Below are 230686 nucleotides of genomic sequence, written 5' to 3'. Positions count from 1 at the left end.
TAGCGCCCTTGAGGCCCTTGATGCGGATGATTTCGATGGCCTTCTCGGCGTCACCGTTGGCTTCGTCAAGAGCCTTCTTGACGTCCATCATGCCGGCGCCGGTGCGCTCGCGCAGGGCCTTGATGTCCGCGGCAGTGTAGTTCGCCATGTGAACCCCTCTGTCTAGAAATGTGTTGTGGTGTACGGACCGACAGGACGGCAGCCCACATAGTGGGCCGCCATCCTGTCAGCAGCTCCGGCGCCGCGGGCGGCGCTGGAGAATCCGGGTGTACTTGTGTTACTTGGCGTCGTCAGCGGCCGGAGCAGCAGCGTCTTCTGCCGGGGCAGCTGCCTCAGCAGCGGGAGCCTCGGCAGCAGCTTCTTCTGCCGGAGCAGCGGGAGCCTCTTCAGCCTTGCTGCCTTCGAGGAGCTCGCGCTCCCACTCGGCCAGCGGCTCTTCCGGAGCTTCGGTGGTGCCGGTGGCGCGGTTGTTGCGGGCGATGAGGCCCTCGGCAACGGCGTCGGCAACAACGCGGGTCAGGAGGTTCACGGAGCGGATGGCGTCGTCGTTGCCCGGGATCGGGAAGTCAACTTCGTCCGGATCGCAGTTGGTGTCCAGGATGGCCACAACCGGGATGTTCAGCTTCTTGGCCTCATCAACGGCGAGGTGTTCCTTCTTGGTGTCCACGATCCAGAGCACGGAGGGTGCCTTGGTCAGGTTGCGGATACCACCGAGGTTGGACTCGAGCTTGGTGAGTTCACGCTTGAGGAGCAGGAGCTCCTTCTTGGTGTAGGCAGAACCGGCGACGTCGTCGAAGTCGATCTCTTCGAGTTCCTTCATGCGCTGGATCCGCTTGGCCACGGTCTGGAAGTTGGTGAGCATACCGCCGAGCCAACGCTGGTTCACGTAGGGCTGGCCGACGCGGGTTGCCTGCTCGGCAATTGCTTCCTGGGCCTGCTTCTTGGTACCGACGAAGAGTACGGTGCCGCCGTGTGCAACGGTGGCCTTGACGAACTCGTAGGCGCGGTCGATGTAGGACAGCGACTGCTGAAGGTCGATGATGTAGATGCCGTTGCGCTCGGTGAAGATGAAGCGCTTCATCTTCGGGTTCCAACGGCGGGTCTGGTGTCCAAAGTGGACGCCGCTGTCAAGCAGCTGGCGCATGGTTACGACGGGCATGCCGGCGCTCCTTCCGGCAGGTCATTCATGAGAAGCCCCTGGGGCTTCTTACCCTGCCAATAGTTGACGGTTGATTAGCGTGGCCCGGGCGGGCCGTGCTCCTGGCGTCCATCGCGCTTCCCATCCGTACCAATGGCACGGACCGCAGGAGGCGCGATCCTCCGTGGAGGGCTGGACGCGCGTAGTCAGCCGCTGCTCCCCCACACTCCTGAATGAGATGTGCCGACGCAGGCCGGACAGGGGCATGTACCGTGGGAAAAACCTTTGGGATAGCCGCCGGACGGATAGCGTTGAGGGCGCAGCAAACTGCTCCATCAAGTGTACTACAGGGACCTGCAGCCGGAGGACACGGAAAGGGACGTGCACGACGGCGCCGCCGCGCCTTTTCCACATAGGGAAGCGTGCCCCTGCCGGCAGCATTTCAACCGTCGCAGGCTGGACACATGAAACCTCCGGCACTGCTTGCGGCCCTGCTCCTGCTGCCCGCATCCCTGGCCCCCACGGGGGAAGCACTGGCGCTCAGCCCCGCGTCCCCGGCACCTGCCGCAATCGTGGCGGCACCATCGTGGCGCTGGCCGCTCTCCCCGCGCCCCGCCGTGCTCCGGGATTTTGATCCCCCGCCCAAGCCTTGGCTCAGCGGCCACCGCGGCGTGGACCTGGAAGCAGCGTCCGACGGCGTGCCGGTCATCTCGCCGACCGCCGGGACGGTCAGCTTCGTGGGTGTGGTGGTGGACCGGCCGGTGATCACCATAGACCATGGCAATGGTTTGCGCAGCAGCTTCGAGCCGGTGGACAGCAGCTTGGCCGCTGGAAGCGTGGTGGAGGCGGGGCAGCCCATTGGAACGCTCCTTGCAGGGCACTGCCCCGCCACAGCTTGCGTCCACTGGGGTGTTCGACGCGGCGACGAGTACGTCAATCCGCTGCAGTTTGTGATGGATCTGCGTCCGTCCATCCTGCTGCCGCTGGGCTGACAGCAGGATGGGCGGGGGAAACGATCCGGGTCACACGATGGCGGAGATGCCGGTAATCGCCCGTCCGGTCACCAGCGTATTGATCTCGTGGGTTCCCTCGTAGGAATAGATGGCTTCGGCGTCGGCGAAGATCTTTGCCATTTCGAAGTCGGTCACGATGCCGTTGCCGCCCAGGAGGTTCCGACCGATGGCCACGCTCTCACGCATCCTGGCCGTGGTGAACGCTTTGGCCAGCGCTGACTGCTCGTCCCTCGCTTCTCCGGCATCCTCCAGCTGGGACAGCCTCACCATCATGGCCATGGAACTGACGGTATTGCCCAAAATCTGCACAAGCTGATTTTGCACCAGCTGGAAGGAGGCCAGCGGCCGGCCGAACTGCTGGCGCTCCACTGCGTAGCGGCGTGCCACGTCGAAGGCGGCCATCTGCTGGCCCACAGCCTGCCAGGCGACGCCGAGGCGGGTGACTTTGAGGACCTTGTTGACGTCGCGGAAGCTGTTGGCATGGGCCAGCTTATAGAAGTCCGGCACCACCACATTGTCCAGGGTGATATCGGCGTTCTGGACTGTCCTCAGGGCGATCTTGTTCTCGATCTTCTCCGCCCTGAAGCCCTTGAGCGTGGTGTCCACCAGGAAGCCCTTCACCTGGTTGTCTTTGATGTCGCGTGCGTAGATGACAACCCAGTCGGAGAAGGTGGCGTTTCCAATCCAGCGCTTGGCTCCGTTGAGGATCCAGGAGTCCCCCTCGCGCCGGGCAGTGGTGCGCGTCCCGCCGGCCACGTCTGATCCGCCGAGGGGTTCCGTGAGGCCGAAGGCCCCGATTTTCTTGAGCGCATAGATGTCAGGGAGCCAAGCGTCCTTTTGTTCCTGAGAGGCGAGCGCTTCGATGGAGCCGGTGAAGAGTCCGTCATGGACGCCCATAAACGTGGAAATGGAGGCATCGGCCCGGGTCACCTCGGCGTGCATCAGGCCGGCGAAGAGGTTGGAGTGGCCCTGCCGTCGGACGGGGCTGACGAGGTCGATGTCCGCAAGTTTCGGAATCAGCTCCATGGGGAATTCCCCCCGGTTCCAGAAATCCACAGCGATGGGCTTGACCTCCCGGACCAGGAAGTCCCGGACTTCTGCCAGCCGGTCCTGCTCCTTGGTGCTGAGCATCTGCTCAAAGGCATAGAAGTCGCCGTCGGGATACGGCAGGTTGAGGTCTGTAGCGGAAGTGGACATGGTTACCTCGCAAGTGATCAGCGGTGACCGGGGCTCGCGGAATGAGCACGGTATGTTACTGCTCAGTAACATACCGCAGATCCGGATCTTAGGGAACCACGCGCCATCACCTCCCGCAGCCCTTACTTCAACCCGCCATCAGTTCCTGGTGCGGTCCGACGGCGTCTGCTGCCGCGAGCCTTCACCGAGAGTACCTGCGGGAGATCAGGGGGGTTCCCCCAATCCATGCGGGAGATGATGGGGCGTTCCCACGATCGATGCGGGAGATGATGGGGCGTTCCCCCGAGCCCTGCAGGAGGTGATGGGGCGTCCCTTTGTTGCGTCACCCCTCTAACGGGAAAAACCGCGACCGGAGAAGGTGCACCGGCCGCGGTTTCCGCGTTGTTGAGTAGGGCTACTCGGACTTGAACCGAGGACCTTAGGATTATGAGTCCCGCGCTCTAACCAGCTGAGCTATAGCCCCCCACGCCCTGGCCGGCCCTCCTCAAATGCGGAGAAGCTTGCGGGGCAAAATTACTCTAGCAAACCCGGCAAAGTGTTCAGACCACTTTGTCCTCGAAGCGTGCGCCCAGGTACAGGTCCTCGAATGTCTGCAGGGTTCCTTCGATGCTGTGCGGTTCCACCATCTGCCGGCTGACCTGGCCCATGGCGGCACGCTGGTCGGCGGGCAGCTCCAGGATCCTGGTGATCTTCTTGGCCAGGTCGTCGCTGTCACCGGGGGTGAAGAGGTATCCGTTTTCGCCGTCGCGCACCAGGTGCGGCAGGGCCATGGCGTCAGCGAGTACAACCGGGGTGGACGCCGACATCGCTTCCAGTGTCACCAGGGACTGGAGCTCTGCCGTGCCCGGCATGCAGAAGAGATCAGCCCGGATGTAGGCCTTCCGCAGTTCTTCGTCGCTGGCCAGGCCCAGGAACTTCACCCTATCCCCCAGCCCAAGCCGGTGGACAAGGTTTTCGAGGTTTGACCGGACTTCGCCGCCGCCAACGATTTCCAGGTGCACCTTCATCTCGGGGGGCGTCTTGCTGACAGCCTCGATCAGCACATCCACATGCTTTTCTTCCGCCAGTCGTCCAACGAACAACACTGTGGGGTGCGGGTGCGGTTCGATGTGCTCGCCGGGCTGCAGTTCGTAGGCGGCGGAGTCGATGCCGTTGGACAGCGGAAGGACTTTGCGCAGGAAGGCGTGCTGGTGCATGGCCTTGGCCGCCAGGGGGGTGGGTGTGGTCACGACGTCGGCCTGACCCATCACCTTGCCCATGTCCTTCCAGGAAATGCGCCCGATGATGTTCTTGAACCACTGCGGAAACGGGAGGAACGGGTTGAGGTTTTCCGGCATGAAGTGGTTGGTTGCAACAATGCGGATGCCCCGCCGGACAGCCTCGTAGAGGACGTGCTCGCCGATCATGTAGTGGCTCTGGATGTGCACTACGTCGGGCTGGACGCGGTCGAAGAGGAGGCTGATTTCCTTCTTGATCTCCCAAGGAAAGCAGATCCGGAAATATTCATGCGTGGGGACCCCGTGCGAGCGGAGCCGGTGCACGGTTGCCTCGGACCGGAACTCGGTGAAGCTCTTGCCGTTGTCCGCACGGCAAGCCAGCACATGGACGTTGTGGCCGCGGCCGGTCATTCCCTTGGCCAGGCGGTAGCCGAACTGGGCTGCGCCGTTGATGTGCGGCGGATAGGTATCGGCGGCTATCAGAATGGTCAGGGGTCGCGGGTCTGCGGGCGTGGTCACGTGGAGGGCTCCTGATGGTCACGGTGCGGACAGCGGTACTGACAGCACGGCCGGCCGCGGCTGGCGCCGGGGCCTCGTGTATTTGCTCGGTGGAAAGAACTCGGTGGAAAGCGGACTGGGTGGGAGGGACTACAGGGACGGCTTGCCCGCGGCCCGCCGCGCGTCCTTCTTGCGCTTGGTGACCTCGGGGTGATGCCTGGAAAGGGCGATGACACCCACGATAGCAAGGGATGCGGCGGTTCCCATGGCTATGGCCATCACGGCATGCACATCCGGGCGGAGTTCCCCCAGGATGGTAATGCCGATGGCGATGCCCACGATAGGGTCAATCACCGTAAGCCCGGCGATCACGAGGTCCGGGGGGCCCGCGGAGTAGGCGTTCTGGACAAACCATGATCCCAGGCCGCCGGCGGCGATGATGGCCAGCACGGAATACCACTGCACGTTCAGCAGGAACAGGCCGTTGGGGTCGAGCAGGTGCTTGCCGATGATGCGGGTCAGCACGGCCACAAAACCGAAGAGCATACCCGCCCCCAGGATGTAGACGAAAGCGTTCATCCGGTGCCTGAACATCATGGCAAGGGTGCCGAAGAGGCCGACGGCGAGGGCGAGCAGCAGCACGATGGTGAGTTCGGCATCCAGGCTCACATGGTGGTTTTCCTGGGTGACGTTAACCGCCAGGAGCACAAAGAGGGCCGAACCCGTGACGCAGGCCGCGATGGCAACCACGGTGGCACGGTTGATGGTGAGGTCCTGGTCCCGCGCGTTGACGATGGTGGTGATCACCAGCGCGATGGCGCCGATGGGCTGGACAACGGTGAGCGGGGCTGACACCAGGGCCACCGCGTTCATGGCCATTCCCACACACAGCAGCAGGAGGCCGAACACCCAGCGCGGGTTCCTCAGGAGTCGGAGGAACCCGTTTGAACTCAGCGCCAGGCCGCCGGTATCGGCCTTGACCGCACTCCCCTGGCGCTGCGCACCCAAAGCCAGGCAGAACGCACCCAGCACCGCCAGCACAACGGCGAGCCAGACCATCAGGTGCTCCCGTCGTCGTGATGCAGGGCCCTGCCTTTGCGCAGGATGGCCCAGAAGTAGTTGTAGGCGGCTATCCAGTGGCCGACCAGTCCCAGGCCCAGCACGATCCACGCTGCGACGAACAGCTCATCGGCGAGCGGCGTGTCCAGCCGCGAGAGAACCAGCAGCGGGGTGCCCAGAAGCAGCAACCCGGTGCGGACCTTCCCCACAACACTGACCGGAAGGTCCGGGTGGCCGCGGAAGATGGACAGTGTCAGTGCCAGCAGTATGGCGTCCGGGATGACCAGCGCGGCAAGGTACAGCCAGTGGACGACGCCGGCAATCACCAGCGTGACGGCGACGGCGATCAGCGCCAGGCGGTCGGCGATGGGATCCAGGACCCGCCCGAGCTTGGAGGCCTGGTCGAAGCGGCGGGCAATGTATCCGTCGATCCAGTCGGTGCCTGCCATGATCGCGAGGACCACAACGCCTGCGGCGTACTGCTTTTGCCCGAGGACAAGCCAGATGAACAGCGGTACACCCATAAAGCGCACCACGGTGAGCAGGTTGGGGATGGTGAAGACGCGGTCGTGGTCCACCTGCGGGCGGCCGGGACGGGAGCCGGCACCGATGAACTTCATCCCGTCCCCTTTCCTTCCTGCTGCCCTCCGGCGCGGACTAATGATTGTGTGCGTGTGCTCCTCGCGCTGCCCGGGCTTGGCCAGGCAGGGCCGGCGCTAGTACGTGCGCAGGAGTCTGCGGACCAGCACGACGAACAGGGTGCCGGCGGCGGCGAAGGCAGCCAGTGGTTTCCATCGGTTGCCCAGGCCGCCGGTGGTTTCTGTAAGAGCGGCGAGCCGGCTGGCGGCGAGGTCTTTGCCCCGGCCGGCGAGGACCTGGCCCTCGCGCAGCCTGCCCTGGGCGGCGCCGAGCAGGAACCGGGCCTGGGTTTTGACGTCGAGCTCCGCACCGAGGTCGTCGCGGACTTCGGTGAGGTGGTGCCGCCGCTGGCTCAGGCGTCGGGCGATTTCCGGCTCGGAGGCCTGCGGGAATTCCTTGTTGTGTTCGGCAGCCTTGGCTTCCTTCTCTGCCTTGGCCTTGGCAGCCGCCTCCGCCTTGGCAGCCTTGGCAGCTTTCGCCTCAGGACTCTGCGGATCCAGGACCGCAGGGTTGAAGGCCGATCCCTCCTTGGCAACGCCGACGTCGTACTTGATGCCGCGAATAGTCTCCTCCGGCAGCAGCGGCATGGCCTTCTTGAACCTGCTGACGCCGATCAGGCCCCCAATGAGTGCAATCAGCAGGAACGCGGCGGAAACCAGCAGGGCGGCGAGCCAGGCGGGCATGATGGTGGCCAGGCCCATGATGGCGGCAACGATCAGTCCCACCACGAGGAAGAGGACGAAGACCAGGGCAACAGCGAGGAATGCAGCGGCAACTCCGACCTGGACACCTTTGCGCTTCAGCTCGATCTTCGCAAAGGCGATCTCGTCGTTCAGCTGGCGGGGTGCCAGCCGGAAAAGGAGTTTAAGCGTCCCGGGAAGCGCGGAGATGCGCACTCCCTGGCTGGTCCGCCCGCTGTGACGTCCGCTCATCGGTCCCGCCTTACTGTTTCATGGTGGATTCGGCTTCCATGGCTGCGGGAGAGTGCAGCTGCACCGTCCCCGCCCCCAAAACTATCATTGAGGGTCAGGGCCAACTTCGGGGCTTGCCGGACGGCGTGGCCTACAACGCTGCAAAAATCCGTTGCTGCGGCCATAGGATTGGTCTCCGTGAGCATTCCGAGCAATCCGGGCGATCTGTTGAGCCGCCGCCGCAAACTTCTGTACATCCTCCTTCTCGGCGCCCTGACTGCCTTGGGTCCGTTCACGATCGACCTTTACCTGCCGGCGTTCCCGGCCCTGGAGGCGAGCCTGGGCGTGACCGAAGCCCAGGTCCAGCTCACCCTGGCCGGGACCACCGTAGGGTTCGCCTTTGGCCAGCTGGTGGTGGGGCCGTTCAGCGACAAGGTGGGCCGGCGGATGCCGTTGATCCTCGCCACGGCACTGCATATTGCGGCGTCATTGGGCGCCGCCCTGTCCACTGACATCACCACGCTGGGGATCTTCCGCGTCCTGATGGGCGTGGGGGCCGCCGGCGGTGGCGTGGTGGCCATGGCCATGGTGCGGGACCTGTTCTCCGGCTACGCCATGGTCAAGATGTTTTCCCGGATGTCTTTGGTGAACGGGCTGGCACCCATTTTGGCCCCGGTGATCGGCTCACAACTGCTCCTGGTGATGGCGTGGCCGGGGATCTTCGTGTTCCTTGCGGGGTACGGCACCATTGTCATCATCGCCGCCCTGTTCCTGGTCCGCGAGACGTTGCCGCCGGGAAAGCGCCAGCAGAGCGGGATGACTGTCCGCCAGCGCTACCGCGTCCTGTTCAGTGACAGGATTTTTGTGGGCCTGCTGATGGTGGCGGGCATGAACTTCGGCGGGTTGTTCACGTACCTCTCGGCTTCCCCCTTCCTGTTCCAGGATGTGTTCGGCTTCTCCCCGCAGGAGTACGGCCTGCTCTTTGGCATCAACTCCCTGGGTATTGTTGCCGGGATCCAGACCAGCTCTCGCCTGATCCGGCGGGTGCCGCCGCAGTGGATCCTCGCCGGAGCCACGGCCTGGACCTTCCTGATGGCCATGCTGATCGTGGTGTTCGACCAGCTGGGGTTCGGCCTCTGGGGCGTCATGGTCCCCCTGTGGTTCTACATCATGGGCACAGGTTTTATGTTTCCCTGCGTCCAGGTGCTCGCCCTGGCCGGCCATGCCGGGCAGGCCGGCACGGCAGCCTCCCTGCTGGGTGCGGCCACCTTCCTGACGGCCGGCCTTATCTCCCCGGTGGTCGGGTGGCTCGGTATTACGAGCGCCACCCCGATGGGCGCGGTGCAGGCCGCCTGCATCCTGCTGGCCATCGCGGCCCTGTGGCTCGTGGTCCGGCCCCGTACCGTCCCCTCCATCCACTGATGCCCAGGCACCCTGCCAGGCGCAAGCCGCACCGGAACCGCCGGGGACTCTTCCTCGGGGCGGTGCTGGGCGCCGTCGTGGGTTACTTTGCCGGGCGGGCGCTGGGCAACCCCGCCATGGGCATTGTCCTGGGCATGCTGGCCGGTTCCGCCCTGCTGTACCGGGTGAACCCCGGGCCCTGGAACCGTTCCTGAACCTTCTGCCCAGCAATGGTGTTGGCTGCCGCGCCGTCTGCCGCCGGATGCCTCTCCCGCGATAAAATGTTGTTTGTGCCCAGCTGGCAGGATCAACCGCAGCTCCCGGCCGCGTGGCAACGGTGCGATACCCGGATCCTGCCACTGTGGTGGGAACGCTTGTGTGCCCAGAGCGGCGAGCAGTCGGCGGCACTCTACGCGGCCGGGCTGTTCACCGAGGACCGCCGCCGGCCCATCGCGCAGTGGTACAACCCCGCCTTCAAGGCAGCGCTCCTGGTGGCCCCTGAAACCTCGCCCGAGTGGCCCGTGCAGCGGTTTGGTATCTTCTATGCGCCGCCGGCTACAGGATTTGTCCGTGTCCATTCCGCACCGCATGAGTGGAACCCGCGCCAGCCGCGGAAGTCGCCCACCGAAAAGGAGGCGTTCCTGGCCGCCATCGCGGAGGCGGAGCGTTTCCTGCAGGTGGAAATGGACTTCGTCTGAAAGAAAAATCCCCGCTCCTTCCTAGGGAGGGAACGGGGATTTTTTGTAGGGCTCCTCCTGCTGGACTTGAACCAGCAACCCTTCGATTAACAGTCGAATGCTCTGCCAATTGAGCTAAGGAGGAATGAAGCAGGTATGACATTAGCAAAGGTTCCGCGCCAAAGTGAAATCGGCGGATTTACGGGCGAGACGGCAGTTTTCGGGCATAAAAAATCCCCGTTCCGGTGGCCCGGAACGGGGATTGTGCGCTCCTCCTGCTGGACTTGAACCAGCAACCCTTCGATTAACAGTCGAATGCTCTGCCAATTGAGCTAAGGAGGAATGAAGCGGGTATTAGCCTAGCAAACACCCGGGCTGGAAGCGAAATCGAGGGACGGGCACAGCCAGCGGAGGCCGTCTTATGCCTCCGCGCGCAGGGCGCGGCGTTCCATTTCGAGCATCATGAGCTCGCGGTTAAGCCGCTGGTAGGTCTCCGGATCCGCCGCAGGGTCCAACCGCTGCAGCTGGCCCATCTTGTCGGCCTTGACCCGGGTGATCTGCAACTCGAACAGCCGCGACAGGATGTCCCGGCAATACTTCCGGACCGCCTCCTCGGTGCTGGCAGGCAGCGGCACCACGGCCAGCTCCGACACCAGCGGCCGCAGCGGCTCCGGAACCTCGTGCATCACGTGCTCCACCCAGCGCACCGGGTCCGCGGTGAGGGCCGGGCCGGTGGCACGCATGGCGTCGTGCACAGCCTGGAAGGCCGGGGTGGCGAACCGGGCAGCGGCGAAGCTGTCCCAGACCCCGCCGGCCAGCAGCGCGGGCTCCTGCAGGGCAACTTCGAGCGCCTGGCGTTCCATGGAGGCCACCGGGTCCCGCGGGTCCGGCCGGTGGAAGCTGGGAACAGCGCCCGACGGCGGCCCAACCGCTATGCCGGGTCCGCCCGGTTGGGCGGGGCGGGAGGGAGTCCCCGGAAATGAGGCGGCCGGCCCAGCCTGATCGCCCCGCTTCACACCGTTCTTCACTTCAGCATTGACCAGGCGCAGCACTTCGTTGGGGTCCGGCATGCCCAGCCACCCGGTCAGGGCCTGGCAATAGCCGGTGCGGGTTGATGCGTCGCGAATGGCGGCGACAACGGGCACGGAGGCTTTCAGGCCCTGTACGCGGCCTTCCACGGTGTCCAGGTTGAACTGCTTCAGCGTGGTGCGGATGGCGAACTCAAAGAGGGGCCTGCGGGACTGCACCAAGGCGTGCACTGCTTGGTCGCCCCTGCTCTGGCGCAGGTCGCAGGGGTCTGCTCCGGTCGGTTCCACCGCCACGTAGGTCTGCGCGGTGAACCGCTGGTCCTCCTCGAAGGCGCGCAAGGCGGCCTTTTGGCCTGCGGCATCGCCGTCGAAGGTGAAGATAACCTCTCCCCCGGTGCCGTCGTCGGAGAGCAGCCTGCGGGCTATCTTGATGTGCTCGGTGCCGAACGCGGTTCCGCACGTGGCCACCGCCGTCGGAATTCCTGCCAGGTGGCAGGCCATTACGTCGGTGTAGCCCTCCACCACCACCAGCTGCCGGTCCTTGGCGATATTGCGCTTGGCGAGGTCGATCCCGTAGAGCACCTGGGATTTCTTGTACAGCGTGGTCTCGGGGGTGTTGAGGTACTTGGGGCCTTGGTCGTCCTCGTAAAGCTTCCGGGCGCCGAAGCCGATGGTGTCCCCCGCGATGTCCCGGATGGGCCAGATCAGGCGGCCGCGGAAACGATCGTAAATACCCCGGTTTCCCTCGGAAAACATCCCCGTCAGCTTCAGCTCGGCGTCCGTGAAACCCCGGCCGCGGAGGTGCTTGAGCAGCGCATCCCAGCCCTGCGGGGCGTAGCCGACGCCGAACTGTTCGGCGGCGGCACGATCGAACCCGCGGCCGTGCAGGAACGTGCGCGCCTCCGCGGCTCCGCTGGTCAGAAGCTGCGCCTGGAAGAATTCGTCGGCGATTTTGTGGGCGTCCAGCAGCCGCTGCCGGCGCCCCACTTCTTCCCGGTTGGGGCCCGTACCGCCGTCCTCATACCGGAGCTCATAGCCGATCCTGGCGGCCAGCTTCTCCACGGCTTCCTGGAACGAACTGTGGTCCTGTTTCTGCACAAAGGCAATGACGTCGCCGTCCTCCCCGCAGCCGAAGCAGTGGTAGCGGCCCACCTGCGGGCGGACGGTAAAGGACGGCGAACGCTCGTCGTGGAAGGGGCACAGTCCCTTGAACGTCCCCAGCCCGGCGCCCTTGAGGGTGACGTAGCCGTCGACTACTTCCTTGATGTCCGTGCGCTGGCGTACTTCGTCGATATCTTCACGTTTGATCAGCCCAGCCACAGAGCAATCCTAGCCCCGGGGTACGACGGCGGCTGGAACCCTGTGGCGCCGCTCACCACAGCGACGGGAGGCTCCCTACCAGCCGTTCGTACATGGCCAGGGCGGAGCCGTCGGTGAGTGACGCCACCTGGTCGATGACCACGCGAAGGCGCGCACCGTCGTCGGGCGCGTCACGCCAGTCCGCGGCGAACATCGGCTCAAGGTGGCGGTCGCCGGTGGCGCTCAGGGCCGTGACCAGGGCGTGCAGCACCTCGCGCTGCCGCTCATAGATGGGCTGGCGGTGCTCGGTGGTCATCACGAAGGTGGTGGCCAGGCCCTTCATGACGGCGATCTCCATCACCGTCTCATCCGGAACCATGAGCTGGGCGTTGTACCGGGTCAGGTTCTCCGGCCCGTACACCGCCCGGGTTGTCTCCAGTGCGCTCTGGCAGAACCGGCCGATCAGCTGGCTGGTCATGTTCTTCAGGGCGGCCATGGATTTACGGCTGCCGTCGGCTTCCCGTACCCACACGTCCGTGGCTTCGAGCCGGGCCAGGGCGGCGTCGATGGCGGCGGGATCGTTGTGCGGCAGGTACCACTGCTTGGCGTAACCCACCACGCGGGCGCGGTGGTCCGGGTTGTCCATCCAGCGGAGCTGGAAATGGCCGGCAACGATCGCGTCCTCCACGTCGTGCACGGAATAGGAAATGTCGTCGGCCAGGTCCATGACCTGGGCCTCCAGGCAGGACCGGCGTTCAGGGGCACCTTCGCGGAGCCAGGTGAAGATGGGCAGATCGTCCTCGTAAGCGCCGAACTTGCTGGTCCGCTGGCCGTGGATCACCGGGGCCTCCAGCGCGGACCACGGGTATTTGGCAGCAGCGTCGAGGCTGGCCCTGGTGAGGTTGAGGCCCGCGGGCGCGCCGTCTGGCCCCAGGACCTTGGGTTCCAGCCGGGTCAGGAGGCGCAGGGTCTGGGCGTTGCCTTCGAAACCGCCGATGGCGTGTGCCACCTCATTCAGCGCCGACTCGCCGTTGTGCCCGAACGGCGGGTGGCCGAGGTCGTGGCTCAGGCACGCGGTGTCCACAACGTCGGGGTCGCAGCCCAAGGCGCGGCCCAGTTCACGGCCCACCTGGGCCACCTCGAGGCTGTGCGTGAGCCGGGTCCGGACGAAGTCGTCGGTGTCCGGTGCCACCACCTGGGTCTTGGCGCCCAGCCTGCGCAGTGCGGACGAATGGAGCACGCGGGCCCGGTCCCGCTCGAAGTCGGAGCGGTAGACACTCTTGGGCGGTTCCTCCACCCAGCGGGCGGAATCGTGGTTGTCGTAGCCGGGCAGCACCGGCGCGGAGGTCCGGGTCTCAGCCACCTGAAACGTCCAGTTCAGCGGCAGAGATGTCCGCGGACTGTGCAGCATTCAGGGCCCGGGAGTCCAGCCAGTCCTTGGGCAGCGCCGGCCTTTTGGGCGAGCCTGCCCGCCCGCGCGGACCCTCTGCGTCCACGCCCGGGTACGGCGAGTCAAGGTCAAGCTCTGCCAGGGTCTCGCGCAGGACCTTGAGGCTGGTCACCAGCGCCAGGCGCGTCCGAAGCTCGCCGCCCACCACATAGCCCTTGAAGTACCAGGCAATGTGCTTGCGGATCTCGCGCAGCGCCTTACCCTCGTCTCCGAAGGTCTCCACCATCAGTTCCGCGTGCCGGTAGACACCCTCGGCCACCTGGCGCAGGTTGGGCCGGAAGCGGGTGTCGCTGCCTTCGAATGCAGCCTGCAGATCGCCGAACAGCCAGGGCCGGCCCTGGCAGCCGCGACCCACCACCACGCCGTCCACGCCGGTTTCGCGGACCATCCGAACGGCGTCCTCGGCGGACCAGATGTCACCGTTGCCCAGCACCGGGATGTCCGGCAGTGCCTCGCGCAGGCGGGCGATGGCGGACCAGTCGGCCTGGCCGGAGTAGAACTGCGCGGCGGTCCTGCCGTGAAGGGCGACGGCGGCCACTCCGGCATCGCGGGCGATGCGGCCGGCGTCGAGGTACGTCAGGTGGTCGTCATCGATGCCCTTGCGCATCTTGATGGTCAGCGGAACGTTGCCTTTGGACGCTTCCTTGACGGCGGTCTGCACGATGGAGGTAAAGAGGTCGATCTTCCAGGGCAGGGCCGAGCCGCCGCCCCGCCGGGTCACCTTGGGCACCGGGCAGCCGAAGTTCAGGTCGATGTGGTCCGCGCGGTCTTCCTCGACCAGCATGCGCACGGCGGCCCCGACTGTGCTGGGGTCAACGCCGTACAACTGGACGGACCGGACTTTTTCGTCGTCGTCGTGGGAGATGATGCGCAGGGATTCAGGGGTGCGTTCCACCAGGGCGCGGGAGGTGACCATCTCCGCCACGTACATGCCGCCGCCGTACTCCCGGCACAAACGGCGGAAAGCGGAGTTGGTGATGCCGGCCATCGGAGCCAGGATCACCGGGGTGTCCACGGTGATGGGACCCAGCTTCAGGGGCGGGAGTTCCAGCTTGGGGGCGGGATGGGTTGCTGCAACAGTCACCTGTCCATTGTTGCAAAGTGGCGCAAATCGGGCTGCCGGCCGCTGAAGTGCCCGTCCAGGCCACGGGTCCGCGATGAGCGGCGGGCACCCGGGCGGGGCGGCTTTGACCTGTCAGTCCCGCTCCGCGGCCCTGCGGCCGCGCCGGGTCTGGTACGCCGCGGCGGCGAGCGTGCCCGTGTCGATCACATCGTCCGGATCGACGGCGGGTTGCGCCGGCTCGCGGGCGGCAACCCGTTCCCTTGCCTCCCGGCGGTCCCCGCTGTCTGTTTCCCGCGCACCGGATCCCTGCAGCTCCACCGGCGCTGAACCCGTGGCCTTAACAACCAGCACCGCGATCAGCGTGGTGACCGGGATCGCCAGGACCAGGCCGATGGAACCAACCAGAGTGCGGATGACTTCTTCCGAAAGTTCGGCGCTGGTGAGGGTGTCCGCGAGCGGCCGGTCGTAGAGCATCACGATGATGAGGATGGGCAGCGCGGCACCGGCGTAGGCGAACGCGATGGTGTAGACGGTGGACGCGATGTGGTCGCGGCCAATCCGCATGGCCGAGGTGAACAGCTTCCGCGCACTGCTCTGCGGCGCGAGTTCATAGAGCTCCCAGACGGCCGAGGACTGTGTGATGGTCACATCGTTGAGGACGCCCAGCCCGGAAATGATGAGCCCGCACAGGATCACGCCGGAAATGGAGATGTTTGCCGAGGTATTCATCAGGGTGCTGGCGTCGTGGTTTCCCACCCCGGCAAGGTTGGCGGCGTCAGTGGCCCACGCCGCCAGGAGCGCAGTGATCGCCAGGCCGAAGATGGTGCCCAGGAGCGCGGTGGAGGTCCTGGCGGAGAAACCGTGCGCGAAGTACAGGACCCCGATCATGATCACGGTGGATCCCACCAGGGCCAGCAGCAGCGGAGGCTTCCCTTCCACCAGCCCCGGCAGCATAAAGCTCGCCAGCACGAAGTAGGCGCCGACGAGTCCGATCAGCGCGCGGAGGCCGCGCCATCGGGCAACGGCGATCACCACCGCCGCGTACAGCAGCGCGAGCAGGACAATGGGGAGGGTCCGGACGAAGTCCACAAAGATGTAGGCGGGCGAACCCTGCGACGCCGAGGCGCCCTGTGCGTTGGAGAGGTTCAGGTAGCGGATCTGGTCGCCTGGCTTGACCCCGTGGGACTTGGCGACATCCGGGTTGATGACCACCTTCACCGGGCTTCCGCCCTTGTCCGGTTCAGTGAACGCAAAGGTGCAGTCCGACCCCTGGCCCTGCCCGGTCTGGGACTGCTGGTTTTGGCCCTGCTGGTTTTGGCCTTGCTGGTTTTGGCCTTGGGCGGCCGCGCCCTGCTGGCTGACACCTTGCATGCAGTTCTCGATGGCCACGCTCTGGATGGTGCCTGTATCGAAGCTCACGCCCGGAGCGGCCGAATACGGATTGGCCAGGGAAATGCCCTCTTTGCTTCCCGAAGGCCACAGCATCACCATGCCGGCCAGCGTCAGGAGGGCCAGCGGGATCAGCACCGCCGCAAGAATCCGGTTTGCCCGCCGTCGAGCAGCAATCGCCTGTGGTGTCGGCTCCGAATGGTCTGTGGAAGCGTGGGAGTGGCCGGACCCCATCAGCAGTAGAACCTCATACGTTGAACTCTACGTCCGGCACCGTAGGGTTGATAAATGGATCGGCAGAACGGGGAGGAACCGGGCATGGCCAACCGCAGTACTGATGAAACTGGCAGTGTCGATGCAGGCGGAGCAGCGGCCGCAATAGTCCACCAGGCCGCACTGAGCGTGCTGCCGGCGTCAGGTCCCACCCTGGGCGTTGCCCTGGTGCTGCACGGGGGGAAGTCCCGCAGCCGCGAGCCGGTGGAGGCCCGGCACCTGAGCCCCGCGCGGATGGTGCCCTTTGCCAGGCACATCCACCGTGCCGGCCGGAACCACGGGCTTGCCGTCTGGTCCTTGCGGAACAGCGTGCGTGGTTGGAACGGGGACGAGATGACACCCCTGCAGGATGCCCGCTGGGCCTTGAAACAGATCAGCAACCGGCACCCGGACGTCCCAGTGTTCCTGGTGGGCCATTCGATGGGCGGCTTGACCGCCGTCTGCGCCGCGGACCATCCACAGGTGCAAGCGGTGGTGGCCCTGGCGCCGTGGCTTAGCCCGGGGACACCGGACGCGGGTGTAGCAGGGAAGAAGGTGCTGATTGTCCACGGCACGGTGGACCGGTGGACCAGCCCGGCGGCGTCGCTGGCGTTTTCCCGGCGGGCTGCGGCAGGTGCCACCTCGATGCAATACGTGGCGCTGAAGGGTGCGGGGCACTTCATGCTCCGCAAAATCCGGCTCTGGCACACCCTCTCCACGGGTTTTGTCCTGAAGGCTTTCAATGAAGCGGCAGGAGCGGACGCAGCCCTGCCGCGCGGGTTCGGGCAGCTGCTGCCGGAATCGTCGGTGCAGGTGACGCTGTAGCCGGCTTCCCCCGGGCTGACTTTCCCGCGGCCCCGGCCTGGACGGTGGGCCCGCGGCAGCGTCACGAACGAAAGGACCTCCATGGCCTGGCGCCCCCGTCCGAGTGACCGTTTCTACCGGCTGCTGGTCCGCCTTGGCCTGTTCCTCCAGTGGGCTTTCCAGGTCAAAATCCATGCCACCGGTTTGGAGCACCTGCCCCTGCCGGGACCGCGCCACGGCGCCGCTGCCCGCAGGGTCACTCCGGGTAGCGGCGCCGTTTTTGCCGTGACGCACTTCGGCTACCTGGACTTCGCCCCGGTGGAACTCATCCTGTGGAAGCATGCACGTGCCCAGCTGCGGTTTATGATCCACCAGGGCGCGGCGGACCACTGGCTCGCGGGCCCGGCGATCAGTGCCACCAACAGCGTGGTGGTGGGGTATGCGGAACGTGCCGGAGCCCTCGACGAGGCCGTGGCCCAGCTGAAGAGCGGCGAGTATCTGGCCATATTCCCGGAAGCCGGTGTGAGCAGGAGCTTCAAGGTCCGGGAGTGTAAAACGGGCGCCGTCAGGATGGCTGCGGAAGCAGGCGTACCGGTCATCCCAGTCTCCGTCTGGGGCGCCCACCGGCTGCTCACCAGGGGCCACGGCTTTTCGCCGCCGCTCGCCTGGCGCGCGCCGGTCCGGGTCCATGTTGGTGTGCCACTGCAGGTTCCGCCGAACGTTGACGCCGAAGCCGCCACTGCCGAACTTCGCACCCGGCTCCAGGCGGGAATCGACGCCTGCATCGCCGACTTTCCCCTGATTGCCCGCCCGGGAGCCTGGTGGATGCCGGCAGACCTCGGCGGCGGCGCCCCGACAGAAGCCGAGCGGCAACTCATGGACGCGGAAGATGCAGTGAGGGGCCGCCGTCGTAATGGCCGCCGCCGGTAGCTCCCGTTGGCGGGCCCGCGGCTTAGTCCGAGACCACCAGGGTTTCCGGGCCGGCAAGGCGGGCCTTGCCGCTGTCCAGCAAGGGCTCGACGGCGGCGCGCAGGGCCGCCATGGAATCGTCCAGTTCCAGCATGACGGGGTGCTGGTACGCGATCAGCGCGAGCATGTCCCGGACAGCCTCGGCAGCATCATCCGCAGCAAGCCCGGGCTCATGGCCGACGAACACGTCCGTTGGCGCTTCCTGCCCGACAGCCTCCTGCCCCGGGGCGGCGTCCTTTGCCAGCCCATGGTCCGGGCCCTCGGCCGGAGCAGCGTAGCTGACGGCAAAAGCGCGGATCCGGCCCTTTTTGCTCGGCGCCACCCCGGCACCGAAGGCGGACTCGGGCCGGGCACGCAGCACGATGGCGCCATGGGCTCCCGTGAGATCGTCCAGGAACAGCCTCTGCACCTGCCCCACGGACAGCACGCCCGGGGAATCCCAGCCGTGGATCGAGGTGTAGTACCGGCCCACAACGTCGGTCAGTTCCACGGAGCCGGTGGCGAGGTCCATCACCACGTCCGAGCCGGCGTCTTCGTCGTTGGCCGGCCCGTCGTCGTCCTTGACAGGGAACACGGGAAGGCGCAGGGCGCCGGGTTCCACCACCACCAGCCGGGAACGCTGGATCGGAGACAGGCCGAAGTGTTCGGCGAAGGCGGCGCCGGGGGTGCCCGGCTCCACCTTGGCGCGGAGCTTCGAAACGCCCGACGGCGACTGCTCGGCTTCGCGGCGCAGCATGGTCAGCAGCGTGGCGCCGATGCCGGAGCGCCGGTGGTCCCGTGCCACTTCGATGTACGTCCAGAGCCGTTCCGGGTGCAGCGACGCTTCGTACACCACGCCCGCTGCGACAGGGATGCCGACGCCGTCCATCACGTCCTCGGCCACGATGCAGCGCCGCCACGGGGTGTTGCCCCCGTCAGAAGACAGCGCCAGGGCGCCGCGGAACTGCCGGGCCTGGTGGGTCTCCGGGCCGCCCCAGATTTCCAGGAGGGCGAGGTCGTCCCCTTCCCGCCATTCGCGGTACTCGATTGCCACCGCTAGGCGCCGATCAGTCGTGCGGCCAGGTAGCCCTCCACCTTGTCCAGGGAGACGCGTTCCTGGCTCATGGTGTCCCGCTCACGGATGGTCACGGCCTGGTCCTCGAGGGTGTCGAAGTCCACTGTGATGCAGAACGGGGTGCCGATTTCGTCCTGGCGGCGGTAGCGCCGGCCGATAGCGCCGGCGTCGTCGAAGTCGATGTTCCAGTTCTTCCGCAGCTGCGTGCCGAGGTCCTTGGCCTTCGGGGACAGGTCCTCGTTGCGGCTCAGCGGCAGGACGGCGGCCTTGACCGGGGCAAGGCGCGGATCCAGCTTCAGGACGGTGCGGACATCGACGCCGCCCTTGGCGTTGGGCGCCTCATCCTCGGTGTAGGCGTCCACCAGGAACGCCATAAAGGAACGCGTCAGGCCGGCAGCGGGCTCGATCACGTACGGGGTGTAGCGCTCGTTGGTGGCCTGGTTGAAGTAGCTCAGGTCCGTGCCGGAGGCCTTGGCGTGGGTGGACAGATCGAAGTCGGTGCGGTTGGCGATGCCTTCCAGCTCGCCCCACTCCGAGCCCTGGAAACCAAAGCGGTATTCGATGTCCGTGGTGCCCTTGGAGTAGTGGCTCAGCTTCTCCTTCGGGTGCTCGAAGAAGCGCAGGTTTTCCTCGCGGATGCCCAGCCCGGTGTACCAGGCCATGCGCTCGTTCATCCAGTACTGGTGCCATTCCTCATCCGTGCCGGGCTCGACGAAGAACTCCATTTCCATCTGCTCGAACTCACGGGTGCGGAAGATGAAGTTGCCCGGCGTGATCTCGTTGCGGAAGGACTTGCCGATCTGGCCGATGCCGAACGGCGGCTTCTTGCGCGAGGTGGTGAGGACGTTGTTGAAGTTCACAAAGATGCCCTGGGCTGTTTCCGGGCGCAGGTAGTGCAGGCCTTCCTCGCTGGCCACGGGGCCCAGGAAGGTCTTCAGGAGCCCGGAGAATTCCTGCGGCTCAGTCCACTGGCCGCGGGTGCCGCAGTTGGCGCAGGCGATGTCCTTCAGGCCGTTCTCGGCTGGGCGGCCCTTCTTCTCCTCGTATTCTTCCTCGAGGTGGTCCGCGCGATAGCGCTTGTGGCAGGAGAGGCACTCCACCAGGGGGTCGGAGAAGACTTCCACGTGGCCGGAAGCTTCCCATACCTGGCGGGGCAGGATGACGGAGGAGTCGAGGCCCACCACGTCCTCGCGGCCGCGGACCATGGACTGCCACCACTGGCGTTTGATGTTTTCCTTCAGTTCGGCGCCGAGGGGCCCGTAATCCCAGGCAGAGCGCGAACCTCCGTAGATCTCACCGGCCTGGAACACAAAGCCCCTCCGCTTGGAGAGGGAAATGACCTGGTCGAGTACGGATTTTGCTGCCATGGGGGTAACTCCAATTTCTACAGGGCCGCTGGGTGCGGTCCGCGGTTTTCAGGCCCCGGTTGCGCCAAACGGGAAGTACCGCTGGCTGCCGGGAGGGGCGGATGAAGGAAAGATGCGTGAAAGCTGCGTGTCCTAGCCTACCGGTGCCTACCTCCGGAACGCTCCCCGCGGCCAGGGCAGGGTTGCCAGGACAATGGCGGCCAGGGTGAGGATGGTGCCAAGCACTGTGGCCGGCGCCACCACCGTTCCCGGCGCGGGCACGAACACATCCAGGGCCAGCGAGCCCAGCAGCTGGCCGGCGATCATGCCGAGGCCTGTCACCAGCACGCCCAGGCTGCGGACCAGCAGGGCGCCCAGGCCGATGAACACACAGCCCATTGGACCGCCCACGTAGTACCACCACTCCCCCGGCAGCGGGTTGCCCGGCCCCGCAACGGCCAGTTTGATGCCATACGTAGTCCAGAGCACCAGGCATCCGGCAATGAAGTTGACCAGGGTGGCTGCGATGGGAGTGCCGTAATGGACCGTGGCCGTTCCGTTCATGGCCTGCTGGAAGCTCATCAGGAAGCCTGCCAGCACGGGCAGCAGGAGCGGAAGCAGCAGGGCTGACGGGCCGGCCTCGGAACCCGCGCCGGGTGCGGCGCCTGCGCTAAACCGCGGAGATACGGCCCAGGCCACAGCTGCGATGGTGAGCACGCAGCCGATGATCCGGATCCCGGTGACGGACTTTTTGCCGGCCGGCCCTATCCCGAGGCGGTCAACCAGCAACCCGCTGACGGTCTGGCCGGTGACGGTGGCCACGGTGAAAAGGGCAACCCCAAGGATGCCCACCGTGAAGGACTGCGCGAAAACGAACAATGCACCGATGCCGCCGGCGAGGACGTAGACCCGCGGAAAGGCCCTGCTCCGGACTGCGGGAACGATGCTGGCGAGCCCGGCGCGGCCGCGCGGCAGGACCAGCGAGATGAGGATCATCAGCAGGAGGCCTGTGCTGAAACTCACCACTGACGCGGCGATGCCATCGTCCAACCGGGCTCCCAGCGCACCGTTGATACGGCCTTGGACTGGAATGGCAAGGCCCGAGCCCACCGCCAGCGGCAGGCCTGCGAGCAGGGGCAGGCGGTGGGTGGAGGTCATTGGATCCACATTACGTCAGGCATTATTGCTTCATGAGCAACGTTGAAGAGGTCCCCATCCGCGACAGCATGATCCGCCTCGGCCAGCTCCTGAAGCTCGCCAACCTTGTGGAGGACGGCGTGGAGGCAGCGGACCTGATCAAGAACGGGCTCGTGAAAGTCAACGGGGAGATCGATGACCGCCGCGGCCGCCAGCTGCACAACGGCGATACCGTCACCGTGAATAACCAGACAGTAAAAGTGGTGGCGCCGGAGGCCTGACGGCATACGCCCTGACCGGGCGCCGCCGCCCGCCGTCGTACTCCTACTTCTTCAGCACCTCGTGCGTGAGGAACTCGGATACATGCCCGATCTCCTGCTGGTTGATCCCGTGCCACATGCCGGTGTACAGCACCTTGGTGAGCTTGACGTGCTTGCGGACCCAGCCCATGGTGTATTCGATCTTGTCCGGGGTGATCACGGGGTCCTGCTGGTCGCGGCCCCAGAACATGGGGACGGTGCCGTCCAGTTCGGCGTCCCGGAAGCTGGGATCGTCCCCCGCGTCCACCACAAAACCTGACAGTCCGACGACGGCTGCGAAGTCTGTGGGGCGCTGCCGCAGGAGCGTGGTGGCCATGGCCATGCCCATGGAAAAGCCGAGCAGGGTCACCGAAGGGTGCCCGGCCTTGATGGTGTCGATCCAGTCGAGCACGAAGGATGAAGCGGCCTTGACCCCGTCCAGCGAGTAGTCGATGGACCCTGTGAGCGGGAACCAGGTGAAGCCCGGACCCATGGCGATCGGAGCCCGGACGGAGGCAACCGCGAACTCACCGGGAAGCAGGTCGACCAGACTGAGCAGGTCCTGTTCGTTGGCACCGTAGCCGTGCAGCAGGACCAACAGCGGCTTGCCGTCGCGCTGGTCTTCAGGATGGGACCACAGAACAACAGGGGCAGGAAATACTTCGGCTTCAGTCATGGTTTCCATTGTTACAGTTACCCAAAGGTAACAACCTACGTTCGCGTAGCCCGCGAACCCGAAGGCAGGACAGGACCGTGACTGACGTAAGCAGCATTCAGGCGCCCACTGCCGCCACCGGGTCCCACCCCTGGACCCGGTACGTGGCCATGGGTGATTCCTTTACCGAGGGCATCGGCGACCCCGAACCCTCAAGCCCCGGCGGCTACCGCGGCTGGGCCGACAGGGTGGCCGAGGAACTGAGCCGCACCAAGCCCGACTTCGCGTATGCGAACCTGGCAGTACGTGGCAGGCTGCTGCAGGAGATCGTGGACCAGCAGCTTGGCCCCTGTCTGGCGCTGAAGCCGGACCTGGTGACCCTCTCCGCGGGCGGCAACGACCTGCTGCGCCCGGGAGGCGATCCCGATGTGCTGGCCGGGAAACTCGATTCCGTGGTCCAGCTCCTGACCATGGAAGGCGCCACCGTGGTTCTCTTCAACGGCCCGGACACGGGATCCTCGGTGCTGGGCAGGATCCGCAGCAAGGTGGCCATCTACAACGAGAACCTGCGGACCGTGGCGGCGCGGCATGACGCGATCATCGCCGATATGTGGTCCCTGCGCCAGCTTAACGACCCGCAGATGTGGGACCAGGACCGGCTGCACTTCTCGCCGCTGGGCCATCACACCATCGCGGCAATGGTCCTGGATTCGCTGAACGTTGAGCACACGCTCAAACCCCTGCAGCCCAAGCCCCTGCCGCCGCGCAGCTGGCGCGAGGCACGCACCGGAGACCTGGTGTGGGCCCGCGAGTACTTCGTGCCGTGGGTGCTGCGCCGGCTGCGGCACCAGTCGTCCGGCGATGGCATTATGCCCAAGCGGCCGACGCCGGGGCCTGTGTTTGGCCCGGGCGTTCCGTTGGGTTCGGGCGAGGGTCCGCTCGGGACCACGGAGACTGCCCGGCGCTAGCGCCAGTGATTGGCGGAGGGCGGTCTGACGTGGGCCGGCCGGCCTGATGGGGGCTTGGACGGCCTGAACGGACAGGGGAACAGCTTCAGGGGTGGACATGGAAGCGGACGAGGTGGTGCGGCTTCGGCTGCGCTCCCAACTGCTGCGTGAGCCCGGCGCCGCGTCCCCGGAAGCCGCATTGCGGACCATGTTGGCAGTGCAGGCGCAGGAGTTTGCCTATGCCAGGTGGAGCCTGGCACAGCGAGTGGCGGCCACTGTTAGGCCTGCCGTGACAGCGGCGGATATCGAGCAGGCCGTGGCCGATGGCACCATCCTGCGGACCCACATCCTCCGGCCCACCTGGCATTTTGTCCACCGCGACGACCTCCGCTGGCTCATGGCCCTCTCCGCGCCGCGGCTGGAACAGGCCAACGCCGCCACGTACCGCCGCACCGGCATCGACGCAGCTGCCGCCGCCCGAAGCTCGGAGGTCCTGGCCGCAGCCGTAGCGGGCGGCAACCACCTTCCCCGGGAAGACCTGGCAGCGAGGCTCCGCGACGCGGGGTTCGCTGCGAAGGGCCTGGAGCTTGCCTACCTGATCATGCACGCGGAAATCAGCAGTGTCCTGGTGAGCGGAACTCCGGTGCGGACTGCGGGTGGTGCCCTGAAGCAGACCTATGCCCTTTTTGACGAGCGGGTCCCCGTCGGACGGGAGCCTGCACCCGGCCGGGCTGAAGCGTTGGCCGAACTGGCCCTCCGATATTTCACCAGCCGCGGCCCGGCCACGGTTAAGGACTGTGCCGACTGGTCCGGGCTGACCATGACGGACGTCCGGAAGGGCGTGCAACTCGCGCTGGAGGCACATGCCGAAGCCTTGGCCGAAACGGTGATTGACGGCGTCGTGTTCTATTACGGGGCGGGAAATCATCACACCGTGGAAGGGGGCCCCGGCTTCGGAGGTCCTCCGGAATCCCGGCCGCACATCGACCTGGTCCAGTGCTACGACGAGTACGTGATGGGTTATTCCGCCACGCGGCATTACCTGGGCGGCGCCGCCCCGGTCTTCCCGTTCCGGGGCGAGCCCATGCATGTGGTGCTGCTGGACGGGCGGATGGCCGGCTCGTGGCGGCACACCTTAGCTCCTGGCCGGTGTGAACTCGATATCCGCCTCTCCCCTGGTGCTGCTCCCGGCTCTCCGCTGGCAGCGGCCCTGCAGGAAGCCGTGGACCGGTACGGCGCCTTCGTAGGACTCCCCACCGTTCACGTGCAGCCCGGGCTTAAGCTGGAAGGACACCAATGAGAGGCACGGCACCGTGAGCAATTTGTTTTTCTGGATCATCATTTTGTCGTTCCTGATCCCGATGGCCATGCGGATGTACCGGAAGTCCGTTGCCCGCAGGAACCACGAGCAGAGCTTTTCGGGCCGCTACCCGGACCAGTTTCCGGGCGGCGGGATGTACCCCGGATCGAACGGGCCGCAGAGCAAGCAGCCCCGGGACGGATTCACCCAGCAGGACTACTTCGGCGGCGGCTTCCGCGGGCTTGACCGGCCACAGCCCCTCCCGGGCGAACCCCTCCCGCCGGTTCTGCCGGTCCCGCCGATGGACCAGCAGTTCCCGCCCTACGGACAGCAGGGTTACGGGCAGCCGGGGCAGCAGGGGTACGGCCAGCCGGGGCAGCAGGTGCCCGGCCAGGGCGAAGAACCCCCGCACCAGCCCACTGCCCCAGCAAGTCCCCCGCCGCCGTCGGCTCCGCAGGGCTACCGCGCACGCAAGCTCGCGGAACTGGACGCGCAGTACAGCAACGGCGAGCTCTCCATGGAGGACTACATGACCCGCCGCAGCGAAATCATGAACGGCTGAGCCGCCTCAGTCCACCTGCGGAAAGCCAAGGTCGATGACGGACGTCGCCGGGTCCGGCCACCTGGTGGTCACCACCTTGCCTCGGGTGTAGAACCGGATGCTGTCCGGGCCGTACATGTGCGTGTCGCCGAACAGGGAGTTCTTCCAGCCGCCGAAGGAGAAGGTGCCCACCGGTACCGGAATGGGCACGTTGACGCCCACCATGCCTGCCTCGACGTCGAACTCGAACTGCCGGGCGGCGCCGCCGTCGCGGGTGAAGATGGCAACGCCGTTGCCGAACTCGTTGTCGTTGACCAGCCGGACTGCATCGCCGTACGTATCAACCCGGACCACGGACAGGACGGGGCCGAAGATTTCGTCGTCGTACACTTTCATGCCCGGCTTGACGTGGTCCACCAGGCTGACTCCGATGAAAAACCCGTTTGAATCGAACTGCTGTGAGCGTCCGTCAACAACCACCGTGGCGCCCTCGTTTTCGGCGCCGGCCACATAGGAGGCCACCCTGTCGCGGTGTTCGGCGGTGATCAGCGGGCCCATCTGGGATGCCGGGTCGGTTCCCGGACCGATCTCCAGGGTGGCCATCCGGCTCTGGATCGCTGTCACAAGATCGTCGGCGATATTGCCGACGGCGACGAGCACGCTGACCGCCATGCAGCGCTCACCGGCCGAGCCGTAGGCTGCCGAGATGGCGGCATCCGCGGCCATGTCCAGGTCCGCGTCCGGCAGGACCACCATGTGGTTCTTGGCCCCGCCCAGGGCCTGGACCCGCTTGCCGTGGTCCGCCGCGCGCTTGTAGATCGACTGCGCGATGGGTGTTGACCCCACGAAGCTGACGGCCTTGACGTCCGGGTGTTCGAGCAGGACGTCCACCGCCTCCTTGTCGCCCTGGACCACGTTCAGCACGCCGGCGGGCAGTCCTGCTTCCGCGAAGACTTCCGCGATGAACACGGCGGAGGACGGGTCCTTTTCGCTGGGCTTCAGGAGCACGGTGTTGCCGCAGGCCAGCGCGCTGCCGATCATCCAGAGCGGCACCATGGCCGGGAAGTTGAACGGGGTGATGCAGGCAACAACGCCTACAGGCTGCCGGACAGAGTGGACGTCGACGCCGCTGGAAACCTGCTCGGAGCGCTCCCCCTTCAGCATGTGGGACAGCCCCGTGGCGAACTCGATGTTCTCAAGTCCGCGGGAGATTTCCCCTTCGGCGTCGGACAGTACCTTGCCGTGCTCGCTGGTGAGGATCGCTGCCAGTTCGGGCTTGCGCTGGGTGAGGATTTCGCGGACGCGGAAGAAGATGTTGGTCCGCTTCGCCAGACTCGTTGCCCGCCAGGCCGGAAGTGCGGCGCTGGCGGCGGCAATGGCTTCCTCGACGCGGGCCGCGGAAGCCAGCGCCACCTGCTTCTCCTGCTCTCCGGTAGCGGGGTTGAAGACGGGACCAAAGCGCTCTGCGTCCGTGACGCGGGTGCCGTTGATGTAATGCGGAATGGTTTGCATGGAAGTCTCTTTTCTACTGTGCTGAATCGAGGGAACCGTCGGCGAGCTTGATGATCATGGAGCAGTCCTTGCCGGACTCGCCCGCGTCAATGAGGCGCTGGTAGAGCTGCTGGACGTGCCTGCCGATTTCAAGCGGGGTGCCGGTGTCCTCGGCAGCGCTGATGGCCAGCCCAATGTCCTTGTTCGCCAGCTCGGCGGTAAAGGTGGGCGCAAAGTCATTGTTGGATGCGGCGGTGGGAACCACGCCGGGAACCGGGTACCAGGTCCGCAGTGCCCAGCTGTCCCCGGAGGACACGGACGCAATGTCCCAGAACACCTTCTTGTCGAGCCCCAGCCGGTCGGCCAGCACGGCACCTTCAGCGGTGGAGGCCAGGTTGATCAGGAGCATCAGGTTGTTGCAGATCTTGGCCGCCTGGCCCGTGGTCGCTCCACCGGTCGGGATGACGTTTGCGGCCATCGGCTCGATGTAACGCGTGGCATCGGCCACGGCGCCCGCTTCACCACCGACCATAAACGTCAGCGTTCCTGCTTTGGCGCCGCTCATGCCACCCGAAACCGGGGCGTCGACGAAGCGGAAGCCGGCGGCAGCAGCGGCGTCGTGCAACTCCTTCGCGGCGGCAATATCGATGGTGGAGGAATCAACCAGGAGCGTGCCCGTATCCGCATTCGCCAACACCCCGTCCGCGCCCAGGTAGACGGCCTTGGCGTGCTCGCCCTTTGGAACCATGGTGAAGACGACGTCGGCGCCAGCCACTGCCTCGGCGATGCTTCCCACCGGCTTCACCCCTCCGGCTTCCGCAGCGGCGAGGGCGGCGGGGTTGAGGTCGAATCCGCGGACGTCGTGACCGGCTTTTGCGAGGTTTCCCGACATGGACCCGCCCATGTTTCCCAAACCGATCCAACCGACTACTGCCATGGCATAAGCTCCTTTGCTTTGTCTCCGGCGCTAGGCGGCCGGAAGCTCTGTGTCCACCATCACACCCTGCTACAGTGCAAACAAGGGGAAAAACTACAGACGGTATGTGCACTGATGCACACGACGGAAAGGCACCGGATGGCGCGGCTTCCGAGTCCGGACGACTTGCTGATTTTGCTGACCGTGGCCCGGCTGGGACGCTTCAACGCCGTTGCCGAAGCGATGGGCACCACGCACACCACTATTTCGCGCCGGATCCTCGCCCTCGACAAGCAACTGGGCGGCCGCACGCTGGAGCGCAGTCCGCACGGCTGGGAATTGACGGAGCTGGGGGCCTCAGCTGTCGCCGCCGCGGAAACGATCGAGGAAACGCTCGGGTCACTGGCCGCTGTCACTGGCCAGGACCGGGATGCACTGTCCGGCATGGTGCGCATCAGCACCTCCGATGGTTTTGGTGCGGAGTTCGTGACGCCGGCGCTGGTGCGCCTCCAGCAGCGCCACCCGATGCTGAATGTGGAGATGCTCAGTGCCACGCGCAAGGTCAGCCAGAACCGCTCCGGCGTGGACCTGGAGGTGGTGGTGGGCCGTACGGATGTCAGCAACGCGCAGGCCATCTTCCTGACAAACTACTTTCTCCGGCTCTACGCGAGCCCCGACTACGCCGGCAGGCAGGGCTTGCCGGAAACGCCCGACGGCGTGGGGCAGCACAGCTTCGTCTCTTACGTCGAGTCGGCACTTCAGGTTGCCGAACTGGGCCACCGGTCCTCGCAACTGCCGATGCCGAAGTCCAGCTTCCAGGCAACGAGCATCTTCGCCCAGGTCGAGGCGGTGCGCCGCGGCGCCGGCATCGGGCTGCTGCCGAACTTTATGGTGGCATTGGATCCGGAGTTCGTTCCGGTGCTTCCGGACGCGTTCCAGCGCCAGGTGCCCATCTGGGCGGTGGCCCGGCCTGAATCGCTCCGCTCGGCCCGGGTGCGGGCCGTGATCGCTGCGCTGAAGGAAGAAGTGGCGGAACGCCAGGACCTGCTGTCTGCCTAGGCTCCGGGCATCCTGCTTCGCCGTCAGGCCTGGAAGAGACGCCTCACCACCCGCCCCGCGGCGAGGGCGTCGAGGCCTTCGTTGATCTCATCAAGCGGCCGGGTATCGGTGTGCAGCAGCTCAACGGGAAGCCGGCCCCCGCGCCAGTACTCCAGGTACAGGGGAATGTCCCGGCCCGGAACAGCGTCGCCCATGTACGAGCCCAGCAGCCGCTTGCCCGCCCCCGCGAACTGGAGCGCGGGCACTGTCAGTTCAGCCGTGGGGTGCGGCAGTCCGACCGAAACCACGGCCCCGCCGCGCGTTACGTGTTCCAGGCATGACGCGATAACCCGGGCTGAACCCACAGCTTCGATGGCGGTGTCCACGCCGTCGCCGGCAGCCTCTCGGATCAGTCGGGAAGCGTCGTCCGGGGTGCCCACGGCGGTTGCCCCGCACTTCAGCGCCAGCCCGTGCTTACCGGCGTTTGGATCAATGGCGATCACGGAGGAGGCGCCGGCGAGCGCCGCGGCCATCACGGCCGAAAGCCCCACGGCGCCCAGTCCGAAGACAGCTACAGACTGGCCGGGCTGGACGGCTGCCGTGTTGAGGACAGCTCCCATCCCGGTGAGCACGGCGCAACCGAACATTGCCGCAACAGTGTCCGGGACGTCGTCGTCAATCACCACCACTGATTCCCGGGCCACCACCGCGTAGTCGGCGAACGCCGAGACCCCCAGGTGGTGGTTGATCCTCTCCCCCGCGGGCGTCCTCAGCAGGGCCTCACCGTGCAGGAGGTCCCCCGACCCGTTAACTTCCGCCGCACGGTGGCACAGCGCCGGGCGGCCCGCCAGGCAGGCACGGCAGCCACTACAGCTGGGGACGAAAACCAGGACCACGTGGTCCCCGGGGGAAACATCAGTGACGCCTTCACCCACTGCGGCAACCCGTCCCACCGCCTCATGACCCAGCGCCATAGGAAGGGGCCGGACGCGGGAGCCATCCACCACTGACAGGTCCGAGTGGCACAGGCTCGAGTAGGTGATGGTGATTCCCAACTCCCCGGCGCGGGGTTCCGGCCGGTCCAGCTCCTCGACCCTCAGGGCGCGCGCTTCGGTGTAACTCGTTCCGGACGGGACGGTGGAGTAGAGGACGGCTGCCTTCATGGGAAATCCTGACTTCTTCTCGGAGGGTACGGGACGCCCAACTGCCCGGGCCTGCTTGATTGCGGGTCCGGGCAGCTGGCGTGCTGGGTGATTCTTGTGCTGCCGTTGCCTATTTCTTGGCGGCTGCGAGCAGGTCGGCGGTGCCCTGCGCGTCGGCTGCGTCCACATCCCGCAGGGAGATGCCGCGGGTCTCCCGGAGGAAGAACACCGCGATTGCGGTGACGATGCAGGCGGCCAGCAGGTACAGCGCTACCGGGAGGGAGGACTTGAAGCTGCTGAGGAGCGCCGTGGCGATGATCGGTGCCAACGATCCGGCCACGATGGAGGTCACCTGGTAGCCGAGTGAAACGCCCGAGTACCGCATCCGCGTTGGGAACATTTCGGCCATGATGGACGGCTGGCCTGCGTACATCAGCGCGTGGAACAGCAGGCCGATGGTGATGGCGGCGAGGATGACGACGTCGTTGCCGGTGTCCATCATGGGGAAAGCGAAGAAGCCCCAGGTTCCGCCGAGGATGGCACCTGCCATGTAGACCGGCCGCCGGCCGAACGCGTCCGACATCTTGCCCACCAGGGGTACGGCGCAGAAGTGGACGAAGTGTGCCACGAGCAGCAGCAGGAGGATGCGGGAGGTGTCGGTCTGGACGATGACCTTCAGGTAGGTGATGGAGAACGTCACCACGAGGTAGTACAGGATGTTCTCGGCGAAGCGCAGACCCATGGCGGTAAAGACTCCGCGGGGGTAGCGGCGGAAGACTTCGCCCACACCGTAGCCCTTCTTCTCTACGGTGACCTCCTTGCGGGCTTCGATGAAGATCGGGGCATCCTGGACCTTGGTGCGGATGTAGTAGCCAACGATCACGATCACGGCTGAGAGCCAGAAGGCGACGCGCCAGCCCCAGCCGAGGAATGCTTCCTGCGAAAGCGTGGCCGAGAGGGTGAACAGCACGCCGGTGGCCAGGAGGTTGCCCATCGGCACCGCTGACTGCGGCCAGCTGGACCAGAACCCGCGGGACTTGTTGGGACTGTGCTCGGCAACCAGCAGCACGGCGCCACCCCACTCGCCGCCGACGGCGAAGCCCTGCACGAAGCGCAGGAACACCAGGAGCGCCGGGGCCCAGTAGCCGATCTGGGCGAAGGAGGGCAGGCACCCCATAAGGAAGGTGGAGACACCCACCAGGATGATGCTGAGCTGCAGCAACTGCTTGCGGCCGAACTTGTCCCCGAAGTGGCCGAAGACGATGCCGCCGATGGGGCGGGCCACGAAGCCAACCGCATAGGTGACGAATGCGGCGATGATGCCATCCAGTTCGGTGCCTGAATTGGGGAAGAACATTTTGCCGAACACCAGGGTGGCGGCCGAGGCATAGAGGAAGAACTCGTACCACTCAACAACTGTGCCGGCCATGGAGGCCGTGACGACTTTCTTTAGGCCTGAGGCCTTGACGTCGGTTTCCTCTGGCCGCCGTGCGGCGGAGCTTTCCGTACTCATGTGAACTCCTTCGGCGTCGTCTTCGACACCACGGGGACAGGCAATGGCGGATGCCCGTGATTTTGGTCACGAAACCGCCGGGTCCCAACGAGTATGGTCTGCCTGTACGCCCAGCTCAACGCCGAATCCTGCAGAGGCTATCTGCATTAATGCACATGCGAGTATTCGAGACCCGCGGCTAAGACGAAAGGTGCTCCCGGAGCTGGCTGCCCAGCTGGCCGATTTCAGTGAGGAAGCCATCGTGCCCGATGGGTGCCTCGATGAGGTGGACGTCCACGTCGCCAGGCAGGGCCCGGGCCAGTTCCAATGATTGGGACGGGAAGTAAAGCCGGTCCGAATCCACGGCCGCCACGAAGAAGCTGGCATTGGAACGGGCGAGGGTCTGCTCGAGGGGTCCGCGTCCGCGGCAGATGTCATGGCTCATCAGCGCTTCGGTGATGGCGATGTAGCTGTTGGCGTCGAAGCGCTGGACCAGCTTGGTGCCCTGGTGGTCCAAATAGCTTTCCACCTGGTAGCGTCCGCGGTCCGCGAGCTGCCCGCCCTGGAGGGGCGATTCGGCGGCCTGGGGCTCGCGGCCGAAGCGTCCGTCCAGCTCCATGGGCGAACGGTACGTGATGTGGGCGATCCGCCGTGCCAGGGCAAGGCCATCTTCCGGGGGCCGGCCGCCGTAGTAGTCACCGCCGTTGAAGTTGGCGTCCTGGCGGATGGCGAGCGTTTGCGCCTGGGCGAAGGCGATCTGCTCGGCGGTGCTCGCTGCACCCACCGAGATCACCGCGCAGCGCTGCACCCGCTCCGGATACGTCACAGCCCATTCCAGCGCGCGTGCCCCGCCCATGGACCCGCCCAGCACGGCAAACCAGCTGCTGATACCCAACTGATCTGCAAGGAGGGCCTCCGCCACGGTGCTGTCGCGGAGGGTCACCAGCGGAAAACGGGAACCCCAGGGCTTGCCGTCCGGCGCGGGCGACGACGGCCCGGTGGAGCCGTAACAACCGCCCACGATGTTGATGGACACAACGAAGAATTTGTTGGTATCCACGGGTGCGCCAGGTCCTGCGAGCTGTTCCCACCAGCCCGGCTCATCCGTGTCCCCCCGGGTCACATGCGTGCTGCCCGTGAGCGCGTGCTCGATCAGGACGGCATTGCTGCCGTCCTCATTGAGTGTGCCCCAGGTTTCGTAGGCAAGGGTGATATCCGGCAGGTAGCCGCCTGCCTCGAGCTTCAGTCCCCCGATGGAGGCATAGCGGACAATTCCGTGCTCGGGAACGGTGGTACGGGTAACGGTAACCGTCATGGCAAGACCTCTTCTACGCGCTTGCCCGCCGTCGTCTGACCGGCAGGCCAGGTCTTCACCCGGGGCACCCCGCCGCGAAAGGAGGGTTGCCGGCCAGCAAGCCGGGGCTGTCACTGGCACTCATGACCTGCATCGAGTGTACGAAACAGCCCCGGCCTGCCGCCAAGAGTGTGACTGGTTATGACTTCCCCGGCTTGCCGCCTTTGGTGGGCCCGTGGATCAGGCGCCGCTTGCCTCCTTGGCCGCCCTGAAGCCGGCTTCGAGGTCGGCGAGGATGTCATCGATGTGCTCGATCCCTACCGAAAGCCGCACCAGGCCGGGGTTGACGCCGGCAATCACCTGCTGCTCCGGCGAGAGCTGGCTGTGGGTGGTCGACGCCGGATGGATCACCAGGGAACGGACGTCGCCGATGTTTGCCACGTGGGAGTGCAGCTCCAGGGCGTCCACGAAGCGCTTGCCGGCCTCCGCGCCGCCGGCAAGGGTGAACGACACAATCGCGCCCGTACCCTTGGGGCCGTATTTGCGGCCACGCTCGTACCAGGGGCTGGAGGGCAGACCCGCGTAGGCGACGGATTCGACGTCGTCCCTTGCCTCCAGCCAGCGCGCAACTTCGGTGGCATTAGCGACGTGCCGTTCCACGCGCAGGCTCAGGGTCTCCAGGCCCTGGGCGATCAGGAAGGCATTGAAGGGCGACACCGCAGAGCCCAGGTCGCGCAGCAGCTGAACGCGTGCCTTGAGGATGTACGACAGGTTTGCGCCCAACGCTCCATCGGCGCCCAGGTCCCGGGCGTAGACGAGGCCGTTATAGGTGGGGTCCGGGGTATTGAAGCCCGGGAACTTCTCCGGGTCCTTGCCGAAGTCGAATTTTCCGGAGTCGACGATCACGCCGGCTATGGCGGAACCGTGTCCGCCCAAGTACTTGGTGGCTGAGTGCACCACGATGTCCGCGCCCCACTCCAGCGGCCGGATGAGGTACGGGGTGGACAAGGTGTTGTCCACGATCAGGGGCACGCCGGCCTCATGGGCTACCTTCGACACGCCTTCGATGTCCAGGACGTCCTGCCGCGGGTTGGACACCACTTCGCCGAAGAAGAGCTTGGTGTTGGGCTGGACGGCCTCACGCCACTGGTCAAGGTTGTCCGGATCCGCCACAAAGGTCGCTGTGATGCCGAACTTCTTCAAGGTATGGGCGAAGAGGTTGTACGTGCCGCCGTAGAGGCTGGGGCTGGCCACAATGTGGTCGCCCGCCTCTGCGATGTTCAGGATGGCAAAGGTCTCGGCGGCCTGCCCGGAGCTCAGGAGCAGCGCCCCCAGGCCGCCTTCGAGGCTGGCGATACGCTGCTCTACGGCCTCCTGGGTGGGATTGCCGATCCTGGTGTAAATGGGCGCCAGCTCGGCCAGTGCGAACCGGTTGGCAGCGCTCTCAGCGGTGGGGAAGACGAAGGAAGTCGTCTGGTAAATGGGAAGGGCGCGGGCGCCGGTAGCGCTGTCCGGCTCCTGTCCTGCATGGATCTGGCGGGTTTCGAAGGACCATCCGTTGGACAATTCAAGGCTCCTTTGACATGGGCCCGGCATGCTTGAAGCAGTACGGGCCGCGCTTGCCATCCGGCCGTTGCCGGACAGCCAGGTCCTCACCCGGGGCACCCCACCGCGGTTGGAGGGTTGCCGGCCAGCGAGCCGGGGCTTGATGCTGGCGCTCATGACCTGAGCTCAGTGTAGGAACACGCAGCGTGCGCCGGACAGCATTGTGACGAACATGGTCCTGAACATCTGCGCGTGCCCTGCCACGGATTTGTGGGGGCTGACCAGCGACAATCCCAGTAAGGGTTGCCTTAGCTGAGAGCCCGATCACAAAGTGCCAAGATGTTGGCATGCGCATGGATCACGTCTCTTACGCCTGTGAACACGATGGCCTCGCGGCCACTACCGAACGTATTTCGTCTGCCCTCGGCGTTGAGGCAGTCAAGGGCGGGGTCCACCCCCGGTTCGGAACCCGGAATATGATCATCCCGCTCGCGGGCCACAAGTACCTCGAGGTCGTGGAGGTCCTGGATCACCCGGCATCGGACAAAGCCCCGTTTGGACAGGCTGTCCGCGCCCGTTCCGCGGCAGGCGGCGGCTGGATGGGCTGGTGCGTCGAAGTGGACGACCTCGCCCCCTTCGAACAACGGCTGGGACGCGCTGCTGTCAATGGCAACCGCAAGTTCCCGGACGGCCGCGAGCTCGTCTGGAAGCAGATCGGCATCCTCGGCCTGATCGCCGACCCCCAGGTTCCCTACATGCTCAAGTGGGAGGGCGACCCGTCCCTCCACCCGTCCAACGCCTACGACAGCAACGTCAAAATGAGCTGCCTCACCATCGCCGGATCGGCCGCCCGTGTCACCGAATGGCTGGGCGAGCCCGTGGAGAAGCCGCTGGAAGACGTGGCCGTTGACTGGGTGGCACCGCATGGCACGCCCGGCATCCTGTCCGTAACCTTCGAAACTGCCAATGGAGCCGTCACCATCTGACGCTCCTTCCTGTCTGGGCCGCCACGCCCGGCCTATTGCGTGGGCACCCTGTCCTCCCAAACTTCGGCCGCCATCAGCTTGTGACAACGGCGTCACCTGCCGATGGCGGCCGAATCCATTTTCGGAGCTGACTGAGGATGAAGCGTGGGCCCGGCTGCAATATTCTCCCGGGCACGTTGTCCTCGGCTTCCAAGGGAGCGCCCATAAACGTTTGAAGAAATTGTTCGGGACAAGCTCCGAGACCCTTTTGTCAGACCCCCTTGTCATGATGGGTTTATGGGGAAAGCGGCGGTAGTGAAGGCGTTTGAGGACATCAATGCCGCCCTTGCCGTGCTCAACGCGGAGGCGGAGGGCTACGGTGCGGGGCCGTTCTCAGCTGCCGATCCGTTGGCCGGGCTGGCAGATGGGTGCCTGGACATCCTCGCCGGGGCGCGGGCGGCGGAGGCCAGGATCGCGGGCTTGAAGGCGCGGGCTGCCGTGAATTATGCGGACACAGCCCAGGCAATTGCCGGGCCAGAAGCACCGGTGCAGGCGCTGGAAATGGCAGTCGCCGCGGAAATCGGCGCCCTCCTGGCCCTCGGTTCTCGGGCAGCCGGCGAGTTCCTCGCCGCGTCCAACGCCGTGTCCAAGGAGTTGCCGCTGACGTTCTCGGCGTTGCAGGCAGGGGTAATCACTTGGCCGCACGCCTTGGTCATGGCGGAGGAAACCGCAACCCTTGACCCCGCCGGCGCCGCTGCGTTGGAGGCCCACTTCCTGGACCCGGATGTGCCCCGGCCGCCTGCGGCCGCCCCAATCGGGGAGCTGCCCGCCTACCGGTTCAAGGCCAAGGCCAGGACCTGGCGGGAGCGGCACCACGCCGAGTCCATCGAGAAGCGCCACGCCAAGGGAGTGGCGGACCGGCGGGTGGAATACCGGCCGGACCAGGACGGGATGGCATGGCTGTCCGCCTGCCTGCCCGCTGACCAGGCGATGGCGGGCTGGAATCGACTCACCGCCCTCGCCCGCGGGATGCAGGGACCCGATGAGCGCCGTACGCTCACCCAGTTGAAGGCCGACAACTTCACCGATGCGATTCTTGGCAGCGGCAACCACTCCGGGTGTGCGGGTGCAGGCGGCACCGACGGAACCAATACGCTGCCCGGCAACAGCAACGGTAACAACGTCGATGCAGGAACCGGCACCACTGGCAAGGCGACCGGTCCGACATCGGGGATCCGGGCGCAGGTGCTCGTCACCGTGCCGGTGTTTTCGCTGATGGGCTTGACCGATGAGCCGGCGATGCTGGACGGGTTCGGGCCTATCCCGCCCTCGATGGCACGGGACCTGGTCGCGAACGGGGCGGGCTCGTTCTACCGGGTGCTGGTGGACCCGAGGGACGGGGCGCCCCTGGAAATCGGCCGCACCAACTACCGGGTCAACAAAGCGATGCGGAAATGGCTTATGCTCCGGGACGGCAAATGCCCCTTCCCCGGCTGCAACAACAACTCCCTCGACAATGAAGCCGATCATATCCTCGCGTGGCACAAGGGCGGCAGCACCGGGGTATCGAACCTGGGACAGCCCTGCCCCAAACATCACAAACTTCGTCACACCAGTGGCTGGAAACCCACCCCGGCTACCAAAACCGAACCACCCGGCTGGACCTCACCCACCGGCAGGCACTACAAGAGCGAACACCAGGATTGGGAACCACCCCACTGGCCACAACAACTGAAGCCGGGACAACTGGGGCATGCTCGCTTCAAGCCGTCCTGCCTGCCCCCGGACTTTGTCTACGGCCCCTCGCCAGGAGAAGGCAGCATCATGCGGTTCCTCCACGGCCGCACTTAGCGAACCTGGAATCCAAGAGTGCCGCCCGGTGACCCACAGATGGCGCATGCCAGGCATTCGGTGCTGGACGCGTGAATCACTCCGACACGGATGAACTGTGGTCAATCAAGCCCTTGCTGGGTCAGCTTGGGCTGCGTCAGCTTGGGCTGCGTCAGCTTGGGCTGGGTCAGCTTGCTGCCTTAGCCCAGACCGACTGCTTTGCCGAAGAGGCTGAATCCAACGAAGGCCACGATGTCCAGCACAGCATGGGCGATGACGAGGGGCATCACCCGCCGCGTCCGGGTAAACAGCCAGGCAAAGACAATGCCCATCACCACGTTCCCGATGAACGGTCCAAAGCCCTGGTAGAGGTGGTAGCTGCCACGCAACACCGAGCTGACCATGATGGACACCGGCACGCTCCAGCCGAACTTCCCAAACCGGTCCAGCAGGTACCCCACCACAATGACTTCCTCCACCACGGCGTGGCGGATCGCGGACAGGATCAGCACCGGCACCGTCCACCAGTAGGCATCCAGCGCACTGGGAATGATGGCGGTGGTGATTCCGAGCGCCCGGCCTGCCGCATACAGCCCAAGGGACGGGATCCCGATCAATGCAGCCAGCCCCAGTCCCTGAAGCGAGTCCCTACCCGGGCTCGCGAAGTTGAACCCGAGCTTTCGAAAGGCGGAGCCGGAATGACCGCCGTCGCCGCCCGCGACCTGCCGCTGGTCGGTGAGGAAGTAGATCACCAGCAGCACCGGCACCAGTGCAAAAATGATGTCCAGCAGCTGGTAGGTCAGGTCGAAGTACTCACGCGTGCTCTGCGAGCGGTTAAGGGTGGAAGTACCTTCTGCAAGCGGCGCCCGGGTCATTTTGTCCAGGAGCTGCACCACCGAGTACACGGCCGACTGGCCCAGGGACAGGCCTAGGACGATCCAGACTTCGATCCGCAGCCGACGGCGTGAGGGAACCAGCATGTACCCATCTTGCCTGCAGTTTCTGGATCCGGGCTGATTGTCCTCGCGGTGCCGCCAGGCTGGATGATGGGTGTGCCGCCGTGACCGGGCGGCTTACAGTGTGGCGGCTTACCTTGGGTTGCCGCTCAGCGGGGCCGGCACCAGGCTTCAGCCGCCGCCAGGCTTCAGTCGCCGGCCACAATCACTTCAGTGCCGTTGGCCTCGAACGCTGCCTTGTCCCGCGCCGAGATGCCCGAATCCGTGATCAGCTTGGTGAAGTTGTAGCCGTCCATAGTGGCGAAGGCGCGCACCCCCACCTTGGAGGAATCAGCCAGCACATAGGAGACACGGGCCCTGCTGGCCAGCAGGGCGTTGACCGAGGCTTCGCCCTCCCCCGTGTTGGTTGGCCCCACCTCAGGATCGACGCCGTTGACGCCGATGAAGGCGATGTCCAGCACCACTTTCTGCATGATGATGTCCGTATAGGGCCCCACCAGCTCGTAAGACCGCGGGTTTAGGATGCCGCCCGTAACCATGACCTTAATGTTGGGTCGCACGGCCAACTGCCCGGCGATGTTGATGGCGTTTGTGACCACGGTGAGCGTGGGCTGGTTGGACGGGGCATTGAGGTCCTCGCGGGTGGCCAGGATCTGCGCCAGCACGGTGCTGGTGGTGCCGCCGCAGAGGCCGATGACGGCGCCGGGAGCAATGAGGTCCGAGGCGGCTTGGGCGATCTGCTGCTTGGCCTCGGCGTGGTCGTCCCGGTTGTACCGGCCCGGCAGGTCGTACGCCAATGCGCCCGTGGTGGCCCCGCCGCGGGTCCTGGTGAGCAGCCGGCGTTTGGCCAGGCTGTCCAGGTCGCGCCGCGCCGTGGCGGGCGAAACGTTAAGGGTGCTGACTATCTCTTCGACTTCCACCTGGCCGGATTTGGCGAGCAGGTCAAGGATTGCCGTGAGTCGGTCGGTGCGGGTCATGCCAGGGCCTCCAAATACTCGCGCCACCAGCTTGAATGACGCTTTCTGATCATAACAGAACCCAAATGATCATCTAACGTCACTTTGGAGGAGGAGGTCAGCGGGCCCGCGCTCCGGCCCGCCACACAGCATAAGTCAGGGGCATGCCCGGTCGGTAGGCAAGGTGCGTGGCCGACGGCGCGTTGAGCAGGTGGAGGTCCGCCCGGTGTCCGACGGCGATGGAACCCACCGCCCGTTCGCCGTCGGCGTCGTTCCCCTTGTCCTTGTGCAGCGCGAGTGCACCGCCGTACGTCGCTGCCCGGACCGCCTCGTGGACGCTCAAACCCATCTGCAGCACCGCCGTGGTGACGCAAAAGGCCATGGAGCTCGTGTAGGACGTGCCCGGATTGCAGTTGGAAGCGAGCGCCACCTGGACGCCGGCGTCCAGGAGCCCGCGCGCCGGCGCCAGCGGCTGCCGGGTTGAGAGGTCGCAGGCGGGCAGGCACGTGGCCACCGTCCCCCGGGCCCCGTTCCCGGTGGCGGCATCCCAGCCGGCCCAGGTCTCCGCCAGAGCGTCCACGTCCTTGTCGGCGAGGTAGTTCACATGGTCCACGCTCGCGGCTTCGAATTCCACGGCGAGCTGGACACCGGGTCCTTCGCCGAGCTGGTTGCCGTGGACGCGCAGTCCCAGTCCGGCGTCGCGGCAGGCCAGCAGGACCCGGCGGGACTGATCGGCGTCGAAGGCGCCGCGTTCACAAAAGACGTCGGCCCACTGGGCGTAGGGGCGGACAGCGGCAAGCATGGGGCCGCAGACGAGGTCCGTGTAGGCGTCCGGGTCCTGCCCGGCGGGGACCAGGTGTGCGCCGAGGTACGTCACCTGGTCCGCAACGGTTGAGGCGATGCGCGCGCTCCGGGCTTCGTGCTCGACGTCCAGGCCGTAGCCGGTCTTCGTCTCGAGATAGGTTGTTCCCTGCGACACCGCCTCGGCCACCCTGCCAAGCGCCAGCCGGGTGAGATCGAAGTCGGACGTTGCCCGGGTGGCGTTCATGGTCACGGCGATACCGCCGGCGGAGTAGGCCTCCCCCGCCATCCGCGCCTCGAATTCGGCCGTCCGGTCACCGGCGAACAGCAGGTGCGTGTGCGAGTCCACCCAGCCGGGGAGCATGGCACGGCCGCCGGCGTCGACCGCGTCATCTGCAGCGGGAGCATCAGCAGCAGCGCCGATCCACGATATCCGCTCGCCCTCGATCACCACGGCCGCATCTTTGAGGACCCGGTGTTCCAGGTCCTGGGTCATCAGCTCGGCGATATTGGTGATCACGGTACTCATAGGACCATTCTTCAGCGCCGGACGGACCAGCGGGTGGCTGCCAGCGCCTGAGCTGTCCGGGATGCCGGACCCACTGCCTCTCCGGCGTCCCGTGCCGGCCCGGTATTGGACCGGCCCGCCAGGATCTGGGCAGCCGCCAGTTCTGCCATCGCTGCTGAGGTCTGGAAGCCGTAGCCGCCTTGGCCGGCGAGCCAGTAAAAGCCCGGAGCTTCGGCATCGAAGCCGGCCACCGGGACGCCGTCGGCCGCTTCTGTCCGCAGTCCCGTCCAGGCCGTGCGGATCCCGGTGATGCCCAGGGAGGTCACCTGGTTCAGCCTGGCCACGAGCCGCTCCACGTCCCCCGGGCGGGGTTTGGCGTCTTCAGGCCCGCTCGGCACCGATTCGGACGGGGAGATCAGCACGTCCTCACCTTCCCGGCGGAAGTAGAACGTGTTGTCGGCCGCCGCCACCATGGGGCTGTGTTCAGGCAGGGGGCGTTCGACGGCGGCAATCGCCGCCGTGCGCCGGTACGGCTGCAGCCCGAGCTTCTCCACCCCGCTGATAACTGCGAGTTCGTCCGCCCAGGCGCCGGCCGCGTTGACCAGGACACCCGCTTCGAAGGCCTCCATGCCGGCTCCCACCTGCCAGCCGGAGCCGAGCCGCTGGGCAGAGTGGACCCGGGCGCCGGTGATGATGTCCACGCCTGCGGCAAGGGCCCGTTGGCGGTGGTCGGCCAGCAGCAGGGGTGCGTTGCAGCCGAAGGAGCCAGTATCCAGCCCGGCAGCAGTGAACGTTTCCGGAACGAGCGCCGGGCATAGCTCAAGCGCTTCGGCCGGGGTGATGGGCCGCATGTGTCCGCTGGCCTCGGCTGCCACCGCAGCCTCGGTGCCGATCAGCATAAAGCTGCGCGGCGTGAGCACGGGCTCGGGCAGGTCAGTATCGCGGGCGGCGATCAGCTCCAGCGTCCGGACCGTCAGCTCCTGGACCACCGGCGGGCCATAGCTGGGGATGAGCTGGCGGGCGGAGCGTGAGGACGTGTGGTACGCCAGTTCCTGCTCCGCTTCCACCAATGCCACCGTGCAGTTGCCCGCCAACGCCGAGGCCAGGGACAACCCGGCTATGCCGCCGCCAACTATCAGGACGTCGTAATGTGCTGCCATGCCATCATCCTTGCAGAGTTATGGCGCGGTGACGGCCCTCAGCCTGCTGCATCGGCACGGCTGGCGACGAAGGCACCGACGCACGCTTCGACGTCGTCCGCTGTATGCGCAGCCGAAAGCTGAACACGGATCCTTGCTGCCCCGCGCGGGACCACCGGGAAGCTGAAGGCCGTGACGAAGACGCCGTGCTGCAGCATCCGGTCAGCCACCTTGGCGGCCAGAACGGCGTCGCCGAACATCACCGGGACAATGGCGTGCTCACCGGGCAGCAGGTCAAAGCCTTCTTCGGTCATGCGGCGGCGGAACAGTGCAGCGTTCTCGAAGAGCGTGCGCCGCAGGCCACCGGAATTCTCCACCAGGTCCAGGGCCTTGATGGTGGCGGCGACAATGGCCGGGGCCAGGGAGTTGGAAAAGAGGTAGGGGCGGGCTTTCTGCCGGAGCATCGCAACCACTTCGGAGCGGCCGGAAACGTACCCGCCCGAGGCTCCTCCCAGCGCCTTGCCGAATGTTCCGGTGTAGATGTCCACGCGGTGCGACACTCCTGCATGCTCAGGCGTGCCGGCACCGGTTGGGCCCATAAAACCAACAGCGTGCGAATCGTCCACCATCACCAGGGCATCGTGTTTCTCGGCGAGGTCGCAGATGGCCTCCAGCGGTGCCAGGTACCCGTCCATTGAGAAGACGCCGTCCGTAACGATGATTTTGCGGCGGGCGTCCTTTGCCTCCACCAGCTTTGCCTCCAGGTCCGCCATGTCCTGGTTGGCGTACCGGTACCGCTGGGCCTTGCAGAGGCGGATGCCGTCGATGATGGAGGCATGGTTCAGAGCATCGGAAATGACGGCGTCCTCCGGGCCTAAGAGGGACTCGAAGACTCCTCCGTTGGCGTCGAAGCAGCTGGAGAACAGGATGGTGTCCTCGGTTCCGAGGAAGCGCGAGACGCGCGCTTCGAGCTCCAAGTGGAGGTCCTGGGTGCCGCAAATAAACCGCACGCTGGCCATGCCGAAGCCGCGTTCGTCCATGGCCTCCTTGGCCGCCTTGATGATGTCCGGGTGGTCGGCCAGCCCCAGGTAGTTGTTCGCGCAGAAGTTCAGCACGTCAGCTCCCGGCTGCCCGAGCGCGCCGGCGCTGATGTGGCTCGACTGGGGGGAGTTGATGCTGCGTTCGGTCTTGAACAGTCCCGCGCTGCGGATGTCCTCCAGCTCGGCGCCCAGCTGGTCCTTGATCGAGGTGTACATGGTGTTCCTTAGAGTCGGGTCCAGTCGAGGACAACTTTTCCGCCGGCGCCACTGCGGGCAAGCTCGAAGCCCTTTTCCCAGTCGGTGGCGGGGAGCGTATCGGTGACGACGGCGGAGATGCCGGCGTGGAGTACGGGGTTGGAAGACAGCATGGCACTCATGGCGTACCACGTTTCGTACATTTCGCGGCCGTAGATGCCCTTGAGCGTGAGCATGTGGGTCACCACCTTGCCCCAGTCAATAGTGATGTCCTGGCTGGGCAGCCCCAGCATGGCGATCCTGCCGCCGTGGTTCATGTTGTCGATCATCTCGGGCAGGGCGGTGGGGTGGCCGGACATCTCCATGCCGATATCGAAGCCTTCGCGCATCCCCAGCTCGCGCTGCGCATCCCGGACCCGGGTGGTGGCGACGTTGATGGCCAGGTCTGCACCCAGCCTGCGGGCCAGCTCGAGCCGGTGCGGGGAGACGTCTGTGATGGCGATCTTGCGTGCGCCGGCGTGGCGGGCGACGGCGATGGCCATCAGTCCGATGGGCCCGGCGCCGGTGATGAGCACATCCTCGCCCACCAGCGGAAAGCTCAGGGCAGTATGCACCGCGTTGCCGAAGGGGTCGAAGATGGCGCCCAGCTCCGGTGTGACGGACGGGTCGTGGTGGACCCATACGTTGGTTTCCGGGATCACCACGTATTCGGCGAAGGCACCGTCGCGCTGGACGCCCACGCTGACGGTGTGGATACACATTTGCCGCCGGCCGGCCCGGCAGTTCCGGCAGATGCCGCAGACCACGTGGCCTTCGCCGGACACGCGGTCGCCGACCTTCACGTCGCGGACGTCTCCGCCCACTTCCACCACTTCGCCATAGAACTCGTGGCCGGGGATGAGGGGAGCTTCGATGATTCCCTGCGCCCAGGCGTCCCAGGACTGGATGTGGAGGTCGGTGCCGCAGATCCCGGTGGTCATGACCCGGATCTTCACGTCCGCGGGGCCTGCCACGGGTTCGGGGCGGTCCACCAGCTCGAAGCCGGCCTGTGGGCCGGCTTTGTACAAAGCCTTCATCGGCTTCCTCACTCTTTAGTTGCGTGGTCGGCAGGTGCTGACCACCTCATTACAGCGAGGAAGAAGCTTTAGCACAACCGCTAATTTCTCAATCAACGATGTAGCAAAGCTAACGCATAGACTGGCGGGGTGGAGATACACCAGCTGGAAATTTTGCGCGAACTTGGCGCCCTCGGCAGCGTCAAAGCTGTGGCCGAGACCCTGATGGTCACCCCGTCGGCCGTATCCCAGCAGCTCGCCCTGCTGCAGCGGACCGTGGACGTGCCCCTGACCCGCAAAGAAGGCCGGAACCTGGTGCTCACCGAGGCAGGCCAGGTGCTGGCGGACGCCGGTGCCGCCGTCGTTAGTGCCATGGCCGACGCCCGCGGCGCGATTGGCAGCTATCACGGCGATGCGGCGGGCAGCGTCACGCTGTCCGGTTTCCACAGCGTAGGGCAGGCCGTGTTCGCGCCCCTGGCCAGGATCCTCGACGCCCCGGGCCAGCCCCGGATCGAGCTGTCGGACGAGGATGTGGCGCAGCAGGACTTCCCTGCCCTGACCGCACGCTATGACCTGGTCCTCGCCCACCGGATGGACCACAGCCCCCGCTGGCCGGCCGAGCGGGTCACGGTGATCCCCCTCGCCCACGAACCGCTGGATGTTGCCTTGCCTGCCAGCCACCCGCTGGCGGGGAAACCTGCCGTGACGGCGGACGACGTCGGCGGCGAGGCTTGGGTGACCAGCCACACCGGGTACTCCCCCGCCGATGTGCTGTCCGCCGTCGCCGCCGTTTCCAGCCGCGAACTGAACATCGTCCACCGGATCAACGACTACTCCACCGTGGCCGCGCTCGTGGCTGCCGGCGGCGTGGTGGGACTCCTGCCCAGATACACGGCCGGGCCGGTCCTCAACCCGGACATCGTGCTCCGGCCGCTTGAGGGGATCAGCACCCGGCGCCGGATCGACCTGCTGGCCCGGCCGGAAAACCTCAAGCGCCGTTCGGTCATGATTGTCTCCGAAGCGTTGCAGGGCATCATGGCCGGGCTGGTGAAGCAGGGCTGACCCGGCCGGGTAGCGCTGAGTGTCGTTGTGACCGTCCACAACGACACTTGCTGCTGCCTAGTTGTTGTGCCCCTTGCCGTGGCCGTGCCCGCGTCCCATGCCAAACCCGGGTCCGTCGCCGGCGCCTTCGGCTATCCGCTCAGCCGTCGCCTGATCCCCGCTCTTGACCCCGGAAATCCGGACCGTGTCGCCCGTGGCAATGTCCGCCATGGTTCCGTCCGTCGGCTTGGCCCGCTTGCCGCCGTCGTCAGTTCCCGGGAAGGCGTCCGTTCCCGGAGTGCTGTCCGCCGGCGCGGCCTTGGTGATCTTCGTCTCGGCGTTGACGGTATACGTCTGGGTGTAGCCGTCCTCGCTCTTGACGGTGATCGATGTATCGCTGACGGCCTCCACGGTGCCGCGCTGGCTCAACTCTGTTTCCAGGGTTCCGTCGGGCTTCTTGACCACGCTTTCGCCGTGAAGCTGCTGCGGGCGCTGGGCCTTGTCCGGTTTGGCTGGCTTGTCCGGCTTGTCCTGCCTGTCCTGCCCCGGCGCCTCACCGGATTTGCCCGGCGCCTCAGATGATGACGGGGAGGGCGACGGCGGGTCCTCGGCCCAGGCGATGGCGACGCCGGCACCTGTCAGCGTGAGCGCCACCGCCCCGGCCAGCACGGTCTTGCGGATCTTCAAGGGGTTCCGAGCAGACATAATACCTACCTCCCACGGCTGCAGCAGGGCCGGCTTGTCCCTGGAACGGGCCCTGGAGCTTCAGTGTAGGGCCGGGATACTCCGCTGCACACGAGTAGTCGGCACTGGTGCGGGAAGTGAGTACTACTTAAGCGAAACTGAGTAGCGCCAGGTGCCGTTATGAGCGGTCAAAACGGCACTTGGCGCTACCCGGTTGGAGTGCAGGGGGGCTAGACGGTGACGCCCAGCTTCTCCAGGATCAGCTCACGGACCCGGCCGGCATCGGCCTGGCCGCGGGTCGCTTTCATGACCCCGCCCACGATGGCACCGATGGCCTGGACCTTGCCGCCGCGGATCTTGTCCGCGACGCCGGGCTGTGCGGCCAGGGCAGCATCGATGGCTTCGAGCAGCGGCCCGTCGTCGGAAACGACGGCCAGGCCGCGCTTCTCCACGATCTCCGCCGGAGTGCCTTCGCCGGCAAGCACGCCGTCCAGAACCTCAGAGGCCATCTTGTTGTTGATCTTGCCCTCCTCAACCATGCGGGCAAGCTCCACGATGGTGGCGGGCTGGACTCCGAGCTGGCCGGGATCCACATCGGCGTTCTTGGCCCGGCCAACGATCTCGCCCATCCACCACTTGCGGGCCACGGAAGCGGACGCACCGGCGGCGATGGTTTCCTCGATCTCGTCCATCACTCCTGCGTTCACCACGTCCCGGAATTCCAGGTCTGAGTAGCCCCAGTCGGCCTGGAGCCGCTTCCGGCGGGCGGCCGGCGGCTCGGGCAGGGTGGCCCGGAGCTCCTCCACCCATTCACGGGCCGGCACCAGGGGCACCAGGTCCGGCTCGGGGAAGTAGCGGTAGTCATCAGCGTCGGACTTGGCCCGGCCGGAGGTGGTGGTACGGGTGTCCTCGTGCCAGTGGCGGGTCTCCTGGATGACGGTTTCACCGGAGTCCAGGACGGCTGCATGCCGCTGGATTTCGTAACGCACAGCGTGTTCGACGGCGCGCAGCGAGTTCACGTTCTTCGTCTCGGACCGGGTCCCGAACCGTTCGCGGCCGTGCGGGCGGAGCGAAACGTTGGCGTCGCAGCGCACGTTGCCCCGCTCCATCTTTGCGTCGGACACGCCGAGGTTCTTGACGATTTCACGCACGGCCGCCACGTAGGCCTTCGCCAGTTCAGGGGCGCGGGACCCGGCGCCTTCGATGGGCTTGGTGACGATCTCCACCAGCGGCACGCCGGCGCGGTTGTAGTCCACCAGCGAGAAGTCAGCGCCCTGGATGCGTCCGGTGGCGCCGCCCATGTGGGTCAGCTTCCCCGCGTCCTCCTCCATGTGTGCGCGCTCGATCTCCACCCGGAACACCGTGCCGTCGGACAACTCGATATCCAGGTAGCCGTCATAGGCAATGGGTTCGTCGTACTGGGACGTCTGGAAGTTCTTGGGGGTGTCCGGGTAGAAGTAGTTCTTCCGGGCGAACCGGCAGGACTCGGCGATCTTGCAGTTCAGGGCCAGGCCGATTTTGATGGAGGACTCCACCGCTGCCTTGTTGACCACCGGCAGGACGCCGGGCATGCCGAGGTCCACTTCGTTCACGTTGGTGTTGGGCTCATCACCGAAGACGTTCGGGGCGGAGGAGAACATCTTGCTCTTGGTGTTGAGCTCCACGTGGACCTCGAACCCCAGGACGGGATCGTACTTCTCCATGGCCTCGTCGAAGCTCAGGATTGCGTCGGTGTTCATTATTTTGCCTCCTGGCTTCCAACAAGGGTTTCGACAGGCTCGACCGACGGTGACGTGGCCAGCGACGGGGCCTGGGCCAGCAGCGGGCCGCCCCACTTGGCCTCAAGCAGCGACTCCAGCACGGCGCCCACGCGGTACAGGCGCGCGTCCTCCCGGGCGGGAGCCAGCAGCTGGATGCCCACAGGCAGCCCGTCTTCGTCCGCCAGGCCGCCGGGCAGCGACAGGCCGGGCACGCCGGCAAGGTTGGCGGGGATGGTGGCGACGTCGTTCAGGTACATTGCCAGCGGATCGTCCAGCTTTTCGCCGAGGCGGAAAGCGGTGGTGGGGGCCGTGGGCGAAATCAGGACGTCGGCCACGGTGAACGCGGCGTCGAAGTCGCGCTGGACCAGCGTGCGGACCTTCTGCGCGGAACCGTAGTAGGCGTCGTAGTAACCGGCGGACAGGGCGTAGGTGCCCAGGATGATGCGGCGCTTGACTTCGTCGCCGAATCCGGCGGCGCGGGTGGCACCCATGACGCGTTCGATGGTCATGGGGCCCTCTTCGGGGAGGACCCGCAGGCCGTACCGGACGCCGTCGAACTTGGCGAGGTTGGAGGACGCCTCGGAAGGCATGATCAGGTAGTAGGCTCCCAGCGCGTACTGGAAGTTGGGGCAGGAGACCTCAACGATCTCGGCGCCGGCTTCCCGCAGCAGGTCCAAGGACTCGTTGAAGCGCTTCTCGACGCCCGCCTGGTAGCCCTCGCCGTGGAGTTCCTTGATGATGCCGATCCGCAGCCCCTCGACGTTGCCGGTCTTCGCCGCGGCAACGAGATCAGCGAGCGGGTCGGGCAGCGAGGTGGAATCGCGGGGATCGTGCCCGCCGATGACCTGGTGCAGGAGGGCCGAGTCGAGGACGGTCCGGGAAACGGGGCCGATCTGGTCCAGCGAGGAGGCCATGGCGATGGCCCCGTAGCGGGACACACTGCCGTAAGTTGGCTTCACGCCCACGGTGCCGGTGACGGCGCCGGGCTGGCGGATGGACCCGCCGGTGTCCGTACCGAGGGCGAGCGGAGCCTCGAACGCGGCGACGGCGGCAGCGGATCCGCCGCCGGAGCCGCCCGGAATCCGGTCCAGGTCCCAGGGGTTGCGGGTGGGTCCGTAGGCGGAGTGCTCCGTGGAAGAGCCCATGGCGAACTCGTCCAGGTTGGTCTTGCCGAGGATGGGCATCTTCGCGGCGCGCAGGCGCTCGACGACGGTGGCGTCGTAGGGGCTGTGCCAGCCCTCGAGGATTTTGGACCCTGCGGTGGTGGGCTGACCCACCGTGACGATGAGGTCCTTCACGGCGATGGGCACGCCGGCCAGGACGTGCAGGGCTTCGGCTTCGGCGCCGCCGGCGGCGCGGATGGCGTCCACCTCGGCGGCGACGGCGAGCGCTTCTTCGGCGTTGACGTGCAGGAAGGCGTTGACGCCGCGTTCGCCGCCGTCCACCGCCGCGATCCGGTCCAGGTACGCCTGGGTGGCCTCGACGGAGGTCACCTCGCCGGCGGCCAGCTTTTCGGCCAGTTCAGCGGCGGAGAGGCGGATGAGTTCGTTGGTGTCAGTCATGGTTATGCCTCATCCAGGATTGCCGGGACCTTGAAACGGTTGTCATCGGAGTCCGGGGCACCGGAAAGCGCCTGTTCGGCCGTGAAGGTGTGGCCTACAACGTCTTCCCGGAGCACGTTGGTCAGTGGAATGGGGTGGGACGTGGCGGGCACGTCGTCACCGGCGGCTTCGCTGACGGATTTGACCGAATCAACGATGACGGCGAGTTCTCCGGCCATCCTGTCCAGCTCTTGGGCACTCATCTCAATGTGAGCGAGCCGCGCGAGGTGCGCGACGTCGTCACGGTTGATCGCAGCCATGGATCTCCCCTGCAAAGTTCGAATTGGTTTCCGATCCATTCTAGTGGGGAAACGATGATGCCCGTCTGACATCCCCCAGCGGGCGTCAGACGGGCACCTTCCTGCCGGCGGCCGCCCACCAGGGGCGACACCGCGGCAGCTACAGACTAGCCGATTCCGATGGCTCCGGTCAGCATGCCAATTCCCAGCATGACCAGGGAAACCACCGCTGCGCGCCACAGGACTTTCTTGTGGTGGTCGCCGAGGTCAACCTTGGCCAGCGACACCAGGAGCAGGATGGCCGGAACCAACGGGCTCTGCATGTGGAACGGCTGTCCGGTGATGGAAGCGCGGGCCATCTCGGCGCCGCTGATGCCGTAGTGTGCAGCCGTTTCGCTCAGGACGGGAAGGACACCGAAGTAGAAGGCGTCGTTGCTCATGAAGAACGTCATGGGGATGCTCAGGAGGCCGGTGATGACGGCCATCAGCGGGCCCATGCTGGACGGGATGATCTGTACCAGCCACGCGGACATGGCCTCCACCATGCCGGTGCCCTTCAGGACACCGGTGAGCACTGCGGCAGCCATCACCATGCTGACGACGGCGACGATCGAAGGCGCGTGGGCCACCACCTGCGCGGCCTGGTCCTTGACATGGGGGAAGTTCACCAGCAGCGCGATCGCCGAGCCGACCATAAAGACGTACGGCAGGGGCACGAGGTCGGCGATGAGCATGCCCATCACGGCGACGGTGAGGGCCAGGTTGAACCACTGCAGCTTGGGGCGCAGGGTGGTGCGGTTGGGATCCAGGGCAGTGCCTGCCATGGCAGTGTCGGGGCCGTCCACCACGGTGTCCGTGCGTTCCAGCAGGGCAATGGAGGAACCGTCGACGGCGGGGCCGCCCGTCGCGGGAACAGGTGCGGGTCCGCGGCCTGAACCACTGCGGCCAGAATCGTTGCCGAAGGTGCCGGTGCCGAAGGTGCCCGTGCCAGCTGCCGGGGTGCCGCCGTCGAACGCTTCGGCGGTGTCAGGTACGCCCCAGATTTCGGGCTGGGTGGCGCGGAGGCGGTTGCGCTCCTGCAGTCCGAGGAGCCAGGCGAAGACCAGGACAACGGCCAGGCCTGCGGCCAGGGACGGGATCATGGGGACGAAGACCTCGTTGACGTCGATCTTCAGGGCGCTGGCGGCGCGGGCCGTGGGGCCGCCCCAGGGGACGATATTCATGGTGCCGTTGGCCAGGCCGGCCACGCAGGTGAGGACCACGGGGCTCATCTTCAGCCGCAGGTAGATGGGCAGCATGGCGGCGGTGGTGAGGATGAAGGTGGTGGAACCGTCACCGTCCAGGGAGACTGCTGCCGCCAGCAGGGCGGTGCCCAGGACCACCTTGGCGGGGTCGTTGCCGAGCTTGCGCAGGATGAACCGGACCAGCGGATCAAACAGCCCGACGTCGATCATCAGGCCGAAGTAGATGATGGCGAACATCAGCAGGGCTGCGGTGGAGGTCATGGACTTCATCGAGTCCATCACCATGTCGCCGATACCGAGGCCTGCCCCGGCGAAAAGTCCAAAAACTGTGGGGACGATGATCAACGCCAGCACTGGCGTCAACTTCTTCGTCATGATCAGCACCATGAATACCGCGATCATGGCGAATCCAAGTAATACCAGCACGGCTGGGCTCCTTCTTTGTGAACAGCGGCACAGCGGTGTGACGCGTGCTACAGACTGTAGGGTGGCGGGCGTCACGGCCGTGCCTTTGGCTCAATTGATTGGCATACTGCTTATTGCGAGCATTTTGCTCATTGTGCTCACGGCTTTCAGGGGCCCCGCCACCCACCGGATCGAGGAGGATCATGCTGCGTTCCAGACCTCGTGAGCCGCTGCGGTTTTCCACCCAGACGCTGCTGCTGCAGCTGGCCGTGGTGCTCTTGGTGGTTCTGCTCAGCGCGGCTGTGCACGCCTGGCTGACCTATGACCGGGTGGGCCGCGAGGCGGAGAACCAGGCCCTGACGCTGGCCCGGACCGTCGCCTCGGATCCGTCTGTGCGGGCCGATGTGCTGGCCATCAGTGAACAGCCCGGCACTCCCCCGGCGTCCGAACTCGCCGCGGGGCCGCTCATGGCAAGCGCCGAGGCGGTACGGACCCGGACGGGCGCACTGTTTGTGGTGATCACTGATGAAACCGGGCTTCGGCTCGCCCATCCGGATCCGCAGCGGCTCGGCGAAAGGGTGAGCACCGATCCGTCCGAGGCCTTGTCCGGGCAGGAGATCACCACCAGGAACACCGGAACGCTCGGGCCTTCCGCAGGCGCGAAGGTTCCCGTCTACGCCCCTGACAGCAACACCGTGGTGGGCGAGGTCAGTGTGGGTTATTCGATGGAAACCGTGGGCCAGAGCGTGGCGCGGGACATCGGCCCGGTGGCCCTGACCGCTGCCGGCGCCCTGCTCGCCGGCATCCTGGGCTCCTTCCTGCTGCGCCGCCGCCTGCAGCGCCTTACCCTTGGGCTGGAGCCGGAGGAAATCAGCACCCTGGTCCATGACCAGGTGGCGGTCCTGCAGGGTGTGGACGACGGCGTGATCGGCGTATCCGCGGACGGCCGGATCACCGTATTCAACACTGCAGCACAACGCCTGCTGGGGCTTGGCGATCTCGCGGGAACACCCTGGGCGGACGCCCCCGTGCCGGACCTGCTGAAATCCCTGACGCGGCCTGGCTCCGGTGACGTTTCGGCCGTGGAGCTGGTGGCGGGCGGCCGTGTGCTGGTGGCCAATGCGCGCAAGGCCTTGCACCGGCGCGAGGATCTGGGCTGGGTGGTGATGCTCCGTGACCGGACCGAGCTGCAGCAGCTCACCCGGCAGCTGGACGCCGTGGGTACCATGTCCACGGCGTTGCGGGCGCAGCGGCACGAGTTCGCCAATCAGTTGCACACCATTGCCGGATTCATGAGCATCGGCCAGCACCAGCAGGCGCGCGAGTACCTGGGCCGGCTGGCCGCCACCGGACCGCTGAAGTTTCCCGTGGACCAGGCCGAGCTGCTGCAGGACCCCTACCTGCAGGCCTTCGTCGGGGCCAAGGGGGTGGAGGCCGATGAGCGCGGGGTTGCCCTGCGGATCGGGCCCGAGACCCTGGTCCGCGGGCAGGTCACCGACGCCCAGGACGTCACCACCGTGCTGGGCAATCTGATTGACAATGCCGTCAACGCCGCGGTGGCCGGCTCCGCGGAGGACCGGTGGGTGGAGCTCGAAGTGCTCGATGAGCCGGGCGACGACGGCGGCACGCTGCATGTGGTGGTCGCCGACTCGGGAGACGGGCTGGCTGAGGGGACGGAGGCGGAGGCGGTCTTCGCCGAAGGCTTCACCACGGCTTCCGGCGCGCTGTCCAGAAACAACCGTGCCGGCGGGGGCCAGGGATTCGGGCTGGCACTGGCCCGCCAACTGGCCAGGCGCCGCGGCGGGGACGTCAAGGTACTCCAGCGCGGAACCCCGGGCGGCCCCGGCGCGGTCTTTATGGCCACCCTCCCCGGGACCATTACCGGCACCATTACGGGGAGCAGGGATTCCCGGCTCAACAACGCAGCGTCTGAGGATGAAGCTGGAAAGGACCACCATGGCAGATGACTTTCGGGTGCTGATCGTGGATGACGACTTCCACGTGGCCAAGCTCCACGCCGCCTACGTGGACTCAGTGCCGGGGTTCCTGGCCCTGGCGCCGGTGGGAACGGCGTCGCTGGCGCTTCAGGCCATCCACAGCCTGCGGCCGGACCTGGTGCTGCTGGACGTTTACCTGCCCGATGCTTCCGGGCTGGACCTGCTCCAGCAACTCGATGTGGATACCGTGATCCTCAGCGCCGCTTCGGATGCCGCCTCCATCCGGGTAGCCTTCCGCCGCGGCGCGCTGGGCTATCTCCTGAAGCCCTTTACCGCGGAGTCCCTGTCCCAGCAGCTGCGGTCCTACGCCCGGTACCGTCGCCTGCTGTCCCAGCCCGGTGCACTGGACCAGGACGCGGTGGAGCGCGCAAAGCGCTCGCTGATCCCCGGCGACGTCACGCCGTCGGCCAAGCCGAAGTCGGCCACGGAGGTGGCGGTCCTTGAATCCCTGGTTCCCGGTGAGCAGTATTCCGCCGCGGAGGTGGCAGGCCGGGTGGGTGTTTCCCGGGCCACGGCCCAGCGGTACCTGTCCTCGCTGGCGGACGACGGCGCGGTGGACATCCAGCTCCGCTACGGGACCACCGGCAGGCCGGAGCACCGCTACGGCCTGCCGGCAAGCTAAATGGCAGCCAGGGACAGGCATCCGGAAGCGTGCGTCTAAGCGAGGAACGAGCGAGCACGCGGAGGATGTCTTTCCCGTGGCGCGTTAGTCCGCGCTCTTCTGGGCTACGAGCTCGATTTCGACGAGCATTTCCGGATCCAGGAACGGCAGGACGTGCACCAGGGACAGGGTGGGCCGGATGTCGCCGAACACTTCACCGTGCGCCCGGCCGGCCTCTTCCCACTTGCTGATGTCCGTCAGATACAGCTTGGACTGGACCACGTCCCCGAAGCTGAAACCGGCGTCGGCAAGGACCTTGCCGAGCTTTTGCAGGATGAACTGGGTCTGGGTGTAGAAGTCCTTGCCCACGATGCCGTCCTCGCCGCTGGCGGCGGTGGCCGAAATGTACAGGGTGTTGTCCACCTGGACGGCCCGGGAGTAGCCGAGGGTCTGTTCCCAGACGGAGCCGGTGCCGAAGGTTTTGCGCATGGTGGGCCTTTCAAAGCTGGAATGAGTCGGCACCACTTTAGGGCGGCTACAGGTCCAGCCGGTAAACCAGCAGCAATATGTCAGTTCCGGGCACGAACCAGTCCCTGTCCGGCACCCGTGAGAAGCCGGTTTTGTTGTACAGGCCGCGGGCGCTTTCCCAGGTGCTTCCGGTGGTCAGCGACACTGCGTTGATCCCGTCCAGGGCCTTGGCATGGTCCACGATGGCGGCCATCATGGCCTGGCCCGCGCCGCTGCGCTGCACGGCCGGGTCCACCACGAGCATGCGGAATTCCAGCTCATCCCTCAGGGCGATGTCCGCGTAGGGCTCGCCTGCCAAAGCCAGGGTGACCGAACCCACCACGTTGCCGGCCCGCTCCGCCACCCAGACGGTGGCCTGGCCGGCGCGCTGCGCAACGTCCTGGACCTTGCGCATGTAGGGGTGGTCGGCGTCGTCGAAGTACCCGGCGGCCAGGTAGGAATCCCTGGTAATGCGGGCAACGGCGTCGAAATCGGATTCGACGGCGGGACGGACGGTTATCTGCGAAGGCACCCATCAATGGTAGTGGCCCTGCCGGCCAGGACCCGGCGAAAGTGTGCTTTCCGTGATTGAACTATCAGTCACGCAAGTGAGCAGTAAAACGGGACCGGCAGTCAGAGCGGAAACTTGCCGGACAACTCCAGGCTGGCCGCGCAGGTCCAGGCATCCAGCCGTTCCTGGTCTGTGGGGCCGCCGTCCAGCGGGCTGGTCAGCCGGGGCCGGCGGACCCAGCAGCCGGCTTCCTCGGCAATCAGGGCGCCGGCGGAAAAGTCGTGCTCGTTGAGCCCCCGTTCACCAAAGGCATCGTGGGTGCCGTCCGCCACCATGCACAGGTCCAGCGCCGCCGACCCCAGCCGGCGGACGTCCGCGAATCCCTCCAGCAGCCCGGCAAACTGTGCGGCCTGGTCGGAGCGGACCTGCGGATCGTAGTTGAAGCCGGTGGCGAGGATCTGGCCCTTCCGGCCCGGCACCGGGCCCCCGAGCCGGGTCAGGGTGCCGCCTTCCTCCAGCCAGGCGCCCTGGCCGCGGGCGGCATAATAGACGCGGCCCAGCGCCGGGGCGTTGACGACGCCGGCCAGCCAGACGCCGTCGGCATCGGCCACTGCCACCGAGGTGCCGTAGTAGACGATGTTGCGGATGAAGTTGGTGGTGCCGTCCAGCGGGTCGATGGACCAGCGGTAGCCGGTGGGCGTTTCCGGCCGGGTGGTGCCGTGTTCCTCACCGGTGATGCTGTCCGCCGGGCGGGCTGCTGCAATGACCTCCCGGACGGCGTTCTCTGCGGCCACGTCGAAGGCAGTGACCCAATCCCCGGCGTCGCCTTTGTTGCTCGCCTGGAGCGCTTCGGCATTCCGCCCGGCGAGGATCCGGGCACCGGCCGCTGCCGCTGTCCTGGCGACCTCCAGCAGTTCAGTAACGGCGGTCACCGGGTTGCCTCTGCTTCGGCCGGTTCTCCCGGTTCTGCTGCTGCAGCAGCGCCGCATTCCAGTGCTGCGGGCCCGCCGGCCAGCAGTTGCCGGAAGCCGTCCTCGTCCAGGACGGGTATGCCCAGCTGTTCGGCCTTGTCCAGTTTGGTGCCGGCGCTTTCTCCGGCCACCACGTAGCTGGTGTTCTTGGACACGGACCCGGCCGCCTTGCCGCCGCGGAGCAGGATGGCCTCCTTGGCCTCGTCCCGGCTGAAGTTGGGCAGCGAACCGGTCACCACCACTGTCAGCCCTTCGAGGGTCCGCGGCATGGACTCGTCGCGCTCGTCCTCCATCCGGACCCCGGCTGCGGCCCAGCGGTCCACGATCTCGACGTGCCAGTCCTCGGCAAACCACTCTTTGAGTGCGGCCGCGATGGTGGGGCCTACGCCGTCGACGTGGGCGAGGTCCTCCTCCGAGGCCGCGCGGATGGCATCCATAGTTCCGAACGCCTGGGCAAGCGCGCGGGATGCCCGCGGTCCGACGTGCCGGATGGACAGCGCCACCAGCACCCGCCAGAGCGGCTGGTTCTTGGCTTTCTCCAGCTCCCGGAACAGCTTCTCGGTGGTGGCCGTGGGCTTGGAGGGCGACTTCGCAGTCCCCTTGCTGTAGAAGTAGGGCACCAGTTCGAACTCCCCGGTGGGCACACCCTTGGTGCGCTTCTCGCGCCGGATGCGGACATCGGCGAGCATTTCGGGGGTGAGGTCGAACAGGGCCGCTTCGGTGGTCAGCGGCGGAACCTCGGGTTCTGCCGGCTGGGTGAGGGCGATGGCGGCTTCCCAGCCCAGGGCTTCGATGTCGAAGGCACCCCGGCCGGCCAGGTGGAACACCCGCTCCCGCAACTGTGAAGGGCAGGATCTTGAATTGGGGCAGCGGATGTCCACGTCGCCCTCCTTGGCCGGGGCCAGGGGGGTGCCGCAGGAAGGGCACTCGGTGGGCATCACGAAGTCGCGCACCGGAGGATCCTGCTGGTCGCGCAGGGCCAGGACAGGGCCCACGATTTCCGGGATGACGTCGCCGGCCTTGCGCAGGATCACGATGTCGCCGATCTTGACGCCCTTGGCCTTCACCACGTCCTGGTTGTGCAGGGTGGCCATCTCCACGGTGGACCCGGCCACCTTGACAGGCTCCATCATTCCGAAAGGTGTGACCCGTCCGGTGCGGCCCACGTTGACTTGGATGTCCAGGAGCTTGGTGTGCACTTCTTCCGGCGGGTACTTGTAGGCGACAGCCCACCGCGGCACGCGAGTGGTGTAGCCGAGGGCCCGCTGGATGGCGAAATCGTCCACCTTGACCACGATGCCGTCAATTTCGTGCAGCAGCTTGTGGCGTTTGTCCCCGTACCGCTTGATGAAGCCAAGGACCTCGTCGAGGCTTCCCAGTACTTCGGAATAGGGGCTGACCGGCAGGCCCCATGACTTCAGCAACGCGTAGGTTTCGGACTGGCTGCGCGCCTGAAGCCCCTCGCGGGCACCGATGCCATGGACAAACATCTTCAGAGGCCGCTTCGCTGTTTCCGCCGGGTCCTTCTGGCGCAGCGAGCCGGCTGCCGCGTTGCGGGGGTTGGCCAGGGGTGCTTTGCCTGCTTCGATCAGGGCCTCGTTGAACTCGGCGAAAGCCTGCGAAGGGATGAACACCTCGCCCCGGATTTCCATCTCCGCGGGAAAGCCCTCACCACTCAGCTCCTGCGGGATTTCCTTGATGGTGAGGACGTTGTGGGTGATGTCCTCACCGGTGGTCCCATCGCCGCGGGTGGCGGCGCGCACCAGTTTGCCGTCCCGGTACAGCAGGTTGACAGCGAGGCCGTCAATCTTCAGTTCAGTCAGCCACGCCGGCTGCTGGGATCCATCACCGAGTTTCGCGATGCTTGCTGCCGCTTTAGTCAGCCAGGCCTCGAGCTCCTCGAGGGAAAAGACGTCCTCGAGGCTGTACATCCGCTGCAGGTGCTCCACGGCGGCGAAGGCCGCGGAGACTTCCCCGCCCACTTCCTGGGTGGGTGAATCGTTGGAGACCAGTTCGGGGTGGAGCGCCTCGATTTCCTCCAGCCGGCGGAACAGCTCATCAAATTCGGCATCCGAGACCAGGGGCGCGTCTTCCTGGTAATACGCGAACCGGTACTTGCGGACAAGGTCGACGAGGTTCTCGTATTCCCCGCGGACGGATCCGCTGGGAACTGCTTCCGGCTCGACGGGCTCGGTGGTGCGGGTGGCTGTCTGTTCTGCGGGGCCTGGTCCTGTACTCACAGACCTATCTTGCCATCAAGGCCCTGGCAGGAGACTGCGACTCAACGGCCCCTGGCTCAGTGGGCCCTGAAACGACGGTTCCGGCCCCACCAGGCGAAGGAAGCCCCGGCAACGGCCAGCAAGAGAAAGCCGGCAATGATGGGCAGGAGGGCAGGCCCGTCGGATCCTCGATCGTCGGCGGGCATGACGGCCGCTACCCGGCTGGCCTTGGCAGACCTGGTCACGGGGGTATTCCAGTCTTGTCCACTCGAGGCCCCGGTGGGCGGCGGGGATCCAGTGGTCGTTCCGGTGGCGGTGGGCAGGCCCGCGGCTGGATCTTCCGTTGCGGCTGAGGGCGGATCCGGTAACGGCTCCTTTGTGGCAGGAGGCGCAACCGGAGGTGCGGGCTGCTCGGGCGGCGCCGGCACAGGGTCCACAGACGGCGCAGGCGGTGTTTCGGGGTCTTTGGGTTTCCGGGTGCGGGTAGGCCCCGCGGATTCCGGGTCGCCTGGAGGGCTGGACCAGCAGAGCACAAGGCACTGGTCAGGCGATGTTGTGGACGCGGGTGCGGGCTCCGGGGAATCCGCGGCCGCCGGGCCGCCCGGAAAGAGGCCAATGGTGAGGGCCAGAACTGCTGCTGATGCCGTCGTCGAACCAACGCGGAAAAGCGGTGAGGACGGGGTCATTGCTACCTTTCGATGCGCGCAGTCCCCCACCGCGGGCTTTCTGGTGTCCCCGGTAGTCTTCTACACCGCGCGGCAGGGCCGCAAATCCAGCGGATTTGCGGCCCTGCCGTCCGGGGCGTGTCAATCCCTGTTTTCGGGCGGCAGCGCAACCTGGATTTTTCGTGCCTTTCCACGGCCCACCACGTACCCCCGGCCCGGGATGAACTCCGGGCTGATCCGGCCCAGGGATGTGTTCAGCAGGCTGTCGCCTTCGATGTCCCCCGGGTTGAGCAGCAGGCCACGCCGGCCGGACTTGAAGGGCTGGGCCAGGGACCAGGCCGAAGACCAGGTGGAGGTTTCGGATTCACCGATGACCCACTGGTCCGCCTTGATGGAGGCTGTGACCAACTGGCCGACGCCGGATTCCGCCAGCGTGTCGGTGAATTCCGTAAGGCCCTCGATGAAGATGGCCAGCGCTCCCGGGTTTCCCGAGGAGTGCTCCACGAGGTCTTCCACCACCCCGGCAACATCGTCTGCTCCCGCCACCGAGCGGTTCCAGATGGGCAGGGAAGCCACGGCGGACCGGCGGGACCCGATGTAGATGAGCTCCGTGGCCGGACTGGAGCGGCGAAGCGCGTAGGCCAGCGTAACGAGCGCCACGGTCCGGCCGGCGCCGGGCGGACCGGCGAGGAGGAGCGGACCCCGCGCCATGATCTCTGCCGGCTGGAGCGTTTCGTCGTCCACGCCGATCACGGGCAGGTCAGGTCCGCCCGCGGGCAGGATGTCCAGGTCCACCTGCTCCGGCAGCCTCTCGATGCCCGGGGCGGCGGCCAGGCCCTGGCGCAGCATTGCTTCGCTGAGCTTGTGCACCTCGCGCGCCTGGAGGGCAAGGTTGGAGTTTCCGCCCAGCACGGCGAGCTGGACTTCGAGCCCGTCCAGGAGCCCCCGGCCCGGCGGGGAGCCGGCACCGAGCACATCCCGCGGTACATCCAGGGAAATGTAGTCGTCTTCTGAGGAGAGCCGGAGCACCAGGCGCCGCTGGATGGAGGCCAGCAACGAGGCCGGAACGGAGGTGGGCCGGTCCCCGGTGACCACCAGGTGGATGCCGAGCGTACGGCCGTCGGTGGCCAACTGGAGGAAAATGTCCCACAGCCCGGACAACCTGCTGTGTTCGTAGGCCTCGCGGAATGCCGACATCCCGTCCACCAGGACAATGATCCGCTTCTCGTCCGGCCGGTTGGCGAGCTTCCGGTACTCAACGATGGTGGAGGCACGCACTTCGGCGAACGCGGCGGACCGCTGCTCGGCAATGTCCCGCAGCAGACGCAGCAGGCGCCCCACCCGTTCCACGTCGTCGCCGTTGATGATCTCGCCAACGTGCGGAAGCTCCTCGAGCATCCGCAGCCCGGAGGACCCGCAGTCTATGCCGTAAACGTGCACGGGGCCGCCGCGGGGCGTGACGGCGGCAGCTATGGCGATGCTGCGCAGGGCCGCGGACTTTCCTGAACCGCCCGTGCCATAGATGGCCATGTTGCCGTCTTTGTCCGGCTGGTAGAACGCCGTGGGCTGAGCCTGGCGGGCGGGATCATCGGCAACACCGAGGAGCAGTTGCTCGTCGGTGCGGGGGTTGGGCAGCCTGGAGAAATCGTAGGTTTTAGGCAGTTCGTCCAGCCACGGTTTGCGCGGGGGCCGGATGCCCAGGGAACCTGCGGCACGGACGATGGTGGCCGTCATCCTCGCGATGTCATTCGGGCCCGCCGGCGCTTCCACGACCGGCTTTTCCGGGGCAGGAGACTCCCAGCTGGGGCCGGAGCCGAAGGCCATTTCCACCACGTCGATCTGCGGACGTTGGGGTTTGTCCGTGGTCCAGCCGCCCGCGTAGCCGGTTTGGAAGCCCTGGATCCGGCCGGGACCGGTCTTGGCCGCACCCCGGCCCGGAATGGAAGGGTCGAAGTAGGCAGCGTCCGGGACGCCCAGGATGTCCGTGGCGTCGTCCTCGTCGGCCATCCGCAGCGCCACCCTGAGGTTGGTGTTGGCGCGCAGGCTGTCCTTGATCACGCCGGCCGGGCGTTGAGTAGCCAGGATGAGGTGCAGGCCCAGTGAGCGCCCGCGGGCAGCAACATCCACCACGCCGTCCACGAACTCCGGAACCTCGCTGGCGAGCGCGGCAAACTCGTCCACGATGATGACCAGGTAGGGCGGCGCCTCCGGGTCCGCTTCCCGCTGGAGCGCCAGCAGGTCCTTGGCTTTCTTCCGGTTCAGCAGCTGCTCCCGGTAGTGCAGCTCGGCGCGGAGCGAGGTCAGGGCGCGCCGCACCAGGTGGGGTGAAAGGTCCGTCACCAGTCCCACGGTGTGCGGGAGGTTGATGCAGTCCGCGAACGCGGCCCCGCCCTTGTAGTCGACGAAAAGGAAGCTGACCCGGTCCGGGCTGTACGCCGCGGCCATGCCCATCACCCAGGACTGCAGGAATTCGGACTTGCCGGCACCGGTGGTTCCGCCCACCAGGGCATGCGGGCCCTCGTTCTTCAGGTCCAGGTACAGCGGCTCGACGCCTTTGGAGCCCACCAGGGCGCGGAGGGTGCCGTTGTCCTTGCGGTTGGCCACGGCGCTGCCGTGCACCGAGTTGTTTTCCGTCCACCGTTCAGCGACGGCGTCGGGGTGGTCCAGGAAATCCTTGCCGATCAAGGTGGCATAGGAAACGGCGCGCGGGAGGTCGGAATCGTCGGTGACGGGTTTGCCCACGTCCACCACGGGCGTGAGCATCCTGGCCAGCTGGGCGGCGAGCTCAGCGTCCACGCTTTCACAGCTGACAGGGTAGGTGTGGCGGCCCAACCGGACCTGACCTGTGGTGGTGCCGTGCTCGCCGTCTACCACCATGAAGTCACGGCAGGCAGCGGGCAGGGACTGGACATCGGTGGCTATCCAGAGCACGTGCACGCCGGCATCCGGGCCGCGTTCGGCGAGCCGGGTGAGGCGTCCCCGGTCCACGGGGGCGTCGTCCTCCACGATCACCAGCACGGCCGGTACCACCGGTTCCTCCATCTCGTGCTTGGCGGGATCCAGCCCCGGGCGAAGGTCCGGGCCGGAGCGCTTGGCAGCTGCTTCCCTGGCCTCCACGAGGTCTTCGAGGCGGGCCACCAGGGATGCGCCGCCGGCGGAGCCGGCGGCAAGGTGGTCACCGGAAAGGGGGCTGTGCCCGGACCCCACGTGCGGCAGCCATTGGAGCCAGTTCCACCGTTCCCGGGACTGGGCTGAGGTGACGGCGGTAAGGACCACTTCGGCCGGCGAGTGCAGCCCGGCCAGCTGGAGCACCATGCCGCGGGCCACGTCATCCACCAGCCCGCGGGCGCCGGCAATGCCCAGCGAACCTGCGGTCCGGAACTGGGACACCACCGGGACCCCTTCGATGTCCCGGAACTGCTTGATGCAGTCCTGGATCTCGCGGGCGTACTCCACCTCGGTATCGTTGCTCGACGGTTCCTCCAGGAGCACCCGTGACGGCACGGTGCCCAGGCCGAACCGCAGGCCCAGGAACCCGCCGTGCTCGGGGCGGTGGGTCCACAGCAGCGGTCCCAGTTTGTAGATGGCATCGACCGTATCGCTGACGGAGGGTGCCTCCTGCAGCCGGACGGACCGCTCCACATGCTGGAGCCCGGTGATGTCCTCGCGGAAGGCGGCCATGGAGGCGCGGAAATGCTTGAGCTGGTCCTTCTGCTGGCGCCGGGCCCGCAGCTTCTGGTCCACGTAGTGTCCAACGATGAACAGCGGCATCATCAGGATGAACAAGGCAGAGAGGGGGTTGTTGCTGACGGCAAAAATCACCGTCCCCATCAGCAGCGGGACCACCAGCATGATGTACGGGAAAGGATGGTCCTCCGGGCGTTTGGGTCCTGCGGGCAGGACGCGCTTCGGTTCCTCAAACCGGGGAACCACCCGCGGCGAGCGGTTGAAGTCCACCAGGGGCGACGTGGGCGCGGCTGCCTGGTTGTGGCCCAGGGGAACCACGGTGATGGTGGTGTCGCCCAGGGTGACGGTGTCCGAGGAGTTCAGCGTGGCCCGGGTGACCGGCAGGCCGTCCATCAAGAGCCCGTTCGCGGAGTTCGTGTCCACGATGTCCACGCCCTCCCCCACGGTGATGCGGGCATGGCGCTTGGACGTCAGCGGGTCGGTGAGCCGGATGTCCACGTCCCGGTCCCGGCCGATGTAGCTGGTGCCGGAGGGCAGCGAAAATTCGCGGCCGACGTCGGGCCCTGACAGTACGCGGAGGGTGGCGGCCGCCGGGCCCCGGCTGGCACCGGGCTCACCGAACTGCGCACTGACCTCGGCCAGGGACACCACCGAGCCGGGCCGCAGCCCGGATTCGAGGAGGTTGTCCTCCCGCGACAGGACGTTGCCGCGCATGCCGCCGCCCACGAACGCCTCGTCGATCTTCAACGAGAGGTTGTCCGGGGCGGGCGTGCCCTTGCGCGCAGGGTCGGCCGCCCACAACGTGGTTGCCACATCGGCAACCGTGGCGAGGCCGTCCACGGTGACGGCGAGGTCCTTGGCCTCGGCAGGGTCCCGGCGGAGTGTCAGCCGGATCCTCATCCTTCGTCCACGCCCCTCATCTTCTCGAGCAGGTACAGGTCATCAGCCGTGACAAGGTGCGAGGTAACGGCGTGCTCTACCAGCCGGGCGCGGCGGTTGGTGGCGAGTTTGCCGCCGCCGCCGCGAAGTCCCACCACACCCACGCGGTCCAGCTTGTCGCACACGTTGTCCAGCTTGCGGTTGAAGCGGGTGAGCGCCCAGCCCAATGTCTTGGCGGCAGCAGCGGAGGACGGGATGGCGCTGAATCCGGTACCTTCGCGTCGGAGCATCGGCTCGGCGAGCGCTACGATCAGCGCCTTCTGTGAGTCGGTGAACACCACTGGGCCAATGGTGGTGTCCCCGTTGCTGTCCTCTTCCCGCGACTCCTGCCGGAATGAGGGTGTCTTCAGGTGCACCGCGAATTCGTAGGTGGTGGGTCCGGCCGTAAAAATGATGTTGGTGTGGCCGAACACCAACGGAATCCGGGCACCGGGCGAGAGCCAGGCCTGCATGCCGCCCGAGGCATCCGCCACCGTGGCGGAGAGCATGCTGCCCACGTTGCTGAGCCACCAGATGCCGTCATAGCGCGCCACCTGCAGGAACTGCCGGTGCAGGTACGGGTTGTCGTCCACCTCAAGGTCGCCTTCGCGCCCGATGTTGAAGACATCCTCGTTAGAGGGCTCGTACCATTCACCACAGAAATCTATTGCCAGATCCCCCATTTTCTGTGCCTCCTTATCGGACGGAAGTTGATGCAGTGTTGTTGTGCTGTTGCGTGGAGTGCTGTTGTGGAGCCCTGGGCCGCTCATGGGCCGGTGCAGGCGATGGACGCTTCTTCCAGCGGCGAGAAGGCGCCGTCTGAGCGGACAATCATCACCTGGACGCAGGTCTGCCCGGAGGGGTTTGCCTTCACCTGGACGGGCGGCTGGTCGATCGACTGGTATTCGCCGCCGCCCCCGATGGTGTAGACCCGCCACTTGTATTTGTCACCCGGCTTGGGCTGCGGATTGTTCCAGGTGAAGGAAGCCTCGCCGCCCGGCGTCAGCGTTCCGGCCAGCCCTTCGACGTCCGGCACGGTGCCGTTGTCGAGGGCATCGGCGGGCGGTTTGCTGGCTTCCTGGCTTTGCGTGGCCCGGGGCCTTTCGGGTGCGGCGTTGGCGATGACGACGCCCACCACCGCGGCGAGCGCCAGCAGGGTGCCGCCGGAGATGGCCAGCCAGAGGTTGCGTTTGCTGTGGTCCGCGCCGGAGGTGGTGGCTTCCGCAGGTTCGTCCACCGTCGCCGGACGGTGGACGGTGGTGTCAGCGACGTCGCCGCCGCCGGCAAGCCCGCCGTCGGGCAACCCGCTGCCCTGCAACCCATTGCCCGGGAGAGGGCCGGGGGCAGCCTGCGCGCTGCCGGCGGTGCCGCGGAGCACGGTGGCGTGGCCGTGGTCATGGGCTTGATCGTGGGCCTGGGCCGGGCCGTGGGGCGGGGATACGTGCCCGGGGTGGGTTGGAGCCGCCGTTGGGGTAAAGCGCGACGGCGGGGCCTCCGCTGGGGGGACCTGCGGCCGGGTGCGGGCCGGGAACGTGGGAGCGCTGCCGGTCCGCTCGGGATCGATGGCGGCGATGCTGCGCACCCGGGTTTCCTCGGCGCCGTCGTCCGGGTGGCTGTCTTCCTGGTGCGGTTCTTCGAGGACTTCGAAGGGCGTGACCGAGAGGTTGAGTTCGGCCTGGATGCGCTGCAGGGCAAGGGCGAAGGCGTGGGCGGAGGAGTACCGGGATTGCGGGGACTTGGCCATGGCCGTGGACAGGGCCAGTTCCAGTGATTCCGGGACGTCGGCGCGGCCCAGCTGGGGCACGGGCATGTTGCTGATCCGGTTGATCAGCTCGCGCTGTGAGTTGTCAGCGCCGGGCATCACGAAAGGCGACCGGCCTGCCAGCAGCGTGTAGAGCGTGGCGCCGAGCGCCCAGACGTCCACCATCACGCCGTCGACGCTGCCGTCGGTGAACTGTTCGGGAGGGGACCACGGGATGGACATGCCGGAGTCCTCGTCCCCGTCACCGGCCAGGGTTCCGGAGATACCGAAGTCCGTCAGGGCGGGTCGGTTGTAGTCGGTCACCAGGATGTTGGCGGGTTTGATGTCCCGGTGGGCGATGCCGGCGCGGTGGGCGGTCTCGACGGCGGACGCCACCTGGATGCCCACAGCCAGCACCTCGTCAACGCTGAACCGCTGCCGGCGGTACCTGACGTCGAGGCTGGGCCGTGAGCAGTACTCCATGGCCAGGTAGGAATGCCCGGCGTCGGTGACCTCCGCCTCGAAAATGGTCACGATGTACGGGTGCGAGGACAGCTGGGCCATCAGGTTGGCCTCGGATTCAAACCGGCGCCGGGCACCCTCGGTCTTCAGGTCTGAGAGCAACACCTTGACGGCCACTTTCCGCCGCGGCCTGTCCTGTTCGTATAAGTAGACGTCGGAGAACCCGCCGGAACCGAGCAGGCTGATGTAGGTGAAGCCCGGGATGTGCGGCGGCGGCGCGGGCGGCCGTTTGGAACTCAAAGAATCTCCTCAAAACGCAGGGAGATGTTATCGCCCAGTTCCGCGATGTCCCCGTCGAGCAGGATTGCCATCTCGTTCTGCGCCAGGCGGCGGGGAGGCTGGCCTTCACGGACCAGGACCGTGCCGTTGGTGGCTTTGAGGTCGCAGAGCATCACGTGCCAGCCCTCCAGCCGGACTTCGACATGGGAGCGGGAGATGTCCCCGCCCGGACTTGCCACCTGCACCAGCCGCGGCATCACTCCACCCTGCACCCGCGATACCGAGGGTTGCCTGCCGATCACCAGTGACTGGTCAAGGTCCACGAGTTCTCCGGTGGAGATGCGCATCCGTCCCAGGCGCGGACGGGCCACTTGGACTGCGTCGGGAAGCAATCCTGCACCACAGGTGGCACACGTGGCGCTGGTGGGCGGGTTGGCGTGGTCCTGGGGGCAGAGCCGGGCCAGCACCAGCGGTCCTGCCGCCGCCGAAACCCCTGCCGCCTTTGGGATAGGCTGCGCGGCCATCCTTCCCAGGCTTCCCTTCATGACCGTCTGGCCGTCATGGTCGCCGTCGAACTCCTCGGAGGCTGCTTCCCTGTGGGTTGCGTCCCCGTGGGCTGTTTCCGGCCCGGGCGGGTCCAGGGCGCCGGCGGCTGCGGCCGGCACCCCCGACAGCATGGGCGGGAGCACCGCAGGGGGGGCCACAGGTCCGCTGCCTGCGTCCGCCGTCCGCCACGGAACAGAGTCGATGAGGCCTCCGGGTGCCGTTAGGACAGGTGCCCGGCCCGGTGAACCGGCGGAAGGCGCCGCCACTGCCGATTCCGGACCTGCGGATTCCCCTTCACCGGCTTCCTCTTTGCCGGCGTCCCCAGTGGCAGCATCCTCGTTGCCTGCAGTCTCCTTGCCTGCTCCCCGGTCATCATCTGATTCCGGGTCTTCACGGACCGCAGCATCTTCGATCCGGCGCACCACTGTGCGCTCCCACAGGTGGTCGTAGGAACTGGTCATCTCGCTTTCCGCAACGACGGCTGTCCCGGCGTCGGCCTCTCCCTCACGCCCTGGATCTCCGGCACGTCCTGGATCGGCGTCAATTCCCGAATCAGGACCAGTTCCCGCATCAGCGTCCGTCTCAGGACCAGGGTACGTTTCCGGACCACGCTGCGTCTCCGCAGCGCGCATCCCTGAATCAGTGTCAGTCCCGGCGGTCCCGCCGGCGTCGAAGTCTTCATCGATGACCGCATAGACAGTCTCGGCGGATGCCCCATGCTCGGGGGCAACAGTGATCTCCGCAAGGTCGGGTGCCTGCGTGGGAGCTTGGATAACCGGCGCGGCTGCGGCTGCAGCCGGCTCCATGGCCACGGCGGTTTGGGCCGCAGCGGTTTGGGCCGCATGGACTGCGACGGTTTGGGCTGCGGCACTTTGGGCTGCGGCACTCTGGGCTGCGGCGCTTCCGGCTGCGGCGTCAGGCCGGCTGGCAGCATCGGTCCCGGAGCCGGGCGCGAGCACCAGGGACTGCAGCAGCACCACGCCTTCGCCCAGCGCCAGTTCCGGCAGGGCGGGCGCCGGGAGGTGGTCAAGGCTGCTGCCCGCGTCCGCAATGACCAATCGGCACAACCCGGGTTCCACGAGGCGCCGCTCGCTCCAAGTGGTGACGTCCCGGCCATTCAGCTCCACCGGGCCGCCGGGACACTGGACAGAAACGTCAAGGTTGCCGCGCAGGAAGACACGCAGGGGTCCTTGGAAATCGAGGATGCCGAAGGACGGGATGTTGGCCAGGGATCCCCCGGAACTGCTGGTCACAGCATGGAGGACCTCATGCACTTCCGGCCGCGTTTCCATCAGGTCCCAGAGTTCGGCGATGAGCTCCGGCCGTGTGCCTGGCCCCAGGAGGACAGCTGTGTGTGAGCGGATGATTCCCAGCCAGGTCCCCGGGATGTAACTAACGGCGGTCATCGCCCGGTTCCCCGCTTTCGTCAGCCGAGGCCGGCACCGCCGAAGCAGGTTCAGCCACAGCACGCTCAGCCACGCCCGGCTCCGCCGAAGCTGCTTCCCCCACGCCCGGCTCCGCCGGGTCCTGTTCCACCGAGCCGGTGCGGGGCAGTGTTACTTCGTCTTCCGGCGATTCGGGGCGCGGTGCCGTGGTGGCGGCACCGGCGTCGTTCAGGACGTTCCGGACGTCCACCACGATGACCGTGACGTTGTCCCTGCCCCCACTGCGCAGTGCCGCCTGGATCAGTGCATCGGCCGCGTCCTGGGGATGGCCGACGGTGCTGAGGATGCGGTGGATGTGTTCGTCCGTCAGCTCGCCGGTGAGCCCGTCAGAACAGACGAGGACCCGGTCCCCCTCCTCCACGGGCAGCAGCCAGTAGTCGGCTTCTGTCTCGTCTCCGGTGCCCAGCGCCCGCGTCACCACATGCCGGCGCGGGTGGATCGTTGCCTGCTCGGCGGTGATCTCCCCGGCGTCAACGAGTTCCTGGACCTCGGAGTGGTCCACGCTGACCTGTTCGAACCTGCCCTGGCTCAGGCGGTAGGTCCGGGAGTCGCCGATGTTCATCACCAGCCAGTAGGGCATGCCCATCTGTTCCACGATGACAGCACCCGTCAACGTGGTGCCGGCCCGGGCGCCGGTGGCCTCCCGGATTGAGTTGTCTGCCTGCACCAGGTACTGCTGGAGGACGGCAGCCGTGACAGTGCGTTCCCCCGTGGTGAGTTGGGGTATCCCGGCAAGGGCACGGACACACATACCGCTGGCAACCTCACCGGCTTCGTGGCCGCCCATGCCGTCCGCAACGGCAAACACGGGATCGGAGGCAATGTACGAATCCTCGTTCAGCTCGCGGCGGAGTCCCCGGTCCGTCCCGTGGCCGACGCTGAGGCTGAGCCCTGCCGCCGTTTCAGTGCTGGAGGGAACGCTTGCGGGCTGTTGGTTCATGCCTGTCCTAGGTAAAAGGTGCGGTCTCCAAAATGGACACTGGATCCCGGGGTGACAAATGCGGGCACTCCCGGCTGGAGGGGCGTGCGGTGGCCGTCTGGGGTGCTCACGGCGCTGCCGTTGGTGGAGTTCCGGTCCGTTACCCAGATGCCGGCTCCATCAGTGAGCAGATGCAGATGGGTTTTGGAAATGGACCGGCCGGGGTCGTCGACGGCGAGCAGCTGGGCCTGCTGTTCTCCCGCCTGGCCTACGGGGTTCCTGCCCACCAGCACGCTCCGGTCCAGCTGGAAGTCCCGGCCGTCGTCCAGGCGGATCCGCAGGACCGCCACTGGTGCCGGTGCGGCCGATCCGGGCCGGGCCTGGGTGCGGTCCACGTCGTCGTCCGGATGCCGCTGGTGGACATCCGGAGCGGGAGCAGAAAAAACGGGGGCGTGGACCTGAGGGCCGCCGAACGGAGCGGACCCGGCAGGAGCAGCCCCGGCGGAAGGGGCGCCAAAAGCGGACCCGGCAGGAGCAGCGGAGCCGGCGGCCTGCTGCGCGGAGTTCGCCGCGGACGGCCGGGCGTCGGTCACTTTGGGTACATTGGCGCCGGCCACCGGGGACATCACTTGCTGCACCGGGGGCAGATCCAGCGGGGCGAAGCTGTAGGGCCCTTGGATGCCTCCGGTGGTGACGGGGTTGCGGCCCCCCTTGACGTCGAAGGCGAGGGTCTTCGCGGCAGTGTCGTGCCAGCCGCGGAGCCGGCCGTTTTTGTCCCAGGTGTTCGAGACCACCACCAGCACAGCCCACGCCATTCCCGCCAGCACCAGCGGTCCGAGGACAAAAAAGGCAATGGCGAACCACTGGAAGACCACCACAAGGATGGCCGCGAGCAGCGCCAGCAGGATGCCCGCCCCGGTAATCAGGCCGCGCAGGAAGACGGGACCGGCGCCAGGCGCGTAGCCGTCATTGTCTGCACTGCGGATTCCCATCAACAGGTTGCCGAGGGTCTTGCCTGTCCGGGCTTCCCAGCCCATCACCACCACCAGGTACACGAGGGTCAGCCCGAGGCCGATCCCGCCGAACAGCACCAAGGAGGCAGTGTCGTAGATGATGAAGCCGCCGCTGCGCGTCCGCGTGATGCCGGCGAAACCGAGGGCAAAGGTCACCACGAGGACAGCCAGGGGCGGGAGCCAGTCAATCACGGCAGCACCAAGGCGCGTGCCCGCCGTGGCTGGAACAAGCTGAAGATTCACTGCCATTCCCGTTCCTCCCCCTGGACCGGCACCCACCTGCAGGGTGGACCCGCCGGCGCTCCCCCGGCCTGTGCCCGCGTTGATGCCCGCCGCTGGAAATGCCTGCGGCCTTTCTACTACCGGGATAGTACCGGGAATCCGGGGCGGGTGCGCGGCGGGGGTACCGGCGTGCGGCCCAGCCGCCAGGTGGGGCTGGCGGCTGGTGCGCGCCGACCGGTTGGGCAAGGGCGCTCCGCAGGCGGGGCAGAAAGCAGCCCCGGCGCGGATCAGTTGCCGGCAGTGCGGGCAGCGCCCGGCGTCGTCCGTCACGGGGTACCGGGTCCTTGCATTGGTGTGTCGGGGGTTGTTGCGTCGGCAACCGCTGCGTCCGGCCCGGCGGGCCGTGCAGCCGCTTCGGGACGGGCAGGACGACGGTGGCCGCTCCCCTTGAGGGTCGGAAGCACGGGCAGTGCCCGGCCGGCGCCGCGGCGGTCGAGGAGGGTGCGCGCGTCGGCGAGCAGGGAGCGCGGCGAGAACCTCGCCTGCTGTCGGCGCCAGAATCCCACGGTGGAGGTCATTTCCTTCAGCGAACCGTCAACGATGGTCCAGTACTCCCGGACCTCGTCCTCACTGGGCTGCCCTGCACCAAAGATCGATGCGTCTGCGCGCCTGGCCAGCATGGTGGTGGTGCTGCCGTGGCCTGGGAACGCCTCAGCCAGCACGGCCGCGCTTTCGCGGCGCGTGGAACGGGGGTCCACGGCGGCCCCCATGTCGGTGGCGAGGCTCACCACTTCACTCCAGCCTCCGCCCACCCGCTGCGCAGGGTCACCGTCCCGGAAACGGGACTTCCGTCGTCGTGATTTCAGCAACGCAACCAGCAGCAGCGGTAACGCGAGGATGGACAGCGGGATCAGCGCAACGCCCAGGGCGCCCAGCAGCGCGCCCCAGAACAGCCAGGGGTTGTTCTTCTTCTGGTCCGCGTCCAGGGCGTCCGGCGAAGAGTCCGGCGGCAGGTCCGCGGGTTCCTGCGGCGGGGGCGGCGGCTGCAGGACCTGGGGCTTGGGCTTGGACTTGTTCTCCGGATCCGGCGGAATGGGGACGTTGTCCTTGGGCGGGGTGGGGTCGAAACTGACCCAGCCCACCCGCTCGAACGCTACCTCCACCCAGGCGTGGACATCCTTGCCCGTGATTTTCACTTCGCCTGCCCCGTTTTCCGGGCTGGTCGGCTCGGGGTAGAAGCCCATCACCACGCGGGCGGGGATACCGAGGTGGCGCAGCATCAGGGACATTGCCACCGCGTACTGCTCGTCGTCGCCCAGCATCTGCTTTGCGGTCAGCAGGTTCCTGATGCGCGCGGATCCGTGGCCGGAGACGCTGGGCAACTGCCCTTCGCTGACCAGGCCGTTGCTGAAGGCCCCGGTTTTTTGGAAGTGCGCTTCGATCTGGCGTACCCGGTCGATGGCGGTGGGGGCATCAGCGAGGCCGTTCGCCTGCGATCCCACCACCGGCGGCACCTCCGCCGGGTCCGGCAGGGACACCTGGGCGAAGTCGTACTGGGTCAGCTGCCCGTGTTCCAGCTTGACCGGATCGGACACCTGGACGCTGTAGGAATCGCCTTTTGAGAGACCGTTGGTGGTGACAGCGGTATCGGTGCCCGAGTTGAAATAGAGGCCGGACGCCGCGGCCGAGGCGGTCTGGTCAAAGCTGATGCCGGTGGTTTTACGGCCGCCGGGAACAAAGAATCCCTGGTAGTCCTCGATGCTGATATTGATGGAGTAGTCGTTGGTGGGGACTACACCCGACGTGTCGGCCAGGGTGTTGATGGACTCGGTGTCGCCGACCTTGCTGAAGTTGCCCGAGCCGTTGGGATCCATGGTGTAGTTGGTGCCGTTGAAGGCGTCCAGGGCACCGAGGCGCACCCGGCCGTCCCGCGGCAGCCCCTTGACCACGAACAGGGTGTCGTCTTTTTTATCCTTGACGAAGGTGCGGAAACTCGCCAGCGGTGTGATGTAGTCCTTGGGATCGAACGGCGGCACCACAACGTTCCGGAGGACCTTCCGGTCTCCCCCGGCGGTGACCAGCGGGGCCGATACGGCAGTGACGGCCACGCTGGCGGCAATGACCCCCGCCGCCATGCCCAGCCTGCGGATACTGGCCCGCCGCGCGGTGGCGGAGTCAATCTGCGGGTTGTTGACCGCCACCTTCCGGCTGCTGCTCCGCCGGAGGGCATCGCGGCGGAACGTTGCCCAGGCGATGCCGAGCACCGTCAGGCCGATCCCGCGTTCGAGGGTGAGGAAGGCAGCGTTGGTGCTGAAAGCGATACCCGTGATGAAAAGAACCAGTATCGGGATCAGCGGCAGGTACGGGGCCCTGGCCCGCCAGGTCAGGACTGCTGCCACCAAAGCCGTGATCAGCGAGCTCAGGAACGGCACGATGAGCACGCCGCCGGCAGTACCCACCGGGACCCCGACGGTCAGCATGTCCTTCCAGGCGAACACGATGCCCAGGAGGAGGATCCGCAAGGAGTCCAGGGTAAGCACGAAGCCGGCGATGGCCGAATCGGGCACCGCCAGCAGTGTCCCGAACCCGAGGTAGGCCCCCAAGGCCAGGGCCGAGGTGATGAGCAGTCCCAGGCGGAGGTGGGCGTTAAGGACGCCGATGGCCAGGCCCAGGATGATCCCGCCGAAACCGGACAGGAGGTAGTAGGGGTCGCCGCCGAAGCTGAGCCCGAAGCCGAGCAGGCCCAGCCCCAGGAGTACGGTCAGGGCGCCGGCGTCGAGCAGGAAATGCCACAGGGGCTGGCCGTCGGCAAAGCCGGACTGCTGGCCGCTGCGGGCCTGCTGCCGGGCGGATGTGGTGCGCGGACGCAGCCCTGGTGCGGAGGTCATGCTGCCGCCTTCCGGAGGACGATGCCGAGGTCGGCGAGGTCGCCAAGGGTGAGCACGGTCAGGTCCGCGATGTTCGACCTGCTGGACGTGGCGCCCGCTTCCACGCGGACGGCAAGGCTGCGCACTCCGGGCGGGATGGAGCCGGCGGCGGACCGGAGCTGGGTGGCGCTGACGTTGCTGCCCACCACAAAGAACACCACGGAGGCGTTGGGGACGGTGTCGGCCAGCGTCCTGGCGAGGTCGACGGCGGTGCGGCGCATGGGGGCGCCCACGATCCGGGTCATGTCATCGAGCATGTTGCGGCCGGTTTCGCAGCGCAGCGGCCCCTTCTGGGTGAGGACGTTCAGTTCGCGCTGCTCGCGGATGGCCTGCCGCCCGATGGAGGCGGCTGCGGAAATCGCCATCTCGAATTCCTCTTCCGAGGCGTATTCGTCCGTGTTGATGGACAGGGAAACGGCGAGGTGGGCGCGGCGGGTTTCCTCGAACTGGCGGACCATCAGCTTGTTGGTCCGCGCCGTGGTTTTCCAGTGGATGTGCCGCCGGTCATCCCCCGGGACATAGTCCCGCAGGGCGTGGAAGGAAACGTCGGCGCTGGACAGGTCAGTGGTGGGCATGCCTTCAAGGTCGCGGATGAAGCCGGCAGCCGATCCGGCCAGGGCCACCGTGCGGGGGTGGACGAAGAGGTCTTCGGGCTCGGTCCACAGGACCTGGCGGCGCAACAGGTGCAGGGGGTCGGCGCGGACCGAGCGCACCGGCCCGACGACGATCACGGCACGCCGGGCCGTGGGGATGGTGAAGAGGTCCTCGTGGACCTGCTGCGGTTTCATCCGGGGCAGGTGGAAGACCGCGGTTACACCGCCGACCGGCAGTTCGACGGCGGCGGGCAGCAGGGGCCGGCTGGAGGTGTTGGTGACGGCGATGCTGCCCACGGCGCTGTCCCCCACGGCAACCCGGGTCCGGGCAAGGTCCAGGACAACCCCGTAGGTGGAGCGCCCGAGGATGAAGCCAACGGCGATCACGAACATCACAAAGGCTGCCACGGCGGCGGCCTTTGCTTCCTGCCAGCCGTAGGCCTGCCCCGCGCTCCAAAGGAGGATGGCGGCGGCCAGCACGGACCAGCCCAGCACGCTGATCACCGAGAGGACAGGCCAAACGTGCTTGAGCCATGCTTCTTTGACTGTTCGCCAGGCGGGTGCCAGGGCAAGTCCGGCAGTGCTGCTGGCCTCGGCCCAGACGGCGGACGGATGCAGGCGCGTTGGCTGGCCGTTCCGTTGGAACGGTTGCCTGAGGCGCTCGGCGATCCGGGTCAACGGGGTGCCGGTGGACATATGTGAGCCTTTGTTGTGGTGATGGACGGAGTGGGCTTCTTGCCGTTGGGCTGCGGCGGTCAGGCGTTGGTGCGCTGCTGCGGGGCGGCCACGTCGGCCAGGATGCGGGTCAGCACTGCTTCGGGGGTGGCGCCGGAGAACTCCGCTTCCGGGTCCATCACAAAGCGGTGCGTCCACACCACCGGGGCCAGTTCCTTTACGTCGTCCGGGAGGACGAAGTTCCGGCCCTGGGAGGCCGCCCAGACCTTGGCTGCACGCACCATGGCCAGCGCACCGCGCACCGAGACGCCGAGCCGGGTCTCAGCGGCGGTGCGGGTTTCCTCGCAGAGCCGGGAGATGTATTCGAGGACTGCGGTGTCCACATGGGCGGTGGCGGCAAGGTCGGCCATGTCCGCTACGGCCTGCGTGGTGATGACGGCGGAGAGTTCCTGGGAGCGGTCCTTCAGGTTCGATCCGCCCAGGAGCCGCACCGTGGATGCATGGTCCGGGTACCCGATGGACGTCTTGATCAGGAAACGGTCAAGCTGTGCTTCCGGCAGCCGGTAGGTGCCGGCCTGTTCGATGGGGTTCTGAGTGGCCATCACCATAAAGGGGCGTCCGGCAGCGTAGGTGACGCCGTCCACTGTGACGCGGGATTCCTCCATGACCTCGAGCAGGGCCGACTGGGTCTTGGGCGAGGCGCGGTTGATTTCGTCCGCGAGGACGATGTTGTTGAAGATCGGGCCCTTGTGGAACTCGAACTTCTGCGTCTTCTGGTCATAGATGGTGACGCCGGTGACGTCCGAGGGCAGCAGGTCCGGGGTGAACTGGATGCGGTTGTTGGATCCCTGCACCGTGGCAGCCAGTGCACGGGCCAGGGAGGTCTTGCCGGTACCGGGCGCGTCCTCGAACAGGACATGCCCCTCCGCCAGCATGGCGGTGAAGGTCAGCCGGATGACGTGCTCCTTGCCCAGGACGGCCTGCCCCACGTTGGCGACGAGCTTTTCGAAGGTTTCAGCAAACCAGGCGGCCTGCTCGGTGGTCATGGTCATGGGGTTTGCTCTTCCTTCGGTAATGGTCAGGTTGTGTTGTGGGGCCCGCCGGTGCCGGTCCCGCTGGTGCGCCGGCAGTGCCGGGCTAGCGGTTGGGCATTCCGTTGGGCGGGTTGCAGCCGAGGCTGCTGGTATCGCAGCGGATCCAGTTGCCGGCCGCCATGCCGGAGGTCAGGTGGTACCAGATACCGCTGGGGTTGTTCGAGGTCTTGTACCAGACCTGGTACCGGTCGGTCTGGGAAGCGGCCCCGGCATCCAGCCACTTGCCCTCGCCGTTGCACTGCGACGGGTTCCCGGCAACGTAGCTGTCCGTTCCCCTGCGGGGTTCGGTGCAGCTGCGAACCGGCGTGGCCGTGATGCTCCACGACGTGGGTACAGGCGGTGGAGGCTCTGCCCCGCTGCGGGACGTATCGCTGCCGATGCGGCCGGGCTGTCCGGCGCTGATGGCGCGGACCTCAAGCGTATGGACTTCTCCGAACCCGACGCTCTTTGAGAAGGACCGCTGCTGGGTGTCCTGCCACCCGCCGCCGCCATCCAGCCGGTACTGGTAGCCGGTCACAGCGCGGCCGTTGCCGTTTGGCTGGTTCCAGGTCCAGGACACTGTCTTGTCCCCGACGCCGCTGCTCTTGCTGCCGGTCACGGTGGGCGCAAAGGCGAGACCATAGGGATTAACCTGGTTGGACGCTGGGCTCGCGTCCCCCGCGGTGGAGCTGCGGGACGAGACGGCCCAGACCACCACGGACGTCGGAGTGCCATTGGCTGCCGGAATGATTTCGCCTCCGGCCGCGATAGTGCCGCTGCCGCCGCCTGACGTCAGGCTGTACCTATACGTGATCTCCTGTGCGGTCGACCCATTGCGCTGGGCGTCCGTCAGTACTGGGAACCGAACGTCAATCTTCCCGCCACTGCCGCCGGTGTCGTAGAGCGTTGCAGTCGGTGTGCCCACCATGCCTGGCTTGCCCACCGCCCGGATTGCAGCCGACTGGGGGCTGGTCCCGCTGGTTCCTGCCTTGTTGGTGGCGGAAACCGTGAACGTGTAGTTGGTTTCCGAGTTGTCCACCGTCACGTTCTGGGTGGTGCCGGCAACCTGCTGGCTGGACACCACTGCCCCGCCCCGGAGGGTGGTCAGGGTATAGGCCGAGACGGCGTCACCGTTGTTGTTGGGTGCAGCCCACGTGACTTTCAGTTGGCTTTGGGAACCAACCGAACCTCCGTCTGAGGCCGTGGGCGCGGTGGGAGTTGCCGGGACACCGGCAGGAACCTCCGCAGCCGAGTACGGGCTCCACTCCGACGGTTCCTTGGCATCGTTTCGTGCCAGGACCCGGACCTTGTAGGACACCCCGTTCTGCAGCCCTTTCCAGACGTAACTGACAGCGGTCAGGTTCTGGATCTGGGCGTTCTGCCCGGGCGGCGGCGGCGAGATTTCCAGGTCGTAGGACTTCACCGGGGATCCCTTGCTGGCCGGGGCGGTCCAGTTGATGGACAGCTCCTTGTCGCCGAACTTCATAGACGGCGCCAGGGGGGTATCGGGTTTGACGTCCGGACGCACCTCCGCGGAGGCGGGCGACCGGTCAGACTCGCCGAACTCGTTGGTGGCCGTCACCTGGAAGTGGTACATGGTGTTGTTCACCAGCCCGTTGAGGGTGCAGGTGTTGGCGGGGCAGTCCTGCTGGAACCCGGCCTCGCCGTACACGGTGTACTTGGTGATGGGAGAGCCGCGGTCCGCAGGCGCCGTCCAGCTCAGCAGCGCGGTCCGGTCCCCCACGCTCTGGGCCTGCGGCGTGGTGGGCGCCTGCGGTTTGTCCTTGACGGTCAGGCGGATGCGGGCGGTGGCCTGCCGGGAGGAATCCCCCGTCTTGTCGGCCACCGTGTAGGACACCACCAGGGTTCCGGTGAAACCTGGTGCGGGAGTCACCGTCACGGAATCTCCGCTGACCTCCACGTTGCCGCTGCCGGTTTCCGTCGCGGCCGCGATGATCTTCAAGGCCGTCTCCGGGAAGGGGTTGGCGTCGTTGGCCAGCACGTTGACCGTCACCGGCTTTCCGGCGGCGGCGTTGGGCTCCACGTCGTCGTTCGCCACCGGCTTGGGCCGGTTCGAGGCGGTGACGGCCAACTGGTAGGTGGCGGTGGCTTCGAGCCCGCGGGGATCCCGTGCCTTGACCTGGATAGCGGCGGTGGTTCCCGTGCCACTGGAATCCGCGGCGGAGACCTTCAGGGCCTTGCCGTCGATGCTGGCGTTGAAGCCGGCCGGTGATCCGCCCACCAGTTCGTACTTCATCTTTTCGACGTCGTCCCGGTCCGGGTCCGAGGTCAGCTTCCCCAGGTCGGTGCTGGCGGAGTCCCCCTTCGGGACGTCCACACTGGCACCCAGGAGCTCGGGCGGGTTGTTTTTGTTGGGATCAGGCAGCACCTTGGTGCGGATGCTGAGCGTGGACTTCAGGCCGGCCGGATCATCCGGGCCGGTACCGTCGGTCACTTCGAAGGTCAGCGAGCCCGGGCCCACGTAGTCGGCGCCTGCGGTGTACTTGAGTCCGGTGCCGTTCCCGGTGACGGGATCGCCGCCGTCGGCGCCGATCAGTTTGATCCGGTCCGCCTGGGTCAGCCGCGGGGAACGGCCCTCGCGGACTTTCACCCACTCGTCCAGGTCAACGTCCACGGACTGGCCGGCGATGACGTCGATGACTTCATCCTTGGCCAGTGTTGGGAGCTGCTGCCCCAGGCCCGGGACCCAGATCACGGCCGTCGACTGCTGCCCGTCCACGTCCTCCACGGTGTACGGGATGAGCTGCGGCTGCTCGGTAAGGTCCACCACCATGTTGCCCTCGGTGCCGGGCCGGGCCGTGGTGGCCTCGGTGCTGATCTTGAGGTTTTCGCCCACGCCGTCGGGGTCCTCGTCGTTTTTCAGTACAGGGACGTCAACCGCGGTTTTACCCAGGGTCTGGGCTGACGTCACCCTGTCGTCCCGCGCGATGGGCGCCTTGAGCGGCACCTCGTTGTCCACCACCACGCGGATGGCGGCCTGCGCCGAGGCGTCCCGGTCATCGGCAATGGTGTAGCGCACGTTGACGGTGCCCGCTTCGCCCGGCGCCAGCAGGATGATCCTGCCGCTGGCCTTGCTCACCGTGGCCTGAAGTGCGGGATCAGCTTCGATACCGTCAGTCAGGATACGGATGAGGTCACCGTCGGGGTCGGTGTCGTTTCCGGTGGCGTCGACGGCGATCTGCCGGCCGGGCCGGACCCGCACCTCGTCGTCCACGGGAGTTGGTTTCTGGTTGACCTCGCCGCGCGGGGCCATCCCGACGGTCACCGTGCCGGTGTTGACCGCGCCCTGCCGGTCCACCACCTTGTAGCGGAACGTGTCCGTACCGGCGCCGTCGCCCGCCGCCGTGAAGTCGATGAAGTTGCTGCCCACCGTGGCGGTACCCATGGCCGGGGTGCTGTCGATGCCGGTCAACTGGACCGAGTCGCCGTCGGGATCGATGCCGTCCAGCGGGACAGGAATCCGTACGGTGCCGCCGGCAACCACCCTGGCCGTCAGATTGCGCGGCTGGGGACGCGAGTTCTCGGCGCCTTCCAGCGGCAGGATGTGGATGGTTACTGCGGCGGCGCTCTTTTGGCCCTGCGGGTCCACGGCGTTGTAGATGGCCCGGACCGTCTTGGGCTGGCTGCCGGCAATAAAACGGAGGGCGTTCTCCGAGACGAAGCTTTTCCCGTCCGCCGGGTCCACGCCCTGCGGCAGGACGGGGTCCACGGCCAGTTCCTGGCCCTGCGGGTGGGTGTCGTTGTCCAGTACAGGGATGGTGACGACGTCGTTCACCCGGACATTCACCTCGTCCGGCTTGGGCTGGGGAGCTTCCACGACGGCGGGCGCCGGGACCGGGACCACCGAGACGCTGCCGGTGGCCGGCTTTCTCCCGTTGGACATGGTGTATTCGAAGAGGATGGGGTCCTTGGTCCCCAGGATGTCCGTGATGCGCAGGACGCCGTGGTTGATCACGCTGACCGACGCAGTGGAATTCTCCGGGAGCTTCACGGACTGCAGCACCAGGACGCCGCCGGACGGATCGGAGTCGTTGGCCAGCGGGTCCAGCAGCACGCTTCCGCCCGTGGGCATCAGCGCGACGTCGTGGACGGCCACGGGGTTGCCGGTGTCGTCCCCGGATTCAACATCCGCCCGGATGAGTCCCTGGCTGCTTTGCGGCCCGTTGCTGGCGATATAGGTGAGGTAGACGGGCCCGGGGGTGGTGCTGCGGAAGGTAAACGTGCCGCCGTCGGTGACAGGGCCCAGCTCGGCAGGGCCGTTGGCTTCCACCTGGGCCAGGCGGAGGGCACCACCGTTGGGATCGACGTCGTTCTTCAGCGGGGAGATGACCAGATCCTGGCCCACCACGGCTGTGACATGGTCGGCGTTGACCACCGGAGCCAGGGCTCCGGGCGGCCGGACGTTGACCACCACTTTTCCGGTCACCGTGGCGCGGCCGTCCCAGATGGTGACCTCTACGTTCTTTTTCCCGGCAGTGGCACCGGAGTCCTGGAACGTGAGCAGGCCGTCGCGGCGGACCTTGACCTGGTCCTGGTCGTTGTCTGCCTTGGCGTCCAACAGGACCAGGTCATCGCCGTCGGGATCGATCCAGTCGGTCAGGATGTTCTGGCTGACAGTTTTGCCCTGTTCCACCAGCATGGTGGTGTTGTCGCCGCGCTTGAACTGCGGCGGCTTGTTCTCCTCGGGCGCCATCACTGTCAGGGTGACCTGGCCGGCGGCGGAGAGGCCGCGGCCGTCCGAGGCGTTGTAGCTGAACGTCTCCGTCCCGGGATTTGCGCCGGCCGGGACGGAGACCTGGAACGCGGTCCCGCCGTAGATGTTTTCCAGCGTGCCTGCCTGCGGACCGGAGGCCGCGACGGCTGCGGTGAGGACGTCGCCGTCGGGGTCCGAGTCATTGTCCAGGACGCTGAGTATGGTGGTCCGGCCCGGCCGGACGCCGACGGCGTCGGGCTTGGTTTCGGGCGGACGGTTGGGTTTGGTTCGGTCCGGCAGGACGTTGATGGTGTTGTTGTCCGCCGATTCCTGGTCCTGTTCGTCGGATTCGTTTTTGGGCGGCACAACGTCGTCCCAGTTGTTGACCAGCTGCATGTTCTGGTTAACCAGCCACACATTGCCGGAATTCACATCATTCAGGACCACCAGGTCCCGGTTCACCCGGAAAACATACGACGGCGACGCACTCGCCTTCGGCACCTCAACGTTCTTATCATCAGCATCATTCACACAGTCCCGGACATACTTGTTCGCACCGGACCACGCCGCATGCACACACCCGCCCAACTGCACCGGCGCCGCCGGAACACCCTCACCACCAAACGCCACCGCCTTCGCCGTGCCGCCGTCCAAGGGCTGCTTCAACAACGCCTTCTGCGTCGAAATTGCCACAAAGTCACTGCCCGGACCGGTCTGCTGCAACCTCGCATCCCGCGCGTTCTCCAACTCCAACCGCTTACCACCCGGCAGGAACAGCTCCCCAGCCGCCGCATCCAGCAACACAGGCTTATCCCCCACCACCGTGATCTGCAGATTCCCCGACCCCTTCAACCCACCCCACGTCTCAGACTCCGACGACGTGACTTCACCGTTGGCATCAACACCCGTCACCGTCACCACACCGGACTTCGGATCCGCCGAATAAACCCGGTCATCGGCCCCCACCGCCGACACCGTACCCTCCGAACCCACCAACACCGGCTCGGTGGCCTCCTCATCAAAACCATTCACCGTCGACGGCGACACCGCCCACACCTTGCCCGACGCAGCATCCGTCACCGAAATCACCGACGAACCAAAACTCACATCCGCCGCCCCCGGCAACTGCTTATCCCCACCCAGGCGCATATTCGACGGCGACACCTGATTCAACGTCGAACCGGACTCATCATCAACAAACACCTCCCCCGCGTCCTGCAGGATGTCAAACGTCGTCGACGCCGGCGTCACCGCACCATCCAAAACACGCGACGGATAATTCAGCCGCCCCACCGCATTCTTGGACTTCGACACCACCCACACGCCACCATCATTCAAATCCACCTCAGTGGTCTTAAACCCCGGATACAACACAGCACCCGTCACCACCACCACAACAGCAGCACCAAACGCAGTACCGCTCGCGACCTTCTTATGTCGCGTTTTGAGCCCAAGCTTCCCCAGCAGACTTGTCACAGCGTTACGTTTCCCCCAATTTGTGTGGCCGTACGGCAGCGCGTTCGCGTACTGGCATGAGACCCTCTTTTCCCCGGCGCAAGCCTACCGAACCCTTACAGGCCCCGCGATGGGGAGCCCTCCCCAGCGCCTGCCCCTGGCCCGGTGCCTCCCGGCTATGGTGTGGCTCCTACCGGGAAGGTGCACAGCGGTACTCCGCTCTGCGCCGGCGTACCTATCGTCGTGTGCCTCGAATCGATCCAGCGGGTCGCATTCGGTGAGCCGCGCATGATGTAGTACCACTGGCCGTCTCCGCTGTAGTAGGTGCCGTGCGGCTTCCAGCACATGATGTCGAAGACATCTGCAGCACCCATCCAGGGGCGGTCGGTGCCGCCCTGTCCGTCGCACGTGAAATTCCCCGGCTGGCTGTTGTCGTAGGAGGTTGCACCGGGCAGGTCAGTGCAACTGCGGTACATACCGGAGTTAAGCCGTGTGGTCCACCGGGTCTTGGCAGCACCTGATTGTGCGGACGCGGAGGCCAGCGGCCCGCCGGTGCCGCGCGAGTTGACGGTCTGGACCTCGATGAAGTGCCGCTCGCTGAAGCCGCCGGTGTTGATCGCGCGGCTTCCCGAGGCCGCCACCCGTTCCCAGGCGCCGCCGTCGATCCTGACCTGGGTGTAGGCGATGTCCCAGCTGCCAGCGGGAGGCGAGGCCCAGCTCAAGGTCAGGTTCTTCTGGTTTTCAGCGCCATCCGTCCCGGAGGCCGACGGCGTACCGGGCCAGCCATAAGGGTTCACCGTGGCCGGGGCGCTGGCATCGGAGCTCGGCGCGACGGCGGAGTTGGCGATCACCGTGATGGCCGTGGTGTCCCCGTTGGTGAAGCCGCCCACTGTCTGCCCGGGCTTGATGGGCCCGGACTGGCCCGTGCTGGCGCGATAGGTGTAGCTGACTTCGGCGTACGACGAGCCGTTGCGTTCCGCGGCGGTGAGCTCGCGGAAGTTGATGGTGACCGAACGGCCGGCGCCTCCGGTGTTGGCTTCGGCCGCGGACACCCCGGTGGGTTGGGCAAGCTTTCCGGTGGCCCGCCGCGGGGCCGACGCTGCACTGACTGCGCCTTTCCCTGCCTTGTTCTCGGCCTGGACGGTAAAGGTGTACGAAGCCTCCGAGTTGTTGGCTGTGAAGTTCGCGGTCCGGACAGTGCCCGCCACCACCTGCGTCTGCGCCGCACCTCCGCCGCCGCTCATGGTGACGTAATAATTCCTGATGGCATCACCGTTGGTGTTCGGCTCGCTCCAATCAACCTTGAGCTGGTTGGACGTACCCACCGAGGATGCCACGGAGGACGTGGGCGCCGCCGGAGCAGCGGGGACGCCCGCCGGGTTGTCCTCAGCGGAGTACTGGCCCCAGTCGGACGGGCCGAGCTCGTTGACCGCCTGGGCGCGCACCTTGTAGCGCACACCGTTGGTCAGGCCCGGCCAGTTATAACTGAGTCCCGTCACGCCGTTCTTGACGGCGATCCCGTTGGCCGGCGGAGGGGAGATTTCCAGGTTGTAGGTCTTTACTGCGGAGCCCTCGGTTTTGGCCGGGGTCCAGTTGATCTCCATGTTTTTGTCGCCGGCCTTGACCGCGGGAGCGTCCGGCGGTGAGGGTTTTTCATCCGGCCGGATCTCGTTGGACACCGGCGAAGGATCGGATTCCCGCACTTCGTTGGTGGCCGTGACGGTGAAGACGTACTTCACGTCGTTTGTCAGACCTGTCAGTGTGCAGGTGGTGGTGGGGCAGTCCTGGGTGAAGCCGTTTCCGGAGCGGACTGTGTACTTGGTGATGGCCGCGCCGTTGTCCGACGGCGGTGTCCACTTGAGCACGGCGGTCCTGCTGCGGACATCCGTTGCCGTGGGGGCGGACGGGGCGTCGGGCCGGTCACGGACGGTGATGCGGATCCGGCCGTCGGTCTGCCGGGAGATGTCCTCGGTCTTGTCCATGACGGTGTACCGCACCACCATCACACCCTTGAACCCGGTGGCAGGGGTCACGGTGATGGAGTCGCCTGCCACAGCCGGCGGCCCGCCGGCGGAGCCGGTTTCCACGGTGGCGGACGTCATCCGCAGCGGGGTTTCCGGGAACGGGTTGAAGTCATTTCCGAGCACGTTGACGGTCTCGGATTTACCGGCGTCGGCCTTGTCCACCACGTCCTCGTTGGCGACGGGCAGCGGCCGGTTCGAGGCAACAACGGTGGCGGTAACGGCGGCATGGGCCGGCTCGGCCCGGCCGTCGATGACCTTGAGCGGGATGCTTCCCTTCCAGCCTGCATCTTTACCCGCGTCCGGGGTCACCTTCAGGGTGGTTTTGTCCACGCTGGCGGTGAAGCCGTCGGGCAGGGCGCCATCGAGTTCGAACCTCAATTTCTCCTGGTCTCCAGCGTCCACGTCCTTGGCAAGGTTTCCCAGCTCCAGCGTGGCGGATTCGCCCTTTGGTACGTCGAGGTCGGCACCGCTGAAGGTAGGCGCGTGGTTGGCGTTCGGATCCGGAATCACCTTGGTGATGATGCTGAGGGTGGACTTGAGGCCAGCGGGATCATCCGGTCCGGTACCGTCAGTCACTTCGAAAGTGAGGGACCCCGGACCTACATAGTCCTTGAGGGCGGCGTAACGGAGGGCGCCGCCGTTCCCGGCCACCACGTCATCCGGCTCCGCACCCTGGACGCGGACCTTGTCCACCTGGGTGATGAGGGGTGCGCGGCCGTCGCGGACCCGGACGTAGTCGGCCAGGTCAAGGGTGACCTCCTTGCCGGACATCACCTCCACGACGTCGGTCCTGGCAAGGGTGGGGTGCTGTTCCCCCTGCCCGGGAACCCAGATGACCGCCGTGGCGCTTTGGCCGTCAACATCGGTGACGGTGTAGGGCACCAGCTGGTCCTCCGGCGCGAGCGTGACCTGAACGGAGCCGTCACCGGTAGCGCGGGCGTTGGGGTTTCCCTCAGGGAGGCTGATCTTCAGCTCGGAGGCAACGCCGTCGGGATCGGAGTCGTTCTTCAGCACCGGAACATCCACCGCCGCCTTGCCCAGCGTCTCGGCCTGGGTGACCACATCATCCTTGGCCAGCGGAATCTTCAGTTCGGCATCGGGGCTGACCCGGACCCGGATTACGGCGCCCGCCTGGGCTTTCTTGTCATCCTGGATTTTGTAACTGACGCTTTCGTTGCCTGCGGCGGCCGGCGCCGTGAGCAGTACTTTGCCGCCGTCGGCTGCTTCGACGGCAAGCTCGGGGCGGGCTTCGAAGCCGTTGGATACCAGGCTGATCGGGTCACCGTCGGGGTCCGAATCGTTGCTGAGTGCGTCGACGGCGATCTTCCGGCCGGGGCGGACATCCACGGCGTCGTCGATGGCGATCGGTTTCTGGTTGTTGGCCTCCTGCGGCGCGATGCCAACGATCACCGTGCCCGTATTCTCGGCCCCGATGCGGTCCCGGACGCGGTAGGTGAAAGTGTCCGTGCCGGCGGCGTTGCCGGCCGCCGTGAATTCGAGGTAGCCGTCCTTGACCACCGCTGTTCCCATCGCGGGGGCTTTATCCACGCCGGTCAGCTGGACGGAGTCACCGTCGGTGTCCACGCCGTCCAACGGCACCGGGATGCGGACCGTCATGCCTGCCACAACACGGGCGGTGAGGTTCCGGGGCTCGGGCCGGGTGTTGAGTTGATCGTCCCTGGCGCGGATCCGGATGGTCACCTGCTGGGAGTCTGACTGCCCGGATTCGTTGGTGACCTTATAGATGGCGTACACCGTTTTGGGCACGTCACCGGCGATGAAACGCACCGAGTTCCCGGAGGTGAAGATGCGGCCGTCTGCCGGGTCCGGTGTCTGCGCCAGGACGGGTTCAAGGGTGAGCTTGCCGCCGTTGGGGTCCGTGTCATTGTCCAGCACCGGAATGGTGACCACGTCCCCGGCGCGGACGCTGGCTTCGTCCGGTTTGGCCTGCGGCGCCTGAAGCTTCGCGGGGGCGGGCACCACCAGCACGGAGATTTCCCCGGTGGCGGAGGACTTGCCGTTGGAGATTGTGTACTTCACGCTGAGCTGGCCCTGGGCGCGGAGGTCGGTAATCCGCACCACCGAGTGGTCCAGGACGGCGACGCTCAGCGGCAGCCCGTCCGCGGCCGTCACCGACTGGACCACCAGCACACCGCCTGAGGGGTCGGAGTCGTTGCCCAACACGTCCACCAGGACGCTGCCGCCGCTGGGCAGCAGTGCGGGGTCACGGACTGCCACCGGGGCGGCGTCACCGCCGCCGGGCACGACGTCGACGCGCACCAGCTGCTGGGCGCTGGCGGGTCCGTTGGTGACAAGGTAGGTGATGTAGTGGGCGCCCGGTGCGGTGGCGCTGAACGTGAAAGTTTGCTGGTCGGCGCCCATAACGGCGGTGGAGTTGCCGTCCGGGGTGGTCTGCGCCAGTCGCAGGGCGCCGCCTTGGGGGTCCGAATCGTTTTTCAGCGGGGCGATCACGGTGTCCACCCCGGCAACAGCCACCACATGGTCCGCGTTGGCGATCGGCGGCAGTGCGCCGGCCGGTCGTACGTCCACGGTGACTTTGCCCTCCGTGGTGGACCGTCCGTCCGAGACAGTGACGGTGACGGTCTTGCGCCCGGGGTCGGACCCGGAGTCCTGGAAGCTGAGCAGCCCGTCGGGCCGGATCTTCACCTGGTCGCGTGGGTCGCTGCCGGAGGCGCCGACAACAAAGAGGTCGTCGCCGTCCGGATCGATCCAGTCGGGAAGGACGTTCTGGCTGACCACCTTGCCGGCCTGGACCACCAGGGTGGTGTTCCGGTTGGGTTTTTGCCGCGGGGCGGAGTTCTCACCTGGCGGGATGATGTTGAGTGTGACGTCAGCGGAGCCGGAGAGGCCGCGGCCGTCGTCCACGGTGTACTTGAATGCCTCCGCGCCGGTTTTGTCAGCGCCAATGCTGACCTGGAACCCTGTGGCGCCGTAGATAGGCGCGAGCAGGCCCGACTGCAGCGGCTCGGGGGTCCGGACGGTGAGGATGTCGCCGTCGGGGTCGGAGTCGTTGTCCAGGACGGGGAGGATGGTGGTTTTTCCGGCACGCACCCCGAAGGCGTCCGGTTTGGCCACGGGCGCGCTGTTGGGTTTGGTGCGGTCAGGCAGGACGGTCTGCTGCACCTCATCGGCGGAGTCCTTGTCGGCGTCGTCCGAGGTCTGCTGGGGCGGAATGACGTCGTCCCAGTTGTTGACCAGCTGCATGTTCTGGTTGACCAGCCACACATTCCCGGAATTCACATCATTCAGGACCACCAGGTCCCGGTTCACCCGGAAAACATACGACGGCGACGCACTCGCCTTCGGCACCTCAACGTTCTTATCATCAGCATCGTTCACACAGTCCCGGACGTACTTGTTCGCCCCCGACCACGCCGCATGCACACACCCGCCCAACTGCACCGGTGCCGCCGGAACACCCTCACCGCCGAACGCCACCGCCGTCGCCGTGCCGCCGTCCAGGGGCTGCTTCAACAACGCCCTCTGCGTAGCGATCGCCACAAAGTCACTGCCCGGACCGGTCTGCTGCAACCTCGCATCCCGCGCATTCTCCAACTCCAACCGCTTACCCCCCGGCAGGAACAACTCCCCAGCCGCCGCATCCAGCAACACCGGCTTATCCCCCACCACCGTGATCTGCAGATCCCCGGCGCCCTTCAACCCACCCCACGCCTCCGACTCCGACGACGTGACTTCACCGTTGGCATCAACACCCGTCACCGTCACCACACCGGATTTCGGATCCGCCGAATAAACCCGGTCATCAGCCCCCACCGCCGACACCGTACCCTCCGAACCCACCAACACCGGCTCGGTGGCCTCCTCATCAAAACCATTCACCGTCGACGGCGACACCGCCCACACCTTGCCCGATGCAGCATCCGTCACCGAAATCACCGACGAACCAAAACTCACATCCGCCGCCCCCGGCAACTGCTTATCCCCGCCCAGGCGCATATTCGCCGGCGACACCTGATTCAACGTCGAACCGGACTCATCATCAACAAACACCTCCCCCGCGTCCTGCAGGATGTCAAACGTCGTCGACGCCGGCGTCACCGCACCATCCAAAACACGCGACGGATAATTCAGCCGCCCCACCGCATTCTTGGACTTCGACACCACCCACACGCCACCATCATTCAAATCCACCTCAGTGGTCTTAAACCCCGGATACAACACAGCACCCGTCACCACCACCACAACAGCAGCACCAAAGGAAGCAGTACTAAGGAGTCGTCGTGAACGGAGTGGTCCGCCCGGCGTTGCCGGCCCGTTTGAGCGCGCGGGTCTGCGAATTTTCACGGTGTTGTTTCCCCCAGTAAGGCTCCGGCAGGGCCGGTTTCCGGCATGCAGTGGCCGGGTGTATTCCGACTATAACGGCGTTCACCATCAAATGGATAAAACCAGGCGTGCCTCTTGCGGCCGCCGGTCAGTCGAGGACGAGTCCCCTGCCCAGGCCGCGGGTGAGGCGGACGGGCTTGATCTCACCGAAGCCGCGGACGTTCTCGGGAGGCTGCGGCACCATCACAAAGCGTTCATCGTGTTCCAGGGCGGACGCCGTCATGGAGTCCACCAGCACCGTTCCCGGATCCGCGAGCGTCGTCAGCCGTGCCGCCAGGTTGACGGTTGGCCCGTAGATATCCCCGAGCCGGGACAGGATCCTGCCCCAGACCATGGCCACCCTGGCTTCGGGGAGGATCTCGTCCTCGGTGAAGGCCTGCGCCAGCGCCAGCGAAATTTCCGCCCCGGCAGCGGGTGTCTCGGCGATGTAGAGGACTTCGTCCCCCACGGTTTTCACCAGCCGGCCGCCGCCCACGGAAATGATTTCCGCGCACTTATTTTCGAAGCGTTGGACCAGGCGGGCCAGCGTTTTTTCGTTCATCCGCCGGGACAGGCTGGTGTAGGAAACCAGGTCCGCGAAGCCCACCGCGCGCGCCAGCGGCAGCGGGGCGTCGTCCTCATCGCCGTCGCGGCCTTCTTCGCTTGCCTGCAGGCCGGCCTCGGCCCGGACCGCCAGCCGCTGGATGCCGGCGTTAAGCTGCCGACGCCAGGAGTAGACAAGGACTTCCTCGAGGGCATCCACCAGGGCGGGAAGTTCGTTGACCAGGCGCTTGCGGGCAACGGCGTCGCTGACGCCCTGCTCGTGCACCATATCCTCCACCAACGCCTCGATCTGCCAGACCACCATCCGGTCCGTCATCTGCCCGATGGAGCGCGTGACCGAGATGGCTGCTTCCTCGGTCAACTTGCCGGAACGCACCAGGTCCACCACGGTGGAGAGCGCCGCCTGGTCACGTTCGGTGAAGGCAACATCCTCGTCGCCGAAGTTGGGGAAGCCCAGGGCGCGCCAGAGTTTGCGGGCAGAGAGCAGGGACAGGCCTGCGCCGGCAGCGACTTCACGGCGCCGCAGCTTGCGTTCCCCGCCCAGCAGCCGGGCCTCAAGTGCCTTCATGGCAAGCCGCTCGGCGGACATGGTGCCGGTGGCAGGGTGGGCGTTTGCGTCCGGAGCAGGCGCGACGGATCCGACGCGTTCCTGCTGGTCCTCATCGTTCATCCCGTCCACCTTCTCTCATTTCCCACGGCAACGCTCCGGCGGCATTATCCGTTGACCCGCCCGGCTGGAGATCCTGCTCATCCGGCAGGTCCTCAATGGCGTCCAGGATGAAGTCCCGGAACCTGGCCACCTCCGGCACGTCCGGGAACATCACCACTGACTGATATCCGGTTTCCAAGGATATATTCCCGGAGCGGAAGAGGCGTTGCAGGATCGATTCATGGACAGCGAGGTTGCGGACCGAGGCCAGGTTCACCTGCTGGTCGCGCCGCTTCCACATTCCGGACCTGGCCACCAGCCTCCTGCTGGTGAGCGTGTACCGGGTACTTTGCCAGCGCAGCAGCCGTGGCAGGCAGAAGCCCAGCCATACCGCGGCAACGGCCAGGACGCAACCGCCCACCAGCCACGGGGTCCAGCGGCCCGTGAGCGCGGGAACAGCACGGGTGGCCCCGCCGCGGATCAGCCAGGCGGAACAAAAAGCGGCGACCGCCGGTGCGAGGACAAAAGCGACGGCGGCGCCGGCGAGCCGCCGCGGCTGCGGGCGGGTAGTAACAATGACCTGTTCGCCCGGCAGGAGGTCTTTACGCATAACCGCCTTGGCCGGAGGCGTCCGGGGCGGTCCATGGCCGAAGGTGCACCACGTCCCCGGCGGTGACCACATGTTCGCGGGAATCCCGGTCCACCACCAGCAGCGAACCGTATTCATCAAGCCGGGACGCGTGGCCGATGATCTCGTGGTCCCCCGGAAGCTGGGCCCGGACCTGCTTGCCCAAGGTGACCATGACTGCCTCCACCCGTTTATGCAGGGAAGGACCGCCCGCCATCCCTGCCGCCGGGTCGCCGTCGGCATTGCAGAAGCTGCGGTACAGCACGGAAAAGTTTGAAAGGTAGCTTTTCAGGAGCACAGTCCGGTCCGCCGTCCCGGCGCCTTCCAGCACCACGGAGGTGGCCGTGGGAACAGGCAGCTCACTCGCCGTGAGGGTCACGTTCAGGCCGGTACCCAGGATGACCGGGGGCACCGAGCCGTCCACCATGGGACCCAACTGGGCCAGGATGCCGGCAATCTTCTTCCCGCGGACCAGGACATCGTTGGGCCACTTCAGTTCCGCGGGGAGGCCGGCCGTTTCATGGAGCGTTTCACGCAGCGCCAGTGCTGCGATCAGTGAGAGCCAGGAGTAGCTCTGCGTGGGCAGCGGCCGCCCCTCGGCGTTGGCAGGACGCAGGACAATCGATACCGAGATTGAGCTCAGCGGCGGTGCTTCCCAGTGCCTGTCCAGCCGTCCCCGTGCCGCGGTCTGGTACTCGGCGGTGAGCACGGACAGGTCCGGCCAGGCCGCGGGCTCCACGGTGACCGACCGGAGGAGGTCGGCGTTGGTGGAGCCGGTGGAGTCCACCACATCGATCCGGGGGATGCCAGTGGCGGACAGGAAGCGTTCGTCCGCCAAGTCCCTCCGGTTCAGGGGCGTACCGGGGGTGTGTGCGTCATCCATAGCTAAATCCTACCGACACGGGCAGCCAGCCCGGGCTGCCCGTCCCGGTGCGCGCCGCCTGCGGGAGGCCGGATCTACAGGAAAATGTCCGGAACGAGTCGGTCCTCCGGGGCGCCCAGGCTGTAGGGACGGAAGTCCTCCACTCCTGCCGCGGCCAGGACTTCCTCGTCGGTGTAGAAATTGCCGCTCGCCGTACCGCCGCCTTCAAGGTTGGCGCCGGTGAGGACGGCGTGGGCAGCGTCAGCCATGATCTGCGGCCCGCGCGCGGCCTGGACCATCTGCTCCCCGTGCGGCATGTTCCGGATGGCTGCCGTATCGATCAGGGTGCAGGGCCACAGGGAGTTGACGCGGATTCCGTCAGCTTTCAACTCTTCGGCCAGTCCCAGGGTGGTCAGGCTCATCCCGTATTTGGCCATGGTGTAGGCCAGGTGCTTCCCGGCCCAGTGCGGGTCAAGGTTCAGCGGGGGTGAGAGGGTCAGGATCTGTCCGGCAGCGGATGCGCGTAACGCGGGCAGTGCGAGCTTGGACAGCAGGAACGTCCCCCGGACATTGATGTCCTGCATGAGGTCGTACCTTTTCATATCCACGGCGTCGGTCCGGGACAGGTCGATGGCAGAGGCGTTGTTGATAACGACGTCGATGCCTCCAAAGCGGTCCAGAGCAGCTGCGACGGCGCCCGCCACGTCGTCGTCATTCCGGACATCACCCACCAGGGGAAGTGCCTGGCCGCCCGCCGCCACCAACTGCTCGGCCGCCGTGTGGACCGTGCCGGCCAGCTTGGGGTGCGGTTCGCCGGTCTTGGCCATCAGCACGATATTGGCGCCGTCCTGCGCCGCGCGCAGTGCGATGGCGAGCCCGATTCCGCGGCTTCCGCCGGAGATCAAAAGGGTGCGTCCCTGAAGGGAACCAGTGGCCTGGTAGGGGCTTGCAGGTGCGCCCGAAGCGTCGTTGCTCAAAGTCATGCAGCAACTCTAACCCAGTTATGTTACCGGCAAGTAACTTTCAGCATCGCGCTGCGGCACGGCGGAAAATTGTAGGTTTTCTACAGCAGCCGCCGCCAGAAGCGTCACTAGACTAGCCAGCAGGGTTCGTTTTTTGTGTGGATGCTACTTAACTCCCGCATCAGACCTGCCAGCCACAACAGCGCCACTGGACCAATCTGCTACAGAGCCGGAGATACTTGATGAGCCACGATCTGACAACGACAGCGGGAAAGATCGCCGATTTCCGCGACCGCCAGGCCCGTGCCGAACAACCCTCCGGTCCCGAAGCGATCGAAAAGCAGCACGCCCGCGGCAAGAACACCGCCCGGGAACGCATCGACCTCCTGCTCGATGACGACTCCTTCGTTGAGTTCGACGCCCTGGCAGTGCACCGCTCCACCGCGTTCGGTATGGAGAAGAAGAAGCCGCTGGGCGACGGCCTGGTCTCCGGTTACGGCACCGTGGACGGGCGCCCCGTGGCGGTCTACAGCCAGGATTTCTCCGTCTACGGCGGCTCGTTGAGCCAAGTCAACGGCGAAAAGATCGTCAAGGTCCAGGAATTCGCACTCCGGAACGGCTGCCCGGTGGTGGGCATCCTGGACGGCGGCGGAGCCCGCATCCAGGAAGGCGTCGCATCCCTGGCCATGTTCGCGGACATCTTCCGCAACAACGTCCACGCGTCAGGCGTTGTGCCGCAAATTTCCCTGATCATGGGCCCCTCCGCGGGCGGCGCCGCCTACTCCCCCGCACTTACCGACTACGTGGTGATGGTGGACAAGACCTCGCACATGTTCATCACCGGCCCGGACGTGATCAAAACGGTCACCGGTGAGGACGTGGACATGGAAACGCTCGGCGGTGCCCGCCAGCACAACGCCACCACCGGCACGTCCACATACCTTGCCGCAGACGAGGCCGACGCCATCGAGTTTGTCCGCGAGCTGCTGGACTTCCTGCCGTCCAACAACCTTTCCGAGGCGCCTGTGCTGGAGCACCAGCAGGAGCTGGAGATCGACGACGACGACCTCGCCCTGGACACGCTCATCCCGGATTCCGCCAACCAGCCCTATGACATGCGCACTGTTGTTGAGCAGATCGTGGATGACGGCCATTTCCTCGAAATGCAGGCCCTGTACGCGCCCAACGTGATGATCGGGTACGGCCGGGTGGAGGGCCACACGGTGGGCATCGTGGCCAACCAGCCCCTGCAGTTCGCGGGGACGCTGGATATTGCCGCCTCCGAGAAGGCTGCCCGTTTTGTCCGCCACTGCGACGCCTTCAACATCCCCATCATCACCCTGGTGGATGTTCCCGGCTTCCTGCCCGGCAAGGACCAGGAATTCCAGGGCATCATCCGCCGCGGCGCCAAACTCCTGTACGCCTACGCCGAGGCCACGGTTCCCAAACTCACCGTGATCACGCGCAAGGCGTACGGCGGGGCCTACATCGTGATGGGGTCCAAAAAGCTCGGTGCGGACTTGAACCTCGCCTGGCCCACCGCGCAGATCGGCGTCATGGGGGCACAGGGAGCGGTCAACATCCTCTACCGCCGCGACCTCGCCGCAGTTGCCGATGCTGGCGGCGACGTCGAGGCCCGCCGCGCTGAAGTCATCCGCCAGTACGAGGAAGAGTTGCTGAACCCGTACCAGGCAGCGCAGCTTGGCTATGTTGATGCCGTCATCGCGCCCTCCGAAACCAGGACCCAGATCATCAAGGGCCTGCGCGCGCTCCGCGACAAACGTGCCAGCCTGCCCACCAAGAAGCATGGGAACATCCCGCTGTGATCCCCACACGCCGCCCCCTAACTTCGCAAGGCCCCACCGGCTCCCAGCCTTCGCAAGCTCAAGCCGGGGCCCTCGCCGGCGTGGGCCCTGATCCGGTGGTTGATGCTGCCGGGGCACCCGCCGCACCGCTGCTGTCTGTCGCCAAGGGCCATCCGACGGCCGAGGAACTGGCGGCACTGACCGCCGTCGTCCTTTCCCTCGGCGGCGGCGAGCCGGCCCCCGAAAACAAGCCGTCCGTCCGGCACTGGGTGCGCCGGCAGCAGCTGCGGCTCGCCCCCACGCCCGGCCCCGGGGCATGGAAGCGGAGCCGCGGCTGATCTCCAGCCTCCTTCCGGAAGCTGCGGGGCGCCGTTAGTCTCGTGGGGTGACTACAGACACCGCACCTGCCACCCGCCCAACAACCCGCATCGATGCCGTCGCGGACAAGTACACGGACACGCTGATCAGGCTTAATCCGTCATTCGCCACCACCCTTGGCCTGCCCGGGCATGAAACCGAATACCAGGACTTCTCCCCCGCCGGCATCGCCGAATTCGCCGAGGCCGCGCGGCACACGCTGGAAGAACTTGAGGGCCTCGAGCCCGAGGACGACGTGGACGCCGTCACCCTTGACGCCATGCGGGAGCGGCTGGGCCTGCAACTGCTGATCCATGCCTCCGGGTGGGAGTACGCGGACCTGAACAACATCGCCTCCCCAGCCCAGGACATCCGCGCCATTTTCGACCTGATGCCCACGGAGACGGAGCAGCACTGGCAGCACATCGCCGGCCGGGCAAGCAACGTCCCGGGCGCAATCGCCGGCTACATGGAGTCGCTCCGGCAGGCCCGGGACGCCGACCGGGTGGCCGCCGCGCGGCAGGTCAGGATTGTTATTGAGCAGGTCACCAAATATGCGGCGGATGACGGATTCTTCGCGAAGCTCGCCGCTGACGCCTCAACTGCCGCCGGCCGCCCGCCTGCCTCCCTCCAGGAAGAGCTCGACGCCGGTGCTGCCGCCGCCCGCAGCGCCTACGCCGGGTTGGCGGACTTCCTCCGGCTTGAACTGCTGCCCGCCGCACCTGAAAAGGATGCGGTTGGACGCGCCCGCTATGCCCTGGCCTCCCGATCCTTCCTCGGTGCCGCCGTGGACCTCGAGGAAACCTACGCCTGGGGTATGGAAGAGCTGGACCGCCTGATCGCCGAGCAGGAACAGGTGGCCAACACCATCAAAGCCGGGGCCAGCATCGGCGAAGCCAAGGAAATCCTCAACAACGATCCCGCCCGCCAGTTGAAGGGCAAGGAGGCGCTGCGGGAGTGGATGCAGGAGCTTTCGGACAAGGCCGTGGCAGAGCTCGCCGGCGTGCACTTTGAGATCCCGGACGTCATGAAGAAACTCGAGTGCCTCATCGCGCCCACTGATGAAGGGGGCATCTACTACACCGGCCCCTCCGACGACTTCAGCCGGCCAGGCCGCATGTGGTGGTCCGTGCCAGCAGGCGAGGACACTTTCACCACCTGGGCGGAAACCACCACGGTCTTCCACGAAGGTGTCCCCGGCCACCACCTCCAGGTCGCAACCGCAACGTACCGCCGCGAACTGTTGAACAAATGGCGCCGGAACGTCTGCTGGACCTCCGGCCACGGCGAAGGCTGGGCCCTTTACGCCGAGAAACTCATGCAGGAACTCGGCTACCTCAACGATCCCGGGGACCACATGGGCATGCTCGACATGCAGCGCATGCGGGCCGCCCGTGTGGTGTTCGACATCGGTGTCCACCTCGAACTAACGGTTCCCGAACGCTGGGGCTCGGGAACCTGGACCGCGGACAAGGGCTACGACTTCCTGAAGCAGAACCTGCCCATCAGCGAAGGCCAGCTCAACTTCGAATTCACCCGCTACCTCGGCTGGCCGGGGCAGGCACCCTCCTACAAAGTGGGGCAGCGCCTGTGGGAACAGATCCGCGCCGAGCTCGAATCACGGCCCGGATTCGACCTCAAAGAGTTCCACACCCGTGCCCTCAACATCGGCTCCGTTGGACTGGACACGCTAAGGCGCGCGCTGCTCTCCTGACTGCACCCGGTAGTCACCCGGCCCGGCGAGGCTGCCTTCCTTGGGCCGGCGTCGACGCCGGCAAAGCCCATCACCACTACTTTGTGATCGACGCCGACGGAAATCGGCTGCTCTCCCAACGAGTCCTTAACGGGGGGTGCGGCGATGGTCAACCGCTCGAATGACCCTGGCTGCAGGTCGTTTCTCCTGGCAGGAGGTCGTGGCCCTGGAGGCAGGTAGCAGATGGAGGGGGCGGAGTGTCATGCGCCAGAAAGAAGAGGCTGCTGTGGCCGTGGGCGATAGCAGCGTCTTGGCGCTTAAGCCACGACGAGCGGTGAACATCCGGTTTCGCCCCGTCACCATGCGCACGGTGGGGATTCTTGAATGGATTACTGACCACGGCTGACCGCGACCTTCCCACATACCGTCCCTGCACTGCAGTGATTGTCGGTACAACGAGTATAGGCGTGTACCCCATTCAGCCACAGGACCGGACGGCTCCAACCAGCGGGTCTCCTCCTAAAGCTATCGCGTCTTCCTCGGGCCACGTTGCTTGTCAGCGCCACGACGGCCGCCCTGTTTTTACCATTTCAAGGGCAGAGCCTGTCCAGGGTCTCTTGCAGGGCTGAAGCCATCTGGTCATCCCATAGGCTGATTTTGTCGTCAGTTTCGGGATCTTCGAGGGGTGTGGGCATTGGTGGCGGGATCAGTGTGATGGTTGCTTGGTATCGGCCATCGGTGCTGGCGACCGAGGCTGTCCGATAGGTCCAGAATCCGCCCGTATGGCCGAATCGGTGGTTATCGTCGCAGCCTTGGTTCCACTTTCGGAGCCCCAGACCGTAGAGGGGGATGGCCTCGGTCTTGGTCATTTCCTGGAGTGAGTTTTTGGACACCAAGTCTCCGCGGAACAGGGCGGCGAAGAAGTCGTTGATGTCCGACATGGTGGATAGGACTCCGAAGGCAGGCGATCCGAGTCCTCCTGGCGCTTCGGTGATGTCGAGGCGTTCACCGGCGTAGGTGATGTAGCCGTGAATTACTCTTGAGCCAGCAGTTGCCGCCTGATCAAGGGACGTGTCCTCCAGTTTCAGCGGAGTAATGACGTCCTCGCCCAGCACCTGGGTGTACGGCCGTCCGCGTAGCTTCTCAATCAGTTGGCCGAGCGCCATGTAGTTGGAATCGGAATAGCGGAAGAACCCCACGTCCCTTGCATCCCAAGGCAGTTGCGCCGTCAGTTCCAGGGCTCGTTCTGTGGTGAGGTCTTCGGTGACAACGCGTGGAACGTCGTCAGCGGTGTTCTCGTTGATCTCTTGGAAGGAGTGCATGCCCGAGGTGTGCCCCAGCAGTTGACGGACTGTGATCGGGCCAGGCGGCTTGAGGACAGTAGTGAAACTGTCCAGGATGCCGTTTACCGGATCGTCCAGACCGATCAGGCCGTCTTCCACCATCTTCATGACCGACACGGCAGTCATGGACTTGGTGACGCTGGCGACAAACACTTGATCGACCGGAGTCGCTGCTTCCTCTGACTCCAGGTTCCGGACGCCATAGGCTTGAGACCACGTTCCTCCCGGCCATCTGACTTCCGCCACCACGGCCACAGAACCCTGATCGATAAAAGTGCGCATGGTGTTGTCGATTGACTTGGTAGGCGGCGGCGCGGTGCCATAAGTTGGCGGCGGGGGCGCGGGCTCTGAGTAGGTGCACCCGGTCAGGGCCAGTGCAGCGGTGGCTAGTGCACTAAGTAAGGCTATTAAGGACGTATTCATGACGCCACCAGATGACGATGAATAGGATGCAGGGGACCGCAAACTACGCCGCCCCCGGTCAAGGATTTGCCGGCGCATAAGTCCCAGCGCTTCAAGTCTAGGTACCGGACTGGGCCGGGTCGAGAGGACACAATGCTTGTTCACCGTCGCGCTGACTTGACCTGCCGTGATCTCCGGACTCCCGGCTCAGTCACAAGAAACCGGTAAACACCTCCCGGATCGGATTAGCGGCTTGCGAATGAGGCGGGGCCAGGCGGTCTAGTAGACGAGCGTCCACGGATGATTTTGACGATCGTGAGCGCAGTCGCGATGGCAATACAGTCGAACCCCACAATCACACGCTTCGTCAGCAGCACGGGCAGAAAGATTGTTGTGCAGATAAGGAAAAGCAGCCCTATTTGCCACCACGACGGATCTTTATACCGCATCGCAACTCCTGAGGTGAAGAAGGTTTTCCGAGTGTAAGCGGCTAACACTGCCGGAGCACCGGTTTGTGAGCCAGCCAGCCGAACGCGGGCCATCGGCGCCGGTGCGGTGTTGTTAGTGCGGCGGGGCTCTCGATGTCGCGGCTCGGAAAGTCCACCCCGGATGCAATGGCAGTCCGCCAACCACGCCAGCTACCCGTCTCGAAACGCTAGTGTTTCGACACGGATAGGTTTCGAGACACCGACCTTAATGGGAACCGTCTACGGGACGGTTGGTCTTGTTGGCATTCAGATCGTGCTGGCGATAAGAACTTGTGCGTTGTGGAGGCCTTAGTGGTCGTGCGCGTGCTGCCCTTTATGATGCTGCAGTGGGGGGAAAAATGCGCCGGACAGTTTCTGTGTCACGTAGGCCGATTTACGTTGAGGTTGCCATTCGGGCCGCAATGGATCGGGTGTGGAAGCTTAGCCAGGACCCGGAATTGCACCCTCGATGGGATTTGCGGTTCTCCCGAATCACCCGGTTGAGCAAGACGACCAGGGACTTCTTCATTTCCGTTATGCGTTCCGCCTTCCCCTATATGTCATCCAAGGAACGGGTACATCCCTAGGGCACCGGTTCCGGCCCGATGGGCAGGCCACCTCGGTTTTGAAATTCGACACTGCTGACCCTGTGTCACCCCATCGGGCATGGCTCCGGTTATTGGCGCTATATCCCAACAGAGGACGGTCTGCGGTTCATCACGGGGTACAACTATCAGCCGGGAATGGGTGCTCTCGGAAGGGCCCTGGACTCCTGGGTCTTCCGCCCCGCCTTGGGGTGGGCGACGGCAATAAGCTTTGACCGCCTGAGAATGTGGGCGGAGTCTGAAGTTGAGCCCAGGGACTCCCGCAACCACTGGTTGATCGATGCCGCAGCCAGGTCATGCGGCGTTCTAACCGCCTGCGTCCTGTTCCGCCGCGCCCTGGCGGGACGAACAGCCGGCCCCGCGGCGCTGGGCCTGACAGTAGGGGTGGCCTCGTTGATGCTGCCGCCCCACTGGACCGTTCCCCGGGCAAGACGGTGCCGGCGGCAGGCGCCCGACTCACGGTCCGGGCGTGCCCCGTCAGCACTTGCTGATCTGCCTGAACCAGCCACACGTGGTCTGAGCGCCAACCCGGGAGGGCAGGAATAACCGTGGCGTCAATTTTTGAGTTAGCACCCGGCGATGACTTCCACCATCTGCACCCAATGCTGCAGAAGCGCTTCGGTGTTGATACGGAAGCAGGCTACGCGTGCGTGGGACGCGGGACCTTCTCCGAAGTCCGCCGCGGGGCGTGGTGGACAGTCCCGTTTCTGCAGCTCGGGGCCTACCGCAACATCCTCTTTCCCGACCAGGGAAAGAACATCCCTTTCACGATCGAGAACTACCCATACATCGATGGATTTGCCGGCCTTCCGTCACCTTCGTCAGGACTCTGGAACTAACCAACTCCAAACGTCGCCGCTTCGACGCCACCATGGTGCACAGCAACGATACTGGCGGCATTGTCGACTACCTCGGCACCCACCAGCACGTTGCTACTGACCTGGCTTTGGAGGTCATGGCCGACGGATCACTACATCTGCAATCAGCGGCACAGCGGTTCTACGAAGGCTTCGCGGCATTCGAGTTTCCCGGCGTCTGCACAGGCACGGCAGACCTCTACGAGAGCTTTGATGATGACCGAGGCGTGTTCACGAGCCAGATGCAGGTCCGGAACCCTATCCTCGGGTTTCTCTTCGGCTACCGCGGCGAGTTCACATGCACCTATCCAGGCCTCCAAGACGATGAAATCCCCGAACACCTCAAACCCGTGAGAGAAGAACGCCGCGAATAAGAGACCGCCACCGAACCCTTCACGGCACAGATACCGCAAAGTTCCGACGAAAGGCCGGAAGCCTCCGCCGCATAACCCTAGTGTTTCGAGACGCTGAGGTTATGAGACACAGGAATTTAGCTTTCCCGTAAGCCGATCGGCTAACGCGACAGCCTGCTGCCTAGGAGAAACGCGCGCCGCATGCATTCTTGCCATTCCCACAACCGATAATTGAGTCATGCAGCGTGCGAGGGTCCATGTGGTGGGGGCGAGCGGTAGCGGTACGACGACGCTCGGCCGGGCGTTGGCTGACTATTGGTCGGTTCCTCACGCGGACGCCGACGACTATTTCTGGATGCCGACCGTCCCGCCTTACGTCAAGAAGCGTCCGGAGATCGCTAGGCGGGCTCTGATGCGCGACGTTTTCGTCCCGCGGGAGGCATGGGTCTTGTCCGGGTCGATGATCGGCTGGGGGGAGAGCATCGTTGCAGAGTGCGACGCCGTGGTCTTTTTGACTCTCGACCCTCGTGAGCGATTGCGGCGCCTCGAGGCCCGCGAGATCCATCGCCGGGCCCGCCAGGACTTCGATGAGGAGGCGTTGTCCGACTTCCTGGACTGGGCAAAAGGTTACGACAATCCGGCGTTCGACGGCAGAAGCCGTGCCGGTCATGAGGCATGGCTTGACCAACTTGATCGTCCGGTTCTGCGTCTGGGCAGCGAGGTGCCGGTAGCGGAACTCCGCGATGCCGTGTTGAGTTGGAAGCCCTCGTAAGTCGCCGAGAAGCTCAAGGGTCCATTGAAGGATCGTCTTACGGGCAGTTGCTGCCCTCACCAGGGGAGCGTCCGGGAAGACCGTGAATTCCGATATGGGTTGGCTGTCATTGCCTCTTCCGGGGCTTTTGAGTCAGTACCGCGACGATCGCCACAATTATCATTGTGGCAACCAGGGCCGGCCAGAACATGCTGTTTGCCGTTCCTAGGGTCATCGCAAGAATGCTCGCGCAAACAATTGCCCCCATAATGAGGCTGACGGCCGTGGCCAGAACTTGTGTCATGGTCACTCCCGTGGCACAAGCACGACCGTAAACGCCCTTCAATGGGGCCATGCCTAAGTTCCGGAGCGCCCTCTAAAGGATCCTCAACCGGGCGCCACACCGATGCAGTCCGAATCGTCTATGGCTCCCGATCCGGGACGAGATGTTCGAAACTCTGAATTGGTAAGAAAACAATTCAAAGGGCTGTCCAGCCTGGTCCGGGCAGGTTTACAGTCATACCAACTGAACCGGAGGATGCGATGAGCAAAGCGCACTATGACGTACTCACGGCAGAGCTGGATGACGAAGAGAATGGTCCACGATGCGTCCGACGGGAGGACAAAAGACAGCGCCCGTTGGCGGACTCGCCCGTCGTGGTTCCGTGACATCCAACAGGCAAGAATAGGTTGCTGCATGGCAGTCAGGTCCTTCGTGCGATCTTTACCCGGCCACTCGTAGTAATGCCGATACGGGACCTGTAGGAGCTCCCCGTGGACATAGATTGCTGGGTAGAATCCCGAGGCTGTTGATTAGTGTCTTGGATTAGCGTGCTTGGAGTCGGCTGCAGGGGTCGGCTGAGCGACCTCATCGTCACTTCGGCGTCGGCCCGCACTGATTCTGGAAATGCACGTAGAAACATGGGGTCCTCAAACAGCGGTGCGGCCATCAAACGATTCAATCACCCCGTGATCATCGGCGGGAACCAGGAACCGGCTTGTCTGTCCGGGAGCCGGGTCTGAAGAGGTGCTCTACTGTCCGCAGGGCATCCCCACCGGGCACCAGCGCCTCCGCTGAGCCACCGGCTAACGGGTGGCGCCTAGAGCGCTTTCCGGGCGAGGTCCATGACGCACACCGCGGCGAACGTCCCCATGGCGGTAGGCGGTTCGGATGTCAGGAGGGCAGAGAAGCCAAGATGTCGTGCGGCCACTCCCTGGTCAGCACGTCGTTCAGTTCCTCATTCGAGCTGGACACGCAGTAAGGTGTTTGCTCCGTGTTCAGCACGGCCAGGTTTACTGGCACGGCGAACAGACCCCAGGGCTGGATCTTGTTAGCCAAGTAGCCGGTGAGTTTCAGGTCGCCATATTCAGGAGCGTTCCAAACCCTGCAGGCATGCTGCAGGTCATCCGGATGGATGGCGATCCAAACCCCGAACCGGAACTCGTGCCCGCCCTGCAGTTTGACGGGCAGCAGGGCGCGGACGAACGGGCTGATTTTTGGGATCTGCATGAGTGTGGCCTTGGTCGGATCCGGTTCGCTCAACCAGCTGCCTTCGGCATGATGCTGCTCAGGGCTGTTCAGCACAGGGTCCGGGAGACGGAATCGGACATCCCTGTCATGCGCCGCCAGAGCTTCCCCACACATCCCGCAATTCCGCTTCTTGCCAAAAACCATTTGTCCCCCAAGCTGATGTCATTCAAGCTGAGTCTACCTAGGGCTCGGCGGCCTCAGTCCTGAGCATCCCAGGAGAACACCGTGGCGGGCTGTGACCCGCAAGCGGATCGGCTTACGTACATCTAGGTACATCTTTGTTCGGCTCACGGGGTTGGGACCCTCTGTTTGAAGCCAAAAAAACAGAAGGAAAGGGCCAAGGAAAGTTGCCGGGCGTCGCTCAATCTGAGCGACTCTGCTGCGCCTGGGGAGGATTATCGTCCAATAGGGCGAGTCCGGCCCGGAATGGTGCGGCGTCAAATGCGATACGCCGACGCACGGACCAGGCTTCGGCTGCGTCCAGGGCATCCCCGATAGCGCGGACGCAGTATGCATACGGATCAGCCGGGGGGTCATTCGGTACCGCTATCTGAATCTTTAGGTGGCGATCGGCCTTGCGGAACGTGCCGGTGCGAACTCCTTGGAAGTCAGGACCGGCAATGTGCCCTGGAATTTGGAACTCGACGTTGATTCTGAAATCTGACTGAAGCTGGCCCGCTATGCCTGACAGGTTCTTGGACAATCGCGTGAGTGCCTCTCGCCAGACCTTACTCTGGGCAGTTACGCCGCCGACGATGACTCCGACGGAGAGTGCTTTGGGCCGGTCGGGGGTTGTTTGAGCCACTCTGTCCATACTTTGATTATGGAACCAGTGAAAGACGTACTGCGCCGTCGGGATAGCTAGATTGACCTCGCGGCGCCCAGTAGGGATCCTTTACCGGACGCCTCATGGGCTCCCAGCGGCCGTATTGTTGTTGAAACCTAGCCCATTAACGCTTGATTTATTTGGGCCAGCCGATGCAGCGAGATTCCCGTCTGTTGTTCTCTAACCAAAGGGTGGTCGATGGACGGGTCGAGTTCAATGTAGGGAACCACTCCTGGTTCCCTGTTGTGTAGGTGCGTTGCTAGGGACGTTGTGGGCTGGTCGTAGGGCAGCTCGTTGCATAGCCAGCCGAACACAGGGGGCATCGAGGCTCGCGCGGGATCATCCCAGTGGGCTGCGAATTTCTGGACGCTTTCTTGGCTGAGTGAGACCCAGGCAGACCAACTAAAGACTTCACCGGGTACATCAACAAGAGGCATTTCAATGTGTCCTCTAAGGAAGTAATGCCGTTCCCCTCCGACTTCAAGCACGCACATGTCGTCCGTTAGTTCGCCGGCCTCCCGTTCGGTTTCGTTCGCATGAACCCATACATCCGGAGCCTGGGGTCCGAAAACCCTAGCGAGCCCTCGATGCCGCTGTCCGCACGTTCCGCATTTCCATCCGAATCGGCTCCGGCCAAGCATTGGTTCCCCCATTATCGTGATTACCCAGGCTCCCCGAAGCCTACCTGCGAAGGATACACTCCTCACGTTCACTGGAGGATCCCCTACCGGACAGTCGATCCCCTGTCCCATCGCATGTATTGCCGAACCAAAAGTGAGTACAGACGTAGGGTCTTCGAGCCGCCAGCGCGCACGGGCTCATGCGACAGTGCCGCGACGATTGCAGAGCGGGAGTCCTACCGCTGCCTGTATGCTCGCTGGACACAAAGCCTGAGGGGGCAGCGCTATGAAACACCTGTTCTTTGCCGTGACACTCGCCGCGGCACTCCTGCTGAGCGGATGCACCTCAGCACCGAAGATCAACGCGCTGGACAACGCAGCCAAGGAACAGGACCAGCTTCCTGCTGGAGTCACCATTTGGCCGGAGGATGACATCCCCGCCAGCAGCGTGAGGTTCTTGGTCGAGCACAACGAAATCAGGTACTTCGGGGCCAGGAGCGCTGACGGCAGACGGGCTTGCGTCGCTGCATTACCAGAGGACAGGAACGCCGCCTGGATTGCCGGTTGTTCAGACCTGAGGGATGACCGGGAGATCGTTCATATAAGCGGCACAGGAGTCGCCGAGACTGTCCTCGTGTCCGACGCTTTCGACGTCAACAGGCTCATCGGAGACGGATGGAATCCCATCCACAAGAACATTGTGATTGCCACACGCTGACCGCACCGATAATGACCTCCATGCCGCGAAGGCTTAGACATACAAGAGAGCTGGACTGCAGTGAAGCGGCGCCCGGTTGAGGATCCCCAATCGGACGTAGCGACGTCCGTTGAGCCACCGGCTTACGGGCGCCATCGCATCCCTGAAACTGAGGTTGGGGCACCCTTCCGTGAGGCGCCAAGAAGAGGCCTCTCGGCGCGGCGCGTGTGCGATAAACACCAGCAGAGCCTCCAGCGATGAACCCGTTTAGGCTCCTGTAACTAGCGCAAACACGATGGTCGCCAACCCGGCAAGTACCATGAAGATGCCTCCCAGGGCGTAGACGCGTTCTATTGCTGGCCTACGGAACTCCTCTACTCCGATGCCGCTTGCAGAGAACATCCGTGCCGCCAAGCCCCCAAGTGGGCGCCGGAAGATCATGCCGAGTATGCCGACAAGGGTCACTACACAGCCGAGTACGAAGTACATGACACCCCCAAAGTCGCTACGGGCTACTTCCTCTTTCTGAAGAAGTCCCGAAGGATGAAATACCCAATAACTGGGATTGCGATAACAGGTATGAGGAAAAGTAGCACGATGGTTTCCGGGTTCATTTGACACCTTTCGCTACTTCGGCGGCTGGGAACGCTGCATACTGCCGACAGGCCGGCAGTATAGATAGCGACAGCCTAGGCGTTGAAGTAGTAGCAAGTTAGACCGTCATGGCCAGGAATCATGATTCCCATCGCACGCGGAGTGTGGAAGTGCCTGCGCCCACGATTGCCCGTAAGGGATCCTTCACCGGACGTCCAAAAATCCTGTTAACGCCTCTATCCACTGTTCGAACGCGTCCAGATGGGCGTCGTGTGATCCTCGGGCAAGGTCGATGCGTGTGACGTCGTTACCCCGTTCCGTAAATTGTGCCTTTTGCTCCTCTGTAAACATCCCGTCGGGGGCGTAGATGGCAAGCGTGGGCGCCCGCACGCTGGACCATTCCGCCCAGCGAGGTTCCGCGAGAGGGGCAAGCGTCGCGACCATCACCTCCGGGTCAAAGCGGGGATGTAGTCCGTCCTTTCGGCGGTCCATGTCCTGCACTCAGGCGCGCTGCAGCGGGCCGTCCCCCAGGGGTCTGGCCGCTGCGGAACGGTCAGGAAATGGAGTGCGCCAGGACCGGAAGTATTCACCGAGGGCCGCATGTTCTTGATCGCTGCCGCTGCCGGCGCCGCATTCCAGGAGCACAAGGGTCCGGACGAGGTCTGGGCGGGCAGCAGCGGTGAGCATCGCGGTGTGGGCCCCCCATGGAGTGCCCGACCAGATGAACCGGGTTGGAGGCCTCACCACGAATGACCGCGACAACGTCCCTAACGAATGCCTCACGCGAGGTGTCCGAAGGCAATCGCGTGCTCAGACCGTGACCCCGCTGGTCGACCAGGATGACCTTCCGACCAGGCAGCGCACGGGCAGTGGAGACAAACTCCTGTCCGCTCCCGGCCAGGCCGTGGAGGATCACAACGGCCGGCTCACTCCCGTCAATGACGGCATAGCTGATGTTAACCTCATCAGCTGTGCGGACGACGCGACGTGTTTGATCCATCAAGTGATCCTACGCAACTACGCTGCTGTCACGCGGCCCGCGTGGAGGCCATGAGATTGCATGTCTGACTGCTCTAATGATTTGATGACGTCACAGAAACTGAACCCGCCTGCGAAGGCCCGTGCTGGCGATCGGGTTGCGATCCTCTCTCCAGCATTTGCGGCACCAGCCGTCTCGGAAGCTGTTCACGAGCAGGCTATGAAGCGATTGACTGAAACCACCGGATTGATTCCGGTCGAGTACCCAACTACACGGCAGCTCGGCGCAAGCGCGAAAGCTCGGGCTGCTGACGTCACCGCCGCTTTCGCTGACCGCACGGTCCGAGCCGTACTTGCGACGATCGGTGGTGACGACCAGATCACCGTCATCAAGCACCTCGACGCCGATGTCATCGCCGACAACCGGAAGCCGTTCCTGGGCTACAGCGACAACACAAACCTGCACAACTTCTTGTGGGGCCTCCGGATCCCCAGTTACTACGGCGGTTCCACTCAGGTGCACCTGGGAGCAGGTCCTCGTATTGATGACGTGCACCTGGTCTCGCTTCGCGCCGCACTAATCGAAGGCGGAACCATTGAGCTTACCGATCCGGGAGAGTCAGAAGACTACGGCATCCCTTGGACAGACCCCCGCGCTCTTACGCAGCTTGGTGCCCGCGAGGCGACAGAGCCATGGGTCTGGTCCGGTCCGAGCACGGTCGTGGAAGGACGGTCGTGGGGCGGCTGCCTGGAGGTAATTGACCAGATCGCGATGGCTGACCGGATGCCAGGTGTCGGCGACATCGACGGGGCGATCCTGCTCTTCGAAACTAGCGAGGTGCTGCCTGCCGCAGACGAAGTGAAGAGATGGGTTCGAGCCCTGGGCGAGAGGGGAATCCTTGGAGCCGCCGCCGGCGTGCTGGTTGCCCGCCCACCAGTCAGCCGACTCGGGGAACCTGTTCCGGCAGTTGAGGAACGAGCCCGGCTAAGGGCAGAACAGCGCGAAGTGATCATCGAACAGGTCAGCGCGTACAACCCGGACGCGGTCATCTGCGTCGGAGTTCCCTTTGGCCACACCCGCCCCCAATGGATCCTTCCCCACGGTGGACTGATCCGTCTCGACGGAATCAACAAAACAGTTACCGCCAACTACAGCTGAGGCGTCCGGTGAAGGATCCTTTACCGGACGCTACACCCCGGCAACAATCTAGATCAGGGCCCGTTCCCAGGCGTCTTGATTGCGTAGGACATATTCGGCTGCAGCTTGCCAGTGCGCGCCGTGTCCGTTGATATACATATCGGCCCAAGGCTGGAATCCGGTCTCATGTGAGGATTTCAACAGCTCGTGCATGGCCGCCGTCCTCTTTCCTAGGGCCTCGGGTAAAGCTTTTCGTAGCAGCTCGTCCGCCCCATAACCGTCGATAACAGCGCGCAGTCTCGCAGCTGCCTCTGGAACCGGTTGGCCGTCAAAGAGACATCCAAAGGACTGAGCCGCATATGAAAGGTCCCAAAGGCGCGTACTCGGGCCCGCCGCGTCCCAATCGATGAACACCCACCGTTCTCCCATAATGAGGTTCCACGGAGCGAGGTCGTTGTGGCACATCAGGTTCGGATTCTCGGCAGACAGCAAAACGTTCCATCCGGTCGTATCCGGGAGTTCAAATCCTTCGCTGGCATCGTGAATCTGACGAATCAAACGGCCGACCCGCAGGAGGTCATGCTTTGCTAGCGGCAACTGGTCAAGCGCAGAAACACCCTCGACGTACTCGGTGACATGCCGCCCAGCGTGATCTTTACCCAGGGGGTTGGGAACGTCGAGGCCAGCTACTCCGAGGGCTTTCAGATACTTCTGGACAGTGGCAGAGTTTTCCAGCCAAGGTTTGCGGACCGTGTCGCCGACACGAAGGACACTCTCTGAGGCGTTTCCGCCTGTAAGCTCTTCAGCTTCCTCATTCACCTGAAGAACGCTACTGCGTGCCAACAAGCTGACCAAGCCATCTCCCGGGCGGAGTCAACACGCTTCCCACTGAGGGATCCCTTACCGGACGCTCCCGGAAGAGGTAATTCGGTGACTATTCAGGGCACTTCGTGACAGTCGCCCGTCACGGTGGCTTGCTGCCTAAGCCGCTCCTCTGCAGCCTGACGCTGTTTCTCGAGCAACTCCTGTTTCCGGATCTCAAAGCGGCCGGGAGGGCCGGGTGGTGCCGGCGGGTGCACTCGGACCGGGAACCAGTCAAGAGTTTCCAGATCCGGGTGGAGACGTAGCTCCTCAATGAGTTCTTTGCTGCCAAAAACCTTCGATCCAACCAGGTCCCAATCAGTCCACACCACCCACGCCCGGTCCTCCGGCCACCAAAACTCCGGTGTCACATCAGGCAGGCCGGGTCGCAGCATTGAGGGCAGGAGGTTTCCGAGCTTGAAGGAAAAAACCCGGCGATGCACGACACTGGACACGTCCATAACGTGCCCAAGGGTGAAGTCTTCGAATGGGTCGCCGAAAGCAAACATTGCTTCAATCCGGTCCGTTGTGGTGGCAGCCCTGAGAAGCGGCAGGAGTGCTTCCAGCTCCACCTGCCCGATGGTCGCATCCCTGGGCTGATATACGTACTCCGCACCCGGCAATACAAGAGACGCCTCACTCCAACCCAGGAACGCATCCCACCGGAAGCAAGGGGGCACTTCTAGTCCATCCCAGAACGCACCCCGCAGGGGAACCCCTTTGATTTCGGCTACCTCGCTCCACCTGACCCGCACAAACTCGGGAGGCGGGGCGACAGGATAGGGGTTTGGGTCGGGGTTTTCTTCGTCAGCTAATGGGCCCGGGTTAACGTCTGGAGGGCAAACGTACTGGTTATGGAGAATCCAGACACTGTCCTCACAACCAGGAGGGAGGACCGCGGTCTCCGGATTTAGTACGACGTCATCGCCAAGCCAGCAAAGATCATCCTCGAAGCCCTTGACCGACCAACCGGAAGGTAACGACTTTCTCGGCATGTCAGGAAGGGGCCAGTCCGTAACGTAACACCCAGGCGGAAGCGCAGCGTCCTCGTCAGTCATGAACCCGAACCTACCACCGACACCCGAGCCGGATCGGGGCGAACGCGAGGTGCCTGAATAAGCCCCTGAACCAGCCGGCGCTCACGCGCCCGTTTTGAGGATCCCTTACCGCGCACCTTGAGCTCGGTTGGTCTTGATCGGATCAATCAGCCCATATGGTGGTGCCATGACCGAGATGATCGCTTGGAACCTGGCCTTTCGTTGTGGCAACGGCCTGGGCAAAGCTCCAGGACGAATTGCCGACGCTGCCCTGCCAAGCCATCCGCGCTCAGGGTGGACTGGAAGTCATGGGCCCGGCGTTCGTTGGGAACACTGGCCACGAAGCCTCAACACTGGTTTGCCTATGATGCATGTGCTTACTCTCTGGCTACCCGCAGATTTCCAAAGGCGCGGTCCCCAGTTTCCGGGGATTGCCATTTTTGCTGGTGAGGGCCAATTCGCAGTGGAAGATGATCCTTCCACCCCGAGCGCTGAATCAACCGATCCGTTCCTCCGCGACCTCGCAGCGGCTGAGAACCACCCCGGTCTGCTTAGGCGCAGGGACCTGATCGACGGAGAGTTCGCGATCCTCTGGCTAACGCATGATGAGCTTGCTGCTGGCCCGACCGCACCACGCCCGGATCTTCGTGTCGAGGGTCAGTATGTCGACGAGTCACAGGGTACGAATGCCTGGGACAACGTCGAACCGACCACCGACGTTTGGTTGATTCCGCGAGTCGATCCGAATGCCGGCAAGACACCCGTCGAACTCTGGGGGGACGAGGTCAACGCCGATGGGTATGTCCGTCCCTTAGTAGCCGGGGGCAGACTTGCGGACTGGGCAGAACCTCTATTCGCCACGAGCCACTTGGGCGGAACGGCCTTCCCCATCCAGGCGATGCCCGAAGGTCTTACTCCTTGGTACCTCGAACTGGAAGAGATTTCAGGACTGAACTTCGGCGGTGGCGGTAACGCGCAATTCGATCTGGAATCCGATACTTTCGACTGGGCATGTGGATAGCGAGATTCAGGTACTTGGCCGTAGGTATGTAGGCGGCTGCACAGGGCCTAGACGGGCAACAACGGGAAGCGCAACCGATGCCACACGAACATCCGTCTGGCCGATTGGGGATCCGCTTGTGGGCGCTGGTGAACGAAGGACCCCAGCAGCCCGGCGTCGCGGAGCGATCAATTCCACCAGAAGGGTTGCCGCCTTGGAAGGCTGGCCCTTCAAGTAGTGTCGTTGCCAAGGAGCCCGTACACAGGATCAATGTGGGTGAAAGTGAAAGGCACCGTTCTGATTCCAATACGAAAGGATCGGTTTGTTGGAAGTTGTTCATGGTTCACCTGCATGGCGGCAACGGGCCGACTTTATAATCGGTACATCGATAGAAGCCTCGGGGCAGGACGTTGACTCAGAGCAACTTGGCCCGCAAATTGGACCAGCAATTGTTCGAAATTTGCTGCATACCCTTTTTCGCTTACGACCTGGCCTTGGGAGATGTAGTCGAAACTCGTGTTGACTACTCCATCCGCAGGGTAGTGAAGCAATCTGGCCGGTACGTCTTTCGAGTCCACTTCCCACACGAAGGACTCCGGGCCAGTGCTACTGCCCAGGAACTCACCGGCCTCGGGGCACTGACTGAATGGTATTCATCGCAGCTGCTGGCAGTGGACTGCGCAGACGAATCTATGGCAGCGGCGGCTGCTGCCTTCCTCCAACAGCAAGAGGACCAAGAATCGCTGATCTATGAGACGGGACGGTCCCGGTAGAGGATCCCTTAGCGGACGCTCTCACCATGAGGGTTGCGGTCCATGGATTACTCGATGGTGAGCTTTGCAGGGATGACTGTCCGAAGGTTCAATGCGGCCAGAAAAGCCACCAGCTGGTAATCCCCGGCAGGCAGGTTCTTGAGCTCCGGATTATTGCGAAACACTGGAAGCATTGTTCGGTGCCCTGGTTGGAGACTTGGTAACCATGGGGTGCTTCCCGTGACGTACCAGCCGTTTCCGATTTGCTCGCCGTGTTGAGTCAGCACAAGCCCTTGGACATGGGAAGTGTCTTCCTCAGTGGGCGTCCACTCCTGCGATGATTCGTTGACGAGAACGACGTTGATCTCAGGCATAGATCCCGTCGGCATTGAATAGGCTGTTTTTGCCCAGTCCAAACGCAGGCCAGCCCGGCGTTCCTCTCGGGTGGGAATCGGCCCACAGCTGGAGAGCGGCATGGCGAACTGCCAACCGTTGTCGTCTTGGGACAGCTGAACGAGCACCCATCTATCTGGTTCCACCTGTGATGGGGCAGCTAAGATCATGGCCTCGTGGGCCCACTCCGGATGGAAGGTGTGAACGATTCTCCAGCCATTCGACGGAAAGTCATCCGGAGCTCTCGGTGGAAGCCTTTTCTCCGCAGGCAACCAAGCGGAGACGATTTCGTCCCAAGCAGCACCCGCCCCTTCCAGCAGCGAAAGCTCAACGTCCCAATTCCCCAGCTGAACCAGTCCTGGCACCCCGCCGTCATTCCCCATGACCTACATTCTGCCCCGTTACTACGAGGTGCACCGACCATAAGCCGATCCTTTACCGGACGCCGCTAATTGCACCTCAGCTGTCATATGGGCCGGCTTCGAGAACGTCGAAGCCCGGTAGAGTGCGATTTATGACATTGGGGGATGCCACACTGAGCGTAGGCCGCCGACCGTGGACGTTCGCTGCGGTGTGCGTGATGGTCGCCTCGCTGGCGCTGCTGGTGGTTGGACTGTCCCAGGTGCCGGCGGACCAGCTGCTGCCTTGGTATGTGGCCGCTTATCTGCTGGTAGGGGCGTGTATCTTCGTCCCGACAGGGAAGCTCCCTTCGCTGCGACAGGTCGGAGGGTTCCTGCTGCCCGGAGCCCTGCTCGTCGTCCTGGCGCTGCTGAACCTAGGCTTCTGGGCCGGCGGCTGGCTGCTCGGTCTTCCGGCCTGGGGCCTCCTGCTGAGTCGATGGACGCCGGAGAGCCGGGTTCCCGTTCTGAAGGTCCTGAAGTTCTTCGGCCTGCTGGTGTTGGGCCTGGTTATCTTCATGTTTAACGGCATCTTCCCGTTCTTCAGCCTGGGTCTGTTCCTGCTGCCGAGCATCCCCTTGGTTCGGCTGGCCTACCCCGACTACCGCGCCCGTCCGTTGCAAGCCGGCGTGGAGGTTCTGCTGGGGCTCGCGGTAGTCGTGGTCGCCTTCACGATCCCCACTCCGGAAGGTGCCTGGTCGTCACCTTGGGTTCACGCTGGAGGGGCCGCGACAGCCGGGCTCATGATCGCATTCTGGGCCCGCGGGCTCCCGCCGCTCCAAGCGCCCACAGCTCAACAACGGAGCCATCGTCTAGCCACTGCCCCCTGGAGATCTCACCCGACGTCCGGTAAAGGATCCCTGAACGGACACCGGAGTGTTCGATGATCCACGGTTTGCGGGTAGCTCGTGCCGTCGCGCCAGCACCACGATCCCTAGGACTGTGGTCCGAGGCTAGACTGGGGCCGGTAAGGACGGATTGGGGGATCCAAGGCGGCGCACGCCGCTGTTCCGCTGGTCGGTCGCAGCCAACGAATGAGTAGGAACGACCGTGACCTTCTTCCAGGACTACTCGATCCCGGCGCCACCTCCCCGCCCACGGACGCCGCAGTTCACACCGCCTCCCTGGGTGGCACCACCCCGCTACGAACTGCCCGCCCTCGTCCCGGTGGGTCGGTTCGTCCACAAGTCTCCGACCTTTGTGATGGCCATTGAAGCCGTGAAGGTCTACTCCACCGGATGCATCATTGACGTCAACTGGATGCTGCGCCGCGCTGACCAGGAGGACCGAAAGTGGGCGGAGATCAATGCCGTTTTTCACCGGCCGGCACCGCAAGTACGCGATGGGGGCATATCTGCCGACTCCATCCTCCTGCTCGGAATCCAGTTCCCGGACGGCACGAAGGCCAGCAGCTCATCCCTGGCGATGTATGGGCACAGGCCGCTTGACCAGGAACCTGATGGCCCGGTCTTCGAATACCGGCCCAAGGGCGGAAACGGTGGGGAAGATGACATGTCAGCACACGCCGCACTCTGGCTCTGGCCGCTGCCGCCGGCCGGGGACCTGCGATTGGTAGCGCAATGGACGGACATGGGCATGCCCGAAAGCTCGATTTCCCTCGACGGCCTTCAGCTTCAAGATGCCGCTGCTGGAGTCCAGAAGTACTGGCCCGAGGAAGACATGCAGGGATGAATCCACTCAACAACCCAGTCCTGCTCGTGGTCTTCGCGGCAGTCTTCTTCTACGTCCTCTATGGCATCATCCGCGCCGCTGTCCGGGATGGCATCCTCCAAGCCGACGAGCAGCGGGAGAAGGCACGTATCAAGCTAATTAGCGGAGAACGGGAATGAGCGCGCGGGCGTGGCTCATCGCGGTCGCCGGGACGGCCATCATCATCTTCGTACTCCCGTACGTTCTAGCAGTGTTCAGTTTGGATCCCAATGGCACCGAGATCCTGATTCTTGTTGTGCTGCTTTGGGTGGGCAGCTGGCTCCTCGGCCGCGGGCGGACCCGCCAAAGGCGAGGTTAGTGAATCACGTCGGGACCTGCCCCTTCAGGGGTGGCAAAAGCTGCCGTTGGCGCATTGTCCTGCCATCCGGACCCGAAAGGAGGCGGCCGGCAAGGGATCCTTGAACGGGCGGCGAACCGTGGCTTACAGGGGACAAGCATTGCAGGCTGGCTTGTCAGTGATTTAGGTGCTCACCACCTGCAGGTGCACATTGCCTGGTTCCCGAAGATCATCTACCCAGATGTCAATCCTCGCTGTGCCAGCTGGAACCTCATATTGCGACAGTTTCTCGCCATATACCGTCTCCAGGGTCAATTCTCCTGTGGAGCACATAATCACTTGCGATGCGAGCGGGATGAGTTCCTGCGCGGGCTCCTGTTCAGACACGTGAATCGTGGTGTCACCGTCCATGTCGTTAGTTCCACCGATGATTAGAGCGTCTTCGCTTGCCCAAACGAGCCCCTCTGCGGTGACATCTGGAAGCGTCGCTTCCTGAGAACCCAGCACGAGAAAGACCGCGTTAGGCAGCGGTGCATGGACGGTGACGTTCATCGTCTTCTCCTGTCTAGTTAGCCACATCATTTTAGTTGGACATATCATTTCGCCTGCCAGGGCCTACTCTTGCCGCGGGCTCGACCACTTATAAGGGGATCCCTCACCGGACGCATAGTCGCTGAACTGTTAGGTTCCTACCATGAGCGAAAGCCTAAACAAGTCCCTGCAGATTATCGCCAGACATCTGTCCGATATGCAGCGCCCGGTACTTCAAGTACTGCAAAGGGGCATTGCCGGATCTGAAGTTCGCCGACAACTAAGCACAGCCGGCTTGGCGGCTCCGGCCGGTCTGGCAACACTCTATGAATGGCATAACGGAACCTTGGACTACCCTGGCGCAAAGCTCGATGACATCCACATAGTGCCGGGCTTCTACTTCCCTGACCTTGATGAGGCGCTCACCAACTACGCCACGTTCAAATCGGATCCCCGATGGAGGGAAGGCTGGTTCCCCTTGTTGGCAAATGGAGGAGGCGATTTTTATGCCGTTGATTGCTCAGACAATGTAGCCACCCAAGGTCACGTTCATCACTTCATGCTGGACGAGACGGAACATCCTCTCGAGTACCTCTCGATCGCTGCCATTTTCGCCGCTTTTGCAGCGGCATATGACCGACAGATTTATTTCCTTCACCCCGCAGGGTACTTAGACGCCAATGATGAGGCTTTTGTGGAAATGGCGAGAACGATGAACCCCGCTGCCCCCGGCTGGGCTCTGTACTGACTCGACACGATCGGAACAACACGCCAGCCTAGCCGTGACTACACTCGAAAAACGCTGCCTGGCGGGTGACACCTGCGCGTCCTTTGAAGGATCCCACACCGAGAGGAAACTCCAGTCCTCGTGGGTCATCCAGTTCCGGTCGCTGCTTTAGCTCACTTTGATTCAGAGTCGCGGCCGGGTGTGCCGGCTTCCAGCGCCTGCAAGGCGCCTGGGAGTGCAAAGACTGCGCTTACGAAGCTGAGGTCGATGTCTAAGTCTGGCCGCATCTGGCGACCTTCCAGCCCCCAAACGCGGGTTCCGTGGCGCCGAATCCATGACATGCTGCGATTGACCCATCTTTCCTAGTCCTTGGATATTTCCGCCACCGAATCTGCTTGCGAGCCAAGCGAGCTGGGAAAGATCGCTTCTACATACAGACGAGCAGGAGACCACAAGATGGTGGGCGAAGCATTGGCATCCGTCAAGGCTTCATCCTCTGCAGGACCTAACTTCTCCCAGTTCAATCTATTGAATACGGCGTGGACAGAGCCGCCTTGCATGGCTGCATCACCTGGACGTACTGGAACGGGTAAGCCGAGCTGGTGATTAGCCACCATCACGCGTGATTGCCCAAGCGCATCTTCCCGGCTCAATGCCGTGAGTGGCGTTTTGATGAGTGGCCATGGATGCAAGGTCACCTTTGCGGGCTCGCCCAGGTAGTCGAGCAACATCATTTGATCTTCAAGAGTCGCGAAGTAATGGACAGCGGTCACCATGACTGGAGTCTTTCACGCCCTGCCGCAGTTTAAAGAAGCGCCCGTAAGCCGGTCCTCTATCGGGACAACCCGGTGCTGACCTGCGGCTTCGCGAAGCTGATGTTCAGGGTGTCCCGTATACCCCGCCCGCAAAAATGCCCGGTGAAGGTGCGCTAAACGCTACACACAAATTTGTCTCGTAACCCTTGGGATTCGAGGCGCTGAGGTTATGCAACACCCGCACGTATGTAAAGCTACCGGGCTGTCCTCACTCACAGGAATCGGGTAGGTTCGCGGGAGGCTTGGGGAAAAACTGCGGATGGGGGATCGGATGCCGGACGCCGAGGTTGACGTTGTCTGGACTTCGTTGTCAAAGGCGTGGCGGAAGGCCCAGTACGAAGAACTGTGGCTGCAGTTCCGGCCCCGTGGCTCGAAGGATGTCTTTGAGGCAGTTGAGGCTGCGGTCCAGGTGGCGAACCAGGCCGTCATGGACGCCGGCTGGGATGACGTGTTCACAGGAGGAGTCTCGGATTCGGACGCCGGTCCGGTGGCGCTGATGAGCCGGGCAGGGCGCGAGGAAGGAGTGCGCTCCTGGTTGGCTGCTTTCGCCCAACATTTGCAGACGCTCGGGAAATCCGGACGAGTCGCCGCGGCTCCGGAGGCGTTTTTCCCGGAATGGTTAGGCGGCGGACAGCTCCCGCAGCAGCTGACCGCGTTCGTGTCCTACGAGACCAAGGATCTGACCCTACTGGACGCCGAAGAAGAACGCCGCACTTGGCACGTCCCGGAAGCCCTCACAGCACAGATTTCCGACGCCGCCACGGCGTGGGGCCGCTTCGATGGAGCCGACGTCTACCTTTACCGCAACATCCATCAGATCCGCTCCAAGAACCCTGACGTTGGGCCCGCGATGGCTGCCGGGGCGATCAAATTCGCCATGGCCGGCGTGACCTACCTGCGGTCCAAGCCGCGCCGCTTCACATCAGCTTCGATGAGCCCCCTCGGCCGGGTCACTTACGGGGTTATGGACGACACGATCTTTTGGCAGGACAGGTTGGCCCAGGTCACCCGGGCCATGACCGCGTTCCCAAGGGACACGGATCTGGCATTCATACGACACAGCAAAGCACTCACCATCTCCTGGAGTGACCTCGCCGGTGCCAGACCGGCTCTTCCCCACGTCGATGAACATCATGTCCGTTACAACAGGCACCTGAACGCCCAGTACATCCCCGACGCCCAAGGAATCCAGCTCCTCACCGACGCACACTTAGAACACGCCAACGACCTCTCCGACTGGAACATCACCGACCTTGGTTGGGGAAAGCATCTAGTGCAGGCCAAAGATCTGCAGCCCTGGTATGTCACTATCGACCCCGAACCGGAAACACTGGCAAAGGCACGCGCTGACTTCGGCGGCATAATTCTGACCGAGCAGATTATCGCGGACAACCCTCCGCCCTGGTCTCGGCCGGCTCCCTAGCCCCCGACGGGCTCGCAATTCGTCAAAGTGGTCCGAACTGCCTACTTTCCTCAATGGATCACCGGGGAAGTGCCCGCTTCAACGCTCTACTGTCTCAAATCCCTAGCGTTTTGAGGCGCCTCGGTTATGAGACATGCAGGTGGGTTTCAGAGAAGGAGCCGGCGCCCGAGGGAGGGATGAGATCGCATCAGCCGGCTTGGTCGGACTTGAACACGATCGAGTCGAAGACGGCGCGTGCCTCTCTTCTCAGTTCAGGATTGATTGATTCGTGAAGTTCGCTCACCCCGATCACAGCGCGCTGGCCGTTCAGGTCGACCACCCGGTAGGTGTCGCGTTCGCCCCGAGTCGAGTACCCGTGTGTGCAGGTGTATCTATTTTCTGAGTAGATACATAACCTGTCGGCGTCGCAGGCGTTGATGTCCACATCGCCCTCGACGGAGTGGTCGAACTCGAAGCCGGAGTAATTGCCTACCATGATCTTGGCGGGAGGACTGCTTGCCGTTGACGGCTGCGCCGCCATGGCCCTAATGAAGGCCTCGACCGACGGACCGACATCGGCAAGGGCGCCCATCCAGGTGCATGCGTCCATCGACACATAGTTGGCGGGCCAAAGAGTCACGTAGACGGCCCATTCAGCCGGGTGATCCGGGTCGCCCTTGCCCAGGCTTTTGCTGTCGAGAGCAAACCAGCCGTCTGGGACGGTGATTTCGAAAGGCTCCGTGTAGCCGGCGACGGGGACGAGGTATGTGCCGGCGTCGATATCGCCACTCTCCGGCAGCGGCGGGACCGTGCGGGTGCCGCCTCCGTCCGGCAGTGGCGGGGCCGTGCGAGCCTCCGTAGTCGGAGAACTGGCGGGCGGGAGAGGGACGTTATCGGGCTCATACTGGCACCCGCCGAGACAGCCAATCAGTGCGATAGCGACCAGGGGCAAGAGTTGGAGCGACCGCTGAGCAGCGGCCTCTTCGAGGGGTGTTATGGACCTCATCGATCCACCAAGCCGCTGCAGGGTGCTGTGAGGCCCCGCAGCCGGGTGGCCCCGCGGGCGGCCCGAGATGGGAGGCCGTCGCTTCAAGTCTCCTCCGGCTCAGAACCCGTGACAATGAAGAGCTGCACGGAGACCAGATTCGACTCATGCAACCCCGAAATGACAGGAGCGCCCTGGCCGGAGGCACTCACGCGGGTATAACCAGCAGCCTCACAAAGCAATTCTGACTCGAAAAGCCCCAGCATGTTCCGCATTACGACACACGGGCAGCCCGATGTTTCCGCCCACTCGCGCGGCTCCGGATATGCTCGATGGCACGTCTCGAAAAGCTGTTGTTTTTCAAGACGCTAGCCAACGGAACTATGCAATCTGTTTGCTTCCGCGCCTCGCCCCAATCAGCTCCGGGCGACGCCCGCCCACCTGCCAGGATGCCAAACTCCAGCTGGATGCGCTGGTCGCCGCCGGTATGGAGAAACGCGACGTCTTCGCCGATGTGACTTCCGGGAGCAAGACGGCTATCGAGCGGCCCGGAATAAGAAGGCTCCTCGAGTACGCCGAGGAGGGCGACATCGTTGGTGTCTGGCGGGTCGACCAGCTGGACCGGCCGCTGATCGACGTGCTGAACACCGTGGCCCTTCTGCGCGGCTGTGGTGTCCACGTCCGGCCCATCTCCGATGGCATCGACCCGGCAACCTCGACGGACCGGCCGATGTTGAACATGCTCCCATCCCTCGCCGAGTATGAGCGCGAGCTCATGGTCGAGCGGGTCAACGCCGGCATCGCCGCCGCCAGACAAAATGGCACACGCTTCGGCCGCGTTTTTCCTGTTTTGCTGCTGTCCTGCGGATCGTACGTGCCCGCTCCACCGGCTGCCACAGCTCCGCGGTGCTCCGCCAGAAGGCAAAAGCAACCCCGGGCCTTCCGTCTCGGCGACCGGGCCTGTCGAATGCGCGAGACATTAAGCACACATGACCCGGGAATAAGTAACAAATGCAGCGAAAAGCCTTGAAGTCACGGGGATTCCACGAACACGCGGCGAGTTTTTGCGCGTAATATTTCTCAACATGCTTTCGTCGTGATATGGGCTGTGGCTCTAGCGTATTCGGGTGAGCACTCAAACCCCTCCCCCAGAATCCGCTAAGACCGGCTTCCAGCTTCCCAAGTGGGCTGGCTCGTTCGGCTTCCAGATCATTGCCGCCCTCATCGTGGGGTTGGGCCTCGGCCTGCTGGCCAAGTACACCGGCAGCACCAAGACCAGCCCCAACGGACTCGGCGCCACGCTGCAGACCATCGGCTCGAGCTATGTGTCGTTGCTGCAGACCGCCGTCGTTCCCCTGATTTTCACCGCAGTGGTCAGCTCCATCTCCAACCTGCGCCAGGTGTCCAACGCCGCCAAGCTCGCATGGAACACACTGCTGTGGTTCGCCATCACGTCCCTGATCGCCGTGCTGATCGGCATCGGCCTGGGCGTCCTGCTGCAGCCGGGCGCCAACACCGGCATCACCGAGGAGGCCAAGTACTCCGGCAAATCCGGTGACTGGTGGTCCTTCCTCATCGGACTGTTCCCCAAGAACTTCCTTGGCCTGGGCGCCAGCTCCACCGTTGCCGAATCAGGCGCAGTCACCACCTCCGTGAGCTTCAACGTGCTCCAGATCCTGGTGATCGCCATCGCCGTCGGTGTTGCCGCCCTCAAGGTGGGCAAGGCTGCCGAGCCGTTCCTGACCCTGAACGCCTCCGCGCTGGCCGTCATCCAGAAGGTCCTGTGGTGGATCATCCGGATCGCCCCGCTCGGCACAGTCGGCCTCATCGGCAACGCCGTCGCAGTCTACGGCTGGGACACCATCGGCTCCCTGGGCAAGTTCACCTTCGCCATCTACGTGGGCCTGGCCCTGGTCATCTTCGCGGTCTACCCGATCCTGGTCCGCAGCCACGGCCTGTCCGTCAGGCAGTACTTCTCCGGCGTGTGGCCGGCCGTCCAGCTGGCCTTCGTGTCCCGCTCATCGGTGGGCACCCTGCCGCTGACCCAGCGTGTGGCTGAGCGCAACCTTGGTGTCCCCCGCGCCTACGCCTCCTTCGCCGTGCCGTTGGGCGCCACCACCAAGATGGACGGCTGCGCGGCCATCTACCCCGCAATCTCCGCGATCTTCGTGGCCCAGTTCTTCGGCATCCAGCTCGACTTTACCCAGTACCTGCTGATTGCACTGGTGTCTGTCCTGGGCTCCGCGGCAACGGCCGGAACCACCGGCGCCGTGGTCATGCTGACGCTGACGCTCTCCACGCTGGGACTGCCGCTGGCCGGCGTCGGCCTCCTGCTGGCCATCGATCCCATCCTGGACATGGGCCGCACCGCTGTGAACGTGGCCGGCCAGGCGCTGGTGCCCACCATCGTGGCCAAGCGCCAGGGCATCCTGGACGAGAAGCTGTACAACGCACCCCGCAACGGCACGCCTTTCGTGGACGACAGTGTGGACAGCGCTGCTGCCGCTCCGTCCGATGGAACCTCCACGGACACAACGTCACGTGAGCTGGCGGACGCGAAGGCCTAACGGGTCCCTGCTCACCCCTCAGCAGTACAAGGAAGTCCCCGGGAACTGTCCCGGGGACTTCTTTGTCTTTAGCCTGCCGGGTCAGCGGCCGCCGCCGATGATCCCGTTCTGCACGGCCTTGGTGACGGCGTCAGCTTCGGCCTGTGTCAGCTTCCCGTCCGTGACGGCCTGGTCAAGCCGCGTTTTCAATCCTGCGGCCTTCTCCGCCTGCTTCTCGCTGCGAAGCTCTTCGAGCGCGGCGGTGACCTTGGACTCCTCAATCCCGAGCGATTCAGCCAGGGACTTGGCCAGGGCAGCATCGCGGGCCGTCGGGTCCGGCTTGGTGCCCTCGGCCGGCGGGGTGCTGGGCCTGTTGGCCTCGCGAAACGCCTGGAGCGCCTCCGATACCTTCGCCTCGTCCACGCCCAGCTTTTCCGCGAGCGCTGATGCCTGGGCCGCCCCCCGCTCACCGCCAGGGCCGCCATGCCTGCCCATGCCGCCGGGGGCCGTGCTGGTGCTTCCGTCCGCGGAGGCGCTCGAGCTGGCGCTGGGCGTGGGGGTTGGTGTGGTGGTGGCGGAGGCCATGCCGGCAACACCGATTCCGGCACCGAGGGCCAGCGCCGTGGCTGACAGGCCTACGGTCATCTTCTTTGTGCGTGACATTCTTTTGTCTCCTGGATCTGCCGTCAGTGACGGCTGCTGTTGGTTCATCCCTCCCGGGACTTTTCAAGCATCGGGGAACAGGTTCTGGAACAGCTGTTCGGAACCTTTCATCTTCCTGTGAATGTTGATGCGGACGTGCGGCAACTTGCTCATCGTGCAAACTTGCACGTAGTGTAAGCGCGTGAATACGGTCAGCGGCAGCAATCCAGAATTGACAGGGGCGCCTTCCCGCCGAGAGCTGAACAAGGCGGCTACGCGCCAGGCCATCACGGACGCCGCCCTTGGCCTGCTCCGCAGCAAGGGCCCGGGAAACTTCACCGTGGAAGACATCGCCGACGCGGCGGGAATCTCGCGCCGCACCTTCTTCAACTACTTCAGCAGCACCGACGCCGCCCTGGCCTCCATCGTCCACGGCTTCCTGGACAACGCCATCCAACAGCTGCGCCTCCGGCCGGCGGACGAGCCCATGCTGGACTCCGCCCAGGCCGCACTGATGGCCCTTGCGGATCCCACAGCGGTTGCCCCGCTCGCGGAACTGTTCACATTGACCCAGCAGAGCCCGCTCATGTCACACCCCGAACTCGAGGCGTGGGACCACTGCCGGGCACAGGTCTTCACCGTCGCCCGAGAGCGGCTCGCCGGTACCCCGGGCGAGGCGGACGAGCTGTACATCCACGCCCTGGCGGGCTCCATCATTTCCTGCGGCAAGGCCGCCATGGAGGTCTGGTTCAGCCGCCGAGGCCCGGACCTGGCACCCGACTCCCTCGCAGAGCTCCGCCAACTGCTCATCGACGCCATGGCGCTGCTGGGTTCGGGTTTCACCGCAGGCGGCAGGCCTGCTCCCGCGCGTTCCGCCTCATCCGCATCCGTTTCCTCCTGACCAGATCGGCTACCTGTTATGGCACTGTTCCTTTACCGCCTGGGCACCTTTTCCTACCGCCGGCGCTGGCTGGTCATCTCACTGTGGCTGGCTGTCCTGCTGGCTGTTGGCGGTTCAGCTGCCGCTTTCCACGGCACACTGTCCAACAATTTCCAGATTCCAGGCACGGAGACGCAGCGGATCGCGGACAAGCTGAAAAAGGAGCTTCCCGCAGCGTCCGGGGGCACCGCAACGATCGTTTTTGAAGCGCCCGACGGCGGTTTTACCGCCGGGAGCCGCGCCGCCGTCACCGACGCGCTAAAGAAGCTTGAGAGCGTGCCAAACGTCCGCGGCACCGTGGATCCCTTCGCCACCCAGGCGCAGGTGGACCAGGGCGGTCAGGCCATTTCCGACGGCGAACAGCAGCTCGCCGCAGGCCAGGCGCAGCTGGACGCCTCGCGCGCCCAGCTGGAGGCCGGCACAGCCCAGCTCGCCGCCGCTGAACAGCAGCTGGCAGCCGCCGGCGCCCCGGCGGCCCTCATCGAAGCGCAGCTTGGCCAGCAGAAGGCCGCCCTGGCCGAAGGTCAGGCCAAGCTCGACGCCGGTACCCGGGAACTCGAAGCCGGCAAGGCCAAGCTGGAGCTGGGCAAGCGCCAGGCTGAAGCGTCCTCGGCCATCCGTTTTGTCTCGGAGGACGGGCGCGCTGCCGTGGCGCAGGTGCAGTTCAACACCACCATCAACGGCCTGAGCCCGGAAGTCCGGCAGCAGGTCCAGGACATCGCCCACGAAACGTCAGCAGCCGGCGTTACAGCCTACGCCAGCAAGGAGATCACCGAGGACATCTCCGAGCTCTTCGGTGCCGCCGAAATCATCGGCATCGCCGTGGCCGCCCTGGTACTGATCATCATGCTGGGCACCCTTATTGCCGCGGGACTGCCGCTGCTGATGGCGATTATCGGTGTTGGCGTAGGCGTGGGAATCACCTTCGCCCTTTCCGGACTGTTCGACATGAGCTCCATCTCCCCCATGCTTGCCCTGATGCTGGGCCTCGCCGTCGGCATCGACTACTCACTGTTCATCGTGAACCGGCACCGCACCCAGCTGCTGGCCGGAATGAGCCTGGAGGAGTCCGTGGCCAGGGCAACCGGCACCTCGGGCAACGCCGTGGTCTTCGCGGGCCTTACGGTCATCATTGCCCTCGCCGCCCTGGTGGTGCCGGGCCTGCCCTTCCTCGCCGTCATGGGCCTGGCCGCTGCCGGCACCGTGGCCGTAGCCGTGCTGGTGGCCATCACCCTGACCCCGGCCATGCTGTCCCTGATCGGCCGCCGCATCATCTCGAAACGCGCCTGGGCCAAAGCCGAGGCACACAACGCCGAACCCGGCCACGAAGCAGCTGACGAAGCGCAGGACCGTGAGCGCAGCACCCGCGGCTGGGGCGGACTGGTCACCCGGCACCCGGTGCTGGCACTCCTGGCCGGTGTCCTCCTGCTGGGGACACTCGCACTCCCTGCCACCCAGCTGCAGCTGGCACTGCCCGACGGCGGCTCGGAACCTGTCGAGTCAGAGGCCTACCGAGCGTACGACCTCACCGCGCGGAGCTTCGGCGAAGGCGTCACCGGCCCGATTGTGGCCGTGGGCGAATTCCCGGCAAACCTGGACGAGGCCCAGGCCCAGGCACTGCAGTTCGACGTCGCGGACAAGCTGCGCGCCGTGGACAACGTGGTGGCCGCCGTGCCCGTCGCCCTCAGCGAGGACCGGCGCACAGCCGTGTTCCAGGTCATCCCCAAGGAGGGCCCGGCCAGCGCCAGCACCGTCCGGGTGGTAGCCGAACTCCGGGGCCTGAACAATGAGATCCAGTCCGAATACGGGGTGGCCATGGGCCTCACGGGGCAGACAGCCGGCAACGTTGATGTCTCCACGAAGCTCGGTGACGCGCTGCCGCCCTATCTGGCCATCGTCGTCGGACTTTCCCTGATCCTGCTGCTGCTGGTATTCCGCTCCATCGTGGTGCCGCTGCTCGCCACCGGCGGTTTCCTGCTGTCCCTCGCCGCGGCGTTCGGTGCCGTGGTGGCCGTGTACCAGTGGGGCTGGCTGGGTGGCGTGTTCGACGTCGCCAACCCCGGCGCCGTCCTCAGCTTCCTGCCGATTATCCTCATCGGCGTCCTCTTCGGGCTGGCCATGGACTACCAGGTGTTTATCGCCTCCGGAATGCGCGAAGCCTACATGCACGGCTCCACCGCGAAGCAGGCGGTCCGGGTGGGCTTCCGGCACGCCGCCGCCGTGGTGACTGCCGCAGCGATCATCATGGTCAGCGTCTTCGCCGGGTTCATCTTCAGCCACCTCACCATGGTGCGGCCGCTGGGCTTCGCGATGGCGTTCGGTGTGCTGCTCGACGCCTTTGTGGTCCGCATGACCATTGTTCCGGCCGTGATGTACCTGCTGGGTGAGAAGTCGTGGTGGCTGCCGCGCTGGCTGGACCGGATCCTGCCGGACGTCGACGTGGAAGGCGCCCAGCTGAACCAGCCGGCAGCAGCCAAAGCGCCGGAAGCACTCGTCCACTAGGCCGGCTCGGTCAATTAGGCTGGAGCCGTGGTCCGCCTGATTCTTGCCTCCCAGTCCCCCGCCCGCACCAAGCTCCTCACCGAGGCCGGCATCCGGCATTCGGTCCTAGTATCGGACGTTGACGAAGACGCCGTCCAGGCCCGGTACGGGGTCACCGATCCGCACGACACCGCCCTGCTGCTGGCACGTGCCAAGGCAGAGGCTGTCGCGGCGCTGCCGGAAGCCGACGGCGCGCTGGTACTCGGGTGCGACTCCGTTTTTGAGTTCGACGGCGAGGCGCACGGAAAGCCGTACACCGCCGCCGTCGCCCGGGAACGCATGGTGCGGATGAGCGGCAACACCGGCGTGCTGTACACCGGGCACTGGCTGGTGGACTGCCGCGATACCGAACCCGACGGCGATGCCGCACCTGGAAGCGGCGCCACCTTGGGAACCGTGGCCTCGGCGGCAGTGTCCTTCCTGGAGATGGATCCGGCGGAGATAGACGCCTACATCGCCACCGGTGAGCCGCTGCACTGCGCCGGCTCCTTCACCATCGACGGCCTGGGCGGTGCCTTCATCCGGAAGGTCGACGGCGACCCGCACACCGTCGTTGGACTGTCCGTGTCCACGCTGCGCGGCCTGCTCGCTTCCGCGAACGTGCGCATCACCGAACTCTGGCGGGCCCCGTGAGGACACGATTTCGGCGAGTCTTGTAGCTTCCCTACAAAGCCTTGGCGGTTTACACGCGGAATCCGCAAGTAATATCGGCGGAACCCTCAAAACCGCGCTAGGCTCCCTGAAGGAAAGAAGGAGACGCCTTGTCAGCAAATTTGGAGCAGTCCGCACATCCCACGCAGTCGACCCTCACAAAGGTGCTGATCGCCAACCGCGGTGAAATCGCCGTGCGCATCATCCGCGCCGCCCGTGACGAAGGCATTGCCTCGGTGGCTGTCTACGCGGACGCGGACCGGGACGCCCTGCATGTCCGCCTTGCTGACGAAGCCTACGCACTGGGCGGGAACACGGCCGCCGAGTCCTACCTGGTGATGGACAAGATCATCGACGCCGCCCGCCGGTCCGGCGCCGACGCCATCCACCCCGGCTACGGGTTCCTGGCCGAAAACGCCCAGTTCGCGGCCCGCGTCATTGAAGCCGGCATCACCTGGATCGGCCCCTCGCCGGAAGCCATCTCCGCCTTGGGCGACAAGGTCCAGGCCCGGCACATCGCAGAAAAAGTCGGCGCACCGCTGGTTCCCGGCACCGCTGATCCGGTGGAATCCGCCGCCGAAATCCTCGACTTCGTGGACCAGCACGGGCTGCCCGTGGCCATCAAGGCGGCCTTTGGCGGCGGCGGACGCGGCATCAAGGTGGCCCGCACCCGCGACGAGATTCCCGAACTCTTCGAATCTGCAGTCCGTGAAGCCACCGCCGCCTTCGGCCGCGGCGAATGCTTCATCGAGCGGTTCCTCGATGCGCCCCGGCACGTGGAGACCCAGTGCCTGGCCGACGCGTACGGCAACGTTGTGGTGGTCTCCACCAGGGACTGCTCACTGCAGCGCCGCAACCAGAAACTGGTGGAAGAAGCCCCCGCCCCCTTCCTCAGCGAAGACCAGAACCGCCGCCTCTACGAATCCTCCAAAGCCATCCTGAAAGAAGCCGGCTACCTCGGCGCCGGCACCTGTGAATTCCTCGTAGGCCAGGACGGCACCATCTCCTTCCTTGAGGTCAACACCCGCCTGCAGGTGGAGCACTGCGTTTCCGAGGAAGTCACCGGCATTGACCTGGTCCGCGAACAGTTCCGGCTGGCCCGGGGCGAGAAGCTCGGCTACGACGATCCCGAGGTACGCGGGCACTCCTTCGAATTCCGCATCACCGGTGAAGACCCGGGCCGGAACTTCCTGCCCGCCCCCGGCACCCTCCGCGTCCTGAAGAACCCCACCGGCCCCGGCGTCCGCATCGACTCGGGCGTGGAACAGGGCGATGTCATCAGCGGCAACTTCGACTCCATGCTCTCCAAGCTCATCGTCACCGGCGCCAGCCGCCCTCAGGCCCTGCAGCGCGCCCGCCGCGCCCTGGAGGAGATGGTGGTCGAAGGCATTCCCACCGTCATCCCGTTCGACCTTGCAGTGGTGACCGATCCCGCGTTTGCGCCGGCAGAAGGCCCGTTCCGGGTCCACACCCGCTGGATTGAGACCGAGTTCGTCAACGACCTTCCGGCGTGGACTCCCGACGGCGTCGCCGGTATCGAGAGCTCCGCCGACGACCGGCAGCGCGTGGTGGTTGAGGTGGGCGGCAAGCGGCTCGAGGTGGTGCTTCCGGCATCACTCGGTTCCGTGAGCGCCGGTCCGGCCGGGGCCGCCGGCAAGCAGTCCAAGTCGAAGAAGCGCTCCCGCTCGGGCGGCACGGCCGCGGCCACCGGCAACGCCCTGACCTCACCCATGCAGGGCACCATCGTCAAGGTTGCCGTTGCCAATGGCGACATGGTGGCGGAGGGCGATCTTGTGGTGGTCCTCGAGGCGATGAAGATGGAGCAGCCGCTGACCGCGCACCGCTCCGGAACCATCACCGGCCTCACTGCAGCCTCCGGCGAGACGGTGGCAGCAGGCGCCGTCATCGCCACAATCGAAGACTAGCGCCCCGGAAGGCCCCCTCGTGCTTGCACCCAGTTTTGAAGAAGAAGTTGACCGTTACCACCTCGCCGTCCCCGAAATCACCCGGGGCAACCCTGAACCCGTCAAGGAGCTGTACTCGCGGCTCGACGACGTGACGCTCGCCAACCCGTTCGGCGGCATTGCCCGCGGGTGGGCGCAGGTGGAAGCCCGGCTGGACCAGGCGGCACGGCAGTTCCAGGACGGCGAGATGCTGGGTTTTGACACCATCACCTCCTACACGGCCCGGGACACCGCCTTCCTGGTGGAAACGGAACATTTCCGTGCCCGCCTGGACGGTGCCGCCCTCGCCGAGGAATTCGCGCTCCGCGTGACCAGCGTCTTCCGGCGCGAGGAAGGGTACTGGAAGCTGGTACACCGCCACGCAGACCCGGCAGCCCGCCCCCAGTCCCGCCGGTCCCTGAGCCAGCCCGCCACCAGCTGACAAGCTTGCGGGACGGGAGCCAAAAGGCTGACAGGCCGGGGTGGAAAAGGCACACTTAGCTCATGTTGCCTTTCCTGCTCCTGGCGTCACGGGCCGAGGACGCCGCAGCCGAGGATGAATACGCTGCCTACCTCAGGTACGGCGGGCTCGAGCCCTCGGAGCTGCGGCGCATCAGGCTGGAATCGGCTCCCCTGCCCGAACTCGATCTGTCCCGGTTTTCGGGAGTGATCGTGGGCGGCAGCCCGTTCACCTCCAGCGACCCGCCGGAGCAGAAGACCCCTGCCCAGCACCGCGTGGAACGCGAGCTGTCCGGGCTCCTGGACAAGCTGGTGGCAGAGGACTTCCCGTTCCTGGGCGCCTGCTATGGCGTTGGAACCCTGGGCACCCACCAGGGTGCCGTCATCGACAGGACTTACGGTGAACCGCTGGGTGCCGCGGAGATCGAGCTCACTGACGCCGGACTGGAGGATCCCGTACTTCGGGGAATGCCACGCCGGTTCACCGCCTTCACAGGTCACAAGGAGGCCTGCACCGTCCTGCCCGCACATGCAGTGCTCCTGGCACGGTCCGCGGCCTGCCCGGTCCAGATGTTCCGCATCCGGCAAAACCTGTATGCCACCCAGTTCCACCCCGAACTGGACGCGGAAGGCCTCTGCACCCGCATCGACATCTACCGGCACGCCGGCTATTTTCCGCCCGAGTCCGCCGAAGAGCTGATGGACAACGCCCGGCGGTTCACGGTGGCCGAGCCCATGAACATCCTGAAGAACTTCGTGGCCCGCTACGCCAGCTGAGCCGCGGCAGCCCGCCGTCGTACCCTCCTGCCCGGTTACCGCCCCCGGAAAGACGAAATGCCCGGCGCATTCCCCTGAATCACGGGGAACGCGCCGGGCACCGCAGCCACTGACCGGGCTGGAAGGCACAGGCGAAGTGTCAGGCCACGTTGTTTTCGTAGTCCAGGTCGCGGGTTTCCTTGCTGAGGAACAGCGCGATGAGCGTCAACACGGACATGGCGGTCAGGTACACACCCACCAGCACCGGGCTGCCGTCTGCGAGTTCCCAGAGAGCCACGGCGATGAACGGGGCAACGGCAGCACCGAGGATGCTGGAGAAGTTGTAGCTCACGGCAGACCCTGTGTAGCGGACGTTGGTGGGGAACAGCTCAGGCAACAGCGCACCCATCGGTCCGAACGTCAGGCCCATCAGGGAGAAGCCGATGACGAGCAGGGCCATGGTGCCGACGAATCCGCCGCTGAACAGCGGCACGAACAGCAGGCCGAAGACGAAGATCCCGGCGGTCACGGCAATCAGCATCTTGCGCCGGCCGTACTTTTCAGCCAGGGGTCCGGACACCAGCGTGAAGATGCCGAAGAATACGACGCCGGCAATCAGCATCCAAAGGAAGTCGTTGCGGGTGAAGCCCAGGCCGGGCACGAACGCCGCGGCCGCCGCATCGCTCATCGGTTTGCCGGCCTTTTCGGCCGCGGCCCTGGCAGCCTCGAGGCTGGAGGGGCGGGTGCCGAAGGTGAGGGTGAACGTGGTCATCAGGTAGAAGAGCACGTAAGTGGCCAGCATGATGAACGTGCCCAGGATCAACTGGCGCCAGCTGGTCTTGAAGACACGGCCCAGGGGCAGCTTGGCTACCTCGTTGGACTCCAGCACCTTGGTGAACGCGGGCGTTTCAATCAGCTTGAGGCGGACGTAGAGGCCGATGATCACCATGACGGCGCTCAGCAGGAACGGCACGCGCCAGCCCCAGGCCTGGAAATCAGCGGGACTGAGGGCGTAGCTGAACACCAGGAAGATCACGTTGGCGATGATGAAGCCGATCGGTGCACCCAGTTGCGGGAAGGTCCCGTAAACCGCGCGCTTGTTGGCCGGAGCGTTCTCCGTAGCCAACAGCGCCGCGCCGCTCCACTCGCCGCCAAGCGCGAGGCCCTGGGCGAACCGCATCACCACGAGCAGGGCAGGAGCCAGGAACTCCCAGCCTGGCACCAGCGCGGTAGGCAGGCAGCCGATGAGGAACGTGGCGATGCCCATGGTCAGCAGCGACGCCACCAGGGTGCCCTTGCGGCCGAACTTGTCGCCGAAATGCCCAAAGATGATGGAGCCCAGCGGGCGGGCCACAAAGGCAACGCCGAACACTGCGAAAGAGCTCAACAGCTGGGTTGTTTCGTTCTGGCTGGGGAAGAACAGCTGCGGGAACACCAGGACGGCAGCAGTCGCATAAACGTAGAAGTCGTAAAACTCAACCGTGGTGCCGATCAGGCTGGCAACGATCACGCGGCCGCGTGAGTTCACCGGCTGCGGGGATCCGGGCACCGTGGAGGTATCGGTGGAAGACATAGGCAACGCTTTCATGAGGACCCGCCGGACCCCGCGTAGGGGTCCGGCTCGAAATAGTTAGAGTTCGATCTTAGTTCCCATGGTCCATTGAATGGACGAAAGGTCCACGATCCGGACATGTGCCGTCCGTCTCATTTTTGCCGCCCTAACCCCTGCCTAACGGCAGCAAAAAGCCGCCGATAGGCAAATGTCACAACCCGTTAACACACGGCGTCGGTCCGTGAAACGCGCCTTACCTACCGTGGAGGAACAACATCCCCCAAAGGAGGTACCCCGTGACTGTTGACCGCACCGCTGATGCCGGCCCCGGCAATTCCGTTGATCTTGACAACACTGCAAGGCCCGGAAACGCATCCGCCAGCGCACAGCCCGGCTCTACCCGCACTGCCCCCGCCCTTGAATTCCGCCCCGGCCGCTGGATCGCGAACTGGGATGCCGAGAACAAGGAACAGTGGGAATCTGCCGGCCGCTCCATCGCCCGCCGCAACCTCAACTGGTCAATCTTCGCCGAATTCCTCGGCTTCGTTGTGTGGCAGCTCTGGTCCATCGTGGTGGTCCAGCTGCCCGCCGCAGGCTTCACCTTCTCCACCTCGGAAATCTTCTGGCTGATCTCCATGCCCAGCCTGGTGGGTGCCACACTGCGCATCCCCTACACCTTTATGGTTCCGCGCTTCGGCGGCCGCAACTGGACCATCGTGTCCGCCCTGCTGCTCCTGATCCCCTCCATCGGGCTGGCCCTCTGCGTCTCCAACCCGGAAACGCCGTTCGGCGTGATGCTGCTCGTCGCTGCCTTGGCGGGCTTCGGCGGCGGCAACTTCGCCAGCTCCATGGCCAACATCACGTTCTTCTACCCTGCCCGTGAAAAGGGCTGGGCGCTGGGCCTGAACGCCGCCGGTGGAAACCTTGGTGCCGCCATCGCCCAGCTTGCCGTTCCGATCGTCATCACCCTGCTCGCCGCGGGCACTGTCAACCTGCCCATGGCCGGTTGGATGTGGGTCCCGTTCATCCTGCTGGCAGCCTTTGGCGCCTTCAAGTACATGAACAACCTCACCAGCGCCAAGGGCGACATCGCCGGTTCAGTGGCGGCGCTGAAGGAACCGCACCTGTGGATCATGGCCCTGCTCTACATCGGCACCTTCGGCTCCTTCATCGGTTTTGCCGGTGTGTTCCCGAAGCTGATCAAGGACTATTTCCCCGCTTTCTCCTCCATCGGAGTCGGCACAGTGGCACTGTCCCTGGCCTTCCTCGGCCCGCTGGTGGGTTCCCTGGCCCGGCCTTACGGCGGACGCATGGCGGACCGCATGGGCGGCGCCCGGATGACCGTCAGTGCCTTCGCCTCCATGGCCGTCATCACGCTCACCATGATCTGGACCCTGCCGCTGAAGAACTTCTGGCTGTTCCTGGTCCTGTTCCTCATGCTCTTCACTGCCAGCGGCTTCGGAAACGGCGCCACGTACCGCATGATCCCCGTCATCTTCGCCACCTCCAGTCGCGCGGCCCGCAACGGGGCAAGCACGGTGGCAACCCAGCGCCTGGCTTCCTCGGCGCTTGGCCTGATCTCGGCCATCGGCGCCTACGGCGGGTTCGTGATCCCGCAGGTGCTGAATGCCTCCAACACTGCCAGCGGCTCCTACACCCCGGCCTTCTACGGCTTCGTCGGAGCGTACGCCCTGATGCTCACGGTCTGCTGGTTCTGCTACATCCGCAACGCCAACCGAAATGCGATGGGACACGTCTAACATGACCAAAAGCGCCGACACGCACTGCCCTTACTGCGCTTTGCAGTGCGCCATGACGCTCACGTCTCCAGCGGAACTGGTCCCGGCTGCACAGCCGGGGCCAGTCCCCGTGTCCATACCGGCCGTTGGGGAACGGCCCGCATCCAAGGCACTCCTTGACGTCAGCGGACGCGACTTTCCCACCAACCGTGGTGGCCTGTGCCGCAAAGGCTGGACCTCCGCGACACTCCTGAACCATCCGGGCAGGATCACCGAACCGCTGCTGAGGGGCCCGGACGGCGTCCACCGCCCCATTGGCTGGGACCAGGCCCTGGCCCTGGCCGCGGGCGCAGTGAAAGACGCCCGCGCCCGCTACGGCCGGGACTCGGTGGGCGTGTTCGGCGGCGGCGGCCTCACCAACGAGAAGGCCTACATGCTGGGAAAGTTTGCCCGGCTCGCCTTGGGGACCTCCCGGATCGATTACAACGGCCGTTTCTGCATGTCCTCCGCTGCGGCCGCAGGGATGCGGGCCTTCGGCGTGGACCGCGGCCTGCCGTTCCCGCTCGAAGCCCTGGACACCGCCAGCACCATCCTGATGCTTGGTTCCAACGTGGCCGAAACCATGCCGCCCTTCGTGCAGCACCTGAAGGGAACGCGCGACGCCGGCGGGCTGATCGTGGTGGATCCCCGCCGTTCAGCCACGGCGGCCTTTACGGCCGACGGCGGCGGCCTGCACCTCCAGCCCCTGCCGGGCACCGACCTTGCCCTCCTGCTGGGCATCTCCCACGTGGTCATCCACGAAAACCTGGTGGACACCCCCTACATCGAGGAACGCACCTCGGGCTACAGCGCCGTGGTCCGCAGCGTGAACTCCTTCTGGCCTGAACGGGTGCAGTCCATCACCGGCGTCCCGGCGGAACTCATCCGGGAGACCGCACGCCGGCTCGCGGAAGGCGCACGCAAGGGCGGCAGCTACATCCTCACCGGCCGTGGCGTGGAGCAACATGTGGACGGCACGGATACCGCCACCGCAGCCATCAACCTCAGCCTCCTGCTCGGACTGCCTGGATCGGCCAGCAGCGGCTACGGCACCCTCACCGGCCAGGGCAACGGCCAGGGCGGCCGCGAGCACGGCCAGAAGGCCGACCAGCTCCCCGGCTACCGCAAGATCACCGATCCCGCCGCCCGCGAGCACGTCGCCAAGGTCTGGGGTGTCCCGGAGAGCCTGATTCCCGGCCCCGGCCTGCCGGCCGTGCAACTGCTTCAGTCGCTGGGAAAGCCCGACGGCGTCCGTTGCCTTTTCGTCCACGCCTCCAACATTGCGGTGGCCTCGCCCGACGCCAACGCCGTGATCAGCGGCCTGCGCAGCCTGGACTTCCTGGTGGTCTGCGATTTCTTTATGTCGGAGACCGCGGCTGAGGCGGACCTCGTTCTTCCAGTACTGCAGTGGGCCGAGGAGGAAGGCACGCTCACCAACCTTGAAGGGCGGGTGCTGCGCCGCCGCCAGGCCCTGACGCCGCCGGCCGGCGCCCGCAGTGAACTCTGGATCATGGCACGGCTGGCCGAGGCCCTGGAGGCCCCATCGACCTACAGCGAGGACCCCGAAACCGTCTTCGAGGAACTCCGCCTGGCTTCGGCAGGCGGGCTGGCGGACTACTCCGGCATCGACTACGCCATGCTGGACCGCGGCGAAGCCGCCTACTGGCCCTACCCCAAGGGCAGTACCGGAACGCCGCGCCTGTTCCGGGACAGGTTCGCGCACGCAGACGGCAAAGCCGTGATGGTCCCGGTGGCGCCCCGCCGCCGTCGTGCTCCTGCTGCGCCCCCTGCAGGGGATGGCACAGTCCCGAGGGCCACAACCATGACGCTGATCACCGGCCGGCTGCTGGAGCACTACCAGTCCGGCGCCCAGACCCGCCGGGTGGCGGAGCTCCTGGAAACACGTCCGGAGGCGAAGCTGCAGCTCCATCCGGCCGCCGCGGGATCCATGGGCATTGCCGAAGGGTCACTGGTTTCGGTGGCCAACGAACGCGGCGAAGTGGTGTGCCGGGCCGAGCTGAGCACGGCGATCCGCCCGGACACAGTGTTCCTGCCCTTCCATTTTCCTGGACTCGAGAGCGCCAACCGGCTCACTGAGGCCGCGACGGACCCTACGTCCGGGATGCCGGAGTTCAAGTTCAACAAGGTGTGGGTCAGCCCGGCTGCCGCACCTCTTTCAACCAACGTGCTGCAAACGACGGAGGCCTCATGAGCGAGCAAATTGTCATTGTGGGATTCGGCCCGGTGGCCGCCCGGCTGGTTGATGAGCTCCTGCCTGCCGTCCGCGAGGGCCACGTGAACCTGACGGTGGTGGGGGCGGAAGCGGAGGCCGCCTACAACCGGGTACTGGTCGCTGACCTCGGCGTGGGGCGGACGACGGCCGAGGCCCTGGCGCTTTCGGACGCCGATGCCCTGGCCGCCGAGGGCGTGGACGTGCGCCTTGGCATCCGGGTGCGCCGCGTGGACCGGGCGCGCCAGCAGGTCCTGCTGTCCGACGGTTCGGCGGCCCATTATGACCGCCTGGTGTTCGCTACCGGATCCCGTCCGGTGATTCCCAACCTGACCGGCATCAACCCCGATCCCACGTCACCGGTGCTGCCTGCCGGTGTCACAGCCCTGCGCGACCTGCGGGACGCCGAGGTGCTGCGCCAGGCGGTGGCCGGCGGTAAGCGGGTGGTGGTCCTGGGCGGCGGCGTCCTGGGCCTGGAGACGGCCCTGGCCGCAGCTGAAGAAGGCGCCACGGTGACGGTGGTCCATAACGGACCGCACCCGCTGGGCCGTAATATCGACCGCGGCGGCGGCGCAGTCCTGGCCGCAAGCCTGCGCCGTTGCGGCGTCCGCATCGCCGGCAACGCACGGTCCACCGGCGTGGAGCACAATGCGCCCGACGGCGGGTTCTCGGCCCTGCTGCTCGACGACGGATCCGCGATCGACGGGGACCTCCTGGTCATCTCGTGCGGAGTCCGCCCCCGCACGGAACTGGCCGAGGGCTGCGGGCTCCCCGCTGCCAACGGGATCCTGGTGGACCACCGGCTGCGGGCACACCATGAACCGCACATCTTCGCCATCGGTGACTGCGCAGAGGTGCGCTGCCCTGAGCCTGACTGCGCCCGGTGCCGGAACGCGAAAGGCCCGTCCGGGCTGGTCGGTCCGGGCTGGCGGCAGGCCGAATGGCTGGCCGAATACCTGACGCTGCTCGCATCCGGGGCACCGGCGGAAGCCGAAGTACTGCCGGAACTGCCGGCTGAGCAGGCCGGGGTGGTAGTCCTCAAGGCCCGCGGCATGAACATGGCGGTGGCCGGAGACAACGCAGCAGAGCCCTGGGACGAGGAGATCCTCACGGCCGGCGCGGTGAACGGCCGTGCCCGGCTGCAGATCGCCCAATGGGCCGACCCGGAGCATGGCCGGTACGTCAAGATGACCACCAGGGGCGGCGTCCTTGAGGGCCTGGTGGCAGTGGGCATGCCGCGGACCGCTGCCGAGCTCGTGGGGCTTTTTGAGCGCGGCGCCGAGCTTCCGGCGGACAGGTCGCTGCTGTTGAGGCTGGACGGGCCGGACCAACTGCCGACTGCGGCCGCGGACCCGCAGGGCACCGTTTGCCGGTGCGCCGGAGTCAGCGGGGCAACCATTCAGAAGGCCGTGGAGGAAGGCTGCGCCACCGTGCCGGAGGTTTCCAAGGCCACCCGGGCAGGCACCGGCTGCGGCGGCTGCCACGAGGACATCAAGGGGCTCATCGAAAAACACTTCTCCCCAGTCGCCCCCTAACCTCGCAAGCCCGGCCAGGGAACCCGGCGGCCGTGGCCCCAGGCGGTCTCCGCCGCCTGAGTAGAGCGTGGCGAAAGTACTAAACGCTGACGATCCAGGCCTTTCGTGCCGCTCCGCTATTACAGGTGCACGTGCAACCGGCGCGCGGCTTCCGAAATGGAGCCGGTAAGCGACGGATACACCGTGAAGGTGCTGGCCACATCATCCACGTGCAGCTTTTGCTTGACCGCAATGGAGATGGGGAAGATCAACTCTGAGGCATTGGGGCCCACAACCACCCCGCCGATCACCGTTCCGGACCCCTTCCGGGCGAAGATCTTCACGAAGCCATCCTTGGCGTTGCGCATCTTGGCGCGGGCGTTGCTGCGCAGCGAAAGCTTGATGACATCGCCCTGGTACTTGCCGGAGTCGATGTCGGCCTCGGAAACACCCACGTTCGCGATTTCCGGGGACGTGAAAATGTTGGACGCCACCTGGTGCAGCTTGAGCGGGGTCACCATGTCCCCCATGAAGTGGGCAACGGCAATCCGGCCCTGCATTGCTGCAACCGAGGCGAGCGGCAGCACGCCGGTGCAGTCACCCGCAGCGTAGATGTTCGGGGCGGAGGTCCGGGACACGCCGTCCACCTTGATGTGGCCGCTCTCGCTCACAGCAACCCCGGCCTCTTCCAGTCCAATGCCCGCGGTGTTGGGGATGGAGCCCAGGCACAGCAGGCAGTGGCTGCCCGTTACCTTGGACCCGTCGCTCAGGGTGACCACTACGCCGTCGTCCGTGCGCTCCACCTGCTCCGCGCGGGAGCGTGACAGGACCCGGACGCCCCGGCGTTCGAACACTTCCTCCAGTACCACGGCCGCATCAACGTCCGAGCCGGGAAGCACACGGTCGCGGCTGGAAATCAGGGTGACCTTGGAGCCCAGGCCGTTGTAGGCGGATGCGAATTCCGCTCCGGTTACACCGGAACCCACCACGATCAGGTCCTCGGGAAGTTCGTCCAGGTTGTAGATCTGGGTCCAGTTCAGGATCCGCTCGCCGTCAGGGCGGGCCGTGGGCAGTTCCCGCGGGTGCGCGCCGACCGCCAGCAGGATGGTGTCCGCTTCCACGGTCTCCGTGCCGTCAACAGTAACCACTTCAATGGTGCGATCGTTCAGGAGCCGGCCCGATCCGGCGAGGATGCGCACGCCCTGCTGCGCCAGGCCGTCGTGGATGTCCTTTGACTGGCTCCGGGCCAGGTTCAGGAGGCGGTCGTTGATGTGCTTGAGGTCCGCGCGCATCACCGGCACAAAGTCGCCGCCGTCGACGTCGAACTTCACTCCCAGCTCCCCCGCCTCGGCCACCCGGGTCATCAGGTCCGCGGTCGCGATCAGGGTCTTGGAAGGAACGACGTCGGTCAGCACGGCGGAGCCGCCGAGGCCGGCACGCTCGATGATGGTGACCTGCCCCCCGAGCGAGGCGGCCACCATGGCGGCCTCATAACCACCGGGACCACCTCCCAGGATTGCGATCCGGGGCGAACTGAAATCTGGATGCGTAGTCACAAAAGCCCATTCTCCTGCATCGTCCTCCGGACCACCAAAGAAACCGTTCTCTGGCGGAAAACCGCGAAAGGGTGGGCCCAACAGGACCGGCAGGATAACTTGTACCAGTGAGTACAACAGACTTCCTGAACACGGACCCCTTTGCTGCCGCACGCGCCGCCGCCGACTACATCGCCGAAGAAACCGGCGTGGACAGCCACGATACCGCCCTGGTGCTCGGCTCCGGCTGGGCTGAAGCCGCCGACCTCATCGGCGAAACCACCGCCACCCTGTCCGCCGAGGAAGTCCCCGGTTTCCACGCCCCGGCAGTGGTGGGCCATGTTGGCACCATCCGTTCCGTGCTGACCAAGGAGGGCAAGCGTGCCTTGGTACTCGGCGCCCGGACCCACTACTACGAGGGCAAGGGCGTGCGCGCCGTGGTCCACGGCATCAGGGCCGCGGCGGCAGCGGGCTGCAGCACCCTGGTCCTCACCAACGGCTGCGGAGGGCTCAACGAAAACTGGGCGCCGGGCACTCCGGTGCTGATACGGGATCACATCAACCTCACCGCCGCCTCCCCGCTGGAGGGCGCCACCTTCGTTGACCTGACAGATCTGTACTCTGCGCGGATCCGCGGGATCGCCCGTGAGGTGGATTCCAGCCTGGACGAAGGTGTTTACGCCCAGTTCCCCGGCCCGCACTACGAGACTCCTGCAGAGGTGCAGTACGCCAAGCGCATCGGCGCCGACCTCGTGGGCATGTCCACCGCCCTGGAGGCCATTGCGGGACGTCACGCAGGAATGGAAGTCTTCGGCATTTCCCTGGTCACCAACCTTGCCGCGGGCATCAGCCCCCAGCCGCTCAGCCATGAGGAAGTCCTCGAGTCAGGTCAGGCAGCAGGCCCCCGGATCTCCAAGCTGCTCGCCGAAATCATCGCCCGGCTCTGAGGCACAGGCAGTGGACGGCGGGAGTTCGGGGGCCAATGACGATAGCGTTGTGCCCATGACGTCCTCCGATGCCGGTTCCCGGCTGCTCAATGAAGCCCGCGAATGGGCCGCCCAAGACCCGGACCCCGAAACATCGGCTTCCCTCCTTGAGCTGGCCAGGCTGGTGGAAGACGGTTCGCCGGCAGCCCGGCAGGAACTCGAGGACAGCTTCCGCGGAACACTGCAGTTCGGCACTGCAGGACTGCGCGCTGCCCTGGGCCCGGGCCCCAACCGGATGAACCGCGTAGTAGTGAGGCGCGCCGCTGCCGGCCTGGCGGACTTCCTGGTCCGTGCGGTGGCCGAGGCGTCGCCGGGAACCCGGCCGCGCGCCGTCGTCGGCTATGACGCCCGGTACAACTCAGACATCTTCGCCGCAGAAACCGCGGCGATCTTCACGGCAGCGGGAATCGAAACTTTCCTGATGCCCTCCGCACTGCCCACTCCCCTGCTGGCGTATGCAGTCCGGGCGCTGGAATGCGACGGCGGCGTGATGGTCACCGCCAGCCACAACCCGCCGCGGGACAACGGCTACAAGGTCTACCTGGGCCGCCATGCCGTGACGGACAGCGGAAACGGCGCACAGATAGTGGCACCCTATGACGCTGGGATCGCGGCGCGGATCAACGCTGTGGGCCCGCTCGAAACCATTGCCCTTGCGCCCGGCGGGTGGACCGTGCTCGACGGCTCCGTGGCGGCGGGATACCAACAGGCAACCGCCGCACTGGCCCTGCCTGAGTACTTTCCCGCCCGGGATCTGCGCATCGTCCTCACCCCGATGCACGGCGTCGGCGGCGAAACGGCCCTGGCGGTGCTCCACGCCGCCGGCTTCGCGGACGTCACGCTGGTGGCGGAACAGGCCCTGCCGGATCCGGACTTTCCCACCGTCAGTTTCCCCAACCCGGAGGAACCCGGAGCTCTGGACCTCGCGTTGGAAACGGCTGAGCGGCTGGATGCCGACATCGTGATCGCCAACGATCCCGACGCCGACCGGGCCGCCGTTGCGGCGAAGGACCCGGATACGGGCGCCTGGCGCATGCTCCGGGGGGACGACGTGGGTGCTTTGCTCGGCGCCCACGTGGTGGCGCGGCTGGCTGCGGCGGACGAAAAGGCGGGCGGCGGCAGTGCCGCCGGCGGCAGCGAGGGGGTGTTCGCGAACTCGATCGTCTCCTCGCGGCTGCTGGCCCGGATCGCGGCGGCGGCGGGTTATGCGCATGAGGAAACGCTGACCGGCTTCAAATGGATCTCCCGCGTCCCGGGGCTGCTGTATGGCTATGAGGAGGCGCTCGGATACTGCGTCGCGCCGGAACTGGTGAAGGACAAGGACGGCATCTCGGCAGCGGTGCTGATCGCGGAACTCGCTGCCACCGCGAAGGCTGACGGGAAAACCGTCTTCGACACCCTGGACGAGCTGTACCTGCAGCACGGCCTGCACGCCAGCGACCAGCTCAGCATCAGGGTGGCCGACCTGGGCCTGCTGGATGCCATGATGAACCGGCTCCGGGTCAGCCCTCCCGAATCCTTCGGGTCATCGGCCGTGGAAGTCTTCACGGACCTGTCCGAAGGCACAGACAAGCTGCCGCCCACGGACGGGCTCCTGTACCTCACGCGCAATCTCACCCGGGTCATCATCAGGCCCAGCGGCACCGAGCCCAAGCTCAAGTGCTACCTCGAGGTGATCCACCACGTGGGATCCGCAGCCGAACTGCCGGATGCCAGGCAGGCAGTGCGGGCCGCGCTGGACGCAGTACTCCGGGACGTCAGCGAGGCACTGGGGCTGTAGCAGGACCCCCAACAACCCGAAAAGGGCGCCCGGCCGGGCGCCCTTTTGCCGTGTGGTGGAACTTCAGTCCTGGATTGCTACTGGGCGTTCCTACAGCTCGATTTCGACGAAGCCGTCCACCACGCGGGTGCTGAACGCTGCGATGCTCAGGCCCGGGGTGCTGAAGCATTCGCCGGTTTCCAGGTCGTAGACCTCTTTGTGCAAAGGGGAAGCGATGGTGGGGCGCGTCCCGCGTGATCCCAAGATTCCCCGGGCCATCACGTGCGCTCCGGTGGCGGGGTCCTCGTGGGCCACGGCGAAAACCTCGCTCGGGCCGGTGCGGAAAAGCGCAATCTGGCGCCCTGCCACGAGGGCCGCTTCACCCCAGGCCGGTTCGAGGTCGTCCACCAGGCAGACGCGGTGCCAACCGGTGGTGATGCCGGGTACGGCCTCATCGGTGCCGGCTGCGAGTGCCCCAACTTCCAGTGTTGCCGTCATGTCGGCTCCTCTTCCTGTGCGTGTTTTCCGTGCATTTGGCTGCCTCTGCGGCCGTGTTCCACGCTAGGCCGCCGGTGTTTCAGAGGGGTGCAGTGAATGTGTCCAGCGCGTAAAAGACACCTCACGCGGCCGGAAATGCGTTCGTGATGCAGAAGTTAAGTTGACGAAACAATTGGGAAACTGAAGCGAAACTGCGTCTCCCTAGTCTGGATGGACACTCGTCACCAGAAGGCTGCAGGAAACACTGCGGCCCATGCGAAAGGCCCACAGTGACCGAACAGACTTCAAACACCGAGACTCCGCGCCGCATCGTCGTCGCCGGCGGCGGCCCAGCGGCCCACCGTTTTGCGGACGCGATGCATGCCCGCGGCCTCGATGGCTGGCATGTCACGGTCCTCACTGAAGAAGCCCACCTCCCTTACGACCGTGTGGCGCTGTCCAAGGCCCTCACCGAAAAACACGTGGACCTCACCTTGGGCACCGCTTCGATGTGGGACCACCCTTCCCTGGACTTGAAGACCGGTGAGCGCGTAGTCAAGATCAATGCCGAAGCCAAGACGGTGGAAACCGCTGCCGGCAGCATCTTCGAATACGACGAACTGGTAGTGGCCACGGGTTCGAACGCGGCCCGCCTGCCCATCCCCGGCGCTGAGCACACCCACGTCTACCGCACGCTCGAAGACGTCTGGGCCATCAATGAGGCCATCACCGGGCTCACCAAGAAGCTGGGCCGCAAGGTCAACGCAGTCACCATCGGTGGTGGCTTGCTCGGGCTCGAGTCGGCCGCCGGCACGGAGCAGCTGGGCGCCAACCCGATCGTCATCGACGGTTCCCAGTGGCTGATGGCCACCCAGCTGGATGAAGGCGCGGGCCAGGCCATGGGCCGGCTCATCAAGGCCAAGGGCTTCGAAGTCCACGGAGGCGTCTTCCCCTCCGAAGTTCTTGCGGACGACGACGGCCAGGTCACCGGCGTCCTCATGGCCGACGGCCGGATCATCGATGCGGACCTGGTGATCGTGGCGATCGGCGTCCGGCCCCGCGATGAACTGTTCCGCGCCGCCGAGGGCGAAGAGCAGCTGTTCAGCCTGGGCCAGCGTGGCGGCGTGGTCATCAACGACTACTGCGCCACCGAGGTACCCAACATCTGGGCCATCGGTGAAGTGGCCAACTTCGGCGGCATGTGCCTTGGCCTGGTTGCCCCCGCCAACACCATGGCGGAAATTGTTGCCGACCGCCTGAACGGCGGAGACGCCACGTTCCCCGGCTTTGACACGGCCACCAAGCTCAAGCTTTCCGGCGTGGATGTAGCCAGCTTCGGTGACGCCTTCGCCAAGACCGAACACGCCCTCGAAATCGTCTACGCCGACCCCGCCCGCGGCGTGTACCAGAAGATCGTCACCACCGACGATGCCAAGACACTGCTCGGCGGCATCTTCGTAGGCGACGCCTCACCGTACATGAGCCTGCGGCCGCTGCTGGGCCGTGAGCTTCCCGCCGAACCGGGCGCATTCCTCAGCGCGGCCGGCGGCGGCGAGGCCCCCGAGACCGAACTGCCGGACGACGCCACCCTCTGCTCCTGCAACAACGTCACCGCCGGCAGCATCCGCGACGCCATCAATGGCTGCGGCGCCTGTGAAGGCAACGCTCCCGTCCAGGAGCTCGGCGAGCTGAAGGGCTGCACCCGCGCCGGCACCCAGTGCGGTTCCTGCGTACCCATGCTGAAGAAGCTGCTCGAGACCGAGCTGACCAAGTCCGGCGTCGAGGTTTCCAAGGCCCTGTGCGAGCACATCGAATTGTCCCGCCAGGAACTGTTCGACGCCATACGCGTCCTGGAACTGACCTCCTTCGAAGAGATCATGGCCAAGTACGGCACCGGCGCCGGCTGCGATATCTGCAAGCCCACCATTGCCAACATCCTGGCCAGCCAGAACAGCGCCTACGTCCTGGACGCCGGCCGCGGCACCCTGCAGGACACCAACGACCGCGCCCTGGCCAACATGCAGAAGGACGGCACCTACTCGGTGGTCCCCCGCATTGCCGGCGGCGAAATCACCCCCAAGAAGCTGGGCGTCATCGCGGCCGTGGCCGAGAAGTACAACCTCTACACCAAGATCACCGGCGGCCAGCGGATCGACATGTTCGGCGCCCGGCTGGAACAGCTCCCGGAGATCTGGAAGGAGCTGGTGGATGCCGGCTTCGAGTCGGGCCAGGCGTACGGCAAGAGCCTTCGCACGGTGAAGTCCTGTGTCGGTTCCACCTGGTGCCGGTTCGGTGTGCAGGACTCCGTGGCCATGGCCATCCAGCTGGAACTGCGGTACCGCGGCCTGCGCAGCCCGCACAAGCTCAAAATGGGTGTTTCCGGCTGCGCCCGCGAATGCGCGGAGGCCCGCGGCAAGGACGTGGGTGTGATTGCCACCGCCGACGGCTGGAACCTGTACGTCGGCGGCAACGGCGGCGCCACCCCCGCCCACGCCCAGCTCCTGGCCAAGGACCTCGACGACGAAACGCTGATCAAGTACATCGACCGCTACTTCATGTACTACATCCGCACCGCAGACCGCCTGCAGCGCACAGCCCGCTGGCAGGAGGAGCTCGACGGCGGCATCAAGCACGTTGAGGACGTGGTGGTCAAGGACACCCTGGGCATCGCCGCCGACCTCGAGGCCGCCATGGCCAAGCACGTGGACACCTACATCGACGAATGGGCAGACACCCTCAAGGACCCCGAGCGCCTGCGCCGGTTCCGCTCCTTCGTCAACGCCCCGGACCAGAAGGACGACTCCATCACCTTCGTTCCGGACGAGCGCGGCCAGATGCGCCCCGCCACCCCGGAGGAGAAGGGGAAAGTCCTGATCGGGGCCTCCATCCCGATCCGCCCCAGCAACGGGAACGAGGCATAACCATGCAGCTCACCATCGACCTCACCGGACGCGACGTCCTGGTGGCCGGCTCGGACCAGGCAGCACGGCAGGCGGTCCGCCGCTACCAGGCCGCGGGCGCCGTCGTCTACCGGCTCAGCACTCCCCAGGGTGCCCGCCATGACGGTCCCCTGCCCGAGCGTCCCTTCCTGGTTGCAGCCGTGGATGACGGCCAGCCCGGGTGGGAAGCACTGCTGGACAGGTGCCGGGCAGCCGGCATCCCGGTGGCCATGGAACCGGCCGCCGGGCCGGTGGGCCAGGTAACCCTGGTGGGCGGCGGCCCCGGGACAACCGAGCTCCTCACCGTCGGTGCCGTCAACGCGCTGCGCGATGCCGACGTCGTCTTCTATGACCGGCTGGCCCCTTGCCAGGACCTGCCGCTTCTAACGTCCGCCGAACTGGTGGACGTGGGAAAGAAGCCCGGGCACCACAAGGTCAGCCAGGCCGACATCGAAAAACTCATGGTGGAAAGCGCCCTCGCCGGCAACAACGTGGTGCGCCTCAAGGGCGGCGATCCATACGTCTTTGGCCGCGGCGGCGAGGAAGTTGCCTCCTGCGTAGCCGCCGGCGTCCCGGTCCGCGTCATCTCGGGCGTCACCAGCGCCATCTCCGTCCCTGCAGCCGCAGGCATCCCGGTGACGCACCGGGAAGTCAGCCACATGTTCACGGTGGTCTCCGGCCACGCCCCGCTGACGGAAAAGGAGCACCAGCACCTCGCCGGCCTGGGCGGCACGATCGTTGTGCTCATGGGCATCGGCACCCTGCACCAGCTCGCCGCCGGCCTTCGCAGGGCCGGAATGAGAGCGGACATGCCGATGGCCGTTGTCGAACGCGGCTACCGGCCCGGGCAGCGCACCACCATCGCGGACCTCGGCACCATCACCACCGCAGCCGCCGGCTGCAGCAACCCGGCTGTACTGGTCATTGGTGAGGTGGTTCGGGTGGCGGAAGCCAACCGCGGACATGCTGAGGCCGCCGCCGACCTGGACAGGCTGGCGGCCTCGCTGCTGGGCTCGTGAAAGGATTGACCTCCATGAATGCACTTGCACCGGCCGAAACACCGCTGGCCGAAGAAACGCCGGAGGCAGCGGAAGCGCCGCTGGAAGGTTTCCGCATCGGTGTGACCTCGGACCGGCGGTCCCAGGACCTGATCGAGGCCCTCGAGCGCCGCGGCGCTGAAGTGCTGCACGCCCCGGCCCTGAAAATCGCCCCGGTGCAGGAGGACATGCGCCTCATCGAGGACACGCGGGCCATCATTGCCGCCAAACCGGACCTCTGCATCGCCACCACCGCCTACGGTATGCGCCGCTGGTGCGAGGCCGCAGATTCCTTCGGCATCGGGGATGAGCTGCTGGAAATCCTCAGCGCGTGCCGGATGTTCGTCCGCGGCCCCAAGGCCCGTGGCGCCGTTCGCGCTGCCGGACTTACCGACGTCGGCATCAGCAGCGACGAAACCACCGCCACACTCGTGGACATGCTGCTCGCCGAGGGCGTCCGCGGCAAAACCGTCGCCGTGCAGCTGCACGGCTACACCGATGTGCGGCAGCTGGAGCGCCTGCGCATGTCCGGTGCCACCGTCCTCACCGTCACCCCGTACCGCTGGGTGAAGCCCGACGGCGAGGACCGGCTTCCGCGCCTGATTGAGGCGGTGTGCAGCGGAAACCTGGACGTGCTCACCTTTACCAGCGCACCCGCCGTCGACGCCCTGTGGAGCACCGCGCACGAAATGGGCGTCTACAAACAGCTGATCGAAAGCCTCAAGACGAACGTCACTACGGCCGTGGTGGGCCCCGTCACGGCACAGCCTCTGCTGGACGCCGGCATAACGCCCCTGATCCCGGAACGCTTCCGGATGGGCGCCCTGATCCGGCTGGTGTGCGAGCACCTCGCCCTGAACCATGTCCGGCGGCTGGACACCAGGTCCGGCAACATCGAGTTGCGCGGCAGGAGCCTGCGCATCAACGGCCAGCCGGTGGAACTGGCCCCGGCCCCGCTGCTGCTGCTCCGTGCGCTGCTGGGCGCAGGCGGCGCGGTCCTGTCCCGCGAATCGCTGTCCGACCTGCTGGAACTCCGCGGTTCGGTCCACGCGCTGGACATGACCGTGAGCCGGCTGCGTTCCTCGCTGCCGGACGGCCGCCTGGTGGAAACAGTGGTGAAGCGCGGGTACCGCATCCGCGTCTAGGGTTGTCCGGCCGGTTTGAATGTGCCAAGCCCGCTTTGAATGTGCCGGGCAGCCCCGATTGTGTCAGGCCGCGGCTGGATGAGAGCCAGGTCACGGGTTCTGTTACCGGCCGGTAAATACTGGCGAACACGGCCCCGCCAAACGGCAACTGAGGGGAAACACTGCGGAAAAAGCAAGGTCCTACGCTGGGTCCATCACGAAGTTCCGGCCGTCTACCGGCCGCCAGCGAAAGGGCCAGCACATGTCCGCTCCGGCACCCTCCCCGTCCCCCGCCACCCGCATCGTCATCGCCGGGGCGGGGCCTGCTGCCCAGGCCCTGGTCAGCCAGCTCGACAGCGCCCGGTTCACCGGCACCATCACGGTGCTGAGCAACCGGGACGACACCCCCGAGGAGCTGCTGGAGCTGGCGCTGCTCCCCCAGGTCTCCGTCCGGTTCGGCCAGCCGGCCAGCCACATCGATCCGGAGAACCGGACGGTGGCGACGGCGGACGGCATGGAATTCAGCTACGACCAGCTGGTCATTGCCACCGGATCTGCACCGGTGGCCAGCCCGGTGGAGGGCGCCGGCCGTTGCCTGAGCTACTCTACGATCGATGACGCCGACCGGATCGCCGAGGCAGTCAGCGAAGTCACCAAGGAATTGGGCCGGCGGCCCCTGGGCATCCTCGTGGGCACAGGCGCCGCAGCCGGACAGGCTGAGGCAGTGCTCCGTGCCAGGGGCGTGCGGCCCATCCGCACCACGGCCCGGCCGGCCGCCGTCGTCCCAGGTACTTCCGCTTCAGGCCTGGCCGCCTCCGGCGTTGTTTTCGAGGACGGCAGCAGCATGAACGGCGACCTGGTGGTCCTGGCCGAGGAACGGGTCTCCCGGGACGGCCTGGCCGCCAGCGCAGGCCTGCAGACCGCCGCCACCGGCGGGATCGTCATCAGCAAGGACTTCCGCACCTCCGTCCCCGGAATCTGGGCCATCGGTGACGCAGCAGCGTTCGACGGCGTCCGGCTGGGCCTGCTGGTGGCCGCGGCTTCCGCGGCAGGCGCCTGCGCCACTGAGCTCCTGACCGCGGCGTCAGCTCCTTCTCCCCTCCTGGCGGCCGCCTGATGATCCCTCGCGGGGCGCCCTTGAGGTGTCCGGCATAGCGTCGCCTCCGCTGTGGCAAGATGGTTCCGAAACGAGTCACGGGCGTCACAACGCCCCGGCCCACAGGCCCCCTGGAGAGGACCACCATGAGCAACGAAGCCACCCCTTCCGTTCAAACAGCCGCCGCCGGCGCCCCGGGTTCCGGCAGCATTGCGTCATTCATCGACCACACGCTGTTGAAGCCCGAAGCGGGTGAGGCTGACGTCCTGAAGGTCTGTGCGGAGGCGGCCGAATACCACTTCAAGTCGGTGTGCGTTAACCCCATCTGGGTCAAGACCGTCAAGAAAGCCCTCAAGGGTTCCGGCGTCCTCACCTGCTCTGTGGTCGGCTTCCCGCTGGGCGCCACGCCCTCGGACGTCAAGACGTTCGAGGCCCGCGGTGCCGTGCTGGACGGCGCTGACGAGGTGGACATGGTGATCAACATCGCGGCGGCCCGCGCCGGGGACAAGGGTGCGCTGGTCGAGGACATTTCCTCGGTGGCCGAGGCCGTCCATGCCAGCGGAGCCATCCTGAAGGTCATTATCGAAACGGCGTTGCTCAGTGACAGCCAAAAAGTCTTGGCCTGCGAGGCCGCGGTGGAGGCCGGCGCCGATTTCGTCAAGACCTCAACGGGCTTCAACGGCGGCGGTGCCACGGCTGAGGACATTGCCCTGATGCGCCGCACCGTGGGCCCCGGCCTCGGCGTCAAGGCCTCCGGCGGCGTGCGTTCCCTCGAGGACGCGCAGGCTATGATTGCAGCAGGTGCAACACGTATTGGTGCCAGCTCCGGCATCGCCATCGTCAAGGGTGAACAGGGTTCATCCTCCTACTGACGGCAAGCCGGAGCCGCCACAGATTGAGGCCCCCGCGGCCAAGGAGGAATGAATGTCCAGCAAGATCACGGCTTCCAGCCACGGACCGGCGTCCCACGAGGGAGCTCTCCGGACCCCCCAGAACGAGAACAAGCTCGGCACAAGCATCATCCTCTTCGTGGTCTGCATGGCCCTGTTCCTGGGCGCCATCTACTCGCTGTCCTTCCTGACGCTCGGCAACCCCTGGCCCATGGCCGCCTGCCTGGTGCTGTTCGCCCTGGCATACTGGATCCCGCAGACCATCCTGGGCCGCTCGGATTCCGCCGGGGAGCACTGATCCCACAACTCACACGAGACCCCCTGGACCATGTCCAGGGGGTCTCGTGCGTTGCGTGCACATTCCGGGGTGGGCGCGAAGCTGCAGCCGCCGCAGGCTCAGAACCAGACGCGGGTCCAGGCTTCGGCGGCGGCCGCCACACTGGTCCAATGGGTCCGGGCGATGGACCAACCCGCCACGCACAGCCCCACCATGGCGTAGGCGCTGATGGGAATCAGGACCAGCCATTCGCGCTTCGATCCCGCCCGGCCCAGCAGCGGCAGGGACAGCGCGCCGTTGGGCCGCCATACGTTGCGCAGCAGCGGCAGCCGGCGCAGCACCTTGGGCGGGCGGATCACCAGTGGCCACAGCAGGGGCACGCCGCCGGTGGTCACCAGGTCCCCCACGATGTGGACCACTACGCCCGTCAGCATCGAGACGGGCAGCCAGGTCCACTGGTCCGGCGCGAACCAGGTGACGAGTCCGGCCATGACCAGTCCGAAGATCCAGTTGGTGACGAATCCTGCCTTCGGGAAAAGCTTGAGCGCCTTGGCCGCGATGTTGATCATGAACATGCACAGCAGTCCAGCACCTACGGACAACAGTCCCCACTCGGTCTGCAACTGGACCTGCCCGGCCAGGGTGGCCAGCAGCACAAAGAATGCGGCCCCCAGAACCGAGTGCGTGCCCTGCCGGTGCCCGCCGCTGGCATTCTCGATCCCGACGGCGATCACGTTGGACAGCGGCGGCAGGCAATTGGCTACAGTGCTGTGCCGGTGGTCCCAGTCGCATACCAGGGCGGTGCCCGCCGTCGCCATCCCGCCGATCAGGATCCCGGTGGCGTCCAGCGGAAACCAGCCAAGGGTGTACGGCCCTGTTGAGGCAATAGCTACCCACGCCGCGGCTCCCGACGCGGCGTGATGTCCTCCCATCAAGTCCTAACCCACCGCCAGCGGTGCGTCCGAGAAGATATTCCGGATGACGCCGTTGGCCCAGTCGAGAATCTCGGCGTCCTGCAGGTCCCGGCCGCCGATTTTCGCCGTCTTGGGTTTGGGGATCAGGACGGCGTCCAGGGCCGGCTTGGACTGGGATCCCGGGTACATGCGGTTCAGCCGCATTACCTTGGACTCCGGCAGGGTGGCCGGCGAGAACTTGATGAAATTGCCCTGCAGCGCCACATCGGACAGGCCGGCCTCCCGCGCTCCCACCCGGAAGCGGGCCACCGCCACCAGGTTCTGGGCGGGCAACGGCGGCTCACCGTACCGGTCCACCAGCTCAGCCAGGACTTCGTCGATGGCCTCGTTGGTGAGGGCGGCCGCCAGCTTCCGGTAGGCCTCGAGGCGCAGCCTCTCCCCCGGCACGTAGTCGTGCGGGAGGTGGGCGTTGACGGGCAGCTCGATCTTCATCTCGGCGGCCTTCTCCTCGGCCTCGCCGCGGAAGTCGGCTACCGCCTCGCCCACCAGGCGGATGTAAAGGTCGAAGCCTACGCCCTGGATGTGGCCGGACTGTTCGCCGCCCAGCAGGTTTCCCGCGCCGCGGATCTCGAGGTCCTTCATGGCCAGCTGCATGCCGGCGCCCAGTTCATTGTGCGTGGCCACCGCTTTGAGCCGCTCCAGTGCCACTTCGCCCAGCGGTTTCTCGGACGGGTAGAGGAAGTAGGCGTAGGCGCGCTCACGCCCGCGCCCCACACGCCCGCGGAGCTGGTGGAGCTGGGACAGGCCGTACTTGTCCGCCCCGTCCACAATCAGGGTGTTGGCGTTGGAGATGTCGAGGCCGGTTTCGATGATGGTGGTGCAAACCAGCACGTCGAAGCGCTTTTCCCAGAAGTCCACGATGATCTGCTCCAGGCGGCTCTCGGACATCTGCCCGTGGGCCACCTCCACCCTGGCTTCGGGGACCAGTTCGCGGATCTTGGCGGCGGTCCGCTCAATGGTGGACACCCGGTTGTGGACCAGGAACACCTGGCCTTCGCGCATCAGCTCCCGCCGGATGGCCGCCGAGGTCTGCTTGTCCGTGTACGGCCCCACGTACGTCAGGACCGGGTGCCGCTCCTCCGGCGGGGTGGCCAGGGTCGAGGTTTCCCGGATTCCGGTCAAGGACATTTCCAGGGTGCGGGGAATCGGCGTGGCACTCATGGCCAGCACGTCCACGTTGGTCCGCATCTTCTTCAGCGCTTCCTTGTGCTCCACGCCGAAACGCTGTTCCTCGTCCACGATCACCAGGCCCAGGTCCTTGAACTCGAAGTCCTTGGACAGCAGGCGGTGCGTGCCGATCACCACGTCCACGGACCCGCTCTTGACGCCTTCCACCGTCTCCTTGGTTTCCTTGGTCCCCTGGAACCGGGACAGGGCCTTGACCCGCAGCGGGAACCCGGAGAACCGCTCGGTGAACGTTTCATAGTGCTGCTGGGCCAGCAGGGTGGTGGGCACCAGCACTGCCACCTGCTTGCCGTCCTGGACCGCCTTGAAGGCTGCCCGGACTGCGATCTCCGTCTTGCCGTAGCCCACATCGCCGGATACCAGCCGGTCCATGGGGATCTCCCGCTCCATGTCCGCCTTGACCTCGTTGATGGTTGTCAGCTGGTCCGGCGTCTCCACGTACGGGAAGGCTTCCTCGAGCTCGCGCTGCCATGGGGTGTCCGGGGCGAAGGCGTGGCCGCGGGAGGCCATCCGGGCCGAATACAGCCGGATCAGCTCGCCCGCGATCTCCTTGACAGCCTTCCGGGCCTTGGACTTGGTGCTGGCCCAGTCCGCGCCGCCCATCTTGCTTAGCACCGGGGTATCGCCGCCGACGTACCGCGTCACCTGGTCCAGCTGGTCCGTGGGGACAAACAGCCGGTCGCCCGGGGCGCCACGTTTGGAGGGGGCGTATTCCAGCACCAGGTACTCCCGGACGCCGTCGCCGCCACCGGCCACCTTGCGCTGGATCAGTTCCACGAAGCGTCCGATGCCGTGCTGTTCGTGCACCACATGGTCGCCCGCCACGAGCTGCAGCGGGTCCACCGCGTTGCGGCGCTTGGAGGGCATGCGGCGCATGTCCTTGGTGGAGCCAGCCGAGGTGCGTCCCAGCAGGTCGGCTTCGGTGAGCAGGCCGAGCTTGAGGCCGTCAAGGACAAAACCGCGTCCGACGACGGCTGTGGTCACCTCGATGATGCCCGCCTGCGGCTCGTGGTCCAGGCTGTCCACCCTGGCGCAGGGGATGTCCGCGTCATGGAACAGCTCAGCGAGGCGCTGGGCCGGCCCGGGGCCTTCGGTGGCGACGACGATCCGCCACTGGTCGCGCACATGGGACCCGATGAACTCCATCATCTCCGCTACGTCGCCCTGGTAGCCGCGTGGTTCGCGCGCGTGCAGGTTCAGGACATCGATCTCGGGCAGCAGTTCCTCGTCCTGGGCCAGCGAGGTGATGGACCACCAGGAGACCCCATGGTCAAGGGAGGAGGTGCGGGTTTCGGTCAGTGACCGGAAACTGGCCGAATGCAGTGCGGCGCTTGCCTGTGAGCTCAGGTCCAGCGGGGCCGTCCCGCCGTCGGAAGCCGTGGACCAGGCTGCTTCCAGGAACTCCTCGTTGGTGGCAGCGAGATCGTGTGCACGCGTGCGGACTTTCTCCGGTTCGATGATCACGGAGATGGAACCGGCAGGCAGCTGCTCAACAAACGGGACCATGGCGTCCACCAGCACCGGGGCCAAGGATTCCATGCCCTCCACCGCGATGCCGCCGGCAATTTTTTCCAGCATGTCTGCTGCCGCCGGAAGCTGGGATTTGAGCGTGGCAGCGCGGGACATCACCGACGGGGTAATGAGGATCTCCCGGCAGGGCGGAGCATGCAGCTCGGTGGGATGGTGCAGCCCAGGCGAGGACAGCGAGCGCTGGTCAGCGACGGCGAACCAGCGCATCTGGTCCACTTCGTCGCCGAAGAATTCCACCCGGATGGGGTGGTCTTCGGTGGGCGGGAAGACATCGATGATCCCGCCGCGGACGGCGAATTCGCCGCGGTGGGTCACCATGTCCACGCGGGCGTAGGCTGCGTCGGCGAGGCTGCGCACCACGTCGGTGAACGGCTTCTCCTGGCCCACTTTAAGGGTGACCGGGATCAGCTCACCCAAACCGGCCACTACGGGCTGGACCACGGCGCGGACCGGCGCCACCACCACACGGAGGGGTCCCGCCGTCGAACTTTCCGGGTGCGCCAACCGGCGCAGCACGGACAGCCGGCGCCCTACCGTGTCCGAGCGCGGCGAAAGGCGCTCGTGCGGGAGCGTTTCCCAGCTGGGAAACTCGGCCACCGAATCGGCCGGCAGGTATGCACGCAGCGCGGCGGTAAGGTCCTCGGCTTCGCGCCCCGTGGCGGTGACGGCCAGCACGATGCCCGGCCGGGCGTCGCCGTTCCCTCCTGCGGCGGCCACGACGCCCTCGGCCATCTCAGCCAGCAGCACCGGCCGCAGACCGGCCGGCGCACTGATCTGGTAGTCCTGTCCCCGGACGGCGAAGCCGCGGGCAGCCTCAGCGCGGACCCGGGCGAAGGTCTGGTCCGCAGCAAGGGCACGGCGCAGTCCGTCCAGCGAAGGCCCTACGCTGGAGGTGCCGGTGCGGGTCTTGCCCGTGCTGGTGGTGCCGGCGGTGGACGGGCCGGGAAGGCTCATGGCGGAAGCTCCTGTGGTGTTCAACGAAAAGCAGGCAACGCGAAAACCCGAAATTCGCTGCGAATCCCGGGTCATCCCAGCCTACCCCCAGCCGAAGACATCCCAGCCGTCCACAACTGCGGCGGCTCCGAACCCCTTGCAGGCGAACCACAGGTGAACGAAGCAGGACGAGAGGAACGGCATGAACGGAACCAGTAGGACCGGGACATCAGCCACAACGGTCCTGGTGACCGGCGCCACCGGGTACATCGGGGGCCGGCTGGTGCCCAGGCTCCTCGACGAGGGGCACAGGGTCAAAGTCCTGGTGCGCTCCCCCGGAAAGATCGCGGGCGTCCCGTGGCGGGACAAGGTGGAGGTGGTGGAGGGAACCCTCGACGACGGCATTGTTTTGCGGGAGGCGCTGGCAGGCGTCGGCGTCTTCTACTACCTGGTGCACTCCATGGCGGCCGGGGCCGGGTTTCAGGCCAAGGAACAGGCCATGGCGCGGACCGCTGCCGATGCCGCGGCCGCGGCCGGCGTGGACAGGATCGTCTACCTGGGCGGGCTCCATCCCCAGGGTGTGCAGCTTTCCACCCACATGCGCTCCCGGGAGACTGTGGGGCAGGTGTTCCTGGACAGCCCGGTGGACGCCATCGTCTTCCAGGCCGGGGTGGTGATTGGCTCGGGTTCGGCCTCCTTCGAGATGATCCGGCACCTCGCCGACACGCTCCCGCTGATGCCGGCACCGAGCTGGGTCCGCAACCGGATCGAGGCCATCGCCGTGCGTGATGTCCTGTACTACCTCGTCTCCGCCGCATCCCTGGACGGCCCGCTCAACCGCACCTTCGACGTCGGCTGCCGCCAGGTCCTCACCTACGCGGGCATGATGCAGGAGTACGCTGCGGAAGCCGGCCTCCCGTACCGGGCGGTGTTGGCGTTGCCCGTGCCGGCACCCAAGCTGGCCGGCATGTGGGTGGCCCTGACAACTCCCATCCCGCTGTCCATGGCCATGCCGCTGGTCCAGTCCCTGCAGCACGACGCCGTTTCTGACGAGCACGATATTGACCAGTACATCCCCCAGCCCGTTGGCGGGCTGGCCGCCTATCGCACCGCCGTCGCCCTTGCCCTGGGGAAGGAACGCGACGGCCAGGTGGAAACCACGTGGGCGAACGCCGGGGTTGCCGCCGATCCCCTGCCCAGTGACCCGGACTGGGCCGGGCATACGGTGTACATCGACGAACGCACCTTCCATGGCGACGTCGATCCGGCCCACGTGTGGACGGTCATCGAGGGCATCGGCGGGCGGAATGGCTGGTACTCGCTGCCGCTGGCCTGGCAGGTGCGCGGCTGGCTGGACAAGCTGACCGGCGGTGCCGGGCTGCTGCGGGGACGCCGGCATCCGCACACCCTGGCCGCCGGCGAAGTGGTGGACTGGTGGCGGGTGGAACGGATCGAGCACGGGAAACTGCTGCGGCTCCGGGCCGAAATGCGGGCCCCGGGACGTGCCTGGCTGGAGTTGTCCGTGGAGCCGGACGGAAGCGGCAGCCGCTACCGCCAGCGGGCCATCTTCTTCCCGAAGGGCCTGAGCGGACGGCTGTACTGGCTCGCTGTCCTGCCGTTCCACAGCCTCATCTTCCCGGCCATGGCCAGGAACATCACGGGGGCGGCGCGGAAGCTGGTGGATGCGGAGCACTCCGCCCGGACCCCGTAGGATGTTTGGAGCCTATTCGACCCCCCACGTCCCAGGAGGACCCATGGCCCTGAGCGCAACCACCACCCTTCCGCACTCCGTCCCCAGCGTTGCAGCTGTCCTGGTGAACGAGGATTTCCAGCGCCACGTCAGCCAGCTCGTGGGCGGCAGCCTTGAATCCTTCACCGTCGACGGCGACGTTGCCGGTGCGTTCAGCGCCACGTCCGTGCGGACCCTGCCCACCAACCGGCTCCCCGAATTCGCCCGCAAGTTCGTGGGCGAGCACCTGAAAGTGACGCAGGTGGAAAACTGGGACGCTCCCGCCGCGGACGGTTCCCGGCAGAGCAACATCTCCCTGAAGATCGCCGGCGCCCCCGTCGATGTCACCGCCGTCCAGCGGCTGGTAGCGGCCGACGGCGGTACGCGGGTTGAGCTTGAAGGCGCCGTTAAGTCCTCGGTGCCGTTCCTGGGCGGAAAGATCGCCGACGCCGCCGAGCCCATGGTCGCCAAGGCCCTGAACCTGCAGGCCCAGCAGGCACAGGCCTGGCTGGAAAGCCACTAGGCCCGTGGAACTGCCCGTCTTTGCCGCACTCGTCCTGATCATCGCCGGCATCTGGTCGCTGGTGGTCTGGCCGCAGTTCCTGCGCCGCGTGATGAAGGATCCACGCGCCCGGGACGCCGCCGGCAAGGCCACCAAGTTCCTCACCGTCCACGTGGTGCTGGTCAGCATCTCGATGGTGCTTGGCGCCGCGACGGCCGTGATCGGAATTATGGGGCTCGCGAGCTAAGCCGGCGCACCCTTCGCCCCGACATAAGAATGTCCGGTCCCCCTCCCGCTGGGGAGGGGGACCGGACATTTTTGCGTTGTCAGGCGCCTGGCTGAGGTTGCCTTGTCAGGCGGCCTGGTTGAGCGCGTCCTCGGCGGCGACCCAGGAGATCATGGCGCACTTGACCCGTGCCGCGTACCGGGCCACTCCCTCAAACGCTGCCGCATCGCCCAGCAACTCCGCGTCCGCGTGGATCTTTCCCCGCGACCTGAGGACCTCACGGAAGCTGTCAATCACCTCGCGGAGCTCCGCCACCGTCATTCCCTCCGCAAGGTCGGTCAGGACAGAGGCGGACGCCATGGAGATCGAGCAGCCCGCGCCGTCCCAGGCAATCTGCGCCACTTTGCCGTCCGTGACAGCCAGGCGCAGGGTCACTTCGTCGCCGCACACCGGGTTGAGCTGGTGCGATTGGCCGGTGGTGGCGCCCTCGGGTGCCTCGGTGCCGGCCAGTCCGCTGCCGTGCCGCGCCTTGGAATGGTCGAGGATGATCTGCTGGTACAGCTGGTCGAGGCTCATCGTTTTTACCTTCGGGGTATGTGGTGTCTTAGGCGCGGAAGTAGGCCCGCACGCCGGCGACGGCATCCAGGAACTGGTCGACGTCGTCGGTGGTGTTGTAGAGGTAGGCGCTCGCCCTGGTGGTGGCCGTCAGGCCGAGCCGGCGGTGCAGCGGCTGGGCGCAGTGGTGCCCTACCCGCACTGCGATTCCCCGTGAATCAAGGAACTGCCCCACATCATGGGCGTGCACACCGTCCACGTCGAACGCGGCGAGCCCTATACGGTCCTGCCCCGCCGCGGGCCCCAGTACCCGGATACCGGGGATGGATTCCAGCCCGGTGACCATCCGCTGGCCAAGCTCAGCCTCCCACCGGTGTATCCGGTCAAGCCCGGTTTCGGTCAGGTAGTTCACGGCGGCGGCCAAGGCCACCGCCTGCGAGATGCGCTGGGTGCCGGCCTCGAACCGCTGGGGGGCCGGCAGGTACTCGGCCCGCTCCATGGTCACCGTGGTGATCATGGAACCGCCCGTCAGGAACGGGGGCAGGACGTCCAGGATGTCCTGCTTCCCGTAAAGCACGCCGATCCCGGTGGGGGCGAGCATTTTATGCCCGGAGAACACGGCGAAGTCCACATCCAGGGCTTTGACGTCCAGCGGCATATGCGGGGCGGACTGGCAGGCGTCAAGGACCACCAGGGCTCCGGCTTCCCGGCCGAGGGCCGCGAGTTCACGGACCGGGTTGATGGTGCCCAGGACGTTGGAGGCGTGGGTGAAGGCCAGGACTTTTGTCCGGCTGTTCACGGTCTCCCGCGCCAGGTCCATGCGGAGGCGGCCGTCGTCCTCGACGGGGATGAACCGCAGGGTTGCCCCGGTGCGGAACGCAAGTTCCTGCCAGGGGATGAGGTTGGCGTGGTGCTCCATCTCGGTCACCACGATTTCATCGCCGGGATTCAGGGCGAGATCCTTGAGCCGGGCGTCGCCGCGGCCCTGGGCAGCCCACAGGCCGGCGTTGGACAGGGCGTAGCTGAGGAGGTTCAGGCCTTCGGTGGCATTGGACGTCCAAATGATCTCTGAGTAGTCAGCGCCGACGAAACCGGCAACGGTCTCCCGGGCGTCCTCGAAGGCTTCAGTGGCCTCCACCGCAAGGTGGTGGGCGCCGCGGTGCACTGCCGCGTTGCGCTGTTCATAAAATTCCTGCTCGGCTTCGATGACGCTGAGCGGATTCTGCGATGTGGCTCCGGAGTCCAGGTAGACCAGCGGGCGTCCGTTGACCAGTTGGTCCAGGACGGGGAAGTCGTTGCGGATGCGCTGGACCTCGGCGTTGTCCATGACCGGCACGGCACGTTCCAGTGTGGCTGGCGTTGATACTACGGCCAAAACAAACTCCTTGAAATGCCAACGGATGACACTCAATTGTCCCACAGCACGGCTGTGGCGGCCGCCCGAGGGGGCAGCCGCCACAGTCGTTCCGGGCTTCAGCCCGCGGAGTGGAGGGCCGGCGACGGCTGGGGGGAGAGTCTCGGTCTCAGAAGACTCTGACGTCGCCGGCCCCGTCCAGCCCGGTCCCTGGGGACCGGAAGTTTGTTGGATACAAGGCCTTCTTTTGTTCTCGAAGCTGCGGCTTCCTGCGTGCCGTTCGCTTTGCTTCCATAAGTAAATACTCCGGCGCCATCCTGCACACGAGTAGGGTGTACTCGAATTCTCCTGCCTGCGACTACCTACGACCCGCTGATACGCGGAAGGCTTCGGAAGTGTTCCGGAGGCGCCGCCAGTGCATGCAGGCAGGCGTCATGGACAGAGGGCGCTGGCCCTTAAGGGCAGTCATGCGGGGGCACGTGACGACGCCGCGGCCTACTTTGGCAGGGCGGACTCCAGCTCATCCCGGCTGCGTACGCCAAGCTTGACGTACGTGCGGTACAGGTGGCCCTCCACCGTGCGGACGGACACCATGAGCCGCTGGGCAATTTCGCGGTCCGTGAGGCCTTGAACGGCAAGGCCCACAATGTCCTGTTCGCGCCTGGTGAGATGCACGGCGGGGGCGGCGGCAATAAAGCGGCCTTCCCGGAACCTCTCCCCCAGTTCGTGGTCGCATTTCTCGCGCAGGGCCACGGCCTGCCGCGAGCGCCGGCGTTCCCCTGCCTGGTCCAGGAGGGTGCTGGCACGGGCGTAGGCCTCCCGTGCCAGATTGACGAACCCCGCGTCCTCGAGTTCGGAGGCGGTTTCCATCATGGCGTCCCCGTCAGCTTCTTCCCAGCGGGCAGCCACGGTCAACATCGCCTTCGCCCACCGGCCCTCCACTGCCTGGGCGGCTGTTTGCACCATGGGGATGACTGAGGGGTCGCCCAGATCCCAGCAGATGGCCAGGAGTTCGAGCAGGGTTCCGGTCCTCGCGGTGGCGTCCGGTGTGGTGGCCAGGGTATGCAGCGCGGCAAGGCCCTTGCCGTCCCGGGCCAGGTATTCTGCCGCGGCGGCACTGTAGGCAGCGGCGAGCAGCTCGTGGGCCGGGCCGCCAGTTACAGCATCGCTGTAGTCCTGCTCGAGCCGCTGTGCCTGGGCGGTGTCCCCCAGCCTCGCGGCGACGTAAAATCCCAACGCCGAACCGAAGCGGAACAGCTGCAGCGGATCGTTGAGCCGAAGTGCCTCCACGGCCGGCAACAGTACCTGGTACGCACGCTCCATCCGGCCTTGCCGCAGGAGCGAGTACCCGCGCAGCACTTGGAGACTGCCGTGGAAGGTCGTGGACCCGGGCATATGGCTGGCGGCGTAATTGTTGAGCTCACGCTCGGCGGACTCCCATTCCCCCATGGCCAGGTAATCGGCCACCAGCCGGCCCAGGACAAACTCTGTGTAGAAGAACAGGCTGTCCTCCAGCGCGGGCAACTCGGACGCGGCAAGGAGCGCCGAATCGAGCCCTTCGGAGCTGCGGCCGGCAGCAGCAAGTGCGTGCGCCAGGAGCGCCTCCGCAAGGGCCCTGACCGGTTCGCCGCCTGCCTCTGGAGAAGTGCTGGTCCTGATCTCCCGGACCTCAGCGGCCAGCGCGTCGGCATCCACTTCCGCGCCCAACTCCAGAAGGCGCAGGACGCGCAGGAGCTGGTGGTGCGCCGGCCGGTCCCCGTCCACCGGTTGGTGTGCCACTTCGCGCATGTCCTCGGTCAGGACCCTGAGCGGTGTTCCTGTGGCCTGGTGGGCGGCTGCCCGGAGCAGGACGACGGCGGCACCCTCGGCAGTGCCGGACAGTTGCCGCCAGCAGGCGTCCAGGAGGCCGGCGGCCGCGACGTACCTGCCCTCGTTGTAGAGTGCCCGCGCCTGGATGGCCTGGGCCATGGGCACCAGTGCTGGATCGTGGATTTTGGCCGCGATGATCCGGGCGCTGTCGTTGCGGAACCTCTTCAACGCTTCACGGGCCGCCTGGAGCATCTCCTGGTCAGGGACCCGCAGGCCAACCTCAAAGGCCCATTCGACGGACCTCAGCATGCCCTCACCCTGCAGGGCACTGCCATCCCGGTGGGCACGGATCTTTTCCAGCAGCTGCAGGCTGCGCGACACCGAGAGCGTGTTCCTGATGGCTTTAGCGAAGAGAGCGTTCCACATGGAAAGTTCTGCCGGCACTCCGGAATTCTCGGAAATCATCTGCTGGTCCAGGAGGGAGCGGACCACGGCAGCTCCGCTGATGTCCTCGATCACCTTCCGGCCCACCGGGCCGGCAAGGGCGATGAGCTTGAGTGCTTCCTGTTCCTCGGGCCCGCGCCGGAGGTGGTCCTTGGTGACCACGGCGGTGAGCTGGGGGCCGTTGGCTGGCAAGGGGCCCAGCAGTATCCAGATCCCGTTCCGCTTGGCCAGGATTCCCGTTTCGGCGGCATCGTGCAACACTGCGTCAAGGACCCGCGGGTTGCCGCCGGAGGCATGCCAGATGGAATCAACGGTGGCAGGCGGGACGGTGCCATCGAGGACGTGGGCCAGCACCTCTTCGATCTGTTCCCGGTTCAGGGGCCGGAGGTCCACCCGCTCGGCAAGGCCGTCGTACCAGAGCTGGTCCAACGGCTGCGGGAGCCCGGGCCTGGGCCTGGCCGCAGCCACCACCGTGGCCCACCCCGCCGAGATCAGGTCCGCCAGCACGCCGGCGGAGGCCTCGTCCAGGTGGTGCGCGTCATCCACCACCAGCAGGACCTGCGCGCCCCGTCCTGCCTTCAGCTTTTCAAAGTAGGTCCACATGGACCGCAGGACTGCTACGGGTGAGACGGACTCTTCAGCGGTCAGGTCTCCCGTGTAGGGAGTCAGGACCCCGAATGGCACGGCCGCCAGGGCGGAGCTTCCGTGGATCTGCAGGATGTTCATCTCGGCCGCGAGGCGCTCGGCGATCGCTTCGGTCAGGGACGTTTTGCCGATGCCGGGCCCTGCCATCAGGAACACTGCCTGGCTGGAGCCGTTCCGGATGATGTTGCAGATCCGTTGCAGCGGCTCGCGCCGTCCCGTCAGGGCACGGTGCGCCGTTGCCGGTTTATGGCCGTTAGACGAGTCCAGTCAGATCACCCCTGGAAGTTACTCCGAGCTTAGTGAAGACCTGGTACAGGTGGCCTTCGACTGTTCGGACTGATACTCCCATTTCCAGGGCAATATCACGGTTTGAGGCGCCCCGGCCGGCGAGTCGCGCGATCTGGCGCTCCCGGGCGGTGAGCAGTGGGCTGCCGCTGCTGGGAACGATGGGAAGATTCGCCACGGTCGCGGCCAGGATGTCCAGCCGGGCCTGGGCGGTCCGGGCTGACACTGAGTCCCCGTCCTGCCTGGCGAAGTCCACGGCGAGCGCCATGCAGCGGGCCTCCACCGCGTCCAGCTCCAGCGTGGCTGCCAGTTCGCCGGCGGCGAGGAGGGTTTTGGCGTCCTTGGTCCTGGTGCCCACTGCGATGAGTCGGGAGACCTCTGCCAGGGGGCCCTGCCGGTGCCCGGCGATCTCCTCCAGGAGGCGGAAGTCGGAGTCGCTGCCGTTGACCGTGGCGGCGAGCAGGCTGATGCCTGCCATGGTGTACAGGCCCGCTTCGAGGTTCCGCCGGGCAGACTGCTTCAATCCGGCCACGGCCTCGGAATCGCCCAGCCAGCGCCCGGCCACGAGGCCGCAGAACTCAATGATGTTCTCGGCCGTACAACTGGATTTCCCGGGCGTCCTTTGAAGTCTGCCCAGATACTTTCGCGCCTGGTGGGCGTTGCCCGTCTGCGCATACGCCAGGGCTGTTGCGGCGTATGCCGAGCGAAGGGCGATCTGGGCCGGCTGGAGCTCCAACTGGGCCACAGCCGAAATTAAGGGATCCAGGGCAGCACCGCCGCGGCCGGAAAATACGAAGGCCAGCCCGGTGGCCAGCTCAGTTGCAGCGCTCCGGTAGGGCATATGGCCTGATTCCCCGACCACCTGCGGAGCCACGAGATCGATGCAGCGCCGCCACTGCCCTGCCGTCAGCAGCACCACGAAAGACTCCCGGGTGTACTGCTCGCGGAGTCCCACCACATGTGAGGCATCGGTGATCTGGCCGCCAAGCCGCCGCATCAGGCTCAGCGCGTCCATTTCCCGCCCCGTCTGGGAGAGAGCGGTCATCAGTATGACGGAGGCCTGCATCCGGTAAGACGTGTCCGGGTTGAGGGCGGGATCCGCTGCCGCCTCAAGCTCGGGAATCATGGCAGCAAAGTCGCCGGCGAAGGCACGGTATTCGAACCCGCTTAGCGCCACCCGGTTGGCAGCAGTTGCTGCCGGGTGTGGCCAGGCGGCCCGGTTCCGGGCAGCGTCCAGCCTTTCTCCTGCCTGGGCAAGAAGGGCCGGAACCCTGTCCGCCTGTTCCGGCAGCCACATCATCACCTGCGCCTTGGCGGCTATAACGCGGGCGTACTCTTCCACGCCCACGCCGTCCAGCTCGGGCTGCGAAATATCGTCAAGGGCGGCCAGGGCCTGGACGGGGAGGTCCAGCTGCAGATAGGCAGCGGCCTTGTGCCGCTGGGCCGGCACCCACTCCCGGTCCGTGCGCTTGAGCATGTCCGCGTAGGCCAGGGCAAAGCGGGGGTCGAAAAGCTGCACAGCGGATTCGGCGGCGGCGAGCGCCAGAGCGGGGCTGAGTTCTGCCTCGCACTCATGCGTCCACGCCGCGAAATCCATAAGCTCGTCCACCGTCATGTCTGCCGGCTCCGGTTCCGTTCCCTGAAGGAGCTCGCTGCGCAGTTGGCGGCGCCGGGCAATGCTCAACCAGGAGCGAACGACGTCACCGATGTACTTCTCCCGCAGCGACACCCAGCGGTGGTCGGAGTCATCAATCTCCAGCAGTCCGGCGTCCTCCATGTCCGCCACCACATCGGCACTGTAAATGGCGGTGAGCCTGGACAATTCCACGCGCCGGGCGCAGGAGAGCATTTCGATGACTTCCCGGGTTTCCGGCCTCTCCCGTGACCACCGGGACCGGACAATGTCATCAAGGCTCGCCGCGCCGTCGAGCACCACTTTGTCGCGGAGAGTCCAGACAGAGTCGGACAGTACGAGGTTTCCGGAGAGCTTTTGTTCGGTGACCAGTGCCTTCAGCAGCAGCGGGTTGCCGCCCACCATGTGGTGGTAGGTGTTGACCAAGGAGGCAGAGACCCGGTGCCCCAGCAGGGACAGCAGCACCTGGCGGGTCTGCAGCTCATTGAGGTTGCTGAGCCGGACCTCCGTGAGGCGCCGGTCCGTGAGCAGCCAATGGAAGTCGGGGGGAAGATCACTGATCTTCGGTGCTACGGCGATGATTCTCGCGGTGCCGGTCAGGAGTACGTTCAGGAGCACCCCGGCACTCATGTCATCGATGCTTCCGGATGTATCCAGGGTGATGACGCAGGGGCGGCCGGCGGCATCGCTCCGGATCAGGGATGTGATGCCCCGCAGGATGGCGGTGGGCGAACCCATGTAGGCCTGCGGAAGGCGGGCCAGCAGGAAGGAAAGGCAGCCGTAGGGGGTGTTGGAGCCGGCCGGGCCGCTCCGGAGTTGCAGGGACCAGACATCAGGGCCAAGGTCCGTAATGGCAGCCCGGGCAAGGGATGATTTTCCCACACCGCGGCCGCCGGTGATCACAACGCCCAGGGAATTTTCACTTGTCAGAGCTGCCCGGACGGACTCAAGATTTGCGCTGCGGGCAGGGGCAGACCAATTTTGCCCTTCCGGCGCTCCGGAGGTTTCGGTCTGCAGCCCAACGTGGTGAGGTGTTGACCCACGTCCCCAGCTGAGTGGCTCGATTGACATGAACTTTTCCCCTACGTCCCGCGATAGCGGGATGTAGCCCCATTGCTCCCCCGCATAGGAGAAAGAGTACCCGCGGTGGAGACGAGGAAACAGGTGCGGGCGACTTTAAGTTTTTATGTTATCGCTCAGACTTCGCAGGATGGAACTTCTGCTGCGCAGCCACCAGCCCGTCCCGCACCAGCAACTCCACCGCATCGGCCCCCTCATCCAGGAGAAAGGGCAGTTCCTTGAGCTCGGCGGTACCGAAATCGCGCAGGACGAAGTCCGCGGTGTCCATCCGGCCCGGAGGCCTGCCCACCCCCACCCGGACGCGGAGGTAGTCCTTGGTCCCGAGCGCCTTGGAGATGTCGCGCAGTCCGTTGTGGCCGCCTTCTCCTCCGCCCAGCTTCAGCTTCACCGTGTTAAAAGGAATATCGATTTCGTCGTGCACGGCCACAACGTGGTCCGGTTCGATGCCGTAGAAGTTGGCCAGGGCCGAGACGGGTCCACCGGAGACGTTCATGTAGCTCATGGGTTTGGCCAGCACCACGCGGGGACCACCGATACCCAGCCGCCCTTCGACTACCTGGGCACGTGCCTTGTGTGTCTTGAAACCCGCCCCCATCCGGCCTGCGAGTTCATCGAGCACCATCTGCCCGATATTGTGCCTGTTGCCCTGGTACTGCAGCCCGGGGTTTCCGAGTCCAATGATCAGCCAGGTGTCAGTCATGGGTCAATCCTAAGGTGGCGGGTTGTTGCGGAGGTGGCGCTGGCAATGCGCTGCTGACATGCCAGTGGCCGGACCCCACGGGGATCCGGCCACTGCAATTATGCGGAATTACTCGGCTGCTGCCTCGGAAGAGCCTTCAGCGGCTTCCTCGGTGCCTTCCTCGGCGGACTCGGTAGCCTCGGAGATGTTCACCACGAGGGCATCGGCGTCGGCCAGCAGGACTGCGCCCTTGGGCAGGACCAGGTCCGAAGCGTGGATGTGCTCGCCGGCGGTGCGGCCTTCGATGCTCACCTCGACGGCCTCGGGCAGGTGCGTTGCCTCGGCCTCGAGGGAGATGACGGTGAGTTCCTGGTTGAAGACGTTGCCCGGAGCAAGTTCACCGACGACGTGGACGGGGACGTCAACGGTGACCTTCTCGCCCTGGCGGACGGTCAGGAGGTCGATGTGCTCGATGATCTGCTTGATCGGGTCGCGCTGCACGTCCTTGACCAGGGCAAGGTGGCCTTCGCCGTTGATGTCCAGGGACAGCAGGGCGTTGGCGGTGCGGACGGCCAGGGTGGTGGCCTTGGCGGGGAGGGTGACGTGGATGGGCTCTGCGCCGTGACCGTAGATGACGGCGGGGATCAGATTGGCCATCCGGGCGCGGCGGGCGTAGCCCTTGCCGAATTCGGTGCGCAGTTCTGCTGCGAGCTTCTGCTCAGACATGGAAATCTCCTTGAAACTAATCGGTGTTCAGCAAGGGCGGAGGTCTGTTGCGACCTTCAACGCCGGGCGGCTTCTGCCGGACCCACTTCGAAGGGAGATTCAGACCCAGTCGATAACGGAGACTGCGGACCGGTTACCGTGAGACGGTGACCGGCGCTCTCCCTCGCCAAGGTATCGGTGAAAATCTTACCAGCGCCGGACCCGATTACTGAAAACGGGCCGGCGCCGGTGGTTGCGGTCAGGCCTTGCCGTCGAAGAGGCTGGTGACGGAGCCGTCGTCGAACACTTCGCGGACGGCGCGTGCGATCAGCGGAGCGATGGACAGCACGGTCAGCTGCGGGAAGCGCTGGGCCGAGGAGAGCGGGAGGGTGTTGGTGACCACTACCTCACGGGCGCCTGATTCCGAGAGGCGCTGGGCGGCGGGTTCGGAGAAGACAGCATGCGTTGCGGCGATGATGACGTCCTTGGCCCCGGCATTCTTCAGCACGTTGACGGCGCCGGAGATGGTTCCGCCGGTGTCGATCATGTCGTCAATCAGGACACAGGTGCGGCCTTCGATCTGGCCCACCACAGTCTTTGACACGGCCTGGTTGGGAACGGTCAGGTCCCGGCTCTTGTGCACGAAGGCCAGCGGGGCGCCGCCCAACCGTTCGGCCCACTGCTCCGCGACGCGGACGCGGCCGGTGTCCGGGGAAACCACGGTGATGTTTTCGGCGTCCACGCGGGTCCGGATGTAGTCCGCCAGCAGGGGGATGGCCATCAGGTGGTCCACCGGACCGTCGAAGAAGCCCTGGATCTGGGAGGTGTGCAGGTCCACGCTCATGATGCGGTCGGCGCCGGCGGTTTTGTAAAGGTCTGCAACGAGGCGCGCCGAGATGGGCTCGCGGCCACGGCCCTTCTTGTCCTGGCGGGCGTAGGGGTAGAAGGGCGAAACAACGGTGATGCGCTTGGCGGAGGCCCGCTTCAGCGAATCGATCATGATCAGCTGTTCCATCAGCCAGTTGTTCAGCGGGGCCGGGTGCGCCTGGATCACGAAGGCATCGGTTCCGCGGACGCTTTCGCCGGCACGCACGTAGATCTCACCGTTGGCGAAGTCATAGGCGTCCACCGGCAGCAGTTCAGTGCCCAGCTCCTTGGCGATCTCCCGGGCCAGCTCGGGGTGGGCACGGCCGGTGGCCAGCACCAGCTTCTTTTCGCCGCGCGCCGTAATTTCGCTCATTATTGCTTGCCCTCTTCTGTAGATGCCGGGGTACTTGAGGAATCTGTGGTGGCTGCATGGGCCAGTTCGGCGGAGCGGGTTCCGGGCCGGTTGGCCTCCACCCAGCCTTCGGTGTTGCGCTGTGCAGCAACAGTCAGGGCGAGCGCGCCTGCCGGGACGTCCTTGCGGATCACCGTGCCGGCGCCGCTGTAGGCACCGTCCCCCACGGTGACCGGGGCTACAAAGACGGTATTGGAGCCTGTCCGCACGCCCGAGCCGATGACCGTGCGGTGCTTCTTCTCGCCGTCGTAATTGGCCGTGATGTTTCCGCAGCCGATGTTGGTGTCCTCACCGATCTCGGCGTCACCGGCGTAACCAAGGTGGGAGAGCTTGGAGCCGCGCCCGATGGTGACGTTCTTCGTCTCGTAGAAGGCGCCGATCTTGCCGCTCTCGCCCAGGACGGTGCCGGGGCGGAGGTAAGTAAAGGGGCCGACGGCGGCGTCCGGGCCGATGACCGCGCCGGAACCGTGGGTACGGACCACCTTGGCGCCTTCACCGACAGTGACGTCCGTCAGGGTGGTATCGGGTCCAACGACGGCGTCACGCGCTACACTCGTGGCGCCGTGCAGCTGGGTGTTGGGCAGGAGCCGGACGTCCTCATCCAGGGTCACCGAGGAATCGATCCACGTGGTGGACGGATCCACCACGGTGACGCCCGCCCGCATCCAGGCCTCCACGGTGCGGCGGTTCAGTTCAGCGCCGAGGGCGGCCAGCTGGACGCGGTCGTTCGCGCCTTCCACCTGCCAGCGGTCGGTGGTGACGACGGCGGCCACGCGCCCGCCTGCCTGCCTGGCCAAAGCGAGCACGTCGGTGAGGTACTTCTCGCCCTGCGAGTTGTCGGTGGTGACGTGGGCCAGGGCACTGCGGAGGACCGCGGCGTCGAAGGCGTAGATGCCGGAATTCACTTCACGGATGAGCCGCTCGGCATCGGAGGCGTCCTTGTGTTCCCGGATCCCGGTGACGGTGCCGTCTTCGCCGCGCAGGATCCGTCCGTATCCGGTGGCGTCGTCCAGGACCGCGGTGAGGACGGTGACCGCGTTGCCGTCGCGTTCGTGGGTGGCCACAAGCTCGGCCAGCAGTGCGCCCGAGAGAAGGGGCACATCGCCGTAGGTCACTACGACGGTTCCGGCGACGTCCTGTTCGGCGTCGAGGGCCTGCAGGGCCACCTCCACCGCACGGCCGGTGCCGGGGACGTCGTCCTGGTCCACGATCAGGGCGGCGGCATCGACGTCGGCGAGGTGGCGGGCCACCAGGTCGCGTTCGTGGCGGACCACCACGGCAAGCCTGCGAGGGTTGATGCTGCGTGCCGCCAGGAGGGCGTGGCCCACCATGGACCGCCCGCCGATCTCATGCAGGATCTTGGGGGTACGCGATTTCATCCGGGTACCGGCGCCTGCCGCCAGGACGATGACTGCGGCCGGACCGGTATTCTCGGGGATCACGTACGGGCTCTCCTTGCTTGGTTACGCTGGCGTTTGCGGTGTCCGGGCCACGCTGGGGCGGCACCGGTTGTCATGCTACTGAACATCCCCCGCACAGCAGTTCCGCCCATAGGACTCGAACCTATACTCCACGGCTCCAAAGGCCGGGGTGCTGCCATTACACCAGAGCGGACCGTGCCGGGCTCGAAGGCCCGGGCACAAGTCCCTATTTTGCCATGGGTTCGGGGCGCTGCGCGACACGGGGCGCTGCTCCCCCGCCTACCACCTGTTCCTGCCCCGTCCTCCGCCGTTGTTGCCGCGGTGTTCCCGCCGTTGATCCCGCCGTTGTTCCCGGCTGCGTGATGCCGGAAGGGCAGCACAATTAGTTGCCCAGGACCTCGGAGGCTTCCAGCCATTCGAGTTCGAGGGCGTCCTTTTCGTCGGCCAGGTCCTTGAGCTGCCTGTTTTGCTCGGCGAGGGCGTCAAAGTCGGACTCCCCGGTGCTTTTCACCATCTGGTCGTGGAGCTTTTTCTCCTGCTGCTCAAGTTTCTTGAGTTGGCGCTCGATCCTGTTGAGGGCCTTGCGGGCCTCGCGCTTTTCGGCTTCGGAAGGGCCTGCGGGTGCCGTAGCTGCAGCGGCTGTACCGGATGCTGCACCGGTGACGGGGTTGCCGCCGCCCGTAATGGTGGATCCGGCCAGCGCGGCCTCGCGCAGCTCCAGGTACTGGTCCACGCCACCGGGCAGGCCGCGGATTTTACCGTCCCCAAGGAGTGCCATCTGGTGGTCGGTGACACGCTCCAGGAGGTACCGGTCGTGGCTGACCACCACCAGGGTCCCGGGCCAGCCGTCCAATACGTCCTCAACGGCGGCGAGGGTATCGGTGTCGAGGTCGTTGGTGGGCTCATCGAGCATCAGCACGTTGGGCTCGCCCACCAGCAGCCGCAGCAGCTGCAGGCGGCGCCGCTCGCCACCGGAAAGGTCCCTGACGGGCGTCCACTGCTTTTCATTGGTGAAGCCAAGCTGCTCCACCAGTTGGCCGGCGCTGAATTCCTTGCCGCCCACGTTGAAGGACCGCTTCTCCCGCTCGATGACCTCAATGACGCGCAGGTCGGAGACGTCGTCGAGCTCCTTGACCTCCTGGGTGAGCACGGCGGTAACCACCGTCTTGCCGCGCTTGACCTTGCCGGCGTCGGGGGTGATTTCACCATTGAGGAGCTTCAGGAGGGTGGTCTTGCCTGCACCGTTGACGCCCACCAGGCCCAGGCGCTCACCGGGGGCCAGGCGGAGGGTGATGTTGTCGAAGAGCTTCCGCCCGTCGTCGCCACCCTTGAAGTCCAGGGAAACGTTCTCAAGGTCCAGCACGTCCTTGCCCTGGCGCGCGGTGGCCATTTTGCTCAATGCCATGGAATCCCGGGGCTCGGGTACGTCGGCGATCAGGGCATTGGCCGCCTCGATCCGGAACTTCGGCTTCGCGGTGCGCGCCGGAGCGCCGCGCCGCAGCCACGCGAGTTCCTTTTTCACCAGTTGCTGGCGTTTGCCTTCAACCACGGATGCCATCCGGTCCCGCTCCGCACGGGCCAGCACGTACGCCGCGTAGCCGCCCTCGAAGGGGTCCACGATCCCGTCGTGGACTTCCCAGGTCTTGTTGCAGACCTCGTCCAGGAACCAGCGGTCGTGGGTGACCACCAGGAATGCACCCTGGTTGGCGCGCCAGCGGCTCTTCAGGTGCTTGGACAGCCACGCCACACCCTCCACGTCCAGGTGGTTGGTGGGTTCGTCCAGCATGATGACGTCGTGGTCCTCAATGAGGAGCTTCGCCAGTGCCACGCGCCGTTTCTGCCCGCCGGACAGGGCGTGCACGTTGGCGTGCCAGTCGACGTCGGACACCAGCCCGCCCATGACCTCGCGGATCTGGGGGTTCCGCGCCCATTCATAGTCCGCCTGGTCCCCCACGATCGCGGCACCCACTGTGAGGTCGCCGTCGAGTACGTCGCTTTGGTCCAGGTACCCCACGTTGACGTCCCCGCGCTTGGTGACGCGGCCGGAATCGGGGGTGGAGCGCAGCGCCAGCAGGCGCATCAGGGTGGACTTTCCGTCGCCGTTCCGTCCCACCATGCCAATCCGGTCGCCCTCTTCAAGCCCGAGGGTGATGCCGTCCAGGACGGTGCGGGTCGCGTAGGAGACGGTGAGGTTCTCGCCGCCAAGAAGGTGTGCCAAAGGGAACTGCTTTCTGCTGCCGGAACGGTACGTCTTAGAGGAGTGTGTCGGAGATGATGCGCGCCCCGGGAACGGGGCCGTGGACGGCGAGGGCCGTCAATCCGTAGCGCCGCAGGTTTCCCGCCAGGCCTTCGGCAGCGACCGGGTCGTCGGCCAACAGCGCCACCGTGGGCCCTGAGCCCGAGACGATGCCTGCGATGGCACCGTGCGTTTCGCCGATGCCCAGCGTATCGCGCAGTGCAGGCGCCAGTTCGAAGGCGGCCCGCTGAAGGTCGTTGACCAGGACCCGGCTCAGCGCCTCCGCATCCCCGCCACGGAGGGCGGTGAGGATCTGCGGGTCCACACCGGTGGGCTCGTCAACGTCAATGCCTTCCGCAGCCCTCAGCCGGTCCAGCGTCCTGTAGACCTGGGGCGTCGGGAGGCCGTAGTCAGCGGTGACCAGGACCCAATCCGTCTGCGCCTTGGCCAGGGCCGGGGAAAGTTCGTCACCCAGCCCCAGGCCGACGGCGGTTCCGCCCAGCAGGGAAAAAGGCACGTCAGCGCCGAGCTCGGCAGCGAGGTGGGTGAGTTCCTCCCGGGACAGGCCGCTGTTCCAGAGTGCGTCGCAGGCCAGGAGGGTTGCGGCGGCATCCGCTGAGCCGCCGCCCATGCCGCCCGCCACGGGCACGCGTTTTGTGATCTCCAGGTGGACGCCCGTTGCTTGCTCGGAGACGTCGGCCATGATGGCTGCGGCCTTGTAGGCGAGGTTGTCCTGGTCCAGCGGGATGTGGACGGCGTCCAGGTCCAGGGTACTGTCCGGGCTGAGGCTGACGGTGATGCCCGGCGTTGCGGTGCTGGTGGCCGCGACCTCCTCATACAGGGAGACGGCGAGGTAGACGCTGGCCACCGAGTGGTAACCGTCCGGCCGCAGCGGACCCACGTCCAGGGAGACGTTGACCTTGCCCGGCGCCTTGGCCCGGACGGTCCTGGCGGCAAAGCGTCCCGGGATGGCGTTCATGGACGGGCCTCACGCGCTTCGGCGATCCTGGCGAAGGCTGCAATGTCTATGACTTCCCCGCGTGCCGTGGGGTCGACGCCGGCGGCAACGAGGCAGCGTTCCGCTTCCGGTGCACTGCCGGCCCAGCCCGCAAGGGCGGCGCGGAGGGTCTTGCGGCGCTGCGCGAACGCGGCGTCCACCACAGCGAAAACCTGCTCGCGCGTGGCGGTGGTGGCGGGAGGCTCATGGCGGGTGAAGGACACCAGCCCGGAATGGATCTTGGGTGCCGGCCAGAAGACGTTCATTCCAATGACGCCGGCCTTGCGCATGTGGCTGTACCAGGCGGCTTTTACGGACGGTACGCCGTAGATCTTTGATCCGGGCACCGCGGCGAGCCGGTCGGCCACCTCGTCCTGGACCATCACGAGGCCGTGCTGGAGGCTGGGGAAATGCTGCAGCAGGTGCAGTACAACGGGCACGGCCACGTTGTACGGCAGGTTCGCCACCAACGCAGTTGGCCGGACAGGGAGTTCGGTGACTTTCATGGCGTCGGCCTGGACCAGGTGGAAGCTTCCGACGGCGCCGGGGCGCCATTCCCGGACGGTTTCCGGGAGCTTGGCGGCGAGTACGGGGTCGATCTCCACTGCCACCACCGCGGCGGCTGCGTCCAGCAGGCCCAAAGTCAATGATCCGAGGCCAGGGCCCACTTCAAGCACTGTTTCGTCCGCTCCAACGCCGGCAGCGGACACGATCCGGCGGATGGTGTTGCCGTCGATCACAAAGTTCTGGCCCAGGGTCTTGGTAGGACGGACACCGATCTCTTCCGCCAGCCGGCGTATGTCGGAAGCACCAAACAGCGGTGCGGGCGCGGCGGGGATGGGTTCAGTCACCTAGGTATCCTATCCCGCATGCCGGTTCCGGCTGCCCGGGTTAAATGCCGCGGCCGGGCCCGGAAGACCCGGACCCGGCCGCTGCGCGAGACCGTGCAGTCACACCTTGTGTCAGCGACTGGCAGCCCAGCCGCAGCCCCACGGCTGCAGGCCGCGCTGTGCGTAGACACGGTTGGCGATGTCGATCTGCTGGGCCTTGGTGGCGAGGCTGGCGTTCGGGGCGTACGCGCCGCCGCCGGATCCGATCCAGGTCCGGATGTCGAACTGGAGGCCGCCGTAATAGCCGTTGCCGGTGTTGGCGGCCCAGTTTCCGCTCGATTCACACTGGGCGATTTTGTCCCACATGGCCTCGTTCATCATCGCGGGCGCCGCGGCTCCGGAATTAGCGGCGGTGCTGGCGCTGGCTGCGGGAGCGGCCTGGGGCACGGGCTTGGCCTTGGTTCCCACGGTGATCTTTTCGGTCACGGGCTCCGCGGTGACGGACTCGGTGACCAGGGTGCGCGACGCCTCGCGGCCGTCAACGAGCACCAGCTTGAAAGTCTTCTCCAGCTTGCCGGCCGAACCTGCCTGGGTGACTTCCTTTTCACCCTTCAAAAGCTCCGCACTTTCGACGGTTTCGGTTTTGAAGGGGACGTCCTCGGTGGTCACTGCGGTCTGGCCTGTGTCCACGCGGGAGACTTTGATCACCATGTTGTTGACCACGTGGGCGTTGGCGGGCTGCGAGGACCGGTCGCTGGCCCCGAGGGTCAGGCCGGCATCTTCCAGGACCTTGCCCACGGTGGCGGCGGTGGTGGTTGCGGTGTCCACCTTGCCGTCGGCAACAATGCTCACGGATTTGGGGGTGGAAATGGAAACGAAGGATCCTGCCACCGAAAGCTGCGCGTCCTTGGGGACCGAGACCGAGGAGGCGCTTGCCACGCCGAGTTCGGTCACCAGCCCGGCAACGTCCTGTGCTGTGGTGTTCACCGTTTTTTCGGAGCCGTCGAGGCTTACCTTGACTTCCTTGGCCTGGTTGACGTTGATAACCGTGCCGTTCCGGACGGTGGAGTCGATGGCCGGGGAAACCCGGTCCGCCGGCTTCAGTTCGAGGTTGGCGCTTTTGACAACCTGTCCCACTGTGCCACCGAAGGTTTGAACGGAAGTCACCTTGCCATCAACGTTGAGCGTGATGGTTTTGTTATTGCCCACGAAGGCTACGAGCCCCACCACCAGCGCGCAAAGCACCAGAAGCTGGGTTCCCACCTTGAAAAAGCTGAACTTGCCGTCCGTTGTGAAGAACTTGACCACGATTGCCCGTAACTTTAGCTCCGTCCGGGCACGGGGAGAGCACAATAAAATGCCCGGTACGTTCCCCTTGGAGGGGTAGTCCGGGCACCTTTGCGCCGCCATACTCCCCACAGCAGGCAGGCGGGAACAGCCTGGCAGATCCTGCTGGAAAGGGAGCGAACTTACCCGGTGGCCTTCCCCGACCCCGGCTAGTAGTTTCCCACTGTAACCGTAGCGTTATAAAGCGGCCAAGAAATTTGCATACCACGTATTCATCTGGGCCGTGAGGGGCGACGTGATCTTAATCCCAGGCTCCGTAAGCCCGTACGGTATTCCCGTTGATGTCGACACAGAGCCCGGCGAGGTCCCGGTTTGTCAATTCGGCCATGGCACGCACGGTGTACGGGACCATGTAGCTTGCGTTTGGCCGCCCCCGGTGGGGATGCGGAGTCAGGAAGGGAGCGTCGGTTTCCACCAGCAGGAGTTCGGGATCCGCAACGGCGAGCGCGGCCCGCAGGTTGGCCGCGTTCTTGAAAGTCAGCGTCCCGGCAAAGGACATCCACCAGCCTTCCCGGTTGCATGTTGCTGCCAGCTCCTCGTCACCGGAAAAGCAGTGGAAAACCACCCGTTCCGGGGCTCCTTCTTCCTTGAGTACCTGCACCACGTCAGCGTGCGCATCACGGTCATGAATCTGCAGGGTCAGGTCCAGCCGTTTGGCAATGTCGATGTGGCGGCGGAAAGAGTACCGCTGGTGGGCCAGCCCCTCGCCCTCGGTCCGGAAGAAATCGAGCCCGGTTTCGCCAATGGCACGGATCCTGGGATGGGCAGCCAGTTGCTCGATTTCCGCCAGCGCATCTTCCAGCTGGCCCCGCGCCGCGTACCGTGGAGCGTCGTTGGGGTGCAGCGCCACTGCCCCCAGCAGCCGCGCATCCAGATCCACCGCCCGGACGGTGAACCGGGATGATTCCAGGTCGCAGCCCACCTGCACGGCGCCCTGGACGCCTACGGCCTCAGCGGCATCGAGCGCTTCCTTGACCCCTACCGGCGCTTCTCCATCCGGAAAATCAAGGTGGGTGTGATTGTCCATGACCGGCACCGGCAGTGGTTCAGGAGCAGGAGGGAACTCCCGCTGCCGGGAACTTCCGGATTCCGGTGCGCCGCCGTCAACGGGAGCACGGTAAGCGGCAGGGATCAGCGGATTGCACATCCATCAAGCCTAGACCGACAGGATGCCCCATATTTGTTGGAACTCTCTGTCTGCCGGGGCAGTTGTGTTAGTAGTCTGGTACGAAGACGTGCGGACGCCCACCGATGGGCGAAGGCAGGGCCAGCTGTCCCGTCCAGGAGAACCCCGGGCTGAAAGGTTGCCGATGGAATCCCACCGACGCATTGCCAACGATGTGAGCGCTGCGAACGGGAATCTCGCGGGAATCGCGGAGCCGGTGAGCCACCTGAACGGTCACCGGCCCGTTGCCATGGCCGCTGGGCCTTTCCATGAGGCAAGCCAGAGGATCCTGGGCACCGTGAACACGGTGATCGACGGTAAATCGGACGCCGCGAAGCTCGCATTGACGGTCTTGCTCGCCCAGGGCCACCTGCTGCTCGAGGATGTGCCGGGTGTGGGCAAGACGCTCCTGGCCAAAACGCTCGCCAGGACCATCGACTGCACGGTCAACCGGATCCAGTTCACTCCGGACCTTCTCCCCTCCGATGTAACAGGCGTCTCCATTTACAACCAGTCCTCCAGGCTTTTCGAGTTCCGGCCCGGTGCAGTCTTCGCGAACATCGTCATCGGCGATGAAATCAACCGGGCGTCAGCGAAGACCCAGTCGGCGCTGCTCGAATGCATGGAAGAGCACCAGGTGACGGTGGACGGCCATTCCTACCGCCTTGACGAGCCGTTCATGGTGGTGGCAACGCAAAACCCCATCGAAATGGAGGGCACCTATCCCTTGCCGGAGGCCCAGCGGGACCGTTTTATGGCGCGGATCTCTATGGGCTACCCGGACAAGGAATCCGAGATCGAGATGCTGGAGACCCACCAGTCGGCGTCACCGCTGGCCAAGGTGTCCCCGGTGGTGACCACGGCTGAGGTGGCGGCGATGATCGCCACCGTCCAGCAGGTCTACGTCTCGCAGGCCGTTAAGGAATACACGGTGTCCGTGGGCCGGGCCACCCGTGAAAGCCCGCTGCTCCGCCTGGGCGCAAGCCCCCGGTCCATGCTGCAGCTGCTGCGCGCCGCGAAGGCCACTGCCGCGCTGGACGGCCGCGACTTTGTCCTTCCTGATGATGTGGTTGACGTTGCCGAAGCAGTCCTGGCGCACCGGATCATCCTGGACCGCAAAGCAGCGGGGGCAGGGGAAACCGCGCATAGCGTCCTGCGCGGCATTCTGTCCCGGCTGCCTGTCACGCAAAAGCCGTCGGATGCCGCGGCCAGGCCTTCCGCAACCGGACGGAACGCCCCCGTGGCAGGCTTGAGCAGGAACCACTAGGCGGACCTTCCATGGCGCTGCTGGACCGACTGCCCCGACACCTCTTCACCCCGCGCGGCTGGGGAATGCTGGCCGCAGGCGCCGCAGCACTCGCGGCTGCCCACGTCATGGGCCGCAGGGATCTGTTGAGCCTGGCTGTGCTCCTCTTCGTCCTCCCGCTGGTTTCCCTCGCCGGGATCCGGCTGGTCAAACCCCGCTTCCAGGTTTACCGGGAATTCAATCCCTCCCCGGTGGAAACGGCCGCGCCCACCACTGTCCGGCTCGCAGTGGCACGGACCGGAGCATCAGGCGGCCGGGCCACCATGGAAGAACGGCTGCCGCCGAGGTTCGGCGAGTCGCCCGCCTTCCGGTTCCCTTCCCGCTCAGCCACCGGCGGCACCAGCCGGTACGAGTACCACCTGTCCTCGGCCCAGCGCGGCCAGTTCCTGATCGGACCCGTGACCGCGGAGTTCACCGACCCGTTCGGGTTATCGCTGCATCGGCAGGCAATTGACGACGGCGACACGCTCACGGTGACGCCCGCCGCCGTCGTCCTTCCCTTGACCGGCCTGGCCGGCGCCCGGGGTAACGACGGCGTCACGGCCACGAGGATCCGGGCCAACCCCAGCGACGATGACGTGATGACTAGGGAGTACCGCCATGGGGATCCGATGCGCCGGGTCCACTGGGCCGCGACGGCGCGCCATGGCGAACTGATGGTGCGGCAGGAGGAATCCGTCACCACACCCGAGGCCACCATTATCCTGGACCACCGGTTCGCAGCGTTTTCCGGGAGCCCGGGGACACTTCCGGCAGCACATGCGGCCCAGGACGGCCACCCGATGATCAGCAGCGAGACGTTCGAGTGGGCCGTGGTTGCCGCCATGTCCATCAGCGCCCACCTTGCCGAGCGCAATTATGGCCTGCGCCTGCTGGATGTGCGCGGTGAACCGGCATTCCTGCGGTCGCCGTCGGCTCCGGAGCCCGAGCTGGAGGAGTACAGCGGGGCTTCCGGGCTCCAGTCCATCGGAGAAAGCCTGGCGGCCATCCAGCTCACGGGGCCCCACCACCTGCGCGGTGACGGTGCACGCAGGGACTTCTTCGGCGCCATGGACTCGCGCGGCCATCAGGAGGCGGGGCCCCCGCCTTTTGATGATCAGCTCATGGACAAGCTCTCCGCCCACCGCATGCGCGGACCGGTCATTGCTGTCCTGGGCAGGATCCCGGCACTGGAAGCCCTGTCGCTGGCCCCGGCCGCGGGCTACGGTACCAATGCCTTCGCCATCCTGGTGACAGAGCGGCCCGCGGAATGTGAGGACGCCCTCGAGAAGCTGCGGCAGGGAGGCTGGCGGGCAGCGGCAGTGGCACCACAGGTATCCGTGGCAGCCGCGTGGAACCAGTTCGACCAGGACCTCGCCGTGCCGGAACCCCCGGCGACGGAGGTCCGGCGCGGAGCAGGGGTGGCATGATGACCATTGCACCAGCGAGAAATCCCGGGACCGGCCGGCAACAGCCTCCGCCCACCGCAACCATGGCAGGCCGCCGCGTGGGCGGCTACCCGTGGGTGATGGCGGGCTCCATTGCCTTCGCCGTAGCAGGCGCCGCTCTGTCACTGAACGGGGTATTGCGTGGCTGGGCGTGGTACTGGCCGGTCTTTACCACGGTGCTGGTGATCAGCCTTACCCTTGCTGCGTTGCGTTCGGTCAGGGCACAACCTGTGGTGGTCACAGCCGGCGGATTCCTCTCCCTGGCCGCCATCCTGACACTGACGTTCTTCCGGAGCACCAGTTTCGCGGGCATCGTCCCCACCGGAGCCAGCCTGGCCGAGCTGGACCGGCTGATACGCCGCGCCAGTGAAACCGTGCTCTCTGAAACTTCGCCCGTGGCCCCCAACGTTGGCATCGTGATGGTGATCTGCGCCGTGCTGGGCCTGGCCGTCATCCTGGTGGACGCCCTGGCCGTGCCGCTGGGCATGCCTGCCGCCACCGGAATGGGGCTGCTGGCCATCTTGGTGGTGCCCGCGATGATCAAGCCCCAGAGCGTGGGCTTTTGGGGTTTCACTGCCGCTGTTGCCGGGTATCTGATGATCCTGGCATGCAGCCAGTGGTACGTTCCGGACGCGCGAACCCAGACGGACTCCGTGCGAAGCCCCGGCCAGGGGCGAAGGGCAGTCCTGACCGGCGTCGTCGCGGTGGCCGCCACCCTGGTGCTGCCGCTGGCCATTCCCGGATTCGACCAGGGCACTTTCCCGCAAGGCTCCCGCATCAATCCCTGGGGCACCTCCACCGGGCTGAACCCCATGATCACGCTGGGCAACAGCTTGCGGACCCCTGCCGGGAGCGGCCGGATCACCTACGCCACCAACTCCCCTGCCCCGCTGTACCTGCGCTCCGTCACCGTGGACAATTTCGACGGCGACTCCTGGGGCCCCGATGACCGCAACGCTTCCCGCCGCCCCTTGGGGAACCAGATCGAACCGGGCTACGCGGTGTCCGAGGAGCAGCAACTGGTCACCGCCATAGACACCGGAACGTTCACCAGCCCGTACCTGCCGGTTCCCTACGCGCCGGAATCGGTGCGCGGCCTCGAGGGGCGGTGGACCTGGGACCCTGCCACACTGAGCATCAAGGGAACGGACACCACGTCACGCCGGCAGGAATACCTGGTCACGTCCACTGTTCCCAAGCTGACGGCCGGGGTGCTGGCCAGGTCTTCGGCACCCGTGCAGGGCATCGCGGAGGACTTCAGCAGGATTCCGGGCAACGTTCCGGACATCGTCCGGACCACGGCGAACACCGTGGCCGGTTCCAGCCCCACGTCCTACGACAAAGCGATGGCCATCCAGAAGTACCTTCGGTCAGCGCAGTTCACCTACTCGCTGCAGTCTCCTGTGCAGGGCGGCTACGACGGAAACGGCCTCTCGGTCCTTGCCGATTTCCTGAACCGGAAGAGCGGCTATTGCATCCACTACGCTTCCGCCATGGCCGTGATGGCCAGGCTTGAGGGCATCCCCAGCCGGATCGCCGTGGGCTACGCCCCGGGCAGGCTGACCGGCGCCACCGTATCCGTTGCCGGCCAGGGTGCGCTGCCGGAGTACGAGGTGGATGCCCGGGACGCGCACGCCTGGCCGGAGCTCTACTTCCAGGGCCTTGGCTGGGTGCCGTTCGAGCCCACCCCGTCCCGCGGTGTGGTGCCGGACTATGCCACCGAGAGCTCCGCTTCCTCAATTCCGGACTCGACGGACAACAACGACGACCTGATCCCGGACAGCACGCCTGCTCCGTCTCCGGCACCGAGTGCCGTCCCGCTGCCCGGTTCGGGTGCCGGTGGAACCACGGACACCGGGAGCCAGCTGCTGCCCTGGCTGCTCGGCGCCGGCGTACTGTTCGGAGCCGCCCTGCTTGCGGCCTCCCCCAGGCTGGTCCGGACAGGCATCCGGGCACGGCGGCTCCGGGCTCCCGACCAGGGCTCGGCCGTGCCGCTGGCCTGGAAGGAAATGGTTGATCTGGGCACCGACTACGGCCTGCCGCCCGAGCCAAGCGAAACCCCGCGCGGTTACTCCGCCCGGCTTCGGGGCTCCGCCCTGATGGGCGAACCGGGCGGGATGGACGAGGCAGCCCACCAGGCCGCAGCGGCGCTGACTGCCGACTTCGAACGCCAGAAGTACGGGCCCCCGTTGGTCAGCGTCCAGGAGGCCGCAGGGGAGGCCGGAACGAGACCGGGCCTCCCCCCGCACAACGCCGTGACCGCCGCTCGTATAGCGGCTCTCGAGTCTGCGTTGCACGCCAATGCCTCCACCCTGCGGCGGTTTCGCGCGGTGTGGTTGCCGCCGTCGTTGGTGGGACGGTTGGGAAGCCTGCTGGCGGCGCCCTTCAAGGCGGCAGGGGCTGCGGCGGGCAAAGCAGCGAAAGCCGCCGCGCGCACCTGGCCGGCACGCTGGTCCGGACACTCCTGATACAGGTGTTCCGGATCCAGTCGTTGGGGGTCCAGGGCGGGCGGCGGCTTTCGCCGGCAGGGTAAGGTACTAGCCGGCGTAGGGGTCGGCGATGCCGATGTACTGGGTGTAGAGGTATTCCTCGATGCCTTCGAGGCCGCCTTCGCGGCCCAGGCCGGACTGCTTCACGCCGCCGAACGGCGCGGCGGCGTTGGAAATGACGCCGGCGTTCAGGCCGAGCATTCCGGTTTCGAGTTTTTCGCCCATCCGGATGCCACGGTTGAGGTCCTTGGTGAAGACGTAGGCGACCAGCCCGTATTCGGTGTTGTTGGCCAGGCGCACCGCGTCATCTTCGCTGCTGAAGGTGGTGATGGGGGCGACGGGGCCGAAGATTTCCTCGGACAGGATGCGGGTGCCTTCGGTGACGCCGGACAGGATGGTGGGCTGGTAGAAGTAGCCAGGCCCGTCAACCGGAGCGCCGCCCACTACTGCCTTCGCGCCGGAGGCAACGGCGTCGGACACCAGTTCGTGGACCTTGTCCCGGCTCTTGGCATCGATCAGCGGACCCACCTTGGACTCCGGCTCGGTGCCCCGGGCCGTGGTCATCTCCCGCATCTTCGCCGCGAACTTCTCGGCGAACTCCGCAGCAACTGATTCGTGCACGATGAACCGGTTGGCAGCGGTGCAGGCCTCGCCCATGTTCCGCAGCTTGGCAAGCATGGCGCCGGCGACGGCGGCGTCCAGGTCGGCGTCCTCAAAGACCACGAACGGGGCGTTGCCACCAAGTTCCATGGAGGTCCGCAGCACAGTTTCGGAGGCGTCGGACAGCAGCCGGCGGCCCACCTCGGTGGAGCCGGTGAAGGAGAGCTTGCGGAGCCGGGAGTCCTTGATCAGCGGGCCCGTGGTGGCGCCGGCCGTGGAGGTGGGGATGACGTTCAGGACGCCGGCGGGCAGGCCGGCCTCCTGCATGACAGCGGCGAACAGCTGGGAAGTCAGCGGCGTCAGGTTTGCGGACTTCAGCACCATGGTGCAGCCGGCGGCGACGGCCGGGGCAATCTTGCGCGTGGCCATGGCCAGCGGGAAGTTCCACGGGGTGATCAGCAGGCAGGGGCCCACCGGTTTCTTGGTCACCAGCAGCCGGGACTTGCCGTCCGGGGAGACGGAGTAACGGCCGAAAGCACGGACAGCCTCTTCGGAGAACCAGCGCAGGAACTCGGCCCCATAGGTCACCTCACCGCGGGCTTCGGCCAGGGGCTTGCCCATCTCCATGGTCATCAGCAGCGCGAAGTCCTCGGCCCGCTCGGTGACCAGGTCAAAGGCACGGCGCAGGATCTCGCCGCGCTCCCGCGGCGGGACCTTCGCCCAGGACTCCTGCGCGGCAGCAGCGGCATCCAGGGCCGCGGCACCATCCTCAGGACCGGCGTCGGCAATGCTCAACAGCACCTTGCCCGTGGCCGGATCCTCGACGTCGAACGTCTTGCCGGAAGCGGCGTCCCGCCACTCACCGTTGATCAGCAGGCCGGTGGGAACAGAGGCCAGAAGGGCGCTTTCGCGCTCTGCGGAAACGGCCGGCTGTGCAATGACAGTCACGATGACTCCCTCGTCAGTAGGGTTGTTGCAGCCCGCCGGCAGGCGGCCGGAATAGCCGCGGCGGTACGGGCTGATTAGTTGCCAGACTACTGCCGGGCAAGCGGCCGGTCTACGCCTTTACGCACTACCTCCAAACGAGGATGCTGTGCACCTGCACAGCACGGTGGAGGGCGCCAAGGGTGCTCAGCGGGCAGCCAAAACCGCCGAATAAAGCTCCCGTTTGCTCACGCGGACGTCCTCCGCGACCGCTGCCACGGCTTCCTTGAGCCGGATCCCCTGCGCCACCAGCTCATTAACGGCAGCCACGTGGTCCTCGGGCGTCCCGGCGGCCTGTTCGGGGGCGCCGGCCAGGACCACGGCAATCTCACCGCGGACCTCCGTGCCCTCAGCCCACTGCAGGAGTTCGGAAAGGGAGCCGCGAATCACTTCTTCGTACGTTTTGGTCAGTTCGCGGCACACCGCGACACGGCGGTCAGGGCCGAAGCGCTCCCGCAGGGCCCGCAGCATCGCTTCGAGCCGGTGCGGCGCCTCGAAGAACACCATGGTGCGCCGCTCCGCTGACAGGTCCGCCAGCCGCGATGCCCGTTCACCGGCCTTCCGCGGCAGGAATCCTTCAAAACAGAAACGGTCGGTGGGCAGGCCGGACAGCGCCAAGGCTGTCAGCACCGCGGACGGCCCGGGAACGGCAGTGACGGTAATGCCGGCGGCCACGGCGCCCTCCACCAAGCGAAAGCCGGGATCCGAAACCGCGGGCATTCCCGCGTCGGTGACCATGACCAGGGTCTTGCCCGCCCTCACCTGATCGAGGAGCTCAGCGGTCTTGGTGGCCTCGTTGTGCTCGTGGTAGCTGATGACGCGGCCTGCCACCGTGACCCCCAGGCTCTGCACCAGGCGGTGCAGCCGGCGGGTGTCCTCGGCCGCAACGATGTCCGCCGTCGCCAGCAGGTCCACGAGGCGGGCCGAGGCATCGCCGGTGTTGCCGATGGGCGTAGCGGCGAGCACGATCCTCCCGGCTCCCTGCCCTGGAGCGGCAACAGCTCCCGCATCCGCGGCAGGCTCTCCACCCGCCCAGCCGGGGGTTGCAGGGCCGGAATCGGGGAAAGTGCTGGGGTTAGGGTCCACGCCACCAGCCTACTGCTGCGGGCGCTGCCAGCCGCAAAAGGTAGCATGGGGCTCGTGACGCAGACCTCGACGCGGCCAGCCGGACCCGGACACGCCGCCGGGGCGTCCAGCAGTACCACCCCTGCGGGCCGGCCCGGAAACGGTCCGGCACGGCCCTGGATCAGCCGGCCGGCCGAAGCGTTCACTGCCGAAGCCCTCCGCACCCGGCTGCTGGGCGGGCAGCCCTGGCGAGGGTACCCATTGTCGCTGCGGCTGTGGTTCGTGCTGGTGCCTGTCCTGACGGCCGCCGCAGGCGGGGTCCTCCGCTTCATCCGGCTGGACGCGCCGCACAAGCTGGTCTTCGACGAAACCTATTACGTCAAGGACGCCTACTCGTACCTGGTGAGCGGCTATGAACGTGCCTGGCCGGACAAGGCGAACGATTTCTTCAACGCCGGCAACCCCGGCGTGCTCCTGGATTCGCCCGAATACGTGGTCCATCCGCCGGTGGGAAAGTGGATGATCGCCGCCGGAATGTGGCTCTTCGGCGCGGACAGCTCCTTCGGCTGGCGCTTCTCGGCCGCCTTGACCGGAACCCTGTCCATCCTGCTCCTGTCGCTGATCGCACTGAAGCTCTTCGGGTCCCTTCCCCTGGCGGGAGCGGCCGGCCTCCTGCTGGCCGTGGACGGCCACCACCTGGTAATGTCCCGGACATCGCTGCTGGACATCTTCCTGATGTTCTGGGTCCTTGCCGCGTTCGGCGCCTTGCTGCTGGACCGGGATGACGGACGACGCCGGCTGGCGGCCCGGCTGGGCAGGGTGGCGGAGCTCGGTGGAGGCCGTCCCACTCCGGCACAGCTCATGTCGGGCCCGTGGCTGGGGATCCGCTGGTGGCGGATAGCGGCAGGCGCCTGCCTGGGGCTCGCCGTGGGGACCAAGTGGTCCGGACTGTTCTTCCTGGCCGGGTTCGGCATTCTCACCGTGCTGTGGGACCTCAACGCGCGGCGGGTGGCGGGCATCCGCGGCTGGATCAGCGGTGGCATCATCAAGGACGGTCTCCCGGCGTTCCTGGGCGTGGTTCCGGTTGCCGCCCTGGTGTACGCCGCGAGCTGGACGGGCTGGTTCCGTTCGAGTGACGCCTACTTCCGCCGTTGGGCGCAAAGCAACCCCTCAGCCGAGTGGGGATGGCTGCCCGATTCGGTCCGGTCCCTGGCCCACTACCACCTGGAGGCGTACAAATTCCACCAGGGCCTGGGCTCGGAGCATCCCTACGAGGCCAGCGCCTGGAGCTGGCTGGTAATGGGCCGGCCGACGTCGTTCTTTTATGAATCCCCCGAACGCGGCACCCCGGGCTGCGACTTCGACAGGTGCACCTCTGCCATCCTGTCGGTGGGGAACCCGCTGATCTGGTGGACGGCAGCCGTTTCGCTGGTGGTCCTTCTGTTCTGGTGGGCCGGACGCCGCGACTGGCGTGCCGGGGCCGTGCTGGCAGGCGTCGCTGCCGGGTACCTGCCCTGGTTCATGTACCCCGAACGGACCATGTTCTTCTTTTACGCCGTGTCCTTCGAGCCGTTCCTGGTGCTGGCGCTGGTCTATTGCCTGGGGCTGGTCCTGGGGAAGACCACCGATCCCCCGTGGCGCCGCCGGTCCGGGCTGTACCTGGTGGTCCTGTTTGTGGCGGCGGCAATGATGTTGTCAGCCTTCTTCTATCCGGTGTGGGCAGCCGAAATCATCCCGTACCAGGAGTGGAGACTTCGAATGTGGATGCCGTCCTGGATCTAGGGCAGGATGTCAAAAGACCTTGGAACGAGCCGCTGCCGCGGCGTGGCAGCGGAACGGAGACCTGCTGTGAGAGAAGCGAGCACCGAACTGCTGGTTGAGCTTGACGCCGCCAGCAACGTTACGGACCTGCTGCTGGAACAGCAGGCCGCGAACCCGGCCCACGCCTTGTACCGGCGCAAGGGGCGCAACGGCTGGGTGGACGTGCCCGCGCAGAAATTCCTGCAGGACGTCAGTGCCCTGGCCAAGGGCCTTATCGCCGGCGGCCTCGAGCCCGGTGACACCGTGGCCGTTATGTCGGCCACCTCCTACGAGTGGACGCTCGTGGATTTCGCCATCTGGTTTGCCGGCGGCGTGACCGTTCCCATCTACGAAACATCCTCCGCCAGCCAGGTGGAATGGATCCTGCACGACGCCGGCGTCCGGCGCGTGTTCGCGGAAGACCGCGCCAAGGCGGAGCTGGCGGCAGGCGTCCTGGCCGGTTCACCCCTGCTGCGGGACCGCCTGGTCAACGTGGTCCGGATGGAGTCCGACGGCGCTGCCCCCAATCTCGCCAGCCTCGCCGCCGCCGGAACGGGTGTCACGGATGCAGAGCTGGAACGGCACAGGAGCCGGGCCGGGCTGGACGACGTTGCCTCCCTGGTCTACACCTCCGGAACCACGGGCAAGCCCAAGGGTTGCGAAATCACCCATGGCAACTTCGCCCTGGTGGCCAAGAACATTGTTGCTTTCCTTCCCGAACTGCTTCTCCAGGAACAGGCCCGGACTCTGATGTTCCTGCCCCTCGCCCACGTGCTGGCCCGTGCGGTGCAGATAGTCTGCCTGACAGCGGGAGCCACCGTGGGGCACTCGCCAGGCGCGGCCGGGCTGCTGGAAGACCTGGGCTCCTTCCGGCCCACCTTCCTGCTGGTGGTTCCGCGGATCTTCGAAAAGGTACGTGCCACTGCGGCGCACAAGGCTGCCGCAGGGGGCAAAGCCCGGCTGTTCAGCGCCGCCGCTGCCACGGCCATTGAATACTCCAGGGCGGAGGACCGTCGAGCCCGCGGCGAGGGCGGCGGCCCCGGCTTGTTGTGCCGCATCCGCCACGGGATTTTCGACAGGCTGCTTTATCCGCGGCTTCGCCAGGCGATGGGCGGGCACGTGGGGTACACCGTTTCCGGCGCCAGCCCGCTGAACCTTGAGGACGCGCATTTCTTCCGCGGGGCGGGCATCCCGGTACTCGAAGGGTACGGCCTGACAGAAACCACGGCGCCCTGCACGGTAAATGCCCCGTCGCGCACCAAGGTGGGATCTGTGGGAATCCCTATTCCGGGCACTACCGTCCGGGTGGCCGAAGACGGCGAAATCCTGGTGAAGGGGATCGGCGTTTTCCGGGGCTATCACGCCAACCAGGCCGCAAATGCCGAGGCGTTTGTGGACGGGTTCTTCCGCACCGGTGACCTTGGCCACCTGGACCCCGAAGGCTTCCTCACCGTTACAGGGCGAAAGAAGGAAATGCTGGTCACGGCCGGCGGCAAAAACGTGGCACCCGGACCACTTGAGGAGAAGATTCGAACACACCAACTGGTGGGCCACGCCGTGGTGGTGGGTGACGGCAAGCCATTTGTCTCAGCCTTGGTGACCCTCGATCCGGAGGGCCTGCAAGACTGGCACTCGGAACGCGGCCTGCCATCCCGGTCCATCCGCGAGGCGGCCGGCGATCCGCAGGTAGTGGCCGCAGTGCAGGAAGCGGTGGACCAGGCGAACCTGCTGGTGTCCAAGGCGGAGTCCATCCGCAGGGTCGCCATACTGGATACCGAATTCACGGTGGACTCAGGTCACCTCACGCCCTCGCTCAAGGTCAAGCGCAACGCCGTGGTGCGCGATTTCCAGGCAGAAATCGGCAAACTTTACGCCTGATCGGCGCTCTGCTCCCCTGCCGCTGCAGGCTCATCCTTCACCAGGCCCCGCCGCCGGCGGGTTGGCCAGGTGAGGATCAGCGTCACGAGAGCGGTGAGCAGTACCAGCGCCGCGATCACCATTCCGGCGTCAATCCAGAACTGGCCGGGGAACAGCCGGATCAGGGTGTCGTCGAGGCTGAACGTCCAGGAGCCCTCTGCGAAGAAGATCCGGTGGAACTCCGTGAAGAACTGCTGCCATCCCACCACTGCCAATGCCCCCAGGCCCAGAATCAGCACCAGAGTGATGATGGACCCCGCAAACAGGCCCCTCCTGACACCCCCGGAACTGCGCTTGCGCAGGTACAGGATGGCGATCAGGCTAACCAGCACCAGCAGCACACCCGCACCGAAGGTGGAAAGGATCACCAGCTTGACGTCCGCCATATGGCTGACTTCGCCGTCCTTGAACAGCTTGTCGCCGCTGCGGTGCACCAGGTCTCCGAGGTAGCGCGGGCCGGCCCAGTTCGTCAGGTAATCCACGGCGTAGGAGCCGTAGGTCATCCTGTCGTCGGTGCTGAACCCATAGCCGTCGCCGGGAAATCCGGGCCGGTTGTATTCCACCCACAGGAACAACGGAGTGGTCACCGCCCGGACGGCGACGATCAGCAGAACCAGCGGGAAGAAGATGGCCAGCAGGACCTGCATCACCCGTGGAGCCACCGGCTTGGCGTTGGCAGCGCTCTCCCGCTGGGCATTGCGGCGCTCCACCTCTTCCTGTGGCGGACGGACCTGCAGGGCTGAGGTGGGAAGTTGCTCCCGGAAAACAGGTGAGCTTCCGTGGCCCGAGGTGGATCCGGGCTCTTCGACGGCGGCCTCGGCGGCTTTGCGGTCAGCACGGCTTTCCGGCTGACCCGCCTTGCCTGCGCGTGCGGCCGCCGGGCCGGCGGTGCCCGGGGCAGCCGGGCCTGTGGCGACGGGAGCCTGCGCCTCCGTTGAGCCGTGGGAGGTGGCAAAAGCGTCAGGCTCCGCGGTGCTGCGGCGGGCGGAATCGGCGTCGTCCTTCGCGGCCTTCTCTGACCGGCTTTCGGGTGCCGCAGTGCCGCCGGTCATCCAGGAGAATGCCGGCTCGTCGGAATCACCGGCCGTGTCCAGGATCGGGTCCGGCTGCGGCTCGGCGCGCCGGGCGCGGGCAGGAGTTTCGTCTTTCACAGCAGCGTCCACTTCCGTTGGCTCTTCGCGCCAGGTTCCGGGTCCGCCGGCGCGCTTTCTCTGTTGACGAGCCTACCGTCCGGGATTCCGGCTGGGCGAGGAACCACCCCGGACGGATTACAACGATTCAGGCAGCGATTTCGGAATCGCCTGCATCCTCCCGGCGCAAGTCACCGCGTTCCCCTGCCAGGTAGGCGGGCCGGCCACACACCATAACGTAGAGCCAGTACCCGGCCAGCACGCAGGCCCCGATAGCGATCTTGGCCCAGACCGGCAGCGGGCTGGGTGTCACGAACCCTTCCACGAGGCCGGAGACGAACAGCACCATTACCAGGCCCAGGGCCACGGTGATCAGGGACCGGCCTTCCTCGGCCACCGCCCTTCCCCGGGTGCGCGCGCCCGGGGAAACCATGGCCCAGAAAATCCGCAGGCCCGCGGCGCACGCAATAAATACTGCCGTGAGCTCCATGAGGCCGTGCGGCAGGATATAGCTGAAGAAGACATCTGTTTTGCCGGCTGCGGCGAAGATGCCGGCGGCAATCCCTACCCCTTGGGCGTTGGCAAACAGGATCATCGGGACCCAGACACCCGTGATTCCCAGGGCCACGGCCTGCGCGCTGATCCAGGCGTTGTTGGTCCAGACGGCGCCGGCAAAGGAGGCGGCAGGGTTTTCCGAGTAATAGTTGATGAAGTCGTCCTCGACATACTGCCGGGCCGCCGCTTCGGATGCCACCGCCCGCAACGCCTCAGGGCTTCCGCCGATCCACAGCGCATAGGCTGTCGCGATGAGGACAAAGGCGGCACCGCAGGCCAGAGTAAGCCACGTGAGCCGGTAGAACGCAGCAGGAAGGGCAACTACGAAGAACCGCGCCAGGTCCGCCATCACGTTGGACCGCGCCCCCGTGAAACGGGTCCTCGCCTGCGCAAGCGTGGCCGAGAGGGACGCCGAAAGACCGCTTTCGGGAGCCACGGACCGGATGAGGGACAGGTGCGCGGATGTGGACTGGTACAGGCCCAGCAGTTCGTCAGCTTCTGCCCCGGTGAGCCTTGCCTTGTAGGCGAGTTCGTGCAGCCGGGACCACTTGTCCGCATTAACGGCGGAGAACGCGTCCATATCCACGGCATCAGCCTAGCGCCCGGCACTAGAATTGCGACTGCAACGACGGCTGCGAGGAACAGGAACCAGAGTGAGTTCAATCGTCACGGGCGAGGCAGTTGTCCTGGAATTGCGTCCGGCCTCCTTCGCGGCCCGCGCGCTGGGCCTGCTCCTGGACATGGCGTTGAGCATCGCGCTGCTGGTGGTGATCCTGATAGGGCTGTCGGCCGCCGGGGAGGACCTGGACGAAGCCGCCTTGCGTGCGCTGGTCCTTGCCAGTGTGGTCTTCTGCCTAGTGATCGTTCCGGTGGCGATCGAGACCCTGAGCCGCGGACTCTCGCTGGGTAAACTTGCAGCCGGCCTGCGGGTGGTCAGGGAAGACGGCGGCGCCATCCGTTTCCGCCATGCCCTGATCCGCGGCCTGACCGGCTTCCTCGAAATCTACTTGACCTTCGGTGGCCTTGCCATTGCCGTGGCCCTCTTCAACGACAGGTCGCGGCGGCTGGGCGACCTGATGGCCGGGACCTATGCCATCCGCAGCCGGGTGCCTGTGGAACCAGCCACGGCGGTGTTCGTTCCGCCCAGGCTGCAGCCATGGGCTGCTGCGGCGGATATCGGCAGGATCCCGGATGCGACGGCGCGGCGGGCATCCCAGTTCATCCGGCAGGCCGGCCGGATGGCACCGTTGTCCCGGGCCGGAATGGCTGCATCAATCGCCACTGAGCTCGCGGCCCATGTGGCACCTCCCCCGCCGCCAGGAACCAGCCCTGATGACTACCTTGCCGCCGTCGTCGCTGAACGGCGGAGCAGGGAGCTGGCCAGGCTGGGCACTGCACGACGACGGAGCGCTGAGACGGGCGAGCGGCTGCAGCGGCTGCCGTTCAGCAGTTAGCCCCCGCCTCCGTGCGCTAGTTGTCGTATTCAGCCCAAGGGATGTTCCAGTCGCCGAAGCCGTCCGTGTGGGCGGCGTAGTCGCCCTCGGTGTTGACGATCTGGACCACGTCGCCGGTGCCCATGTTGTCGAAGACCCAGGCAGCGCCGTCGGGAGCGAATCCGATGCAGCCATGCGAGACGTTCGTGTTGCCGATGAACGGGAACGCGGACGGCAGGGCCTGGTGGATGTAGGCGCCGCTGAGGGTCAGCCGGATGGTGTACTCGACGTCCACGTCGCCGTAATAGGCGGGGTCGTCCGGCTTCAGTCCGATGCTCGAGGCCCGGAAGTGGTCATAGCGCTTCTTCTCCATCAATACGCCATACCCCCGTGCCGACGGGAAGCGCTTGTCCCCCATGCTGACCGGGAGCGTTTTGACCACCTGGTCGTTGACGCTCAGCGTGAAGGTATGGGCAGAAGCGTCCGCCACCGCCACCTTCTTGTCACCAATGGAGACGTTCACCTTTTTGTTGAAGTTGGCGATCTGGCCGTTGCCCAAATCCACACCGAACAGCTTCATGTCCATGGTGAGGGTGGAATTTGCCGCCCAGAAGTTTTCTGCCCGGTACCGGACCATGGTGTCGCTGTACCAGTGGAAAGCGCCCGTCTGGCCTGCGCTGCTGGAAATGGTGATGGCCTTCTCCACGGCGTCACGGTTGGTGACGGGTTCGCTGAAGATGATCTGCAGCGGCTGCCCCACACCCACCTTCATGCCGTCCAAGGGGTAGACGGCAGCATCCGCTTCATGGGAGCTGGAGACGGTGCTGAACGTTTGCGTGGTGCTGGTTTCCCGTCCGGCACTGTCCTTGACCACGTAGGTGTAGCTGTAGTCCGTGTTGAACTTCAATGCTCCTGCCGCCGTCCAGCCGGTGCCGCCGGCGTCGATGCTGCCTTCCACGGTCTCGCCGGCGGTGCTGGTGAGCGTGACGCGTTCGATGGTCCCGTTGGTCACTTTCAGCGAAACGGGCGCGGCAGGGTTGACCTGCTTGGCACCGTTGGCGGGGGCGGCGTCCAGTTTCACGGGCGCGATCACCGGCAACGCGGCACCTGGAGATGTGCGGACGGCGGAGCCTGCCTCGGATTCGATGGCGCCGCGGGCTGCTCCCGGGGCTACAGCGGCGAACACGCCGCCCATGGCGGCGAGGAGGCATACTGCCACCACCAAAAGAATTTTTTTGGCTCCGCCGGCACGGCGACGCTTGACTTCAGGCTCCATATTTTGATCCTAGGCGCAGAAAGTAACAGCCCGGGTGCGCGCGGCACCCGGGCACTTTACTTCTTAGTAACGATAGTGCTCGGGCTTGTAGGGACCTGCCACATCGAGGTCCAGGTACTCGGCCTGGTCCTTGGTCAGCTCGGTGAGCTCCACGCCCAGGGCATCAAGATGCAGGCGTGCCACCTTTTCGTCCAGAACCTTGGGCAGGACGTAGACCTGGTTTTCGTACTCGCGTTCTCCCTCGGGCTGGTCCTTCTTGGTCCACAGCTCGATCTGGGCGATGGTCTGGTTGGCGAACGAGTTGCTCATCACGAAGGACGGGTGTCCCGTGGCGTTGCCCAGGTTCAGCAGCCGGCCTTCCGAGAGGACGATGATGGATCGCTCGGCGGCGGTTCCCTCGTCAAAGACCCATTCGTGGACCTGCGGCTTGATCTCCACCTTCTTGATGCCCGGGACCTTCGCGAGCCCGGCCATGTCGATCTCGTTGTCGAAGTGGCCGATATTGCCCACGATCGCCTTGTTCTTCATGCCCGCCATGTGCTCGGCCATAATGACGTCCTTGTTGCCCGTGGTGGTGATGAAGATGTCTCCCTGGGCCAGCACGGATTCAAGTTTTGCCACCTGGTAGCCGTCCATCGCCGCCTGCAGTGCGCAGATGGGGTCGATCTCGGTGACGATGACGCGGGAGCCCTGGCCGCGCAGGGCCTCCGCTGCGCCCTTGCCGACGTCGCCGTAACCGCAGACGACGGCGACCTTGCCGCCCATGAGAACATCGGTGGCGCGGTTGATACCGTCCGGAAGGGAGTGCCGGATTCCGTACTTGTTGTCGAACTTGCTCTTGGTGACGGAGTCGTTGACGTTGATCGCGGGGAACAGCAGCTTGCCCTGCTCAGCCAGCTGGTACAGGCGGTGCACGCCGGTGGTGGTTTCCTCGCTGACGCCCTTGATGGTGCCGGCCGCCCGGGTCCACTTCTTCGGGTCGGCCGCGAGGGAGCGGCGGAGGACTTCCAGGAAGATCCCGTATTCTTCCGAATCGGTGGGATCGGCGGAGGGAACGTTGCCCACTGCTTCGAACTCCACGCCCTTGTGCACCAGCATGGTGGCGTCGCCGCCGTCGTCCAGGATCATATTGGGTCCGAGCTCCGGGTTGGACTCCGCACCGGGCCAGGTGAGGATCTGCTCGGCGGTCCACCAGTATTCCTCAAGAGTTTCGCCCTTCCAGGCGAACACGGGCACCCCCTGCGGGTCCTCGACCGTGCCCTTGCCCACCACCACGGCCGCAGCAGCCTCATCCTGGGTGGAGAAGATGTTGCAGGAAGCCCACCGGACCTCCGCGCCGAGGGCAGTCAGCGTTTCGATCAGCACGGCGGTCTGCACGGTCATGTGCAAGGAACCGGCGATCCGGGCACCTTTGAGCGGCTGGCTCGGGCCGAACTCCTCCCGCAGGGACATCAGGCCGGGCATCTCGTGCTCGGCGAGGCGGATCTGGTGCCGGCCGGCTTCTGCGAGCGAGATATCGGCAACCTTGTAATCAAAAGCCATGGGTAAATCCTTTACGTGGTCCGGCGGTGTGGCCGGTGCTGTTCCGGGAATTGCGGCACCGGGGCACTTGCTCCGGGTGTGGTTCGGGTGGACGTCTGGGCGAGGGTCTACTCTGCCGGTGGCGCGGCAGCGGACGCGTCATGCTGGTCTGAACCGGCGGAGGCGGCGGCTGCCAGCAGTTCGGGCGGAAGCAGCAGCGGAATCCCATCCTCAATGGCGTAGCGGGGCTTCACGCCGGACGCGTCCTCTGCGGTCGCCACAAGTTCCTCGCCTTCCTGCACCAGGTGTGAACCCGTCACGGGGCAACGCAGGACGGACAGCAGTTCAGGACTGATCTTTGGCATTGGTACATGCTCCCTGGCGGGCGCGCTGGCGCCGGTAGCGGACGGAATTGCAGCTTCCAGCGTACCGCCAGATGCGGTCAGGACGGTTCCCGCAGGACGCGCAGGTGGCCCCTCCGAGTTCCTTCCGCTCCCGCCGGAGCTTCCAGGGCGGTGTGCGGTCCACGGTTGGCAGTGCCCTGCGGCGGCTGGGCCGGCAAGGCAGCCGCGTCGCGCACGGCGTTGGCTAATGCCAGCAGGTCATCGGGGCCCGGCTGTTGCGGGGTGCTGGGCATGGCAAGGCGCAGCACTTCCCAGCCCCGCGGGACGGTCAGGGAGTCTGCGTGCTGCCCGCACAGGTCGTAACAATGGGGCTCGGCGTAGGTGGCCAGCGGACCGAGGACAGCGGTGGAGTCGGCATAGACGTACGTCAGGGTAGCCACCGCTGACTGGCGGCACGCAGATCTTGAACACTGACGGATAGCTCCCACGACATCCCAGACTACTCGCTGTCCGCTGCAAAACAGCGCATTGCGGCTTCGGGTCGACGCGTGTGAAGGCGGAGACAATGTGTCGCGTAATTGTTCGCCCGGGTTTACAGTCGATGTATGCAGTCATCGAACCATGAATCAGGTTTTACGGTCCGGTTGGCTGACCCGGATGCCCGCCAGGCCCCGGGCACCGCAGCGCCCGGCAAGAGTTTTATGGCCCGCCGCCGCAACCGGCATGGACGCGGGCTTCGCGGTGAGGTGATGCTCCCCACCCATCCGGGTTACCGCACGCGGTCAGACCGGTTTGATGACATGGTGCTGGACTCCGCGCAGCGGCTCCACGATATCTGGGGCAAAACCCTCGACGGCGTGCGGTTCGGCGTGGATGAAATTCCGCCCGACCTTGAACAGCTTGCGGCCAATTCGGCCCCCGCCCCCATGGGCGCCTACATCCCTGCCACGGATGAGGACGGCCCTACGATCACGGTGTACCGGCGGGTGGTTGAGCAGGCCTGCGGAGGCGCCGAAGACCTTCAGGACCTGGTCCATGATGTGGTGGTGGAGCACACCGCTGAAATGCTCGGTGTTGCCCCTGAAACCCTGGACCCCGTTTACCGGCGCAGGTACTGAGCCATCAGCAGCCGTGTCATCAGCAGCTGAGGCGTCAGTAGCTCAGCGTCACCGGGACGGTTTCCTGCCCGGCAGCGGCCGGCAGGAAAGCCAGCGTCGAGACGTCGTCCCTGCCCTCCTGCTGCAGAAGCAGTGCGCCATAGGCAGCGTCCCCTGACGCTGAGACAACGTAGCCAACGACGTCGGAATCCTCAACCTTTTCCGGGACGGAGATGGAGGCAGTGGTCCCGCCGGCGATGTCGGCCGTGGACGGCGCCCGGACTTTCCCGTCCGCGGTGATGGCCGAGTAGGTGATGGTGGCCCGGTTTTCCAAGGCACCAAAAACCAGGCTGCGCTGGCCGCCTTGTGGAACCGGCACCACGTGCTGGCTGCCCAGCCTGACCCCGGATGCCGCCCAGGCAACGTCCACCGCTTTGCTGTCCTGGACGCCACGGGTAACCCGGGCGGCTGCGACGAACGTGACATCGGATGATGCTGCCACGGTGTAGTGGCCGGCAGGGACGCCTGCAAGTGAGACTTCCGTGACCGCACCGGCCTTGGCCGTGATGACGCCGCCCGAAGGCAGGGCTTTCTGGCCATCCCGTCCGTAAAGCTTGACCTCCACAACAGCGTCCGAAGGGCCGGGCACGGTCAACTGCAGGGCCGGGCCGGCGTCCTCGTATCCCGACTTTTCCGTCAGCGACGCGACCTGTGCCGGGTCCTGGATATCAACGCCCGTCATCACCTGCCGGACTGCCGGGGCTGCGCCGGGAGCGATGAAGTCAACACCACCCGGGGTGAGCCCCCGCAGGACACTCTGCTGTATCGCCGCTGCCACGGGTCCACCCGCACTGCGCACGTGCACGCTCAGCTGCGGTTCAGCCGGGGCGAGGCCGGCGAGCACCACCGGCCTTGACGTTCCGGGGGCCACCAGCAGGCCCCGGCTTCCGGGCGCCTGGATTTGTCCTTTGGACCCAAACAGCTCCAGGCTCACGGTGGCGGGGGTGGTTGAAGCGTTGGTGAGCATCAGCACGGATGTCCTGCCCACCGTGGTGCTGGCACCGGCGAGCCACTGGTCGTTGGAGGGCTGCTGGCAGTTCGCGGCCGCAGTTCCCTGCAAGTCGCCGTCCGTAGCGGTGAATTTCATGGCAGCCGCCGCTGACGCCTTCTGGCCGGCTGCGGCATCGGCGCTGAGCACGCTGACCCGGTCCACAGACCGGGCCGCCACTACCCCTGCCAGCAGTTCCTGCGGAGCACCTGGGGCAGCGGACTGGCCTGGCTCTTTGGCGATTTCGACGGCGGTCCTGCCGTTAAGTTCCGCCAGTCGACTTGCAGGCAGGACGCCGGCTGCGCTCAGGACGGCCCCGGTGACTGAAGTCGCGGCGGTCGCCGACTCCGGACTGAACTGCGGGTCAGTGCCTGCTTCCGTGCCTTCCAAGAGGCGCGCGGGACCGGGACAGACCCCCACGCTGGTCCCGGCCGGAACTGCGGCCACGCCCGCGGCCATGCTTCGGCTGGACTGGGCCGGCGGAAGGAGGGAACCCGCGGCAACCACGGCTCCCGCCCCGGCCATGATGACTGCAGCTGATGCCAAGCCGGCCACAAGCGCTTTCCGCCCGCTGCCAGGACGCTTCATGGGCGCCGGGCTTTCCTGGGTCCCCTCCCCGCGGCCAGGGACGGCCTGCTGTTCGTCCGGAGACACGGAGTTCTTATGCATTCTGGTGTTCCTTACGCAGGGAGCCTTCGTCCCGTGAGAGGCCGGTTCGCCGTCGTCTTGCCGGGATGGGGATGGCAAGCATCACTGTGAGCCCGATGACCGCAACCTGGCCGATCCCAGCCCAGACTGCCCACGGGTTTTCATACCGCACTGTGAGGTGGCCCGCGGAGGGCGGAAGGGTGAAGGCCTGGGACCAACCTGATGTGGTGGCAGTCAGCTTCCGGCCGTCCATCCAGGCAGTCCACCCCGGATCCGCCCGTTCTGCGAGCACCACGAGGCGGCCCTCGGGGCCCGCCGGAATGGCAGCATCGACGTCGTCGTAGCCCGAAGGCACCAGGCCAATAGCCGCACCGCTGCCGTCCACAATCCGCACCCGGTGCGTGATGTCCGCAGGCTGCAGGGCAGGCTGGTTGAGCGGGGTGATGCGCCAGAGCCAGCCCACATCCGTCTGCCCCACTGCGATAAGCCCGGGCACGGCGTCCATCCGGCTGGCTGTCAACTGCGCGGCGGTGTCCGCAGCCCGAAGCACCACAAAGCCTGCGCCCAACTGTTCCAGGTCCGTCCTGGGGTCCACGCCCTGGCCTGCTACCAGTGTGGCCACCACGCGGCGGACTGTGGCAGTGACCTCATCGTCGTCGCGGACCGTCTCGGAGCCCGGGGCGCCCAGGATGTTTCGCGCCGACGCAACGGTGGACAAGCTGTCCAGCGTGGTGCCCGCACCCCGCATCAGCGAAGCGTCATAGGTCCCGTCGTCGCGGGTGCTGATCAGCAGCGTGCGCGTCTGTTCGGTCCCGGTCCCACGGTCGATAGCCGTTGCCGGGAGGATGCGCTGGCCCGTGGCCTCAACCAGGCGGGGCGTGCCGAGCGGCCCGCCTGAGTCCGCGGGCGTTTGGGCCGTCACCCCCGGCGTACGAAGGAGATTCTGCGCCGACCACGTCGCCATCCCGGCCAGGGGTCCAACGATGAGCAGCACCATGCCCAGTGCTGCGGCGGACTGCAGCACCAGCTTGTGCTTCACGCCGTCTGCTACCGCCTTGTCCGCGCGCCGAAGGAGCTGTTCGGCCCCCAGGAGGCCGGCGCCGAGAAGGGCAAAGCCGGCGGCAGAAACTGCCGGGCCGGGGAAGGGAGTAACCATGGTGTTGGCGTTCAGGCCGGTGGCAACGTGCCCAGCGAGCCAGCTCCCCGCCAAGGCAATACTGGCAGCGGCCCACATCCACCTGGCAACTCCTGCCCGCTGCCCCGGCAGCAGGATCCCTGCCACGGCCAGGAGCAGCACAGGAACGGCTACCAGGAAAGCGAGGAAGGCTGCCCATGGCATGCCGCCCTCGGCGAAGTACGGAAGTCCGGAAAGGCCGCCGCCCTGGCTGAACTCCAGGGGCTGGCCGAGGAGCTGCTGCCACAACGGAGCGGCATCGAACGCCAGCGGCACGCCGGGATCGGCCAGCAAGGCCCGGGGCCTGTCGAGGGTGGATAGTCCGAAGGGAATGAACAGTGCTGCCGTGGGCAACAGGGCCCACCAGACAGTGCGGCCGCGGCGTCCCAGGATGAGCCCGGTGAGGACTGTCACCAGCGTGGCCGGAACCAGCAGGGAAGGCGCGGAAGCCGTGACTGCGGCCATGGCCAGGCCGGCCGCTGCCGCCGCAGTCCACGACGGCATTCCATTGATCCCGGGCTTGGCGGGCACCTTATCGGTGAGGCGGCGTTCGCCGGTGGCGGGCGCCTCAAAACGCCCCTGGCCTACCGCTGAGCCGGTGGCGCGCAGCAGGGCAAGAACCACCAGGGGAATCATGATGTGGGCGACGAGGGCCCCGGCCCGGCCCTGGTTCAGGGCAACCTGCAGGGCGGGAGCAGCGGCCCAGAAAAGCGCTGCCACCAGGCGCAGCCGGCGCCGGATAGTCAGTCCGCCGGCGGCAAACCACGCTGTCAGGCCGGACAGAGGCATGCTGAGCAGGAGCAGCCAGGCCATGGCGGCATTGGCATCACCGCCGCCCAATACTCCCAGGATCCACAGGATATAGCCGAAGGGGTCGCCACGGCCCGGAAGTCCGGCGCCGAGGGAAATCCACCAGCTTGACGCATGGTGCCAGATGTCCCCCAGCCCGCTGGCGATGGGAATCAGCGCACCTCCGGACACCGCGGGCGCCCCGAAGATTCCCGTCAGTCCCAGCAGTGACGTGATCGAGGCGATAATGACCGCGGCCAGCGCGCCGTTACCCACCCAGCCGCGTTTGCTCGTGGCCAGCGCCGCGAAGTCGTCAGCGGCATCCCCGCTGGGCTGATGTGCGAAAGGGTCCTGCTCGAGGTCGTCCGCAGCGTTGTCTGAACCCAGGGCTTCCATGAGGGAGCGACGGTGGCTCCAGACCTCGCGCCGTGGTGTCTGCAATTTACGGATTACCGAGCGGCGGATCCGGCGGGTTCTCCGCGCGGCCGCCCTGGCCTTTGCCACTGCCCGGGGCCGGCCCAGCGCAGCGAACGTGGCAAAGAGTTGCGTGATGCCGTGCCCGGGATCCTTCACAGCGACGCTCAGCACGAATTTGAAGATACTGCCCAGCAGGGCTGCCGCCGCATGGACCGGCACCATCCACAGCGGAGAATGTTTCAGGCGCAGATGGACCTGTGCTTTCCGGGCCGCAGCAGCGTTTCCCAGGGCATGGGGCCGATGCGCAACGTGGAACATCCTGGCGGCGGGGACAACAACCACCCGGTGTCCGGCCAGCCGGTTTCGCCAGCAGAAGTCGACGTCGTCACCGCTGCCCGGCAATGCGGGATCGAAACCTCCCAGCTGCTCCCAGATGTCGCGGCGCACCAGCATGCCGGCCGAATTCACGGCGAATGTATCGGTGCGGCCGTCGTATTGCCCCTGGTCGAGTTCGTCAGCGTCGATCAGGGTCAGGCGTTCAGCCCAGCGGCTCGTTGACAGGCCGACGTCCACCAGGTGGCGTTCGGCGTGCCAATCCAACTGCTTGCAGCCGGCGACGGTGACGGATGGGGCCCGTTCAACGGCGGCGAGGAGTTCAGCCAAGGCCTCCGGGGCAGGCGCGGCATCGTCATGGAGCAGCCAGATCCACTCCGAACTGCCCCCGCCGGCGCCGCTGTGCCAGGGTGCAAGTTGGGCGAGGCCCGCGGATACGGCTGCACCCATGCCGGTCTTTCCCCGGTGGCTGACAACGTTTGCCGCACCCAGGGCCTGGCGGAGGAGGGCTTCCGAATCATCGCGGGAGCCAGCATCGACTCCGATGACGTAGTCCGCGGGCCGGGTCTGGTGCGCCAGTGCTGCCAAGGTTCTGGGGAGATAGGCACTGCCGTTGTGGGCAACCACAACGGCAGTGACGTGGACATCCTGATGAATTAGATTGCTCGCTTCCTTAGCCGCCGGCGCTCACGCTCGGAGAGGCCACCCCAGATGCCGAACCGTTCGTCGTTTGCCAGTGCGTACTCAAGGCACTGCGACCGGACGTTGCAGGCACCGCAGACTTTTTTCGCATCGCGGGTGGAGCCGCCCTTTTCCGGGAAAAACGCCTCGGGATCGGTTTGGGCGCACAGGGCGTCCGTCTGCCAGCCGAGCTCACCTTCGTCGTCAAAGTCCTGGTGAAAAGGCAGGCCAATCCAGACCGGCTGGGAGGCTCCGCCTGCCGCCAGCTCCATGGGCGGGTCAAGCTCGTCCTCGGGGTCTCCGCCGCCGTCCAGGAGGGCTTCATGTGCGGCGAGGAATGCCGTGGCCTGGTCCTGTAGGAGGTCTTTGTTGTTGCGGTTATAACGCTCCGCCGCATCGGGATCCGCCGGGTCAACGTACCAATCGCTCGGCACCCCCCGGGCACGGTATTTCGCCGTTGCCTGTCCGGCGACGACGGCATCTTCCTGGATACGCTCTGCTTGCCCCATGGCGACCCTCCTGACGTTGCAGCCACTGCCTGGATACGTGGACACTCGGTTGTGTGCCGGTATTTACGCAGTTGCCTTTAGATATCTAATTACACGTGTGTAACTAGGGTGAGTCAAGCCGCTGTCCGGATAATAATCACCAAAGCCGCCAAATATGCTGCACGCCACGCCCGCAAGTTTTGCCTCATACCCAGCCGTGTCGGATTTATGCACTTCATCCGGACCAGAATCGCGGGAATCCGCGGGAGCGCTAAGCGGCAGGGCGCGTTACCAACCCCTTCTTGAGACAAACATCACACGTAAACCAAATTGCATGGGCCATACTGCCGGGCCGTGACCCTGGCAGGGCTCAATGGCAGGATTGAGCCATGACTACCCCCGCAATCGATCTGATGACACGCCTTCGTTCCGGAAACTCCACAGCCCCGCGGCTCACCTGGTACGGGCCAGATGCTGAGCGGGTGGAATTGTCCGGAAAGGTCCTGGACAACTGGGTCGCGAAGACCAGCAATCTCCTCCAGGACGAACTGGACGCCGGGCCCGGCATGCGGCTGGCGCTGGACCTCCCGGCCCATTGGAAGGCGATGGTCTGGGCATTGGCCGCCTGGCAGCTCGGCCTGGAGACTGTCCTTGACGGAAATGGGGCGGACTTCCTGGCCACCGCCGCACCTGACACGGCTGCCGGAAAGTACGACGCCGTGGTGGCAGTTGCGCTGCCGGCCCTCGCCATGCGGTGGGACGGGGAGCTCCCGGCCGGCTGCCTCGACTACGCTGCGGAAGTGCGCTCCCACGGGGATGTCTTTATGCAGCATGCCGACCCGGATCCTTCGGCATGCGCCATCGTCACTTCTGACGGCCGCCGGCACCTGCACCAGGACCTTTTGGACGGCTTCGCTGTGCCGCATGAAGAGGGCGTCCGCCTGCACGTTCCGGCCGGGGACGGGCTGGAGGCTGCCCTGGCCGGCGCCTTGGGCGCCTGGCGCAGCGGAGGTTCAGTAGTGCTTACGCACCCTGACGTAGCGGACGTCGGCAAGCTACTTGCCGCAGAACGGATCCACGGCAGCTGACTGCCGCTTTTCCTGGCTGCCTTACGGCTGCAGCCCTAGTTCTTGGGTTGCAGCCCTAGTTCTTGGGTTGCAGCCCTAGTTCTTGGGTTGCGCGGGGTCTCCGGTGAAAGGCTCGGGCTCCGCCATCTCATTGCTGGTACCGGAACCTTTGGCATGGTGGAGCTCAATGAGCTCGTGGTCATGCGAGAACTCGGGTTCCTGGTCCAGTTCCTGGTTGAACACGAGGAACCGGTAGGCGAAGAACCGGACCACTGTTGCCACCAGGATGCCTGCAACGCCGGCGGAGAACAGCAGGTTCTTGTCCGTGACACCGAGCCCGTACTTGGCAAGGGCGGTGAACCCGGTGGAGATCCCGATTCCAATGCCGTTAATCAGGATGAACATCAGGAACTCGCGCAGCACATTCGCCTGCCGGCGGTGCCGGAAGGTCCAGAGGCGGTTGGCAATCCAGGAAAAGATGGTAGCCACGGATGCACCCACAAACCTGGCCTTGGCCTCACTGTCGGACATCGGGCCGTGCATCAGGTAGTACGTCATGCCGTTATCGATGACGAATGCCACACCACCCACGGCACCAAACTTGGCTACCTCGCGCCAAAAAAGCGAAGCGAGCCCCCGGATGCGATCTGCAAGTGCGCTGTACATGACCCTCCATGGCCGTTGAAAAGATGGGCCACACGGCCAGAGGCCCATTTTAGCCCCCGAAGCTGTAAGCCAGGCCCCTAACTTGCTTTCCCTCGAGTCCGGCGCACCGAAAACTTCCACTCCGCGGCGTCCCGAAGGCGGGATACCCGGTGGTTTTCGGTAGGCTGGCCCATGTGACTTTTCCAGTAATAGGTGTGGTTGGCGGCGGCCAGCTTGCGCGAATGATGGCCCCAGCAGCAACAGCACTCGGCTTCGAACTCCGCGTCCTTGCCGAGAGTGAGGACGTTTCCGCCGTCTCGGCGGTGCCTTCCTCACCGGTAGGCGACTACAAGGACCTGCAGGCCCTGCTGGAGTTCTCCAAGGGCCTGGATGTGATGACGTTCGACCACGAGCATGTCCCCACAGCCCACCTCCGGGCCCTGCAGGAAGCGGGGGTCAATGTCCAGCCCGGGCCGGACGCCCTGGTCCATGCCCAGGACAAGCTCGTGATGCGGGCAGCCATCGACCGCCTGGAACTGCCGAACCCTGTGTGGGCTTCCGTTTCCGACGTGGCCGCACTCGTCGCCTTCGGCGAGCAGACCGGCTGGCCTGTAGTCCTGAAAACGCCGCGCGGCGGCTACGACGGCAAGGGCGTGCGGATCATCTCCTCACCGCAAGAGGCAGCCGAAACCAGCGACTGGTTCGATGCCATGAGCCCCCTCCTTGCGGAAGCTAAAGTGGAATTTACGCGCGAGCTGTCCGCACTGGTGGCACGCACGCCAGACGGCGAAGCACGCGCGTGGCCCGTGGTGCACACCGTCCAGGTTGACGGTGTCTGCGATGAAGTGATCGCCCCCGCCCTGGATATCCCAGTGGAGGTCGCCGCAGCAGCAGAGGATGCCGCCCTGCGGATCGCCAATGAACTGGGGGTGACAGGCGTCCTGGCCGTGGAACTGTTCGAGACGCCCGGAACAGGGGCCGGCTTCCTGATCAACGAACTTGCAATGCGGCCGCACAACACGGGGCACTGGACGCAGGACGGCTCAGTGACAAGCCAGTTTGAGCAGCATCTTCGGGCTGTCCTGAATCTGCCACTGGGCGCCACTGATGCCCTGGCCCCGGTTGTGGTGATGAAGAACTTCCTGGGCGGCGACAACCAGGACCTGTTTTCCGCTTTCCCGCTGGCCCTTGCCAGCGAACCGGCAGCCAAGGTGCACTGCTACGGCAAGTCCGTGCGCCCCGGCCGGAAGATCGGCCACGTCAACCTCACAGGCACATCCACGGCGGACGTTGACGACGTCCGGCGGCGGGCCGCAGTGGTGGCAGGCATCATCCGGGACGGACGCGTGCCGGCAGAAGAACCCGCAGCAATCCTTGAGGAGAACGCATGAGCGCCGAAGCTACCCCGGCCCGCGGTTCCGCCACCAGCCCCCTGGTGGGCCTGGTGATGGGGTCGGACTCCGACTGGCCCGTCATGGAAGCAGCAGCCGACGCCCTGGCGGAGTTCGGCATTCCGTTCGAGGCAGATGTTGTCTCTGCCCACCGCATGCCCACGGAGATGATCCGCTACGGCCAGACTGCCCACGAGCGCGGGCTCAGGGTCATCATCGCCGGTGCCGGGGGTGCCGCCCACCTGCCCGGAATGCTGGCGAGCGTCACGCCGCTCCCCGTGATCGGCGTGCCCGTACCGCTGAAGACCCTGGACGGGATGGATTCCCTGCTCTCCATCGTGCAGATGCCGGCAGGCGTTCCCGTGGCCACCGTTTCCATCGCGGGAGCCCGCAACGCCGGACTCCTTGCGGTCCGGATGCTGGCAGCAGGCACTGACGAACTTGCCGCTTCCCTGCGGGCGGACCTTATCGAGTTCGCCGCAGACCTTAACGCCGTAGCCACCCGCAAGGGGGCAAACCTCCGGCAGAAGGTGAGCGAGGTCTTCGCGGAAGGCAACGGCACGCTCCGGGGCAGCCGTTAGGAAGCCCGCCATGTCCAGCAGCAAGATGCAGCAGTCGCCCCCGGACCCTTCGCTGACCGACCCGGTCCGCTACCCGGTCAGCGCCTCCCCCCAGGTCCGGACCAAGCGCGCTTTTGTGCTTGTCCTGATGACCCTCCTTGTTCCCGGGAGCGCCCAGCTCGTAGCCGGCGACCGTAGGCTGGGCCGGGCCGCGCTGCGGGTGACGCTCGGTGTCTGGGCGGCATTGGTGCTGGCCGTGATCCTGCTGCTGGCCAACCGGTCCCTGCTCATCAACATCATCACCAATCCTTTCGCCTCGCTCGCCATCATCATCGTGATGGTGGCACTGGCTGCGGGCTGGGCCATCCTGTTCATCAACACGCTGCGGCTCATCCGCCCGGTGCTGCTGGCACCCCCGGTCAGGCCCGCCGTCGCTGTTGCCCTGGTGCTGGCGATGGTCCTGGGCAGCGGCTCACTCGGCTACGCCGCGTACCTGCTGAACGTGGGCCGGAATGCCATCGGCAGCATCTTCTCGGCCGGACCGGCCATCGAACCGGCGGACGGCCGGTATAACTTCCTGCTGATGGGGGGCGATGCCGGTGATGACCGGACCGGCAGGCGCCCGGACAGCCTCTCGGTGCTGAGCGTGGATGCCAAGACCGGCCAGACGGCCATTATCTCCATCCCCCGGAACTTCCAGAACGCCCAGTTCAGCGCGGACTCCCCCATGCGGGCCATCTACCCCGACGGGTACAACTGCGGCGACGAGTGCTTGATCAACGCCATCAACACCGAAGTCACCAACGAACACACCGACCTCTATCCCGGGGTGGCCGACCCCGGTGCGCAGGCCACCCTTGAGGCCGTGTCCGGGACGCTGGGAATGGACATCCAGGCCTATGTCCTGGTGGACATGGACGGCTTTTCCAAGCTCATCGATGCCATGGGCGGCATCCGCATCAAGGCCGGCGGCTGGGTTCCCATCAGCGGGGAAACCATCGATGAGGCCAACGGTATCCACGGGATGCCGCTGGGCTGGATCCCGGCCGGTGACAACACGCTCGATGGCTACCACGCCCTCTGGTACGGTCGCTCGCGTGAATTCGTAGACGATTACGCCAGGATTGCGCGCCAGCAATGTGTCCAGCAGGCGATGCTCAAACAGCTGGATCCAGGGACCCTGCTCGCCAAGTTCGAGGACATTGCCAACGCCGGAACCAAAGTAGTGGACTCCAACATCTCTTCCTCCCAGCTGGGCAGCTTTTTGGACCTGGCGATCAAGGCAAAAGGCAAGGAAGCCAAACGGCTCACCATTGGCCCGCCAGACTTTGACGCCTCCTTCTCCACGGTTCCGGACTTTGACGAGATCCGCGAGCGCGTCGACCAGCTGCTGGCCTCGGCCTCGGAAGCCCAGTCGGCGGGAGCCCCCGATGACACCCTGGTGGCCCCTCCCGCTGCCGCAGGACACCTTCAGGCTGCACCAGCCCCTGCCGCCTTGCCGGCAGCCGGCGGCATCCGGACGCAGAAGTCTCCGGCGCCGTCGGACTTCACGCCCGTGACCACCACCCCTGATGGCGAGCCCATCACGGAAGCCATGCTCAATGAGCTCAAGAGCGAGGGGAACGAGCAGGCCATCCGGGAACTGGTAGCCACCAACGGCCAGTGCGCCCCCCTATAGGCCCCCATTCCCTCCAGACCTAGGAAACGGATACCGCTTTGTACGAGATTGAGAACGTCCTCCGGGACTATGCCTGGGGATCAACGACGGCGATAGCTGCCTTGCTGGGGCGCGCTGAGTCCGGCCGGCCCGAGGCGGAGCTGTGGATCGGTGCGCATCCTGACTCACCGTCAGTGGCACGGGTTCCAGAGGACGGTTCGGCCACCGCCCTGGACGCCTTGATCGCACGCGAGCCCGAACATTTCCTCGGCGCCGATTCGGTGGCCCGTTTCGGCCCCCGACTGCCGTTCCTGGCCAAGGTCCTCGCCGCCGCCCAGCCGCTGTCACTGCAGGTTCATCCGAGCCTTGAGCAGGCGCGGGCCGGCTTCGCCCGGGAAAATGCCGAGGGCCTTGCCCCGGACGCGCCCAACCGGAACTACCGGGACGACAACCACAAGCCAGAGATGATTTTCGCGCTCACGCCGTTTGAGGCGCTCTGCGGTTTCCGCCCGGCAGCACAGACGCGGGACATTCTGCAGCATGTGGCGGAGTCCTTCGATGCAGTGGAAGGCGAGGCGCCCCGGCTCATCAGTTCCCTGCTGGAGGACCTCGGGGCGGACGACGAAAGTGCCGGCCTCCGGGCAGCCTTCGAGCGGCTGATCACAGGCGGCGAGTCAGTGGCTGAGGGCACAGCTATCGTGGTGGCCGCACTGTTGTCCGGAGCACCGCTGGCCCCTTACGAAACTGAGCTGGCAACGGTCATCAGCCTCAACGAGAAGTACCCCGGCGACCCCGGAGTCCTGATCTCGCTGCTGCTCAACCGCATATCGCTGGAGCCGGGTGAGGCGGTCTTCCTGCCCGCCGGAAACGTCCACGCCTACCTGCACGGACTTGGCGTCGAGGTCATGGCGTCCTCGGACAACGTGTTGCGCGGCGGTCTCACGCCCAAATTCGTTGACGTCCCGGAACTGCTGCGGACCATCGACTTCCAGCCCGTTGCCGTGCCGATGCTGCCGGCCGAACGGACCGTGATGGACCAGGAGCTGTACCGGCCGCCCTTCGAGGAATTCCAGCTCCAGCGGATCGAGCTCGCCCCGGATGCGGGCCCCGTTCCGCTGGCACAGGCCGGCGCCGCGGTGGTCATCGTGGTGGCCGGAGACATCTACCTGGATTCCCCCAAGGGAGACCTGCAGCTCTCCCGCGGCGGCAGCGCCTTCCTGGCTGCGGCTGAAGCGCCCGTCAACGTTCATCCCGTGGCCGGCAGCACCGAACCTGCGCTGGCGTTCGCCGTGACCACAGGCTTGTCACACGCCGCGGCTCGCGGGTAACTGCCCGCGGTTAAACTGTCCGCAGCCAACAAAAGTAAGGGGCGACGACGGCACCCGGGCTGGTGCCGTCGTCGCCCTTTCTTTTCGTGCTGCTAGCTGCCCGGGCGCAGCTTCCGGATCAGTGGCCGGACACGCCCGGCTGCGGACTTCAGGAGCCGCCGCCCCTGTTGCAGGCCGCGGCGGGCCAGGGGCATGGCCTGCGCGTAGGCGGGGTAGAACGGTGAGAGCGGTTTTTCCCAGGTGCCCAGGAGCATGTTTTCGTGCTTGGCGAACTGCTTCTTGAAGTCCGAGATGCCGTCGTTGAGGAGGCCGTTGAAGTCGTAGCGGGAGCATCCGTCGTCCCGCATCGCCTGCAGGGCGGCCCATTTCACGCCGTAGTTCACGCGCTGCTTCTGGCCTTCGGCAGAGACCCCGCCGTACAGTTCGAAGGCTGTGGATCCACTCCGCGCCAGCCAGACGAAAGCCAGCATCTGCTCGCCGTCGAACGCTGCGATGACCGGTGACCCGTCTCCCATGTTCGTGAAGATGTCGCGGTAGTACTGGTCCTCATGGATGCCGAAGCCTGCGCGTTCGGCCGTCTCGTGGTAGATCGCGAGGACCTGTTCAAGCTCGGCGTCGTTCTTGACCTTGCGGAACTCCACGTCGCTGCGAATTGCCTTGCGGATGTTCGCGCGGGTGGACTTGGACATTTCCGCCATCAGCTCATCGTCGGTCCTGGTGAGGTCCAGGATCAGCGTCCGCGGGATGAGTACGGTGTTGGTGGTTGACCGGAAGCCGGCGGAAGCGACGGCGCCGGCGAAAGCCGAATCCTGGTCCCAATCCGGTTCTATGCTCAGCGCCACGCCGCGGTGGCGGATGGCGGCATGGTCCGCCAGGCTGGCCAGGACCGCCGGAGCGTCCTGCACCGAACACATCGGGCCGCGCGGGATGTACACCAGGGCGCGGAAGGGGAACGGGAGCCGCCGGACCAGCAGCTGGGCACAGCCCACGGTCTTGTCTCCCTCATTGACCAGCACCCGGTCCACGGACCAGCCGTGCATGGCCTTGGTCTCGCCCCAGCCCCAGAGCTGCTGCGGATGGCCCTGAAAGCGGTCGACATGTTCGTCCCAGAGGGCGCGGTCAGTACAGGGCACAACAGCAGGAATCATGGCTTCAACCCTATACCAAGGCCTCAAACGGCAGATCCCCGGACCACCGTGGAGGTGTTCCGGGGATCTGCGGCAGGCAGTTAGGGGGTCAGCTCTTGCGGGCGTACCCTTCCCACTTGCTGGCCTGGTGCTCGCCGTCGACGAAGCGGATGGTGCCGGACTTGGAACGCATCACGATGGACTGGGTAAGGACCTTGTCCTTGGAGTACCGGACGCCCTTGAGCAGGTCGCCGTCGGTGATGCCGGTGGCCGCGAAGTAGCAGTTGTCGCTGGAGACGAGGTCATTGGTGGAGAGGACCCGCTCAAGATCGTGGCCGGCGTCGATCGCCTTCTGCTTCTCCTCATCGCTGGTGGGCCAGAGACGGCCCTGGATCACGCCGCCGAGGGACTTGATGGCGCAGGCCGCTACGATGCCTTCGGGGGTGCCGCCGATGCCCATCAGCGCGTCCACGCCGGTGCCGGAACGTGCTGCGGCGATGGCCCCGGCAACGTCACCGTCCATGATGAACTTGGTGCGGGCTCCGGCTTCCCGGATTTCCTCCACGAGCGGGCGGTGCCGGTCGCGGTCAAGGATCATCACGTTGAGCTGGTTGACCTTGACGCCCTTGGCCTTGGCGATCAGGTGCAGGTTCTGCTTCACCGGCAGGCGCAGGTCCACCATGTCCGCAGCTTCCGGACCGGTGACAAGCTTCTCCATGTAGAACACCGCGGAGGGGTCGAACATGGAGCCGCGCTCGGCCACCGCCAGCACCGCGAGGGCGTTGTTGATGCCCAGTGCCGTCAGCCGGGTTCCGTCGATAGGGTCAACGGCGACATCGCACTCGGGACCGGTGCCGTCACCGACGCGTTCACCGTTGAACAGCATGGGCGCTTCGTCTTTTTCGCCTTCGCCGATGACCACAACGCCGTTGAAGTGGACTGTCTGCAGGAAGGAGCGCATGGCGTCAACGGCAGCGCCGTCGGCCGTGTTTTTGTCACCGAAGCCAACCCAGTGCCCGCCGGCGATTGCTGCCGCCTCGGTAACGCGGACAAGCTCAAGGGCGAGGTTGCGATCCGGCTCATCGTTGCCTACGGCCAAGGACGGGGAGATGGTGGAGTACTTCTGGGTCATGGACGCTGGTGACACGTGAACCTCTTCTTCGAGTGGCGATCATTGAACCCGCTCCGCCGGAACAGCCGAGCGGTGATTCCTCTGGTATCGATCATAGTCGCGGCACCGCCTTCGGGCGGCGGCATGACGCGGTGGCGCAATGTACCGCCGGACCTCTGGACGGCCGAAGCCCACGGCCGCATCCGCGAGTGTGAGTTGTGCACCGGCATAAGGGACTATGGAGGGGTGAGCGAAATGCAGGAAAAGACCAATCCCACCCCCGAACCGGCCCCATCCGGAAACACCGGCGCAGCCGAAGCGCCGGGGCCGGTAAAGCCTGTGATTCCGGCGGCGGCGGCCAAACGGGCCAACGCCTCGGTGATCGGCATGATCATCGCCCTGGTGGTCAGCATCGCGGCCTTCCTGCCCATCGTCCTGATGAATCCCTCCCCCAAGAATGACGGCTACCGCCCGGACATCGACGTCAGTGCCGCCGCCCGCAACGCAACAGATGTGGCCGGATTCACACCCGCAGCGCCGGACACCGGAGGCGCCTTCCGGCCGAACTACGCCAGGTGGGAAGCCGGCACGGGAAGCGGCGTGCCCGCGTGGGAGGTCGGCTACATTACGCCCAAGGAGTCCTTCATTGGACTCATCCAGACCCGCGCTGCCAACCCCACCTGGCTCCTGCAGCAGACACAAAATGCACCGGTCACCGGATCGCGCAATGCCGGTGGGCAGGAATGGGAACTCCGCGATACCGGCAAGGGCGAAAAGTCAATGGTGCTCGAGTACCGCGGGACTACCGTCATCCTCGCCGGCGCCGCCCAACTGGACGAATTCGCCGCCCTGGCTGACGCCGTCGTCAAGTCCATGGAGAGCAACCCCGCCGTCACAGTTTCACCTGCGGCCACTACTGCCCCCTAAAGTAAGCAGGGTGACTACCTATCTGACTCCTGCCCTTGCCTGGCGCCGGATGCGCGAAGGAAATGAACGTTTCGTCGCCGGCCAGTCGTCTCACCCGAACCAGGACTCCTCGCGCCGGTCCTCGCTGGTGGAGAACCAGCACCCGTTCGCCGTGATTTTCGGCTGCTCTGACTCCCGGCTCGCTGCAGAAATAATTTTCGACGTCGGGCTCGGTGACGTCTTCGTGGTACGCACCGCAGGCCAGGTTATTGACGACGCCGTCCTTGGCTCACTCGAGTACAGCGTGGGCGTGCTAGGGGTGCCGCTGATCGCCATCCTCGGCCATGACAGCTGCGGCGCCGTCAGCGCCACCAAGGCAGCAGTGGACACCGGCGAGATGCCTGCCGGCTTCATCCGTGATCTGGTGGAGCGCATCACGCCGTCGGTCCTCACCTCCATGCGCGAGGACAAGCACGAGGTCAATGACATGGTGGTGGAGCACGTCAAGCAGACGTCCAAACGGCTGGTGGACAGTTCGCGTGTGATTTCGGACGCAATTGAAAGCGGGCGCACCGCGGTCATCGGCCTCTCCTACAGCCTGGCCGAGGGGCGCGCCAACGTTGTTTCCGGGATCGGTGAGCTCTAGGGCGGGGGTAAAAAACCGCCCGTAGCATGCTCTTCACGGTTTTCGGTGGGGTGCCGGATCGCCCTAAGCTAGCCCCATGACTTCCACTGAAGAGTTCCGCATTGAACATGACACGATGGGCGAAGTCCGCGTCCCCGTGAACGCACTGTACCGCGCGCAGACGCAGCGGGCAGTGGAGAACTTCCCTATTTCCGGCAAAACCCTGGAACGTGCCCACATTGAAGCACTGGCCCGGGTCAAGAAGGCGGCTGCCCAGGCCAACGCTGAACTGGGTGTGCTCGACGGCGAGCTTGCCAAGGCCATCGCAGACGCGGCGGATGAGGTGGCCGCCGGGAAGTACGACGGCGACTTCCCCATCGATGTCTTCCAGACCGGCTCCGGCACGTCCTCGAACATGAACACGAACGAGGTCATCGCCGAGCTCGCCTCGCGTGCCCTGAAGGCGGCCGGCAGCGACAAGGTTGTCCACCCGAACGACCACGTCAACGCCTCGCAGTCCTCCAATGACGTGTTCCCCACGTCGGTGCACGTTGCAGCCACCTCGGCGCTGATCAACGACCTCATTCCCGCCCTCGGTTACCTGGCCGAGTCGCTGGAGCGCAAGGCCGTGGAGTTCAAGGACGTCGTCAAGTCCGGCCGCACCCACCTCATGGACGCCACCCCGGTGACCCTCGGCCAGGAGTTCGGCGGCTACGCCGCACAGGTCCGTTACGGCATCGAGCGCATCAACGCCTCCCTCCCCCGGGTTGCCGAGGTTCCGCTCGGCGGTACCGCCGTGGGCACCGGCATCAACACTCCGGCCGGTTTCCCGGAGCGGGTTATCGAGCTGCTGGCCACCGACACCGGGCTCCCCCTCACCGAGGCCCGCGACCACTTCGAGGCCCAGGCCAACCGCGACGGCCTCATCGAAGCGTCGAGCCAGCTGCGCAACATCGCCATCTCCTTCATGAAGATCAACAACGACCTGCGCTGGATGGGTTCCGGCCCCAACACGGGCCTGGGCGAGATTGCCATCCCGGACCTGCAGCCCGGCTCCTCGATCATGCCCGGCAAGGTCAACCCGGTCATCTGCGAAGCGTCCATCATGGTCGCGGCCCAAGTGATCGGCAACGACACCGCCATCGCATGGTCCGGAACCAACGGCGCCTTCGAACTGAACGTCGGCATCCCGGTCATGGCCTCAAACCTGCTCGAGTCAATCCGCCTGCTGGCCAACACCAGCCGGGTGATGGCAGACAAGATGATCGACGGCATCACCGCCAACGTGGAGCGCGCCCGGTTCCTGGCCGAGGCGTCACCGTCCATCGTGACCCCGTTGAACAAGTACATCGGTTACGAGAACGCCGCCAAGATCGCCAAGACGGCTGTCGCTGAGGGCCTCACCGTCCGCCAGGCCACCGAGAAGCTCGGCTTCGTCGGGGAGGGCGAAGGCAAGGTTTCCGAGGCCGACCTCGACAAGGCCCTGGACGTCACCACCATGACGGCTCCGGCCCACAAGGCCTAAGGTCCCCAGCGCTATAAAGTACGACGGCGGCCGCCCACCTTCCCGGGGCGGCCGCCGTCGTACTGTCAGGGTTCGAAGTGGGCAGCTTCGGCCATGGCGAGGGCACGGTGGATGCTGGTGAGGTGCCCGGCCATGAGGTCGGGAAGTTCATCCACCCCGAACCAGCCCACGGCAATGGACTCGTCGTCATTCACCCGGGCCGTTCCGGAGACGTAGCGGCAAAGGAACACAACGTCCAGGAACTCGCAGACGTCGCCGTTGGGATAGGTGATGGGACCCACCGCTCCTACGGAGACAACGCGTTCGGGTTCGGCCACCACCGCTGTTTCTTCGAAGATCTCCCGCACCAGGCCGCGCGCGGGCTGCTCCCCCGGGTCAAGCATTCCACTGATCAGGGCCCACTGCCTGTTGTCAGCCCGCTGGGCCAGCAGAACGCGGCCGGAGTCATCAACCACCACGCCCCGTACGCCGGGGACCCAGAGGGGATCGTTGCCGATTTTCTTGCGGAGTTTCAGGATGTAGTCAGGTGCAGGCACTCAGCCAGCCTACCGAACTGCTGCCTGGCAATCCGTGGCACTGCCTCGCCACCGGGAATCAGGCCGGAAGCAGCATCGCGGCAGCCGCCCCCGCGAGCATGAACGGCCCGAACGGAATGGACGATTTGAGGGTCCCCCGGCGGGCAGCCAGCAACGCAATGGACCACAGGCCGCCCAGCAGGAATGCCAGGAAGGTACCGGCGAACAGGTGGCCCCAGCCAAGATAGCCAAGATACAGTCCCAGGACGCCGGCCAGTTTAACGTCGCCGAAACCCATCCCGGCCGGGTAGGCAAACCGGAGGAGGAAGTAGAAGACCCACAGGATTGCGGCTCCGGCCACAACCCGGATTGCTGGCAGGGCCATCACGCCGCTTGCCTGACCGGCAGGGCCGCCAGCCGCACCGGCACCGGCGTCCGCGAAGACTGCAGCCGCGAGCAGCAGGACACCCGCAACGGCGTAGGACGGGAAGACGATCCGGTTGGGCAGGAGGTGATGCCGGACGTCAATCACGGTGAGCCGGACCGCCATCACCGCAAAATAGGCGCAGGCAGCGAGCACCAGCCAGAAGGCCGGCGGAGTCTGCTGCCACAGTTCGCCCAGTCGTTGGATCACCCTCGGATGCTACTGGATTTCCGCTGCCTCCACGCAGCGGCCGCGCGTAAACTGTGGATATGGCGACCTGGGACTCCCGGCACCGGACAGATCCGGACAGCAGCTCAGCCGTCCCGGCTCCTGCCCTGTTCCGGAATCTCTGCAGGTCCTCACCCTGGAAGTGGCAATCCCTGCGGTTTGAATACTGGGATGAGCCCTTCGCCGAGGCACCCAGCCCGGCCGCGCCCCTGGTGCGGGCTTGGCTGCGCCGCCCGGGCGCACTCCGGCTCGAAACCGCGGATGGACTTGTCCTGCACAGCACCACCGGAATCAACGATTCCAGGGACAACCTGTACGTCAGCGCCACCCGGAAGTCCTGGCTCCTGCCGCCGCATCTGGTGACGCCCGTCTACGACGACCAGGGCCTGGTGCGGCGCCGCCCGGAAGCCGCCTACGGCGAACCCGGATTCGGCAACGGGCGGTTTTCGGCAGCCCTGGACCCGGTGGAACTTGCCGGCAACGCCCCTGTGCCCATCGAATTCCCCGGCAGCAACAGCGTAGAAGTGCACGAGGTCCGCCACGGGGAGCATGAAGGCCGTCCGGTCCTGGAAGCAGTGGTGGCACCCACCGCCGCCTATCACCCGGTCCATCCCGCGGCACCGCTGTGCCTGCCGGGAAGGTCGCGCATCCGGGTGGATGTGGGCACTGGTGTGTGCGTGGCCAGCCAGTCCCTGGAGCCGGAGACGGAAGGATACGGCCACTGGCTGCGCATCATTGCCGTGGACGAGTACATGCTGGATGACCTGTTCGTCGCGCAGTCGATGAGCCTCACCGACGTGCGGCAGCACATCAGCTGGGATGTTCCGGCCTGACTGCCACAAGCGTCGGCCCGGCTTCACAGCCCCTGTTTCCGTATTAGGATTCGCTGATGACCCCACTGAGCGACGTCTGGCCCCTTTTTGGCCTCCGGCTGGCCACTCCCCGCCTTGAACTCCGCCCCATCCAGGACCAGGACATCGCGGCAGCCGTGGAAGCGGCCCGCAGCGGGATCCACGAAGCCGGCCGGAACCCATTCAGCACCCCCTGGACCGAACTTCCGGCGGACGAGCTCGGGCCCAATATGGCCCGGTGGTACTGGCGATGCCGGGCCGAGTTCTCGCCGGAAGCCTGGACACTTCTGCTCGGCATCTGGCACGACGGCCAGTTCATCGGCTGCCAGGATGTCGGCGCCAAGGACTTCGCCGCACTCAAGACAGTCAGTACAGGGTCGTGGCTGAAGCAGTCCGTCCAGGGCCGGGGCTTCGGCAAGGAGATGCGCGCCGCCGTCGCCCTGTACGCCTTCGACTGGCTCGGCGCAGAAGTAGCCGAATCCGAAGCCGCCCTCTGGAACGAAGCCTCCCTCGGCGTCTCCCGTTCCCTGGGCTACGAATTGAACGGCACCACCCGGAAAGCGTGGGGCCCCAAGGTCGAAACAATCCAACACGTCCGCCTCACCCCCGGGACCTTCAAGCGCCCGGACTGGACCCTCCAGGTAAAAGGCCACGAAGAAGCAGCGAAGTTCCTGAAGGTGGCAGGAGCACACGACGGGCCGCGGTCCTTCTCGTAGGAGCGCATCGCGACGCATCGGCCGCCGGAGGTCGCCCAGCGACCGAAGACGGCCCTATGCGTTGTGTCTAAGCGACGGAGAAGGGCCGCGGCCCGGCGAAACCGGCCACGGCCCTTGGTGAATAGGGCTAGCCTTCGAGCAGTTCCGTCACCAGGGCTGCTATCGGCGAGCGTTCCGAGCGGGTCAGGGTGATGTGGCCGAAGAGCGGGTGTCCTTTCAGGGTTTCGACGACGGCGGCGATGCCGTCATGGCGTCCAACCCGGAGGTTGTCGCGCTGGGCGACGTCGTGGGTGAGGACGATCTTGGAGTTCTGGCCCATCCGGCTCATCACCGTGAGCAGGACGTTCTTCTCCAGCGACTGGGCCTCGTCCACGATCACGTAGGCGTCGTGGAGGGAGCGGCCACGGATGTGGGTGAGGGGCATAACCTCGAGCATGCCCCGGTCCATGACCTCTTCCACTACTTCCTGGCTGACCAGTGCGCCAAGGGTGTCGAAAACAGCCTGCGCCCAAGGGTTCATCTTTTCGGATTCGGAGCCGGGCAGGTAGCCCAGTTCCTGCCCGCCCACCGCGTAGAGCGGCCGGAACACGATTACCTTGCGGTGTTCGCGGCGCTCCAGCACCGCTTCCAGGCCGGCGCACAGTGCCAGTGCCGACTTGCCGGTTCCCGCCCGGCCGCCGATAGACACAATCCCGACGGCCGGGTCCATCAGCATGTCGATGGCCAAGCGCTGTTCCGCGGACCGCCCGTGCAGGCCAAAGACGTCGCGGTCGCCTTTCACCAGCCGGACCTGCTTGTCCGGGCCCACGCGGCCGAGTGCCGAGCCCCGGCTGGACAGCAGGACCAGCCCGGTGTTGACCGGCAGTTCAGCGGCTGCCGGGATAAAGACCGGTTCGTGGCCGTAAAGCGTGTTGATCTCCTGGTCGCCGGCTTCCACTTCTGCCACCCCGGTCCAGCCGGAGTCCTTCACCAGTTCATTGCGGTATTCGTCCGCGGTGAGCCCCATCGCTGAGGCTTTGACGCGCATCGGCAGGTCTTTGGACACCACCGTGACGTTCCGGCCCTCGTTCGCGAGGTTCTTCGCGACGGCGAGGATCCGGCTGTCGTTGTCACCGCTGCGGAAGCCCAGCGGCAGCACCTCGGCGGAAATGTGGTTCAGTTCCACCATCAGGCTGCCACCGTCGTCGCCGATGGGAATGGGCTGGTTCAGGCCGCCGTGTTTGACCCGCAGGTCATCGAGGAGCCGGAGTGCTGTGCGGGCAAAGTAGCCAAGTTCGGGGTCGTGCCGCTTGGCCTCAAGCTCAGTGATGACCACAATCGGGACGATGACTTCGTGTTCGGCGAAGCGCAGCAGTGCGCGGGGATCGGAGAGCAGGACGGAGGTGTCGATCACGAAGGTATGGATGGTGGCTTCCCTTCCAGAAACAGCAAAACCGGCCGCGGGTTCTTCCGCTGCACCGGTTTCCAAGGTGGCTCGCGTGGCGCGAGAGGTAGCTTTCTGTCCCTGGTTCGAAAGGACCGCGGGCAGTTGTTCAGAAGTAGCCACATCGACTCCAGCCCCGGGCGCAAGCCCGGATGTGTTAGTGGTGAGCCGGATCGGCCAAGAGGCCGGGTCCGGCCTCCCATACAACCGGTGCGATGTCTCGCTCCATGTACTGGCCTCCCCGATCAGCCGGCGGTTTTGCCTGCTGATGGATATAACGTAAATCCATCGGAAGTAATTTCCGCAACCATTACGCGGCGATTCTTGTTGCGGGGATGTGAACCGGCGGTTAATCGGGAAGGTCAGGCTCCGAAGCGCCGCTGCCTGCCGGCGTAGTCACGGAGGGCGCGCAGGAAATCCACCTTCCGGAAAGCGGGCCACAGCGCCTCACAGAAGTAGAACTCGCTGTAGGCGCTCTGCCACATCAGGAACCCGGAGAGGCGCTGTTCACCGGAGGTGCGGATCACCAGGTCGGGATCGGGCTGGCCCCGGGTGTAGAGGAACCGGGAGATGTCATCGACACAAAGTTCGTCCGCGAGTTCGCCGATGTCCTTGCCTTTGGCCACGGCATCGTGCAGCAGTTCGCGTACCGCATCAACAATCTCCCGGCGGCCGCCGTACCCCACGGCCACGTTGACATGGATTTTTTCCCGGACCGGTGTGCGGGCCGTGAGTTTGTTGAGCCGTTCAGCCAGGTAGTCCGGCAGCAATTCGGGGGCACCCATGGCGTGGACGGAAATGTTGGCGTCCTCGTCCAGCCGGTCCAGGGTATTGGCGATGATGCCCATCAGCAGGTCGAGTTCTTCGCTGGACCTGTTCATGTTGTCCGTGGACAGCATGTACAGAGTGACCACCTTGACCCCGAGTTCCTGGCACCAGCCAAGGAACTCGTGGATCTTGTCCGCGCCGGCCTGGTGTCCTTGGCTGGTGGGGGCATTGAACTGCTTGGCCCAGCGCCGGTTGCCGTCCACCATCACGCCGATGTGCCGTGGAATGCGGTCACTGGCAAGGTCCTTCAGCAGCCTGCGCTCATAAAAGCCGTAGAGGAACCCGGGCAACTCCACGCGCTCTCTCACCTGACTTCCTTGCTGTACGTTCCGCCTTGCACATCCTAGGCTACCGTCCGCAGCGGCACCGCCGTCCCGGCCTGACCGGAATCACCCGCACGCCGCCGTATTACCCGTCGGTAACTTACTGCGGCGTAAGTTATTCTGAAGCAATGAACAGCGACACCCCGGACGTTCCCCGGTCGCCGCAACCAGACGGCACTGCAAGCGCCGGAAGGGGCCCGGAGGCGAACGCGGTGGACGAGGCAGCCGTCCGGCTTGCCGAGCTTCTGATGATCAAGCCCAAATGGCGTGGCTGGATCCATACAGCCACCGCTCCACTGGCCCTGGCGGCGGGTATTGTCCTCATTGTCTTGGCGCCGACGCTGGACCGCAAGGTCACGTCAGCGGTCTATGCGGCCACGGGAGTCATGCTGTTCGGCATCAGCGCCGTGTACCACCGCGGAAACTGGTCTCCGAAGGTGAAGATGGTCCTTAAACGGCTGGACCACACCAACATCATGCTGGTGATTGCGGGGAGCTACACCCCGCTGGCGTGGACGCTGCTGGAACGGCCGCAGGCGGTGCTGCTGCTCTGGGTCATCTGGTCCGGCGCCATCCTGGGCGTGCTGTTCCGGCTGCTGTGGACTGATGCGCCGCGCTGGCTCTACGTTCCGATCTACATCGCCCTGGGCTGCGGATCCCTGTTCTATCTCCCGCAGTTCTTCCAAGCCAGCGTTCCTGCCGCCGTCCTCATCTGCGTGGGCGGAGTTCTCTACATCACCGGGGCGGTCTTCTACGCACTGAAGAAGCCGAACTTCAGCTACCACCACTTCGGCTTCCACGAACTGTTCCATGCACTGACCGTGGTCGCCTTCGCGGCCCACTTCGCTGCGATCGCCCTGGCCGTACTTAGCTAGCTGCTAGTGGCGGCGGCTGCCGGGACCTGCGTCCGTGCCGCCGTCGGACGGTTCCTCGAAGGAATCGCCGGCCGCCGGGCCGGCTGCCGGACCTGCCGCCGGACCTCCCGCGGGCCCCGCAGCAGCGGATTCCGCTTCGGCAGCCTCTGCCGCGTCGATGTCAGCAGCAGAAGCAGCCGCGATGCGCTCTTCCTCCACCTGGGCGCGGTAGCGGACGCGCCGTATCCGGCGCACCATGTCCACTATGAGCAATGCCGTGGCCACTACAAAAAAGGCGGTCATGATGAAGCCGAGGAGTCCCGGCGTCACCTGGTCCTGCGTAATCCCCTCGCGCAGCGACGGCGTGGGCTGTGGTGTGGGCGTGGTGGCCAGGCTGAGGAGCAGACGGTGCACGTTGGATACCTTCTATGGAACGGGTGTCAGCAGGCAGCGGATACAGCGGCCCCGCCTCGGGGCACTTCTTCTACGCGGCATAGAAATTGCCTGCAGTCCTATCTTAGCCCCGCGAAGAGGTCCTTCTCCGGCAGCTCCGAGGGTACCCGCGAGCTGATCAGCGAGTAATCCTCCCAGGGCCAGGCCCGGCGCTGCATCTCCGGGGAAACCGCAAAGAAGAACCCCAGCGGGTCCACCTGTGTCCTGTGGGCGCGCAGGGCGTCGTCGCGCACTTCAAAGTAGTCGCCGCAGTCCACCTGGGTGGTGGTGGGGTGCGGGGCCGGCGGCGGAGTGTGGCCCTCGGCGTCGGCCTCCAGCCACGCCGCGAGCCGCTCGGCATACGGCGATTGAAGGCCTGCCTCCTCCAGTGCGAAATGCAGCGCGCGGAACCGCTCGGGACTGAAGGCCCGGTCGTAGTACAGCTTGCTGGGCTCCCAGGGTTCCCCCGCCTCCGGGTAGCGCGCGGGATCACCCGCAGCCTCGAAAGCCTCGACGGCAACGCGGTGGGCCATAATGTGGTCGGGGTGGGGGTAGCCGCCGTTTTCGTCATAGCTCAGGATCACGTGCGGCTTGAAGGACCGGACAAGGCGCACCAGCGGGGCGGCAGCCTGGTGCAGCGGCAGTGTGGCAAACGAGCCCGCCGGCAAGGGTGGCAGCGGGTCCCCCTCGGGCAGGCCCGAGTCCACGAAGCCCAGCCACCGCTGCTTGATGCCCAGTATGCTGGCCGCCCGCTCCATTTCCAGGCGCCGCGCCCCTGCCATGTCCCGTTTGGGATGCGGTTCGTCCTCCACTGCGGGGTTCTGGATATCCCCCCGCGACCCGTCGGTGCAGGTGGCCACCATGACTTCCACCCCTGAGGCCGCGTATTTCGCCATGGTCGCGGCACCCTTGCTGGACTCATCATCCGGGTGGGCGTGGACGGCGAGCAGCCGGAGCGGCGCCTGGGAGGTACTGGACGCTGTCATCGAAGGACTGCTCCTTATTTTCATATCGCGGCTTGTGGCTGCTGAATGTATCGCTGAACGGGCGGACGCTCATGTCCGGCGCGCCGCCGGACGGGAAGGCCCCCGCGGAGGGGCACTAAACTGGTCTGGTGACTTCCCCGGACCAGCCGGCCCTATCCGAGCCCGCGAACACTAGCCTAGCCAATCGTTATGGCGCTAAAAAGCGCAGGCTCTCCCCCACCGCCAGGCGGGCCATTGGTGGTGTTGCGCTGGCAGCAGGCATCGGATTCATGGCGTGGGTCTCCACCTCCAATTCCCTCTCCACGGTGAGCTTCAAAGACATCGGCTATTCCACCACGGACGCCACCCTGGCCGAGGTGGATTTCCAGGTGACACGGGAGCCGGGAACCGCCGTCCAGTGCGCCATCAAGGCGCTGGATTCCAAATTCGCGGTGGTGGGCTGGAAGGTCGTGGACATTCCCCCGTCCGAGGCCGAGGACACCGCCGACGGCGGCAGGACAGTTTCGCAGCGGGTCTCCGTCCGCACGGAGTCGCTTTCCGTATCCGGCGTGGTGGACAGCTGCTGGATTCCGGGCGGCTCAGGCCAAAAGATGTGATCCGTGCCGCTCCCACGTTGGGTTTTATCCACGGGATTGACTACAATGAAGCAATACCTTTACCCCGCTGAGCTGGTTACTGTTCCACAAGTGGCCACCGTGGCGGGGTCTTTTGCATGTAGGACCATTAGAGGAGAAGTCCGTGTCTACCACCAACAGCGCAGCTGCAGCCTGGCTCACCCAGGAAGCTTTTGACCGCCTGAAGGCAGAGCTGGACCACCTTTCCGGCCCTGGCCGCGCGGAAATCGTCCAGAAGATTGATCAGGCCCGCCAGGAGGGCGACCTGAAGGAAAACGGCGGCTACCACGCAGCCAAGGAGGAGCAGGGCAAGATCGAAGCCCGCATCCGCCAGCTGACAGCGCTGCTCCGCGATGCCCACGTGGGTGAGGCACCGGCCGATGACGGAATCGTGGAACCCGGCATGATTGTGGTTGCCAAGATCGCCGGCGACGAAGAGACTTTCCTGCTCGGTTCCCGTGAAATTGCCGGCGATTCCGATATCGACGTGTTCAGCGAGAAGTCCCCGCTCGGCGGTGCCATCCTTGGGCACAAGGAAGGCGACACGGTCAGCTACACCGCGCCCAACGGCAAGGACATCAAAGTAGAGATCCTTTCCGCCAAGCCGTACGCCGCGTAGCAGCAACAGCACACCTCAAAACGCCGGCCACCCCAAGGGGTGGCCGGCGTTTTTGCTTCTGCCCAGAAACGGCTGGGGTTCAGGAGCCGTTGCCCGGCCCGGCCTGGCGGGGGCGAAGGAGCAACGCGGCCACCACTCCCCCCGCAGCACCTCCCAGGTGGGCCTGCCAGGAGATGTAACCGCCGGCAACAAAGGGCAGTACACCCAGCAGGATGCCTCCGTAACCCATGAACAGCACCACCGCCAGGAGGATCTGCCGCCAGCTGCGGTTGAAGAACCCGCGGACCAGCAGGAAGGCGAACAGCCCGAACACCAGGCCGGAGGAACCCACGGTGACCCCGCCGTTCCCGATGAGCCATACGGTCAGTCCCGAGCCAAGCCAGCTGAAGGCCAACGCCGTCAGGAATACGCGAAGCCCGGACAGGAACACGAGGAAGCCGAAAATGATCAGCGGCAGGCTGTTGGACAGGAGGTGGTTCAGGCTGGCGTGCAGGAGCGGGAAGGTGAAGATGTCCAACAGCCCGTCGGCACTCCGGGGGCGCAGGCCAAAGGTCCGGTTGAGCGAGCGCAGCATCAGGGCATTGAACAGCTCGATGACGAAGAGCAGGGCCACAAAGCCGCCCAGCACCAGCAGGCCGCCCTTTGCCCGGGCGGCAACGGTCCGCCGGTCGCCGAAGCCTTTGTAGCCTGTCAGTCCGGCCATCAAGCCTCCTTAGTGCACCACAATGGGCTGGAAACCCTCGGCCCGAAGCGCGCTGAGTACCTGCTCGCCGTGCTGGTGGCCCTTGGTTTCCAGGTTCACCGTGATGGAAACGTCGCCCATGCTGATCGAGCCGCCGACGCGGGTGTGGTCCAGGCCTGTAACGTTGGCATCGTTCTCGGCAATGATCCTGGCGATGGTGGCCAGCGAGCCGGGGCGGTCATCGAGCATCATGCGGACCGTCATGTAGCGCCCGGCCGCCGAGAGGCCGCGCTGGATGACTTTCAGCATCAGCATGGGGTCGATGTTGCCGCCGGAGAGGACCACTGCGGTAGTTCCGGGGTTCTCGATCTTGCCATCCATCAAGGCGGCCACCCCCACCGCGCCGGCCGGCTCAACCACCATCTTGGCCCGTTCCAGCAGGAAGATCAGTGCCCGCGCCAGGGAGTCTTCACTCACCGTCACGACGTCGTCCACCAGCTCGCGGATGATGCTGAAGGGCAGCTGGCCTGGCCGGCCCACGGCAATGCCGTCGGCCATGGTGGATACCCTCTTCAAGGGCACCAGGGCGTCAGCGGCGAGGGAGGGCGGGTAAGCTGCTGCGTTTTCCGCCTGCACGCCGATGATGCGGATCTCCCGGCCCAGCTCCTTGGCCCGCGCTTTGATGGCGACGGCGACCCCCGCCAGGAGCCCGCCCCCGCCAACGCCCATCAGGACAGTGTCCACGTTGGGCACCTGTTCAAGGATTTCCAGTCCCAGCGTCCCCTGGCCGGCAACAACGTCCACGTTGTCGAAGGGGTGGACAAAGACCATCCCGGTTTCATTGCTGTAGCGCTGCGCTTCAGCCAGGGCCTCGTCCACGTTGTGGCCATGCAAAATAACTTCGGCGCCGTGGCTGCGGGTGGCCGCCAGCTTGGGCAGGGCCACCCCGAGCGGCATGTAGATGCGGGCTTTGATCCCCAGGCTCTTGGCGGCCACGGCAACACCCTGGGCGTGGTTGCCTGCAGACGCGGCCACCACACCGCGCTTCTTTTCTTCCGGCGACAGGCGCGCCATCCGGACGTAGGCGCCGCGGACCTTGAACGATCCCGCACGCTGCAGGTTCTCGCATTTGAAGTAGACGTCGCCGCCCACGAGTTTTCCCAGTGCACGTGATGATTCCACCGGGGTCCGCGCAATAATCCCGTCGAGCAGCTTCTGCGCCTCCAGGACATCGTCCAGCGTGACGGGAAGGGTTTCAAGGATGTTCACGGACTAATCTCCTCTGGATTTGGGCCCCTGTGCCCCACCGTTGGTACGGGCGTCAGGATGTTCTGCGTTTGTGCCGGCTCCGGCGCCGTCCTTGGGAGCAGCCGGCGGGTCAACATGCCTAATGGCGTTGTCCGGGCCGGCGCCGGCAACCAAAAGGCCGCCAGGCGCTGCCGGCACCTGTTCATGTTCCCACGTTCTGGCGGCAATGTAGCGAATGGCCGAATTTGCGACAGCGAGGATGGGCACGGAGAACAGCGCACCGGGGATCCCGGCCAGGTAGGAGCCGGCGGCAACGGAAAGGATCACCGCCACCGGATGCAAGGCCACTGCCTTGCCCATCACCAGGGGCTGGAGGATGTGGCTCTCGAGTTGCTGGACGAGCAACACGATTCCGAGCATGATCAGGGCGTTCACCGGCCCGTTGGCCACCAGGGCCAGCAGGACGGCGATGACTCCCGTCACCAGGGCGCCCACCACCGGTATAAAGGAGCCGATAAACACCAGTACACCCAGAGGCAGGGCCAGCGGCACGCCAATGATGGCGGCACCAACACCAATGCCCACAGCGTCAACCAGCGCGACGAACATCTGGATGCGGGCGTAGCTGACCATTGAGGACCAGCCCTTCCGCCCTGCACCGAATGTGGCGGCCCGCGCTTTCCTGGGCAGCAGCCGGACCAGGAACGCCCAGATGCGGTCGCCTTCGAGCAGGAAAAAAATCAGGATAAACAACGCCAGGAGCATGCCCGCGGCGAAGTGGCCTGCAGTGCTGCCAAAGGAGAGGGCACCGCTGAGGATGCTGCTGCTGTTGTTCTGCAGCGCATCGGTAGCCTCTTTCACGTACTGGTCGATTTGGGCCGCGGTCAGGTGCAGGGGCCCGGCCGAAAGCCAGTCCTGGACCTGTTTCACGCCTTCCAGCGCCTGCGACCAGAGCTCGCCGAATCCGATCAGCAGCTGCCTGCCCACCAATGCCAGCGATCCGGCGATCAGGCCAATGAAGCCGAGGACTGTTATGGCCACGGCCAAACCACCGGGAAGCCCCCGGCGCCGCAACCAGACGGTGACCGGGCTGAGGAGGCCGGCGAGGAGTGCGGCCACCATCACCGGGATGATCAGGAAACTGATTTGCCGCAACAGCCAGACCAGCGCGCCGCCCACCAGGAGGATGAGTCCCAGCCGCCACGCCCAGGACGCGGCTATGCGCACCCCGTACGGAATATCCTTGTCCAGTTCGCGGTCCGTCAGGACCCGCAGCGGCGGACTTCCGTGGGCTGATGGCTGCCGTACGGGCGTTTGAGGGTCGGATGCTATGGGATCCTCGGCTGGCGTCATAGCCTAATACTTCCGCAGCGGTGGCGTAATGGGAAACCGCTACCCCGCGGCACCGGGGCTGTAGTCGATTCCCCATGAGATGCTGAACGATTCCCCGGGCTCCAGCCAGCGCAGGCCCTCCCCGGAGTTGAAGGCATTCGCCGGCCCGGTCATGGGTTCGACTGCCACCGCACGGCTGCGGCCAGGGTATTGCGTGCTGACGAAAACATGGACGTACGGGCAGCACTCGTCCTGCCACAGGCTGACCCGCCGGCCGTCCGGTGCGGCAAGGGTGTGGCGGGCCTTGCCGCTGTCGAACCGGAGGCCCGTCAGGGCAACGTCCACGCTCAGCGGTGCGATGTGCAGCCCCGCCCGGAAGTCGGTGTCCCCCTGCACCTGTGCGCTGCTGCGCGGGATGAGGCGTTCGTCGGCGACCAGCCGGGTATCAGCGGAAACAGTCAGCACCAGGTCTTCAAGCGGCGTATCACCGAGGCGCAGGTACGGGTGGGCGCCCAGGACAAAGGGTGCCCTTGACTTGGCGTCATTGGCCAGCGTCTCGCGGACAACCAGTCCAAGGTCTTCCGCGAGGAGGTACTGCACGCGGTGGCGGGCCAGGAACGGGTAGCCGTGCTGGGGAAAGATGGTGGCCTCCAGCGTGACTGAGTGCTCCGACTCGTCAACCAGCACGTAGGACGCGTTCCGGAGGAGGCCATGGCTGGCGTTGTTTCGCGCAACCTCGGTAATGTCCAGCTGCTGCTTCTTGCCGTCCAGGAGCCACTGTCCGTCTTCAACCCTGTTGGCCCAGGGAGCCAGGGTGATGCCGCACCCGCCGGGCGGAATCTGGTCGTCGGCGTAGGTCTCCGTCAGCTGCACTCCTCCCCTGCTGTACAGGCGGAGCCCGGCGGCCAGTTCAGTGACAACAGCCAGGGCATCTCCGCGCCGGAGCTCGTACTGCCGGCCAGTAGCGTAGGCCCGGTAACCGGAGGCAGCGCTGTTCTCGAGGGACGAATCGGAAGTCATGAGCAATACCGTACAGCCCCACAGCCCGGCCTTGGCGTCACTGCGTGTGTTACTTTTTGTTTGATTCTATTCTTTTTTGAGCGGCGTATGGCACAATATTCCTACGTTGCTGCATCACCAAAGGACAGGATTCATGACCGGAATCACCACCACCAGGCTCTCCGACGGCCGGGAATTGATCTATTTCGATGACGTGGATGCGGCCAAGGAACGAACCGCGGAGAACACCGCCGATCACAGAGGGCTGCCGACGCGGGGCGAACCGGGAGAAGTCCGTTTTGATGCCCTCACCGGTGAGTGGGTCGCTGTCGCTGCCCACCGCCAGAGCCGCACGCACCTTCCCCCGGCGGACCAGTGTCCCATCTGCCCCACCACGGCCGGCAACCCGTCGGAAATTCCCGCTGACGACTACGACGTGGTGGTGTTCGAAAACCGCTTCCCGTCACTGGGGCCGGTGCTTGGTACGGTCCCCGCTGAGGCCGGCTGGGGAACCAAGGGCCCCGCCTACGGCCGCTGCGAGGTGGTGGCCTTCACTCCTGAACACACCGGGTCCTTCAGCGGATTGAGTGAAACCCGTTCGCGCACCGTCATCGAGGCATGGGCCCAGCGCACCGAAGCCCTGAGCGCGCTTCCCGGCATCAAGCAGGTGTTTCCGTTTGAAAACCGCGGCGCCGATATCGGCGTCACCCTCCACCACCCGCACGGCCAGATCTACGCCTACCCCTACGTGACCCCGCGGGCCGGGGTCCTGGGTGCAGCAGCCCGCAAATTCCATGAAGCGGCGGACGGCAAGGAGACGCTCACGGGCTCATTGCTGCGCTCCGAACGCGAGGACGGTGCCCGGATGATTCTCGAGGGCAAAAACTTCAGCGCGTACGTCCCCTTCGCCGCCCGCTGGCCCCTCGAGATCCACCTCGTTCCCCACCGCCAGGTTCCGGACCTGGCAGCACTGAACGGGGAGGAAAAGGACGAACTCGCCCACGTTTACCTGGACCTCCTCAAGCGCCTGGACGCCCTCTACCCCACGCCCACGCCGTACATCTCGGCCTGGCACCAGGCACCGCTTGATTCCCTGCTGCGCCCCGCCAGCTACCTCCACCTCCAGCTGACCTCGCCGCGCCGGGCTGCAGATAAGCTGAAATTCCTGGCAGGATCGGAGGCAGCCATGGGTGCCTTCATCAACGACACCACCCCGGAAAGTGTGGCCGAGCGGCTGCGCAACGTCACCGTTCCGGCATCCACCCCATCCGCTGCTGCCCTCCAGGCAGCCCTGGCTGAAGGAGCAACCGCGTGAGCGCCGTCCGTGATTCTTCCACCACGCCCGGACCGGCAGGTTCGAATGATCTCGGCAGCCGGTTCACCCATGAGTTCGGCGGCGTCCCCGCCGGCATCTGGCAGGCACCGGGCCGGGTCAACCTGATCGGAGAGCACACCGACTACAACGAGGGGTTTGTGCTGCCCTTCGCCATTGACCGGACTGCCCGGGTGGCCATCGCCGTCCGTCCCGATTCAACAGTGCGGCTGCTTTCCACCTACGGGGACCAGGGCGTGGTGACCACTTCGCTGGATTCCCTGCAGCCCGGTTCGGCAAAAGGCTGGACGAAGTACCCGCTGGGCGTCATGTGGGTGCTCCGGCAGCGGGGCGTCGACGTTCCCGGCATTGACCTGCTGCTGGAGTCAGATGTTCCGCTTGGAGCGGGTCTCTCCTCATCCCACGCCATCGAGTGCGCGGTCATTTCGGCCTTGAATGAACTGACTGGCGCCGGGCTGACGGCAGATGAGATGGTCCTGGCCACGCAGCACGCCGAGAACGACTTTGTCGGTGCGCCCACGGGAATCATGGACCAGTCCGCATCGTTGCGGGGGTCTAAAGGACATGCAGTGTTCCTGGATTGCCGGAACCAGGACGTCCGCCTGGTTCCCTTTGAAACGGAACCTGCGGACTTGGTGATGCTGGTGATCGACACCAAGGTTTCGCACTCCCATGCCGACGGCGGTTACGCGTCGCGGCGCGCGTCCTGTGAGCTGGGTGCCGAGGTGCTTGGCGTCAAAGCACTGCGGGACGTCCAGGTAGGCGACCTCGAGGAGGCCTCCGGCCTCCTGGACGAAGTGACGTTCCGGCGGGTGCGGCACGTGGTCACCGAGAATGACAGGGTCCTGCAGACGGTGGAGCTGCTCGCGGCCGAGGGGCCGGCGTCGATCGGCGCATTGTTGGACGCCAGCCACGTGTCCATGCGCGATGACTTTGAAATCTCCTGCCCTGAACTGGACCTGGCCGTGGAGGCATCGCGTGCCAACGGTGCCATCGGCGCCCGCATGACCGGTGGTGGTTTCGGCGGGGCAGCCATCGCCCTGACGCCCACCCGGTCAGAACAGAAGGTGCGTGACGCCGTCGTCAAGGCCTTTGCCGGGGCGGGATTCGCTAAGCCGGAGATCTTCACCGTGACTCCTGCGGCAGGTGCCATGCGCATCGCCTAGTTTGTCCAGGGGGGCTATTTACACTGAACGCCTGGTTACGCACAAAAGGCTGTGGGCCCCACCTTCCGGTGCGGCCCACAGCCTTTTCTGCAAGTGCCCTTGCGGGCGTTCGACGGCGGGACGCCGCTAGGGCTAGTCGTCCCCGCGCAGGATGGCCAGCAGGCGGATGATTTCCACGTACAGCCACACCAGGGTGACCGTAAGGCCGAAGGCTGCGGTCCAGGAGAAGCGCTGCGGCGCTCCGCTCCGGACGCCGGCCTCGATGCTGGTGAAATCCATGATCAGTGAGAACGCGGCCAGGCCAATGGCCAGCAGTCCGATGAAAACGCCCAGCGGGATGCCGAAGATCTCGACCTGCGTGCGCAGGCCGAAAGGCTCCGTCACGGCGCCCGTCCAGATCATCACCATGTTAATCAGCGCGAATACCGCGTAACCAATGAGGGCAATCATGAAGAACCGCATGGCCTTGGGCGTGGCCCGGACCTTGCCGCTCTTGAACAGGACCAGGGTTACCGCGAACACAGACAGGGTGCCGATGACAGCCTGCAGGCCAACGCCCGGGAACTGCGCATCTAGGATGCGGGTCAGGCCTCCGAGGAACAATCCCTCCAGTCCCGCGTAAGCGAGGATCAGCGCCGGTGAAGGCTGCTTCTTGAAGGTGTTGACCAGGGCCAGAACGAAACCGCCGAGCGCACCGACAATCATCAGCAGCGACGCCAGCCCCATACTGACGAACATGGTGACAGCAGCGCCCGCCACAACAACGCCGAGGCAGGCAGCTGTCTTGACGATGACGTCGTCGAACGTCATCCGGCCGGTGTCCGCCGGGCCCGCCGCAGGCTGGTTGTACATCTGCTGCAGCTGCTCGTCGGTCATGGGCTGCTGGCCGTAGCCCTGCTGGCCATAAGGAGCCTGGCCGTACGGCTGCCGGCCATAACCCTGCTGGCCGAAGGGCTGGCCGTAAGGAACCTGGCCGTAGGGAGCCTGGCCGTAAGGAGCCTGCGGGACAGGCGGTGCCTGGGTGGCTCCACGGAAGTTCTTTCCGTTGAAGATCGGGTTGCCGCCTAGTGCCATTGCGGGATTCCTCCATGTGATGGTTTTTTGTGTTCCTTGTGGTTCACGCTACCAATTTTCACGTGGCGGCACCGCGAAAAGTTCCCGCAGGAGCCGCTGTGCAACCCAACCGTAACCGGCACGGCGCCTGTTCCCCTCTATCCGACGCCCAGGTAGGCCTCCTTGACGGACGGATTAGCCAGGAGCTCCTTGCCCGTCCCGCTATGGGTAATCTCCCCTGTTTCCAGGACGAACGCACGATGCGCTCCTGCAAGGGCCTGGTTTGCGTTCTGCTCCACCATCAGGACAGTGGTGCCCTGGTTGTTGATCTCCCTGATGATTTTGAAGATCTGGCGGATGAATTGCGGGGCCAGCCCCATGGAGGGTTCATCCAGCAGCAACAGCTTTGGACTGGACATCAGTGCCCTGCCGATGGCCAGCATCTGCTGCTCACCGCCGGACATGGTGCCGCCGAGCTGTTTTTCCCGCTCTTTCAACCGGGGGAACAGGTCAAACACGCGGTCCAGGTCTTGGGAAACCCCGCTCCTGTCCTTCCGGCCAAACGTTCCCATGTCCAGGTTCTCCCTGACCGTCATGCCGGGAAAGATGCCGCGCCCTTCGGGAGCCTGGGAGATCCCCTGCACCACCCGGAGGTGGGCTTTCATTTTCGTGATGTCCTCACCGGCGAACCTGATCTTCCCGCCGGCGCAGTTGAGCAGGCCTGAGATGGTCCGCATGGTGGTGGTCTTGCCGGCACCGTTGGCGCCAATAAGTGCCACCACCTCGCCCTCATTGACCGTAAAGGACATGTCGCGGATCGCCTGGATCCGTCCGTAGTAGACCGAAACCCCTTCGACTTCAAGCAAGGTCATCTTCAGGCTCTCCCAGGTAAGCCGCAATTACTCGCGGGTCTTCGCGGATTTCGTGCGGCAGTCCGTCAGCAATTTTCTTGCCGAATTCCAGTACAACAATCCTGTCCGTCACTCCCATGACCAGCTTCATGTCATGTTCGATCAGGAGAACGGTATACCCCTCATCCCTGATGGTCCGGATCAGCGCCATGAGTTCTTCTTTTTCCGCCGGGTTGAACCCTGCGGCGGGTTCGTCCAGGCACAAAACCTTCGGGTCGGTGGCCAAAGCCCTGGCGATTTCGAGCCTGCGTTGGTAACCGTAGGGCAGGTGGCGGGACAGGAAGTGGGCGTGGTCGGCAATGCCGACGAAGTCCAGGAGCGCCATCCCCCGTTCGATCGCCGACTTTTCTTCCCTGGTATGGGTAGGCAGGCGCAGCAATGCTCCGCCCACACTGGTCCGGTGGCGGGCGTCCAGGCCCACCACCACGTTCTCCAGCGCCGTCATTTCGCCAAACAGCCTGATGTTCTGGAACGTCCGGGAGAGGCCCAGCCGCGTGATTTTGTGTTGTTTAAGGCCGTTCAGGGCCTGTCCTTCCAGCAATATCTTTCCGCTGCTGGGCTTGTAGACGCCGGTCATGGCATTAAAGCAGGTGGTCTTGCCCGCCCCGTTGGGACCGATGAGGCCGAGGATCTCACCACGTTTGATGTTGAAACTGATGTTGTCCAAGGCCACCAGGCCACCGAACTTGATGGTCAGGTTTTGAACCTCAACGATGTTGTCCCCAACCTCCACCGCTATGTCGCGGTCCGGGGCAACCTTCTCCGCCAGGTCCTGGTCCACACCTGCCTCTGCCAGGGCCTCAATGTCCATCCCGTGTACCACGGAAACCGACGGCTCCGTGTTGGTGTGTTCCGGGACTGCACTGGAACCGGTGGCCGCCTTTTCCGCGCTCATGCTTCCGCTCCCCTCTGGCCGCCCGCCGGTGTCCCGGCAGCGGAAGGCCCGCCGCCGCCCGCCGTCGGCTCCTTGCCGTCCCTGCCGGAAGCCTTGTTGAAGGCGGTCCGGCCGTAGGCGAGCAACCGCTGGCGGGCCGGGAGCAGCCCCTGCGAGCGGAAGATCATGATAAGGACCAGTGCGATACCGAAGATCAGGTACTTGTACTCAGCGATGGCCGTAAACCTCAAGGGGATATAGCTCACCAGGGCCCCGCCCAGGATGGCGCCCACCTTGTTGCCCGCCCCGCCCAGCACCACCGCTGCCAAGAACAGGATGGACGTGGTGACATCGAACTTCTGGTTGTTGACGAACCCCACCTGGCCGGCAAACAGCGCACCGGAGAGGCCGCCTACCGCGGCGCCGATGGCGAAGGCCCACACCTTGTACTTGAAGGTAGGCACGCCCATTATTTCAGCCGCGTCCTCGTCCTCCCGGATGGCGATCCAAGCCCGTCCCACCCTGCTGCGTTCAAGGTTGCCCACCAGGAGCGTGATGATGATGATGATGGTCAGGGTCAGCCAATACCAGGGCACACCGTTGGAATTGGAAAAGATCGGAGCCCCGTCCGCTGCCGTTCCTGGCGGATGGCCCACATTCTGGAAACCCACCTGGCCCTTCATGGCGGGAATGATCGTGGCAAGAATGCGCACGATTTCGCCGAAACCGAGGGTCACGATGGCAAGGTAGTCACCGCGCAGCCGTAGCGTGGGCACACCGAGTACCACGCCGAAAAACATCGTCACAGCCATTGCCACCGGGATGGTCCACAGGTACGGAATATGCAGGAAGGGCGAGTCAGGGCTTGTGAGCATTGCCGCGCAATAGGAACCCACAGCGAAGAACGCCACGTAGCCCAAGTCCAGCAGGCCCGCGTATCCGACCACCACGTTGAGCCCAACTGCGACCAGCGCGAAGCGGGCCATGTCAAAGCAGGCCAGGGCAAAGTTGTTGCCGGGCTCAGTGGTGATGATGGGTGGGTTCAACAGGGGCAACAGGTAGGCCAGCACCACAACGATGATCAGGAAAGCCCACTGTTGCTGGCGTGAAAGGGCATTCCAGCGTTCGGACAGCGCTCCGGGCTTGCGGCCGCGGCCGCCCCTGGGGGTGACGCTTCTCCCCGGGCTGGTTTCGGCAGCCTCACGGTCCACGGCGGCCTGCTTGGCCGCGACTGTTTCAAGAGGCGTGGGCCCGTCGGTCATGCTCATGCTTTGCTCCTTCCAAGGGAAGTACCCAGGATGCCTTGCGGTCGCAGCAGCAGCACCAGGACGAGGACCACAAATGCCACAACATCGGTCCATTGCGAATTACCCAGCAGGATCTGCCCCCAGTTGCCGATAAGGCCCAGGAGCAGTCCGCCCAGTAGTGCGCCGCGGACGTTGCCGATGCCACCCAGCACCGCGGCAGCAAAGGCTTTGATCCCCAATATGAATCCGCCGCTGTACTGGACACCGGACGGAATTTTCATGACGTAGAACAAGGCTGCGGCTCCCGCCAACAGACCACCGATAACGAAGGTGGTAATAATGATCCGCTCTTTGTTCACGCCCATCAACGTCGCCGTATCCGGATCCTGCGCCACGGCCCGGATGCCGCGGCCGGTACGTGACTTGCTGATGAAGCGCTCAATACCCACCATCATGATGACGGCAGCGATGATGATGAGCAGCTGCTGCGAATCCACGATCGTTCCGAAGATGTCGAAGATGGGCGTGGGCCGGAACATGGTCAGCGCAAGCTCGGGGCTTGGTCCACGCCAGAGGTAGATCAGGTACTGGATGGTGAAGGAAGCGCCGATGGCGGTGATCAGGAACACCAGTCGCGGGGCGTTGCGCTTCCGCAGCGGTTTATAGGCGATCCTTTCCAGCAGGAAGGCTGTCACCGCCGAGGCGGCCATCGCGACCACCAGCGCGAGCAGTAGGTTGAGCACGATCGCCAGGAAGCCAAGGCGGGGAACGGAAGGTCCGAAACCAAGGTTGCTGAGGGTGAAGAAAACGGCATAACAGCCGACGATGAATACTTCGGAGTGGGCGAAGTTGATCAGGTTCAGGACGCCGTACACCAGCGTGTAGCCCAGCGCGACGAGAGCGTAAATTGCTCCGAAGGTCAGACCGTCAAACGTGGCGCTCCAGAAGTTTTGTTGGAGAGACGGGATATCAAAAGTTATCCAGTCATTTTCGAGGGGGGGTAAGTGGACAAGCAGGGGAAGCATGGGGAACATCCTGATCCAATAGCACGCGGCCGTCGGCCCGGCGGTGATGGGTATGGTCTCTTTGTCGCCGAATCACGAAAAGGCTGTGGGGCCGCATCTGCTGGCCCCACAGCCGATTTTCATGGAGTTGCTACTCGCCGATCGGGCCGACTGGAACGATCTTGGCGTTCTCTACCTTGTAGCCGTAGACCGTAGGCGCCTGGAGTTCACCCTTGGCATCCCACTTGTAGTGCTTGCTCAGCCCGTCCTTGTCGTAGGACTTGACCCAGGCCAGCAGGTCCGGCCGGGACTGCTTGCCCGCATCGATCCCGGACAGCAGTACGGTTGCCGCGTCGTAGCCCTCAATGGAGTACGTGCCGGGCTCAACGCCCTTCGAGACTTCCTTGTAGGCCGAAGCGAAGTCCGGAATCAGCTCACCGGGGATGCAGGGGCAGGTGAAGAATGCCCCGTTGGAAGCGTCGCCGGCCTGCTTGATGAACTGCTCGTCCTTGACGCCGTCAGGAGCCACGAAGGTGCCGGTAAAGCCCTTGCCGGCGAGCTGCTGGATGAACGGAGCGCCCTCAGCGTAGTAGCCGGAGTAGAAAACGGCGTCCGCCTTGGCGTTGATGATCTTCGAGATGACTGCCGAGAAGTCCTTCTGCCCGGTGGTCACCTTGTCGGAGCCAGCCAGGGCGTCCCCAAGTCCCTTGGTGGTGGACGTAGCCAGACCGATGCCGTAGTCGGAATCGTCCTGGACCAGGTAGACCTTCTTGGCGCCCAGCTTCCCGGTCAGGAACTTGGCTGCGGCCGGCCCCTGCACGGCGTCGTTGCCCAGGCCACGGAAGAACGTGCTCCAACCGTTTTCAGTCAATGACGGGTTTGTAGCTGACGGGGTGATGTGGACCAGGCCACGCTGTTCGAAAATATTGCCGGTCGCCTTGGACTCGCCGGAGAACGGTAGGCCGATGACGCCCACGATTGCCTCTTCACTGACCAGCTGGGTTACGGGGCCCGTAGCCTTGTTCGGATCACCTTCGGTGTCGAACTTCTTGAACTGGACCTGGCAGCCCGGGTTCGCCTCGTTGTGCTCGTTGATGGCCAACTGGATGCCGTTAAAGATGTTCACGCCCAACTGGGCGTTGGGACCCGTTTGCGCACCCGCATAAGCCAGTGTGGTGGTGGCTGGGCAGGTGGCTTTTCCGTCTCCCTTGGGAAGGACGGCTGCCGATGGAACGTCCACCTTGGAAATGGCAGGTACGTCAACCTTGCCTCCGGCTGACGAAGTCTCGTTTGTGTTCGGACCTGCCTGATTGGCGCAGGAGGACAGCAGCAGGCTGAGTGCAGCCGCTGTTGCAAACGAGGTGAAGACTTTCTTTCGGTACATAAACTTGCCTTCCGAAACAGGCCCTTGGATGACGGGGATGCGAACGTGCCGGCGCAGCTGCGCCGAGGATCAGGTGTTCCTGAGTTAGCTTCAAGCTAATGCATATCCCCAGCGAAGATAAGTGACTGAGGTCACATCTATATAACAGTCGTTGCATATGCGAAATCAAACGGAGGAAGCCACCCGCAATGCGGGCGGCTTCCATGCTTTCCGGCGCCGTGGCCGGCTCTGCGTTTGTACCC

The 230686-nt window shown here is 65.6% G+C and carries 186 protein-coding genes, 5 tRNA genes, 1 pseudogene and 2 riboswitches (2 of these 194 cut by a window edge); of the genes and pseudogenes, 75 read left to right on the top strand and 117 right to left on the bottom strand.

The genetic code is table 11. The annotated features are described in order from the left end of the window. Both tsf and rpsB read right to left on the bottom strand, forming a co-directional pair. Positions 1 to 148, bottom strand: the 5' portion of a protein-coding gene (gene tsf / locus AC5RVY_RS12015) for a translation elongation factor Ts (protein WP_493954933.1). 689 nt of this gene lie to the left of the window's left edge; the window shows 148 of its 837 coding nt (coding positions 1-148); it begins with the start codon at positions 146 to 148; its stop codon lies off the left edge, out of view. Between the two features lie 129 nt (positions 149 to 277). Next, on the bottom strand, positions 278 to 1159 hold the full coding sequence (gene rpsB / locus AC5RVY_RS12010) for a 30S ribosomal protein S2 (protein WP_493954932.1): 882 nt from the start codon (positions 1157 to 1159) through the stop codon (positions 278 to 280). A gap of 443 nt (positions 1160 to 1602) precedes the next feature. Between rpsB and AC5RVY_RS12005 the strand changes: the two genes are divergently transcribed. Then, positions 1603 to 2130 (top strand): M23 family metallopeptidase, encoded by a 528-nt coding sequence (locus AC5RVY_RS12005; RefSeq protein ID WP_493954931.1) that lies wholly within the window; start codon positions 1603 to 1605, stop codon positions 2128 to 2130. Positions 2131 to 2160: 30 nt separating this feature from the next. Here the strand turns inward: AC5RVY_RS12005 and AC5RVY_RS12000 are convergent, their stop codons facing one another. From AC5RVY_RS12000 to AC5RVY_RS11975, 6 genes are all read right to left on the bottom strand, one after another. Next, positions 2161 to 3348 (bottom strand): acyl-CoA dehydrogenase family protein, encoded by a 1188-nt coding sequence (locus AC5RVY_RS12000; protein ID WP_493954930.1) that lies wholly within the window; start codon positions 3346 to 3348, stop codon positions 2161 to 2163. A 389-nt stretch (positions 3349 to 3737) separates the two neighbouring features. Continuing rightward, positions 3738 to 3811 (bottom strand) — tRNA-Ile (locus tag AC5RVY_RS11995). A 76-nt stretch (positions 3812 to 3887) separates the two neighbouring features. Then, the gene (locus AC5RVY_RS11990; protein WP_493954929.1) at positions 3888 to 5084 is read right to left on the bottom strand and encodes a glycosyltransferase; all 1197 of its coding nucleotides are present in this window, start codon (positions 5082 to 5084) and stop codon (positions 3888 to 3890) included. A gap of 129 nt (positions 5085 to 5213) precedes the next feature. Continuing rightward, positions 5214 to 6122, bottom strand: a complete 909-nt coding sequence (locus AC5RVY_RS11985; protein WP_493954928.1) for a DMT family transporter — start codon at positions 6120 to 6122, stop codon at positions 5214 to 5216. Beyond that, a complete protein-coding gene (locus tag AC5RVY_RS11980) occupies positions 6122 to 6742 on the bottom strand; it encodes a CDP-alcohol phosphatidyltransferase family protein (protein ID WP_493954927.1) in 621 nt (206 codons plus the stop codon). The genes AC5RVY_RS11985 and AC5RVY_RS11980 overlap by 1 nt, the downstream gene beginning before the upstream one ends. Positions 6743 to 6838: 96 nt before the next feature. Then, complete coding sequence (locus AC5RVY_RS11975; RefSeq protein WP_493954926.1) at positions 6839 to 7693, bottom strand: phage holin family protein; 855 nt, start codon at positions 7691 to 7693, stop codon at positions 6839 to 6841. A gap of 177 nt (positions 7694 to 7870) precedes the next feature. Here AC5RVY_RS11975 and AC5RVY_RS11970 point away from each other — a divergent pair, with 177 nt between their 5' ends. The 3 genes from AC5RVY_RS11970 (at position 7871) to AC5RVY_RS11960 (ending at position 9771) form a co-directional block, all read left to right on the top strand. Then, a complete protein-coding gene (locus AC5RVY_RS11970) occupies positions 7871 to 9094 on the top strand; it encodes a multidrug effflux MFS transporter (RefSeq protein ID WP_493954925.1) in 1224 nt (407 codons plus the stop codon). Beyond that, positions 9094 to 9288, top strand: coding sequence for a hypothetical protein (locus AC5RVY_RS11965; protein WP_493954924.1), 195 nt, complete (start codon positions 9094 to 9096; stop codon positions 9286 to 9288). Before AC5RVY_RS11970 ends, AC5RVY_RS11965 begins: the two co-directional genes overlap by 1 nt. A gap of 75 nt (positions 9289 to 9363) precedes the next feature. Next, positions 9364 to 9771: a hypothetical protein gene (locus AC5RVY_RS11960; RefSeq protein ID WP_493954923.1), complete on the top strand. Its 408-nt coding sequence runs from the start codon at positions 9364 to 9366 to the stop codon at positions 9769 to 9771. 51 nt (positions 9772 to 9822) lie between these two features. Here AC5RVY_RS11960 and AC5RVY_RS11955 read toward each other — a convergent pair. The 6 genes from AC5RVY_RS11955 to AC5RVY_RS11930 all read right to left on the bottom strand — a co-directional run bounded on the left by AC5RVY_RS11955 (position 9823) and on the right by AC5RVY_RS11930 (position 16117). Further along, positions 9823 to 9895: transfer RNA gene (locus AC5RVY_RS11955), tRNA-Asn, on the bottom strand. Between the two features lie 124 nt (positions 9896 to 10019). After that, positions 10020 to 10092: transfer RNA gene (locus AC5RVY_RS11950), tRNA-Asn, on the bottom strand. Positions 10093 to 10169: 77 nt separating this feature from the next. Continuing rightward, entirely contained in the window at positions 10170 to 12098 is a 1929-nt protein-coding gene (gene dnaG / locus AC5RVY_RS11945) for a DNA primase (RefSeq protein WP_493954922.1), read from the bottom strand. 52 nt (positions 12099 to 12150) lie between these two features. Beyond that, positions 12151 to 13440, bottom strand: coding sequence for a deoxyguanosinetriphosphate triphosphohydrolase (locus tag AC5RVY_RS11940; RefSeq protein WP_493954921.1), 1290 nt, complete (start codon positions 13438 to 13440; stop codon positions 12151 to 12153). Further along, positions 13433 to 14611 carry a tRNA dihydrouridine synthase DusB gene (gene dusB, locus AC5RVY_RS11935; protein WP_493954920.1) on the bottom strand — a complete coding sequence of 393 codons (1179 nt, stop codon included), beginning with the start codon at positions 14609 to 14611 and terminating at the stop codon, positions 13433 to 13435. Before dusB ends, AC5RVY_RS11940 begins: the two co-directional genes overlap by 8 nt. 111 nt (positions 14612 to 14722) lie before the next feature. Further along, entirely contained in the window at positions 14723 to 16117 is a 1395-nt protein-coding gene (locus AC5RVY_RS11930) for a YibE/F family protein (protein ID WP_493954919.1), read from the bottom strand. A 180-nt stretch (positions 16118 to 16297) separates the two neighbouring features. Here AC5RVY_RS11930 and AC5RVY_RS11925 point away from each other — a divergent pair, with 180 nt between their 5' ends. Both AC5RVY_RS11925 and AC5RVY_RS11920 read left to right on the top strand, forming a co-directional pair. After that, complete coding sequence (locus AC5RVY_RS11925; RefSeq protein WP_493955056.1) at positions 16298 to 17056, top strand: alpha/beta hydrolase; 759 nt, start codon at positions 16298 to 16300, stop codon at positions 17054 to 17056. Between the two features lie 81 nt (positions 17057 to 17137). Continuing rightward, the gene (locus AC5RVY_RS11920; protein ID WP_493954918.1) at positions 17138 to 17965 is read left to right on the top strand and encodes a lysophospholipid acyltransferase family protein; all 828 of its coding nucleotides are present in this window, start codon (positions 17138 to 17140) and stop codon (positions 17963 to 17965) included. Between the two features lie 22 nt (positions 17966 to 17987). Here the strand turns inward: AC5RVY_RS11920 and AC5RVY_RS11915 are convergent, their stop codons facing one another. The 3 genes from AC5RVY_RS11915 to AC5RVY_RS11905 all read right to left on the bottom strand — a co-directional run bounded on the left by AC5RVY_RS11915 (position 17988) and on the right by AC5RVY_RS11905 (position 21562). Continuing rightward, entirely contained in the window at positions 17988 to 19037 is a 1050-nt protein-coding gene (locus tag AC5RVY_RS11915; RefSeq protein WP_493954917.1) for a GNAT family N-acetyltransferase, read from the bottom strand. A 2-nt stretch (positions 19038 to 19039) separates the two neighbouring features. Beyond that, on the bottom strand, positions 19040 to 20425 hold the full coding sequence (locus AC5RVY_RS11910; protein WP_493954916.1) for a glycine--tRNA ligase: 1386 nt from the start codon (positions 20423 to 20425) through the stop codon (positions 19040 to 19042). Between the two features lie 147 nt (positions 20426 to 20572). Next, entirely contained in the window at positions 20573 to 21562 is a 990-nt protein-coding gene (locus AC5RVY_RS11905; protein ID WP_493954915.1) for a DMT family transporter, read from the bottom strand. A gap of 32 nt (positions 21563 to 21594) precedes the next feature. Between AC5RVY_RS11905 and AC5RVY_RS11900 the strand changes: the two genes are divergently transcribed. Next, complete coding sequence (locus AC5RVY_RS11900; RefSeq protein WP_142060251.1) at positions 21595 to 21822, top strand: RNA-binding S4 domain-containing protein; 228 nt, start codon at positions 21595 to 21597, stop codon at positions 21820 to 21822. A gap of 43 nt (positions 21823 to 21865) precedes the next feature. Here AC5RVY_RS11900 and AC5RVY_RS11895 read toward each other — a convergent pair whose 3' ends face one another. Further along, complete coding sequence (locus AC5RVY_RS11895; RefSeq protein WP_493954914.1) at positions 21866 to 22516, bottom strand: alpha/beta hydrolase; 651 nt, start codon at positions 22514 to 22516, stop codon at positions 21866 to 21868. 77 nt (positions 22517 to 22593) lie between these two features. Between AC5RVY_RS11895 and AC5RVY_RS11890 the strand changes: the two genes are divergently transcribed. The 3 genes from AC5RVY_RS11890 to AC5RVY_RS11880 all read left to right on the top strand — a co-directional run bounded on the left by AC5RVY_RS11890 (position 22594) and on the right by AC5RVY_RS11880 (position 25304). Further along, a complete protein-coding gene (locus AC5RVY_RS11890; RefSeq protein WP_493954913.1) occupies positions 22594 to 23463 on the top strand; it encodes an SGNH/GDSL hydrolase family protein in 870 nt (289 codons plus the stop codon). Positions 23464 to 23560: 97 nt separating this feature from the next. Next, complete coding sequence (locus AC5RVY_RS11885) at positions 23561 to 24742, top strand: winged helix DNA-binding domain-containing protein (protein WP_493954912.1); 1182 nt, start codon at positions 23561 to 23563, stop codon at positions 24740 to 24742. 13 nt (positions 24743 to 24755) lie between these two features. Next, positions 24756 to 25304 (top strand): hypothetical protein, encoded by a 549-nt coding sequence (locus tag AC5RVY_RS11880; protein WP_493954911.1) that lies wholly within the window; start codon positions 24756 to 24758, stop codon positions 25302 to 25304. Positions 25305 to 25310: 6 nt separating this feature from the next. Here AC5RVY_RS11880 and AC5RVY_RS11875 read toward each other — a convergent pair whose 3' ends face one another. Then, positions 25311 to 26795 (bottom strand): CoA-acylating methylmalonate-semialdehyde dehydrogenase, encoded by a 1485-nt coding sequence (locus AC5RVY_RS11875; protein ID WP_493954910.1) that lies wholly within the window; start codon positions 26793 to 26795, stop codon positions 25311 to 25313. A 13-nt stretch (positions 26796 to 26808) separates the two neighbouring features. Further along, complete coding sequence (gene mmsB, locus AC5RVY_RS11870) at positions 26809 to 27711, bottom strand: 3-hydroxyisobutyrate dehydrogenase (protein ID WP_493954909.1); 903 nt, start codon at positions 27709 to 27711, stop codon at positions 26809 to 26811. A 138-nt stretch (positions 27712 to 27849) separates the two neighbouring features. Here mmsB and AC5RVY_RS11865 point away from each other — a divergent pair, with 138 nt between their 5' ends. After that, positions 27850 to 28749, top strand: a complete 900-nt coding sequence (locus AC5RVY_RS11865) for a LysR family transcriptional regulator (protein ID WP_493954908.1) — start codon at positions 27850 to 27852, stop codon at positions 28747 to 28749. Between the two features lie 23 nt (positions 28750 to 28772). On the opposite strand, the gene AC5RVY_RS11860 is transcribed toward AC5RVY_RS11865, so the two are convergent. The 4 genes from AC5RVY_RS11860 to AC5RVY_RS11845 form a co-directional block, all read right to left on the bottom strand. Next, on the bottom strand, positions 28773 to 29891 hold the full coding sequence (locus AC5RVY_RS11860; RefSeq protein ID WP_493954907.1) for a zinc-binding dehydrogenase: 1119 nt from the start codon (positions 29889 to 29891) through the stop codon (positions 28773 to 28775). A 109-nt stretch (positions 29892 to 30000) separates the two neighbouring features. Continuing rightward, the gene (locus AC5RVY_RS11855) at positions 30001 to 31383 is read right to left on the bottom strand and encodes an MFS transporter (RefSeq protein ID WP_493954906.1); all 1383 of its coding nucleotides are present in this window, start codon (positions 31381 to 31383) and stop codon (positions 30001 to 30003) included. A gap of 178 nt (positions 31384 to 31561) precedes the next feature. After that, positions 31562 to 32677 (bottom strand): homoserine O-acetyltransferase MetX, encoded by a 1116-nt coding sequence (gene metX, locus AC5RVY_RS11850; protein ID WP_493954905.1) that lies wholly within the window; start codon positions 32675 to 32677, stop codon positions 31562 to 31564. 12 nt (positions 32678 to 32689) lie between these two features. Next, a riboswitch (SAM riboswitch) is annotated at positions 32690 to 32805 on the bottom strand. Between the two features lie 91 nt (positions 32806 to 32896). Continuing rightward, positions 32897 to 34222: a bifunctional o-acetylhomoserine/o-acetylserine sulfhydrylase gene (locus AC5RVY_RS11845; RefSeq protein ID WP_493954904.1), complete on the bottom strand. Its 1326-nt coding sequence runs from the start codon at positions 34220 to 34222 to the stop codon at positions 32897 to 32899. A gap of 44 nt (positions 34223 to 34266) precedes the next feature. Continuing rightward, a riboswitch (SAM riboswitch) is annotated at positions 34267 to 34382 on the bottom strand. Between the two features lie 166 nt (positions 34383 to 34548). Here AC5RVY_RS11845 and AC5RVY_RS11840 point away from each other — a divergent pair. Together AC5RVY_RS11840 and AC5RVY_RS11835 are read left to right on the top strand one after the other, a co-directional pair. Then, on the top strand, positions 34549 to 35187 hold the full coding sequence (locus tag AC5RVY_RS11840) for a VOC family protein (protein WP_493954903.1): 639 nt from the start codon (positions 34549 to 34551) through the stop codon (positions 35185 to 35187). A 276-nt stretch (positions 35188 to 35463) separates the two neighbouring features. Beyond that, the gene (locus tag AC5RVY_RS11835; RefSeq protein ID WP_493954902.1) at positions 35464 to 37017 is read left to right on the top strand and encodes an HNH endonuclease signature motif containing protein; all 1554 of its coding nucleotides are present in this window, start codon (positions 35464 to 35466) and stop codon (positions 37015 to 37017) included. Between the two features lie 179 nt (positions 37018 to 37196). On the opposite strand, the gene AC5RVY_RS11830 is transcribed toward AC5RVY_RS11835, so the two are convergent. The 6 genes from AC5RVY_RS11830 to tdh form a co-directional block, all read right to left on the bottom strand. Then, complete coding sequence (locus AC5RVY_RS11830) at positions 37197 to 37976, bottom strand: CPBP family intramembrane glutamic endopeptidase (RefSeq protein ID WP_493954901.1); 780 nt, start codon at positions 37974 to 37976, stop codon at positions 37197 to 37199. 164 nt (positions 37977 to 38140) lie between these two features. Continuing rightward, complete coding sequence (locus tag AC5RVY_RS11825; RefSeq protein WP_493954900.1) at positions 38141 to 38929, bottom strand: DeoR/GlpR family DNA-binding transcription regulator; 789 nt, start codon at positions 38927 to 38929, stop codon at positions 38141 to 38143. Between the two features lie 97 nt (positions 38930 to 39026). Next, positions 39027 to 40238, bottom strand: coding sequence for an imidazolonepropionase (hutI, locus tag AC5RVY_RS11820; RefSeq protein ID WP_493954899.1), 1212 nt, complete (start codon positions 40236 to 40238; stop codon positions 39027 to 39029). Positions 40239 to 40249: 11 nt separating this feature from the next. Beyond that, positions 40250 to 41377, bottom strand: a complete 1128-nt coding sequence (locus AC5RVY_RS11815) for an NAD(P)/FAD-dependent oxidoreductase (RefSeq protein WP_493954898.1) — start codon at positions 41375 to 41377, stop codon at positions 40250 to 40252. A 38-nt stretch (positions 41378 to 41415) separates the two neighbouring features. Beyond that, a complete protein-coding gene (locus AC5RVY_RS11810; protein WP_493954897.1) occupies positions 41416 to 42612 on the bottom strand; it encodes a glycine C-acetyltransferase in 1197 nt (398 codons plus the stop codon). Between the two features lie 8 nt (positions 42613 to 42620). Further along, positions 42621 to 43667 carry an L-threonine 3-dehydrogenase gene (gene tdh / locus AC5RVY_RS11805; RefSeq protein ID WP_493954896.1) on the bottom strand — a complete coding sequence of 349 codons (1047 nt, stop codon included), beginning with the start codon at positions 43665 to 43667 and terminating at the stop codon, positions 42621 to 42623. Positions 43668 to 43796: 129 nt separating this feature from the next. Between tdh and AC5RVY_RS11800 the strand changes: the two genes are divergently transcribed. Then, positions 43797 to 44708, top strand: a complete 912-nt coding sequence (locus AC5RVY_RS11800) for a LysR family transcriptional regulator (RefSeq protein ID WP_493954895.1) — start codon at positions 43797 to 43799, stop codon at positions 44706 to 44708. A 57-nt stretch (positions 44709 to 44765) separates the two neighbouring features. Here AC5RVY_RS11800 and AC5RVY_RS11795 read toward each other — a convergent pair whose 3' ends face one another. The 5 genes from AC5RVY_RS11795 to AC5RVY_RS11775 form a co-directional block, all read right to left on the bottom strand. Continuing rightward, positions 44766 to 45392: a DUF5666 domain-containing protein gene (locus AC5RVY_RS11795; protein WP_493954894.1), complete on the bottom strand. Its 627-nt coding sequence runs from the start codon at positions 45390 to 45392 to the stop codon at positions 44766 to 44768. A gap of 209 nt (positions 45393 to 45601) precedes the next feature. After that, positions 45602 to 47110 (bottom strand): Asp-tRNA(Asn)/Glu-tRNA(Gln) amidotransferase subunit GatB, encoded by a 1509-nt coding sequence (gene gatB, locus AC5RVY_RS11790; RefSeq protein WP_493954893.1) that lies wholly within the window; start codon positions 47108 to 47110, stop codon positions 45602 to 45604. After that, a complete protein-coding gene (gatA, locus tag AC5RVY_RS11785; RefSeq protein WP_493954892.1) occupies positions 47110 to 48693 on the bottom strand; it encodes an Asp-tRNA(Asn)/Glu-tRNA(Gln) amidotransferase subunit GatA in 1584 nt (527 codons plus the stop codon). Before gatA ends, gatB begins: the two co-directional genes overlap by 1 nt. A 2-nt stretch (positions 48694 to 48695) precedes the next feature. After that, entirely contained in the window at positions 48696 to 48992 is a 297-nt protein-coding gene (gene gatC / locus AC5RVY_RS11780) for an Asp-tRNA(Asn)/Glu-tRNA(Gln) amidotransferase subunit GatC (protein ID WP_493954891.1), read from the bottom strand. Positions 48993 to 49138: 146 nt separating this feature from the next. Then, positions 49139 to 50641 carry a CitMHS family transporter gene (locus tag AC5RVY_RS11775; RefSeq protein WP_493954890.1) on the bottom strand — a complete coding sequence of 501 codons (1503 nt, stop codon included), beginning with the start codon at positions 50639 to 50641 and terminating at the stop codon, positions 49139 to 49141. Between the two features lie 182 nt (positions 50642 to 50823). Between AC5RVY_RS11775 and AC5RVY_RS11770 the strand changes: the two genes are divergently transcribed. Continuing rightward, the gene (locus AC5RVY_RS11770; RefSeq protein ID WP_493954889.1) at positions 50824 to 52587 is read left to right on the top strand and encodes a sensor histidine kinase; all 1764 of its coding nucleotides are present in this window, start codon (positions 50824 to 50826) and stop codon (positions 52585 to 52587) included. Continuing rightward, on the top strand, positions 52577 to 53239 hold the full coding sequence (locus AC5RVY_RS11765; protein WP_493954888.1) for a response regulator: 663 nt from the start codon (positions 52577 to 52579) through the stop codon (positions 53237 to 53239). Before AC5RVY_RS11770 ends, AC5RVY_RS11765 begins: the two co-directional genes overlap by 11 nt. Before the next feature lie 84 nt (positions 53240 to 53323). Here AC5RVY_RS11765 and AC5RVY_RS11760 read toward each other — a convergent pair whose 3' ends face one another. The 20 genes from AC5RVY_RS11760 to AC5RVY_RS11665 form a co-directional block, all read right to left on the bottom strand. Further along, a complete protein-coding gene (locus AC5RVY_RS11760) occupies positions 53324 to 53707 on the bottom strand; it encodes a RidA family protein (RefSeq protein ID WP_493954887.1) in 384 nt (127 codons plus the stop codon). Between the two features lie 46 nt (positions 53708 to 53753). Then, positions 53754 to 54257, bottom strand: a complete 504-nt coding sequence (locus tag AC5RVY_RS11755) for a GNAT family N-acetyltransferase (RefSeq protein ID WP_493954886.1) — start codon at positions 54255 to 54257, stop codon at positions 53754 to 53756. Positions 54258 to 54358: 101 nt separating this feature from the next. Continuing rightward, on the bottom strand, positions 54359 to 55168 hold the full coding sequence (locus AC5RVY_RS11750) for an inositol monophosphatase family protein (protein ID WP_493954885.1): 810 nt from the start codon (positions 55166 to 55168) through the stop codon (positions 54359 to 54361). Further along, a complete protein-coding gene (gene ligA, locus AC5RVY_RS11745) occupies positions 55165 to 57447 on the bottom strand; it encodes an NAD-dependent DNA ligase LigA (RefSeq protein WP_493954884.1) in 2283 nt (760 codons plus the stop codon). Before ligA ends, AC5RVY_RS11750 begins: the two co-directional genes overlap by 4 nt. Before the next feature lie 56 nt (positions 57448 to 57503). Continuing rightward, positions 57504 to 57671: a hypothetical protein gene (locus tag AC5RVY_RS11740; RefSeq protein WP_493954883.1), complete on the bottom strand. Its 168-nt coding sequence runs from the start codon at positions 57669 to 57671 to the stop codon at positions 57504 to 57506. 561 nt (positions 57672 to 58232) lie between these two features. After that, positions 58233 to 62678: a type VII secretion EssC family protein gene (locus AC5RVY_RS11735; protein WP_493954882.1), complete on the bottom strand. Its 4446-nt coding sequence runs from the start codon at positions 62676 to 62678 to the stop codon at positions 58233 to 58235. Continuing rightward, a complete protein-coding gene (locus AC5RVY_RS11730; protein ID WP_493954881.1) occupies positions 62675 to 63379 on the bottom strand; it encodes a hypothetical protein in 705 nt (234 codons plus the stop codon). Before AC5RVY_RS11730 ends, AC5RVY_RS11735 begins: the two co-directional genes overlap by 4 nt. 83 nt (positions 63380 to 63462) lie before the next feature. After that, a complete protein-coding gene (locus AC5RVY_RS11725) occupies positions 63463 to 65199 on the bottom strand; it encodes a serine/threonine-protein kinase (RefSeq protein WP_493954880.1) in 1737 nt (578 codons plus the stop codon). After that, positions 65196 to 67130, bottom strand: a complete 1935-nt coding sequence (locus AC5RVY_RS11720; RefSeq protein ID WP_493954879.1) for an FHA domain-containing protein — start codon at positions 67128 to 67130, stop codon at positions 65196 to 65198. Before AC5RVY_RS11720 ends, AC5RVY_RS11725 begins: the two co-directional genes overlap by 4 nt. Beyond that, positions 67117 to 68109 carry a PP2C family protein-serine/threonine phosphatase gene (locus AC5RVY_RS11715; protein WP_493954878.1) on the bottom strand — a complete coding sequence of 331 codons (993 nt, stop codon included), beginning with the start codon at positions 68107 to 68109 and terminating at the stop codon, positions 67117 to 67119. Before AC5RVY_RS11715 ends, AC5RVY_RS11720 begins: the two co-directional genes overlap by 14 nt. Next, positions 68106 to 69653 carry an RDD family protein gene (locus AC5RVY_RS11710; RefSeq protein ID WP_493954877.1) on the bottom strand — a complete coding sequence of 516 codons (1548 nt, stop codon included), beginning with the start codon at positions 69651 to 69653 and terminating at the stop codon, positions 68106 to 68108. The genes AC5RVY_RS11715 and AC5RVY_RS11710 overlap by 4 nt, the downstream gene beginning before the upstream one ends. Then, positions 69650 to 72211: a transglutaminase TgpA family protein gene (locus AC5RVY_RS11705; protein ID WP_493954876.1), complete on the bottom strand. Its 2562-nt coding sequence runs from the start codon at positions 72209 to 72211 to the stop codon at positions 69650 to 69652. Before AC5RVY_RS11705 ends, AC5RVY_RS11710 begins: the two co-directional genes overlap by 4 nt. Further along, on the bottom strand, positions 72208 to 73539 hold the full coding sequence (locus AC5RVY_RS11700) for a DUF58 domain-containing protein (RefSeq protein WP_493954875.1): 1332 nt from the start codon (positions 73537 to 73539) through the stop codon (positions 72208 to 72210). Before AC5RVY_RS11700 ends, AC5RVY_RS11705 begins: the two co-directional genes overlap by 4 nt. Positions 73540 to 73598: 59 nt before the next feature. Further along, complete coding sequence (locus AC5RVY_RS11695; protein ID WP_493954874.1) at positions 73599 to 74570, bottom strand: AAA family ATPase; 972 nt, start codon at positions 74568 to 74570, stop codon at positions 73599 to 73601. Positions 74571 to 74655: 85 nt separating this feature from the next. Next, entirely contained in the window at positions 74656 to 80781 is a 6126-nt protein-coding gene (locus AC5RVY_RS11690; protein ID WP_493954873.1) for an Ig-like domain-containing protein, read from the bottom strand. A 155-nt stretch (positions 80782 to 80936) separates the two neighbouring features. Further along, positions 80937 to 86609, bottom strand: a complete 5673-nt coding sequence (locus tag AC5RVY_RS11685) for an Ig-like domain-containing protein (RefSeq protein ID WP_493955055.1) — start codon at positions 86607 to 86609, stop codon at positions 80937 to 80939. A gap of 628 nt (positions 86610 to 87237) precedes the next feature. After that, positions 87238 to 88362 carry an adenylate/guanylate cyclase domain-containing protein gene (locus tag AC5RVY_RS11680; RefSeq protein ID WP_493954872.1) on the bottom strand — a complete coding sequence of 375 codons (1125 nt, stop codon included), beginning with the start codon at positions 88360 to 88362 and terminating at the stop codon, positions 87238 to 87240. Then, positions 88352 to 88951 carry a PH domain-containing protein gene (locus AC5RVY_RS11675; RefSeq protein WP_493954871.1) on the bottom strand — a complete coding sequence of 200 codons (600 nt, stop codon included), beginning with the start codon at positions 88949 to 88951 and terminating at the stop codon, positions 88352 to 88354. Before AC5RVY_RS11675 ends, AC5RVY_RS11680 begins: the two co-directional genes overlap by 11 nt. Beyond that, a complete protein-coding gene (locus AC5RVY_RS11670; protein ID WP_493954870.1) occupies positions 88944 to 89852 on the bottom strand; it encodes a biotin--[acetyl-CoA-carboxylase] ligase in 909 nt (302 codons plus the stop codon). The genes AC5RVY_RS11675 and AC5RVY_RS11670 overlap by 8 nt, the downstream gene beginning before the upstream one ends. Positions 89853 to 89926: 74 nt before the next feature. Continuing rightward, positions 89927 to 90814 carry an SDR family oxidoreductase gene (locus tag AC5RVY_RS11665; RefSeq protein ID WP_493954869.1) on the bottom strand — a complete coding sequence of 296 codons (888 nt, stop codon included), beginning with the start codon at positions 90812 to 90814 and terminating at the stop codon, positions 89927 to 89929. Positions 90815 to 91035: 221 nt separating this feature from the next. On the opposite strand from AC5RVY_RS11665, the gene AC5RVY_RS11660 reads away from it, so the two are divergent. The 3 genes from AC5RVY_RS11660 (at position 91036) to AC5RVY_RS11650 (ending at position 94669) form a co-directional block, all read left to right on the top strand. Next, positions 91036 to 92619, top strand: coding sequence for an acyl-CoA carboxylase subunit beta (locus AC5RVY_RS11660; protein WP_493954868.1), 1584 nt, complete (start codon positions 91036 to 91038; stop codon positions 92617 to 92619). An 80-nt stretch (positions 92620 to 92699) separates the two neighbouring features. Beyond that, entirely contained in the window at positions 92700 to 92936 is a 237-nt protein-coding gene (locus tag AC5RVY_RS11655; protein WP_493955054.1) for an acyl-CoA carboxylase subunit epsilon, read from the top strand. Between the two features lie 47 nt (positions 92937 to 92983). After that, positions 92984 to 94669 (top strand): DUF885 domain-containing protein, encoded by a 1686-nt coding sequence (locus AC5RVY_RS11650; RefSeq protein ID WP_493954867.1) that lies wholly within the window; start codon positions 92984 to 92986, stop codon positions 94667 to 94669. Positions 94670 to 95238: 569 nt separating this feature from the next. Here AC5RVY_RS11650 and AC5RVY_RS11645 read toward each other — a convergent pair. After that, positions 95239 to 96414 carry a serine hydrolase domain-containing protein gene (locus tag AC5RVY_RS11645; protein ID WP_493954866.1) on the bottom strand — a complete coding sequence of 392 codons (1176 nt, stop codon included), beginning with the start codon at positions 96412 to 96414 and terminating at the stop codon, positions 95239 to 95241. Between the two features lie 1653 nt (positions 96415 to 98067). Between AC5RVY_RS11645 and AC5RVY_RS11640 the strand changes: the two are divergent. Next, positions 98068 to 98696, top strand: a pseudogene (locus AC5RVY_RS11640) (DUF4166 domain-containing protein). Positions 98697 to 98913: 217 nt separating this feature from the next. Continuing rightward, complete coding sequence (locus AC5RVY_RS11635) at positions 98914 to 99447, top strand: P-loop NTPase family protein (protein ID WP_493954865.1); 534 nt, start codon at positions 98914 to 98916, stop codon at positions 99445 to 99447. Positions 99448 to 100600: 1153 nt separating this feature from the next. On the opposite strand, the gene AC5RVY_RS11630 is transcribed toward AC5RVY_RS11635, so the two are convergent. Then, positions 100601 to 101101 carry a DUF2199 domain-containing protein gene (locus tag AC5RVY_RS11630; RefSeq protein ID WP_493954864.1) on the bottom strand — a complete coding sequence of 167 codons (501 nt, stop codon included), beginning with the start codon at positions 101099 to 101101 and terminating at the stop codon, positions 100601 to 100603. A 798-nt stretch (positions 101102 to 101899) separates the two neighbouring features. After that, complete coding sequence (locus AC5RVY_RS11625; RefSeq protein WP_493954863.1) at positions 101900 to 102424, bottom strand: DUF2199 domain-containing protein; 525 nt, start codon at positions 102422 to 102424, stop codon at positions 101900 to 101902. A gap of 265 nt (positions 102425 to 102689) precedes the next feature. Here AC5RVY_RS11625 and AC5RVY_RS11620 point away from each other — a divergent pair, with 265 nt between their 5' ends. Then, positions 102690 to 103121 (top strand): hypothetical protein, encoded by a 432-nt coding sequence (locus AC5RVY_RS11620; RefSeq protein WP_493954862.1) that lies wholly within the window; start codon positions 102690 to 102692, stop codon positions 103119 to 103121. 777 nt (positions 103122 to 103898) lie between these two features. Here AC5RVY_RS11620 and AC5RVY_RS11615 read toward each other — a convergent pair. Next, positions 103899 to 104186 (bottom strand): alpha/beta fold hydrolase, encoded by a 288-nt coding sequence (locus AC5RVY_RS11615; protein WP_493954861.1) that lies wholly within the window; start codon positions 104184 to 104186, stop codon positions 103899 to 103901. A 94-nt stretch (positions 104187 to 104280) separates the two neighbouring features. Continuing rightward, positions 104281 to 104694 (bottom strand): alpha/beta fold hydrolase, encoded by a 414-nt coding sequence (locus tag AC5RVY_RS11610; protein ID WP_493954860.1) that lies wholly within the window; start codon positions 104692 to 104694, stop codon positions 104281 to 104283. Positions 104695 to 104778: 84 nt separating this feature from the next. On the opposite strand from AC5RVY_RS11610, the gene AC5RVY_RS11605 reads away from it, so the two are divergent. Further along, complete coding sequence (locus tag AC5RVY_RS11605) at positions 104779 to 105831, top strand: S66 family peptidase (RefSeq protein WP_493954859.1); 1053 nt, start codon at positions 104779 to 104781, stop codon at positions 105829 to 105831. A gap of 48 nt (positions 105832 to 105879) precedes the next feature. Here the strand turns inward: AC5RVY_RS11605 and AC5RVY_RS11600 are convergent, their stop codons facing one another. Both AC5RVY_RS11600 and AC5RVY_RS11595 read right to left on the bottom strand, forming a co-directional pair. Further along, positions 105880 to 106629 (bottom strand): phosphotransferase, encoded by a 750-nt coding sequence (locus tag AC5RVY_RS11600; protein ID WP_493954858.1) that lies wholly within the window; start codon positions 106627 to 106629, stop codon positions 105880 to 105882. Positions 106630 to 106748: 119 nt separating this feature from the next. Further along, on the bottom strand, positions 106749 to 107729 hold the full coding sequence (locus tag AC5RVY_RS11595; RefSeq protein WP_493954857.1) for a hypothetical protein: 981 nt from the start codon (positions 107727 to 107729) through the stop codon (positions 106749 to 106751). Between the two features lie 166 nt (positions 107730 to 107895). Here AC5RVY_RS11595 and AC5RVY_RS11590 point away from each other — a divergent pair, with 166 nt between their 5' ends. Continuing rightward, complete coding sequence (locus AC5RVY_RS11590) at positions 107896 to 108729, top strand: hypothetical protein (protein ID WP_493954856.1); 834 nt, start codon at positions 107896 to 107898, stop codon at positions 108727 to 108729. A 389-nt stretch (positions 108730 to 109118) separates the two neighbouring features. Next, positions 109119 to 109481, top strand: coding sequence for a DUF4265 domain-containing protein (locus AC5RVY_RS11585; RefSeq protein ID WP_493954855.1), 363 nt, complete (start codon positions 109119 to 109121; stop codon positions 109479 to 109481). Positions 109482 to 109528: 47 nt separating this feature from the next. Here AC5RVY_RS11585 and AC5RVY_RS11580 read toward each other — a convergent pair whose 3' ends face one another. Next, positions 109529 to 110236, bottom strand: coding sequence for a hypothetical protein (locus AC5RVY_RS11580; RefSeq protein WP_493954854.1), 708 nt, complete (start codon positions 110234 to 110236; stop codon positions 109529 to 109531). Positions 110237 to 110367: 131 nt separating this feature from the next. Here AC5RVY_RS11580 and AC5RVY_RS11575 point away from each other — a divergent pair, with 131 nt between their 5' ends. The 4 genes from AC5RVY_RS11575 to AC5RVY_RS11560 all read left to right on the top strand — a co-directional run bounded on the left by AC5RVY_RS11575 (position 110368) and on the right by AC5RVY_RS11560 (position 112280). Further along, positions 110368 to 111138 carry a hypothetical protein gene (locus tag AC5RVY_RS11575; protein ID WP_493954853.1) on the top strand — a complete coding sequence of 257 codons (771 nt, stop codon included), beginning with the start codon at positions 110368 to 110370 and terminating at the stop codon, positions 111136 to 111138. A gap of 163 nt (positions 111139 to 111301) precedes the next feature. Then, positions 111302 to 111943, top strand: a complete 642-nt coding sequence (locus AC5RVY_RS11570; protein WP_493954852.1) for a hypothetical protein — start codon at positions 111302 to 111304, stop codon at positions 111941 to 111943. Next, positions 111940 to 112101: a hypothetical protein gene (locus AC5RVY_RS11565; protein ID WP_493954851.1), complete on the top strand. Its 162-nt coding sequence runs from the start codon at positions 111940 to 111942 to the stop codon at positions 112099 to 112101. The genes AC5RVY_RS11570 and AC5RVY_RS11565 overlap by 4 nt, the downstream gene beginning before the upstream one ends. Further along, complete coding sequence (locus AC5RVY_RS11560; protein WP_493954850.1) at positions 112098 to 112280, top strand: hypothetical protein; 183 nt, start codon at positions 112098 to 112100, stop codon at positions 112278 to 112280. Before AC5RVY_RS11565 ends, AC5RVY_RS11560 begins: the two co-directional genes overlap by 4 nt. 162 nt (positions 112281 to 112442) lie before the next feature. Here AC5RVY_RS11560 and AC5RVY_RS11555 read toward each other — a convergent pair whose 3' ends face one another. Then, positions 112443 to 112811, bottom strand: a complete 369-nt coding sequence (locus AC5RVY_RS11555) for a hypothetical protein (RefSeq protein ID WP_493954849.1) — start codon at positions 112809 to 112811, stop codon at positions 112443 to 112445. A 142-nt stretch (positions 112812 to 112953) separates the two neighbouring features. Between AC5RVY_RS11555 and AC5RVY_RS11550 the strand changes: the two genes are divergently transcribed. Next, positions 112954 to 113538 (top strand): SMI1/KNR4 family protein, encoded by a 585-nt coding sequence (locus AC5RVY_RS11550; protein WP_493954848.1) that lies wholly within the window; start codon positions 112954 to 112956, stop codon positions 113536 to 113538. Between the two features lie 341 nt (positions 113539 to 113879). Here AC5RVY_RS11550 and AC5RVY_RS11545 read toward each other — a convergent pair whose 3' ends face one another. Continuing rightward, positions 113880 to 114293 (bottom strand): hypothetical protein, encoded by a 414-nt coding sequence (locus AC5RVY_RS11545; protein WP_493954847.1) that lies wholly within the window; start codon positions 114291 to 114293, stop codon positions 113880 to 113882. A 298-nt stretch (positions 114294 to 114591) separates the two neighbouring features. On the opposite strand from AC5RVY_RS11545, the gene AC5RVY_RS11540 reads away from it, so the two are divergent. Next, positions 114592 to 115755 (top strand): hypothetical protein, encoded by a 1164-nt coding sequence (locus AC5RVY_RS11540; RefSeq protein WP_493954846.1) that lies wholly within the window; start codon positions 114592 to 114594, stop codon positions 115753 to 115755. 187 nt (positions 115756 to 115942) lie between these two features. Here the strand turns inward: AC5RVY_RS11540 and AC5RVY_RS11535 are convergent, their stop codons facing one another. Beyond that, positions 115943 to 116740, bottom strand: a complete 798-nt coding sequence (locus AC5RVY_RS11535; protein ID WP_493954845.1) for a hypothetical protein — start codon at positions 116738 to 116740, stop codon at positions 115943 to 115945. Between the two features lie 304 nt (positions 116741 to 117044). Here AC5RVY_RS11535 and AC5RVY_RS11530 point away from each other — a divergent pair, with 304 nt between their 5' ends. Then, positions 117045 to 117749, top strand: a complete 705-nt coding sequence (locus AC5RVY_RS11530) for a recombinase family protein (RefSeq protein ID WP_493954844.1) — start codon at positions 117045 to 117047, stop codon at positions 117747 to 117749. Between the two features lie 97 nt (positions 117750 to 117846). Next, positions 117847 to 119286, top strand: coding sequence for a dicarboxylate/amino acid:cation symporter (locus tag AC5RVY_RS11525; protein ID WP_493954843.1), 1440 nt, complete (start codon positions 117847 to 117849; stop codon positions 119284 to 119286). 81 nt (positions 119287 to 119367) lie between these two features. Here the strand turns inward: AC5RVY_RS11525 and AC5RVY_RS11520 are convergent, their stop codons facing one another. Then, a complete protein-coding gene (locus tag AC5RVY_RS11520) occupies positions 119368 to 119928 on the bottom strand; it encodes a hypothetical protein (RefSeq protein ID WP_493954842.1) in 561 nt (186 codons plus the stop codon). A gap of 181 nt (positions 119929 to 120109) precedes the next feature. Between AC5RVY_RS11520 and AC5RVY_RS11515 the strand changes: the two genes are divergently transcribed. From AC5RVY_RS11515 to AC5RVY_RS11490, 6 genes are all read left to right on the top strand, one after another. Beyond that, positions 120110 to 120808 carry a TetR/AcrR family transcriptional regulator gene (locus tag AC5RVY_RS11515; protein ID WP_493954841.1) on the top strand — a complete coding sequence of 233 codons (699 nt, stop codon included), beginning with the start codon at positions 120110 to 120112 and terminating at the stop codon, positions 120806 to 120808. An 18-nt stretch (positions 120809 to 120826) separates the two neighbouring features. Further along, positions 120827 to 123349, top strand: coding sequence for an MMPL family transporter (locus AC5RVY_RS11510; RefSeq protein ID WP_493954840.1), 2523 nt, complete (start codon positions 120827 to 120829; stop codon positions 123347 to 123349). 27 nt (positions 123350 to 123376) lie between these two features. Continuing rightward, entirely contained in the window at positions 123377 to 124021 is a 645-nt protein-coding gene (locus AC5RVY_RS11505; RefSeq protein ID WP_493954839.1) for a Maf family protein, read from the top strand. 128 nt (positions 124022 to 124149) lie between these two features. Continuing rightward, positions 124150 to 125964 (top strand): acetyl/propionyl/methylcrotonyl-CoA carboxylase subunit alpha, encoded by a 1815-nt coding sequence (locus tag AC5RVY_RS11500; RefSeq protein ID WP_493954838.1) that lies wholly within the window; start codon positions 124150 to 124152, stop codon positions 125962 to 125964. A 19-nt stretch (positions 125965 to 125983) separates the two neighbouring features. Continuing rightward, positions 125984 to 126424, top strand: a complete 441-nt coding sequence (locus AC5RVY_RS11495; protein WP_493954837.1) for a YybH family protein — start codon at positions 125984 to 125986, stop codon at positions 126422 to 126424. Between the two features lie 62 nt (positions 126425 to 126486). Continuing rightward, positions 126487 to 127218 carry a glutamine amidotransferase gene (locus tag AC5RVY_RS11490; protein ID WP_493954836.1) on the top strand — a complete coding sequence of 244 codons (732 nt, stop codon included), beginning with the start codon at positions 126487 to 126489 and terminating at the stop codon, positions 127216 to 127218. A gap of 139 nt (positions 127219 to 127357) precedes the next feature. Here the strand turns inward: AC5RVY_RS11490 and AC5RVY_RS11485 are convergent, their stop codons facing one another. Further along, complete coding sequence (locus tag AC5RVY_RS11485) at positions 127358 to 128770, bottom strand: MFS transporter (protein ID WP_493954835.1); 1413 nt, start codon at positions 128768 to 128770, stop codon at positions 127358 to 127360. 275 nt (positions 128771 to 129045) lie between these two features. Between AC5RVY_RS11485 and AC5RVY_RS11480 the strand changes: the two genes are divergently transcribed. The 3 genes from AC5RVY_RS11480 to AC5RVY_RS11470 are packed head-to-tail and all read left to right on the top strand — an operon-like array spanning position 129046 to position 134292. Further along, positions 129046 to 130509: an MFS transporter gene (locus AC5RVY_RS11480; RefSeq protein WP_493954834.1), complete on the top strand. Its 1464-nt coding sequence runs from the start codon at positions 129046 to 129048 to the stop codon at positions 130507 to 130509. 1 nt (position 130510) lies between these two features. After that, the gene (locus tag AC5RVY_RS11475) at positions 130511 to 132739 is read left to right on the top strand and encodes a molybdopterin oxidoreductase family protein (protein WP_493954833.1); all 2229 of its coding nucleotides are present in this window, start codon (positions 130511 to 130513) and stop codon (positions 132737 to 132739) included. Next, complete coding sequence (locus AC5RVY_RS11470) at positions 132736 to 134292, top strand: FAD-dependent oxidoreductase (protein ID WP_493954832.1); 1557 nt, start codon at positions 132736 to 132738, stop codon at positions 134290 to 134292. Before AC5RVY_RS11475 ends, AC5RVY_RS11470 begins: the two co-directional genes overlap by 4 nt. A gap of 119 nt (positions 134293 to 134411) precedes the next feature. Here the strand turns inward: AC5RVY_RS11470 and AC5RVY_RS11465 are convergent, their stop codons facing one another. Then, a complete protein-coding gene (locus tag AC5RVY_RS11465) occupies positions 134412 to 135827 on the bottom strand; it encodes an NAD(P)H-quinone dehydrogenase (protein ID WP_493954831.1) in 1416 nt (471 codons plus the stop codon). 107 nt (positions 135828 to 135934) lie between these two features. Between AC5RVY_RS11465 and AC5RVY_RS11460 the strand changes: the two genes are divergently transcribed. Further along, on the top strand, positions 135935 to 136753 hold the full coding sequence (locus AC5RVY_RS11460) for a purine-nucleoside phosphorylase (protein WP_493954830.1): 819 nt from the start codon (positions 135935 to 135937) through the stop codon (positions 136751 to 136753). Between the two features lie 55 nt (positions 136754 to 136808). Then, positions 136809 to 138572: a phospho-sugar mutase gene (locus AC5RVY_RS11455; protein WP_493954829.1), complete on the top strand. Its 1764-nt coding sequence runs from the start codon at positions 136809 to 136811 to the stop codon at positions 138570 to 138572. 90 nt (positions 138573 to 138662) lie between these two features. On the opposite strand, the gene nirD is transcribed toward AC5RVY_RS11455, so the two are convergent. Further along, positions 138663 to 139049 (bottom strand): nitrite reductase small subunit NirD, encoded by a 387-nt coding sequence (gene nirD, locus AC5RVY_RS11450; RefSeq protein ID WP_493954828.1) that lies wholly within the window; start codon positions 139047 to 139049, stop codon positions 138663 to 138665. Positions 139050 to 139318: 269 nt separating this feature from the next. On the opposite strand from nirD, the gene nirB reads away from it, so the two are divergent. The 6 genes from nirB to AC5RVY_RS11420 all read left to right on the top strand — a co-directional run bounded on the left by nirB (position 139319) and on the right by AC5RVY_RS11420 (position 146412). Further along, complete coding sequence (nirB, locus tag AC5RVY_RS11445; RefSeq protein WP_493954827.1) at positions 139319 to 141949, top strand: nitrite reductase large subunit NirB; 2631 nt, start codon at positions 139319 to 139321, stop codon at positions 141947 to 141949. A 2-nt stretch (positions 141950 to 141951) separates the two neighbouring features. Beyond that, entirely contained in the window at positions 141952 to 142986 is a 1035-nt protein-coding gene (gene cobA, locus AC5RVY_RS11440; RefSeq protein ID WP_493954826.1) for a uroporphyrinogen-III C-methyltransferase, read from the top strand. Between the two features lie 14 nt (positions 142987 to 143000). Continuing rightward, on the top strand, positions 143001 to 144149 hold the full coding sequence (locus tag AC5RVY_RS11435; RefSeq protein ID WP_493954825.1) for a uroporphyrinogen-III synthase: 1149 nt from the start codon (positions 143001 to 143003) through the stop codon (positions 144147 to 144149). Positions 144150 to 144390: 241 nt separating this feature from the next. Continuing rightward, positions 144391 to 145245 (top strand): FAD-dependent oxidoreductase, encoded by an 855-nt coding sequence (locus AC5RVY_RS11430; RefSeq protein WP_493954824.1) that lies wholly within the window; start codon positions 144391 to 144393, stop codon positions 145243 to 145245. 125 nt (positions 145246 to 145370) lie between these two features. Next, positions 145371 to 146096 (top strand): deoxyribose-phosphate aldolase, encoded by a 726-nt coding sequence (deoC, locus tag AC5RVY_RS11425; protein WP_493954823.1) that lies wholly within the window; start codon positions 145371 to 145373, stop codon positions 146094 to 146096. Positions 146097 to 146148: 52 nt separating this feature from the next. Then, entirely contained in the window at positions 146149 to 146412 is a 264-nt protein-coding gene (locus AC5RVY_RS11420) for a hypothetical protein (RefSeq protein WP_493954822.1), read from the top strand. 98 nt (positions 146413 to 146510) lie between these two features. On the opposite strand, the gene AC5RVY_RS11415 is transcribed toward AC5RVY_RS11420, so the two are convergent. Both AC5RVY_RS11415 and mfd read right to left on the bottom strand, forming a co-directional pair. Next, positions 146511 to 147323, bottom strand: coding sequence for a metal-dependent hydrolase (locus AC5RVY_RS11415; RefSeq protein WP_493954821.1), 813 nt, complete (start codon positions 147321 to 147323; stop codon positions 146511 to 146513). Positions 147324 to 147329: 6 nt separating this feature from the next. Next, positions 147330 to 151034 carry a transcription-repair coupling factor gene (gene mfd / locus AC5RVY_RS11410; RefSeq protein WP_493954820.1) on the bottom strand — a complete coding sequence of 1235 codons (3705 nt, stop codon included), beginning with the start codon at positions 151032 to 151034 and terminating at the stop codon, positions 147330 to 147332. Between the two features lie 181 nt (positions 151035 to 151215). On the opposite strand from mfd, the gene AC5RVY_RS11405 reads away from it, so the two are divergent. The 3 genes from AC5RVY_RS11405 to AC5RVY_RS11395 are packed head-to-tail and all read left to right on the top strand — an operon-like array spanning position 151216 to position 153491. After that, the gene (locus AC5RVY_RS11405) at positions 151216 to 152724 is read left to right on the top strand and encodes an SDR family oxidoreductase (RefSeq protein WP_493954819.1); all 1509 of its coding nucleotides are present in this window, start codon (positions 151216 to 151218) and stop codon (positions 152722 to 152724) included. A gap of 43 nt (positions 152725 to 152767) precedes the next feature. Next, a complete protein-coding gene (locus AC5RVY_RS11400; protein ID WP_493954818.1) occupies positions 152768 to 153265 on the top strand; it encodes a DUF2505 domain-containing protein in 498 nt (165 codons plus the stop codon). A 4-nt stretch (positions 153266 to 153269) separates the two neighbouring features. After that, positions 153270 to 153491, top strand: a complete 222-nt coding sequence (locus tag AC5RVY_RS11395) for an SCO4848 family membrane protein (protein WP_493954817.1) — start codon at positions 153270 to 153272, stop codon at positions 153489 to 153491. A gap of 105 nt (positions 153492 to 153596) precedes the next feature. Here AC5RVY_RS11395 and sufU read toward each other — a convergent pair whose 3' ends face one another. From sufU to AC5RVY_RS11325, 14 genes are all read right to left on the bottom strand, one after another. Beyond that, on the bottom strand, positions 153597 to 154046 hold the full coding sequence (gene sufU, locus AC5RVY_RS11390) for a Fe-S cluster assembly sulfur transfer protein SufU (RefSeq protein WP_493954816.1): 450 nt from the start codon (positions 154044 to 154046) through the stop codon (positions 153597 to 153599). A gap of 28 nt (positions 154047 to 154074) precedes the next feature. Then, positions 154075 to 155400 carry a cysteine desulfurase gene (locus tag AC5RVY_RS11385; RefSeq protein ID WP_493954815.1) on the bottom strand — a complete coding sequence of 442 codons (1326 nt, stop codon included), beginning with the start codon at positions 155398 to 155400 and terminating at the stop codon, positions 154075 to 154077. A gap of 474 nt (positions 155401 to 155874) precedes the next feature. Further along, positions 155875 to 158478 carry a LuxR C-terminal-related transcriptional regulator gene (locus AC5RVY_RS11380; protein ID WP_493955053.1) on the bottom strand — a complete coding sequence of 868 codons (2604 nt, stop codon included), beginning with the start codon at positions 158476 to 158478 and terminating at the stop codon, positions 155875 to 155877. A 52-nt stretch (positions 158479 to 158530) separates the two neighbouring features. Next, positions 158531 to 161266 (bottom strand): helix-turn-helix transcriptional regulator, encoded by a 2736-nt coding sequence (locus AC5RVY_RS11375; RefSeq protein ID WP_493954814.1) that lies wholly within the window; start codon positions 161264 to 161266, stop codon positions 158531 to 158533. A 118-nt stretch (positions 161267 to 161384) separates the two neighbouring features. Further along, positions 161385 to 161975: an aminoacyl-tRNA hydrolase gene (gene pth, locus AC5RVY_RS11370; protein WP_493954813.1), complete on the bottom strand. Its 591-nt coding sequence runs from the start codon at positions 161973 to 161975 to the stop codon at positions 161385 to 161387. 108 nt (positions 161976 to 162083) lie between these two features. Then, positions 162084 to 162680 (bottom strand): 50S ribosomal protein L25/general stress protein Ctc, encoded by a 597-nt coding sequence (locus AC5RVY_RS11365; RefSeq protein WP_493954812.1) that lies wholly within the window; start codon positions 162678 to 162680, stop codon positions 162084 to 162086. Between the two features lie 238 nt (positions 162681 to 162918). Then, a complete protein-coding gene (locus AC5RVY_RS11360) occupies positions 162919 to 163899 on the bottom strand; it encodes a ribose-phosphate diphosphokinase (protein WP_050055844.1) in 981 nt (326 codons plus the stop codon). Next, positions 163899 to 165380, bottom strand: a complete 1482-nt coding sequence (gene glmU / locus AC5RVY_RS11355) for a bifunctional UDP-N-acetylglucosamine diphosphorylase/glucosamine-1-phosphate N-acetyltransferase GlmU (protein ID WP_493954811.1) — start codon at positions 165378 to 165380, stop codon at positions 163899 to 163901. Before glmU ends, AC5RVY_RS11360 begins: the two co-directional genes overlap by 1 nt. Positions 165381 to 165480: 100 nt before the next feature. Continuing rightward, positions 165481 to 165552: transfer RNA gene (locus AC5RVY_RS11350), tRNA-Gln, on the bottom strand. Between the two features lie 189 nt (positions 165553 to 165741). Then, positions 165742 to 167577, bottom strand: a complete 1836-nt coding sequence (locus AC5RVY_RS11345; protein ID WP_493954810.1) for an ABC-F family ATP-binding cassette domain-containing protein — start codon at positions 167575 to 167577, stop codon at positions 165742 to 165744. A 34-nt stretch (positions 167578 to 167611) separates the two neighbouring features. Next, on the bottom strand, positions 167612 to 168574 hold the full coding sequence (locus tag AC5RVY_RS11340; RefSeq protein WP_493954809.1) for a 4-(cytidine 5'-diphospho)-2-C-methyl-D-erythritol kinase: 963 nt from the start codon (positions 168572 to 168574) through the stop codon (positions 167612 to 167614). Then, on the bottom strand, positions 168571 to 169443 hold the full coding sequence (gene rsmA, locus AC5RVY_RS11335; protein WP_493954808.1) for a 16S rRNA (adenine(1518)-N(6)/adenine(1519)-N(6))-dimethyltransferase RsmA: 873 nt from the start codon (positions 169441 to 169443) through the stop codon (positions 168571 to 168573). Before rsmA ends, AC5RVY_RS11340 begins: the two co-directional genes overlap by 4 nt. Positions 169444 to 169554: 111 nt before the next feature. Then, positions 169555 to 170730 (bottom strand): resuscitation-promoting factor, encoded by a 1176-nt coding sequence (locus tag AC5RVY_RS11330; RefSeq protein WP_493954807.1) that lies wholly within the window; start codon positions 170728 to 170730, stop codon positions 169555 to 169557. A 280-nt stretch (positions 170731 to 171010) separates the two neighbouring features. Then, positions 171011 to 171916 carry a TatD family hydrolase gene (locus tag AC5RVY_RS11325; RefSeq protein ID WP_493954806.1) on the bottom strand — a complete coding sequence of 302 codons (906 nt, stop codon included), beginning with the start codon at positions 171914 to 171916 and terminating at the stop codon, positions 171011 to 171013. Between the two features lie 163 nt (positions 171917 to 172079). Here AC5RVY_RS11325 and AC5RVY_RS11320 point away from each other — a divergent pair, with 163 nt between their 5' ends. From AC5RVY_RS11320 to AC5RVY_RS11310, 3 genes are read left to right on the top strand one after another with little or no spacing between them, the layout of a single operon-like run. After that, complete coding sequence (locus AC5RVY_RS11320; protein ID WP_493954805.1) at positions 172080 to 173201, top strand: AAA family ATPase; 1122 nt, start codon at positions 172080 to 172082, stop codon at positions 173199 to 173201. An 11-nt stretch (positions 173202 to 173212) separates the two neighbouring features. After that, positions 173213 to 174649, top strand: a complete 1437-nt coding sequence (locus tag AC5RVY_RS11315) for a DUF58 domain-containing protein (protein ID WP_493954804.1) — start codon at positions 173213 to 173215, stop codon at positions 174647 to 174649. Then, on the top strand, positions 174649 to 177135 hold the full coding sequence (locus AC5RVY_RS11310) for a transglutaminase TgpA family protein (protein WP_493955052.1): 2487 nt from the start codon (positions 174649 to 174651) through the stop codon (positions 177133 to 177135). The genes AC5RVY_RS11315 and AC5RVY_RS11310 overlap by 1 nt, the downstream gene beginning before the upstream one ends. Positions 177136 to 177204: 69 nt before the next feature. Here AC5RVY_RS11310 and AC5RVY_RS11305 read toward each other — a convergent pair whose 3' ends face one another. Next, positions 177205 to 178704 (bottom strand): NAD-dependent succinate-semialdehyde dehydrogenase, encoded by a 1500-nt coding sequence (locus AC5RVY_RS11305; RefSeq protein WP_493954803.1) that lies wholly within the window; start codon positions 178702 to 178704, stop codon positions 177205 to 177207. A gap of 183 nt (positions 178705 to 178887) precedes the next feature. After that, positions 178888 to 179826, bottom strand: coding sequence for a 16S rRNA (cytidine(1402)-2'-O)-methyltransferase (gene rsmI, locus AC5RVY_RS11300; RefSeq protein WP_493954802.1), 939 nt, complete (start codon positions 179824 to 179826; stop codon positions 178888 to 178890). A 45-nt stretch (positions 179827 to 179871) separates the two neighbouring features. Between rsmI and AC5RVY_RS11295 the strand changes: the two genes are divergently transcribed. After that, positions 179872 to 181587, top strand: coding sequence for a dolichyl-phosphate-mannose--protein mannosyltransferase (locus AC5RVY_RS11295; RefSeq protein WP_493954801.1), 1716 nt, complete (start codon positions 179872 to 179874; stop codon positions 181585 to 181587). Between the two features lie 66 nt (positions 181588 to 181653). After that, positions 181654 to 183483 carry an AMP-dependent synthetase/ligase gene (locus AC5RVY_RS11290; RefSeq protein ID WP_493954800.1) on the top strand — a complete coding sequence of 610 codons (1830 nt, stop codon included), beginning with the start codon at positions 181654 to 181656 and terminating at the stop codon, positions 183481 to 183483. Here the strand turns inward: AC5RVY_RS11290 and AC5RVY_RS11285 are convergent. Together AC5RVY_RS11285 and AC5RVY_RS11280 are read right to left on the bottom strand one after the other, a co-directional pair. Next, positions 183474 to 184673, bottom strand: a complete 1200-nt coding sequence (locus tag AC5RVY_RS11285; protein WP_493954799.1) for a TIGR01906 family membrane protein — start codon at positions 184671 to 184673, stop codon at positions 183474 to 183476. The two genes, AC5RVY_RS11290 and AC5RVY_RS11285, sit on opposite strands and share 10 nt — an antisense overlap. A gap of 127 nt (positions 184674 to 184800) precedes the next feature. Continuing rightward, the gene (locus AC5RVY_RS11280) at positions 184801 to 185793 is read right to left on the bottom strand and encodes a stage II sporulation protein M (RefSeq protein ID WP_493954798.1); all 993 of its coding nucleotides are present in this window, start codon (positions 185791 to 185793) and stop codon (positions 184801 to 184803) included. 67 nt (positions 185794 to 185860) lie between these two features. Between AC5RVY_RS11280 and AC5RVY_RS11275 the strand changes: the two genes are divergently transcribed. Beyond that, positions 185861 to 186661: an RDD family protein gene (locus AC5RVY_RS11275; RefSeq protein WP_493954797.1), complete on the top strand. Its 801-nt coding sequence runs from the start codon at positions 185861 to 185863 to the stop codon at positions 186659 to 186661. 16 nt (positions 186662 to 186677) lie between these two features. Here AC5RVY_RS11275 and AC5RVY_RS11270 read toward each other — a convergent pair whose 3' ends face one another. The 4 genes from AC5RVY_RS11270 to AC5RVY_RS11255 form a co-directional block, all read right to left on the bottom strand. Beyond that, complete coding sequence (locus AC5RVY_RS11270; RefSeq protein ID WP_493954796.1) at positions 186678 to 187916, bottom strand: L,D-transpeptidase; 1239 nt, start codon at positions 187914 to 187916, stop codon at positions 186678 to 186680. 63 nt (positions 187917 to 187979) lie between these two features. Further along, positions 187980 to 189458 carry an adenosylhomocysteinase gene (ahcY, locus tag AC5RVY_RS11265; protein WP_493954795.1) on the bottom strand — a complete coding sequence of 493 codons (1479 nt, stop codon included), beginning with the start codon at positions 189456 to 189458 and terminating at the stop codon, positions 187980 to 187982. A gap of 107 nt (positions 189459 to 189565) precedes the next feature. After that, a complete protein-coding gene (locus AC5RVY_RS11260; RefSeq protein WP_493954794.1) occupies positions 189566 to 189802 on the bottom strand; it encodes a hypothetical protein in 237 nt (78 codons plus the stop codon). 77 nt (positions 189803 to 189879) lie between these two features. Beyond that, positions 189880 to 190269 carry a DUF3499 domain-containing protein gene (locus AC5RVY_RS11255; RefSeq protein WP_493954793.1) on the bottom strand — a complete coding sequence of 130 codons (390 nt, stop codon included), beginning with the start codon at positions 190267 to 190269 and terminating at the stop codon, positions 189880 to 189882. 117 nt (positions 190270 to 190386) lie between these two features. On the opposite strand from AC5RVY_RS11255, the gene AC5RVY_RS11250 reads away from it, so the two are divergent. Then, the gene (locus tag AC5RVY_RS11250; RefSeq protein WP_493954792.1) at positions 190387 to 190899 is read left to right on the top strand and encodes a metallopeptidase family protein; all 513 of its coding nucleotides are present in this window, start codon (positions 190387 to 190389) and stop codon (positions 190897 to 190899) included. A gap of 34 nt (positions 190900 to 190933) precedes the next feature. Here the strand turns inward: AC5RVY_RS11250 and AC5RVY_RS11245 are convergent, their stop codons facing one another. From AC5RVY_RS11245 to AC5RVY_RS11235, 3 genes are read right to left on the bottom strand one after another with little or no spacing between them, the layout of a single operon-like run. Next, positions 190934 to 192595: a DUF5719 family protein gene (locus AC5RVY_RS11245; RefSeq protein ID WP_493954791.1), complete on the bottom strand. Its 1662-nt coding sequence runs from the start codon at positions 192593 to 192595 to the stop codon at positions 190934 to 190936. Further along, the gene (locus AC5RVY_RS11240) at positions 192588 to 195914 is read right to left on the bottom strand and encodes a glycosyltransferase (RefSeq protein WP_493954790.1); all 3327 of its coding nucleotides are present in this window, start codon (positions 195912 to 195914) and stop codon (positions 192588 to 192590) included. The genes AC5RVY_RS11245 and AC5RVY_RS11240 overlap by 8 nt, the downstream gene beginning before the upstream one ends. Before the next feature lie 29 nt (positions 195915 to 195943). After that, the gene (locus tag AC5RVY_RS11235) at positions 195944 to 196477 is read right to left on the bottom strand and encodes a WhiB family transcriptional regulator (protein ID WP_493954789.1); all 534 of its coding nucleotides are present in this window, start codon (positions 196475 to 196477) and stop codon (positions 195944 to 195946) included. Between the two features lie 368 nt (positions 196478 to 196845). Here AC5RVY_RS11235 and AC5RVY_RS11230 point away from each other — a divergent pair, with 368 nt between their 5' ends. After that, positions 196846 to 197544, top strand: a complete 699-nt coding sequence (locus AC5RVY_RS11230; protein WP_493954788.1) for a TIGR03089 family protein — start codon at positions 196846 to 196848, stop codon at positions 197542 to 197544. A gap of 75 nt (positions 197545 to 197619) precedes the next feature. Here the strand turns inward: AC5RVY_RS11230 and AC5RVY_RS11225 are convergent, their stop codons facing one another. Continuing rightward, positions 197620 to 198189, bottom strand: a complete 570-nt coding sequence (locus AC5RVY_RS11225) for a GtrA family protein (protein ID WP_493954787.1) — start codon at positions 198187 to 198189, stop codon at positions 197620 to 197622. A 173-nt stretch (positions 198190 to 198362) separates the two neighbouring features. Between AC5RVY_RS11225 and AC5RVY_RS11220 the strand changes: the two genes are divergently transcribed. The 4 genes from AC5RVY_RS11220 to manA are packed head-to-tail and all read left to right on the top strand — an operon-like array spanning position 198363 to position 203104. After that, positions 198363 to 199559: a 5-(carboxyamino)imidazole ribonucleotide synthase gene (locus tag AC5RVY_RS11220; protein WP_493954786.1), complete on the top strand. Its 1197-nt coding sequence runs from the start codon at positions 198363 to 198365 to the stop codon at positions 199557 to 199559. Beyond that, the gene (purE, locus tag AC5RVY_RS11215) at positions 199556 to 200140 is read left to right on the top strand and encodes a 5-(carboxyamino)imidazole ribonucleotide mutase (RefSeq protein WP_493954785.1); all 585 of its coding nucleotides are present in this window, start codon (positions 199556 to 199558) and stop codon (positions 200138 to 200140) included. Before AC5RVY_RS11220 ends, purE begins: the two co-directional genes overlap by 4 nt. 10 nt (positions 200141 to 200150) lie before the next feature. Beyond that, entirely contained in the window at positions 200151 to 201797 is a 1647-nt protein-coding gene (locus tag AC5RVY_RS11210) for an LCP family protein (protein ID WP_493954784.1), read from the top strand. Between the two features lie 38 nt (positions 201798 to 201835). Beyond that, entirely contained in the window at positions 201836 to 203104 is a 1269-nt protein-coding gene (gene manA, locus AC5RVY_RS11205; RefSeq protein WP_493954783.1) for a mannose-6-phosphate isomerase, class I, read from the top strand. Positions 203105 to 203196: 92 nt separating this feature from the next. On the opposite strand, the gene AC5RVY_RS11200 is transcribed toward manA, so the two are convergent. Both AC5RVY_RS11200 and glpX read right to left on the bottom strand, forming a co-directional pair. Next, entirely contained in the window at positions 203197 to 204252 is a 1056-nt protein-coding gene (locus AC5RVY_RS11200; protein WP_493954782.1) for a lipid II:glycine glycyltransferase FemX, read from the bottom strand. 88 nt (positions 204253 to 204340) lie between these two features. Next, the gene (gene glpX / locus AC5RVY_RS11195) at positions 204341 to 205363 is read right to left on the bottom strand and encodes a class II fructose-bisphosphatase (protein ID WP_176156781.1); all 1023 of its coding nucleotides are present in this window, start codon (positions 205361 to 205363) and stop codon (positions 204341 to 204343) included. 234 nt (positions 205364 to 205597) lie between these two features. On the opposite strand from glpX, the gene AC5RVY_RS11190 reads away from it, so the two are divergent. The 3 genes from AC5RVY_RS11190 (at position 205598) to AC5RVY_RS11180 (ending at position 208398) form a co-directional block, all read left to right on the top strand. After that, entirely contained in the window at positions 205598 to 206269 is a 672-nt protein-coding gene (locus AC5RVY_RS11190; RefSeq protein WP_493955051.1) for a DUF4245 domain-containing protein, read from the top strand. Between the two features lie 10 nt (positions 206270 to 206279). Next, the gene (locus AC5RVY_RS11185) at positions 206280 to 206894 is read left to right on the top strand and encodes a carbonic anhydrase (RefSeq protein WP_493954781.1); all 615 of its coding nucleotides are present in this window, start codon (positions 206280 to 206282) and stop codon (positions 206892 to 206894) included. Positions 206895 to 206970: 76 nt separating this feature from the next. Continuing rightward, entirely contained in the window at positions 206971 to 208398 is a 1428-nt protein-coding gene (locus tag AC5RVY_RS11180; RefSeq protein WP_493954780.1) for a class II fumarate hydratase, read from the top strand. Positions 208399 to 208463: 65 nt separating this feature from the next. Here AC5RVY_RS11180 and AC5RVY_RS11175 read toward each other — a convergent pair whose 3' ends face one another. Continuing rightward, positions 208464 to 208934, bottom strand: coding sequence for an NUDIX hydrolase (locus AC5RVY_RS11175; RefSeq protein WP_493954779.1), 471 nt, complete (start codon positions 208932 to 208934; stop codon positions 208464 to 208466). Between the two features lie 58 nt (positions 208935 to 208992). After that, positions 208993 to 209547, bottom strand: coding sequence for a prepilin peptidase (locus AC5RVY_RS11170; protein ID WP_493954778.1), 555 nt, complete (start codon positions 209545 to 209547; stop codon positions 208993 to 208995). Positions 209548 to 209606: 59 nt separating this feature from the next. Here AC5RVY_RS11170 and AC5RVY_RS11165 point away from each other — a divergent pair, with 59 nt between their 5' ends. Together AC5RVY_RS11165 and AC5RVY_RS11160 are read left to right on the top strand one after the other, a co-directional pair. Further along, positions 209607 to 210398: a hypothetical protein gene (locus AC5RVY_RS11165; RefSeq protein ID WP_493954777.1), complete on the top strand. Its 792-nt coding sequence runs from the start codon at positions 209607 to 209609 to the stop codon at positions 210396 to 210398. A 56-nt stretch (positions 210399 to 210454) separates the two neighbouring features. Further along, complete coding sequence (locus AC5RVY_RS11160) at positions 210455 to 211132, top strand: GNAT family N-acetyltransferase (protein ID WP_493954776.1); 678 nt, start codon at positions 210455 to 210457, stop codon at positions 211130 to 211132. Between the two features lie 127 nt (positions 211133 to 211259). On the opposite strand, the gene phoH2 is transcribed toward AC5RVY_RS11160, so the two are convergent. Both phoH2 and AC5RVY_RS11150 read right to left on the bottom strand, forming a co-directional pair. Continuing rightward, entirely contained in the window at positions 211260 to 212678 is a 1419-nt protein-coding gene (phoH2, locus tag AC5RVY_RS11155; RefSeq protein WP_493954775.1) for an RNA 5'-3' helicase PhoH2, read from the bottom strand. Between the two features lie 239 nt (positions 212679 to 212917). Next, complete coding sequence (locus tag AC5RVY_RS11150) at positions 212918 to 213679, bottom strand: isoprenyl transferase (protein WP_493955050.1); 762 nt, start codon at positions 213677 to 213679, stop codon at positions 212918 to 212920. Between the two features lie 155 nt (positions 213680 to 213834). Here AC5RVY_RS11150 and trhA point away from each other — a divergent pair, with 155 nt between their 5' ends. Beyond that, positions 213835 to 214581 carry a PAQR family membrane homeostasis protein TrhA gene (gene trhA, locus AC5RVY_RS11145; protein WP_493954774.1) on the top strand — a complete coding sequence of 249 codons (747 nt, stop codon included), beginning with the start codon at positions 213835 to 213837 and terminating at the stop codon, positions 214579 to 214581. Positions 214582 to 214584: 3 nt separating this feature from the next. On the opposite strand, the gene AC5RVY_RS11140 is transcribed toward trhA, so the two are convergent. Beyond that, positions 214585 to 214974: a hypothetical protein gene (locus AC5RVY_RS11140; protein WP_493954773.1), complete on the bottom strand. Its 390-nt coding sequence runs from the start codon at positions 214972 to 214974 to the stop codon at positions 214585 to 214587. 98 nt (positions 214975 to 215072) lie between these two features. Continuing rightward, positions 215073 to 215978 (bottom strand): mycothiol conjugate amidase Mca, encoded by a 906-nt coding sequence (mca, locus tag AC5RVY_RS11135; protein WP_493954772.1) that lies wholly within the window; start codon positions 215976 to 215978, stop codon positions 215073 to 215075. A 128-nt stretch (positions 215979 to 216106) separates the two neighbouring features. Between mca and AC5RVY_RS11130 the strand changes: the two genes are divergently transcribed. Both AC5RVY_RS11130 and greA read left to right on the top strand, forming a co-directional pair. Further along, positions 216107 to 216574 (top strand): DUF4307 domain-containing protein, encoded by a 468-nt coding sequence (locus AC5RVY_RS11130; RefSeq protein WP_493954771.1) that lies wholly within the window; start codon positions 216107 to 216109, stop codon positions 216572 to 216574. A 142-nt stretch (positions 216575 to 216716) separates the two neighbouring features. Next, positions 216717 to 217211 (top strand): transcription elongation factor GreA, encoded by a 495-nt coding sequence (gene greA / locus AC5RVY_RS11125; protein ID WP_493954770.1) that lies wholly within the window; start codon positions 216717 to 216719, stop codon positions 217209 to 217211. Positions 217212 to 217290: 79 nt separating this feature from the next. On the opposite strand, the gene AC5RVY_RS11120 is transcribed toward greA, so the two are convergent. From AC5RVY_RS11120 to AC5RVY_RS11105, 4 genes are read right to left on the bottom strand one after another with little or no spacing between them, the layout of a single operon-like run. Next, positions 217291 to 217914, bottom strand: a complete 624-nt coding sequence (locus AC5RVY_RS11120) for a rhomboid family intramembrane serine protease (protein ID WP_493954769.1) — start codon at positions 217912 to 217914, stop codon at positions 217291 to 217293. Between the two features lie 9 nt (positions 217915 to 217923). Continuing rightward, complete coding sequence (gene ilvA, locus AC5RVY_RS11115) at positions 217924 to 219162, bottom strand: threonine ammonia-lyase (protein ID WP_493954768.1); 1239 nt, start codon at positions 219160 to 219162, stop codon at positions 217924 to 217926. Between the two features lie 3 nt (positions 219163 to 219165). Beyond that, entirely contained in the window at positions 219166 to 220494 is a 1329-nt protein-coding gene (locus tag AC5RVY_RS11110; RefSeq protein WP_493954767.1) for an AI-2E family transporter, read from the bottom strand. A 39-nt stretch (positions 220495 to 220533) separates the two neighbouring features. Then, positions 220534 to 221493, bottom strand: coding sequence for an aldose 1-epimerase family protein (locus tag AC5RVY_RS11105; RefSeq protein WP_493954766.1), 960 nt, complete (start codon positions 221491 to 221493; stop codon positions 220534 to 220536). Positions 221494 to 221626: 133 nt separating this feature from the next. Here AC5RVY_RS11105 and galT point away from each other — a divergent pair, with 133 nt between their 5' ends. Next, positions 221627 to 222787 (top strand): galactose-1-phosphate uridylyltransferase, encoded by a 1161-nt coding sequence (gene galT, locus AC5RVY_RS11100; RefSeq protein WP_493954765.1) that lies wholly within the window; start codon positions 221627 to 221629, stop codon positions 222785 to 222787. Then, positions 222784 to 223971 carry a galactokinase gene (galK, locus tag AC5RVY_RS11095; RefSeq protein WP_493954764.1) on the top strand — a complete coding sequence of 396 codons (1188 nt, stop codon included), beginning with the start codon at positions 222784 to 222786 and terminating at the stop codon, positions 223969 to 223971. Before galT ends, galK begins: the two co-directional genes overlap by 4 nt. A gap of 132 nt (positions 223972 to 224103) precedes the next feature. Here the strand turns inward: galK and AC5RVY_RS11090 are convergent, their stop codons facing one another. From AC5RVY_RS11090 to AC5RVY_RS11060, 7 genes are all read right to left on the bottom strand, one after another. After that, positions 224104 to 225045, bottom strand: a complete 942-nt coding sequence (locus AC5RVY_RS11090; protein WP_493954763.1) for a Bax inhibitor-1/YccA family protein — start codon at positions 225043 to 225045, stop codon at positions 224104 to 224106. A 137-nt stretch (positions 225046 to 225182) separates the two neighbouring features. Then, the gene (locus AC5RVY_RS11085) at positions 225183 to 225896 is read right to left on the bottom strand and encodes an ABC transporter ATP-binding protein (protein ID WP_493954762.1); all 714 of its coding nucleotides are present in this window, start codon (positions 225894 to 225896) and stop codon (positions 225183 to 225185) included. Continuing rightward, a complete protein-coding gene (locus AC5RVY_RS11080; protein ID WP_493954761.1) occupies positions 225883 to 226830 on the bottom strand; it encodes an ABC transporter ATP-binding protein in 948 nt (315 codons plus the stop codon). Before AC5RVY_RS11080 ends, AC5RVY_RS11085 begins: the two co-directional genes overlap by 14 nt. Beyond that, complete coding sequence (locus AC5RVY_RS11075; RefSeq protein ID WP_493954760.1) at positions 226827 to 228077, bottom strand: branched-chain amino acid ABC transporter permease; 1251 nt, start codon at positions 228075 to 228077, stop codon at positions 226827 to 226829. The genes AC5RVY_RS11080 and AC5RVY_RS11075 overlap by 4 nt, the downstream gene beginning before the upstream one ends. After that, complete coding sequence (locus tag AC5RVY_RS11070; protein ID WP_493954759.1) at positions 228074 to 229081, bottom strand: branched-chain amino acid ABC transporter permease; 1008 nt, start codon at positions 229079 to 229081, stop codon at positions 228074 to 228076. Before AC5RVY_RS11070 ends, AC5RVY_RS11075 begins: the two co-directional genes overlap by 4 nt. Positions 229082 to 229211: 130 nt before the next feature. After that, complete coding sequence (locus tag AC5RVY_RS11065) at positions 229212 to 230444, bottom strand: branched-chain amino acid ABC transporter substrate-binding protein (RefSeq protein ID WP_493954758.1); 1233 nt, start codon at positions 230442 to 230444, stop codon at positions 229212 to 229214. A gap of 237 nt (positions 230445 to 230681) precedes the next feature. Then, positions 230682 to 230686: transfer RNA gene (locus AC5RVY_RS11060), tRNA-Leu, on the bottom strand; it runs 69 nt beyond the window's last position.

Source organism: Arthrobacter sp. Ha26 (assembly GCF_059091705.1).
The sequence above is the reverse complement of the archived record's forward strand: the minus strand, read 5'-3'. Positions and strand labels throughout refer to the sequence as shown.

Excerpts from the sequence above, each read along its gene's own strand:
- rpsB (WP_493954932.1), bottom strand. The coding sequence starts at position 1,159 with ATGCCCGTCGTAACCATGCGCCAGCTGCTTGACAGCGGCGTCCACTTT.
- AC5RVY_RS12005 (WP_493954931.1), top strand. The coding sequence starts at position 1,603 with ATGAAACCTCCGGCACTGCTTGCGGCCCTGCTCCTGCTGCCCGCATCC.
- AC5RVY_RS12000 (WP_493954930.1), bottom strand. The coding sequence starts at position 3,348 with ATGTCCACTTCCGCTACAGACCTCAACCTGCCGTATCCCGACGGCGAC.
- AC5RVY_RS11985 (WP_493954928.1), bottom strand. The coding sequence starts at position 6,122 with ATGGTCTGGCTCGCCGTTGTGCTGGCGGTGCTGGGTGCGTTCTGCCTG.
- AC5RVY_RS11980 (WP_493954927.1), bottom strand. The coding sequence starts at position 6,742 with ATGAAGTTCATCGGTGCCGGCTCCCGTCCCGGCCGCCCGCAGGTGGAC.
- AC5RVY_RS11975 (WP_493954926.1), bottom strand. The coding sequence starts at position 7,693 with ATGAGCGGACGTCACAGCGGGCGGACCAGCCAGGGAGTGCGCATCTCC.
- AC5RVY_RS11965 (WP_493954924.1), top strand. The coding sequence starts at position 9,094 with ATGCCCAGGCACCCTGCCAGGCGCAAGCCGCACCGGAACCGCCGGGGA.
- AC5RVY_RS11925 (WP_493955056.1), top strand. The coding sequence starts at position 16,298 with ATGGCCAACCGCAGTACTGATGAAACTGGCAGTGTCGATGCAGGCGGA.
- AC5RVY_RS11920 (WP_493954918.1), top strand. The coding sequence starts at position 17,138 with ATGGCCTGGCGCCCCCGTCCGAGTGACCGTTTCTACCGGCTGCTGGTC.
- AC5RVY_RS11910 (WP_493954916.1), bottom strand. The coding sequence starts at position 20,425 with ATGGCAGCAAAATCCGTACTCGACCAGGTCATTTCCCTCTCCAAGCGG.
- AC5RVY_RS11905 (WP_493954915.1), bottom strand. The coding sequence starts at position 21,562 with ATGACCTCCACCCACCGCCTGCCCCTGCTCGCAGGCCTGCCGCTGGCG.
- AC5RVY_RS11900 (WP_142060251.1), top strand. The coding sequence starts at position 21,595 with ATGAGCAACGTTGAAGAGGTCCCCATCCGCGACAGCATGATCCGCCTC.
- AC5RVY_RS11895 (WP_493954914.1), bottom strand. The coding sequence starts at position 22,516 with ATGACTGAAGCCGAAGTATTTCCTGCCCCTGTTGTTCTGTGGTCCCAT.
- AC5RVY_RS11885 (WP_493954912.1), top strand. The coding sequence starts at position 23,561 with ATGGAAGCGGACGAGGTGGTGCGGCTTCGGCTGCGCTCCCAACTGCTG.
- AC5RVY_RS11875 (WP_493954910.1), bottom strand. The coding sequence starts at position 26,795 with ATGCAAACCATTCCGCATTACATCAACGGCACCCGCGTCACGGACGCA.
- mmsB (WP_493954909.1), bottom strand. The coding sequence starts at position 27,711 with ATGGCAGTAGTCGGTTGGATCGGTTTGGGAAACATGGGCGGGTCCATG.
- AC5RVY_RS11865 (WP_493954908.1), top strand. The coding sequence starts at position 27,850 with ATGGCGCGGCTTCCGAGTCCGGACGACTTGCTGATTTTGCTGACCGTG.
- AC5RVY_RS11860 (WP_493954907.1), bottom strand. The coding sequence starts at position 29,891 with ATGAAGGCAGCCGTCCTCTACTCCACCGTCCCGTCCGGAACGAGTTAC.
- AC5RVY_RS11855 (WP_493954906.1), bottom strand. The coding sequence starts at position 31,383 with ATGAGTACGGAAAGCTCCGCCGCACGGCGGCCAGAGGAAACCGACGTC.
- metX (WP_493954905.1), bottom strand. The coding sequence starts at position 32,677 with ATGACGGTTACCGTTACCCGTACCACCGTTCCCGAGCACGGAATTGTC.
- AC5RVY_RS11840 (WP_493954903.1), top strand. The coding sequence starts at position 34,549 with ATGCGCATGGATCACGTCTCTTACGCCTGTGAACACGATGGCCTCGCG.
- AC5RVY_RS11835 (WP_493954902.1), top strand. The coding sequence starts at position 35,464 with ATGGGGAAAGCGGCGGTAGTGAAGGCGTTTGAGGACATCAATGCCGCC.
- AC5RVY_RS11830 (WP_493954901.1), bottom strand. The coding sequence starts at position 37,976 with ATGCTGGTTCCCTCACGCCGTCGGCTGCGGATCGAAGTCTGGATCGTC.
- AC5RVY_RS11825 (WP_493954900.1), bottom strand. The coding sequence starts at position 38,929 with ATGACCCGCACCGACCGACTCACGGCAATCCTTGACCTGCTCGCCAAA.
- hutI (WP_493954899.1), bottom strand. The coding sequence starts at position 40,238 with ATGAGTACCGTGATCACCAATATCGCCGAGCTGATGACCCAGGACCTG.
- AC5RVY_RS11815 (WP_493954898.1), bottom strand. The coding sequence starts at position 41,377 with ATGGCAGCACATTACGACGTCCTGATAGTTGGCGGCGGCATAGCCGGG.
- AC5RVY_RS11810 (WP_493954897.1), bottom strand. The coding sequence starts at position 42,612 with ATGTACACCTCGATCAAGGACCAGCTGGGCGCCGAGCTGGAGGACATC.
- tdh (WP_493954896.1), bottom strand. The coding sequence starts at position 43,667 with ATGAAGGCTTTGTACAAAGCCGGCCCACAGGCCGGCTTCGAGCTGGTG.
- AC5RVY_RS11795 (WP_493954894.1), bottom strand. The coding sequence starts at position 45,392 with ATGTCTGCTCGGAACCCCTTGAAGATCCGCAAGACCGTGCTGGCCGGG.
- gatB (WP_493954893.1), bottom strand. The coding sequence starts at position 47,110 with ATGAACACCGACGCAATCCTGAGCTTCGACGAGGCCATGGAGAAGTAC.
- gatA (WP_493954892.1), bottom strand. The coding sequence starts at position 48,693 with ATGACTGACACCAACGAACTCATCCGCCTCTCCGCCGCTGAACTGGCC.
- gatC (WP_493954891.1), bottom strand. The coding sequence starts at position 48,992 with ATGGCTGCGATCAACCGTGACGACGTCGCGCACCTCGCGCGGCTCGCT.
- AC5RVY_RS11770 (WP_493954889.1), top strand. The coding sequence starts at position 50,824 with ATGCTGCGTTCCAGACCTCGTGAGCCGCTGCGGTTTTCCACCCAGACG.
- AC5RVY_RS11765 (WP_493954888.1), top strand. The coding sequence starts at position 52,577 with ATGGCAGATGACTTTCGGGTGCTGATCGTGGATGACGACTTCCACGTG.
- AC5RVY_RS11760 (WP_493954887.1), bottom strand. The coding sequence starts at position 53,707 with ATGCGCAAAACCTTCGGCACCGGCTCCGTCTGGGAACAGACCCTCGGC.
- AC5RVY_RS11735 (WP_493954882.1), bottom strand. The coding sequence starts at position 62,678 with ATGAGGATCCGGCTGACACTCCGCCGGGACCCTGCCGAGGCCAAGGAC.
- AC5RVY_RS11730 (WP_493954881.1), bottom strand. The coding sequence starts at position 63,379 with ATGGGGGATCTGGCAATAGATTTCTGTGGTGAATGGTACGAGCCCTCT.
- AC5RVY_RS11720 (WP_493954879.1), bottom strand. The coding sequence starts at position 67,130 with ATGACCGCCGTTAGTTACATCCCGGGGACCTGGCTGGGAATCATCCGC.
- AC5RVY_RS11715 (WP_493954878.1), bottom strand. The coding sequence starts at position 68,109 with ATGAACCAACAGCCCGCAAGCGTTCCCTCCAGCACTGAAACGGCGGCA.
- AC5RVY_RS11705 (WP_493954876.1), bottom strand. The coding sequence starts at position 72,211 with ATGACCTCCGCACCAGGGCTGCGTCCGCGCACCACATCCGCCCGGCAG.
- AC5RVY_RS11700 (WP_493954875.1), bottom strand. The coding sequence starts at position 73,539 with ATGTCCACCGGCACCCCGTTGACCCGGATCGCCGAGCGCCTCAGGCAA.
- AC5RVY_RS11695 (WP_493954874.1), bottom strand. The coding sequence starts at position 74,570 with ATGACCATGACCACCGAGCAGGCCGCCTGGTTTGCTGAAACCTTCGAA.
- AC5RVY_RS11680 (WP_493954872.1), bottom strand. The coding sequence starts at position 88,362 with ATGAACGATGAGGACCAGCAGGAACGCGTCGGATCCGTCGCGCCTGCT.
- AC5RVY_RS11675 (WP_493954871.1), bottom strand. The coding sequence starts at position 88,951 with ATGCGTAAAGACCTCCTGCCGGGCGAACAGGTCATTGTTACTACCCGC.
- AC5RVY_RS11670 (WP_493954870.1), bottom strand. The coding sequence starts at position 89,852 with ATGGATGACGCACACACCCCCGGTACGCCCCTGAACCGGAGGGACTTG.
- AC5RVY_RS11665 (WP_493954869.1), bottom strand. The coding sequence starts at position 90,814 with ATGACTTTGAGCAACGACGCTTCGGGCGCACCTGCAAGCCCCTACCAG.
- AC5RVY_RS11660 (WP_493954868.1), top strand. The coding sequence starts at position 91,036 with ATGAGCCACGATCTGACAACGACAGCGGGAAAGATCGCCGATTTCCGC.
- AC5RVY_RS11645 (WP_493954866.1), bottom strand. The coding sequence starts at position 96,414 with ATGAATACGTCCTTAATAGCCTTACTTAGTGCACTAGCCACCGCTGCA.
- AC5RVY_RS11635 (WP_493954865.1), top strand. The coding sequence starts at position 98,914 with ATGCAGCGTGCGAGGGTCCATGTGGTGGGGGCGAGCGGTAGCGGTACG.
- AC5RVY_RS11630 (WP_493954864.1), bottom strand. The coding sequence starts at position 101,101 with ATGGTTTTTGGCAAGAAGCGGAATTGCGGGATGTGTGGGGAAGCTCTG.
- AC5RVY_RS11625 (WP_493954863.1), bottom strand. The coding sequence starts at position 102,424 with ATGCTTGGCCGGAGCCGATTCGGATGGAAATGCGGAACGTGCGGACAG.
- AC5RVY_RS11620 (WP_493954862.1), top strand. The coding sequence starts at position 102,690 with ATGAAACACCTGTTCTTTGCCGTGACACTCGCCGCGGCACTCCTGCTG.
- AC5RVY_RS11615 (WP_493954861.1), bottom strand. The coding sequence starts at position 104,186 with ATGGACCGCCGAAAGGACGGACTACATCCCCGCTTTGACCCGGAGGTG.
- AC5RVY_RS11610 (WP_493954860.1), bottom strand. The coding sequence starts at position 104,694 with ATGGATCAAACACGTCGCGTCGTCCGCACAGCTGATGAGGTTAACATC.
- AC5RVY_RS11605 (WP_493954859.1), top strand. The coding sequence starts at position 104,779 with ATGACGTCACAGAAACTGAACCCGCCTGCGAAGGCCCGTGCTGGCGAT.
- AC5RVY_RS11595 (WP_493954857.1), bottom strand. The coding sequence starts at position 107,729 with ATGACTGACGAGGACGCTGCGCTTCCGCCTGGGTGTTACGTTACGGAC.
- AC5RVY_RS11590 (WP_493954856.1), top strand. The coding sequence starts at position 107,896 with ATGACCGAGATGATCGCTTGGAACCTGGCCTTTCGTTGTGGCAACGGC.
- AC5RVY_RS11580 (WP_493954854.1), bottom strand. The coding sequence starts at position 110,236 with ATGGGGAATGACGGCGGGGTGCCAGGACTGGTTCAGCTGGGGAATTGG.
- AC5RVY_RS11575 (WP_493954853.1), top strand. The coding sequence starts at position 110,368 with ATGACATTGGGGGATGCCACACTGAGCGTAGGCCGCCGACCGTGGACG.
- AC5RVY_RS11565 (WP_493954851.1), top strand. The coding sequence starts at position 111,940 with ATGAATCCACTCAACAACCCAGTCCTGCTCGTGGTCTTCGCGGCAGTC.
- AC5RVY_RS11560 (WP_493954850.1), top strand. The coding sequence starts at position 112,098 with ATGAGCGCGCGGGCGTGGCTCATCGCGGTCGCCGGGACGGCCATCATC.
- AC5RVY_RS11555 (WP_493954849.1), bottom strand. The coding sequence starts at position 112,811 with ATGAACGTCACCGTCCATGCACCGCTGCCTAACGCGGTCTTTCTCGTG.
- AC5RVY_RS11550 (WP_493954848.1), top strand. The coding sequence starts at position 112,954 with ATGAGCGAAAGCCTAAACAAGTCCCTGCAGATTATCGCCAGACATCTG.
- AC5RVY_RS11545 (WP_493954847.1), bottom strand. The coding sequence starts at position 114,293 with ATGGTGACCGCTGTCCATTACTTCGCGACTCTTGAAGATCAAATGATG.
- AC5RVY_RS11540 (WP_493954846.1), top strand. The coding sequence starts at position 114,592 with ATGGGGGATCGGATGCCGGACGCCGAGGTTGACGTTGTCTGGACTTCG.
- AC5RVY_RS11535 (WP_493954845.1), bottom strand. The coding sequence starts at position 116,740 with ATGAGGTCCATAACACCCCTCGAAGAGGCCGCTGCTCAGCGGTCGCTC.
- AC5RVY_RS11530 (WP_493954844.1), top strand. The coding sequence starts at position 117,045 with ATGCTCGATGGCACGTCTCGAAAAGCTGTTGTTTTTCAAGACGCTAGC.
- AC5RVY_RS11520 (WP_493954842.1), bottom strand. The coding sequence starts at position 119,928 with ATGTCACGCACAAAGAAGATGACCGTAGGCCTGTCAGCCACGGCGCTG.
- AC5RVY_RS11510 (WP_493954840.1), top strand. The coding sequence starts at position 120,827 with ATGGCACTGTTCCTTTACCGCCTGGGCACCTTTTCCTACCGCCGGCGC.
- AC5RVY_RS11490 (WP_493954836.1), top strand. The coding sequence starts at position 126,487 with ATGTTGCCTTTCCTGCTCCTGGCGTCACGGGCCGAGGACGCCGCAGCC.
- AC5RVY_RS11485 (WP_493954835.1), bottom strand. The coding sequence starts at position 128,770 with ATGTCTTCCACCGATACCTCCACGGTGCCCGGATCCCCGCAGCCGGTG.
- AC5RVY_RS11475 (WP_493954833.1), top strand. The coding sequence starts at position 130,511 with ATGACCAAAAGCGCCGACACGCACTGCCCTTACTGCGCTTTGCAGTGC.
- AC5RVY_RS11470 (WP_493954832.1), top strand. The coding sequence starts at position 132,736 with ATGAGCGAGCAAATTGTCATTGTGGGATTCGGCCCGGTGGCCGCCCGG.
- AC5RVY_RS11455 (WP_493954829.1), top strand. The coding sequence starts at position 136,809 with ATGACGTCCTCCGATGCCGGTTCCCGGCTGCTCAATGAAGCCCGCGAA.
- nirD (WP_493954828.1), bottom strand. The coding sequence starts at position 139,049 with ATGACGGCAACACTGGAAGTTGGGGCACTCGCAGCCGGCACCGATGAG.
- cobA (WP_493954826.1), top strand. The coding sequence starts at position 141,952 with ATGCAGCTCACCATCGACCTCACCGGACGCGACGTCCTGGTGGCCGGC.
- AC5RVY_RS11435 (WP_493954825.1), top strand. The coding sequence starts at position 143,001 with ATGAATGCACTTGCACCGGCCGAAACACCGCTGGCCGAAGAAACGCCG.
- AC5RVY_RS11430 (WP_493954824.1), top strand. The coding sequence starts at position 144,391 with ATGTCCGCTCCGGCACCCTCCCCGTCCCCCGCCACCCGCATCGTCATC.
- deoC (WP_493954823.1), top strand. The coding sequence starts at position 145,371 with ATGAGCAACGAAGCCACCCCTTCCGTTCAAACAGCCGCCGCCGGCGCC.
- AC5RVY_RS11420 (WP_493954822.1), top strand. The coding sequence starts at position 146,149 with ATGTCCAGCAAGATCACGGCTTCCAGCCACGGACCGGCGTCCCACGAG.
- AC5RVY_RS11415 (WP_493954821.1), bottom strand. The coding sequence starts at position 147,323 with ATGGGAGGACATCACGCCGCGTCGGGAGCCGCGGCGTGGGTAGCTATT.
- mfd (WP_493954820.1), bottom strand. The coding sequence starts at position 151,034 with ATGAGCCTTCCCGGCCCGTCCACCGCCGGCACCACCAGCACGGGCAAG.
- AC5RVY_RS11405 (WP_493954819.1), top strand. The coding sequence starts at position 151,216 with ATGAACGGAACCAGTAGGACCGGGACATCAGCCACAACGGTCCTGGTG.
- AC5RVY_RS11400 (WP_493954818.1), top strand. The coding sequence starts at position 152,768 with ATGGCCCTGAGCGCAACCACCACCCTTCCGCACTCCGTCCCCAGCGTT.
- sufU (WP_493954816.1), bottom strand. The coding sequence starts at position 154,046 with ATGAGCCTCGACCAGCTGTACCAGCAGATCATCCTCGACCATTCCAAG.
- AC5RVY_RS11375 (WP_493954814.1), bottom strand. The coding sequence starts at position 161,266 with ATGTCAATCGAGCCACTCAGCTGGGGACGTGGGTCAACACCTCACCAC.
- pth (WP_493954813.1), bottom strand. The coding sequence starts at position 161,975 with ATGACTGACACCTGGCTGATCATTGGACTCGGAAACCCCGGGCTGCAG.
- AC5RVY_RS11365 (WP_493954812.1), bottom strand. The coding sequence starts at position 162,680 with ATGTCTGAGCAGAAGCTCGCAGCAGAACTGCGCACCGAATTCGGCAAG.
- AC5RVY_RS11360 (WP_050055844.1), bottom strand. The coding sequence starts at position 163,899 with ATGAGCGAAATTACGGCGCGCGGCGAAAAGAAGCTGGTGCTGGCCACC.
- AC5RVY_RS11340 (WP_493954809.1), bottom strand. The coding sequence starts at position 168,574 with ATGAACGCCATCCCGGGACGCTTTGCCGCCAGGACCGTCCGGGCCAAG.
- AC5RVY_RS11325 (WP_493954806.1), bottom strand. The coding sequence starts at position 171,916 with ATGTGCAATCCGCTGATCCCTGCCGCTTACCGTGCTCCCGTTGACGGC.
- AC5RVY_RS11320 (WP_493954805.1), top strand. The coding sequence starts at position 172,080 with ATGGAATCCCACCGACGCATTGCCAACGATGTGAGCGCTGCGAACGGG.
- AC5RVY_RS11315 (WP_493954804.1), top strand. The coding sequence starts at position 173,213 with ATGGCGCTGCTGGACCGACTGCCCCGACACCTCTTCACCCCGCGCGGC.
- AC5RVY_RS11310 (WP_493955052.1), top strand. The coding sequence starts at position 174,649 with ATGACCATTGCACCAGCGAGAAATCCCGGGACCGGCCGGCAACAGCCT.
- AC5RVY_RS11295 (WP_493954801.1), top strand. The coding sequence starts at position 179,872 with ATGGGGCTCGTGACGCAGACCTCGACGCGGCCAGCCGGACCCGGACAC.
- AC5RVY_RS11270 (WP_493954796.1), bottom strand. The coding sequence starts at position 187,916 with ATGGAGCCTGAAGTCAAGCGTCGCCGTGCCGGCGGAGCCAAAAAAATT.
- ahcY (WP_493954795.1), bottom strand. The coding sequence starts at position 189,458 with ATGGCTTTTGATTACAAGGTTGCCGATATCTCGCTCGCAGAAGCCGGC.
- AC5RVY_RS11260 (WP_493954794.1), bottom strand. The coding sequence starts at position 189,802 with ATGCCAAAGATCAGTCCTGAACTGCTGTCCGTCCTGCGTTGCCCCGTG.
- AC5RVY_RS11250 (WP_493954792.1), top strand. The coding sequence starts at position 190,387 with ATGCAGTCATCGAACCATGAATCAGGTTTTACGGTCCGGTTGGCTGAC.
- AC5RVY_RS11245 (WP_493954791.1), bottom strand. The coding sequence starts at position 192,595 with ATGCATAAGAACTCCGTGTCTCCGGACGAACAGCAGGCCGTCCCTGGC.
- AC5RVY_RS11235 (WP_493954789.1), bottom strand. The coding sequence starts at position 196,477 with ATGGGGCAAGCAGAGCGTATCCAGGAAGATGCCGTCGTCGCCGGACAG.
- AC5RVY_RS11230 (WP_493954788.1), top strand. The coding sequence starts at position 196,846 with ATGACTACCCCCGCAATCGATCTGATGACACGCCTTCGTTCCGGAAAC.
- AC5RVY_RS11225 (WP_493954787.1), bottom strand. The coding sequence starts at position 198,189 with ATGTACAGCGCACTTGCAGATCGCATCCGGGGGCTCGCTTCGCTTTTT.
- purE (WP_493954785.1), top strand. The coding sequence starts at position 199,556 with ATGAGCGCCGAAGCTACCCCGGCCCGCGGTTCCGCCACCAGCCCCCTG.
- AC5RVY_RS11210 (WP_493954784.1), top strand. The coding sequence starts at position 200,151 with ATGTCCAGCAGCAAGATGCAGCAGTCGCCCCCGGACCCTTCGCTGACC.
- AC5RVY_RS11200 (WP_493954782.1), bottom strand. The coding sequence starts at position 204,252 with ATGATTCCTGCTGTTGTGCCCTGTACTGACCGCGCCCTCTGGGACGAA.
- glpX (WP_176156781.1), bottom strand. The coding sequence starts at position 205,363 with ATGACCCAGAAGTACTCCACCATCTCCCCGTCCTTGGCCGTAGGCAAC.
- AC5RVY_RS11190 (WP_493955051.1), top strand. The coding sequence starts at position 205,598 with ATGCAGGAAAAGACCAATCCCACCCCCGAACCGGCCCCATCCGGAAAC.
- AC5RVY_RS11180 (WP_493954780.1), top strand. The coding sequence starts at position 206,971 with ATGACTTCCACTGAAGAGTTCCGCATTGAACATGACACGATGGGCGAA.
- AC5RVY_RS11165 (WP_493954777.1), top strand. The coding sequence starts at position 209,607 with ATGGCGACCTGGGACTCCCGGCACCGGACAGATCCGGACAGCAGCTCA.
- AC5RVY_RS11160 (WP_493954776.1), top strand. The coding sequence starts at position 210,455 with ATGACCCCACTGAGCGACGTCTGGCCCCTTTTTGGCCTCCGGCTGGCC.
- trhA (WP_493954774.1), top strand. The coding sequence starts at position 213,835 with ATGAACAGCGACACCCCGGACGTTCCCCGGTCGCCGCAACCAGACGGC.
- mca (WP_493954772.1), bottom strand. The coding sequence starts at position 215,978 with ATGACAGCGTCCAGTACCTCCCAGGCGCCGCTCCGGCTGCTCGCCGTC.
- AC5RVY_RS11120 (WP_493954769.1), bottom strand. The coding sequence starts at position 217,914 with ATGGCCGGACTGACAGGCTACAAAGGCTTCGGCGACCGGCGGACCGTT.
- AC5RVY_RS11110 (WP_493954767.1), bottom strand. The coding sequence starts at position 220,494 with ATGACGCCAGCCGAGGATCCCATAGCATCCGACCCTCAAACGCCCGTA.
- AC5RVY_RS11105 (WP_493954766.1), bottom strand. The coding sequence starts at position 221,493 with ATGACTTCCGATTCGTCCCTCGAGAACAGCGCTGCCTCCGGTTACCGG.
- galT (WP_493954765.1), top strand. The coding sequence starts at position 221,627 with ATGACCGGAATCACCACCACCAGGCTCTCCGACGGCCGGGAATTGATC.
- AC5RVY_RS11090 (WP_493954763.1), bottom strand. The coding sequence starts at position 225,045 with ATGGCACTAGGCGGCAACCCGATCTTCAACGGAAAGAACTTCCGTGGA.
- AC5RVY_RS11085 (WP_493954762.1), bottom strand. The coding sequence starts at position 225,896 with ATGACCTTGCTTGAAGTCGAAGGGGTTTCGGTCTACTACGGACGGATC.
- AC5RVY_RS11080 (WP_493954761.1), bottom strand. The coding sequence starts at position 226,830 with ATGAGCGCGGAAAAGGCGGCCACCGGTTCCAGTGCAGTCCCGGAACAC.
- AC5RVY_RS11075 (WP_493954760.1), bottom strand. The coding sequence starts at position 228,077 with ATGAGCATGACCGACGGGCCCACGCCTCTTGAAACAGTCGCGGCCAAG.
- AC5RVY_RS11070 (WP_493954759.1), bottom strand. The coding sequence starts at position 229,081 with ATGCTTCCCCTGCTTGTCCACTTACCCCCCCTCGAAAATGACTGGATA.
- AC5RVY_RS11065 (WP_493954758.1), bottom strand. The coding sequence starts at position 230,444 with ATGTACCGAAAGAAAGTCTTCACCTCGTTTGCAACAGCGGCTGCACTC.